The sequence below is a fragment of the Thermohalobaculum xanthum genome, from assembly GCF_016623495.1.
Lineage (GTDB): Bacteria > Pseudomonadota > Alphaproteobacteria > Rhodobacterales > Rhodobacteraceae > Thermohalobaculum > Thermohalobaculum xanthum.
On the sequence record NZ_JAEHHL010000004.1, the window covers coordinates 111,926 to 296,502 of the forward strand.

170 protein-coding genes, 2 tRNA genes and 1 riboswitch (1 of these 173 cut by a window edge) are annotated in these 184,577 nt (G+C 68.7%); of the genes, 105 read left to right on the forward strand and 67 right to left on the reverse strand.

The annotated features are described in order from the left end of the window. Nucleotides 1-357 carry the end of an alpha/beta fold hydrolase gene (locus H0I76_RS08185; protein WP_200609164.1) on the forward strand. The gene continues 561 nt to the left of window position 1, outside the view, so the window shows 357 of its 918 coding nt (coding positions 562-918); the start codon falls outside the window, past its left edge; its stop codon occupies nt 355-357. A 23-nt stretch (nt 358-380) separates the two neighbouring features. Here the strand turns inward: H0I76_RS08185 and H0I76_RS08190 are convergent, their stop codons facing one another. Beyond that, complete coding sequence (locus H0I76_RS08190; protein WP_325166423.1) at nt 381-863, reverse strand: Lrp/AsnC family transcriptional regulator; 483 nt, start codon at nt 861-863, stop codon at nt 381-383. Nucleotides 864-1,000: 137 nt separating this feature from the next. Between H0I76_RS08190 and H0I76_RS08195 the strand changes: the two genes are divergently transcribed. Next, nucleotides 1,001-3,379 (forward strand): transketolase, encoded by a 2,379-nt coding sequence (locus H0I76_RS08195; protein WP_200609168.1) that lies wholly within the window; start codon nt 1,001-1,003, stop codon nt 3,377-3,379. 24 nt (nt 3,380-3,403) lie between these two features. Here the strand turns inward: H0I76_RS08195 and ilvA are convergent, their stop codons facing one another. Continuing rightward, the gene (ilvA, locus tag H0I76_RS08200; protein ID WP_200609170.1) at nt 3,404-4,951 is read right to left on the reverse strand and encodes a threonine ammonia-lyase, biosynthetic; all 1,548 of its coding nucleotides are present in this window, start codon (nt 4,949-4,951) and stop codon (nt 3,404-3,406) included. Between the two features lie 191 nt (nt 4,952-5,142). Here ilvA and H0I76_RS08205 point away from each other — a divergent pair, with 191 nt between their 5' ends. The 4 genes from H0I76_RS08205 (at nt 5,143) to H0I76_RS08220 (ending at nt 9,443) form a co-directional block, all read left to right on the forward strand. Then, entirely contained in the window at nt 5,143-5,967 is an 825-nt protein-coding gene (locus H0I76_RS08205; protein WP_200609172.1) for a peptidoglycan-binding domain-containing protein, read from the forward strand. Between the two features lie 77 nt (nt 5,968-6,044). Next, complete coding sequence (locus H0I76_RS08210) at nt 6,045-7,409, forward strand: formimidoylglutamate deiminase (RefSeq protein ID WP_200609174.1); 1,365 nt, start codon at nt 6,045-6,047, stop codon at nt 7,407-7,409. 11 nt (nt 7,410-7,420) lie between these two features. Then, nucleotides 7,421-8,137 carry a UTRA domain-containing protein gene (locus H0I76_RS08215; protein ID WP_200609176.1) on the forward strand — a complete coding sequence of 239 codons (717 nt, stop codon included), beginning with the start codon at nt 7,421-7,423 and terminating at the stop codon, nt 8,135-8,137. 61 nt (nt 8,138-8,198) lie between these two features. Beyond that, entirely contained in the window at nt 8,199-9,443 is a 1,245-nt protein-coding gene (locus tag H0I76_RS08220; protein WP_200609179.1) for an META domain-containing protein, read from the forward strand. 47 nt (nt 9,444-9,490) lie between these two features. Here H0I76_RS08220 and H0I76_RS08225 read toward each other — a convergent pair whose 3' ends face one another. Beyond that, nucleotides 9,491-10,423: an ATP-grasp domain-containing protein gene (locus tag H0I76_RS08225; protein WP_200609181.1), complete on the reverse strand. Its 933-nt coding sequence runs from the start codon at nt 10,421-10,423 to the stop codon at nt 9,491-9,493. 272 nt (nt 10,424-10,695) lie between these two features. Between H0I76_RS08225 and H0I76_RS08230 the strand changes: the two genes are divergently transcribed. Genes H0I76_RS08230 through H0I76_RS08245 form a run of 4 tightly spaced genes read left to right on the forward strand, consistent with a single transcriptional unit; the run spans nt 10,696 to nt 14,762 of the window. Next, the gene (locus H0I76_RS08230; RefSeq protein ID WP_200609183.1) at nt 10,696-11,901 is read left to right on the forward strand and encodes an aromatic ring-hydroxylating oxygenase subunit alpha; all 1,206 of its coding nucleotides are present in this window, start codon (nt 10,696-10,698) and stop codon (nt 11,899-11,901) included. A 34-nt stretch (nt 11,902-11,935) separates the two neighbouring features. After that, nucleotides 11,936-12,847 (forward strand): ABC transporter permease, encoded by a 912-nt coding sequence (locus tag H0I76_RS08235; RefSeq protein WP_407704257.1) that lies wholly within the window; start codon nt 11,936-11,938, stop codon nt 12,845-12,847. Further along, complete coding sequence (locus tag H0I76_RS08240; protein ID WP_200609185.1) at nt 12,847-13,659, forward strand: ABC transporter permease; 813 nt, start codon at nt 12,847-12,849, stop codon at nt 13,657-13,659. The genes H0I76_RS08235 and H0I76_RS08240 overlap by 1 nt, the downstream gene beginning before the upstream one ends. Continuing rightward, complete coding sequence (locus H0I76_RS08245) at nt 13,656-14,762, forward strand: ABC transporter ATP-binding protein (protein ID WP_407704258.1); 1,107 nt, start codon at nt 13,656-13,658, stop codon at nt 14,760-14,762. The genes H0I76_RS08240 and H0I76_RS08245 overlap by 4 nt, the downstream gene beginning before the upstream one ends. A gap of 262 nt (nt 14,763-15,024) precedes the next feature. Here H0I76_RS08245 and H0I76_RS08250 read toward each other — a convergent pair whose 3' ends face one another. The 3 genes from H0I76_RS08250 to H0I76_RS08260 form a co-directional block, all read right to left on the reverse strand. Further along, a complete protein-coding gene (locus tag H0I76_RS08250; protein WP_200609187.1) occupies nt 15,025-15,768 on the reverse strand; it encodes a hypothetical protein in 744 nt (247 codons plus the stop codon). Between the two features lie 247 nt (nt 15,769-16,015). Beyond that, entirely contained in the window at nt 16,016-16,738 is a 723-nt protein-coding gene (locus tag H0I76_RS08255; protein WP_200609189.1) for a haloacid dehalogenase type II, read from the reverse strand. A 49-nt stretch (nt 16,739-16,787) separates the two neighbouring features. Then, on the reverse strand, nt 16,788-17,054 hold the full coding sequence (locus tag H0I76_RS08260; RefSeq protein ID WP_234455205.1) for a hypothetical protein: 267 nt from the start codon (nt 17,052-17,054) through the stop codon (nt 16,788-16,790). Nucleotides 17,055-17,173: 119 nt separating this feature from the next. Here H0I76_RS08260 and H0I76_RS08265 point away from each other — a divergent pair, with 119 nt between their 5' ends. Next, on the forward strand, nt 17,174-18,049 hold the full coding sequence (locus tag H0I76_RS08265; RefSeq protein WP_200609191.1) for a LysR family transcriptional regulator: 876 nt from the start codon (nt 17,174-17,176) through the stop codon (nt 18,047-18,049). A 327-nt stretch (nt 18,050-18,376) separates the two neighbouring features. Here the strand turns inward: H0I76_RS08265 and gcvA are convergent, their stop codons facing one another. Then, nucleotides 18,377-19,291 carry a transcriptional regulator GcvA gene (gcvA, locus tag H0I76_RS08270; RefSeq protein ID WP_200609193.1) on the reverse strand — a complete coding sequence of 305 codons (915 nt, stop codon included), beginning with the start codon at nt 19,289-19,291 and terminating at the stop codon, nt 18,377-18,379. A 125-nt stretch (nt 19,292-19,416) separates the two neighbouring features. Between gcvA and H0I76_RS08275 the strand changes: the two genes are divergently transcribed. Beyond that, nucleotides 19,417-19,653 carry a DUF1127 domain-containing protein gene (locus H0I76_RS08275; RefSeq protein WP_200609195.1) on the forward strand — a complete coding sequence of 79 codons (237 nt, stop codon included), beginning with the start codon at nt 19,417-19,419 and terminating at the stop codon, nt 19,651-19,653. A gap of 338 nt (nt 19,654-19,991) precedes the next feature. Here H0I76_RS08275 and H0I76_RS08280 read toward each other — a convergent pair whose 3' ends face one another. The 4 genes from H0I76_RS08280 to H0I76_RS08295 all read right to left on the reverse strand — a co-directional run bounded on the left by H0I76_RS08280 (nt 19,992) and on the right by H0I76_RS08295 (nt 22,879). Next, nucleotides 19,992-20,147: a hypothetical protein gene (locus H0I76_RS08280; protein ID WP_200609197.1), complete on the reverse strand. Its 156-nt coding sequence runs from the start codon at nt 20,145-20,147 to the stop codon at nt 19,992-19,994. A gap of 63 nt (nt 20,148-20,210) precedes the next feature. After that, nucleotides 20,211-20,447, reverse strand: coding sequence for a hypothetical protein (locus H0I76_RS08285; RefSeq protein ID WP_200609199.1), 237 nt, complete (start codon nt 20,445-20,447; stop codon nt 20,211-20,213). Nucleotides 20,448-20,588: 141 nt separating this feature from the next. After that, nucleotides 20,589-21,761, reverse strand: a complete 1,173-nt coding sequence (locus H0I76_RS08290) for an aromatic ring-hydroxylating oxygenase subunit alpha (protein WP_200609201.1) — start codon at nt 21,759-21,761, stop codon at nt 20,589-20,591. Between the two features lie 56 nt (nt 21,762-21,817). Continuing rightward, complete coding sequence (locus tag H0I76_RS08295) at nt 21,818-22,879, reverse strand: extracellular solute-binding protein (RefSeq protein ID WP_200609203.1); 1,062 nt, start codon at nt 22,877-22,879, stop codon at nt 21,818-21,820. A gap of 221 nt (nt 22,880-23,100) precedes the next feature. On the opposite strand from H0I76_RS08295, the gene H0I76_RS08300 reads away from it, so the two are divergent. Continuing rightward, on the forward strand, nt 23,101-24,462 hold the full coding sequence (locus tag H0I76_RS08300; protein WP_200609205.1) for a glutamine synthetase family protein: 1,362 nt from the start codon (nt 23,101-23,103) through the stop codon (nt 24,460-24,462). A 6-nt stretch (nt 24,463-24,468) separates the two neighbouring features. Then, nucleotides 24,469-24,855 carry a GFA family protein gene (locus H0I76_RS08305; RefSeq protein WP_200609207.1) on the forward strand — a complete coding sequence of 129 codons (387 nt, stop codon included), beginning with the start codon at nt 24,469-24,471 and terminating at the stop codon, nt 24,853-24,855. 127 nt (nt 24,856-24,982) lie between these two features. Here the strand turns inward: H0I76_RS08305 and H0I76_RS08310 are convergent, their stop codons facing one another. The 4 genes from H0I76_RS08310 to H0I76_RS08325 are packed head-to-tail and all read right to left on the reverse strand — an operon-like array spanning nt 24,983 to nt 30,830. Continuing rightward, nucleotides 24,983-26,377, reverse strand: coding sequence for an aminotransferase (locus tag H0I76_RS08310; RefSeq protein WP_200609209.1), 1,395 nt, complete (start codon nt 26,375-26,377; stop codon nt 24,983-24,985). 35 nt (nt 26,378-26,412) lie between these two features. After that, complete coding sequence (locus H0I76_RS08315) at nt 26,413-27,618, reverse strand: aminomethyltransferase family protein (RefSeq protein WP_200609211.1); 1,206 nt, start codon at nt 27,616-27,618, stop codon at nt 26,413-26,415. Continuing rightward, entirely contained in the window at nt 27,615-29,174 is a 1,560-nt protein-coding gene (locus H0I76_RS08320; RefSeq protein ID WP_200609213.1) for a phytoene desaturase family protein, read from the reverse strand. The genes H0I76_RS08315 and H0I76_RS08320 overlap by 4 nt, the downstream gene beginning before the upstream one ends. 12 nt (nt 29,175-29,186) lie before the next feature. Continuing rightward, nucleotides 29,187-30,830 (reverse strand): phytoene desaturase family protein, encoded by a 1,644-nt coding sequence (locus H0I76_RS08325; protein WP_200609215.1) that lies wholly within the window; start codon nt 30,828-30,830, stop codon nt 29,187-29,189. A gap of 246 nt (nt 30,831-31,076) precedes the next feature. Between H0I76_RS08325 and H0I76_RS08330 the strand changes: the two genes are divergently transcribed. The 6 genes from H0I76_RS08330 to H0I76_RS08355 all read left to right on the forward strand — a co-directional run bounded on the left by H0I76_RS08330 (nt 31,077) and on the right by H0I76_RS08355 (nt 37,250). After that, nucleotides 31,077-31,685, forward strand: coding sequence for a TetR family transcriptional regulator C-terminal domain-containing protein (locus tag H0I76_RS08330; protein WP_200609217.1), 609 nt, complete (start codon nt 31,077-31,079; stop codon nt 31,683-31,685). After that, on the forward strand, nt 31,682-32,464 hold the full coding sequence (locus tag H0I76_RS08335) for a methyltransferase domain-containing protein (RefSeq protein WP_200609220.1): 783 nt from the start codon (nt 31,682-31,684) through the stop codon (nt 32,462-32,464). The genes H0I76_RS08330 and H0I76_RS08335 overlap by 4 nt, the downstream gene beginning before the upstream one ends. A 151-nt stretch (nt 32,465-32,615) precedes the next feature. Then, the gene (locus tag H0I76_RS08340) at nt 32,616-34,091 is read left to right on the forward strand and encodes a DegQ family serine endoprotease (protein ID WP_234455206.1); all 1,476 of its coding nucleotides are present in this window, start codon (nt 32,616-32,618) and stop codon (nt 34,089-34,091) included. A gap of 112 nt (nt 34,092-34,203) precedes the next feature. Beyond that, entirely contained in the window at nt 34,204-34,893 is a 690-nt protein-coding gene (locus H0I76_RS08345) for a response regulator transcription factor (protein WP_200609224.1), read from the forward strand. Between the two features lie 4 nt (nt 34,894-34,897). Then, nucleotides 34,898-36,343, forward strand: a complete 1,446-nt coding sequence (locus H0I76_RS08350) for a sensor histidine kinase (protein ID WP_200609226.1) — start codon at nt 34,898-34,900, stop codon at nt 36,341-36,343. Nucleotides 36,344-36,353: 10 nt separating this feature from the next. Then, nucleotides 36,354-37,250, forward strand: a complete 897-nt coding sequence (locus tag H0I76_RS08355) for a helix-turn-helix transcriptional regulator (protein ID WP_200609228.1) — start codon at nt 36,354-36,356, stop codon at nt 37,248-37,250. Between the two features lie 149 nt (nt 37,251-37,399). Here the strand turns inward: H0I76_RS08355 and H0I76_RS08360 are convergent, their stop codons facing one another. The 8 genes from H0I76_RS08360 to gghA all read right to left on the reverse strand — a co-directional run bounded on the left by H0I76_RS08360 (nt 37,400) and on the right by gghA (nt 46,556). After that, complete coding sequence (locus tag H0I76_RS08360) at nt 37,400-38,248, reverse strand: extracellular solute-binding protein (RefSeq protein ID WP_200609230.1); 849 nt, start codon at nt 38,246-38,248, stop codon at nt 37,400-37,402. Between the two features lie 31 nt (nt 38,249-38,279). After that, complete coding sequence (locus tag H0I76_RS08365) at nt 38,280-39,038, reverse strand: ATP-binding cassette domain-containing protein (protein WP_200609232.1); 759 nt, start codon at nt 39,036-39,038, stop codon at nt 38,280-38,282. Then, nucleotides 39,031-39,738 carry an ABC transporter permease gene (locus H0I76_RS08370; RefSeq protein WP_200609234.1) on the reverse strand — a complete coding sequence of 236 codons (708 nt, stop codon included), beginning with the start codon at nt 39,736-39,738 and terminating at the stop codon, nt 39,031-39,033. Before H0I76_RS08370 ends, H0I76_RS08365 begins: the two co-directional genes overlap by 8 nt. Nucleotides 39,739-39,893: 155 nt before the next feature. Beyond that, nucleotides 39,894-41,555 carry an ABC transporter ATP-binding protein gene (locus H0I76_RS08375; protein WP_200609236.1) on the reverse strand — a complete coding sequence of 554 codons (1,662 nt, stop codon included), beginning with the start codon at nt 41,553-41,555 and terminating at the stop codon, nt 39,894-39,896. A gap of 4 nt (nt 41,556-41,559) precedes the next feature. Next, the gene (locus H0I76_RS08380; RefSeq protein ID WP_200609238.1) at nt 41,560-42,492 is read right to left on the reverse strand and encodes an ABC transporter permease; all 933 of its coding nucleotides are present in this window, start codon (nt 42,490-42,492) and stop codon (nt 41,560-41,562) included. A gap of 10 nt (nt 42,493-42,502) precedes the next feature. Continuing rightward, nucleotides 42,503-43,456: an ABC transporter permease gene (locus H0I76_RS08385; RefSeq protein WP_200609240.1), complete on the reverse strand. Its 954-nt coding sequence runs from the start codon at nt 43,454-43,456 to the stop codon at nt 42,503-42,505. Nucleotides 43,457-43,621: 165 nt separating this feature from the next. Continuing rightward, nucleotides 43,622-44,002 (reverse strand): 4-carboxymuconolactone decarboxylase, encoded by a 381-nt coding sequence (gene pcaC / locus H0I76_RS08390; RefSeq protein WP_200609242.1) that lies wholly within the window; start codon nt 44,000-44,002, stop codon nt 43,622-43,624. A gap of 157 nt (nt 44,003-44,159) precedes the next feature. After that, nucleotides 44,160-46,556 (reverse strand): glucosylglycerol hydrolase, encoded by a 2,397-nt coding sequence (gene gghA, locus H0I76_RS08395; RefSeq protein ID WP_200609244.1) that lies wholly within the window; start codon nt 46,554-46,556, stop codon nt 44,160-44,162. Between the two features lie 1,007 nt (nt 46,557-47,563). Here gghA and H0I76_RS08400 point away from each other — a divergent pair. From H0I76_RS08400 to H0I76_RS08425, 6 genes are all read left to right on the forward strand, one after another. Next, nucleotides 47,564-48,703 (forward strand): NAD(P)H-dependent glycerol-3-phosphate dehydrogenase, encoded by a 1,140-nt coding sequence (locus tag H0I76_RS08400; RefSeq protein WP_200609246.1) that lies wholly within the window; start codon nt 47,564-47,566, stop codon nt 48,701-48,703. A gap of 2 nt (nt 48,704-48,705) precedes the next feature. Continuing rightward, nucleotides 48,706-49,533, forward strand: a complete 828-nt coding sequence (locus H0I76_RS08405; protein WP_200609248.1) for an HAD family hydrolase — start codon at nt 48,706-48,708, stop codon at nt 49,531-49,533. Continuing rightward, on the forward strand, nt 49,523-51,067 hold the full coding sequence (gene ggpS / locus H0I76_RS08410) for a glucosylglycerol-phosphate synthase (protein WP_200609250.1): 1,545 nt from the start codon (nt 49,523-49,525) through the stop codon (nt 51,065-51,067). The genes H0I76_RS08405 and ggpS overlap by 11 nt, the downstream gene beginning before the upstream one ends. A 200-nt stretch (nt 51,068-51,267) precedes the next feature. Continuing rightward, complete coding sequence (gene hutI, locus H0I76_RS08415; RefSeq protein WP_234455222.1) at nt 51,268-52,434, forward strand: imidazolonepropionase; 1,167 nt, start codon at nt 51,268-51,270, stop codon at nt 52,432-52,434. Continuing rightward, nucleotides 52,431-53,963 carry a histidine ammonia-lyase gene (gene hutH, locus H0I76_RS08420; RefSeq protein WP_200609253.1) on the forward strand — a complete coding sequence of 511 codons (1,533 nt, stop codon included), beginning with the start codon at nt 52,431-52,433 and terminating at the stop codon, nt 53,961-53,963. The genes hutI and hutH overlap by 4 nt, the downstream gene beginning before the upstream one ends. Nucleotides 53,964-54,052: 89 nt before the next feature. Further along, on the forward strand, nt 54,053-54,817 hold the full coding sequence (locus H0I76_RS08425) for a cephalosporin hydroxylase family protein (protein ID WP_200609255.1): 765 nt from the start codon (nt 54,053-54,055) through the stop codon (nt 54,815-54,817). 33 nt (nt 54,818-54,850) lie between these two features. On the opposite strand, the gene H0I76_RS08430 is transcribed toward H0I76_RS08425, so the two are convergent. Beyond that, nucleotides 54,851-55,675 carry a glycosyltransferase family 2 protein gene (locus H0I76_RS08430; protein WP_200609257.1) on the reverse strand — a complete coding sequence of 275 codons (825 nt, stop codon included), beginning with the start codon at nt 55,673-55,675 and terminating at the stop codon, nt 54,851-54,853. Between the two features lie 12 nt (nt 55,676-55,687). Then, the gene (locus H0I76_RS08435) at nt 55,688-56,590 is read right to left on the reverse strand and encodes an NAD-dependent epimerase/dehydratase family protein (protein WP_200609259.1); all 903 of its coding nucleotides are present in this window, start codon (nt 56,588-56,590) and stop codon (nt 55,688-55,690) included. Between the two features lie 186 nt (nt 56,591-56,776). Between H0I76_RS08435 and H0I76_RS08440 the strand changes: the two genes are divergently transcribed. Then, complete coding sequence (locus H0I76_RS08440) at nt 56,777-58,009, forward strand: acetate/propionate family kinase (RefSeq protein WP_200609261.1); 1,233 nt, start codon at nt 56,777-56,779, stop codon at nt 58,007-58,009. A gap of 74 nt (nt 58,010-58,083) precedes the next feature. On the opposite strand, the gene H0I76_RS08445 is transcribed toward H0I76_RS08440, so the two are convergent. Further along, a complete protein-coding gene (locus H0I76_RS08445; protein WP_234455208.1) occupies nt 58,084-58,887 on the reverse strand; it encodes an ABC transporter permease in 804 nt (267 codons plus the stop codon). A gap of 146 nt (nt 58,888-59,033) precedes the next feature. Between H0I76_RS08445 and H0I76_RS08450 the strand changes: the two genes are divergently transcribed. Next, on the forward strand, nt 59,034-59,678 hold the full coding sequence (locus H0I76_RS08450; protein WP_200609263.1) for a GcrA family cell cycle regulator: 645 nt from the start codon (nt 59,034-59,036) through the stop codon (nt 59,676-59,678). Between the two features lie 103 nt (nt 59,679-59,781). Here the strand turns inward: H0I76_RS08450 and phoB are convergent, their stop codons facing one another. The 7 genes from phoB to H0I76_RS08485 form a co-directional block, all read right to left on the reverse strand. Continuing rightward, nucleotides 59,782-60,477, reverse strand: coding sequence for a phosphate regulon transcriptional regulator PhoB (phoB, locus tag H0I76_RS08455; RefSeq protein ID WP_200609265.1), 696 nt, complete (start codon nt 60,475-60,477; stop codon nt 59,782-59,784). A gap of 37 nt (nt 60,478-60,514) precedes the next feature. Further along, nucleotides 60,515-61,216 carry a phosphate signaling complex protein PhoU gene (phoU, locus tag H0I76_RS08460; protein ID WP_200609267.1) on the reverse strand — a complete coding sequence of 234 codons (702 nt, stop codon included), beginning with the start codon at nt 61,214-61,216 and terminating at the stop codon, nt 60,515-60,517. Nucleotides 61,217-61,253: 37 nt separating this feature from the next. Further along, nucleotides 61,254-62,057: a phosphate ABC transporter ATP-binding protein PstB gene (gene pstB, locus H0I76_RS08465; RefSeq protein ID WP_200609269.1), complete on the reverse strand. Its 804-nt coding sequence runs from the start codon at nt 62,055-62,057 to the stop codon at nt 61,254-61,256. Nucleotides 62,058-62,096: 39 nt separating this feature from the next. Continuing rightward, on the reverse strand, nt 62,097-63,389 hold the full coding sequence (gene pstA / locus H0I76_RS08470; RefSeq protein WP_200609271.1) for a phosphate ABC transporter permease PstA: 1,293 nt from the start codon (nt 63,387-63,389) through the stop codon (nt 62,097-62,099). 10 nt (nt 63,390-63,399) lie between these two features. Beyond that, nucleotides 63,400-64,779, reverse strand: a complete 1,380-nt coding sequence (pstC, locus tag H0I76_RS08475; protein ID WP_200609273.1) for a phosphate ABC transporter permease subunit PstC — start codon at nt 64,777-64,779, stop codon at nt 63,400-63,402. A 98-nt stretch (nt 64,780-64,877) separates the two neighbouring features. Continuing rightward, nucleotides 64,878-65,912, reverse strand: coding sequence for a PstS family phosphate ABC transporter substrate-binding protein (locus H0I76_RS08480; RefSeq protein WP_325166424.1), 1,035 nt, complete (start codon nt 65,910-65,912; stop codon nt 64,878-64,880). 231 nt (nt 65,913-66,143) lie between these two features. Beyond that, on the reverse strand, nt 66,144-67,310 hold the full coding sequence (locus H0I76_RS08485; protein ID WP_200609275.1) for a sensor histidine kinase: 1,167 nt from the start codon (nt 67,308-67,310) through the stop codon (nt 66,144-66,146). Between the two features lie 381 nt (nt 67,311-67,691). On the opposite strand from H0I76_RS08485, the gene H0I76_RS08490 reads away from it, so the two are divergent. From H0I76_RS08490 to H0I76_RS08585, 20 genes are all read left to right on the forward strand, one after another. Further along, the gene (locus H0I76_RS08490; RefSeq protein WP_200609277.1) at nt 67,692-68,129 is read left to right on the forward strand and encodes a DUF1178 family protein; all 438 of its coding nucleotides are present in this window, start codon (nt 67,692-67,694) and stop codon (nt 68,127-68,129) included. 162 nt (nt 68,130-68,291) lie between these two features. Beyond that, the gene (locus H0I76_RS08495; protein WP_234455209.1) at nt 68,292-69,545 is read left to right on the forward strand and encodes an aspartate kinase; all 1,254 of its coding nucleotides are present in this window, start codon (nt 68,292-68,294) and stop codon (nt 69,543-69,545) included. Nucleotides 69,546-69,622: 77 nt separating this feature from the next. Continuing rightward, a complete protein-coding gene (gene ptsP, locus H0I76_RS08500) occupies nt 69,623-71,884 on the forward strand; it encodes a phosphoenolpyruvate--protein phosphotransferase (protein WP_200609279.1) in 2,262 nt (753 codons plus the stop codon). 128 nt (nt 71,885-72,012) lie between these two features. Beyond that, nucleotides 72,013-73,455, forward strand: coding sequence for an FAD-linked oxidase C-terminal domain-containing protein (locus tag H0I76_RS08505; protein WP_200609281.1), 1,443 nt, complete (start codon nt 72,013-72,015; stop codon nt 73,453-73,455). Between the two features lie 78 nt (nt 73,456-73,533). Further along, the gene (gene glcE / locus H0I76_RS08510; protein WP_200609491.1) at nt 73,534-74,700 is read left to right on the forward strand and encodes a glycolate oxidase subunit GlcE; all 1,167 of its coding nucleotides are present in this window, start codon (nt 73,534-73,536) and stop codon (nt 74,698-74,700) included. Between the two features lie 5 nt (nt 74,701-74,705). Then, entirely contained in the window at nt 74,706-76,019 is a 1,314-nt protein-coding gene (gene glcF / locus H0I76_RS08515; RefSeq protein WP_200609283.1) for a glycolate oxidase subunit GlcF, read from the forward strand. 161 nt (nt 76,020-76,180) lie between these two features. After that, entirely contained in the window at nt 76,181-76,900 is a 720-nt protein-coding gene (locus tag H0I76_RS08520; protein ID WP_200609285.1) for a trypsin-like serine peptidase, read from the forward strand. A 160-nt stretch (nt 76,901-77,060) separates the two neighbouring features. After that, nucleotides 77,061-77,519: an Hsp20 family protein gene (locus H0I76_RS08525; protein ID WP_200609287.1), complete on the forward strand. Its 459-nt coding sequence runs from the start codon at nt 77,061-77,063 to the stop codon at nt 77,517-77,519. Nucleotides 77,520-77,806: 287 nt separating this feature from the next. After that, nucleotides 77,807-79,783, forward strand: a complete 1,977-nt coding sequence (locus tag H0I76_RS08530) for an AMP-binding protein (RefSeq protein WP_407704259.1) — start codon at nt 77,807-77,809, stop codon at nt 79,781-79,783. 114 nt (nt 79,784-79,897) lie between these two features. Continuing rightward, nucleotides 79,898-80,656: an ABC transporter ATP-binding protein gene (locus H0I76_RS08535; RefSeq protein WP_234455224.1), complete on the forward strand. Its 759-nt coding sequence runs from the start codon at nt 79,898-79,900 to the stop codon at nt 80,654-80,656. Nucleotides 80,657-80,666: 10 nt separating this feature from the next. Next, the gene (locus tag H0I76_RS08540; protein ID WP_200609291.1) at nt 80,667-81,635 is read left to right on the forward strand and encodes a branched-chain amino acid ABC transporter permease; all 969 of its coding nucleotides are present in this window, start codon (nt 80,667-80,669) and stop codon (nt 81,633-81,635) included. Next, nucleotides 81,635-82,012, forward strand: a complete 378-nt coding sequence (locus H0I76_RS08545; protein ID WP_200609294.1) for a VOC family protein — start codon at nt 81,635-81,637, stop codon at nt 82,010-82,012. Before H0I76_RS08540 ends, H0I76_RS08545 begins: the two co-directional genes overlap by 1 nt. Continuing rightward, entirely contained in the window at nt 82,009-82,494 is a 486-nt protein-coding gene (locus tag H0I76_RS08550; protein WP_200609296.1) for a hypothetical protein, read from the forward strand. Before H0I76_RS08545 ends, H0I76_RS08550 begins: the two co-directional genes overlap by 4 nt. Then, a complete protein-coding gene (locus H0I76_RS08555; RefSeq protein ID WP_200609298.1) occupies nt 82,494-83,570 on the forward strand; it encodes a branched-chain amino acid ABC transporter permease in 1,077 nt (358 codons plus the stop codon). Before H0I76_RS08550 ends, H0I76_RS08555 begins: the two co-directional genes overlap by 1 nt. A 74-nt stretch (nt 83,571-83,644) precedes the next feature. Then, nucleotides 83,645-84,940, forward strand: a complete 1,296-nt coding sequence (locus tag H0I76_RS08560; protein WP_200609300.1) for an ABC transporter substrate-binding protein — start codon at nt 83,645-83,647, stop codon at nt 84,938-84,940. A gap of 214 nt (nt 84,941-85,154) precedes the next feature. After that, nucleotides 85,155-85,976 (forward strand): ABC transporter ATP-binding protein, encoded by an 822-nt coding sequence (locus H0I76_RS08565; RefSeq protein ID WP_200609302.1) that lies wholly within the window; start codon nt 85,155-85,157, stop codon nt 85,974-85,976. A gap of 55 nt (nt 85,977-86,031) precedes the next feature. Further along, on the forward strand, nt 86,032-87,267 hold the full coding sequence (locus H0I76_RS08570) for a phenylacetate--CoA ligase family protein (RefSeq protein ID WP_200609304.1): 1,236 nt from the start codon (nt 86,032-86,034) through the stop codon (nt 87,265-87,267). A 235-nt stretch (nt 87,268-87,502) separates the two neighbouring features. Continuing rightward, a complete protein-coding gene (locus H0I76_RS08575) occupies nt 87,503-88,081 on the forward strand; it encodes a TetR/AcrR family transcriptional regulator (RefSeq protein WP_200609306.1) in 579 nt (192 codons plus the stop codon). A 35-nt stretch (nt 88,082-88,116) separates the two neighbouring features. Further along, nucleotides 88,117-88,404 (forward strand): YciI family protein, encoded by a 288-nt coding sequence (locus tag H0I76_RS08580; RefSeq protein WP_200609308.1) that lies wholly within the window; start codon nt 88,117-88,119, stop codon nt 88,402-88,404. A gap of 10 nt (nt 88,405-88,414) precedes the next feature. After that, a complete protein-coding gene (locus H0I76_RS08585) occupies nt 88,415-89,023 on the forward strand; it encodes a DNA-3-methyladenine glycosylase I (RefSeq protein WP_200609310.1) in 609 nt (202 codons plus the stop codon). 47 nt (nt 89,024-89,070) lie between these two features. Here H0I76_RS08585 and H0I76_RS08590 read toward each other — a convergent pair whose 3' ends face one another. The 6 genes from H0I76_RS08590 to pyk form a co-directional block, all read right to left on the reverse strand. Beyond that, nucleotides 89,071-89,457, reverse strand: a complete 387-nt coding sequence (locus H0I76_RS08590; RefSeq protein ID WP_200609312.1) for a DUF2147 domain-containing protein — start codon at nt 89,455-89,457, stop codon at nt 89,071-89,073. 61 nt (nt 89,458-89,518) lie between these two features. Further along, entirely contained in the window at nt 89,519-90,433 is a 915-nt protein-coding gene (locus H0I76_RS08595; RefSeq protein WP_200609314.1) for a transporter, read from the reverse strand. A gap of 145 nt (nt 90,434-90,578) precedes the next feature. Next, nucleotides 90,579-90,704, reverse strand: coding sequence for a type B 50S ribosomal protein L36 (gene ykgO, locus H0I76_RS08600; protein ID WP_200609317.1), 126 nt, complete (start codon nt 90,702-90,704; stop codon nt 90,579-90,581). A gap of 26 nt (nt 90,705-90,730) precedes the next feature. Then, the gene (gene rplT / locus H0I76_RS08605; protein WP_200609319.1) at nt 90,731-91,093 is read right to left on the reverse strand and encodes a 50S ribosomal protein L20; all 363 of its coding nucleotides are present in this window, start codon (nt 91,091-91,093) and stop codon (nt 90,731-90,733) included. A gap of 14 nt (nt 91,094-91,107) precedes the next feature. Beyond that, a complete protein-coding gene (rpmI, locus tag H0I76_RS08610) occupies nt 91,108-91,308 on the reverse strand; it encodes a 50S ribosomal protein L35 (RefSeq protein WP_200609321.1) in 201 nt (66 codons plus the stop codon). A 161-nt stretch (nt 91,309-91,469) separates the two neighbouring features. Then, the gene (pyk, locus tag H0I76_RS08615; protein WP_200609323.1) at nt 91,470-92,921 is read right to left on the reverse strand and encodes a pyruvate kinase; all 1,452 of its coding nucleotides are present in this window, start codon (nt 92,919-92,921) and stop codon (nt 91,470-91,472) included. Between the two features lie 226 nt (nt 92,922-93,147). Between pyk and H0I76_RS08620 the strand changes: the two genes are divergently transcribed. The 3 genes from H0I76_RS08620 to H0I76_RS08630 all read left to right on the forward strand — a co-directional run bounded on the left by H0I76_RS08620 (nt 93,148) and on the right by H0I76_RS08630 (nt 94,674). Then, nucleotides 93,148-93,918, forward strand: coding sequence for an N-formylglutamate amidohydrolase (locus H0I76_RS08620; protein WP_407704260.1), 771 nt, complete (start codon nt 93,148-93,150; stop codon nt 93,916-93,918). Between the two features lie 54 nt (nt 93,919-93,972). Then, nucleotides 93,973-94,269 (forward strand): DUF1244 domain-containing protein, encoded by a 297-nt coding sequence (locus H0I76_RS08625; protein WP_200609325.1) that lies wholly within the window; start codon nt 93,973-93,975, stop codon nt 94,267-94,269. 141 nt (nt 94,270-94,410) lie between these two features. Then, complete coding sequence (locus H0I76_RS08630; RefSeq protein WP_200609327.1) at nt 94,411-94,674, forward strand: DUF2312 domain-containing protein; 264 nt, start codon at nt 94,411-94,413, stop codon at nt 94,672-94,674. Nucleotides 94,675-94,735: 61 nt separating this feature from the next. Here H0I76_RS08630 and H0I76_RS08635 read toward each other — a convergent pair whose 3' ends face one another. After that, entirely contained in the window at nt 94,736-96,226 is a 1,491-nt protein-coding gene (locus H0I76_RS08635) for a sigma-54-dependent transcriptional regulator (protein WP_234455210.1), read from the reverse strand. Nucleotides 96,227-96,497: 271 nt separating this feature from the next. Here H0I76_RS08635 and H0I76_RS19690 point away from each other — a divergent pair, with 271 nt between their 5' ends. The 8 genes from H0I76_RS19690 (at nt 96,498) to mscL (ending at nt 105,956) form a co-directional block, all read left to right on the forward strand. Beyond that, the gene (locus H0I76_RS19690; RefSeq protein ID WP_200609331.1) at nt 96,498-97,334 is read left to right on the forward strand and encodes an OmpA family protein; all 837 of its coding nucleotides are present in this window, start codon (nt 96,498-96,500) and stop codon (nt 97,332-97,334) included. A gap of 231 nt (nt 97,335-97,565) precedes the next feature. Then, the gene (locus tag H0I76_RS08645; protein WP_234455211.1) at nt 97,566-97,961 is read left to right on the forward strand and encodes an AAA+ family ATPase; all 396 of its coding nucleotides are present in this window, start codon (nt 97,566-97,568) and stop codon (nt 97,959-97,961) included. A gap of 61 nt (nt 97,962-98,022) precedes the next feature. Continuing rightward, entirely contained in the window at nt 98,023-99,888 is a 1,866-nt protein-coding gene (locus tag H0I76_RS08650; RefSeq protein WP_200609333.1) for a M3 family oligoendopeptidase, read from the forward strand. A gap of 13 nt (nt 99,889-99,901) precedes the next feature. Then, on the forward strand, nt 99,902-100,747 hold the full coding sequence (locus tag H0I76_RS08655) for an SGNH/GDSL hydrolase family protein (RefSeq protein ID WP_200609335.1): 846 nt from the start codon (nt 99,902-99,904) through the stop codon (nt 100,745-100,747). Nucleotides 100,748-100,779: 32 nt separating this feature from the next. Then, the gene (pheS, locus tag H0I76_RS08660; RefSeq protein ID WP_200609336.1) at nt 100,780-101,862 is read left to right on the forward strand and encodes a phenylalanine--tRNA ligase subunit alpha; all 1,083 of its coding nucleotides are present in this window, start codon (nt 100,780-100,782) and stop codon (nt 101,860-101,862) included. A gap of 134 nt (nt 101,863-101,996) precedes the next feature. After that, nucleotides 101,997-102,902, forward strand: coding sequence for a type 1 glutamine amidotransferase (locus H0I76_RS08665; RefSeq protein WP_200609338.1), 906 nt, complete (start codon nt 101,997-101,999; stop codon nt 102,900-102,902). 106 nt (nt 102,903-103,008) lie between these two features. Further along, on the forward strand, nt 103,009-105,444 hold the full coding sequence (gene pheT / locus H0I76_RS08670; RefSeq protein WP_200609340.1) for a phenylalanine--tRNA ligase subunit beta: 2,436 nt from the start codon (nt 103,009-103,011) through the stop codon (nt 105,442-105,444). 89 nt (nt 105,445-105,533) lie between these two features. Beyond that, entirely contained in the window at nt 105,534-105,956 is a 423-nt protein-coding gene (mscL, locus tag H0I76_RS08675; RefSeq protein WP_200609342.1) for a large conductance mechanosensitive channel protein MscL, read from the forward strand. Here the strand turns inward: mscL and H0I76_RS08680 are convergent, their stop codons facing one another. Together H0I76_RS08680 and H0I76_RS08685 are read right to left on the reverse strand one after the other, a co-directional pair. Further along, nucleotides 105,957-106,280, reverse strand: coding sequence for an AzlD domain-containing protein (locus H0I76_RS08680; protein WP_200609344.1), 324 nt, complete (start codon nt 106,278-106,280; stop codon nt 105,957-105,959). Beyond that, entirely contained in the window at nt 106,277-107,026 is a 750-nt protein-coding gene (locus H0I76_RS08685) for an AzlC family ABC transporter permease (RefSeq protein WP_200609346.1), read from the reverse strand. Before H0I76_RS08685 ends, H0I76_RS08680 begins: the two co-directional genes overlap by 4 nt. 747 nt (nt 107,027-107,773) lie before the next feature. On the opposite strand from H0I76_RS08685, the gene fdhD reads away from it, so the two are divergent. Genes fdhD through H0I76_RS08715 form a run of 6 tightly spaced genes read left to right on the forward strand, consistent with a single transcriptional unit; the run spans nt 107,774 to nt 112,647 of the window. Then, the gene (fdhD, locus tag H0I76_RS08690; protein ID WP_200609348.1) at nt 107,774-108,655 is read left to right on the forward strand and encodes a formate dehydrogenase accessory sulfurtransferase FdhD; all 882 of its coding nucleotides are present in this window, start codon (nt 107,774-107,776) and stop codon (nt 108,653-108,655) included. Continuing rightward, complete coding sequence (locus tag H0I76_RS08695) at nt 108,645-109,049, forward strand: cytidine/deoxycytidylate deaminase family protein (RefSeq protein ID WP_200609350.1); 405 nt, start codon at nt 108,645-108,647, stop codon at nt 109,047-109,049. Before fdhD ends, H0I76_RS08695 begins: the two co-directional genes overlap by 11 nt. Before the next feature lie 19 nt (nt 109,050-109,068). Further along, nucleotides 109,069-109,692, forward strand: coding sequence for a molybdenum cofactor guanylyltransferase MobA (gene mobA, locus H0I76_RS08700; RefSeq protein WP_200609352.1), 624 nt, complete (start codon nt 109,069-109,071; stop codon nt 109,690-109,692). After that, entirely contained in the window at nt 109,689-110,204 is a 516-nt protein-coding gene (gene mobB, locus H0I76_RS08705) for a molybdopterin-guanine dinucleotide biosynthesis protein B (protein ID WP_200609354.1), read from the forward strand. Before mobA ends, mobB begins: the two co-directional genes overlap by 4 nt. Nucleotides 110,205-110,209: 5 nt before the next feature. Then, entirely contained in the window at nt 110,210-111,463 is a 1,254-nt protein-coding gene (locus H0I76_RS08710; RefSeq protein WP_200609356.1) for a molybdopterin-binding protein, read from the forward strand. Beyond that, entirely contained in the window at nt 111,460-112,647 is a 1,188-nt protein-coding gene (locus tag H0I76_RS08715; RefSeq protein WP_200609357.1) for an MFS transporter, read from the forward strand. Before H0I76_RS08710 ends, H0I76_RS08715 begins: the two co-directional genes overlap by 4 nt. 74 nt (nt 112,648-112,721) lie before the next feature. Here H0I76_RS08715 and greA read toward each other — a convergent pair whose 3' ends face one another. Next, a complete protein-coding gene (greA, locus tag H0I76_RS08720) occupies nt 112,722-113,195 on the reverse strand; it encodes a transcription elongation factor GreA (protein WP_200609359.1) in 474 nt (157 codons plus the stop codon). A 234-nt stretch (nt 113,196-113,429) separates the two neighbouring features. On the opposite strand from greA, the gene H0I76_RS08725 reads away from it, so the two are divergent. Together H0I76_RS08725 and H0I76_RS08730 are read left to right on the forward strand one after the other, a co-directional pair. Further along, nucleotides 113,430-114,572, forward strand: a complete 1,143-nt coding sequence (locus H0I76_RS08725) for an alpha-hydroxy acid oxidase (protein ID WP_200609361.1) — start codon at nt 113,430-113,432, stop codon at nt 114,570-114,572. Between the two features lie 76 nt (nt 114,573-114,648). After that, nucleotides 114,649-115,479, forward strand: a complete 831-nt coding sequence (locus tag H0I76_RS08730; RefSeq protein WP_200609363.1) for a class I SAM-dependent methyltransferase — start codon at nt 114,649-114,651, stop codon at nt 115,477-115,479. A gap of 15 nt (nt 115,480-115,494) precedes the next feature. On the opposite strand, the gene H0I76_RS08735 is transcribed toward H0I76_RS08730, so the two are convergent. Next, entirely contained in the window at nt 115,495-115,929 is a 435-nt protein-coding gene (locus H0I76_RS08735; RefSeq protein ID WP_234455212.1) for a cupin domain-containing protein, read from the reverse strand. 105 nt (nt 115,930-116,034) lie between these two features. Between H0I76_RS08735 and H0I76_RS08740 the strand changes: the two genes are divergently transcribed. Further along, nucleotides 116,035-116,961 carry a LysR substrate-binding domain-containing protein gene (locus tag H0I76_RS08740; protein ID WP_200609365.1) on the forward strand — a complete coding sequence of 309 codons (927 nt, stop codon included), beginning with the start codon at nt 116,035-116,037 and terminating at the stop codon, nt 116,959-116,961. On the opposite strand, the gene carB is transcribed toward H0I76_RS08740, so the two are convergent. The 3 genes from carB to H0I76_RS08755 all read right to left on the reverse strand — a co-directional run bounded on the left by carB (nt 116,934) and on the right by H0I76_RS08755 (nt 123,486). After that, entirely contained in the window at nt 116,934-120,242 is a 3,309-nt protein-coding gene (carB, locus tag H0I76_RS08745) for a carbamoyl-phosphate synthase large subunit (RefSeq protein WP_200609367.1), read from the reverse strand. The genes H0I76_RS08740 and carB overlap by 28 nt on opposite strands. A gap of 274 nt (nt 120,243-120,516) precedes the next feature. Next, nucleotides 120,517-121,839 (reverse strand): DEAD/DEAH box helicase, encoded by a 1,323-nt coding sequence (locus H0I76_RS08750; protein WP_200609368.1) that lies wholly within the window; start codon nt 121,837-121,839, stop codon nt 120,517-120,519. Between the two features lie 420 nt (nt 121,840-122,259). Further along, on the reverse strand, nt 122,260-123,486 hold the full coding sequence (locus tag H0I76_RS08755; RefSeq protein ID WP_200609369.1) for an aminopeptidase P family protein: 1,227 nt from the start codon (nt 123,484-123,486) through the stop codon (nt 122,260-122,262). Between the two features lie 477 nt (nt 123,487-123,963). On the opposite strand from H0I76_RS08755, the gene H0I76_RS08760 reads away from it, so the two are divergent. Beyond that, entirely contained in the window at nt 123,964-124,182 is a 219-nt protein-coding gene (locus tag H0I76_RS08760; protein ID WP_200609370.1) for a hypothetical protein, read from the forward strand. A 6-nt stretch (nt 124,183-124,188) separates the two neighbouring features. Here the strand turns inward: H0I76_RS08760 and H0I76_RS08765 are convergent, their stop codons facing one another. Continuing rightward, entirely contained in the window at nt 124,189-125,031 is an 843-nt protein-coding gene (locus tag H0I76_RS08765) for an FAS1-like dehydratase domain-containing protein (RefSeq protein WP_200609371.1), read from the reverse strand. A 138-nt stretch (nt 125,032-125,169) separates the two neighbouring features. On the opposite strand from H0I76_RS08765, the gene H0I76_RS08770 reads away from it, so the two are divergent. Continuing rightward, nucleotides 125,170-126,387, forward strand: a complete 1,218-nt coding sequence (locus H0I76_RS08770) for a trans-sulfuration enzyme family protein (protein WP_200609372.1) — start codon at nt 125,170-125,172, stop codon at nt 126,385-126,387. 10 nt (nt 126,388-126,397) lie between these two features. Here the strand turns inward: H0I76_RS08770 and H0I76_RS08775 are convergent, their stop codons facing one another. Both H0I76_RS08775 and H0I76_RS08780 read right to left on the reverse strand, forming a co-directional pair. Then, nucleotides 126,398-126,706 carry a hypothetical protein gene (locus H0I76_RS08775; RefSeq protein ID WP_200609373.1) on the reverse strand — a complete coding sequence of 103 codons (309 nt, stop codon included), beginning with the start codon at nt 126,704-126,706 and terminating at the stop codon, nt 126,398-126,400. A 7-nt stretch (nt 126,707-126,713) separates the two neighbouring features. Next, the gene (locus tag H0I76_RS08780; protein ID WP_200609375.1) at nt 126,714-127,406 is read right to left on the reverse strand and encodes an SIMPL domain-containing protein; all 693 of its coding nucleotides are present in this window, start codon (nt 127,404-127,406) and stop codon (nt 126,714-126,716) included. Nucleotides 127,407-127,641: 235 nt separating this feature from the next. On the opposite strand from H0I76_RS08780, the gene H0I76_RS08785 reads away from it, so the two are divergent. Genes H0I76_RS08785 through H0I76_RS08815 form a run of 7 tightly spaced genes read left to right on the forward strand, consistent with a single transcriptional unit; the run spans nt 127,642 to nt 136,203 of the window. Further along, nucleotides 127,642-128,223, forward strand: a complete 582-nt coding sequence (locus H0I76_RS08785) for a helix-turn-helix domain-containing protein (protein WP_200609377.1) — start codon at nt 127,642-127,644, stop codon at nt 128,221-128,223. A gap of 10 nt (nt 128,224-128,233) precedes the next feature. Beyond that, entirely contained in the window at nt 128,234-128,857 is a 624-nt protein-coding gene (locus H0I76_RS08790) for a LysE family translocator (protein WP_200609378.1), read from the forward strand. A gap of 23 nt (nt 128,858-128,880) precedes the next feature. Beyond that, nucleotides 128,881-131,313, forward strand: coding sequence for a GcvT family protein (locus H0I76_RS08795; protein WP_200609380.1), 2,433 nt, complete (start codon nt 128,881-128,883; stop codon nt 131,311-131,313). Between the two features lie 3 nt (nt 131,314-131,316). After that, complete coding sequence (locus H0I76_RS08800; RefSeq protein WP_200609382.1) at nt 131,317-131,745, forward strand: ASCH domain-containing protein; 429 nt, start codon at nt 131,317-131,319, stop codon at nt 131,743-131,745. Next, nucleotides 131,742-132,665: a homocysteine S-methyltransferase family protein gene (locus H0I76_RS08805; protein WP_200609384.1), complete on the forward strand. Its 924-nt coding sequence runs from the start codon at nt 131,742-131,744 to the stop codon at nt 132,663-132,665. Before H0I76_RS08800 ends, H0I76_RS08805 begins: the two co-directional genes overlap by 4 nt. Before the next feature lie 20 nt (nt 132,666-132,685). Beyond that, nucleotides 132,686-133,744, forward strand: a complete 1,059-nt coding sequence (locus H0I76_RS08810; protein ID WP_200609505.1) for a zinc-binding dehydrogenase — start codon at nt 132,686-132,688, stop codon at nt 133,742-133,744. Then, nucleotides 133,741-136,203 carry a GcvT family protein gene (locus tag H0I76_RS08815; RefSeq protein ID WP_200609385.1) on the forward strand — a complete coding sequence of 821 codons (2,463 nt, stop codon included), beginning with the start codon at nt 133,741-133,743 and terminating at the stop codon, nt 136,201-136,203. Before H0I76_RS08810 ends, H0I76_RS08815 begins: the two co-directional genes overlap by 4 nt. A gap of 30 nt (nt 136,204-136,233) precedes the next feature. Here H0I76_RS08815 and H0I76_RS08820 read toward each other — a convergent pair whose 3' ends face one another. Then, the gene (locus H0I76_RS08820) at nt 136,234-137,094 is read right to left on the reverse strand and encodes a helix-turn-helix domain-containing protein (RefSeq protein ID WP_200609386.1); all 861 of its coding nucleotides are present in this window, start codon (nt 137,092-137,094) and stop codon (nt 136,234-136,236) included. Between the two features lie 115 nt (nt 137,095-137,209). Between H0I76_RS08820 and H0I76_RS08825 the strand changes: the two genes are divergently transcribed. Then, on the forward strand, nt 137,210-137,443 hold the full coding sequence (locus H0I76_RS08825) for a DUF2061 domain-containing protein (protein WP_200609387.1): 234 nt from the start codon (nt 137,210-137,212) through the stop codon (nt 137,441-137,443). Between the two features lie 26 nt (nt 137,444-137,469). Here H0I76_RS08825 and H0I76_RS08830 read toward each other — a convergent pair whose 3' ends face one another. Then, complete coding sequence (locus H0I76_RS08830) at nt 137,470-138,618, reverse strand: amidohydrolase (RefSeq protein ID WP_200609388.1); 1,149 nt, start codon at nt 138,616-138,618, stop codon at nt 137,470-137,472. A gap of 174 nt (nt 138,619-138,792) precedes the next feature. Between H0I76_RS08830 and H0I76_RS08835 the strand changes: the two genes are divergently transcribed. Continuing rightward, nucleotides 138,793-140,412, forward strand: a complete 1,620-nt coding sequence (locus H0I76_RS08835; protein ID WP_200609389.1) for a trimethylamine methyltransferase family protein — start codon at nt 138,793-138,795, stop codon at nt 140,410-140,412. Nucleotides 140,413-140,418: 6 nt separating this feature from the next. Here H0I76_RS08835 and H0I76_RS08840 read toward each other — a convergent pair whose 3' ends face one another. Continuing rightward, a complete protein-coding gene (locus tag H0I76_RS08840) occupies nt 140,419-141,147 on the reverse strand; it encodes a DUF1045 domain-containing protein (protein WP_200609390.1) in 729 nt (242 codons plus the stop codon). A gap of 184 nt (nt 141,148-141,331) precedes the next feature. On the opposite strand from H0I76_RS08840, the gene H0I76_RS08845 reads away from it, so the two are divergent. Genes H0I76_RS08845 through H0I76_RS19695 form a run of 5 tightly spaced genes read left to right on the forward strand, consistent with a single transcriptional unit; the run spans nt 141,332 to nt 147,109 of the window. Continuing rightward, the gene (locus H0I76_RS08845; RefSeq protein WP_325166425.1) at nt 141,332-144,208 is read left to right on the forward strand and encodes a molybdopterin oxidoreductase family protein; all 2,877 of its coding nucleotides are present in this window, start codon (nt 141,332-141,334) and stop codon (nt 144,206-144,208) included. After that, complete coding sequence (locus H0I76_RS08850; RefSeq protein WP_200609391.1) at nt 144,205-145,047, forward strand: alpha/beta fold hydrolase; 843 nt, start codon at nt 144,205-144,207, stop codon at nt 145,045-145,047. Before H0I76_RS08845 ends, H0I76_RS08850 begins: the two co-directional genes overlap by 4 nt. Next, a complete protein-coding gene (locus H0I76_RS08855) occupies nt 145,044-145,793 on the forward strand; it encodes a 4Fe-4S dicluster domain-containing protein (RefSeq protein ID WP_200609393.1) in 750 nt (249 codons plus the stop codon). Before H0I76_RS08850 ends, H0I76_RS08855 begins: the two co-directional genes overlap by 4 nt. Then, nucleotides 145,793-146,704 (forward strand): dimethyl sulfoxide reductase anchor subunit family protein, encoded by a 912-nt coding sequence (locus tag H0I76_RS08860; protein ID WP_200609395.1) that lies wholly within the window; start codon nt 145,793-145,795, stop codon nt 146,702-146,704. The genes H0I76_RS08855 and H0I76_RS08860 overlap by 1 nt, the downstream gene beginning before the upstream one ends. A gap of 6 nt (nt 146,705-146,710) precedes the next feature. Further along, entirely contained in the window at nt 146,711-147,109 is a 399-nt protein-coding gene (locus tag H0I76_RS19695) for an ACT domain-containing protein (RefSeq protein ID WP_200609397.1), read from the forward strand. A gap of 18 nt (nt 147,110-147,127) precedes the next feature. Here the strand turns inward: H0I76_RS19695 and H0I76_RS08870 are convergent, their stop codons facing one another. Then, nucleotides 147,128-147,937: a FadR/GntR family transcriptional regulator gene (locus H0I76_RS08870; protein ID WP_200609399.1), complete on the reverse strand. Its 810-nt coding sequence runs from the start codon at nt 147,935-147,937 to the stop codon at nt 147,128-147,130. A gap of 199 nt (nt 147,938-148,136) precedes the next feature. On the opposite strand from H0I76_RS08870, the gene H0I76_RS08875 reads away from it, so the two are divergent. The 4 genes from H0I76_RS08875 to H0I76_RS08890 all read left to right on the forward strand — a co-directional run bounded on the left by H0I76_RS08875 (nt 148,137) and on the right by H0I76_RS08890 (nt 154,099). Further along, nucleotides 148,137-149,918, forward strand: a complete 1,782-nt coding sequence (locus H0I76_RS08875) for an ABC transporter ATP-binding protein (protein ID WP_200609401.1) — start codon at nt 148,137-148,139, stop codon at nt 149,916-149,918. Nucleotides 149,919-150,025: 107 nt separating this feature from the next. Next, nucleotides 150,026-151,933: an ABC transporter substrate-binding protein gene (locus H0I76_RS08880; RefSeq protein WP_234455213.1), complete on the forward strand. Its 1,908-nt coding sequence runs from the start codon at nt 150,026-150,028 to the stop codon at nt 151,931-151,933. Continuing rightward, nucleotides 151,930-152,955: an ABC transporter permease gene (locus tag H0I76_RS08885; protein ID WP_200609403.1), complete on the forward strand. Its 1,026-nt coding sequence runs from the start codon at nt 151,930-151,932 to the stop codon at nt 152,953-152,955. Before H0I76_RS08880 ends, H0I76_RS08885 begins: the two co-directional genes overlap by 4 nt. Nucleotide 152,956: 1 nt before the next feature. Continuing rightward, on the forward strand, nt 152,957-154,099 hold the full coding sequence (locus tag H0I76_RS08890) for an ABC transporter permease (protein WP_200609405.1): 1,143 nt from the start codon (nt 152,957-152,959) through the stop codon (nt 154,097-154,099). 5 nt (nt 154,100-154,104) lie between these two features. Here H0I76_RS08890 and H0I76_RS08895 read toward each other — a convergent pair whose 3' ends face one another. Together H0I76_RS08895 and H0I76_RS08900 are read right to left on the reverse strand one after the other, a co-directional pair. Continuing rightward, nucleotides 154,105-154,752: a TIGR02466 family protein gene (locus H0I76_RS08895; protein WP_200609407.1), complete on the reverse strand. Its 648-nt coding sequence runs from the start codon at nt 154,750-154,752 to the stop codon at nt 154,105-154,107. 68 nt (nt 154,753-154,820) lie between these two features. Next, nucleotides 154,821-155,699 carry a LysR family transcriptional regulator gene (locus H0I76_RS08900; RefSeq protein WP_200609409.1) on the reverse strand — a complete coding sequence of 293 codons (879 nt, stop codon included), beginning with the start codon at nt 155,697-155,699 and terminating at the stop codon, nt 154,821-154,823. A 102-nt stretch (nt 155,700-155,801) separates the two neighbouring features. Here H0I76_RS08900 and H0I76_RS08905 point away from each other — a divergent pair, with 102 nt between their 5' ends. From H0I76_RS08905 to H0I76_RS08915, 3 genes are all read left to right on the forward strand, one after another. Then, the gene (locus tag H0I76_RS08905) at nt 155,802-156,662 is read left to right on the forward strand and encodes a phytanoyl-CoA dioxygenase family protein (RefSeq protein WP_200609411.1); all 861 of its coding nucleotides are present in this window, start codon (nt 155,802-155,804) and stop codon (nt 156,660-156,662) included. Between the two features lie 10 nt (nt 156,663-156,672). Then, a complete protein-coding gene (locus H0I76_RS08910; protein WP_234455214.1) occupies nt 156,673-157,284 on the forward strand; it encodes an HD domain-containing protein in 612 nt (203 codons plus the stop codon). Between the two features lie 117 nt (nt 157,285-157,401). Next, a complete protein-coding gene (locus tag H0I76_RS08915) occupies nt 157,402-157,716 on the forward strand; it encodes a hypothetical protein (RefSeq protein ID WP_200609412.1) in 315 nt (104 codons plus the stop codon). A gap of 57 nt (nt 157,717-157,773) precedes the next feature. Here the strand turns inward: H0I76_RS08915 and H0I76_RS08920 are convergent, their stop codons facing one another. From H0I76_RS08920 to H0I76_RS08945, 6 genes are all read right to left on the reverse strand, one after another. After that, nucleotides 157,774-158,481: a class I SAM-dependent methyltransferase gene (locus H0I76_RS08920; RefSeq protein WP_200609413.1), complete on the reverse strand. Its 708-nt coding sequence runs from the start codon at nt 158,479-158,481 to the stop codon at nt 157,774-157,776. Beyond that, the gene (locus tag H0I76_RS08925) at nt 158,478-159,626 is read right to left on the reverse strand and encodes a glycosyltransferase family protein (protein WP_200609414.1); all 1,149 of its coding nucleotides are present in this window, start codon (nt 159,624-159,626) and stop codon (nt 158,478-158,480) included. The genes H0I76_RS08920 and H0I76_RS08925 overlap by 4 nt, the downstream gene beginning before the upstream one ends. Continuing rightward, nucleotides 159,623-160,261, reverse strand: coding sequence for a histidine phosphatase family protein (locus tag H0I76_RS08930; RefSeq protein WP_200609415.1), 639 nt, complete (start codon nt 160,259-160,261; stop codon nt 159,623-159,625). The genes H0I76_RS08925 and H0I76_RS08930 overlap by 4 nt, the downstream gene beginning before the upstream one ends. Before the next feature lie 10 nt (nt 160,262-160,271). Continuing rightward, on the reverse strand, nt 160,272-161,393 hold the full coding sequence (locus tag H0I76_RS08935; protein WP_200609416.1) for a glycosyltransferase family 4 protein: 1,122 nt from the start codon (nt 161,391-161,393) through the stop codon (nt 160,272-160,274). Between the two features lie 84 nt (nt 161,394-161,477). Then, nucleotides 161,478-162,731, reverse strand: a complete 1,254-nt coding sequence (locus H0I76_RS08940; RefSeq protein WP_200609417.1) for a glycosyltransferase family 4 protein — start codon at nt 162,729-162,731, stop codon at nt 161,478-161,480. Nucleotides 162,732-162,737: 6 nt separating this feature from the next. Further along, complete coding sequence (locus H0I76_RS08945) at nt 162,738-163,886, reverse strand: glycosyltransferase family protein (protein WP_325166426.1); 1,149 nt, start codon at nt 163,884-163,886, stop codon at nt 162,738-162,740. Nucleotides 163,887-164,243: 357 nt separating this feature from the next. Here H0I76_RS08945 and H0I76_RS08950 point away from each other — a divergent pair, with 357 nt between their 5' ends. Continuing rightward, complete coding sequence (locus H0I76_RS08950; protein ID WP_234455215.1) at nt 164,244-166,814, forward strand: mechanosensitive ion channel family protein; 2,571 nt, start codon at nt 164,244-164,246, stop codon at nt 166,812-166,814. A 35-nt stretch (nt 166,815-166,849) separates the two neighbouring features. On the opposite strand, the gene H0I76_RS08955 is transcribed toward H0I76_RS08950, so the two are convergent. After that, nucleotides 166,850-167,101, reverse strand: a complete 252-nt coding sequence (locus H0I76_RS08955) for a YdcH family protein (protein WP_200609421.1) — start codon at nt 167,099-167,101, stop codon at nt 166,850-166,852. A 235-nt stretch (nt 167,102-167,336) separates the two neighbouring features. On the opposite strand from H0I76_RS08955, the gene H0I76_RS08960 reads away from it, so the two are divergent. From H0I76_RS08960 to H0I76_RS08970, 3 genes are all read left to right on the forward strand, one after another. Next, nucleotides 167,337-168,245, forward strand: a complete 909-nt coding sequence (locus H0I76_RS08960) for a sulfite exporter TauE/SafE family protein (protein ID WP_200609423.1) — start codon at nt 167,337-167,339, stop codon at nt 168,243-168,245. Then, nucleotides 168,245-169,027, forward strand: a complete 783-nt coding sequence (locus H0I76_RS08965) for a TIGR02186 family protein (RefSeq protein ID WP_200609425.1) — start codon at nt 168,245-168,247, stop codon at nt 169,025-169,027. Before H0I76_RS08960 ends, H0I76_RS08965 begins: the two co-directional genes overlap by 1 nt. A 159-nt stretch (nt 169,028-169,186) precedes the next feature. Further along, nucleotides 169,187-169,645, forward strand: coding sequence for a hypothetical protein (locus H0I76_RS08970; RefSeq protein ID WP_200609427.1), 459 nt, complete (start codon nt 169,187-169,189; stop codon nt 169,643-169,645). A gap of 373 nt (nt 169,646-170,018) precedes the next feature. On the opposite strand, the gene H0I76_RS08975 is transcribed toward H0I76_RS08970, so the two are convergent. Both H0I76_RS08975 and H0I76_RS08980 read right to left on the reverse strand, forming a co-directional pair. Beyond that, nucleotides 170,019-170,711, reverse strand: coding sequence for a glutathione S-transferase N-terminal domain-containing protein (locus H0I76_RS08975; protein WP_200609429.1), 693 nt, complete (start codon nt 170,709-170,711; stop codon nt 170,019-170,021). An 80-nt stretch (nt 170,712-170,791) separates the two neighbouring features. Next, nucleotides 170,792-171,835: a hypothetical protein gene (locus H0I76_RS08980; protein ID WP_200609431.1), complete on the reverse strand. Its 1,044-nt coding sequence runs from the start codon at nt 171,833-171,835 to the stop codon at nt 170,792-170,794. Between the two features lie 155 nt (nt 171,836-171,990). Then, nucleotides 171,991-172,070: riboswitch (SAM riboswitch) on the forward strand. Between the two features lie 52 nt (nt 172,071-172,122). Between H0I76_RS08980 and metZ the strand changes: the two genes are divergently transcribed. The 3 genes from metZ (at nt 172,123) to H0I76_RS08995 (ending at nt 175,384) form a co-directional block, all read left to right on the forward strand. Further along, nucleotides 172,123-173,367, forward strand: a complete 1,245-nt coding sequence (gene metZ, locus H0I76_RS08985) for an O-succinylhomoserine sulfhydrylase (RefSeq protein ID WP_200609433.1) — start codon at nt 172,123-172,125, stop codon at nt 173,365-173,367. Between the two features lie 173 nt (nt 173,368-173,540). Then, a complete protein-coding gene (gene folE / locus H0I76_RS08990) occupies nt 173,541-174,176 on the forward strand; it encodes a GTP cyclohydrolase I FolE (RefSeq protein WP_200609435.1) in 636 nt (211 codons plus the stop codon). A 290-nt stretch (nt 174,177-174,466) separates the two neighbouring features. Beyond that, on the forward strand, nt 174,467-175,384 hold the full coding sequence (locus H0I76_RS08995; RefSeq protein ID WP_200609437.1) for a LysR family transcriptional regulator: 918 nt from the start codon (nt 174,467-174,469) through the stop codon (nt 175,382-175,384). Between the two features lie 28 nt (nt 175,385-175,412). Here the strand turns inward: H0I76_RS08995 and H0I76_RS09000 are convergent, their stop codons facing one another. Next, nucleotides 175,413-176,381: an alpha/beta hydrolase family esterase gene (locus tag H0I76_RS09000; protein ID WP_200609439.1), complete on the reverse strand. Its 969-nt coding sequence runs from the start codon at nt 176,379-176,381 to the stop codon at nt 175,413-175,415. 67 nt (nt 176,382-176,448) lie between these two features. Continuing rightward, the gene (locus tag H0I76_RS09005; RefSeq protein WP_200609441.1) at nt 176,449-178,260 is read right to left on the reverse strand and encodes a PHA/PHB synthase family protein; all 1,812 of its coding nucleotides are present in this window, start codon (nt 178,258-178,260) and stop codon (nt 176,449-176,451) included. A 175-nt stretch (nt 178,261-178,435) separates the two neighbouring features. On the opposite strand from H0I76_RS09005, the gene H0I76_RS09010 reads away from it, so the two are divergent. The 7 genes from H0I76_RS09010 to H0I76_RS09040 all read left to right on the forward strand — a co-directional run bounded on the left by H0I76_RS09010 (nt 178,436) and on the right by H0I76_RS09040 (nt 184,545). Continuing rightward, entirely contained in the window at nt 178,436-178,747 is a 312-nt protein-coding gene (locus H0I76_RS09010; RefSeq protein WP_200609443.1) for a hypothetical protein, read from the forward strand. Nucleotides 178,748-178,830: 83 nt separating this feature from the next. Continuing rightward, entirely contained in the window at nt 178,831-180,069 is a 1,239-nt protein-coding gene (locus H0I76_RS09015) for an LL-diaminopimelate aminotransferase (protein ID WP_200609445.1), read from the forward strand. Continuing rightward, nucleotides 180,066-181,352 carry a homoserine dehydrogenase gene (locus H0I76_RS09020; RefSeq protein WP_200609447.1) on the forward strand — a complete coding sequence of 429 codons (1,287 nt, stop codon included), beginning with the start codon at nt 180,066-180,068 and terminating at the stop codon, nt 181,350-181,352. Before H0I76_RS09015 ends, H0I76_RS09020 begins: the two co-directional genes overlap by 4 nt. A 140-nt stretch (nt 181,353-181,492) precedes the next feature. After that, nucleotides 181,493-182,464: a class II fructose-bisphosphatase gene (gene glpX / locus H0I76_RS09025; RefSeq protein ID WP_200609449.1), complete on the forward strand. Its 972-nt coding sequence runs from the start codon at nt 181,493-181,495 to the stop codon at nt 182,462-182,464. Nucleotides 182,465-182,504: 40 nt separating this feature from the next. Next, nucleotides 182,505-184,274 (forward strand): single-stranded-DNA-specific exonuclease RecJ, encoded by a 1,770-nt coding sequence (gene recJ, locus H0I76_RS09030; RefSeq protein ID WP_200609451.1) that lies wholly within the window; start codon nt 182,505-182,507, stop codon nt 184,272-184,274. A 67-nt stretch (nt 184,275-184,341) separates the two neighbouring features. Then, a tRNA-Glu gene (locus tag H0I76_RS09035) sits at nt 184,342-184,417 on the forward strand. Between the two features lie 52 nt (nt 184,418-184,469). Beyond that, nucleotides 184,470-184,545 (forward strand) — tRNA-Glu (locus H0I76_RS09040). Nucleotides 184,546-184,577 lie beyond the last annotated feature (32 nt).

Sequence of the window (184,577 nt, forward strand, 5' to 3'; positions counted from 1 at the left end):
ACCTTCGCGCAAAGCGCCGCCGCCTTTGACAACCCGGATTTCGTCGATGTCGTCATCCACTCGTACCGCCACCGTTTCGGGCTGGTGCCGGGTGATCCGGCCTATGCCAATATCGAGACGCGGCTGGTGGCCCAGCCGCCGATCACCGTGCCGGCGGTCACGATCGACGGCGACAGCGACGGTGTCGATCCGGGAACCGCGCACCATGCCCATCACTTCACCGGGCCGCACGAGCATCGCGTCTGGCAGGGTGCGGGCCACAACCTGCCGCAGGAACGGCCCGAGGACTGGGCCGCCGCCGTGCTGGACGCGCGGGCCATGGCCGAGCGCGCGGGCTGGACCTTCCATTCGGACTGACGCGGCGCCGACCCCGAGCCGGGTCAGGTGTCGATATGCCCAAGCGGCAGGGCGGTGCGGTACTGCACCTGCTTGAGCGCGAAGCTCGACTTGATACTGGCGACGCCGGGAATGCGCGTGAGATGGTTCTTGAGGAAGCGCTCATAGGCGTCGAGATCGGGAACGGCGACCCGCAACAGGTAGTCGGATTGCCCGGTCATCAGGTAGCACTCCATCACCTCGGGGCGGCGGCGCACGGCGGTCTCGAATTCCTGCAGCCGCTCCTCGACCTGCTTCTCGAGGGTGACGCTGACGAAGACGTTGACCGAGAGGTCGACGGCGCGCGGCTCGAGCAGCGTGACCCGGCGGCGGATGATGCCGGCCTCCTCGAGCAGGCGCACCCTGCGCAGGCAGGGCGAGGGCGACAGGCCGACGGCATCGGCGAGCTCGACATTGGGTATGTCGGCCCGCTCCTGCAGCAGGGCGAGGATCTTCACGTCGATCGCGTCAAGCCGGAGTTCTGGCACAACATGCTCCAATCGTCGTATTCCGTGGCATGAATTGCCAATCATTACCGGTTTTGCCGCTATCTTCACAACCTACTGCCATCGCGTCCATGCGAAAAGGAAGGCTGCGGAACTCTGGCGGCGAAGGATCAGGCGGCATGGCTCGGGACGGCAAGCTGGCGACACTGGCGGCACTGGAGAAGAAGATCCTCTGGCTCGCCTGCTGGATGGTGCACAACGCGAACCACGTCCGCCCCAAGGCCGACGGGCTGAAGGTCGGCGGGCACCAGGCGTCCTCGGCGTCCTGCGCGACCTTGATGACCGCGCTCTATCTCGACGTTCTGCGCCCGCAGGACCGCGTCGCGGTCAAGCCGCATGCGAGCCCCGTGTTCCATGCGATCCAGTATCTCCTGGGCAACCAGTCGCTTGACGCGCTGAAGCGGTTCCGGGCCCTGGGCGGCGCGCAGTCCTACCCCTCACGCACCAAGGACCACGACGATGTCGACTTCTCGACCGGTTCGGTCGGGCTCGGGGTCGCGATGACCGCCTTCGCCAGCCTCACGCAGGACTACCTGACCGGCCATGGCTGGGGTCCGCGGCCCGAGGGGCGGATGGTGGCGCTGGCGGGCGATGCCGAGTTCGACGAGGGCAACATCTTCGAGGCGCTGCAGGAGGGCTTCCGCCACGGTCTGCGCAATACCTGGTGGGTGATCGACTACAACCGCCAGAGCCTCGACGCCGTTGTCCACGAGCAGATGCACACGCGCTATGCCGAGATCTTCCGCTCGTTCGGCTGGGACGTGGTGACCATCAAGTACGGCCACATGCTCGAGGACGCCTTCGCCCGACCGGGCGGCGCGCGCCTGCGCGAATGGATCGACGCCTGCCCCAACCCGCTCTACTCGGCGCTGACCTTCCGGGGCGGCGCGGCCTGGCGCGAGCGGCTTGAGGCCGACCTTGGCCACAACGTGGCGGGCGATCTGGTGGGTCACCTCGACGACCGGGCCCTGCACGCGCTGATGACCAATCTTGGCGGGCACGACCTGCCGTCGCTGCAGCGCGTCTTCCGCGAGGCCGCGGCCAGCGACCTGCCGACCGCCTTCATCGCCTACACGATCAAGGGGCACGGCACGCCGCTGGCCGGTCACAAGGACAACCATTCGGGCCTGATGACGCCCGAGCAGATCGCCGCCTTCCGTGGCGAGCTCGGCATTCGCGAGGGGCACGAGTGGGAGCCCTTCGAAGGCATCGACGACGCGGCGGCGCGCGAACTGCTCGCCACGGTGCCCTTCAACGCGCAGGGGCCGCGGCGGCGGAGCGCGGCGATCGTGCCGGTGCCCGATCGGCTGCCGCTCAGGGCCGAGGAGGAGACCTCGACCCAGACCGCCTTCAGCCGGATCCTCGACGAAATTGCCCGCGACAGCACCAGCCCGCTTGCCCAGCGCATCGTCACCACTGCGCCCGACGTGACGGTCTCGACCGGGCTCGGCCCCTGGGTCAACCGGCGCGGCCTCTTCGCGCGCGACGGCTTCGCCGACACCTTCCGGGACGAGAAGGTTCCCAGCATGCAGAAATGGGCGGCCTCGCGCGACGGCCAGCATCTCGAACTGGGGATTGCCGAGAACAACCTTTTCACCCTGCTGGCCGCGCTGGGGTTGAGCCACGAGCTCTTCGGCGAGCGGCTGCTGCCGGTGGGCACGCTCTATGACCCATTCGTCTCGCGCGGGCTCGATGCGTTGAACTACGCCTGCTACCAGGACGCGCGCTTCATCGTCGCCGGAACGCCGTCGGGCCTGACCCTCGCGCCCGAGGGCGGGGCGCACCAGTCGATCAACACGCCGATGATCGGCATGGCGCAGGATGGCCTCGCCGCCTTTGAGCCGGCTTTCGCCGACGAACTCGAGGTGATGATGCGATGGGCCTTCGACTACATGCAGCGCGACCCCGCCGGCGCGGCCGAGGGAGATTGGCTGCGCGATGCCCGCGGCGGCGCCGTCTACCTGCGCCTCTCGACGCGGACGGTCGAGCAGCCACGGCGACGGCTGGGGGCCGCGGAGGAGGCCGCGATCATCGACGGCGCCTACTGGATGCGCCCACCGGGGCCGGGCTGCGAGCTGGTCATCGCCTTCACCGGGGCCGTGGCACCCGAAGCGATCGCCGCCACGGGCTTCCTGGCCGAGAGCATGCGCGACATCGGGCTCCTGGCGGTGACCTCGCCCGACCGGCTCAGCGCCGGCTGGTTCGCGGCCCAGCGCGCCCGCGAGGAGGGGCGGCCGCAGGCCCGCGCGCATGTCGAGCGGCTGCTCGTGGATCTGCCGCGCAGCGCCGCGATCGTCACCGTCTGCGATGCCTATCCCGCGACGCTGTGCTGGCTCGGCTCGGTCGCTGGCCACCGTGTCCGAGCGCTCGGCGTCGAGAGCTTCGGCCAGTCGGGCTCGATCCCCGAGCTCTATGCCGACTACGGCATCGACACCGACGCGATCATGCGCGCGGCCTGGCTTGCGGCCGGCAGGCGGCCACGGCTCGCGCGGGGCTGAGCGGGCGGCGCCTGTCCGGTTAAGTCACAGCAGGAACTGGCGCAGTGCCGGGTTGCCGGTCTCCTCGCTGAACCAGAAGCCGAGGCGGGCGAGATCCGCCTCGAAGGCCGCATCCTCCGCCTCCTTCACCGCGAAGCCCGCGAGCACCCTGCCATAGGCGGCGGCGCGGTTGCGGTAGTGGAACATCGTGATGTTCCAGCGCGTGCCCAGGGTCTCCAGGAACTGGAAGAGCGCGCCCGGCCGCTCGGGGAACTCGAAGCGGAACAGGCGCTCGCGCTCCAGCGCCGGGGCGGGGCCGCCGACCATGTGGCGCACATGCAGCCGCGCGACCTCGTTCTGGGTGTAATCGGCGACCGCGTAGCCCGCGCCCACCAGCGTCTCGCGGATCGCCACGCGCTCGGCCGCCGAGCCCAACTGGACACCGACATAGACCTGGGCTTCGTGGGCGGCGCGGAAGCGGTAGTTGAACTCGGTGATCGACCGGCGCCCGATGGTGCGGCAGAAGCGCAGGAAGCTGCCCGTTTCCTCGGGGATGGTCACGCCGAACAGTGCCTCGTGCTCGCCCCCCACCTCGGCGCGCTCCGAGATATGGCCGAGGCGGTCGAAGTTCATGTTGGCGCCGGACAGCACGGCCACGAGGTCACCGTTCTCGGCACCGCTGCGCGCGATCCAGCGTTTCATGCCCGCCAGCGCCAGGGCGCCCGCCGGCTCGACGATGCTGCGGGTGTCCTCGAAGATGTCGCGGATCGCGGCGCAGACCTGGTCGACGCTGACGGTCACGACCTCGTCCACCCGATCGCGCAGCAAGGCGAAGGTGATGTCACCCACCTGGCGCACGGCGCATCCATCCACGAAAAGCCCGACCTGGTCGAGCGGCACGGGCCGCCCGGCCTCCAGCGCCGCCGCGAGGCAGGCCGCGTCCTCGGGCTCGACCGCGACGATGCGGATCGAGGGGTCGAGCGCCTTGAGATAGACCGCCATCCCGGCGCAGAGCCCGCCGCCGCCGACCGGGACGAAGACCGCATCGATGCGGCCGCGGTGATCGGCGATCAGCTCCATCGCGACGGTTCCCTGGCCCGCGATCACGGCGGCGTCGTCGAAGGGCGGGATCAGCCGGCGCCCCTCGGTCGCCGCGATCGCATCGCCCCGGGCGGCCGCGTCGGAATAGCTGTCGCCGCACAGCTCGATCCGCGCGCCCAGCGCCTCGACCGCCTGGATCTTGATGCGCGGTGTCGTCTGCGGCATCACGATCACCGCGCTCACGCCAAGCTCGCGTGCCGCCAGTGCCACGCCCTGGGCGTGATTGCCGGCCGAGACGGCGACGACACCGGCCGCGCGCTCAGCCGGTTCAAGCTGGCGCATGCGGTTGTAGGCGCCGCGCAGCTTGAAGCTGAAGACCGGCTGCAGATCCTCGCGCTTGAGCCAGATCTGGTTGCCCAGCCGCGCCGAGAGGCGGGACGCGGGCTCCAGCGGTGTGCGCCGCGCCACGTCGTAGACCGGCGCGGTCAGGATCTCGCGCAGCCAGTGATTGGCGTCCTGCGGGACCGCGGCGCCCTGCGTCTCTGGAAGCATTCTTCGATCCTCGCGGAGAATTTCGGCCCGATCGCCATCGGCTAGCGCACCGGCGCGGTCTTGGCAAACGGAGAGGCGGCCACCGCCCGCTGCCGCGTGCCCCGGCGCAACCCCCGCATCGTCTGCCCGATCCTGTTCCGGTCCCCGCGCCCGCCGAGGCGCCCGGCATCCCCAAGAACAGGAGAACGGCCATGAACGCCGCAGCCATCCGCACCCTTCAGACCATCCTTGCCCGCGCCGGCGCCTATGCCGGCGAGATCGACGGCCTGCGCGGCCCGCGCACCGATGCCGCCGTGCAAGCCACGTTGGCGGGTGACACCACCGCGCCGGTGGGGTGGCGGGACTGGCCGGCCGGGCGCCAGGCGGTCGCGCTCCTGCAGATCATGAGCCGAGACGCAGGGATCGATCCGGGACCGGTCGATGGGCTCTGGGGGCCGAGGACCGAGGCCGCGGCGGCACGTCTCGCCCGGGACGAGCCGCCCTTGCCGCCGCGTCCCGGTGGCGGCGCGGCCCGCCCGGCGGCGGCCGTGGATTGGCCGAGCCAGGACCCGGTCGCGATGACTGCCTTCTATGGCCCCAACGGGGTGCCCGGCGGCCGCACCCCGCCACTGGCCAGGGTGCCGTGCCCCTGGCCGTTGCGGCTCGCCTGGGACCAGTCCGTGACGATCGGCGCCATTTCCATCCATGAAAGCTGCGCGGACAGCCTCGCACGGGTGCTGGCGCGCGTGCATGCCGCTTACGGCACCGAGGGCGCGCTGCGTCTTGGGCTCGACCTCTTCGGCGGCAGCTACAACCCGCGCCGGATGCGAGGCGGCTCGCGTTGGTCGGTCCATGCATGGGGGGCGGCGATCGATTGGGACCCTGCCCGCAACCGGCTGAGCTGGGGGCGCGATCGCGCCCGGCTCGCCGGGCCGGAATTTGCCGAATGGTGGTGTATCTGGGAGGACGAGGGCTGGACCAGCCTGGGCCGCGCGCGCAATTTCGACTGGATGCATGTGCAGGCGGCGCGTCTCTGAGCCCCGGCCGATTCCGGCTTGCATCCATCGATAATAAGTCTATACATAATCCCGCGAACCATCTTGCGGGGATGATGATGACTGCTGTCTTTGCGCGCCACGCTCTGCTGCCCGGCGGCTGGGCCGAGAACGTCGAGATCGAGATCGCCGATGACGGCACCATCGCCGCGATCCGCACCGGCGCGCAGGCGCGCACGGACCCAGCGCGGATCGTCATGGCCGCTCCGGCGAACCTGCACAGCCACACTTTCCAGCGCGCCATGGCCGGCATGACCGAGCACCGCGCCGAGGGGCGCGACAATTTCTGGAGCTGGCGCTCGCTGATGTACCGCTTCCTCGATCACCTCACCCCCGAGGAGATCGAGGCGATCGCCGCCTTTGCCTTCGTCGAGATGCTCGAGGCCGGCTTCGCCGCCTGCGCCGAGTTCCACTACGTCCACCACCGCCCGGGCGGCGAGCCCTATGCCAATCTGGCCGAGACCTCCGAGCGGATCATGGCCGCGGCCGGCGCGGCCGGGGTCGGGCTGACCCATCTGCCGGTTCTCTATACCTATGGCGGCGCGGACGGGCAGCCGCTTGCCGGCGGGCAGCTGCGCTTCGGCTGCGACCTCGACCGTTTTGCCCGCCTCGTCGAAGACGCGGGCGCAGCACTCGGTCGCATGCTTCCCCGCGACGCCCGCCTTGGCATCGCGCCGCATTCGCTCCGGGCCACCACGCCCGAGCAGCTTGGCCGGCTCGGCGCGATGTTCGCGCAGGGCCCGATCCACATCCACGCCGCCGAACAGCCCAAAGAGGTCGAGGATGTCGAGGCCTGGCTCGGCGCCCGACCGGTCGAGTGGCTGCTGGGTCAGCTCGACATCGGGCCGCGCTGGTGTTTCATCCACTCCACCCACATGACGAGCGCCGAGACCGAGGGGCTCGCGCGGTCGGGCGCGGTGGCGGGGCTCTGCCCGATCACCGAGGCCAACCTGGGCGACGGCCCGTTCAACGGCCCGGCCTACCTTGCCGCGGGCGGCGCCATCGGCATCGGGTCGGACTCGAACGTGCAGATCTCGGTCGCGGCCGAACTGCGCCAGATGGAATACAGCCAGCGCCTTCGCGATCTCGCGCGCAACGTCATGCTGACCGGGCCGGGATCGGTCGGCGAAGGGCTCTACGCCCGGATCCTTGCCGGGGGCGCGCAGGCGCTCGCACGCCCTTCCGGAGCGCTCGAGCCGGGCAAGCTGGCCGATCTCGTGGCGCTCGATGCCGAGGACATCGCCTTTGCCGGGCTCAGGCCGGCGCAGTTCCTCGACGGCTGGATCTTCGGCGGCGCGGCGGGCGTGGTGCGCGATGTCTGGTCGGCCGGGCGCCATATGGTGCGCGACGGGCGCCACGTCGCGCGCGACGGGGTCGAGCTCGCCTACCGCCGCGCCATGGCGGGGCTTCTCGAGCGGATCTGAGGAACAGGGACGTGGTCAGCTACAAGAGCATCAAGGCCGAGATCCTCAACGGCATCGTCGGGCGCCAATGGGCGCCGGGCGAGCTGATCCCGAACGAGGAGGATCTGGCCCGCGATTATGGCTGCTCGCGCTCGACCGTGAACCGCGCGCTGCAGGAACTGGCCGATCTTGGCATCCTCGAGCGGCGGCGCAAGGCAGGCACGCGGGTGGCCCAGCGCACCTCGCGCGGCGCGCTGATCCAGATCCAGATCGTGCGCTCCGAGATCGAGCAGAGCGGCCGGCGCTACGGCTACGTGCTGCTCCACCGCGAAGTGCAGGCAGCCGACAGCGCCACCGCCGGGCTGATCGATGCGCCCCGGGGCAAGCCGCTCCTGCATCTGCGCTGTCTGCACCTCGCCGACGGCGTGCCCTACCAGCTCGAGAGCCGCTGGATCAGCCTCGTCGCATTGCCGTCGGCCCGCGACGTCGATTTCGAGAGCGTCGGGCCGAACGAGTGGCTGGTCACGCAGGTCCCCTATTCCCGGTCCGAGCATATCTTCAGCGCCGCGCCCCCGAATGCCGAGGAGCGTGAGCGACTGCGCCTGCGGCCCGACGAGCCGGTCTTCGTGATCGAGCGGCGCACCTGGCTCGCGGCGCAGGCGCTGACCTATGTGCGCCTGGCGCATCCCGGCCTGAGCTATCGCATGATCTCGCGCGAGGACGATCTGCTCGACGAGACGGAGTCATGATCCAGTCTCGTATTTCCACAAGGCTTCATTTCGACCCCGAACCCATTGTTCAGAGGCAGCCATGATTGTCAGGAGTTTCGCCGCCATGGCGGTGATCGCGGCCGTGATGGCCGCAGGCGGCGCATCGGCCCAGCAGCGCGCGGTGGACGGTGCGCTCGCCTATCGCGCGCGCATCGCCTTGCCCGAGGGCGCGCTCGCCGTGGTCGAGGCGCGTGATGCGACCGGCGCGCTGGTGGCCGAGTTGCGCGAGGCGACGGCGGGCCGGCAGGTGCCGATCCCGTTCTCGATCGACCTGCCCACGGAGGGCGACATCGTCCTGCGCGCGGTCTTGCTCGACGGCGGCCTGCCGCTGTGGCTGAGCGAGCCCCTCACCGTCGCGGCCAGTGAAGGCCCCGAAACGGTGGGCGAGATCGTCCTCGGCCCGGTGCCCGAAAGCGGGACCGCGCAGCTTTTCCGCTGCGGCGAGGAGGAACTGCTGCTGAGCCTGCATGGCGAGCACGCGGTGCTCCGCGCCCGGGGGCGGCTGATCGCGCTGGCCGGGGTGCCCGCGGGCTCGGGCGCGCGCTTCGAGGCGCCCGGCGATCCCGCGACCTTCGTCTGGTCGAAGGGGGGCGAGGCGATGGCCGCCATCGGAGGCGACGAGCGCAAGGGATGCCTCGCCGGGGTGCCGCAGGCCGAGCCGACGCTCAGGGCGCGCGGCAACGAGCCCGGTTGGAACTTCGAGATCGCAGCCGGCCGCGTGCTCCTGATCAGCGACTATGGCGCCAGCCGGCAGGAGGCCGGGCTTCCCGACCCGCAGTTCGAGGGGGACGCGATCGTCTACAGGTTGGCCGAGCCCGAAACCGTGATCCGCATCGGTCCCGGCATCTGCCATGACGACGCGACCGGCATGCCCTTTGGCAACACCGCGACGGTCGAGACCGGCGGGGGCGTGCTGCATGGCTGCGCTGGCGAGGCCATCGACCTTCTGACCGGCGCCGAATGGGTGGTCGAGGACATCGGCGGCGCGGGCCTGATCGACAGCTCGCGCGTCACGCTTGGCTTCGCGGGACCCGCCGGCGAAGGCCGCGTGTCGGGGCAGGGCGGCTGCAACCGCTACAACGGCGGCTTCACCCTCACCGGCGAGGGGCTTGGCTTCGGGCCCGCTGCCGCGACGATGATGGCCTGCGCCGAGGCACTGATGAACCAGGAGCAGGCCTTCTTCGCCGCGCTCGCCGATGTCGTGGGCTTCGACATCGACGAGACCGGCGCCCTGCGCCTCAAGGCGGTGGACGGACGAACGCTGATCCTCGCGCGGCGGGGCTGAGCGGCGGGGCTGGGCGCTGGCGCCACCCACGCCGGCAGGCTGGCGCGTCAGGCTGCTTCGAGCGCCAGCCTGTCGAGTTCCGAGCCTAGGAACTGCGCGATCGCGCGCATGCCGGTCAGCTTGACCTCGGTCGCCGCCTCGGCGGCGGCGTTGTAGTTGGTGTTGGTGTTCACGTCATAGACCAGCGGCACGCCGTCGCGGCCGGTGGCGAACTCGATGCCCGCGATCTCGATCCCCGTGATCCGCAGGAAGCGCTCGAGGCGCGCGCGCAGGGTGTCGTCGATGCGCTCGATCACCTTGAAGGCGGGGCGCGTCTTGCCGGGCACCTCGCAGACATCGGCGGGGCAGAGCTCGAAGCCGTCCGACGTGTCGACCTCGACGGCATAGAGGAAGCGGCCGCCCACGAACTCGGCGCGGGTGATGATCGGCTCGGGTGTCTCGACCGCTGCCTGCAGCAGATGCGTGCCGTCGAGCGGCTCGTCGAAGTTGTCCGAGGCGACATGCTCGGCCAGCGCGTCGGCATTCTCGAGCAGCCGGACCCCAAGGCCCTTGCCGCCGCGATTGGGCTTGAGGATGAAGCGCCCGGTTCCGAACGCCGCGCGGGCCGCCTCGACCAGCCGGTCGCGCCCCACGACCGCGACCGTGCGCGGGGTCTGGATGCCGGCGCGCGCCAGCGCTGCGTACTGGCGGACCTTGCTGATCTCGAGGTCGAGCGCCGCGGGGCCGTTGACCACCCGCCGGCCGTGCTGCGTCAGCCAGGCCAGCGTCGCGGCCGTCAGTTCCGCCGAGAAGCGGTGCCCCCGCGTGTGCGACGAGGCGCTCATGCGGTTGTAGAAGACGCCCTCGGGCGGGGGTGCGCCCAGGTCGATCGCGCGCTCGACCAGGAACCAGTCCTCCCAGGGCGCGCCGGTTTCGTCGAGCGCGGCCGCCAGCGGCGGCAGCCAGTCGGGGTTCTCGTGCAGCACATGAATCTTCGGCATCGCGCATCTCCTCGGCCCGCGCCGGGGACATCGCGCGCCGCCCGCCGCATCGTATTCCCGCCGAGATGGGCGAGTCACGCATTATTTACAACACAATGCGAACTAAAAAATTATTTCACATAATAATATCATAAAATAACCAGCGTCACGTTGGCTCCGCCGGTATCTTCGCGCGCCGGCCGCGGCGCCTGCCGGAAGGGTGCCAAGCAATGCGATTGCCAAACGCCGAAGAGTATTTTATTTTGAGCGCTCAAATAAATTTGAGGTCCGAAATGCCGCTCGAGAACGACCTGCTTAGCGTCCCCAACGACTGGGACCGGCGCGGATTGCCCGCCTGGACCTACACCAGCGAGGAGCTGCTCGAGCTCGAGGCCGAGCACCTGTTCCGTCGCCACTGGCAGATCGTGTGCCACGTGGCGGACGTGCCCGAGGCGGGCGACTTCATCACCCTCGACGTCGTGGGCGAGCGTGCGCTCGTGGTGCGCGGCCGCGACGGCGAGGTGCGCGCCTTCCACAATCTCTGCCGCCATCGCGGCTCGCGCGTCGTGGCGGGCGAGCGCGGCAACATCCGCGGCGCCATCATCTGCCCCTTCCACGGCTGGACCTACGATCTGGACGGCTGCCTGCGCGGCGTCGCGCATCCCAAGAGCCTGCCACCCCTCGATCCGGTCGACTGGGGCCTCAAGCCGCTCGAGATGGAGACCTGGAACGGCTTCGTCTTCGTGCGCTTCAAGCCGGGCCCGCAACCCGCCGTGGCCGAGCTGATGGCCCGTCACGAGGCCGAATTGGCCCCCTATGGCCTGGCCGAGCACAAGGCCGCCGAGCCCGTCGACTGGGGCGAGGAAAGCCCGGTGAACTGGAAGGCCGTGCGCGACGTGGACAACGAGGGCTACCACGTCCCCATGGCGCATCCGGGGCTGCACGACCTCTATGGCCGCTACTACTTCGATGAATCCTTCCACGCGGGCACCTCGCGCAGCTTCGCCACCTTCAATCCCGGCCCCGGCAGGCTGTGGAGCGTGCGCGCCTACAAGTCGATCCTGCCCGAGGCGACGTGGCTGCCCGAAAGCCACCGCCGGGCCTGGCTCTATATCGGCATCTTCCCCAACTCGGTGATCGCCTGCTACCCGGACAGCTGCATGTTCTACCAGGAGTTTCCGCTGGCGGTGGACCGCACGCGGCTGCGCGGCGCGGTATATCGCCAGCCCGACGAGACGCGCGCCATGCGCGCCGCGCGCTACCTCAGCAGCCGGATCGACCGCATCACCGCCGAGGAGGACAAGCAGCTCACGATCTGGTCGTGCGAGGCGACCCGCTCCTCGGCCTATGACGGGATCATGCTCTCGGACCTCGAATACGGCGTGAAGAGCTATCATGACCACTTGCGCGCGGCGCTTCCGGTGGTGAATCTGCTCGAGCCCCCCGAGCGGGGCGAGATGGCGGAGGCCAACGACCGCATGAGCCCGGAGCGCGGATGAACGACCGACGACGAAGCGGCCCGGAGGCGCGGGCATGAGCCGCGCCGACGCGGGCGCCATGCCCGCGCGTCCATCCGGGATCAGGCGCCTTCTGCGGGGCGAAGCCGCGCAGGGCCTCGTGCTGGTCAGCCCGACCTTCCTCTATGCGCTCCTGCTGCTGGCTGCGCCGCTGACCCTGGTGCTGCTGATCAGCTTCTGGACGCAGGACTACCTCGAACTCGATCGCACCTTCACCACGGCGAACTACGCCGAGGCCTGGTCCGATCCGCTCTATCGCCTGCTGATGGGACGCTCGCTCGTGATTTCGGGCGTGGTCACCCTCACGACCGTGCTGCTGGCCTACCCGATCGCCTATTTCGTCGCCTTCCATGTCGAGCGGAACAAGGCGCTCTGGATCTTCCTGATCACCATCCCGTTCTGGACCAGCTACCTGCTGCGGGTGTTCCTGTGGAAGGTGATCCTCGGATACAACGGGGTTCTGAACAGCGCGCTTCTGGGCCTCGGCCTCGTCGACCAGCCGCTGACCTTCCTGCTCTACAACGCCAATGCCGTGGTGATCACGCTGGCCCATGCCTGGGCGCCCTTCGCGATCCTGCCGATCTATGTCGCGCTGGCCAAGATCGACCGCAGCCTGCTCGAGGCGGCCGAGGATCTTGGCGACGGGCCGCTTAGGCGCTTCTGGCGCGTGACCCTGCCGCTGTCGATGCCGGGCGTGATCGCGGCGGCGCTGATCGTCTTCATCCCGACGGTTGGCGACTACGTCACGCCGCGGCTGGTGGGCGGCACCGACGGGCTGATGATCGCCAACATGATCCAGGTGCAGTTCGGCAAGGCCAACAACGCGCCCCTGGGCGCGGCGCTGGCTGTCTCGGCGATGGCGATCGTTGCCGCCATTTCGCTGGTCTTCCTCTGGCTCAACCGACGATTCACGCGGGGAGGCGGCTGATGGCGCGCGCTCGGGGGCAGGGCTGGCTCAAGGGATACGCCATCGGCTATCTCGTCTTCCTCTATGCCCCGGTCTTCCTGCTGCCGATCTTCGCCTTCAACGACAGCGCCATCATCGCCTTCCCGCTCTCGGGCTTCACCACCGCCAACTTCCAGCAGCTCTGGGCGACCGACGCGATGCATGGCGCGCTGGTCAACAGCCTGCAGGTCGCGGTCGCGGCGGCGGTGATCTCGACGCTTCTGGGCATCTGCGCCGCGCGCGCCTCCGCCCGCTACGAGTTTCCGGGCCGGCGCGCGATCATCGGCTTCATCATGCTGCCGCTGGTCCTGCCCGAGATCATCGTGGCGGTGGCGCTCCTGGTCGTGCTGGTCCAGCTCGGCTTCGCGCTCTCGCTCTGGACCGTCGTGCTCGGCCATGTGCTGGTCTGCACGCCGTTCTCGATCGCGATCCTGTCCTCGGCCTTCCAGAACATGGACCGCAGCCTCGAGGAAGCGAGCCAGGATCTCGGCGAGGGGCGGATGATGACCTTCCTGCGGGTGACGCTGCCGCTGGTCACGCCGGGTATCGTCGCGAGCCTGCTGATCGGCTTCACCATCTCGCTCGACGAGTTCATCATCGCCTTCTTCCTGACCGGCACTGAGCCGACATTGCCGGTCTATATCTGGAGCCAGCTGCGCTTCACGGCCAAGCTTCCGGGGGTCATGGCGCTTGGCTGCCTGCTGCTGGTGCTTTCGCTCGCGCTCTTGTGCGCGGCCGAGTATTTCCGGCGCCGCTCGGCGCGGCAGACCGGATCAAGCGGGGGATATCTGTGACCGACGACCGACCACGAGGCCGCGCGCTGATCGAGCTCGACCGGGTTGAGAAGCGCTTCGACGAGGTTGCCGCGCTCAAGGGCGTGAGCGGCTCGATCATGGAGGGCGAGTTCTTCTCGCTGCTGGGTCCCTCGGGCTGCGGCAAGACCACGCTGCTGCGGCTGATCGCGGGCTTCGACGAACCGACGCGCGGCGCCATCGCGATCGACGGCAAGCCGATGGCGGGAGTGCCCGCCAACCTGCGCCCGACCAACATGGTGTTCCAGAGCTACGCGATCTTCCCGCATCTCGACGTCGCGCAGAATGTGGCCTACGGGCTGCGGCGGCTGCGGCTGGGGCGTGAGGAGACCGCGCGCCGGGTCGAGGAAGCGCTCGGCATGGTCGATCTCGCGGGCTATGGCAAGCGGGCGGCACATGCGCTCTCGGGCGGCCAGCGCCAGCGCGTGGCGCTGGCCCGCGCGCTGGTGATGCGCCCGCGCGTGCTGCTGCTCGACGAGCCGCTCTCGGCGCTCGACAAGAAGCTGCGCGAGCAGATGCAGGTCGAGCTCAGGCGGCTGCAGCGCGCGGTCGGGATCACCTTCATCCTGGTCACCCACGACCAGGAGGAGGCGCTGATCATGTCCGACCGCATCGCCGTCATGTTCGACGGCGAGATCGCCCAGCTGGCCAGCCCCGAGACCCTCTACCGCCGCCCGGTCGACCGGCGCGTCGCCTCGTTCATCGGCGTCATGAACTTCTTCGACGCGCGCGTGACGGGCGAGAGCGCGGGGCTGATCGAGCTCGACGTCGCCGGGCTGGGCCCCGTCGCCATCCCGCCCGAGCAGGCGCCCGGCGGCAGAAACGCCGCCGGCACGACGGTCGGGATCCGGCCCGAGATGCTGACTCTCCTGTTCTCGGACACCGAGCGCGCCGAGCACGAGGTCAGCGGCGAGGTGGTCGATGCCGTCTATTACGGCGACATGACCTACTACGACCTGAAGCTGCCCGGCACCGAGCGCCCGGCAACCGTCTCGATGCGCAACACCGCCGGCCGCCCCGTCCTGCGCCCCGGCGACCCCGCGCGCGTCGGCTGGGGGCGCGAGTCGGTCATCCTGCTCGCGTAGGCGCCGGACTGCCGGGGAATGCGGGAGGCTTGGCGTTCGCGCTCTGCCGATTCTTGCGATGGACGGTGCACCGGGCGGTTATATGCCGGTCATTGTGACCCTTCGCGGTATCTTCGAGGGGGTACGCGGTTCACCGAGGCACCGGGGATCGCTGCATCCTACGCACGGCGGGCGATCTGTTGACGTGAGCGGCTGCGGTAAGTGAGTAGAGGTTCGGACGGACAGACTGCTGCCCCGCACCGATATCGTTCTTTGGCGGCGATCAACGCCTTTCCCAGCGGAGCCGTTCGATCGCCCACTGCACCGCAGCGGCCTTGCCGGGTGCGCCTCGTGCGATTTCCAGTTGCACAAGCCTTTCGGCTTTTCGTTGGTCGCCGCCAACCATTCCGACGAGGTCATCAAACCCCGGCGTTCCCGCATCGAGGATTTCGCGCGGCACTCTCAGGTCATTTTCCGGGTATTGGCGGGGAACCTTTATGCGGGCGCGCCTTGTTCCGACCATCGCAACCAAGATGATCAGGAATCCCGTGCAGAGCAGCGGGACAGAAAAGTGGAGATCGGCTACCCAGCCAGCCGCCCGATAAACAACCGACACGTCGAATCCGGCAGGCCCAGCTTCTCGCGCAGGCGGAAGCGGCGAAGTACATGGTGCCTGTCCGTGAAAAAGGCAACTCTGGTCTTTCGGCAGCAGCTCGCTGCGGGCCAGAATGGTTGCGAGGCCCCACAACACAAGCGGGATCGGCGGTAGCCACCAGGAACCGAAAAGGCGGCAGAGCGCACCGTCCTTTGGGGTCTTGCCGTTCGTCTGCGCGGGGGCTGTCTTGAACCTCGGCTCCGCGGGGGTCGCCGTTTTTGCTTGCTTCCAGGGTGATCGGTAGACGCTCGAACCCGCTCGTCGGCTGCGCTTCGCCGATGAAATGATGAAAAGAACCAATGAAATGCTGCATACCAGTGCAACAATGACCTTTTCCGCCAAATTGCCTGAGTCATAGAAGATCGGGATCATTGGAGAAATTTACAGTTGTCCTCGAGCGCGGACCACCCCACGCCGCCAATGGCGCCGCTTTCCTGTCAGGCTCGTGGGACTGCGAGAAGCCGCATTCGGCCAGTCGGAATGGCATTGCCGACCGCCGCGCCGCAGTATTGGCCCAATGTAATTCCGCCGCTGACACTATCGAACGCGCATCGAAGCCAAGGCCTCGGCGCAGGACCGCCGGGGCGTGGCCCTTCCCCCGCGATCACGGCATGCGGGTCTAGCCCGCCAATTCGGCCTGGTGCGCCCGCACCAGGTCCGCCATGCTGTTGAAGCGGAAGTTGAATGCCGGCAACTCGCCCGGGTTCATGGTCGCCCCGAATCCGTCCTGATCATGGCGGCGGTAGATCCAGCAGTTCGCCAGCCCGTGCCTGTTGGCCGGAGCGTGGTCGTGGAACATGCTTTCGGCCGTGTGCAGGATCTCGGCCTTCCGGATCCCCGATCGGGCCAGGGTTTCCAACATGTAGTCGAAGTTCCGGTCCGCGGGCTTGTAGCTGCCGATGTCCTCGGCCGTGTAGACGCCGTCGAAATGCACGCCCAGCCGCGCGTTCGAGCCCTGGAAGCTGAGATTGTCGGTATTGGTCAGGACCACGAGCTTGTAGTGCTGCTTCAGATAAGCCAGCGCTGCGCGGCTGTCGTCGAAGGCGGGCCACTGGCGGACGGACAGGCCGTAGGCCTGGCATTCCTCCCAGGTCACCTCGACATTCCATTCCTCGGCCAGGCGGCGATAGACGACGGCCAGCAGGTCCGAGTACTTCTTCGCTGGCGTCCAGCGCTGGGTGGTGGACTCGTGATAGGCATGGGCCTCGAGGATCTCGTCGCGCGAAAGCTGCCGCCCGACCTTGTCGGTCAGCGGCTTCAGCGCGGTCACCATGCCGCTTTCCCAGTCGATCAGCGTGCCATAGACGTCGAACGTCAATACCCTGAAATCGCTCAGCTTCATCGGTCTCCCCATTCTTCGAATTGGCCGCAGCCGTCCGACGTTTGCGCCGTCAGCCCCAACGGATCAGCCCGATGACCGCCGACGCCGCGTAGAAGAGCTGAAGCAGAAGGAACGTCCAGCGCCGGTCGATCACCGCCCACGCCGCGAACAGGCCGGACGAGACCAGCAGCAGGGTGAATCCCGCCAGCTCCGCGCCGATGTTCGACGCGATCAGAAGCGCGTAGGCCATTGCCAGCACCGAACCCGCAACCTCGAACTGCGTGGTGAGCTGCCGCCGCCCGCCATCACCAGCCTGCATCTTCACAAGATCCGCCATCGGCCGTCCCTCCCAGCCGAACAGGATCGGCGCCTCGTGTCGATACGCCGATGGCATGCCGTGGCACAAGTGAATGAATCTCATGTACCAATCACTTTCTGTCATGGTATGGGTTGCGTATGGCGGCGCGACTCGAGATAGATGCCCTGCGGGCCTTGCTGGAAATTGCCAGGCTTGGCGGCGTGACCCGGGCGGCCGAGCATCTCGGGCTCTCGCAGTCAGCCGTCAGCCACAAGATCCGGCGTCTCGAACACTCGCTCGATTGCGACCTGCTTGCCCGGCGCGCGGGCGGCCCGCTGCTGACCGAGGCGGGCGAGCGGCTGCTGGTCTATGCCCGGCGCATGACCGAACTTCACGACGAGGCCCTGGCGGAGCTGGGCAAGCGGCCGCTTTCCGGCGTCATCCGCCTGGGCATGACCGAGGACACCGCGACAAGCGATATCGCCCGCATCCTGGGGCGGTTCACGCGGCTTTATCCCGGGGTGACGGTCCGCACCCGCACCGGCCAGAGCCTGAATGTTCAGGAATGGCTGAAGGCGGGCGAGCTGGACGTCGCCACGATGCAGGTGTTCCGGCAGGATGTCGCGAAGGGCGATATCGTGCTTTTCGGCGACAGCCTGCACTGGGTGAAGTCGCCTGACCTCGTGCTGGACCCGTCGCGCCCGGTTCCGTTCCTTTCCTTCGACCACAAGTGCTTTTACCGCCAGTGGGGCTTTTCGGACGGCCAGCTGCGCGGGCACCGCTTTGAGACGGTCCTGGAATGCGCCAGCGCGGCCGGCATCCAGTCCGCCGTCAGGGCCGGCCTCGGGGTCGCGCTGCTCAACGGGATGCACATCACACCGGATATCGAAGTGATTGAGGGCGAGTACCCCTCGCCCCCCGACATCGTCTTCATCGCCCGCATCGCACCGAAGGGCGGAGGCGGCCCTGTCAGGGCGCTGCTCGATGAAATCGTCCGCGAGCTGCGAAAACCGCTGCCGTCACGCGCGGCGTGACGACGCGACCACGAGGCTTCCGCGTGCCCAGAGAGATCCCGCCGGTTGAAACCATGCGCGCCCCCGCGCAGGTCATTTGGCAGCAGGATGCGGAAACCAGTGCCTTCAGCCGTTGGGCAGCCCGATCCGGTGAGGAAACCCTGCCCAAAGCCCGCGGCGGTCGATTGGCCAGAGATCCGCATCGGGCGAACTGGGCGATGAGACGTCGTTCGCTGCGCTCTTTGCCAAGGCCCGTTCCGCGGGACAATCCTGCCGCTCGCGCACAAGAACCGGTATGCACGCATCACTTCCAGGCGTGACCCGCCGAATGTCTTCTCGGGGGCCCGATCAGGACATGACGCCGGGCGCATCCAGAGCCGCCTGATCGTGAAGCCAATTGAGAAAGACCCGTACTCGCGGTTTCTCGGCTCCGGCGTCCGTCGTTACCGAGTAGTAGGAATAGTCGCTTTGCTTGAATTCCTTCAGGGGGCGGACAAGCCTGCCTGAATTCAGGTGGTCCTGAACCAGGGATTGCCGCCCCAGCGCGACGCCCTGGCCGCGCACGGCAGCTTCCGTGAGCAGAACCGAGTCGCCGAACTCGACATTGTTCTTGTTCACTGTGCCACCCAGTCCGACATCGCGCAGCCAGCGTGCCCAGGTCATCGTCGGCTCGCCTTCGTCCACATCGATGTCGTGCAACAACGTGTGGTGCCGCAGGTCCGACACGTGACGCAAAGGCTGATGGTTCAAGAGCGAAGGGGCGCAGACTGGGAAGATCATGTCATGCATGATCAGCGTCGATCGTAACCCCGGATAGCGGCCGATCCCGTAGGCGATCCTGAGATCGACCAGGCCTTCATTGAGGTCGGGTGCAACGCCCGATGCCAGCACTCGCAGCCTGATGTCGGGAAATGCCTGAATGAAACCCGAAAGGCGGGGCACGAGCCAGAGGGTCGCAAGGGAGGGGGCGACATTGATCGTGAGCTGCCCGGCGAGCTGCCCGCCGCGAAGCCCGCCGACGCCACGTGCGAAATTGGCGAGGCCCTTCGCGATATCCGGCAGAAGCTCCTGGCCGGCACTTGTCAGCCGAATCCCTCGCGGCAGGCGATGGAACAGTTCCAGCCCGAGATCCTGTTCGAGTGTCTTGATCTGATAGCTCACTGCCGCAGGCGTGACATGCAACTCCTGCGCGGCGGCCGCAAATCCCCCATGCCTGGCGGCGACCTCGAAAGCACGAAGGGCGTTCAGTGGCGGCAGTCGCATCGGCTCTCACCCTGGAAGGCTAAGTTATCTTATCTCAATGGAGGAGAAATACTCGTTTGTAAACAAGCCATATTTAACCCACGTTCCATCGCATCGGACATCGTGGACCCAAGGAGACATTCAAAATGACCAGCACCGACAATCGCTTCGTGCAACAGAAGTCCCGCTTCGCGCAGGCAAATGACTTGATGGCCAGTGGCCGCGCAGCCCTGTCCCGTCTTGCCCGCGCTCTGCGCCTGTGGAGCGCCCGCGCGCATCAGCGCCAGCACCTCGCCGAACTCTCGCCCGAGCGCTTGAAGGACATCGGCGTCAGCGCGGACGCGGCGAACGCCGAGGCCGCCAAGCCGTTCTGGCAGGCTTGACGACCGATGGGCTTTGTGGGGGATGAAGGCCGGCGATTGATGCGCCGATATCGGCGGAGATAACTTCGGCCTTCAACGCCGCGTCTGTTGCTCGGGCCCTCGCCATCGGACCCGGCAAAATGCTCGCCCTCGCGCAGACAGCGCTGAGCAGTCGTTTCGCGGGCGTCTCGGTGAGCATCGAGTCGCCGGCTGGCTCGCCGGTCTACTCTGCCCCTGCCGCGATCGGCCTCGCTCGACTCGCAGCTGTCCTTCGCCGCGGCGAGGACCGATGACCGTTACGAGCAGTTATTCTATCCAACCCGCCCCCGGCGTCGCGCGATCCAGCGCAAGCCTCCCTATCAGCCGAGGATGCTGTCGAGGTTGTTCACGATGGCGACCAGCAGGTAGATGCCGCAGATCACCAGCGCGCGCCAGAAGACATACTGCATCACGAAGGCGCTGCACCCCAGTTCGATGGCCAGCGCCGGCAGGGTCGGGGCTTCCCGGCGGAACAACCCGATCGCGCCCAGGAATGCCGCCAACCCGGCCAGGACTGGGGCCGCGAATGTCAGGATGCGTTAGGCGTCCCAGTCCCGCGAGGTCGGCGCCGGCGCGGGAGAGGGATCGTCCGACAGCGCGCGCCTCGCGCTTTCCCGGATCTCGGCGGCGACCTCGCCGATCGTCGCGGCAGCGCTCTTCTCGGGCTCGGCGAAGGTCCCCGAGATATGAAGCGTCACTGCGACCAGCACGATAACGCCGACGAAGAATGCAGTCGTCCCCCAAGCGGGGCGCAACCCGGCAGCTCTCGTCGACATGAGACCCCCCGAAATCCATCTCGGCAGTTCAGATGATCGCGCCCGCATTCGGCCAGAACAGGGCGACTGCGCCTGATTGCCCGGCGCGGCGATCGCGGCCCCCGCGATGCCGGGTGTCCGTCCGCCGGCCAGGCCGGCGCGCTAGGCCTGCGCCGCGGCCAGCCGTGCGCGCACCCAGCGGTGGAAGGCGTGGACCTCGTATTCCTCCTGCATCAGCGTGCCCTGCGCGAAGGGGGCTGTCGACAGGCCGCGCTGGTTCATCTCGCAGGCGGCGGCGTCCTCGGCCATCACCTGCCGCGCGAAGGCGACGATGCGGTCCAGGTCGAAGCCCGGCTCGGCCGCTCGCCCCGGCGGCAGCAGCCACTCGGCGGTGAGACGGGTCCGGGTCGGGCCGACCGGCGCGACGCGCACCACGCGGGCATGGTCGACATGGGCCACGACATAGAACGAGGGCAGGGCAACGCCGAAGCTGTGGCCGCGGGCGATTTCGTCCGGCGTGAGCCCCGGCAGGGCGGCGCCCTGCGCCTTGCCGCCCACCGCCCAGGTCTCGGCGCCTTCGGCCAGCGTCCCGGCGAAGCGCGGCTCGGCCGCCTCGGCGCGGGCGCGCCAGTCGGGGTCGTCCGCGCGCTCCATGATGCCGCGGCCATAGATCGGGACGAGCTCGCACAGCGCCGGGTGGATCCCCGGGCAATGCAGGCATTCGTTGAAGTTCTCCCAGAAGACCTTCCAGTTGCAGGCGATCTCGATCTCCTCGCGATGCGCGGGTTCGAGCGCGCCGAGCGGCCAGTTGGCGACCGGCGAGAGATCGCGGGCCGTCGCCGCGTCGAACTCGGCCTGGCCGCCGCCGGCCGGGTTGACGAAGACCAGCCCGCCCCACTCGGCGACGCCCGCGGGGACCAGCCCGTGCGCGCCGCGATCGAAGCCCTCGACCCGCCGCGCGGGACCCGTCGCGATCAGCCGGCCGGAAAGGTCATAGGCCCACCGGTGGTAGGGGCAGACCAGCAGCGGCCGCTCCAGCCGCCCGGTGCCATGCGGGCAGATCTCGGCGCCGCGGTGGCGGCAGACATTGTGAAAGGCGGCGAGCGAGCCGTCCTCGCGGCGGATGGCCACGATGTTCGCCTCCCCCGCGGCGCCCGCGCGCCATCCGCCGGGCGCAAGCTCGGAGGCGCGGCAGAATACCAGCCATTCGCGGCCCCAGATCGTGGCCATCTCGTGCTCGTGATGGGCGGGGTCGGAATACCAGGCGACCGGCAGCGAGGGCTCGGCCCGGACGAGGCCGTTGAATTCGCGGTGAAATGGGGTCTCGCCCGACATCGCAGGCCTCGTGTGGCATGCGCCGCCCGGACCGGCCCGGGCGGCGCGGGGCCGGATCAGAACCCGGCCTTGATCTTCTCGAAGTCGGCGATCATCGCCTCGCGCATCGCCGAGGGCAGCGGCGCCTGCCACAGCGTCTTGTCGGTATAGGCCTCGAAATTGTCGAAGCCCATCTCGGCCAGCGTCTCGGCGGGGATCTCCTTCATGCCCGCCTCGTTGGAATGGCCGTAGCCCCAGGCGGTGACGATGTATTCGGCCGTGCGGTGCTCGAGCCAGGCGTTGATGAAGTCATAGGCCTTGGCCTCCGAGCCCTGGCCGTCCTTGAGGTCGACATACCCGCAGACCCAGGTGGACGACCCCTCGGCGGTGTCGCGGTTCATGGCCACGGGCTGCCCCTCGGCCTGCATCGTCGTCGGCGTCTCGTTCCACGCCCAGGACAGCACGACCTCGCCCGATCCCATCAGCTGCGCCAGCTCGGCGCCGTCCTGCCAGTAGGCGCGGACGTTCTGGTGGACCTTGCGCAGGAAATCCGAGGCCGCGGCAAGATCGGCCTCGGTCGCCTTGGTCCAGTCCGTGACCCCCGTGGCCAGGAAGCCCAGCGCATAGGCGTCGTCGACATTGTCGGGGATCGAGACGCGGCCCTGGTACTTGGGATCGGCGAAGGACTGGAGGGTCGCCGCGTCCTCGTCGGGCACGAGGTCGGTGCGGTAGGTGAGCCCGGTCGCGCCCCAGTCCATCGGGACGACGTAATAGGTGCCGTCGACCGAGAAGCCCGCCATGTCCTTGAAGCCCGCCATCAGGTTGCCCCACTCGGGGATCAACTCGGTCTTGATCGGCTCGATCAGGCCCGCCTCGCGCCATTTGACCACCGACTGCGAGCAGGGGTGGGCGAGATCGGCACGGAACCCCGCGCGCAGCTTCTGGAAGGCCTCCTCCTCGTCACCGAAGAAGCTGAAGGTCGGCGTGTCGCCATACTTCTCGGTATATGCCTTGAAGAACTCGGGATCCTCGTAGCCTGCCCAGTCGAATATGACGAGTTCCGGGTCGGCCGCGAGGGCCGGCGCCGTGACCAGCGCCGCAGTGGCGCCCACGGCAAGCAGACGGCTGATCGGTTTCATCATTGTGACTCCCTGTTGTTATCGGACGATAGGTATCCCGGCCCGTACCGATGGCCCGGTTTCCGCTCGTTTCCCATTGTAGGAAAAGAGGTTAGCAATACGCTGGAAAGGAACAAGCGGATTCGGTGGCGGCCGTCCGGCAGATGCGCCGGGGCCCGCTTTGGACTGGCGGCGGCGCGGTGGCGCTGCCATGATCGCGGCGAGGTTCCGAGGGAGGCCACGTGCGTATTGAAGACGACCCGAAGGCCGAGGCCGAGGCCTATCTCGCCCGCCATCCCGACACGCGCCATGTCGACGCCTTCCTGATCGATCTCAACGGGAACGCCTTCGGCAAGCGCCTGCCGGTCGCCGAACTGGCGCGCCTGCAGGCGCAGGGCACCACGATGTGCGCGGCGATGCAGCTGACCGACATCCGCGGCACCTGCTGGGACGTCGCGGGCCTGGGCTTCTCGGACGGCGACCCGGACGCGCCGTGCCGCCCCGTGCCCGGCACACTCGCGCCGGTTCCCTGGGCGGCCGAGCCGCGTGCGCAGGTGCTGATGCGCTTTTGGGACGAGAAGGGCCCGCTCTGGTACGAGCCGCGCACGATCCTCGAGGGCGTGGTGGCGCGCTTCGCCGCCATGGGGCTCAGCCCCGTGGTCGCGGTCGAGCTGGAGTTTCACCTGATCGACCGCGCCCGCGCCACCGACGGTGCGCCGCAGCCGCCGGTCTCGCCGGTCTCGGGCCAGCGCCGCGCCGCGGGGCAGGTGCTGGGCATGGCGCCGCTCGACGAATATGCCGAGGTGCTGGGCGCGATAGAGGCGGCGTGCCGCGCCCAGGGACTGCCGGTCACCACGGTGTCGAAGGAATACGGGCCCGGCCAGTTCGAGATCAATCTCGCCCATCTCGCCGACCCGGTGCGCGCGGCCGATCATGCCGCGCTGATGCGCCGTTCGGTGGTGGGCGTGGCGCGGGCGCACGGGATGGATGCGACCTTCATGTCGAAGCCCTACGCCGCCGAGTCGGGCAGCGGGCTGCAGATCAACCTCAGCATCACCGACGCGCAGGGCGTCAATCTCCTCGATCCCGCGCAGCCGGGGGCCGCGGCGCGGATGGGTCATGTCGTCGCCGGCATGCAGGCGATGCTGGCCGAGACGATGGCCGTGTTCGCGCCGAACCTCCATGCCTATCGCCGCTTCGCGCCGGACCAGTTCACGCCCGTCACCCTCGACTGGGGCGAGAACAACCGCTCGGTCGCGTTCCGGGTGCCTTTGTCCGACGGCCCCGGGCGGCGGATCGAGCACCGCGCGGCGGGGGCCGAGGCCAATCCCTACCTCGTGATGGCGGCCGTGCTGGCTGCGGCGCATCACGGGCTCGAGCGCGAACTCGCGCCCACGCCGGTCGCAAGCGGCAATGTCGGCGCCGCGGTCGACCCGGCCCTGCCGCTCACGCTGTGGTCGGCGCTCGACGCGATGGAGCGCGCGGCCGTGCTGCCCGACTATTTCGGCGCGGCCTATGTCGACGCCTATGTCGGCGCCAAGCGAGCCGAGTTCGACGCCTTCATGGCCGATATCCTGCCGCGCGAGCACGAATGGTATCTCTGAGGCCGCATGACATCTGAGGACGCGATCCACCGGGGCGGCTGCCTGTGCGGCGCCTGCCGGTTCGAGGCGCGGGGCGCGCCGACCGACACCGGCTACTGCCATTGCCGGATGTGCCAGCGCTCGTCCGGCGCGCCGGCGCAGACCTTCGCGCTCTACCCCGAGGACCGCTTCCGATACGTCGCGGGAACGCCTTCCGTCTACCGCTCGTCCGACTGGGGCGTCAGGGAGTTCTGCCCGGTCTGCGGCTCGCAGCTCGCCTTCCGCGACGCCGACGGCGTGTCGCTCAACACCGGCTGCCTCGACGCGCCCGAGACGATGCCGCCGCGCCGGCACATCTATTGCGACAGCCGCATCGCCTGGTTCGACACCGCCGACGACCTGCCGCGCGAGTGAGCGCGCACACCGCGCGCCACGCCCTGCAAGGGGCGCAAGGCGCGATCGGCTCGCTCGGTTTTGCGGTGCTGCCATCCTGTCCCGTGTCAGACCGGCCGGCGCGGACCCGCCGCGCCGGCCGGGTTCCTCACATCATCTCGGCCTCGACCTGCCCGATCGCCTTGTCGAGGATGTCGAACATCCGGTCGATCTGCGGCCGCGTGATGATCAGCGGCGGCGAGAACACGCACATGTTGATCAGCGGCCGCACGATCAGCCCCATCGCCTCGCATTTCGCGTCGACCCGGTTGCCGAACTCCTGGTCGATGGCAAGCCGCTCGCGCTCGGACATGCCCGGGGCAGGGTGCCCCTCGACGCAGCCCACCAGCCCCATGCCGCGGGTGTCGCCGACGATGGGGTGACGCCTCAGCTCGTTGAGCCGCGCCTGGAAATGCGGCGTGAGCTCGCGCACATGCTCGAGCAGGCCCTCGCGCTCGATGATCTCGATGTTCTTGAGCGCCGCGGCGCAGCACACCGGGTGGCCGGAATAGGTGTAGCCGTTCTTGAACACCGCATCCTCGCCCCCGGCGTCGCAGATCTCGGCCATCAGCCGGTCCGAGATCAGCGTGGCGCCAAGCGGCAGGTAGCCCGAGGTCAGGCCCTTGGCGCAGGTGATGATGTCGGGGACGATGCCGAACACCTCCTCCGAGGCGAACCAGTGGCCCAGGCGCCCGAAGGCCGTCACCACCTCGTCCGAGATGTAGAGGATGTCGTTCTCGCGGCAGATCTCGCGCGTGCGGCGGTGGTAGTCGGGCGGCGGCACGATCACGCCGCCCGAAGCCATGATCGGCTCCGAGATGTAGGCGGCGATGGTGTCGGCGCCATAGACGCTGATCGCGGCCTCGAGGTCGGCGACCTTGGCGTCGCACCAGTCCTCGACACTCATGCCCTCGGGCCTGAGATAGGGATTGATGTTCGGCAGGAAGTGGACCAGCCGCTTCTCGGTGTCGAGCAGGTTGCCGTCGCGCTCCTTGGCGGTGACGCTGGCGGCCAGGTAGGTCGAGCCGTGATACCCCTTCTCGCGGGCCAGGAAGCGCTTCTTCTCGGGCAGGCCGCGCAGGTTGTTGTAGAACTGGGCGAAGCGCAGCGCGGTGTCGACGGCCGAGCTTCCGCCGGTCGCGAAGAAGACCGTCTTCAGATCGCCCGGCGCCATCGCCGCGAGCCTGCGCGCCAGCAGGGCCGAGGGCTCCGAGGCGAAGGCCCAGGGGCTGTGATAGGCAAGCTTCATCGCCTGGGAGCCGATCGCCTCGGCCATCTCGGTGCGCCCGTAGCCGATCTGGACGTTCCACATGCCGCCGGGCCCGTCGATGAACCGCCGGCCGTCGGGGTCGATCAGGTAGATGCCTTCGCCCTCGACGGCGATCATGCGGTCGGCATCCTCGCCGCCCACGGTGTCCCAGGGGTGGAAGAAATGCCGGTTGTCCCACTTCTGCACCGTCTCGGGCGAGATCGCGGTCGGGGTCTCGGGGTTCACGGAATTCATGGCGTCACGCTCACTTTCGACTCGCGAAAGCTCCTTCAGAAGCGGCCGGGCGGGGTTGCCCGGGCGCGGGGTGGGCGGAAGACGCCGCGGTCGATGACGGTGGCGCTGGCCATCGTCCGCTCCCAGCGGCCTTCCTTGAGGGTGTAGATCTCGGCGCGGAGCCCGGCGCTGCGCGCGGCGCGCGCATCAAGCTCGGCGAATGCAATGTTGCGCTTGGCGGTCGGCGCCCAGACGGCCGAGGTCGCATGCCCGGCCTCGCGCCGCCCGCGGTGATAGACCAGCGCGCCCGATGCGTCCTTGGTGCCCTCGATGTCGAGCATCACCAGTTGGCGCCGCGGCGTCCTGGCCGCCTCGCGCAACAGGGCGCGCCGGCCGTTGAAATGCGGCTTTCCGGGATCGACCAGGTGGCCGAGGCCCAGCTCGAACGGCGTGCGGCCGCGGCTCGGCCTCAACGCGCGGTGAATCGGCTGGAACTCGGCCCCGGCCATGATGAAGCCCGCCTCGATGCGGGCGATGTCGAGCGCGGCGAAGCCGATGGCGCGCAGTCCCAGATCCGCGCCCGCGACCCACAGCCGGTCCCACAACGCCAGCGCGCCCTCGGGCCGCAGCCACAGCTCGTAGCCGAGATCGCCGCTGAACCCGGTGCGCGAGATCACGAGCCCCGGTTCGGGCTCGGCGATGCCGAAGGGGCGCAGGTCGGGCAGGGCCAGCCCCGCGGCCTCGAGCACCGCGTGGCTCGTCGGGCCCTGGAGGGCGAGGCCCGCCACGTCCCCGGTCTCGTCCGCGATGGCGACATCGAAGCCCCAGGCGATGTCGTGCAGCCACGCGAACTGGCGCTCCTGGCAGCACAGCCGGAAGTCCTGCGGACCGAGGCGGAACAGGGTTCCGTCGTCGATCACCATGCCGTCCTCGTCGCACCACAGGACATAGGCGACCCGTCCGGGCGCCAGCCGCGCGACGTCGCGCGTCACCAGGCGGTTCACGACGCGCTCGGCATCGGGGCCGGTGACGCGGTACTTGTGCATCGGCGAGACGTCGAACAGCGTCGCCTGGTTGCGGATGGCGAAGTACTCGGTCTCGACCGCGCCCAGTGCGCGTGGGCTCAGGCAGCCCGACCAGTCCATCCAGTCCTCGGCCGTCGAGAGCGCGCGCAGCCGCGGCTCGAACGGCGTGTCGGCCAGCCCCTCGCGGCTTGGCACGCGCGGGCGGGGGGATACGGTCTCGCGCGCGATGCGGTTCATCGCGTCACCCCCTGTCCCAGGTCGGCGGCCGCCGCCAGCGCCGCGTTGCGCCCCGGCAGGCCGGTGATGTCGCCGCCCGGATGCGCGCCCGCGCCGCAGAACCACAGGCCCGGAAGGCTCGACGCATAGCGCGCCATGCCGTTGACCGGCCGCAGTGTCAGCATCTGGTCGGCGGCAAGCTCGGCGTGGTGCCAGTGGCCGCCCGGCGCGCCCGTCATGGTCTCGATGTCGCGCGGGGTCGCCAGCCGGCTCTCGGTTACCAGCCCGGGCAGGCCGGGCATGTGGGTGCCGAGGGCGCCGATCACCGCGGCCGCGAGCGCCTCCCGCGCCGCCTCGGTCCAGCCGCACTCGGGCGCATAGGGGACGTGCTGCACCAGGGCCGAGAGATGTGCGGGCCCCTCGGCGCCGCCATCGCCGGGCTCGATCAGCACCTCGGCGACCGGCGAGGCCGGGATCGCGCCGTATTTCACCGGCCGGCAGGCCGCCTCGATCGCCGCGACCGAGGGCGCGAGCAGGAGCCGCGCGCCGGCAAGCCGCCCGTCCAGCCCCTCGATCCGTGGCATTTCGGCGAGCCGCAGGTCGAGCCGCGCCGTCGTCCCCTCGCAGCGCAGGCCGCGGATCCGCCGGCAGGCCTCGGCGTCGAAATGCGCGGGCCCCGCCAGCCGCAGCGTCGGCATCGCGCCGAGCGAGGACAGCACCATCTCGGCCGCGATCACCTCGCCCGAGCCGAGCCGCAGGCCGCGGACCCGGTCGCCCTCGACCTCGATGCCGGCCGCCGTCGCGTCGTATCTGATGGTCACGCCCCGGGCCTCGGCCGCGCCGGCGATCCGCCGAGCAAGGGCCGCCATCCCGCCCGCGGGCCGCCGCCTGCCGCCACCGGCATGGCGCCACAGCAGCGCGAGCACCGTGCCCGGCGCGCCGGGCGCGGCCCTGCCGCCGAGGATCGCGTCGAAGACGAGGCTCGCGGCCAGCGGCCCGTCCGGCAGCTCGTCGCGCACGAGGTCGGCCGCGTTCGACAGCAGCACGCGCAGGAACTCGCGCCGCGCGTCGCGCGGCAGGCGCCGCAGCCCCAGCCCGGTGCGGGCAAGCTGCGCAAGATCGGAAAGCCCGGCGCGGTTCAGCATGCCGCTGCCCAGCCGCGGCGGCGCGGCGGTCGCCAGGGGGGCCAGAACCGCGGCGAAGCGCGCGAGCCGCGCGCGCAAGGCGCGGTAGGCGGCGGCATCGGGATGCGGCGTGCCATCGGCGAAGGATATCGCCTCGCCCTCGATGACCACGTGGCGCCCGTCGGCCGCGAGCAGCACGGTCGCGACCTCGGCGCCGAGGCCCAGATCCGCCGCGCCGAGCCCCAGCTCGGCAAGGGCGGCGGGGTGCAGGTTCCAGACAAAATGCCCCAGCTCGCCCTGTCCCGCGCCGGTCATCATTCCGCCCGGGCCGCGGCCCCGCTCGACCACCGTGACATCGACGCCGCGCGCCGCCAGCGTCGCGGCCGCGGCCAGCCCGTTCACGCCTGCGCCGATGACGACGGCGCGCGGGCGGCGGTTATGGTCGAATGCCATGCTCCCCCTCCCTCACGCCGCCCGGAAGGCACGCTCGGTGCGGTCGAGGCGCCGCGCGTCGCGCAGGATCTCGCGCGCCGCGTTAGCGCCGGGGGCCGCCATCACGCCGCCGCCCGGATGGGCGGACGAGCCGACGAGGTAGAGCCCTTTCACCGGCGTGCGGTAATCGGCATAGCCCGGGACGGGGCGGTTGAAGAGCAACTGGTCGAAGGTCAGCTCGCCCTGGAAGATGTTGCCCTCGGTCAGCCCGACCTCGCGCTCGAGGTCGACCGGCGTGCGCACCTCGGCATGCAGGACCAGGTCCCGGAAGCCGGGGCTCACCCGCTCGATCCGGTCGAGCACGGCGTCGGCGAAGGCGGTCCTGGCGGCCTCGTCCCAATGTGCCGGGTCGCGCCGGCCGTCGCGCTCGGGATCGTAGGGCGCGTACTGGACGAACACCGTCATCATGTGCTTGCCGGGCGGCGCCATGGTCGGGTCGATCCGGCTCGGGATCAGCATGTCGACATAGGGCTCGGCCGACCAGCGCCCGACGCTCCAGTCGTCATAGGCACGCTCGAGCTCGGCCAGGCTCTCCGAGACGTGCAGGTCGCCCGACAGGAAGGACGCGTCCTCGGGCGCGGCGGGGAAGCGGGGCATGGCGTCGAGCGCGATGTTGATCTTGCCGCTCGATCCCCGGATCTTGAAGCGGCGCACCGCCTTGAGGAAATCGTCCGGCAGGTGCTGCGCCTCGACATGGCCGAGGAAGGTGCGCTTCACGTCCATCCCCGAGGCGACGACCGGGGCGCGGTAGGTGTCGCCGTTCGCCAGCGCCACCCCGGTGACGCGGCCGTTCTCGACGAGGATGCGCTCGACGCCCGAGCAGGTGACGACCTCGCCCCCCGCCGCCCGGAACGCCCGCGCCAGCGCCCCCGAGACCGCGCCCATGCCGCCGCGGGCGAAGCCCCAGGCGCCGACCGCGCCGTCGACGTCGCCCATGTAGTGGTGGAGCAGGACATAGGCGGTGCCGGGCGAATAGACGCCAAGCCCCGTGCCGATGATGCCGCTGCCCGCCAGGTGCGCCTTGATCAGCGGGTTCTCGATGAAGCCGTCGAGATAGTCGCCGACCGAGGCGGTCCAGAAGCGCATCGCCTCGCCCGTCTCGCGCGGGCCGAGGTCGTGGAAACGGCGCAGCAGGTAGACGAGTTCGGCGACATCGCGCGGGCGCGGCGCGACCGGATCGGGCGGCGTGCGCAGCAGCAGGGGCCGGATGAACCTGCACTGGCGCATGACGGCGATCGAGAAGCGCTCGTAGCCCTCGACGTCGCGCGGCGACAGGCGGGCGATCTCGCGCTCCAGAGCGCGGTGGTCCGAGTGATAGGCGAAATAGTCGCCATCGCGGGTGAATGTGGCGCCCCCGGTATAGGGAATGACCTGAAGACCGTGCTGCGGCAGGTCGAGGTCGCGCACCACCTCGGGCCGCAGCAGCGAGCAGACATAGGAGCAGTTCGAGTAGGTCCAGCCCGCGTGCAGCTCGCGGCTGACCGCCGCGCCGCCCAGCCAGTCGTTCTTCTCGACCACCAGAACCCGCATGCCCGCGCGCGCCATGTAGCAGGCCGCGGTCAGGCCGTTATGGCCCCCGCCCGCCACGATCGCATCGAAGTGGTCCGATCTGCTCATCACGCATCCTGCTGTCCCGGGCCGAGTGTATCCCGGGGCTCATCGCCTCGCCAATAATTATTTTGAGCGCTCAAATAAATTTCTGCTTGCCTCGCGCAGCAGATTCCCCTTGCATGGCCAGAAGGCTGTGATTGAGTGAGGCGCATTGTGCCCGGAGGGTCGAAGAGAATGCCGTCAGAAGGCGACGCAGGCACCGGACGACCTAGGAAGCCGCGGGCCGAGAACGCCGCGCGGCGCAGATTGCAGATGATCGAGGCGACCCTTCGCTCGGTCGCGCGCAACGGTCTTGCCGCGACGACGCTGGCGACCGTCTCGAAGGAAGCCGGCCTCAGCCAGGGGGTCGCCGTCTTCTACTTCGAGACCAAGGAGCGCCTGCTGGCCGCGGCCTTCCGCCACCACTACGAGATCTATCGCCGCAACTGGCACACGGCCCACGAGGCCGCCGGGCCCGATCCGGTCGACCGCCTCTGCGCCATCGTGCTGGCCGATTTCGACCCGGTCGTCTTCAATCCCGAGGCCACGGCCGTTTGGCACGCGTTCTGGGGGCAGGCCACCGCCCGGCCGCTCTATGCCGAGATCTCCGACGAGTATGACGGCGAGCGCGCGCGCGCGCTCGAGACGATCGCGGCCGAGCTGATCGCCGGACGGCCCGCGCCGATCGACGCCGCCGGACTTGCCGTGATCATCGACGCGGTCACCGACGGATTGTGGCTGCGCAACTATCTCGCGCCCGGCTGGCCCGACCCGGCCGAGGCGATCCGCCACGCGGCCGACGCGATCGGCGCGCTCTTCCCGGACAAGGCCGACAGGATCTTCGCCGGGATCAACCAGCCCAGCATGGAGCAACGGGCATGAGCCACGAAGGCGACCTCTACGACGACAGGCATATCGCGTTCCTCGAGCGCCTCTGGGGCGAGGGGTATCTCTCGCCCGGCGGGCGCGACGAGATCGCGCGCACGCTGGCGGGCCTCGACCTTTCGGGCAAGACGGTCGTCGACATCGGCTGCGGCGCCGGCGGCGTGACGGTCGAACTCGCGCGCAGCTTCGGCGCGGGCCGGGTGATCGGCCTCGACGTCGAGGAGCCGGTCTGCGCCGCGGCGCGGCGCCGGGTCGCGAAGGCCGGCCTCGCCGACCGCGTCGAGATCCGCAAGGTCGAGCCCGGGCCGCTGCCGCTGCCCGATGCCTCGGTCGATATGGTCTTCTCCAAGGACTCGATCGTCCACATCCACGACAAGGACTTCCTGGCGCGCGAGGCGTTCCGCGTGCTCAGGCCCGGCGGGTGGTTCGCCGCCTCGGACTGGCTGATCAGCCATGACGGCGAGCCCACGCCCGCGATGAAGACCTACCTTGCCGCCGAGGATCTCGACTTCGGCATGGCCTCGCCCGACCGCTACCGGAAGGCGCTTGCCGGCGCGGGCTTCGTCGATGTCGAGATGGAGAACCGCAACCCCTTCTTCCGCGTCGCGATGCGCGAGGACCTCGCGCGGCTCGAAGGCCCCGAGCGGGCCGAGTTCGACAAGCTGCTCTCGCCGCCCGAGATCGACCGCCAGATCCGGACCTGGAAGACCATGATCCCCGTTCTCGACAGCGGCGAACACTGCCCGCACCTGTTCCGGGCGCGCAAGCCGGGCTGACCCCGGCGCCCCGGCGGCGGTGCAGCGCCGCCGCCGGACCGCGCGGATGAAAGATTTTTCATCTTCGGGAAAGGCCTGCTCCATCGGCATCCCTCATCTCTGTCCGGCAAGCCCGTATGTCGCGGGCTGTCTGCAAAGACGGAGAATGCCAATGTCCCTGATACCATCTCGCCTGGAGGTCCGGCGCGCGGCGCCCGCGGCGCTCGGCATGCTCGCTGCGGCCGCGATCGTCTGGAGCCCCGTCGCCCAGGCCGGGACCGCGCCGGGCGCCATCGCCGACCTGGTCGAACAGGTCAATCCGGCTGTGGTCACCGTGCTCGCCACGCCCGAGAAGACCGCCGAGGCAGCCGATCGCATGAGCAGCCCGCGTGGCCCGGCCTCGCCCTTCGAGGAATTCTTCCGCCAGTTCGGCGCCCCTCGCGGCATGCCGTTCCCCGGCGCCCCGGATGAAGCTCCCGACAACGCCCCGCGTGGCCATGGCGGCGTGTCGCTCGGCTCGGGCTTCGTGATCGGGGCCGACGGCTACATCGTGACCAACAACCACGTCGTCGAGGAGTCGGGCAAGGTCACCGTCCGCTTCGCCGACGATCGCGAATTCGAGGCCGAGGTCGTGGGCACCGACCCGCAGACCGACCTCGCGCTGCTCAGGATCGATGGCGAGGACCTGCCGTCTCTGGCGCTGGGCGACAGCGACGAGATCCGCGTGGGCGAGGACGTCATCGCCGTCGGCAACCCCTTCGGGCTCGGTGGCACCGTGACCCGCGGCATCGTCTCGGCGGTCTCGCGCGACATTCAGGCGGGCCCCTATCTCGACTTCATCCAGACCGATGCCGCAATCAACCGGGGCAACTCGGGCGGGCCGCTGCTCAACCTCGAGGGCGAGGTGATCGGCGTCAACTCGGCGATCTATTCCCCAAATGGCGGCTCGGTCGGGGTCGGGTTCGCGATCCCCTCGAACCTGGTGAAGACGGTCGTTGCGCAGCTGCGCGAGGAGGGCTCGGTCCAGCGCGGCTGGCTTGGCGTCTCGATCCAGCCGGTGACGCCCGCGATCGCCCAGGCCGTCGGGCTCGAGGGCGACGACGGCGCGATCGTGGCCAGCGTCGTCGAGGGCAGCCCCGCCGAGGGCAAGCTCGAGAGCGGCGACGTGATCCTCAGCTTCGACGGCAAGCCGATCTCGACCATGCGCGATCTTCCCAAGCTGGTCGCGGCGGCACGCCCAGGCGCGAATGCCGAGCTGAAGGTGATGCGCGACGGGCAGGAGCGCGAAGTGACGCTCGAGCTCGGCCGGCTCGATGCCGACCGCCTCGCGATGGCGCAGGGCGGCGACCAGGACGCGGAATCGGCCGAGCGCCTCGGCGCGACGCTGTCCCCGCTCACGCCCGAGCTGCGCGACGAGCTGGGCGTCTCGCCCGATGTCGACGGTGTCGTCGTGACCTCGCTCGACGCCGATGGCCGGGCGGCCGAGGCCGGCCTCCGCGTCGGTGACGTCATCGTCTCGATCGGCGGCAAGGCCGTGACCGCCCCCGCACAGGTCGCGCGCGCCATCGAGGACGCGACCGCCGACGCGGTCCTGCTCAAGGTCACGCGCGGCTCGGCGCAGCTCTTCGTTGGTGTCCCCCTAGCCTGATCGGGGTCGACGCCGACGGTTGCGGGTCGGGCATTTCGCCCGGCCCGCTTCCTTCATAGACTAGAGAGCCGGGCGGGCCGCGGCGATCCGTCCCACGCATCGGAGGAATGCAATGGCGCGCCGGATCCTTCTGGTCGAGGACGATACCGAGACCCGCGACTACATCGCCCGCGGCCTGACCCAGGCCGGCTACACGGTCGAGGCGACGGGGTCGGGCCGCGAGGGGCTCTACCTCGCGACAGGCGGCGAGTTCGACGCGCTGGTGCTCGACCGGATGCTGCCCGATCTCGACGGCCTCGCATTGCTCAAGTCCGCCCGCGCCGCCGGCGTCGGCCAGCCCGCCATCCTGCTCACGGCGATGAGCGCGATCGACGAGCGGGTGCGCGGCCTGCGCGCCGGGGCCGACGACTACCTGGTGAAGCCGTTCTCCTTCGCCGAGCTCGAGGCCCGGCTCGAGGCCGTGATGCGCCGGCCGCCCGAGCCCCGCGACGCGCCCGAGACCGTGCTGACTTGCGGCGATCTCACGCTCGACCTGATCGCCCGCCGGGCGGAACGCGACGGCCGGCAGATCGACCTGCAGCCGCGCGAGTTCCAGATGCTCGAGTTCCTGATGCGCCGCCAGGGCCGCGTCGTCACCCGAACCATGCTGCTCGAGGGTATCTGGGACTATCACTTCGACCCAAAGACCAATGTCATCGATGTGCATGTCAGCCGGCTGCGCCGGAAGGTCGACGCCGAGGGCGAGACGCCGCTGATCCACACCGTGCGCGGCGCGGGCTACATGATGTCGGCCGGGAACTGAGGCGGTGCTGCGCAACGCCACGACGCGGCTGGTCGGCGCACATCTGCTGCTGGTCGCGGTGGCGACCGGTCTCGTGCTCGGCTTCGTCTACTGGCGCGCGGGCGGCGTGATCGATGCCGAGCAGCGCGCCGTCGTCGAGGCCGAACTGCGCGGCATGGCGGACGACTACCAGCGCGGCGGCCTGATCGGGCTCGCGGCGGCGGTCGAGCGCAGGCTCGACCGGACCGGCGCCCGCGACGAGGTCTACCTGCTGGCCGACGTGCGCGGCACGCGCATCGCGGGCAATCTTGGTGCCTGGCCGCCGGGTGTCGTGCCCGGCAGCGGCTGGGTGACGCTCGAGCTCTACCGGCTCGACGCCAAGCAGCCGACCACGATCTCGGCCGTGTCGGTCCGGCTCAGGGGCGGCGAGCGCCTGCTCGTCGGCCGCGACGTCGCCGCGCGCGCGGCGTTCGATGCGACCTTGCTGCGGGCGCTCGGCTGGGGCCTCGCCGCGATGGCGCTGATGGCGCTGGGCACGGGCTGGCTGCTGTCGCGCCTGATCCTGCGGCGGATCGACGGCATCGCGGCAACGGCGCAGGCGATCGTCGGCGGCGCGCTCGACCGGCGCATCGAGACCACGGGAACGGGCAACGAGTTCGACCGGCTCGCGGATACCCTCAACGCCATGCTCGACCGCAACTCGGCCCTGGTCGGCGACCTGCGGATGGTCACCGACAGCCTCGCCCATGACCTGCGCAGCCCGCTCGGGCGGCTCTCGCGCCATCTCGAGGCCGCACTCGACCAGGATCTCCCGGCCGAGGCCCGCAAGGACCTGATCGAGCGCGCGCGGTCCGAGGCCGACGGCGTCCTCAAGATGGCGAGCGCGCTGCTCGACATCTCGCGCATCGAGGCGGGGCTGGCGGCCGAGCAGTTCGAGACGCTCGACCTCGGCGACCTCGCCAATGACGTGGCCGACCTCTACAGCGCCGCCGCCGCCGACCGCGGGGTCGTGCTTCAGGTGTTTTCGGACGACGGCTTCGAGGTCTCGGCCCATCCTCAGCTGCTGGCCCAGGCACTGGCCAATCTTCTGGACAACGCCGTCCGCTATGCCCCCGCGGGTACCGCCGTGCGCGTCGCGCTGACCACGGGCTCCGACAGCGTCAGCCTTTGCGTCGCCGATCGCGGACCCGGCATCCCCGAGGCCGAGCGCGAGCGCGTGCGCCAGCGCTTTGCCCGGCTCGATCCCAGCCGCGGCACCGATGGGGCCGGGCTTGGCCTCGCGCTGGTCGACGCGGTCGCGCGGCTGCATGGCGCGCAGCTGACGCTCGAGGACAACGCGCCGGGACTGAAGGCGTCGCTGGTTTTCCCGCGTGGCCCCGCGCGGCGCCGGCCTGGTCCCGGGCCGGAGGCCGACCGTCATGGTGCCGCAGCACCGCGCGAGCCACTGGCGCGACCCGGCATGGAGGGATAAAATTCCATGCATGACAGTTGCGACGCTCAACCCCGCCTACCTGACGACGCGCGAGCTCGCCGACCTGCTCCGGATCAAGGAGCGCAAGGTCTACGACCTCGCGGCGAATGGCGACGTCCCTTGCGTCCGCGTGGTCGGTAAGCTCCTGTTCCCGCGATCCGAGGTCGAGGCCTGGATCGCCGCCTCGCGCTCGGGGCCGGGTGCCGCGGCAGCCGCGCCGCCGCCGATCATCGTCGGCAGCCACGACCCGCTTCTCGACTGGGCGCTGCGCGAGTCGGGCAGCGGGCTCGCCGCCTTCCTCGATGGCAGTCTCGACGGGCTCGAGCGCTTCGCCAGGCGCGAGGCGATGGCCTGTGGCCTGCACCTGCACGAGGCCGACGGGGCGTGGAACGTCAATACTCTGGCCGCCCGGATGCCGGGCGAGCCGGTCGTCCTTGTCGAGTTCGCCCGGCGGCGGCGCGGGCTGATCGTGGCGCCGGGGAACCCGCTCGGGATCGGCGGGATCGAGGATCTCGCCGGCCGCCGGGTCGCCCGCCGGCAGGCCGAGGCCGCGAGCCAGCGCCTCTTCGAGGAACGCGCAAGCGCGGCCGGGCTTGACCTCGAGGCCCTTGCCGGGCCGCTCACGCCGGCGCGAACCGAGGCCGATCTCGCGCAGGTCGTGCGCGAAGGCAAGGCCGACGCGGCATTCGGCATCGCGGCGGCGGCGCGGCAGCTCGGCCTCGATTTCGTGCCGATGATCGACGAGCGCTTCGATCTCGCGGTCTGGCGGCGCAGCTGGTTCGAGCCCTCCTTCCAGCGCTTCCTGCGCTTCCTGTCGACCGACGAGTTCCGCAACCGTGCGGCCGAAAGCGGTGGCTATGCGATCGCGGCGCTCGGTGCCGTGCACTACAACGCCGCTGTGGGCTGAGCGCTAGCGCGGCGCCCGGTCGCGCCCGTCACGTCGCGCGCCCAGAATCCACCGATTATCTGGATAATCATTTATTATCAAAAAGATGGCCGCGCTTTCACGCGTGAAAGCGCGGCCCATTTCACGTCCGGCGCCGACCCGGCCCCGGCTCAGCTCTGCCCGGCGGGCTTCGGCGCGGCGTTCGGGAAGAAGAGCTGCTGGCCCTCGATCTTGAATTCGGCGATGGCCTTCTGACCCTCGGGTCCGGTCAGCCAGTCGATGAAGGCCTGCCCGTCCGCCGCCTTCACCGCCGCGTGCTTCTCGGGGTTCACCAGGATGACGCCGTACTGGTTGAACAACCTGGGGTCGCCCTCGACGACGACGCCGAAATCGCCCTTGTTGCCGAAGCTGATCCAGGTGGCGCGATCGGTCAGCACATAGGCCCCCATGCCGACGCCGGCATTGAGGGTGGCGCCCATGCCCGACCCGGTCTCGCGGTACCACCCGCCCGAGGCCGCCGCGACATCGACGCCCGCATCCTTCCAAAGGCGCAGCTCGGCCTTGTGGGTGCCCGAGTCGTCGCCGCGCGAGGCGAAGGGCGCACCTGCCTCCGCGATCCGGGCCATGGCGCCGACGACGTCGCTGCTGCCGGCGACGCCCGCGGGGTCGGCGGCGGGGCCGACCACGACGAAGTCGTTATACATCACGTCGAAGCGCTCGACGCCCCAGCCCTCGGCCACGAATTTCTCCTCGGCCGGCTTGGCATGGACCAGCAGCACGTCGCCATCGCCATTGGTGGCGTTCTTGATGGCCTGGCCGGTGCCGACGGCGACCACGCGCACCTCGATTCCCGTCTTCTCGGTAAAGGCCGGCAGGATCGCGTCGAGCAGGCCGGAATTCGCGGTCGAGGTCGTCGACTGCACGATGATGAACCGGTCGTCGGCCTCGGCCTGCGGGGCGGCAAGCCAGAGCCCGGCCGCGAGGGCAAGGGCGGCCCCGATGAAGCTGCGTCTGCGCATGTTCTCTCCGATCGCTGCGATTGAATCCGGGTCAGAGCACCAGCTCGCCGGCAATGAAGGCCCGCGCCTCGCGCGAGCCAGGGTCCTGGAAGAAGGCGGTGGCGTCCGAATGCTCGACCACGCGGCCGCGATGGAGGAACACCACCTCGTCGCCAAGCCGCCGGGCCTGGCCGATGTCATGCGTGACCATGATGATCTTGGTCCCGTTGCGCGCGGCCTCGGACACCAGCCGCTCGATCGCGGCGGTCGCGGCGGGGTCGAGGCTGGCCGTCGGCTCGTCGAGGAACAGCACCGCCGGCTCGACCGCGAGCGCGCGCACCAGCGCGAGGCGCTGCTGCTCGCCGCCCGAGAGGGTGCGCGCAGGCTGGCGCGCCATCCCGGCAAGCCCGCCGTGTTCGAGCGCCTGGGCGACGCGCGCGGCGCGCTCGGCACGCGGCTCCCCATGGGCTTTAAGCGCGTAGTCGATATTCGCCGCGACCGACCGGCGCAGCAGCACCGGCCGCTGGAACACCATCGCCTGCAGCTTGCGGGTCGCCGCGTCGGCCGGCCGGCCGGCCCAGGCGAGCCGCCCGGCATCGGGCGCGATCAGCCCGTGCAGGAGGCGCAGCAGCAGGCTTTTCCCGGCCCCGTTGGGGCCAAGCACGATCGTCGTGCCGCCCGCCGCGATCCTCAGCCGCTCGATGTCGATCAGCCGGCGCCCGCCGGCCTGGAACACCAGCCCCTCGGCCAGCAGCGGCAGGATGCCGGGCAATGCCGGTGCGCCGCCCGCATATATCTGCCCGTCACGCATGGACCACCTGTCGCGCACCGCCGCGCAGCATTCCGACGGCCGCGTTCACGCAGATCGCGATCGTCACGAGGATGATGCCGAGCGCCAGGGCAAGGGCGAGATTGCCCTTCGATGTCTCGAGCGCGATCGTCGTGGTCATCACCCGGGTGACATGGTTGATGTTGCCGCCGACGATGATCACCGCTCCCACCTCGGCGATCGCGCGCCCGAAGCCGGCGAGCAGGGCGGTCATCAGGCTGAAGCGCCCGTCCCACAGCAGGGTCGGCACCGATGCCGCGCGGGACACCCCGAGCGAGCGCAGTTGCTCGGCATACTCGCCATTGAGGTCCTCGACGACCTGGCGGCTCAGCGCCGCGATGATCGGCGTGACCAGCACGACCTGCGCGATGATCATCGCGGTGGGCGTGTAGAGCAGCTGAAGCACGCCCAGTGGCCCGGCATTCGACAGCAGGAGGTAGACGCAAAGGCCGACGACGACGGGAGGCAGGCCCATCAGCGCGTTCACCAGAACGATCGCCGCCTCGCGCCCCGCGAACCGTCCGACCGCAAGCGCCGCGCCAAGCGGCATCCCGATCAGGGCCGCGATGAAGACGGCGGTCAGGCTCACCCTGAGCGAGAGCAGGACAATCGTCAGGAGCTCGGCATCCCCGGAGAGGATCAGCCGAAAGGCAAGGCTGAATGGATCTGCGAAATTCTGCATTTTATCCCAATTTCTGGCCGCAGCCGGAAACAGAGACAAAAATGGACCAGTTGAACCGCCGTGTCCAGTGCGGATCTCGGCACGGCCCCGTCATCCCGGCGCGGGGGCGCCGGGTTACGGGGCAGGACCCGGATCGTTCGGGGTCTGGCGAGGCCCTAGTGTCCTGCGGGTGTCATCCGGCCACCGGCACGGCCGGCCGCGCGCTCGGCCAGCAGGTCGGTGAGCCAGTCGGGATCCATCTCGGGCACCGATGAGAGGAGCAGCTCGGTATAGGGGTGATGGGGCGGAGTGAACATCTCGCCCTTCGCGCCCTTCTCGACCACCTTGCCGTCCTTCATCACCACGACCTCGTCGGCGATCGCCCGCACCGTGGCCAGGTCGTGGGTGATGAACATATAGGCGAGGTCGAACTCGGCCTGCAGCCGGTCGAGCAGCTTGAGGATGCCCTCGGCCACCAGCTGGTCGAGCGCCGAGGTGACCTCGTCGCAGATGATGAAGCGCGGCTCGGCCGCCAGCGCCCGGGCGATGCCGATGCGCTGCTTCTGGCCACCCGAGAGCTCGGACGGGAGCCGGTCGATGAAATTGTCGGGCTCGAGCTCGATCAGCCGCAACAACTCGCGGATGCGCTCGGTCAGCGCCTTTCCGCGCAGCCCCAGATAGAACTCGACCGGCCGGCCGATGATCTCGCGGATGCGGTGCTTGGGATTCAGCGCGGTGTCGGCCATCTGGTAGATCATCTGGGCCTGGCGCAGCTGATCCTTGTTGCGCTGGCGGTAGTCGGCGGGCAGGGCCTGGCCTTCGAACAGCACCTCGCCGGCAAGCGGCGGCAGGAGACCGGTGATCACCCGCGCGGTCGTCGACTTGCCCGAGCCGGATTCGCCCACGACGGCCACCGTCCGCCGTCGATGGATGTCGAAGGTCACCTCGTGCAGAACCGGGACCTTGCCATAGGCCGCCGTGACGCCGCGCACCGAGACGACCGGTGTCTCCGTCACGGGCGGAAGCGGCTGCTCGGGCCGCGCGTGACTGCGCACGGCCCAGAGAGACTTCGTGTATGCCTCCTGCGGTGCGCTGAGCATCCTGCCGGTCTCGGCTTCCTCGACCTCCTCGCCCTTCAGCAGCACCTTGATGCGGTCCGCCATCTGGGCGACGACCGCGAGATCGTGGGTGATGTAAATCGCCGCCGTGTCGAACTGGTCGACGATGTCGCGGATCGCCGCGAGCACCTCGATCTGCGTGGTCACGTCGAGCGCGGTGGTGGGCTCGTCGAAGATGATCAGGTCCGGTCGGCATGCCATCGCCATCGCCGTCATGGCTCGCTGCAGCTGTCCGCCCGAGACCTGGTGCGGATAGCGGAACCCGATCCCGTCGGGGTCGGGCAGGCGCATCTTGCGATAGAGTTCGACGGCGTCGTGCTCGGCCTCGCTGCGGCCCATGACGCCGTGCTGCACCGGGCCCTCGCAGTACTGGTCGATCAGCCGGTGGGCGGGGTTGAACGATGCTGCCGCGGACTGGGCGACATAGGCGATCCGCTTGCCGCGCAGGTCGCGCCGCGTCGCTTCCGAGGCGTCCAGCAGATCGATGCCGTCGAAGGCGATCGACCCGCCGCTGATGCGGCAGCCGTCGCGCGTGAAGCCCATCGCCGCGAGACCGAGCGTCGACTTGCCGGCGCCCGACTCGCCGATCAGCCCCAGCACCTCGCCGCGGTGGAGGGTGAGATCGACGCCCTTGACGATCTCGGACCAGGTCTCGTCCGAGCGGCCCTCGATGCGGACCCCGCGCATTTCGAGCAGGACGGATTTCTCGTTCTGGGTCATCGGGTCACTCCTTCAGGCCGCTGGCGCGATGAAGCATCCAGTCGACCACGAAATTCACGGCGACGGTCAGAAGCGCGATCGCGCCTGCCGGCAGCAGCGGCGTGATGTCGCCAAAGGTGATGAGGGTCGCGTTGTCGCGCACCATCGAGCCCCAGTCCGCGGTCGGCGGCTGGATGCCGAGGCCCAGGAACGACAGAGCCGAGATCGACAGGAACACGAAGCAGAAGCGCAGGCCGAACTCGGCCACCAGGGGCGCCATCGCGTTCGGCAGGATCTCGCGCGTGATCAGGCGCCAGAGCCCTTCGCCCCTGAGCTTGGCCGCCTCGATGTAGTCCATGACGACGATGCCCTGCGCCACGGCGCGCGCGAGCCGGAACACGCGGGTCGAGTCGATCACGGCGATGACCAGGATCAGGGTCGTGATCGAGGTTCCGAAGATCGTCAGCAACAGCAGCGAGAAGATCAGCGCCGGAATCGCCATCAGGACGTCCACCGCGCGGCTGAGAACCTGGTCGAGCCAGCCGCCGACCGTCGCTGCCAGCAGGCCGAGGACCGACCCGATCAGGAAGGCCAGAGCGGTCGTGGCGATCGCGATGCCCACGGTGTTGCGGGCGCCGTAGATCAGGCGCGAGAACATGTCGCGTCCAAGGTTGTCGGTGCCGAGGATGAACTGGCCATCCAGCCCTTCGCGCGGCAGATACTCGGCCCCGACCACGGCGCGTTCAGGGAAGGGCGCGATCACGTCCGCAAACACCGCGGCAAAGATGTAGAGCAGGATGATCAGCAGCCCGAAGCTGGCGGTCAGCGGCGCGGTGCGCATGGCCTTGGCCATGGTCTGCGGCAGGGCCGCGACCGCCACCGCCCGGAAGCACCAGGCGAGGCCCGCCGAGACGGCGATAACCGCCGCAATCCATGCGATCGCTGTCAGAAAACCCATGGCGATCTCCTCAGCGGCGGTGGACGAGACGCGGGTTCGACAGGGTCGAGAGCACGTCTGCAATCAGGTTGAGGGTGACGAAGGCCGCCGCGAAGATCAGCGCCGAGGCCTGGACCACAGTGATGTCGCGCTTGGCAACGCTGTCGACCATCAGCTGGCCCAGCCCGGGATAGACGAACACGACCTCGACCACCACGACGCCGGTGATCAGATAGGCGAGGTTCAGCGCGATGACATTGATGATCGGTGCGAGAGCGTTGGGCAGCGCGTGGCGCAGGATGATGCGGCCGGGACTGAGCCCCTTGAGCCGGGCCATCTCGATATAGGGACTTGCCAGAAGGTTGATGATCGCCGCGCGCGTCATGCGCATCATGTGGGCGGTGACAACCAGGGTCAGCGTGATCGCCGGCAGGAAGGTGCGGTAGAGGCGTTCGCCCAGCGAGGTGTCGGGCGAGACATTGGCGATCGAGGGAAAGATCCCGGCCTGGGCGATGTAGAAGATCAGGATGTAGGCGACGAAGAACTCGGGAAACGAGATCGAGCTGAGCGTCGCCACGTTCACGGCCCGGTCGTAGATCGAGTTGCGCCAGAGCGCGGCGAGAATGCCCAGGACGAGCGAGAGGGGCACCGAGATCGCCGCCGCGTATAGCGCGAGGAACAGCGTGTTCGAGAAGCGCACCGCGATCAGGTCGGCGATCGGGCGGCGGTTCGCGAGGCTGTTGCCGAAGTCGCCCTGCAGCACCCCGCCAAGCCAGGAGAGGTATCGTTCATGCGCGGGAAGGTCGAGGCCCAGCTCGCGGCGGAACGCGGCCAGCGTCTCGGGTGTCGCCGCCTGGCCAAGAACCGACTGGGCGAGGTCGCCGGGAAGAAGTTCGACCGCACCGAAGATGATCAGCGAGATCACGAACAGCGTCAGAAGCCCGAGTGCCAGCCTCTGTGCCACCATCTTCCAAACATGCGACATGATGATCCTTCCCTGGGTCGTTTCCGGCACGACTCTCCTCACCGCGCCGTCGGTGGTGACGCCGGTTCGTTGCCAACGTTCACTCAAGCACGCGGCGATGGGCGAGCATTGTCAATGATCTTTGCAATGATCTGCCGGTCGCAACAACGTGCGTTGCCATAAGTTTCAGAGTTCGATGCCCATATCGGCATAGGTCGACCTGACGATCTTGAGCGCGTGATTGGCTGCGGGCACGCCGGCGTAGATGGCGACGTGGAGCATCGCCTCACGAACTTCGTCGGGCGTGGCCCCCGTGTTGACCGTGGCGCGGACATGCATGGCGACCTCGTCCCAATGACCCAAGCCCGCGAGCAGCGCGAGCGTGATGAGCGAGCGATCGCGCCGGCTGAGATCCGGGCGCGACCAGACCGTGCCCCATGCGCCTTCGGTGATCAGGTCCTGGAAGGGGGCGTCGAAGGCCGTTTTCGCAGCCTCGGCGCGGTCGACATGTGCATCGCCGAGCACCGCGCGGCGGGTCTTCATTCCTGCTTCGTGACGATCAGGCATGGGCGTCGCGCGGTTCGGTGGTCTTGCGCATGGTTGTCTCCCCCGTCGTTACCGACTCGGCAGCATAGCGCGTGCCGGGGGCGTTAGGGGCGAGAATGCGCGCGGGTGTCCCGGTGCGTGAATACGCCGCGAGCGTGCAGCTGATCATCGCCCCGCATCAGTTCGCCCGTGTGAAGGTGAGCCCCATGCTGTCATGGAGCGTGATCGGGCCCCCGGCGTAATCGGCCCCGATCGGCGGCGTCGCCAGCGCAAGGCGCCAACCCTCGGTCCCGGTTCCCTCGGGCAGCAGCTCGAGCGGGTCGATCTCGGGGAGAGAGCCACCCTCCATGTGTGCGACCATGAAGACGGATTCGGCCTTTTCCTCGATCTCGGGCGCATGCCTGAGGCAGCAGAAGAGGACCCGGCCCTCGATCGGCCGCACATAGTCGAAGCTGTCCCGGTCGCCGAGATTGAACCGCAGCCAGGGACGTGCGAGCCGGAACGCGCGCAGTCGCATGTTGAAGCGCGTCTGCGCCTCGCCCAGCGTCTCGTGATAGCGCGAGACGTTGCAGTGGTCGTGCATGTCGTCCATCCACGCGCGGGCGATCCGCTTGAGCCCGTCGACGGTTAAGGGCGTCGGGCCTTCGAGCGGCGGGTCCACCGCGTTGAGCAGCTTGACGATGACGGCGAGGTCGTACTGCGTGACCTCGACCAGCGCGGGCAGGAACTCGAGGAACCGCGCAAGCGAGGCGCGTGTCTCGAAGCCCATCTCCTTGAGGCGGCGGAAGGCGCTGGGGATAGAGTAGGCGTAGTCGTCGATCTGCCATTTGAGCGAGATCGCTTCCTCGGCGACGACCTTGACGCCCCAGCGATCGTCCTGATTGCGGATGAACCCCCACGAGGCGCGCGCGCCGGCATTGAGAAAATCCATCGGCACGCCCGGAAGCGCCACGTAGGTCAGCATGTTGACCGCCGGATTGTCATAGGCCTTGTCGAGAATCTCCATCTGCGTCGCACCAAGGCGCGTGTTGACGTTGAGCTTGGGGTTGATCTGGGTCCCGCGGCGCAGCGTGTCGTGATTGGCGCAGCCCGAGATCCAGTTCTCGCCGCGCGTCAGGATCTCGCGGATGCGCCAGAACTTCGACAGCCAGAAGGTGTAGAGGAAGGGCGTGTTGTGGGCGAAGGTCAGTGGCCCCCACTGGAATACGTCCGTATCGCGCTGTCCCTCGATCACGGCCCTGTAGGTCGAGGAGAGCTCCCAGTCTTCCTCCGGCCACGGCCGCCCGTCCTCGAAGATGAACCAGGGGCGGTAGCGGCGCCCCGCGACCTCCTGCACCATGTCGGCCATCTGCTGCAGGTACTCGTCGTCGTGCCGCATGACCTGCGCGTCCGCGTCCCACCACTGGAAGTCCTGCGCGCCGTCGACGCGAACCCCGTCGGCCCCGAAATCGACCTTGCGGCGCTGCATCTCGAGAAGGATCGCGCGCACCACCGGGTTCCGGTAGGCGATGTTCTGCCCGTACATGTTCGGGCCGGCGAAGAAATGCGCGTTCAGCGCCTCGAGCCCCTGGTTGTCGGAATGGCCGTAGACGACGTCGAGGATCAGCTTCTTGGGGCCGTCGGGGAAGTTGTGCAGCACTGTGGCCAGGTCGGCCAATTCATCCGGACGCCCGGTTTCCAGGAGGACGGGATTGACCGCGGCCATGCCGGCGATGACGACATCATAGCCCCAGTTGGTCGTGTCGGGGCGGCGCAGGTCGACCTCGACGCAGTCGCCGTCCTTGCGCCTCTCGACCCAGAAATCGGGCCCCGCCTCGTAGACCGTGGTCGGCTCGACCGGCATGAGCTGGACGGCATCGTAGCCAAGGAAGATCCGCTCCGCTGGCTCGGGCTGCGCGCCGCGGCGAACCCTGTCGGCAAGCGTCGCGAAGTGACGCGCAAGGCTTGCGAGCGTTCCGCCCGCCGTTGCGGTCGGGACGTGGATCTGGAGGATGTTCGAAGCGGGTCCGATCTTGGCGACCTCGTCTCCGGGCAGGGTGCGAAAATACTCGGCGTCGGTGCGCGACGCATGGATGCTGGCCACATCGTAGAACTCCGCCGGGGCGAAGGCGCCGAACGGCAGCGAGGCCGCGAGCGGGTCGAGTATGCGGTGCCAGCACCCTTCGGCATTGCGCCATGTCAGCGCGTAGAAGGTCCCGACGCGGTCGCGCCTTCCAGCCTCCATCCCAGTCACCGCGATCCAAGCATAGGCGTCGATCCGGGCCATCGGCAGCCGGGTGCGAATGAAGCGATGTTTCTGCCGGGCGACGCCGAGATCGAGGGGCTCGACCGGTTCGAGAACCTCGAGAAAGACATCCCCGTCGGGGACGCGCAGGTCGACAAGTTCTGGAACCCAGAAGCCGATCTCGGCCCGCTCGCCGGCGCAATGCGCTCCGAGCCGGCGCGCGATCTGCCGGGCCGCCTCGAACGTCGAGGGCGCCGCGATGAGCACGTCCCGACACGCGGCGACGAGGGCGGCGGTTGCTGCCTCGTCCGTCCGGACACTGGTCTGCGGTGCATCGGTGGCTTGATCCACGGCCGGGTTCTCCTCGAAGCGGGGGGCGTGGCAGTGTAGATGGCGCGGGGGTATCGCGGCGCGAGCCCTCCGTGCGATCTACGCCGCCGCGATCCTCGATGGTTCAACTGCGTCGTGCTTCGTGCGCCTCGCGCAGTCCGCGGGCAGTCCGGCGATCTCGAACCGGATCACGGCCATGCCGATCCGCGGGCGCGACACGCTCGGTCCTCCATTTTCTGCCGGCAGAAATCGCATCCCAAGCCCTTCGCCCGGGAAGGCGGTAGATCTGATGTTTGCCGAACGCATCGCTCGACCCCTGTCATTCTCACGGTAAAGGCAATCGCTCCGAACAGATGAGTCTGCATGAGCAGGGGATCATACGAAACGCATCGCGGTGTCTTCAAGTTCTGTTCTGACAATTTGTACGGGGAGGCATGTATGAATCTGATCTACAATTTTCTATTTTTATTTATACTTTGATTCATTCCGGTCTTGCGTCCCCGGCTGGAATGCTGCGATGCGGTGCCATGCTGCGCTGACCTCGGGCGCCGTATTTATTAATTTCTCCCGAACATATCGCGATACGCCAAATAAAAATGTGCTCAGTTTGGGAATTCAATGTAAACATCCGTTTGTGAAAAAATCATAACCTCAGATCAACGCATGCGTGGCTTGCACAATAATCGGGCACTTGGTCGATAACATGCCAATCTCGGATGCATTATCACGATTCAATCGCGGGGGATGGGGGCTTTCGGCCTTCAGGACTTGATCGTTGGTCCGCTTTGGTTATATTGTGCATCTGCGAAATGAGACGGCGGTCCCGGCGGCGCCACGTCTTTCAAATCCCCCGGCGCGGTCAGCGCCCGCTTCTCGCCTCTGGTGGAGGCCATCATTGGGGGAGTAAACAGTTCCCGTAGCCGAGCATGATCGGGAGTGCCATGACGAGCCGCCCGGAAAAGCACCGCCCTGATGCGGAACACCGCGCTGCCAGCCCGAGTGCCGGCAGCGGCGAGGGAGGTCTGGGCATGAACGCATTCGACACCGGTCTGGGATCCGCGAGCAGCGCTCGCAGCGGCCCATACGCGCGTGTCGGCGTGGTCGGCGCAGGCGCATGGGGAACGGCGCTCGCGGTCATCGCGGCACGCGCCGGGCGCGCGGTCACGCTGTGGGGGCGTGACGAGGCCGCAATCGCCGAGATGATCGAGACGCGCGAGAACGCGCGATACCTGCCCGGCATCACGCTGCCCGCCGAGATCAATCCGACTGCCGATCTGAAGGAACTCGCTCGTGACAGCGATGCCGTGCTCATCGTCACGCCGTCCGAGACGATCCGCGAGATCACGCGTGCGCTCGCTCCGCTCCTGCCCGACGGCGTTCCGGTCGTGCTGTGCGCGAAGGGGATCGAGGCGGGATCCGGCCTGCTCATGTCGGGGGTCGCGGCCGAGGAGTTGCCGGGACGGCCGATCGGGGCGCTCTCGGGGCCGACCTTCGCGGACGAGGCGGCTGCGGGACATCTCACGGCGGTGACCATCGCGTCCGACTTTCCGGCCGGGATGCCTGCGGCGGAAACGCCGGCCGCGCGGATGGCGCTGAGCCTCGGCACGGCGAATTTCCGGCCCTACATCTCGGACGACCTGGTCGGCGTCGAGGTGGGCGGTGCGGTCAAGAACGTCGTGGCCATCGCTTGCGGGATCGCCGCGGGCGCGGGCTTCGCCGCCAACACCCGGGCCGCGCTCATCACCCGGGGCCTCGACGAGATGAAGCGTCTGGCCGAGGCGATCGGCGGTCGCCGCGAGACGGTGACCGGCCTTGCCGGCGTCGGGGACCTGACGCTGACCTGCTCGTCGACCCATTCGCGCAACCTCAGCCTTGGCATGCAGCTGGGGCAGGGGCGGCCGCGTGCGGAATGTTTCGATGGCCGCCCGGTTGTCGTCGAGGGCGAGGCGAATGCCATCTCGGTGACCGACCTGGCGCGCATGAAGAGCGTCCACATGCCGATCGCCGAGGCGGTGCGCGCCATCCTGCACGAGGGGGCGCCCATCGGGCAGACCTTCGCGCGCCTCTGGACACGGCCCATCGAGGCCGAGCCGCGCGCGCTGCAACTTGCGCTCGACCACCCCGCGCCTGAGTCCCAGGTGCGCGACCTTGCGGGGCGGATGCCCTGATGATGACCGCACCGACAACAGCCCGCCCGGCGAGCCGTCTTGCCGGGGCCAGCTTCGTATTGGCGACCGACCTCGATGGAACCTTCCTCGGCGGGTCGCTTGCCGAGCGGCGCGCTCTCTACGACTGGATCGAGGGGCATCGCGACGAGATCGGCCTCGTCTTCGTGACGGGTCGGGATCCCCGCTTCATCGAAGGGCTCTGCGCCGGCGACGAGGGGCTTGCCGCGCCCTGGCCGGACTACGTGATCGGCGATGTCGGCACGACGATCGCCGAGGTTCTTCCGCCCAACGAAGGGTCCCGCATCCGGCCGATCCCGGCGCTCGAGACCGAGATCTCGGATGCTTGGGCGGACAAGGGACAGATCGTGCGCGCGGCACTGGACGGGCATCCGGGCCTCGAAATTCAGCAGACCGAATTCCGCTACCGGGTCAGTTATCACTTCGACCCGAAAACCTATTGCTCCACGGCCGAGCAGAAAGTCTCGCGCCTCGGCCTCGACCATCTCATCTCGGATGACCGGTATTTCGACGTCCTGCCGAGAGGGATATCGAAGGGCCCGTCGTTGCGTCGCCTGGTCGATCATCTGGGCGTCGCACCCGGCCGGGTGCTGGCCGCGGGCGACACGCTCAACGATCTTTCGATGCTCGAGTCCGGCCTCAAGGCCGTCGCCGTCGGCGGGTCCGAGCCTGCGCTGATCGAGCGGCTCGGCGACCGCCCGCAGGTCCACAAGGCGCTGCGGCATGGCGCCGGCGGGATCGCCGAGGCGGTGGCCGTCTTCGATCTGTTCACCCCTCCGCCCATTCACCCGGGAGCTTCCGATGCCCTCTGATCTTGTGATCGTCTATCACCGCCAGCCTTACGAGGAGGTCGAGATCGATGGCCGGATCGTGCGGCGCGAGAACAGCTCTCCGAACGGCATCGTGCCGACGCTCAAGAGCTTCTTCGGGCGGGTCGGGCACGGCGCCTGGGTCGCATGGAAGCTTGCCGACGATCCGGCCGACCCGGACTGGGAGCGCGTGATCGAGATCGAGGACAGCTTCGGGCAATATACCGTGTCGAGGCTGCCGCTGACCGAGGCGCAGGTGCGCAGCTTCTATCACATCACGTCGAAAGAGGCCTTCTGGCCGATCCTGCACTCGTTCAAGGAGCGCTACAATTACGATCCGGTCGACTGGCCCGTGTTCCGCGAGGTGAACTGGGCTTTCGCCGAGGCCGCGGCCGCCGAGGTCGCGCCCGGCGGCGTGGTCTGGATCCACGACTACAACCTGTGGCTCGTGCCCGGCTATGTGCGCCGCCTGCGTCCCGACGTGAAGATCGCGTTCTTCCATCACACGCCGTTTCCGTCGGCCGACATGTTCAACGTGCTGCCCTGGCGGCGCGAGATCGTCGAAAGCCTGCTGGCCTGCGACGAGGTGGGCTTCCACATCCCGCGCTACGCCGCGAACTTCGTGTCGGTGGCGCGCAGCGTGTTCGATGTTGCCGTCACCGGCGAGGAGAAGACGCGCGCGGATTTCGCGCCCGAGGGCATGGCGCTGGCCGAGCACCGCGTCCCCACGCGGATCGCACATGGCAGCCACGAGGTGCTTCTGAGCGCATTCCCGGTCGGCGTCGACGCCGCCTATATCCGCGACCTGGCCGAGCGCGAGGATACCGTGGCGCGCGCCGCCGAGATCCGCGAGGGGCTCGGCGAATGCAAGATGATGATCTCGGTCGCGCGCACCGATTACACCAAGGGGAATGTCGAGCAGCTCCTCGCGTTCGAGCGCCTGCTCGAACGACGCCCGGATCTGCGCGGCAAGGTGCGGCTGATGCATGTTTCGGTCACCGCGAACCGCAACATGACGGCCTATGAAGAGGTGCAGTCCGAGATCGAGCAGATCGCCGGCCGCATCAACGGGCGCTTCGGGAGCTTCGAGTGGCAGCCGCTGTCGCTGATCGGGACCGCGATCCCGTTTCGCGAGCTGGTCGCCTATTATCGCGCCGCCGATGTCGCCTGGATCACGCCGCTCTGCGACGGTCTCAACCTCGTGGCCGCGGAGTTCTGTGCGGCGCGCACCGACGGGGATGGCGTCCTCGTCCTGTCGGAATTCGCCGGCATCGCGGTCGAGCTGTCCGAGGCGATCATCACCAATCCCTTCTCGCATCGCTCGATGGACTCGGCGGTCGACCAGGCCCTCGCGATGGGCGAGGCCGAGCGTCGCTCGAGGATGCAGGCACTGCGCACCAAGGTCGCTCGCTACGACATCCGGGCCTGGGCGGCCGAGCAGCAGCGGCTCTTCGATGCGATCCATCTGCCCGATGCGGAGCCCCTGGCCGGAGACCGGCCCGGTACTGCGACTTCCGCCCCGAAGGACGCTGCCTGACCCCTTCGCGCACGTAGCGCAGATGATATTTCGAGTGAAAATGGCGCCCCGGACAAGCTCCGGGGCGCCATTTTCGCTGGTCGATCAAACTTTGACATAAGCATATTATGAGTATACATAACGCGAAACCCACATCGAATCGCGAGGATGCTGCGTTGGATCCTTCTGATATCGTCATCTCGAACATCACGATCGCCACGATGCAGCCCGGTCAGGGCGCCTATGGCCTGGTTCCCGATGGCGCGGTCGCCCTCAGCGACGGCCGGATCGAATGGGTGGGGCCGGCGTCGGAGCTCCCCGTTGAATACCGCGCCACGGCGCGCGAGGACGGCGGCGGCCGGCTCATGACCCCGGCGCTGATTGACTGCCACACGCATCTTGTCTTCGGTGGCGATCGCGCCCGTGAGTTCGAGATGCGGCTCGAGGGCGCGAGCTACGAGGAAGTCGCGCGCGCAGGCGGCGGCATCGTCTCGACCGTCCGGGCCACCCGTGCGGCGGACGAGCAGGAACTGACCGCTGGCGCGCTGTCGCGCCTCGATGCGCTGATCGCCGAAGGTGTCACGACTGTCGAGGTCAAGTCGGGCTATGGGCTCGACCGCGAGACCGAGCTGCGAATGCTGCGCGTCGCGCGCAAGCTGGCGGCGGCGCGCCCGGTCAGGATTCGCACGACCTTCCTCGGGGCGCATGCCGTGCCGCCCGAATATGCGGGCCATGCCGATGCGTATATCGACGAGGTCTGCATTCCGACGCTCGACGCGGCGGCGGCCGAAGGGCTGGCCGATGCCGTAGATGGCTTCTGCGAAGGCATCGCGTTCTCGCCTGCCCAGATTGCCCGCGTCTTCGATCGGGCGAAGGCGCTTGGTCTGCCACTCAAGCTCCATGCCGAACAGCTGTCGAATCTGGGTGGGACCGCGCTGGCGGCGTCCCGCGGCGCCCTGTCGGCCGACCACCTGGAGTATCTCGATGCCGACGGCGTCGGCGCGATGGCGAAATCGGGAACCGTCGCGGTTCTGTTGCCGGGGGCGTTCTACACGCTGCGCGAGACGCAGTTGCCGCCGGTCGGCTTGCTGCGCGAGGCAGGCGTTCCCATCGCGGTGGCGACGGACTGTAATCCGGGGTCGTCGCCACTCACCTCGCTGCTCCTGACGCTGAACATGGCCTGCACGCTCTTCCGGCTGACCCCTGAGGAAGCCCTTGCCGGTGCGACGCGCATCGCGGCGCAGGCGCTGGGCCTGACGGATTGCGGGGTGATCGCGGCCGGCAAGCGGGCCGACCTCGCGGTCTGGGATGTCGCGCATCCGGCCGAGCTTTCCTATCGCATCGGGTTCAACCCGCTCCATCGCCGCATTTTCGGGGATCAGGCATGACACTCACCCTCACGCCGGGCGCCGTGACGCTCGCCACGCTGGAGAAGCTTTACCGCACTGGCGCGCCCGCGGTGCTCGATCGCGGATGCCGCGCGGCGGTCGAACTGGCCGCGAGCCGCATCCGCGAGGCCGCGGAGGGCGGCGACGCCGTCTATGGCGTGAATACCGGCTTCGGCAAGCTCGCGGCGGTTCGCATCCGGCCTGCGGATACGGCGACGCTGCAGCGCAACCTGATCCTGTCCCATTGCGCGGGTGTTGGCGAGCCGATGCCCCGTGCAGTGGCGCGGCTGATGATGGCGCTCAAGCTTCTCTCGCTCGGCCGTGGCGCGTCGGGCGTGCGCTGGGAGGTGGTCGCCCTGATCGAGGAGATGCTCGCGCGCGGCGTCACTCCGGTCATCCCCACGCAGGGATCGGTCGGCGCCTCGGGCGATCTTGCCCCGCTCGCCCACATGGCGGCGGTGATGATCGGCGCGGGCGAGGCAGAGCTTGGCGGCGCCGTCATGCCTGGCGCTCAGGCCCTGGCCGAAGCCGGGCTGAGCCCGGTGACCCTGGGCCCGAAGGAAGGCCTTGCGCTCATCAACGGCACCCAGTTCTCGACCGCATATGCCCTGGTTGGTCTCTTCGAGGCCTGGCGGTGCATGGAGGGGGCGCTCGTCGCCTCGGCGTTGTCGACCGATGCGATCATGGGCTCGACCGCGCCGCTCGAGCCCGAGATCCACGACCTGCGCGGCCAGCCAGGGCAGATCGAGGCAGCCGCCTGCCTGCGCGCCCTCATGGCCGGGTCCGAGATCCGCGAAAGCCATCGCGAGGGCGACACGCGGGTGCAGGATCCCTATTGCATCCGCTGCCAGCCGCAGGTGACCGGCGCGGCCATGGACCTGCTGCGCTTCGCGGGCCGGACGCTCGAGATCGAGGCGAACGCGGCGACCGACAACCCGCTCGTCCTCACGCAGAAGGGGCTGATCGTATCGGGCGGGAACTTCCATGCGGAACCCGTCGCCTTTGCCGCCGACCAGGTGGCGCTGGCAGTCGCCGAGATCGGCTCGATCAGCCAGCGACGCGTCGCCCTCATGGTGGATCCGACGCTCAGCCATGACCTGCCGCCATTCCTGACGCCGGACCCGGGCCTGAACTCGGGCTTCATGATCGCCGAAGTCACGACGGCCGCGCTGATGTCCGAGAACAAGCAGCGGGCCAATCCGTGCTCGACCGACTCGACGCCGACAAGCGCGAACCAGGAGGACCATGTCTCGATGGCGGCCCATGGCGCGCGGCGGCTCCTGCGAATGACCGACAACCTCGCGCGGATCGTTGGCATCGAGCTGCTGTGCGCCGCGCAGGGCGTCGAGTTCAGGGCCCCCCTGACGACCAGCCCCGCCCTTGCCCGGGTGGTCGCCCGGCTGCGCGAGGATATCGCCTCGCTGGGCGAGGATCGCTTCATTTCGCCCGATCTCGAGGCGGCGGCCGATCTGGTTCGCATGCGCGCGGTGGTCGAGGCGGCCGATGGCGTCGTGTTCCCAGTCCTCTGAGGGCGGAAAGCGCGACCGTGCAGAAATCGCGCATTGAATGTCGGGCCTTCCGCCTGCATTGTGCCGGCCGCTGAACTGGGGGAAGGCGCATGCGGATCATCATCGACGAGGAAGCGGGAACGCTGACCTGCGAAGGGCCGGAGGGGCGCGAAACCCTCGGGCTCTGGTCTGACCGGGCGTTCGAGATCATCGCGCGCCAGTATGTGCGCGTTGGGTGGAACCAGAAATACACCTACAGCTTCTCGTGGATGGGACGACCCGTCATCCAGTTGCCCGATGACATGATCCGCATGCAGGAAGTCATCTTCGCGACCAAGCCCGACCTGATCGTCGAGACTGGCATCGCGCATGGCGGCAGCCTGATCTTCTACGCCTCGCTGTTCGCGGCGATGGGCAAGGGGCATGTCCTTGGCGTCGATATCGAGATCCGCCCGCATAACCGCGCCGCCATCGAGGCCCACCCCATGTTCGGCCGCATCGACATGTTCGAGGGCTCGTCCACCGCCGACGACATGGTCCGCCGCGTCCACGATTTCGCCAAGGGCTACGAGCGTGTGATGGTGATCCTCGACTCGAACCATACCTACGCGCATGTCACCGACGAGCTCGAGGCCTATGCCGACCTGGTCACGCCGGGCTGCTACCTGGTGTCGACCGACGGGGTGATGCGCGACGTTGCCGACGTGCCCCGGGCCGGCGAGAACTGGGCGAACGACAACCCGGCCAACGCGGCCGAGGACTTTGCCGCGCGCCATCCCGAATTCGTGCTCGAGCAGCCCGCGTGGCCGTTCAACGAATCGACGCTGTCGCGCAACGTGACCCACTTCCCCAGCGCCTGGCTGCGAAGGGTGTAGGCCGGGCCCGGCAGGGTGTCTCTGCCATGCGCCTCAGACGAGGCGCGAGAACCGGGCGACGCGCCGGTTGATCTGACGCAGCACCGCGAGTTCCATCCGCAGGCGCTCCCATCCCGCGAGGCCACTGCGGTCCATCTCGGCCCTGCATTCCCTGCGGTACGCACTGGCAAGCCGCCTCAGGCGGTCGCGGTCACCCGGCGACCAGTCGCTCTTGTAAGGGCGGTCCGAGAGGCGAAGCGTCAGGCGTGCCGCGTCGTCGAAAACCACGGCGCCCCGGCAGATTGCCGGGAACATCGCGAGATGGTCCCATGCCCAGAGATCGGGATCGAGTGCCGTGACCGCACGCTCGAAGGAGGGGATCACCGCTTCGCGCCGCCAAAGGCCGTAGATCCATCCCGCCTGCGACTTGCGCAGTACCGTCGCCGGATGAGGACTGCCGCGCTCGAGCGACGCCACCGGCCGGGGGCGCCGTTTCCCCGAGCCGAGCCGGAGGGTCTCGACATGGGGGGCGGCGAGCATCGCGCCGGGGGCCTCGTCGAGGCGCCGAATGAGCCTTTCGACATAGTCGTCCGAGCACAGGTCGTCATACGAGCGCCACATGAAATAGGGCGCGTTCGTTTCGCGAAGGACGAAGCGAAAGTTCTCGGTCGGGCCGATGTTCTCGGTCTGCCGGACGCTGCGCAGGCGCGGCTCGCGCGCGCAGACCTTCTCGATGATCCGCGGCGTGTCGTCCTCCGAGGCGTTGTCGGAGATCAGGGCCTCCCAGTCGCCGAAGGTCTGCGCGCGAAGGCCCTCGAGGGATTCCTCGAGCATCGCGGCGGCGTTGTAGACGGGAATACCGATACTGACCCTGGCCATGCGTGCGACGACCTATCCTGTTCCGGAGCGCTGGTGAAGCGACGTGCCGAAGGCGCGCGCGTAAGCCGAGAGCCGTGAGCGCAGCAATCCCGCCGTCTCGATCCCGGTCGAGGCGAGACGGCGCGTGTCGGCAACGAGCCGGAGGGGTTCGTTCGGCGCAAGGGCGCGTCCGCCGAACCGCGCCGAGACGGGACGATCGAGCGCCGCGGCGATTACGTCTGCGATCTCGTCAAGCCGTGACGGATCACCGCTGGCGACGTTCATCGGTCCCTCAACGTCTCCAAGCGCCAGGCGGGCAATTGCCGTCCCGAGCACATCGGCATCGAGGAAATCGCGCGTCAGTTCCGCGGGTCCCGTGTCGATTGGCGTGCCGCTCTGAAATGCATTGATGAGCGCCGGAATGAGGCGCGAACGCGGCTCGCCTTGGCCAAATGTGAAGAAGATCCGTGCCCACAAATGGCTCAATCCCTCGGCGGACGCCAGGTTTCCGAGCGCGCCCCCAGTGCGGGCCTTGGCCGAGCCGTAGATCGTTGCCGGGGCCAGCGGCGCATCCTCGCCGAAGCGCTCGGCGCCCGTTGTCCAATCATATTCGGCAACCGACCCCAATCCGACGATCCGCCGGCCGCCGGCCGCGGCGAACCGGGCGAAGAGGTCTTGTGACGCCTCCTCCCATTCGAGGTTCAGGGGCGAATTCCAGAACGCGCCATGCGCGGTGACCCAGGCGGCGTGGACGAGGACCTCTGCCCGCGCCTCGCTGATCGCCCGTGCGCGAACCTCGGGGACGAGAAGGTCGCCGCCTTGCGTGGCCGTGCGTGCATCGACCACCTCGGCCCCGAGCGACCGGAGCTCGTCCGCGATCCGGCGGCCTATGAAACCGCCAGCGCCGGTGAGCAGAACCCTGTTTGGACCGGTCATCTGTCGTTCCCGCCGCGTGCTCATCCTCGATCGCGCCGCACTATAGTGGGCTTTGCCGGGTTCGTCGTGCGACGTGGAGGCCCACCCCGCATCTTGCATTTGCCTTGGGGTGGGAGCGGCCTCTAACCTCGTTCGGGATCGGGCCCGGCATCGCCATGGGCCCCGGGTGGTGGGATGTCGAGGCGCATGTCGGAAAAATCGACCGGACCTTGCGTCGACCGGCCTGCGCGGTCGAGCATCCTGACCCTCAATGCGGGCTCGTCCAGCATCAAGTTCGCGATCTTCGACGCGCGGGCCGGCGATGACCCCTATCTGAGCGGCCTGGCTGACCGGATCGGGTCGGACGCCGCCACGGTGACGGCCAAGGACGCCGATGGGCAGCCGATCGCGCTACCCGAGATGCCACAGGCGGCGGGGGAAACGCACGAGACGACGATTGCCTGGCTGCTTCCCGTCCTCATGGAGCATGCGAGCGGCACCATCGTCGCGTCCGGCCACCGGGTCGTTCATGGCGGGACGGATTTTGTCGTGCCCGCGGTGCTAGACGAGGACGCGCTGACGGTGCTCGAGCGCCTCGTCCCGCTCGCCCGGACCCACCAGCCGCATGCGCTGGCGGCCCTGCGCGCGGTCGGGCGCGTCTGGCCGGGTGTGCCCAGGATCGGCTGTTTCGACACCGCGTTCCACAGCACGCTGTCGCCCGTTGCACGAGCCTTCGCCCTGCCACAGTGGGTGTCCGACGCGGGCGTGCGCCGCTACGGCTTTCATGGCCTTTCCTATGAATGGATCGCCTCGCGGCTGCCCAAGCACCTCGGGCCCGTGGCGGATGGCCGCGTGATCGCCGCGCATCTCGGCAACGGTGCCAGCCTTTGCGGGATGATTGCGCGCCGCAGCCAGGCGACGACAATGGGGTTCACCCCGCTCGACGGGCTGATGATGGGCGAGCGGCCCGGGGTTCTCGACCCGGGCGCCGTTCTCTTCATGCTCGACGAGATGGGGCTCGATCTTGCCGAGGTTCGGCGCATCCTGTTTCGCGAGAGCGGGCTGCGCGGCGTGTCGGGTCTTTCCAACGACATGCGCGCCTTGCTTGCAAGCGACCGGCCCGAAGCGCGGTTCGCGGTCGATCTCTATGTCCATCGTGCGGTCAGCCAGATCGGGGCGATTGCGGCGGAACTCGGCGGCTGCGACGCGCTCGTCTTCACCGCGGGGGTCGGCGAGCACGCCGCGCCCGTGCGCGCCCGCATCGTCGAGGGCTGCGGCTGGCTTGGCGCGCGGCTCGATCACTCGGCGAACGACGCGGCGGCTGGCGGCGGCGCGCGGGTCATCTCGGCGGCGGACAGCCGCGTGCCGGTCTGGGTCGTCCCGACCAACGAGGAAGCCGTGATCGCAAACGCGACACGCGCGCTCGCGGGCGCAGCGTAATCCGGCGCGCGCTGCGGCACTGCATGTCGCGTTTATAAGATCAGCAAACGCTCCGGATACGGGTTTCGGGGATTTCAGCCCTTCAGCCGATAGCCGCTCGAGAGCCAGCGCCAGGCGAGCCACCACAGCGCCGCGTTGAGCGCCGTGGTGATGCCGAAGCCAAGCCAGGGGTCGGCATCCGAATGGCCCAGAACGCCGTGCCGGAAGCCGTCGATCAGGTAGAAGAACGGGTTGAGATGGCTGAGTGTCAGGAAAGGCTCCGGCAGAACCGTGACCGAATAGAACGTGCCGGACAGGAACGACAGCGGCGTGATGACGAAATTGGTGATCGCCGCCATCTGGTCGAACTTTTCCGAATGGATGCCGGCAAGCAGGCCGAGCAGGGCAAGCATGAGCGACCCCTGCGCCGCGAAGACCAGCGCCCATGCCGGCGCGACCAGCCCCACGCCAACGGCCGGGAAGATCAGGATGCCGATGGCAAGCGCGCAGGCCAGCCCACGGGTGGCCCCCCCAAGCGCATAGCCGGTGAGCATCTCGCCCGCCGAAAGCGGGGGCATCAGCGTGTCGATGATGTTGCCCTGCACCTTCGAGATCAGCACCGATGACGAGGTATTGGCGAAGGCGTTCTGGATTACCGCCATCATCAGCACGCCGGGGGCGAGAAACATCTCGAATGGCACGTCCTCGACCGGTCCGCGCCGCCCCGCGAAGGCCAGGGTGAAGACCACCATGAACAGGATCGAGGTCGCGATCGGGGCGAGGATGGTCTGCGTGTAGACTGACGCGAAGCGCCGCACCTCGCGCAGGTAGAGCGTCCACAGGCCAAGCCAGTTGACGGCGCCAAAACGCCGCACGCCCATGCTCTGCTCGCCACGCATCACCGACTCTCCTTGCCCGCTGCTGTTTCGGCGACTTGTAACCCGCCCGCCAGTGCCTACAATAGGGAGCAGTCCGAGCGAGCGGGCGTGCCGGTTGCCGAGGGGCGCGCCCGGCGCCCGGTCTTTCCGTTACGAGGGAGTTCTTCATGTCCTGGACCGACGAGCGGGTCGAGAAGCTCAAGGAGCTTTGGGCCGAAGGCATGAGCGCGAGCCAGATCGCCAAGCAGCTGGGCGGCGTGACCCGCAATGCGGTCATCGGCAAGGTGCACCGGCTTGGCCTTTCGAACCGCACTCCGGGTGGCGGGCAGGGGGGCACCGATGATGCGCCCGCACGTCCGTCGCCGGCCCCAAAGCCGGTGGCCGATCCCGCGCCCAGCCGTGCCGAGGCGGAAGCCGCAAAGGCGGAGGCGCCTGCATCCGCCGCGTCGGCGACCCAGTCTGCCTCGGGCAAGCCGGCGACCGATGTGCCGGCCGAGCCGGCCTCCGCCGATCAGTCGCGACGCGACGCGGTGATCCGCGACGCGACGCTGCCGCGCCCGCCCGGGCCGCCCACGCCCGAGGAGGAGGAGGCACGCGAGACGCTGGCCGAGATCGAGAAGATGGCGCGCAAGCTCGATCTGCTCGACCTGACCGAGCGCACCTGCAAATGGCCGATCGGCGATCCCACGGAGGACGACTTCCACTTCTGCGGGCTGCCGTCGGTCAGCGGCAAGCCCTATTGCGAGCACCACGTGCTGGTGGCGTTCCAGCCGATGTCCACGCGCCGGGACCGCGGGCGCGCCGCGCGCTGACGCGGACCACCGCCAAGCCGACATGATCAAAGCCCCGGCGCTGCGCCGGGGCTTTGATCTTCGCGGTAATGGGCGCGCGCCGTGCCATGCGCGTCGGCTCGGTTCAGATGCTGTAGGTCTCATCAAGGGCGTAGCCCGCCGCGCGAACCGTGCGGATCGGGTCGCGCTCGCCGCGCGCGTTCAGGGCCTTGCGAAGGCGTCCGACATGGACGTCGACCGTGCGCGCCTCGACATAGACATCGTGGCCCCAGACGAGATCGAGCAACTGCTCGCGCGAGAACACGCGCCCCGGCCGCTGCATCAGGCAATCCAGCAGGCGGAACTCGGTCGGACCGAGGTGCACCTCGCGCTCGCCCCGGCGGACGCGGCGGGTCTCGCGGTCGAGCAGGAGGTCGCCGAAGGTCGCGACATCGGCCGCGAGCGTCGGGCGCACGCGCCGCAGCAGGGCCCGGACGCGCGCAACCAGCTCGGGCAGCGAGAAGGGTTTGGTGAGATAGTCATCCGCCCCGGTGTCGAGCCCCCGGATCCGGTCTTCCTCCTCCCCGCGCGCGGTCAGCATGATGACCGGAATGTCGCGCGTCTGGCTACGCGCCCGGATCCGGCGGCAGATCTCGATCCCCGAGAGCTGCGGCAGCATCCAGTCAAGCAGGACGAGATCGGGCTTGTCCTCGTCGATGGCAAGCAGGGCCTCGTCTCCGTCGCCCGCGACGCGCACCGCGAAGCCTTCCTTGCCGAGATTGTATTCGAGGAGGGCCGAGAGCGCTTCTTCATCCTCCACGATCAGTATTCGTGCCGCCATCTGCTCTCACTCCTCGCTGCGCCGCCCAGTGGCGGCGTCAATCCTCGATGAACGCCGCCAGGGGGTCGCCCTTCGGCCGGTCATCGCCAAGCTGCTCGCCCTCGACCACGTAGTAGGTCATCTCCGAGATGAAGGTCGCGTGATCCCCGATGCGCTCGAGGTTCTTGGCAACGAAGAGGAGTTGCGAGCACAGCGAGATGACGCGCGGGTCCTCCATCATGTAGGTGGTGAGTTCGCGGAAGATCGAGTTGTACATCTCGTCCACCTCGACATCGCGCTTCCAGACCGACACCGCCATCGATGTGTTGCGCGACGTGTAGGCGTCGAGCACCTCGGCGAACAGGGTCTGGGTGAGCTTGCCCATGCGCAGGATCGAGCCGGTGACCCGCAGCGGCTGGCCCTCGTTGAGCACCTGGGTGCGCTTCGCGATGTTCTTCGCGAGATCGCCGATGCGCTCGAGGGTCGACGACACCTTGAGCGCCGCCACGATCTCGCGCAGGTCGCTGGCGACCGGCTGGCGCAGGGCCAGCATCTGGATCGCGTCGTGCTCGAGCCGCGCGTCCATCATGTCGAGCCGGTCGTCGGACTCGATGACCTTGCGCGCCAGCGCGCCATCGCGCAGGCGGACCGCCTCGAGCGCCATGCTCAGCTCTTCTTCGGCCAGCCCTCCCATCTCGGAGATTCGCGCCGTGATCTTCTGAAGTTCCTCGTCGAACGAGGAGACGATGTGCTCTTTCATGATCGCATGCCTTCCTGAATGCGCGCCGCCGCCCTGTTCAGCCGAAGCGTCCCGTGATGTACGCTTGGGTCTTCTCGTGGTCGGGATTGGTGAAGATCTTCGACGTATCGTCGTACTCGAGCATCAGGCCCAGGTGGAAGAAAGCGGTCTTCTGGCTCACCCGGGCGGCTTGCTGCATCGAGTGGGTGACGATCACCACCGAGTAGCTCTTGCGAAGCTCGTCGATCAGTTCCTCGACCTGTGCGGTGGCGATGGGGTCAAGCGCCGAGCAGGGCTCGTCCATCAGCAGAACTTCGGGGGCCGTGGCGATCGCGCGGGCGATGCAGAGGCGCTGCTGCTGGCCGCCCGACAGGCCGGTTCCCGGCGCGGCCAGGCGATCCTTGACCTCCTCCCAGAGGGCCGCGCGGCGCAGGGCGCTCTCCACGATCCCGTCGAGGTCGGCCTTCGACTGCGCAAGACCGTGGATCTTGGGCCCGTACGCAATGTTGTCGTAGATCGATTTCGGGAAAGGGTTGGGCTTCTGGAAAACCATGCCGACCCGGGCGCGAAGCTGAACGGGGTCGACGCTCGCGTCGTAGATGTCATGGCCGTCGAGTTCGATCGTGCCTTCGACACGGCAGATGTCGATCGTGTCGTTCATCCGGTTGAGGCAGCGCAGGAAGGTCGACTTCCCGCAGCCCGAGGGTCCGATGAAAGCGGTCACCGATCGGTCGAGGATCTCGATCGAGACGTCCTTGATCGCATGGGTGTCGCCGTAGAAGACGTTCACCTTCCTCGCCGAGATCTTCGCGCTCACGATGTTCGAGGCGATCTGTGCCTCGGCGGTGATGGTCTTGTTCATGGGTGGGCTCCCTTGGGCTTTGTCCGGGATGCGGCGGCGTTACCAGCGGCGCTCGAAGCGCTTGCGGAGAACCACGGCGAGGGCATTCATCAGGATCAGGAAGACCAGCAGCACGCAGATCGCCGCGGAGGTCCGGCTGACGAAACCGCGTTCGGGGCTGTCGGCCCAGATGAAGATCTGCGTCGGCAGGGCTGTCGACGAGTCGAGGATACCGCCCGGCGCCTGGGTGATGAAGGCGTTCATGCCGATCAGCAGGAGCGGCGCGGTCTCGCCGAGTGCCTGCGCCAGCCCGATGATCGTGCCGGTCAGGATGCCGGGCATGGCGAGCGGCAGGACGTGGCCGAACACCACCTGGTGCTTGGATGCGCCGATCCCGAGCGCGGCCTCGCGGATCGAGGGCGGCACTGCCTTCACCGCGGCGCGGGTGGCGATGATGATCGTTGGCAGGGTCATCAGGGCGAGCGTCATGCCGCCGACGAGCGGCGCCGAGCGCGGCAGCCCGAACCAGCCGATGAAGACGGCCAGCGCGAGCAGGCCAAACACGACCGAGGGCACCGCCGCGAGATTGTTGATGTTGATCTCGACGGTATCGGTGAGCTTGTTCTTCGGCGCGAATTCCTCGAGGTAGATCGCGGCCGCGATGCCGACAGGGAATGAGATCAGGAAGCAGACGAGGAGCGCGTAGAACGAGCCGAGGATGGCGCCCCTGAGGCCCGCAAGTTCGGGGAAGCGGCTGTCGGCGTTCGTGATGAGGCCCGTGTTCAGGGGCTTCGACACGAGGCCTTTCTCCTCGAGGCGGTCGAACCACGCGATCTCCTGGTCATTGACCCGTCGATTGGCCTCGGGCGTCTTGCGGTCGACGAGCCCCTTGGCGAGCTGGTCATACGGGTCCGACACCGGCACCGACAGGGTGACGCGGGTTCCGATCAACGCGGGATCGGCGACGACGCGGTCGCGCAGGATGTACTGTGCGCCATTGCTGGGGATGTTGGCGATTTCGCGCTGATCGGCGCGCGACGTCACCTCCGGGAAGAGCCCGAGCATCGCGTCGCGCACGATGGCGCGGTAGTTGCCCGCCGCCGGATCCTCGGCCGAAACGCGGTCGGCGCTGATCTCGAATTCGAGCTTCAGGTGGGTTTGCGTGAAGGCCGCGAAGCCGTTCGAGACGAGCGAGAGGACGAGGATCCCCAGCATCGAGAACGAGATGGCGAGTGCCGCGATGCCCGCGAACTTCAGCCACTTGTCGCCGGAATGGCGGCGCGCGAGGCGCTTGCGCAGTTCGGCGTCGGACCAGTCGATGCGCTGCGGCGCGGAGGAGGCGAGATCGGTCATGCGGGCATCCTCAGTCGTAGAGTTCGCGATATTTGCGGACAAAGCGCAGCGCGATCAGGTTGAGCGCGAGGGTGACGATGAACAGCATCAGGCCGAGCGCAAAGGCGGCCAGCGTCTTCGGGTTGTCGAACTCGCTGTCGCCGATCAGCAGGGTGACGATCTGCACGGTCACCGTCGTCACCGAGTCGAGCGGATTGACGGTCAGCGTGGCGATAAGGCCAGCGGCCATGACGACGATCATGGTCTCGCCGATCGCGCGGCTGACCGCCAGCAGGACGCCGCCGACGATGCCGGGGATCGCAGCGGGGAAAAGGATCTTGCGCACGGTCTCGCCCCGCGTCGCACCGAGGGCGAGCGAGCCGTCGCGCAGCGCCCGGGGCACTGCCGAGAGGGCGTCGTCGGTGAAGGACGAGATGAACGGGATCAGCATGATGCCCATCACGCCGCCCGCCGCGAGCGCCGTGTTCGGCGCGACGTCAATGCCGAGCGCCGCGCCGGCGCTGCGGATCGCTGGCGCGACCACGAGGATCGCGAAGAACCCGTAGACGACGGTGGGCACGCCCGCGAGGACCTCGAGGATGGGCTTCGAGATGCTGCGGATCCGGCTGCTCGCGAACTCGTTGAGGTAGATCGCCGAAAGCAAGCCGATCGGCACGGCCACGACCAGTGCGACCGTGGTGATGACGATCGTGCCGAGAAACACGGGGACCCAGCCGAAGGCGCCGGCGCCGGCGACCTGGTCCTCGCGCAGCGCGATCTGCGGCTCCCAGTTGAGGCCGAACAGGAACTCGGTGATCGGCACCTTGTCGAAGAAGCGGATCGACTCGTAGATCAGCGAGGCGACGATGCCGAAGGTCACGAAGATGGCGAGCACCGAGCAGGCGATCATCAGCCAGGTCGTGATCGCCTCGACGCGGTGGCGCGCGCGGAACTCGGGCGAGATGCGGCTGCGTGCGACATAGAGGCCGACCGCCGCGATCGCGAGCGTCGCGACCCAGAGCGCCACGGAGGCGATCGACCGGAGACTGTTGTAGCGCTCGGCCGCCTCGAGCTTCCAGGGCTCGGGCGTGCCGAAGATGTTGCCGCGGGCGATCGACTTGATCTCGGCCTCGATAAGCGAAAGCCGGCCGGCATCGAGCCCGGCCATCTCCGTCTCGGGGAGCGACCCGATCACGATCGAGTCGATCACGCTGCCCTGGAGGAGCAGCCACAGAAGGACGAAGAGCACCGCCGGAAGCCCCGTCAGCAGCAGCGCATAGGCGCCATGGAAACCGGCGAGCGAGTGGAACCTCGCGCTGCCGCCAGCGATCGCGGCGCGCGCCGTCGCACGGTTCATCACGTACCCGACGGCTGCTGCGAGAAGGAGGACGAGGAACAGGTAGCCGATCATCTTTGGCCTCGCGTGCCGTCGAGCGCAGGTTGGCGCCCGGGAAGGAAGTGAATGGGGCCGGCGTTACGCCGCCGGCCCCGAGGCTTGGATAGCAGGCGTCAGGAGCCCGGCGCATCCATGGGCTTGCCCTTCGAGGCCGCGGCCTGCACTTCCTTGCGGCGCTCGTCGCCGAGCGGGATCAGGCCGCGCTCCGAGAGATAGCCGCCCGGACCCATCGAGGACTCCGAGATGTACTCGACGATGAACTCGTCGAGACCCGGGATCACGCCGCGATGCGCGTTCTTCACGTAGAAGAACAGCGGGCGCGACACGCCGTACTCGCCCGAGGCGATCGTGTCCTCGTTCGGCAGAACGCCCTCGATGGCCACGGCCTCGAGCGTGTCCTGGTTCTCGAACAGGAACGAGTAGCCGAAGATGCCCAGCGCGGTCGGATCGGCCTGCAGGCGCTGCACGATCAGGTTGTCGTTCTCGCCGGCCTCGATGAAGGGGCCGTCCTGGCGCATGCGCTGGCAGACCTGCTTCTTCGCGTCCTTGTCGAGCGCCTCGACCGCCTCGAAGGTCTCGCAGCCCTCTTCCATAACGAGTTCGACGAAGGCGTCGCGGGTGCCCGAGGTCGGCGGCGGGCCGAACACCGAGATCTTGAGATCGGGCAGCGAGGGGTCGATCTCGCTCCACTTGGTGTAGGGGTTCGGGACGATCTTGCCGTCCTGCGGCACCTCGGCGGCGAGCGCGAGGAACAGCTGCGCCTTCGTCAGGTCGAGGTGGTTCTCGCTCTGCGCGTGGGCAATCGAGAGGCCGTCATAGCCGAGCAGGACCTCGGTGACGCTGTCGACGCCGTTCTCGGCGCAGAGCTTGAACTCCGACGCCTTCATGGCGCGCGACGCACCGGTCACATCCGGGTGGGCCTCGCCGACGCCCTGGCAGAACAGCTTCATGCCGCCGCCCGTGCCGGTCGACTCGACGACGGGCGCCTTGTTGCCCGTCTTGTTGGCGAACTCTTCCGCCACGGCCTGCGTATAGGGGAATACCGTCGAGGAGCCGACGATCTGAATCTGGTCGCGCGCGGCGGCCGAGCCCGCCATAGCAACAGTCGCGATGGCGGTGGCGGCCACGCCGATGGTGAGTTTGGTCACGGGGTTTCTCCGTTCCTGCGTTTCCGACACGGGCGTGCACCGACGGTTCCGTGTCCGGTGAGTCGCTTGCGGGGGCGCGAGCGCCGCCCGTGGGGGCCTCGGTAGACCTCGTGTATTACACTTTGATGACAGTTCGGTGACGCTACGGCGTCACGCTTCGTGCCGTGCCCGGGGGGAGGTTCTCGCCGGCGATGGATGACGTAGGGGAAGGCCCGCTCAGGCCGGCCGATGTCAGCCGCCCGAGACCAGGCGCAGATGCGGCCCGTCAGCCTCGGTGGCCTTGCCGGCGGCCTCGGCAACCGGCAGCCAGACCGTGAACCGCGTGCCCTTCCCGGGCGTGCTCTCGATCGACAGGCTCCCGCGATGGCGGTTCAGGATATGCTTGACGATCGCCAGTCCCAGCCCGGTGCCGCCACGCTCGCGCGAGCGCGAGGGCGAGACGCGGTAGAACCGCTCGGTCAGGCGCGGAAGGTGCTCGCGGGCGATGCCGGGACCGTCATCCTCGACCGCGACGCCCAGCATGTCGGGGCGGTCCGGGTCGCTCTCGATCAGCCGCACGCGCACTTCGGGGCTCGGCTGGGCATAGCGAAGCGCGTTCTCGATGAGGTTCACGAACACCTGGTTGAGCTCCTCGCGGCTGCCCGGAACCGTGGGCAGGTCCGCGGCCGGCACTGCGACGATGCGCATGCCAGCCGTCTCGGCGACCGGGAGCAGGCTCTCCACCGCGTCCTGGATGATGCGGGTCACGGGCTGTGGCGTCTCGGGATGGATGCGCTCGTTGATCTCGATCCGGTTCAGCGAGATCAGATCCTCGATCAGGTGCCGCATGCGCTCGGTTTGCGCGGCCATCATCCCCAGAAACCGCGCCTGCGCCTCCACGTCGCCCTTTGCGTGGCCGGTCAGCGTCTCGATCAGCCCGGAGACGGCGGCAAGGGGCGTCTTCAGTTCGTGGCTGGCATTGGCAACGAAGTCGCGGTGGAGTTGCTCGGCGCGCCGGGCGCGCGTCTGATCCTCGATCGTGACGACCAGCCGGACATCCGCGGCCGTCGATCCGGGCACAGGGTCCAGCACAGGGTTCGGCGCAGGGTCCGGCGCCGTGTCCAGCGCCGTGACATGAGCCGCAAGATCGTACTCCGCGGTCCGCGACAGCGTGAAGGTGATCGGGCCCTCAGGCGCTGCCGCCCGGCCCCCTTCCAGCGTCGCCTCGATTGCCGCGAGCAGCTTTGGCGCGCGCAAGGTCGCCACGGCGAAGGGTGTCGGCGGCAGGGTCGCGAAGAAGCGTCGCGCCTGGGCGCTCACGAGGACCACGCGACCTGCCGCGTCAATGAGCAGGACGCCATGCGGCAGGTTCTCGAGCAATGCCTGCGTCGAGGGCGGCAGCGCGGGGTCCGAAGACATGCGCGCGCCGGCAGACATGGGGTTCGGTGCCGATGCACTGGCAGGAAGGCGAGGACCGAACGCCGGCATGCCGCCCCGTATCCATACCAGTGCCAAGCCTCCGGCAATTGCTCCGGCACCCGCCACCAGCGCCACGATCCCGGGCGATACACCCATTCTGGCGGCTGCGAACCCTGCCACTCCGGCGCCCAGCGCCGGCGCCAGCGGCTTGAGCAACCGCTCCCGCGTAACGAACTGCGCCACTGCCTTGCCTCGTCTGATATGTTGTTTTGCAACCATAGCACATTGCAAATGCCCGGATTAACTGGAATTGCCGTCATTCAAAGGTCATATATAAGTGTGCGGTGCAGCATCAGGGCGCCGCGACCGGGAGACGAATGCATGATCCGCTACGCGCTCAGATGCAGACACGGCCACGGTTTCGATGCGTGGTTCGCGAACTCGTCGGCGTTCGAGGAGCAGCGCGACGCGGGTCGCGTGAGTTGCGCGATCTGTGGCGACATCTCGGTCGAGAAAGCGGTGATGGCGCCCTCGGTCAGCTCGGGAGACGCGCCGGCGCGCCAGCCGGGCGATGCGGCCCTCGGGTCGATCCAGCCTGCCTCGCCGCTCGAGCTTGCGATCTCCGCGCTCCGCCGCAAGATCGAGGCGACGTCGGACTACGTCGGCACCGAGTTCGCGACCGAGGCGCGCCGCATCCACGACGGCGAGGCCGATGCGCGTTCGATCTGGGGCGAGGCGACGGTCAAGGACGTGCGGGCCCTCGCGGATGACGGGATCCCGGTGACGCCGCTTCCGTTCGTGCGCCGGCGCGACGACTGACGCCCGAAAGCCGCGCGCATCGCCGCAACACCCTGCCGCAGGGTCATTCGACCGCTTTCCGGGGCCTTGTCGCCGCTTCCCCCTGCCGCTATAGACGCGCGCCATGTGAATCCCGTCCGCGAAGGCCGCGGCCCCGTCCGGTCGCACCCGCAGGAAACCGCCATGACCCGCGCCGCACCCCGTCTCGTCATGAAATTCGGTGGCACTTCGGTCGCCGATCTCGAGCGCATCCGCAATGCGGCCGCAAAGGTCAAACGCGAGGTCGACCGCGGTTACGACGTCACCGTGGTCGTCTCGGCGATGGCGGGCGAGACGAACAAGTTCGTCGAGTTCGTGCACGATGCCGCCTGTCCGCCGGGCTCGAACGGGTCGGGGCTCTACGATGCGCGGGAATACGATGCAGTGGTCGCCGCCGGCGAGCAGGTGACCTCGGGCTTGATGGCGCTGGTCCTTCAGCAGATGGACGTGCCCGCGCGCTCGTGGATGGGCTGGCAGGTGCCGATCATGACCACCGGCGCGCATGGCTCGGCCCGCATCGTCGACATCCCGACCGACAATCTCGCGAAGAAGTTCGGCGAGGGCTTGCACGCGGTCGTCGCCGGCTTCCAGGGCATCGGGCCCGACGGCCGGATCTCGACGCTGGGGCGCGGCGGGTCCGACACTTCGGCCGTGGCCCTCGCGGCGGCGCTGGGGGCCGAGCGTTGCGACATCTACACCGATGTCGATGGCGTCTACACCACCGATCCGCGGATCGAGCGGCGCGCGCGGAAGCTCGACAAGATCGCCTACGAGGAAATGCTCGAGCTTGCCTCGCTGGGTGCCAAGGTGCTCCAGACGCGTTCGGTCGAGCTTGCGATGCGCTACAAGGTTCGCCTCCAGGTGCTGTCGTCCTTCGACGACAAGCCCGGCACGCTGGTGTGCGACGAGGAGGAAATCGTGGAACAGAACGTCGTAAGCGGGATCGCGCACTCGCGCGACGAGGCGAAACTCACCCTCGTCAAGGTGCCGGACCGTCCGGGCGTGGCGGCCGCGATCTTCGGGCCGCTGGCCGATGCCGGCGTGAACGTCGACATGATCGTCCAGAACATCGGCGCCGACGGTATGACCGACATGACCTTTTCGACGGTGACGGACCAGGTGGCGAAGGCGCGCGCCGCCCTCGAGGCCGCGCGCGGCGAGATCCGCTACCATGACCTCGTCATCGACGACGAGGTGTGCAAGATCTCGATCGTCGGCATCGGCATGCGCAGCCATGCGGGCGTGGCGCAGAGGATGTTCTCGGCGCTGGCGCAGGAGGGGATCAACATCAAGGTGATCACCACCTCCGAGATCAAGGTTTCGGTCCTGATCGATCGCAAGTACATGGAGTTGGCGGTACAGACGCTGCACAAGACGTTCGGGCTCGAGGGCGACTGAGCGCCACGGGCCGCATTTCCCGGCGGGGTTGGGGTCGGGCGCGAGCAGAATTTCTTTAAGGACGGAAGGGGCAATCGATGCCCACCGGTGACAAGGGCGGATCGCGGGTCTTGCTGCGCACGCTCAGGGCGGCCATGGCCAGCCCTGGCGACGGTCAGCAGCGTCTCGACAAGGTGGTGCATCTTGTCGCGTCGAACATGGTGGCCGAGGTCTGCTCGATCTATCTCAAGCGTGACGAGCGCACCCTCGAACTCTGCGCCACCGAAGGGTTGCGCAAGGACGCGGTGCACCGCGTGCGGCTGCGGGTCGGCCAGGGTCTGGTCGGTCGCATCGCCGACAGCGCCCAGCCGCTCGCCACCGAGGACGCTCAGAACACCCGCGGCTTCCGCTACCTCCCCGAAACGGGCGAGGAGATCTACCAGTCCTTCGTCGGCGTTCCGATCCAGCGACTGGGCGAGGTGATGGGCGTTCTCGTCGTGCAGAACCGCACGGCCCGCCAATACACCGATGACGAGATCGAGGCGCTCGAGGTCGTCGCCATGGTGATCGCCGAGATGGCGGAAGCCGGCGCCTTCCTCGGCTCGGACGGCATGGTCACGGGGCCCGGCCGGCGCGTCGGGCCCATCCTCGTGCCGGGGACGTCCGCGTCGGAAGGCATCGCCGAGGGGATCGTTCACCTGCACGAGCCCAGGCTCGTGGTCTTCGACCCGATCGCCGAGAACATCGAGACCGAGCGCCGCCGCCTCGCCGATGCGGTGGCGGCAATGCGCGGCGATATCGACCGGCTGATCGAGGGTGGAGGCCTCGGTGCTGCGGCGCCGCACCGCGACATCTTCGAGGCCTACCGCATGTTCGCCTATGACAAGGGGTGGATGAAACGGCTCGAGGAAGCGGTCGAATCGGGTCTTTCGGCCGAGGTTGCCGTCGAGAAGGTGCAGTCCGCCGTTCGCGCCCGGATGGAGCGGGCGACCGACCCCTACCTGCGCGAGCGTCTCCACGATCTCGACGATCTTGCGAACCGGCTGCTTCGGTATCTCGTCAGCAACGGCGCCGATGCGACCGAAGGCTTGCCGGAGAACGCGGTGCTGGTCGCCCGCTCGATCGGTCCGGCCGAGCTGATGGACCACGCGGGGCGCGTGCGCGCCGTGGTGCTCGAGGAAGGGTCGCTCTCTTCCCATGCGGCGATCGTGGCGCGCGCGCTCAACATCCCCATGGTCGTGCAGGCCGAGCGCGTCATCCGCGACGCCAACCCCGGCGACCCGATCGTGGTCGACGGCGACGGCGGCCGGGTGCACCTGCGCCCCGAGCCCAGCGTCATCACCGCGTTCCGCGAGAAGATCGATCTCGAGCGCGAGGCGCGCGCGCATTACCGGGCCGAGGCCGGACAGCCCGCGACCAGCCGCGACGGTGTCACCGTCCGGTTGCGGATGAATGCGGGGATCCTCGCCGACCTGCCCTCGCTCAAGCAGTCGGGGGCCGAGGGCGTCGGGCTCTTCCGCACCGAGCTGCAGTTCATGATCCGTGGCCGGATGCCGGGCCGCGAGGTGCAGGCGGCGCTCTACTCGCGCGTGCTGAGCGCCGCGGGCGAGCGCGAGGTGGTGTTCCGCACGCTCGATATAGGCTCGGACAAGGTGCTGCCCTTCATGCGGCGCGAGGAAGAGCCCAACCCGGCGCTCGGCTGGCGGGCAATCCGCGTGGCGCTCGACCGGCCGCTGCTCTTCCGCATGCAGATCCAGTCTCTGATCCGCGGCAGCGAGGGGCGGCCGCTCAGCGTCATGTTCCCCATGATCACCGAGGCGGACGAGTATTTTGCCGCGCGCGAGCTCTTCCTGGCCGAGGTCGAGCGGCTCGTGCGCCTGGGGCATCCGCGCCCGAGGCGCCTCAGGCTGGGCCTGATGCTCGAGACGCCCTCGCTGGTCTTCGCTCCGGACCGGCTGTTCGAGACGGCCGACTTCGTCTCGGTCGGCGGTAACGACCTCATGCAGTTCTTTTATGCCGCCGATCGCGAGAACGAGCGCGTGCGCGGCCGCTACGACGTGCTCAATTTCTCCTTCCTCGACCTTCTCGGGCAGGTCGTGGCACGCTGCGCCAGGGCCGGCACACCGCTCTCGTTCTGTGGCGAGGCGGCCGGGCGTCCGCTCGAGGCGCTCGCGCTCGTCGCGACCGGCTTCCGCGAGCTTTCGATGCGTCCCGCCTCGATCGGACCGGTGCGCCGCATCCTGCGCGCGGCCTCGATCGACGAGACCGCCGCCCGCATGTCTGAAGCGCGGCAGGGCGGGGCGGCATCGGCGCGAGCCGCGCTGGCCGACTGGGCTCGCGGCGTCGACCTGCCGGTGTGAAGGCCCGGGCATCGGGCGGCGGATCCGGCGCAGGGCGATCGGTCGCAGGCGCGTGAAATCGCTGGCATCGACTCGCCCTCTGGGGTATGCGGTAAGAAAAGCAGACCAATTACCGAAGGCGCCGAGCCATGGAGATGCCCCAGCCAGACGCCCGCGCACTTGCCGCGAAAGACGATCTGGTCCGCCGACTGACCGAGGCGCTGGGGCCGGACGGCGTCATCTCCGCGCCCGAGGAGCTGATTGCCTACGAGTGCGACGCACTGACGGCGTACCGCTGCCCGCCGATGGCCGTCGCGCTGCCCCGGACGACCGAGGAAGTGGCCGAGACGGTCCGCATCTGCGCGAGCTTCGGTGTCCCCATCGTTCCTCGCGGGGCCGGAACCTCGCTCGCCGGCGGATCGCTGCCGACGGCCGACAGCGTGATCCTGGGCGTCGCGCGCATGAACCAGGCGCTCGACGTCGACTATCCCAACCGTGTCATCCGCGTCCAGGCGGGCATGACCAACCTCGCCGTGACCGGGGCGGTGCAGGGCGAGGGATTCTTCTACGCGCCCGATCCCTCCAGCCAGCTTGCCTGCGCGATCGCGGGCAACATCGCGATGAATTCGGGCGGCGCGCATTGTCTCAAATACGGCGTCACCACGAACAACCTGATGGGCGTGAAGATGGTCACTGCCGAGGGCGAGATCGTCGAGGTCGGCGGAGCGCATCTCGACCCGGCCGGCTACGATCTCCTCGGGCTGATTTGCGGCTCCGAGGGCCAGCTCGGCATCGTGACCGAGGCGACGCTGCGCATCCTCGCCAGCCCCGAGGGCGCGCGCCCGGTCCTGATGGGCTTCTCGAGCTCCGAGATCGCGGGCGCGTGTGTTGCCGACATCATCAAGTCGGGCGTGATCCCGGTCGCGATCGAGTTCATGGATCGCCCCTGCATCCACGCGACCGAGGCCCACGCGAAGGCCGGCTACCCGCTCGATGTCGAGGCACTGCTGATCGTCGAGGTCGAGGGGTCCGATGCCGAGATCGAGACCCAGCTTGCCACCATCAAGGCAGTGGCCGAGCGGCATTCGCCGATGGTCATGCGCGAGTCGACCTCCGAGGCCGAGTCGAAGGCGATCTGGCTGGGCCGCAAGGCGGCATTCGGGGCGATGGGGCAGCTTGGGGACTACATCTGCCTCGACGGCACGGTTCCCGTCGCCACGCTGCCCGAGGTCCTGCGCCGCACGGCCGAACTGGCCGAGCAGTACGGGCTCGAGGTCGCGAACGTCTTCCATGCGGGTGACGGCAACCTGCATCCGCTGATCATCTTTAACGCCAACGCGCCGGGCGAGCTCGAGAAGGCCGAGGCCCTTGGCGCCGATTTGCTGCGGCTCTGCGTGGATGTCGGCGGCTGCCTGACCGGCGAGCACGGCGTCGGCGTCGAGAAGCGCGACCTGATGCTGCATCAATACCGAGCGCCCGATCTCGAGCAGCAGATGGCCGTCAAGGATGTCTTCGACCCGGGCTGGATGCTCAATCCGGCCAAGGTCTTCCCGCTGTCGATGTCGGAAGGCCGGCGCCACGCCGAACACTGAACGCCGCGGACGGACGCGACAATCCGCATCCGGCGGACGCGTCGCGGCCTGCGCCCAGGGGAGTTCCAAATGACCACGCTGACGCCCGCCTCGGAGGCCGAACTGAGCGAGGCCGTCGCCGCCGCCGCCGCCGTGGGCCAGCCGCTCGAGATCGCGGGCGGCGGGACGCGGCGCGGCCTCGGCCGCCCGGTGCAGGCCGAGGGCACGCTCTCGACCTCGGGGATCCGCGGCATCCGGCTCTACGAGCCCGGCGCGCTGACGCTGGTCGTGGCCGCGGGCACGCCGCTTGCCGAGATCGAGGCCGCGCTCGACGCCGAGGGTCAGCGACTGCCCTTCGAGCCGATGGACCATCGCGCGCTGCTGGGCGGCACGGGCGAGCCGACGATCGGTGGCGCCGTCGCCTGCGGCGCGTCGGGTCCGCGGCGGATCCAGGCCGGTGCCTGCCGCGACGCCATGATCGGCGTGCGGTTCGTCAATGGCCGCGGCGAGGCTCTCTCGAACGGCGGGCGGGTGATGAAGAACGTCACCGGCTACGATCTCGTGAAACTGATGGCGGGCAGCTACGGCACGCTGGGCGTGCTGACCGAGGTGGGGTTCAAGGTGCTGCCGCGGCCCGAGCGCGCTCTGACGCTGGTGCTCGAGGGACTGGCCGAGGATCGCGCGGTCGCGGCCCTCTCGGCCGCGGTAACGGCGCCCTTCGATGTCAATGGCGCGGCGCATCTTCCGGCCCGCGCCGATGCGCCGGCCCGGACCCTGGTGCGGGTCGAGGGGCTGGAGGCACAGGCCGAGTACCGTGCCGCCTCGCTGGCCCGGCTTCTCGCGCCCTTCGGCGAAGCGTCCCGCGTCGACGGCGACGCGCACGAGGCGCTGTGGCGCCATGTCCGTGACGCCGAGCGTTTCGCCGGGCGAGAGGGCGCGGTGTGGCGCCTGTCGATGCGCCCCTCGGACACGCCCGGCGCCGTCGGCCGCATCCGCGAGGCGACCGGCGCGGACGCGTTCTACGACTGGGCCGGCGGGCTGGTCTGGCTGTGCCTGCCCGAAACCGGGGATGCCGGGGCCGCGGTGATCCGCGCCGAGACCGCGCGCCTCGGTGGCCATGCCACGCTGGTCCGGGCGGCCGCGGCGACGCGCGCGGCGGTCGAAGTGTTCGAGCCCGAGCCTGCCCCGCTGGCCCGCATCTCGGCGGGGCTGCGCGCGAGCTTCGATCCTTCGGGCATCCTCAATCCCGGCCGCATGAGGGCCTGACGACCATGCAGACCAACTTCTCCGACGCTCAGCTCGACGTGCCCGAGATCGCCCGGGCCAACGCGATCATCCGCAAGTGCGTCCATTGCGGCTTCTGCACCGCGACCTGCCCCAGCTACCAGGTGCTCGGCGACGAGCTCGACAGCCCGCGCGGGCGCATCTACCAGATCAAGGAGATGCTGGAGAACGGGCGGCCCGCCGATGCCAAGATCGTCAAGCATATCGACCGCTGCCTGAGCTGCCTTGCCTGCACCACGACATGCCCCTCGGGCGTCGACTACATGCATCTCGTCGATCATGCGCGCGAGCATATCGAGCGGACCTACACCCGGCCCTGGCACGATCGCGCGCTGAGATGGGTGCTGCAGCTGATCCTGCCCTATCCGGGCCGCTTCCGGCTGGCGCTGGCGGCGGCCAAGCTGGGCTTGCCGTTCCGGCGGCTGATCCCGGGCAAGCTGGGCGCGATGCTGGACATCGTGCCGCCGCGGATCGAGCCGCCGGCGGCGCATGACGACCCGCAGGTGCACCCGGCCGACGGGCCGCGCGCGGGTCGGGTCGCGCTGATGACCGGCTGCGCCCAGAAGGCACTCAACGCCGATATCAACGCGGCGACGATCCGCCTGCTGACCCGGCACGGCTATGACGTCGTGATCGCCGACGGCGCGGGCTGCTGCGGGGCGCTCACCCATCACATGGGCAAGACCGATGCGAGCCACCGTTTCGCCGGCGCCAATATCCGGGCCTGGATGCGCGAGGTCGATGGCGAGGGGTTGGATGCCGTGATCATCAACGCCTCGGGCTGCGGCACGACGGTCAAGGATTACGGCTGGATGTTCCAGGACGACCCGGCGATGGCGGGGGCCGCGAAGACCATCTCGGGACTCACGCGGGACATCACCGAGTTCATGGCGGACAAGGGCCTGGCCGAACCGGTGCACGCCGCGCAGCTGCGGGTCGCCTATCACGCCGCCTGCTCGCTGCAGCACGGTCAGAAGGTGACCGAGGCGCCGAAGAAGCTTTTGCGCGCGGCCGGCTTCAAGGTCGTCGAGCCGCGCGACGCCCATCTGTGCTGCGGCTCGGCCGGGACCTACAACCTGCTCCAGCCCGCGATCGCGGGCGAGCTGAAGCGGCGCAAGGTGGCGACGCTGGAGGCGACGGGGCCGCAGGTGATTGCGGCGGGGAACATCGGCTGCATGATGCAGATCGGGTCGGGGACCGGCATCCCGGTCGTCCATACCGCCGAGCTTCTGGACTGGGCCACGGGGGGGCCGGTGCCGCGCGCGCTGGAGGGGCTGCCCGAGCCCCTGGCCGCCGAATGAGCCGGCGCGGCGGCGCGGCATGGCTTTCACACGTGAAAGCCATGTCATGTGTCTGGAATAAAACATAAAACCAAAAAGCGCCGCCGCTCGTTCACGCGGGACTCGCGCGCCCGGGCGGCGCGCGCTAGCCTGAATGCATGTTGCGGGGTTTGCTTGTCCTGGTGGCGGCGATTCTGGCGGTGGGGCAGGTCCCGCCGGCGGAGGCGCTCGACCTCGAGCGGCGGCGCATGCTGACAGCGACCGAGCACGTGCCCTGGCGCGGCGTCGGGCGGGTGAATGTCGCGGGCCTGCGCGATCGCTCGATGTGCACCGGCACGCTGGTCGCCGAGGATCTGGTGATCACCGCCGCGCACTGCGTGATCTCGCCCCGGACGGGCAAGGTGCAGCCCGTGAACGACGTCTATTTCGTTGCCGGTTGGCGCCGCGGCCAGAAGGTGGCAAGCCGACGCGCGATCGAGATCACCACCCACCCGGGCTATGCCTATGCCCAGAATCCCGGCTTCGACGAGATCGGTGCCGACCTTGCGCTGATCCGGCTCGACGCGCCGATCCCGGTGGCCCAGGCGCCGTTCTTCGCGGTCGGCGAGCCGAGTGAGGGCAAGGACGCGCTGACCCTGATCAGCTATCGCCGTGACCGCCCGCATGCGCTGACGCGCCAGGACGGCTGCGATCTGCGCGGGTCGCAGGGGCCGGTGCTGGCGCTGAACTGCGACGTGACCTTCGGGGCCTCGGGGTCGCCGATCTTCGCCGATGCCGACGGCGCGCCGCGCATCGTCGCGGTGATGTCGGCGATGGGGCAGGACCGCGCGACGCGCAAGCCGCTGGCCTTCGCGGTGCGGGTCGACCACGCGATGCCCGAAGTGCTGGCCGCGATGCGCTGAGCCCCGCGCTGCCGTGTCGGGCGCGGCGGACCTCTTGACCGGGCGTGGGTGTTTTCCCATCTCTGTGACGCCGGGCGCCGCGAGGCGGGTCCGGTTAGGACGAAGGGCCAGCCCCTCGGGGTGGCCCGCAGCCATATCGCTTCAACGGAGGATATGAACCATGCGCACTCTCGATCTTTCTCCCCTCTACCGCTCGACCGTCGGCTTCGACCGGCTCGCGCAGATGCTCGACCAGGTGATGAGCGGCGACGCGCCCGCCCCGGGCTACCCGCCCTACAACATCGAGAAGACCGGCGAGGATGCCTATCGCATCACGCTGGCGGTTGCCGGCTTCGGCGAGGACGAGCTAAATCTCGAGGTCAAGGACCAGACGCTGACCGTCACCGCCCGCAAGCAGGAGACCGAGGCGTCGCAGTCGCGCGTCTACCTGCATCGCGGCATCGCCGAGCGCGGCTTCGAGCGCCGTTTCCAACTTGCCGATCACGTCAAGGTCAACGGCGCCGAGCTGGTGAACGGGCTTCTGCATGTCGACCTCGTGCGCGAGGTGCCCGAGGCGCTCAAGCCCCGGAACATCGCGATCACGACCCGCGCTCCGCAGGGCAACGTGATCGAGGGCTGAGGCCCCTGGACGGGGCTGCGGCGACATACCGCGTCCCGGAGATCCCTGTACAAGAAAGATTGTTGCGCGCGCCCGGGATTCCCGGGCGCGTTTTCGCTTGCATGGCGTGCGGAAGCCGCTTAATTGAACACTTGTTCAAATCTGCGGTCTTGACCGTGATTCCGTGTGCGACATCTTGGTTTGCACGGACTGGTTTGAATGGGCGCCGGCACAAGGCGCCAGGACGACAGGGAAGGCGCCGGATCCCTCGGCAAGAAGGGGCGACGCGTCGTAGGGGAGGTTGAACCGTGACGGCTGCGTCGGCGGCGGCCAATGGCCGCGATACATTTCCCAAGCTGCTTGTAGCCAATGCCCGCGAACGCGGCACGCGCCCCGCGAGCCGCGAGAAGGAATACGGCATCTGGCAGAGCTGGACCTGGGCCGAGGTGGCGGCCGAGACGCGCGCGATCGCGATCGGCCTGGTCGCGATGGGCCTCGAGCCCGGGCAGCGCGTCGCCATCATCGGCACGAACCGTCCCCATCTCTACTGGTCGATCGTCGCGAGCCAGATGGCGGGCGCCGTGCCGGTGCCGGTCTACCAGGACAGCGTGGCCGAGGAGATGGCCTATGTTCTGGACCATGCCGAGGCGAGCTTCGTCATCGCCGAGGACCAGGAGCAGGTCGACAAGGTCCTGAGCATCGCCGACCGCCTGCCGAAGCTGGCGCAGATGATCTATCTCGACCCGCGCGGGCTGAGGAACTACGACCACACGACGCTGAACGCGCTTTCGGATGTGTGCGCCGAGGGGCGCGCGGCCGAGGGCCGGCTGGGGCGCGAGCTGGACCAGCGGATCGAGGCGGGCAAGGGCGCGGATGTCTGCGTCATGCTCTACACCTCGGGCACCACCGGCAAGCCCAAGGGCGTGGTGCTGAGCCATGACAACATCCTCGTCACCGCGCGCGCGGCCGCCGATTTCGACGGGCTGGACGAGACCGACTCGATGCTGGCCTACCTGCCGATGGCCTGGGTCGGCGACTTCATCTTCTCGATGGGGCAGGCATACGCCAAGGGCTTCTGCGTCGCCTGTCCCGAAAGCGCCGAGACGATGCTGGCCGACCTCAAGGAACTGGGCCCGACCTATTTCTTCGCGCCGCCGCGGATCTTCGAGACGCTGCTGACCACGCTGATGATCCGGATGGAGGATGCGGGCGCGCTCAAGCGCCGGATGTTCCATTATTTCCTGGGGGTCGCGCGGCGCGTGGCGGCGGCGCGGAAGGCCGGCGGCGAGCCGGGCGCGGCCGACCGGCTGCTCTATGCCCTGGGCGAACTGCTGGTCTACGGCCCGCTGAAGAACAACCTGGGCCTGAGCCGCGTGCGCGTGGGCTATACCGCCGGCGAGGCGATCGGGCCCGACCTGTTCGAGTTCTACCGCTCGATCGGCGTGAACCTCAAGCAGCTCTACGGCCAGACCGAGGCCTCGGTCTTCATCACCCAGCACCCCGATGGCGCGGTCGAGCTCGAATCGGTTGGCGTGCCGACGCCGGGCGTCGAGATCCGCATCGACGACACCACGGGCGAGGTGTTCTACCGCTCGCCCGGCGTGTTCCTCGAATACTACAAGAACCCCGCGGCGACGGCCGAGACCAAGGATGCCGAGGGCTGGGTCGCAACCGGTGATGCGGGCTTCTTCGACCAGCGCTCGGGGCAGCTGCGCATCCTCGACCGGGCCAAGGACGTCGGGCGGCTGGCCGACGGCGCGCTGTTCGCGCCCAAGTACATCGAGAACAAGCTGAAGTTCTATCCCAACATTCTCGAGGCCGTGGTCTTCGGCCACGAGCGCCCGTCCTGCATGGCCTTCATCAACATCGACCTGATGGCGGTGGGCAACTGGGCCGAGCGCAACAACATCGCCTATTCGAGCTACCAGGAGCTGGCCGCCCATCCGCGCGTCTACGAGATGATCGAGCAGAACGTCGAGGAGACGAACCGCAGCCTGGCCGACGACCCGATGCTGTCGGGCTGCCAGATCACGCGTTTCCTGGTGCTGCACAAGGAGCTCGACGCCGATGACGGCGAGCTGACCCGCACCCGCAAGGTGCGCCGCCGGATCATCGCCGAGAAATTCGGCGACCTGATCGAGGCGCTCTATGGCGGCAAGGACAGCATCTACACCGAGACCGAGGTGACCTACGAGGACGGCCGCAAGGGCAAGATCAAGGCCACGCTCGAGATCCGCGACGTCAAGACCTTCCCGCGCGCCGATGCGGCGCCGAAGGCCGCCTGAGGAGAGCCGCCGATGAGCCTGCCACCGACCGCCGAGGCCGCCGAGAACGACGACGCCTATGCGGCGGCCGAGGAGGAGCACGGCCTGAACCCGCGCCAGGTCGGCCCGGTGATCATGGATATCCGCAACATCACGCTGCGCTTTGGCGGCGTGGTGGCCATCAAGGACATCTCGTTCGATGTCCGCGAGGGCGAGATCCGCGCGATCATCGGCCCGAACGGGGCGGGTAAGTCGTCGATGCTCAACGTCATCAATGGCTTCTACCACCCGCAGGAGGGCGAGATCTGGTTCCGCGGCAAGAAGCGCGGCGCGATGAAGCCCCACGAGATCGCCAAGCAAGGGATCGCGCGCACCTTCCAGAACATCGCGCTGTTCAAGGGCATGACCACGCTCGACAACATCATGACCGGGCGGCTGACCAAGATGCACAAGAACATGTTCTGGCAGGCGCTCTGGTCCGGGCCGGCCGAGGCCGAGGAGATCGAGCACCGCGAGCGGGTCGAGAAGATCATCGACTTCCTCGAGATCCAGCACATCCGCAAGACGCCGGTCGGCCGGCTGCCCTACGGCTTGCAGAAGCGGGTCGAACTGGGCCGCGCGCTTGCCGCCGAGCCGCAGCTCCTGCTGCTGGACGAGCCGATGGCCGGCATGAACGTCGAGGAGAAGGAGGACATGTGCCGCTTCATCCTGGACGTGAACGAGGAGTTCGGCACCACGATCGCGCTGATCGAGCACGACATGGGCGTGGTGATGGACATTGCCGACCGGGTCGTGGTGCTCGATTACGGCCGCAAGATCGGCGACGGCACACCCGACGAGGTGCGCAAGAACCAGGATGTCATCGACGCCTATCTGGGCGTGGCGCACGATTGAGGGGGTGGCGATGTTCCTGACCGATCCGTTCTTCTGGGAGATCGTCGTCTCGGGCCTGCTGGCCGGGGTGATGTATTCGCTGGTGGCGCTGGGCTTCGTGCTGATCTTCAAGGCGTCGGGCATCTTCAACTTCGCGCAGGGCGTCTTCGCGCTGTTCGCGGCGCTGACGCTGGTCGGCTTCCAGACCGGGCAGGTGCCCTTCGCGCATGTGCTGAGCTGGCTGACCGGGACCGAGATCCACAACTGGGGCGCGGGCCTGCCGACGCTGGTGGCGATCCTGTTCTCGCTGGGCGTGATGATCCTGCTTGCCTGGGTGGTGGTGCGCGTCGTGCTGCGCCCACTGGTGAACCAGGAGGGGATCATCCTCTTCATGGCCACGATCGGCCTTGCCTTCGTCCTTGAAGGGCTGGGCGACCTGATGTGGGGCGCCAACGTCAAGACGCTGGACGTGGGGCTGCCGCAGGGGCCGTCGGACACGATCATCGACGCGACCGGGATGTTCGTCGAGAAGATCGAGATCTCGGCCGCCGTGGTCGCGGTCATCCTGGTGGTCGCGCTGATGATGTTCTCGCAATACACCAAGATGGGCCGGGCGCTGCGCGCCGTGGCCGACGACCACCAGGCGGCGCTTTCGGTCGGCATCTCGCTCGAGACGATCTGGTGGATCGTTTGGTCGATCGCGGGGCTGGTCGCGCTGGTCGCCGGCATCATGTGGGGCGCGAAGTCGGGGGTGCAGTTCTCGCTGTCGCTGATCGCGCTGAAAGCGCTGCCGGTGCTGATGCTGGGCGGCTTCACCTCGATCCCCGGCGCCATCGTCGGCGGGCTGATCATCGGCGTGGGCGAGAAGATCTTCGAGCTCTATGTCGGCCCCTTCATCGGCGGCGCCACCGAGAACTGGTTCGCCTACATGCTGGCGCTGATGTTCCTGCTGTTCCGGCCGCAGGGCCTGTTCGGCGAGAAGATCATCGAGAGGGTGTGATGGCTCACCGCTCGCGCCTCGGCTGTCTCGTGATCGACTGCCAGACCGACGACCTCGGCCCGGCCACGCGGTTCTGGGCGGCCGCGCTGGGCGTCACGGGTAAGGTGGACGAGGACGGCAAATATGCCGTGCTGGCCGACCGCAAGGGATACCCCAAGCTGCTGGTGCAGGCGGTCGACCATGCGTCGCGCGTCCATCTCGACATCGAGACCGACGACCGCGAGGCCGAGGCGGTGCGGCTGGAGGGCCTGGGCGCGAAGGTCATCGACCGGGTCAGGGGCTGGATCGTGATGGAGGCCCCCACCGGCCACCGCTTCTGCATCGTCAAGCCGCAAGGCGACGATTTCCCCGGCAACGCACGGGAGTGGGACGAATGACCATCAGCCATCCCACTGGAATGTCTAGGACCGCGTGGGTCATAATTCAGGTCGGGGAGTGGGCATCATTTATCTTGACTGTCATTGCTGGCGCCGCATTCGTTATTTTCTTTGGATGGATGCTACGGATTCGCCCTGATCCATTGAGCGAAGGTTACATTTTTATCTCAATTTATACATTACTTCCATCCATATATTTTTTTATATTTTATTTCGTACGCCGATACTATTTAAGAAATGTGATCGTCGGCAAGGCATTTAAACGGATTTCGGCCGTCCTGACGTTTGTCGGTGCGGGTTGTCTTGCGAGTTATATGAATTTCATACTTACAGGGTGCCACGGGCCGTGCCTTGATGGTTGGCGTGGGGCCATTCTTTTGCTTGTAGCTATTCTTGCCTTCGCCGCCTTGCTGTGCCTCATCATTTTGTTCTTTATGCCTTCGCCATTTCGACCCGCTGCGATAAATGGGAGAGCTTCCTGATGTTCTACCGCGAGGCAGGCGAGTTCAAGACCAGCTACGAGGACGATCAGGCGACCTTCCCGATCGCTTTCGACCGCTGGCGCTATTACGTCATCGTGGCTCTGGCCTTCCTGGTCGTGCCCTTCCTGATCAACCCCTACTGGGAGCAGGCGATCTTCCTGCCCTTCTTCGTCTTTGCCATGGCGGCGCTGGGGCTCAACATCCTGACCGGCTATTGCGGCCAGGTCTCGCTGGGCACGGGCGGCTTCATGGCCGTGGGTGCCTATGCCTGCTACAAGCTGATGACCGGCTTCGAGTGGATGCCCATGCCGGTGATCGTGCTGCTGTCGGGCGTCTGCGCGGCGGGGGTGGGGATCCTGTTCGGCCTGCCCTCGCTCAGGATCAAGGGCTTCTACCTTGCGGTGGCGACGCTGGCCGCGCAGTTCTTCCTGATCTGGATGTTCAACAAGTTCCCGTGGTTCTACAACTACTCGGCCACCGGCCAGATCAACGCGCCCGAGCGCTCGTTCATGGGCGTGCTGGTGACCGGGCCCAACACCTCGCCCTGGGCCACGTATCTCTTCTGCCTCAGCTTCGTCTTCATCTTCGCCTGGGTGGCGCGCAACCTGACGCGCGGGCGGATCGGGCGCAGCTGGATGGCGATCCGCGACATGGACATCGCCGCCGAGATCATCGGCGTGAACCCGCTGATGGCGAAGCTCTCGGCCTTCGCGATCTCGTCGTTCTACATCGGCATGGCGGGGGCGATGTATTTCGCAATTTGGAAAGGCGCGGCCGAGGGGACCGAGGCGTTCTCGATCGAAATCTCGTTCCTGGTGCTGTTCATGGTCATCCTGGGCGGGCTGGGCTCGATCTTCGGCAGCCTTGTCGGGGCGGCCTTCCTCACGTTGCTGCCGGTGCTGTTCAAGAACATCCTGGTCGGCCAGTTCGACTGGCCCACCGACATCGCGGCGCATCTTGAGATCATCCTGATCGGCGGCCTGATCATCTTCTTCCTGATCAAGGAGCCGCACGGCATCGCCGCGCTGACGCGCATCATCAAGGAGAAATTGCGCCTCTGGCCATTCCCGCACTAGGCTTGGCCCGAGACGGAAAGGGGGCGGGCCAGAACCGCACGCCCCGAAGAACACGTCCAACAGGGAGGACAACGATGAGACTGACGAAACTGGCATTTGTCGCCGCGACGGCGATCGGCCTGACCGCCCCGGCGGCGATGGCCGATCTCGTGTTTCCGGCGCTGAGCTACCGCACCGGCCCCTATGCGCCGAACGGTATTCCCTTTGCCGACGGCTATGCCGACTACCTCACGCTTGTGAACGAGCGCGACGGCGGCATCGGCGGCGAGAAGACCCGGCTCTTGGAATGCGAGACCGAGTACAACACCACCAAGGGCGTCGAGTGCTACGAGGCGACCAAGGGCGAGGGGGCGCTGGTCTACCAGCCGCTGTCGACCGGCATCACCTACCAGCTGATCCCCAAGGCGACTGCCGACGGCATCCCGATCCACTCGATGGGCTATGGCCGCACCTCGGCCGCCAACGGCAAGGTCTTCGAGTGGGTGTTCAACTACCCGGGCACCTACTGGGACGCCGCCTCGATCATCGTGAAGTACATCATGAACCAGGAGGGCGGTAAGGACCTGAACGGCGAGAAGATCGCGCTGGTCTACCACAACTCGGCCTATGGCAAGGAGCCGATCCGCACGCTGGAGGAGCTGTCGAAGAAGCATGGCTTCGAACTGCTGCTGCTGCCCGTCGACCACCCCGGCCAGGAGCAGAAGGCGACCTGGCTGCAGATCCGCAAGGAGCGTCCCGACTACGTCGTGATGTGGGGCTGGGGCGTCATGAACCAGGTGGCCATCCGCGAGGCGGCCTCGATCCGCTTCCCGATGGACAAGTTCATCGGCGTGTGGTGGTCGGCCTCGGAGAACGACGTGCTGCCCGCGGGCGAGGCGGCCGACGGCTACAAGGCCATCGCCATGCACGGCGTGGGCATGGACTTCCCCGTCTATTCCGACCTCAAGACCCATGTCTATGACAAGGGCCTGTCGGCCGGCGCGGGCGACCAGCACGGCACGGTGCTCTACAACCGCGGCATGCTGGCGGCGATGCTGGCCGTCGAGGCCGCCAGGACCGCGCAGGGCATCCACGGCACCGCCAAGATCACGCCGGCAATGATGCGCGACGGCATGGAGAACCTCGAGATCACCGACGAGAAGCTCGAGGCGCTCGGTCTCAAGGACTTCGTGCCGACCTTCACGGTGAGCTGCGCCAACCATGGCGTCCCGGGCCTGGGCGCGATCCAGCAGTGGAACGCCAAGGACAAGACCTGGAAGATCATCTCGCCCTTCATCGCGGCCGACCGCGATGTCGTCGATCCCCTGATCGAGGAGGATTCGGCGGCCTACGCGGCCGAGGCGGGCATCACCCCGCGCGCCTGCGAGTAAGCCTGGACGGGGGCGGGCCGCCTTGGGCGGCCCGCCCATTCCCGGCAGCGCGGGCGCGCCGCGCCTGCGGCCGGCACCGCCCGCCCCTGCGCGGGGTGCTGCGCGAACCGCAGGCGGGGTGACCGGCCTGCCCGGGATTTCGAACCTGCCCCTTGCGGGGCGACGACGATCTGGCGCGCCGCCTGGCGGCCCACGCCGAGGAAGGACCGCGGAGATGCCTGAAGCGAGCCATGACGACGCCCTGCTCGAGGTGTCGAACATCGAGGTGATCTACAACCACGTCATCCTGGTCCTGAAGGGCGTCTCGCTGACCGTGCCCAAGGGCGGCATCACCGCGCTGCTGGGCGGCAACGGGGCGGGCAAGACGACGACGCTCAAGGCGATCTCGAACCTGCTGCATTCCGAGCGCGGCGAGGTCACCAAGGGCCAGATCCGCTATCGCGGCGAGCGCGTGGCCGAGCTGAACCCCTCCGAGCTGGTCAAGCGAGGCGTCATCCAGGTGATGGAAGGGCGCCACTGCTTCGAGCACCTGACGGTCGAGGAGAACCTGCTCACCGGCGCCTACACCCGCACCGACGGGCGCGCCGCGGTGCAGAAGGACCTCGAGATGGTCTATGACTACTTCCCGCGCCTGCGCGAGCGGCGCAGGTCGCAGGCCGGCTACACCTCGGGCGGCGAGCAGCAGATGACGGCGATCGGCCGCGCGCTGATGAGCCGGCCCGAGACGATCCTGCTCGACGAGCCCTCGATGGGCCTGGCGCCGCAGCTGGTCGAGGAGATCTTCGGCATCGTCAAGTCGCTCAACGAGAACGAGGGCGTGAGCTTCCTGATCGCCGAGCAGAACACCAACGTGGCGCTGCGCTACGCCCATCACGGCTACATCCTCGAATCGGGCCGCGTGGTGATGGACGGCCCGGCGGCCGAGCTGCGCGAGAACCCCGACGTGAAGGAGTTCTACCTCGGCATGGCCGAGGAAGGCCGCAAGAGCTTCCGCGACGTGCGCAGCTACCGCCGGCGCAAGCGCTGGCTGAACTGAGCGGGCGCCCGGACGGGGCCGGCACCGGGGATCGCGACAGGGCCGTGGGGGCAGGATGAGCACGCATTACGACAATCTCGAAACCCGCAGCCGTGACGCGCGCGAGGCGTCGCTGTTCGAATGCCTGCGCAGCCAGCTCGGCGCCGCCTGCGCCGCGGCACCGGGTCTTGCGCGCCACCTCGAGGGCGTCGAGCCGGGCGCGGTGACCGACCGCGCGGCGCTGGCGAAGCTGCCGGTGCTGCGCAAGTCGGCGCTGGTCGAGATGCAGAAGGCCGAGCCGCCCTTCGGCGGGCTGACCACGCGCCCCGCGGCGGCCTTCGAGCATGTCTTCCAGTCGCCCGGGCCGATCTACGAGCCGGGCGTGTCGAGCGTGGCGGACTGGTGGCGCTTTGCGCGCGCGCTCTACGCCGCGGGCTTCCGCAAGGGCGAGATCGTGCACAACAGCTTCGCCTACCACCTGACGCCGGCTGGCGTGATGCTGGAATCGGGCGCGAGGGCGCTTGGCTGCGCCGTGCTCGCCGGTGGCGTGGGCAACACCGAGGCGCAGGCAACGGCGGCCGCGGATATCGGCGCGAGCGGCTATATCGGCACGCCTGACTTCCTCAAGATCATGATCGAGAAGGCCGAGGAACTGGGCCGCGAACTGAAGATCGCGCGCGCCTGGGTCTCGGGCGGGCCGCTCTTTCCCTCGCTCCGGCAGTTCTACACCGATCGCGGTATCCCCTGCCTGCAGGGCTACGCGACCGCCGATCTGGGCTCGATCGCCTACGAGACCCCTGCAATGGAGGGGATGGTGGTCGACGAGGGCGTGATCGTCGAGATCGTCCGGCCCGGCACCGGCGATCCCGTGCCCGAGGGCGAGGTCGGCGAGGTGCTGGTGACCGCGCTCAACCCCGACTATCCGCTGATCCGCTTCGCCACGGGCGATCTGTCGGCCGTGTTGCCGGGGATCAGCCCCTGCGGGCGCACCAACATGCGCATCAAGGGCTGGATGGGCCGGGCCGACCAGACGACCAAGGTCAAGGGCATGTTCGTCCGCCCCGAGCAGGTGGCCGAGATCCTCGCGCGCCATCCCGAGATCGCGAAGGCGCGCCTGAGCGTGACGCGCGAGGCGGACCAGGATCGCATGACCCTGGCGATCGAGGCGGCCGAGCCCTCGGCGGACCTGGCCGCCAGGGTGCGCGAGACAATGCAGGCGGTGCTCAAGCTCAAGGGCGAGGTCGAGGCGGATCTGCCGGGGTCCTTGCCGAATGACGGCAAGGTGATCGACGACCTGCGCAAGTTCGACTGAGTCGGATCACCGCGGCGGGCCCCGGCCCGCCCGACCTGTCTGCGTGACGGCCGCGCCGGCACCCCCGATTTCTCGACCGATATTGCGGCCGTGTTTGCGCGGACCGCGACCGATTGCCTTCGCGCGTTGCCCCTTGGGCCGCGACCGCGGCCCGGGGCGCAGTTCGAAAATCGCTGATTGCATTCCTAGGACGATTGTCCTAATTCTTGGTGCGACACGGATCGCCGGGGGCCCGATGAGTAGCCAGACCACGCGAGAGCAGATCGTCGCGCAGGCGGATGCGCTGTTCTATGCGCGCGGCTTCGAGGCGACATCCTTCTCCGACATCGCCACGGCCGTGGGGATCTCTCGCGGGAATTTCTACTACCACTTCAGGACCAAGGACGAGATCCTCGAAGCGGTCATTGCGCGCCGCATCGCGGCGACGGACGCCATGCTGGCGGGGTGGGAGGCCGAGGGCGCGGATCCGGCCGCGCGGATCCGCTGCTTCATCCGCATCCTGATCGCCAATCGCGCGAAGATCATGCTGCATGGCTGCCCGGTGGGCACGCTCGTCACCGAGCTTGCCAAGCTCGACCACCTGGCGCTGGAGGGCGCGGCGCGGATCTTCACGCTGTTCCGCGACTGGCTGGCCCGGCAGTTCGAGGCCATGGGGCGCCCCGAGGATGCCGACGCGCTGGCGATGCATGTGCTGGCGCGCTCGCAGGGCGTGGCGACGCTGGCCAGCGCCTTTCACGACGAGAGCTTCATCCGCGACGAGGTCGACCGGCTGTGCCAGTGGCTCGACCGGATCGCGGGCGGACGCAATGGCTGACCCCGCGTTGCGGGCGATCAAGGGAGGGTCCTGGGATGTTCGTGGTCTTTCTGCGCTTTTCGGCGCGCAAGTCGGAAGCGCCGCGCCTGATGGCGGCGCATAATGACTGGATCCGGCGCGGCTTCGACGACGGCGTCTTCCTCACCGTCGGCGCGCTTCAGCCCAGCGCGGGTGGCGCGGTGCTGGCGCACGGGCTGAGCCGCGAGGCGCTGGAGGCGCGGCTGGCCGAGGATCCCTTCGTTGCCGAGGGGGTCGTGGAGCCCGAGATCTTCGAGATCAGCCCGTCGCGCGCGGATGCGCGGCTCGATTTCCTGGTGGCGTGAGGAACAGGCGATGAGCAGGACCGTCGACGGGCCGGACGGCCGCCCGCGCTGCAGCTGGTGTGCCGCCGCCCCGGAATTCTTCGACTACCACGACCGGGAATGGGGCTATCCCGTCGGCGACGACCGGCGGCTGTTCGAGAAGATCTGCCTCGAGAGCTTCCAGTCCGGGCTCAGCTGGCGCACGATCCTGGCCAAGCGCGAGAATTTCCGGGCGGCGTTCCGCGGCTTCGACTTCCGCGAGATGGCCCGGTTCGACGACGCGGACGTGGCGCGGCTGCTGGCGGATCCCGGCATCGTGCGCCACCGCGGCAAGATCGAGGCGGTGATCCACAACGCCCGACGCGCCTGCGAGCTGGTCGAGGCGGAGGGCTCGCTCGCGGCCTATGTCTGGCGCTTCGAGCCGGCACCCGAGGCGCTGGGCGTGCCGCAGAGCGTCTCGACCTCGCCCGCCTCGGTCGCGATGTCGAAGGATCTCAAGAAGCGCGGCTGGAAATTCGTCGGGCCGACAACGGTCTATGCCTTCATGCAGGCCATGGGGCTGATCAACGATCATGTCGAGGGATGCGCCATGCGCCCCGAGGCCGAGCGCGCGCGCAAGGCCTTCCGCCGGCCGGTCTGACGGTCGGGCGCGCACCGCAACGGGCCGCGGCGCGCGCCTGCTGCGAGTCAGTGCTTGACGCGCTTCCAGTCCTGGCCGCGGCAGAAGATCGAGACGCAGCCCTCGACGTCGAGCACATCGCCCTTGACCTGCATCTTCGAGTCGTAGGTCTTGTTGTCTTCGGGGTCCCAGACGCTCCCCCCGGAATAAGACCCGTCGCCGTCGTGCGTCATGCCCGAGATGATGCTCGCACCCAGGTGCGGGTAGGCGGGGTCCGCGCCCTTCGCCGTGAAGGCACCGCTGATCGTGCCGCAGGTCTTGGCCCCGTCCGAGGCGCAGGGGGCGATGGTGACCTCGAGATAGCCGCCCTTGTCGTTCTTCTCGGTCGCCCAGACGCCATCGGCGCCGTCGGCGAGCGCCATCGCCGGCGCGGCGGCGAGCAAGGCAACAGTCATCCACGTTCTCACGGCATTCTCCCTGTCTGATCCGCGGGCTCGAGCGCCCGCATCGTCGCGTTCATCCGCCCCAACGCACCTGCCAGGCGATGCCGAGGCTGTCGAAGTCTAGGCCCGTCCGGCTGTAGACACCGGTGGTGCCGAACAGCTTGATCGAGTTGTGACGGCTCAGGTCAACCGAAAGCGTGAGCCCCAGGCGTGCATTGGCGAGATGCTCGCCAGGCACGCCGTCGATGGTCGGCTGCGCCCCGGTGTAATAGGTGCCGTCGAGCGAGCCCCACAGCCCCGGCCGGAACTGGTAGATCATGTGCGCCTGAGCGGCGAAGAGCGGGTCCTGCTCTAGCCTCTTGCCGCCGAGGAAGTCGTCATTCGCAGTGAAGACGGTCGCGGCGACGCTGGTTTCCAGCGTGAGCGGCCCCAGCGCCTTCGACGCGCCGACCTCGCCCTTCACCGACCAGCGGTTCGAGCCGACATTGAGCAGCTTGTCTTCGTTGTACTGCCCGAGCGGGGGCGAGACCTCGATGGTCGCGCCGAGGATCAGGTCCTGCCGGTAGCTCGCGAACTCCTCGAGCGTCATCGCCGGCGCGCCGAAGAAGTTGACCGACAGGCGCAGGCGCGGGTCGCCGAAGCCGGTGACCTCGCGTGCCTGCGGCGCGCCTGCGAGCAGGGCGCTGCCCGAGACATGCGCGAAGGGGACGACCACGCCGATCTTGCTCGACATGCCGGCAAGGTCGAAGGCGCGGATATAGGCCAGCACGCCCGAGTGGCTGTGCACCTCGGCGTCCTCCACCGGCAGGGTGGTGTTGAACGCGACGCTACCCTCGGTGTAGCGGAAGCTCGCGAGCATGAAGTTCATGCCGACGGGCGTGTTGGCGAAGGCCCGCGGCTCGAGATCCTGGGCCTGGGCGGCGCGCAGGCACGTCATGGCGACCACCAGCGCCAGAACCGCGGCCGTCGTGAGGCGGATCAGGCGCACCTTGTGCCGCCCCCTCTGGCCGAGTGACCGTCGATCGGGCGGATCGCGGGGGCTGTCTCCCGGGCCGCCCACAACGAAAAACGCCGCCCCGGGTCCGGAGCGGCGTTCTCGATGTCGATGATGCGCATCTGCGCGTCGCGTCGGCTCAGCCCTGGCGGGCCTTGAAGCGGCGCTGGGTCTTGTTGATGACGTAGACGCGGCCCTTGCGGCGCACGACGCGGCAATCGCGATGGCGGCCCTTGAGCGAGCGCAGCGAGTTCTTGACCTTCATTTCCCTGTCCTCTCTCTCAGACCGGCTCAGGCGAGCGCGGCCTTGGCCTTCTCGACGATCGCGCCGAAGGCAGCGGGCTCGTGCACCGCGAGGTCGGCAAGCACCTTGCGGTCGACCTCGACGCCGGACCTGGCAAGCCCGTTGATGAAGGTCGAATAGTTCAGGTTCTCGTCATGCGCGCGGACGGCGGCGTTGATGCGCTGGATCCAGAGCGCGCGGAAGACGCGCTTGCGGCGCTTGCGGTCCCGCGTCTGGTACTGCATCGCCTTCTCGACCGACTGCTTGGCGGTCTTGAAGCTGCGCGAGCGCGCGCCGTAATGGCCCTTGGCCTTGTCGAGAACCTTCTTGTGACGACGATGCGTCACGGGTCCGGATTTCACTCGGGACATCGGTCAGCCTCCCCTCAACCCGCGTACGGCAGGAACTGCTTCACGATCTTCTCGTCCTGTGCGGAGAGAACGGTCGTGCCGCGTGCGTTGCGGATGAACTTCGGCGTGCGCTTGATCATGCCGTGGCGCTTGCCGGCCTGTGCGACCTTGATGCGCCCCGAGGCAGTGACCTTGAAGCGCTTCTTCGCGCCCGACTTGGTCTTCATCTTGGGCATTTACGTCTCCTGTCGTCTTGTGACGTGTCATGAGGCAGCGCGGCAGCCCATACCGGCCGGCAGCCTCGTCGAAAGTCTGAGAGCGGGTTCTATACAGGCGAGCCCGTCCGAAGGCAAGGGCGCCCGCGCGGTGCGGCGCGGGGCGCGCGCGCCGCCGGGCGTCAGTACTCGATGCTGCCCTCGTAGATCTGCTTCTCGTCGCAAGGTGCGACGCGCAGGATGTTGGTCGAGCCCGGCACGTTGAAGGGCACGCCCGCGGTGACCACGATGCGGTCATCGCCGCCGGCGAAGCCGTCGCGGCGCACCGCCCGCACGGCGCTGATGACCGCGAGCTTGAAGCGGTCGACCGGCTCGGCGACGATGCAGTGCAGGCCCCAGACGAGGCAGAGGCGGCGCGCCGTCGCGCGCACCGGCGTGATCGCGAGGATCGGCACGCTGGGCCGCTCGCGCGCGGCGAGGATCGCGGTCGCCCCGGAATGGGTGAAACAGCAGATCGCCTTGACGTGGGTTGCCTCGGCCACCTCGCGCGCGGCGGCGGTGATCGCGTCGGCCACGGTGGTGCGGTCGATGCGGCGCGCGGCGGTGATGATCTCGCGGTGCAACTCCTCGCCTTCGACGCGCATGGCTATGCGGTCCATCATCGACACCGCGTCGACCGGGAACTGCCCGGCCGCCGATTCGGCCGAGAGCATGACCGCGTCGGCCCCCTCGTAGATCGCGGTGGCGACGTCGGAGACCTCGGCCCGGGTCGGCATGGGACTGGTGATCATGCTCTCGAGCATCTGGGTCGCCACGATCACCGGCTTCCCGGCCTTGCGGCACTGGCGGATCATGCGCTTCTGGATCGGCGGCAGCTCGGCGATGTCCATCTCGACGCCGAGATCGCCGCGCGCGACCATGATGCCGTCGACGACATCGAGGATCTCGGCGAAGCGCTGGACGGCGGCGGGCTTCTCGACCTTGACCATCACCGCCACCTTGCGGTCGCCGATCAGCTCGCGCGCCTCGAGCACGTCCTCGGGGCGCTGCACGAAGCTCAGGGCCAGCCAGTCGACGCCCTGCGACAGCGCGAACTCCAGATCGGCGCGGTCCTTGGCGGTGAGCGCGGCCAGCGGCAGCACCACGTCGGGGACGTTCACGCCCTTGTTGTTCGAGATCTCGCCGCCGACGACCACCTCGCAATCGGCGCTGCTGGCGTCGCACGACCGCACCTTGAGACGGATCTTGCCGTCATTCACCAGCAGGGTCGCCCCCGGCTCGAGCGCGGCGAAGATCTCGGGGTGGGGCAGCTGGACGCGCCCGCCGTCGCCCGGCGCGTCGTCGAGGTCGAAGCGGAAGGGCTGGCCGACTTCGAGCGTCACTGGGCCCTTGGCGAACTGGCCGACCCTGAGCTTGGGGCCCTGCAGGTCGGCGAGGATGCCGATCGGGCGCTCGAACTCGTGCTCGATCTCGCGGATCAGGTTGACGCGCTCGGACTGGTCGGCCTGGGTCCCGTGGCTCATGTTGAGGCGGAAGACGTCGACACCGGCCTGGAACAGCTGCCGCAGCACCTCGCGGCTCGAGGAGGAGGGTCCCACGGTCGCGACGATCTTCACGTTTCTCTGGCGGCGCATGGCTCCCCCTCGGTGATGGCGCAAGATGCGGCCGGGATCATCCCGGCGGCGCCGCGTCAATGCAAGTGCTTGCGCGGCAACTTTGTTGCGTTCTGGTATACCAGAACTGCGTGACGGTTTCCTTGCGATTCCACCGGGGGCGGGACAGGTGCTTGTCTCGGTCGGCGCGGTGAGGCTAGGTTCCGGCGCCCCGCGTTCCGCGGATGGCTGAATGCAAGGGAATCGGATGAGCGTCTTCGTCCCCGTCGAGCATGTCTCGCCCGGATCGAGCCCGCAGGCGATGCGGGATGTGATCTTGCTGTGCGACCATGCGCGCAACGCGGTCCCGCCCGAGATCGGCGACTTGGGCCTGCCGCCCGAGGACATGAACCGTCACATCGCCTTCGACGTGGGGGCGCGCGGCGTGACGCTGGGGCTTGCGGCGTGGCTCGGGGCCGGGGCGGTCCTGTCGACCTATTCGCGGCTGGTGATCGACCCCAACCGCGGCGAGGACGACCCCACGCTGGTGATGAAGCTCTATGACGGCACCATCATCCCGGCCAACCGCCACGCCGATGATGCGGAGGTCGAGCGCCGCCTCACCGCCTATCACCGGCCCTATCACGACGCGATCGACCTGGCGATCGACGAGGTGCTGGAGGCCGGGGGCGCGCCGGCGCTGGTGTCGATCCATTCCTTCACGCCCCAGTTCAAGGGACGGCCGCCGCGCCCCTGGCACGTGGGCGTGCTGTGGGACCGCGACGAGCGGCTGGCGCGGCCGCTGATCCGCCGGCTCGAGGCGGAGGGCGATCTCTGCGTCGGCGACAACGAGCCCTATTCGGGCCAGCTGCGCGGCGACTGCATGTGGCGGCACGGCACGGCGCGGGGCCTGCCGCATGTGCTGATCGAGGTGCGCAACGACCTGATCGCGACCCATGACGGTCAGGCGGACTGGGCAAAGCGCCTGGCGCCGGTCATCCGTGGCGCCATCGAGGATCTGCGCGCCGACGGCCATTGAGCCGGCAGGGCCGCGCCACGATATCTGGGGAAACGGGCCAAGGAGGAAAGCCGCATGACCGAGCCGAGCGAGACCGAGATCGAGGCCGCGATCTACCGCCGCCTTCGCGACCACCTGCGCGCGCGCACCGACGTGCAGAACATCGACCTGATGAACCTGGCGGGCTTTTGCCGCAACTGCCTCTCGAACTGGATGAAGGAGGCGATCGAGGAGCGCGGCGGCCAGATCAGCAAGGAGGAGGCGCGCGAGGCGGTCTACGGCATGCCCTATGACGAGTGGCGCGAGAAGCACCAGACCGAGGCCACGCCCGAGCAGAAAACCGCCTTCGCCAAGAGCCATCCCGGCCACTGACCCCTGCCGACGCTGGGATCGCGCGCGCCGCGGCGTTCGCGGCGCGGCCGCGGGGAGTGCGGGCGGCAGATCGGGCTGGCCCGGCGCGTCCGCCTCGGCTAAAGGCTGACGCGCCTCGACCGAGCCAAGGAGACATCCCCAATGGAAGACATCTCGACCACCACCGTCGCCGCCGGGCAGCTGCGCGCCATCATCGAGCGCATCGAGCGCCTGGAGGAGGAGAAGAAGGAGGTCGCCGAGCAGATCAAGGAGGTCTATGCCGAGGCCAAGGCCAACGGCTTCGACGCCAAGATCCTGCGCAAGGTCGTGTCGTTGCGGAAGAAGCCCACCGAGGAGCGGCAGGAAGAGGAGGCCGTGCTCGAGCTCTATCTCTCGGCTCTGGGGATGCTGACGCCCGCCGACTGAGGCGGAGGCTGCGGCCCCACCCGGCCGCGCCGCAGCCCCACCCGGCCGCGCCGCGGCCCGCTCAGGCGCCCGGCTTGCGGATGTCGTAGTCGTCGAGCTTGCGGTAGAGCGTCGAGCGCCCGATGCCGAGGCGGCGGGCGACCTCGGCCATCCGGCCGCGATACTGGCCCAGCGCGCGGCGGATCACCTCGGCCTCGATCTCGGCGAGGGTGCGGGTGTGCCCGTCGGGGCGCTGCAGGATGTCGACGCCGATCTCGGGCGTGTGCATCCGGTGCCCGTTGCCGTTGCCGTTGACGTGAGCCTTCTCGGTGACCTCGGTGGACGTGCTGTCGAGGCCCACGAGATGCTCGGGCCGGATCAGCGGGCCGTCGGCAAGCACCACCGCGCGGTGGATCACGTTCTCGAGCTGGCGGACATTGCCGGGCCAGTCGGCACGGCGCATCGCCTCGATCGCGGCTTGCGAGAAGCCCTGGAGCCGGACCTGCGCCGCGCCGCGGTAGCGGGCGAGGAACATCTCGGCCAGGCCGGAGATGTCGGCCCGCCGCTCGCGCAGCGGCGGCAGCGTGAGCGGGAAGACGCTGAGCCGGTAATAGAGATCCTCGCGGAAGGTTCCCTTCGCGACCATCGCGCGCAGATCGCGGTTGGTGGTCGAGATCAGCCGGATGTCGACCCGGAACGACCCGGTCGCGCCAACGGGATCGATCTCGCCCGTCTGGATCGCGCGCAGCAGCTTGACCTGCGCCGGCATCGGCAGCTCGCCGACCTCGTCGAGGAAGAGCGTGCCGCCCGAGGCTTCCTGGAACTTGCCGGGCCGGCGCTCGGTGGCGCCGGCGAAGGCGCCCTTCTCGTGGCCGAACAGGATCGACTCGACCATGTCCCCGGGCAGGGCGCCGCAGTTCACGGCGACGAAGGGCTGGCCGGACCGCGGCCCGGCCCCGTGCATCGCGCGGGCGAAGACTTCCTTGCCGGTCCCCGATTCGCCCGAGATCAGCACCGGAATGTCGGTCGAGGCGCCCCGGCGCGCCAGTGCGATCGATTCGCGAATCGCGGTGCTCGCGGCGATCAGGTCGTCGAAACCGAGGCGGTCGCTCTCCTGCCGCGTGAGGCGTTGCACCTCGCTCGTCAGGTTGGACATCTCGAGCGCGTTGCGAATCGAGACCTCGAGCCGCTCGGGTCCGACCGGCTTCACGAGGAAGTCGACCGCACCGGCGCGCATCGCGTCGACCGCGCGCTTCACCGAACCGTCGGCCGTCAGCACGATCACCGGCATGTCGATCCCGGCCGCGTGCATGCGCTCGAGCACGCCGAAACCGTCAAGATCCGGCATATTCAGGTCCAAAAGGCAAATATCTATGCGTGAATCGCGCCGTGTGAGGCGGTCGAGCGCAGCAGCGCCGCCCTCGCACGCCTCGATCGTGAACCCGGCCGAAGAAAGAACCGCTGACAGATAATTACGTTGGAGCCGGTCGTCATCGGCCACCAGAACCGTCGCTGCCATTACACACCCTACTCGCAAGCGAAGAACCGTACACGCTGCCTGTTTGAACGCCATTGTGGTTCCGCTGATGGCGCCAATAGGGCGATTTCGTGCCAACACGGGACGGTTGCAGCGATTCCCTGCGACGTGGTGGCGAAAATACTGCGTAGCTGTTGTTAATCTGCGACGACCCGGATAAATTCATTCGTGGGGGCGGTCCAATCCCCCGCGCAGATTGTGCTGGTATCTCGAATGTGCCAAAGCAAGGGTGCGGAGCGGCATTAGTGGCCGAAAAACCAATTCCGGGGCGACCTTTCGGAGCGTCCCTTAAGGAACGGAGAGAGGGATGAAGACTGCAACGAAACTGATGCTTGCGGTGTCGGCGGTCGCGCTGGCCGCGTGCACCAAGCCGGACCTGCCCGGGTCGAACCTTGGCGGCACCTTCACGGCCGAGCGGTTCCTCGAGCAGGATCACGGTGGTTCGGGCTTCAACGGCGCGCTGGCGAAGGAATACACCGAACTGGCCCGCCGCTCGGCGAACAAGGACCAGCGTTGGTACAACGCCACTGCCTACATCGCGAAGGCCGAGGCTGCCGAGGCCGGTGCCGATGTCGGCCCGTGGAGCCCGGAATCGCTGGGCGTCAGCGGCGAAGCTGCCAACGAGTATGACGCTGTCGTTGCGGCCATCCTCGCCAACCGCGGCGAGCGGCCCGAGGCCTGCGCCCGCGCCCAGGCGATGTGGGACCAGTACCTCGAGGCGCTCCGCGGCCAGCCCGGCGGCTGCCCGGATCCCGAGGATGCGCGCGCGCTGTTCGACGAAGCCATGCTGGCCTGCACCGGCGTCTCCTACGGCAACAGCTTCGTTGTCTACTTCGGCTTCAACCGCACCAACCTGACCGACACCGCCCGCGCGACGCTGGACGAGGTCGTCGAGGCGGTGCAGGCGCTCAGCACGCAGGCCCTCTCGGTCGTCGGCCACACCGACACCGTGGGCTCGTACGAGTACAACCAGGGCCTGTCGGAGCGTCGCGCCCGCCGCGTCGCGGATGCCCTGGTCGAGCGTGGCGTGCCGCGCGGTGCGATGACCCTGGCCGGCCGTGGCGAGCGTGAGCTTGCGGTGCCGACCCCGGACAACACCCGCGAGCCGCTGAACCGCCGCGTCGAGATCACGCTGTCGCAGTAATCGCGCCAGCGACGGTCTGAAATCAGCCGCCCCGCGCAGCCAGCGCGGGGCGGCTTCGCTTTTTCCGGGCGCCGCCGTCGTCGGATGGACGGGGAAGGCGCCTTCCGTGCTCCCGGCGCCGCCTTCCGTCGAGGTCCCCACTGAAGCTTCCCGTGGTGCACCACGTGCGTGACGGGGCGCGACGGGCTATGCTCGGGCGCGGATCAACCGCGTCCATGGAGGCAAGGGACCATGCGTCGAGACCTGTCGAAGCGTCGCCCGGGCGGGCTTGTGCCGACCGCCGCGCTTTCCGTCATGCTGGCCGCCGCGGTGGCGATCGGCGGGCCGGGGCTGCCGGCATTCGCGGCGGATCCCGAGCCGCGCCCCGACATGGAGGAGTTCAAGCGTCGGCTCGACGAGGCCTGGGACGACATGATGCGCGAGCTTGGCCCCACGATCGACAGCCTCGGCGCGCTGATCGACACGCTGGACCAGATCGACGGGCTCGAGAACTACGAGCGTCCCGAGGTCCTGCCCAATGGCGACATCGTGATCCGCCGCAAGGCGGATGCCCCGCCACTGCCCGACGAGCCCGAGCGCGCGCCGACCGAGACGCCGGAAGACGACGGGAAGGGGATTAAGACCTGAGCGGCCTTTCGCAGCGCCGCCCGCGCCGCTATGTCTTCGTGCAGGACAACGGAGTGATTTGATGCCGAACCTGCACGACCTCGCCTTTGCCTTTCCCGCCACCTCGCATATCCGCCCGCTGCGCGACACGGCCGCCGAGCGCGGCGGCGCCGTCGACCTGGGCGAATTGCCGGAATGGGACCTGAGCGATCTCTACGCGGCGCCGGCCGCGCCCGAGCTGGCTGCCGATCTCGACCGCGTCGAGGCCGAGTGCCGCGACTTCGCGGCGCGCTTCGAGGGCCGCATCGCATCGCTGGGCGCCGAGGAGGTGGCGGACGCGATCGCGGCCTTCGAGGCGATCGACCTCACGCTGGGGCGGGTCATGTCCTATGCGGGGCTGCGCTACTACCAGAACACGACCGATCCCGCGCGCGCCAAGTTCATGGGCGACACGCAGACGCGTGTGACGGCGATCACCACGCCGCTGGTGTTCTTCACGCTGGAGCTGAACCGGCTGGAGGAGACCCACGTTGAGGCCCTCATGGCGGAAAGCGCGCGCCTCGCGCGTTACCGACCCTGGCTCGACCGCCTGCGCGCCTTCCGGCCGCACCAGCTGTCGGACGAGCTCGAGAAGTTCCTGCACGACCAGTCGGTCGTGGGTGCCTCGGCCTGGAACCGGCTGTTCGACGAGACGATGGCGGGACTCAGCTTCGAGGTCGAGGGCGAGGACGAGCCGCTGGGGCTCGAAGGCACGCTGAACCTCCTGTCGGACAAGGACCGCGCCCGGCGCGAGGCCGGCGGCAAGGCGCTGGCGGGTGTCCTGGCCGACAACATCCGGCTGTTCGCGCTGATCACCAACACGCTGACCAAGGAGAAGGAGATCGAGGACCGCTGGCGCAAGATGCCGGCGCCCGATCACTCGCGCCATCTGGCGAACCACGTCGAGCCGGAAGTCGTCGACGCGCTGCGCGAGGCGGTGTGGAAATCCTTCCCGCGCACCAGCCACCGCTACTACGCGATGAAGGCCAAGTGGCTGGGGCTCGAACAGCTCGAATACTGGGACCGCAACGCGCCTCTGCCGGAATCGGACGACCGCGTGGTGCCCTGGCCCGACGCGCGCGAGATCGTGCTCGACGCCTATGCGGGCTTCAGCCCGAAGATGGCCGAGCTGGCCGAGCCGTTCTTCGAGCGCGGCTGGATCGATGCGGGCGTCAAGCCCGGCAAGGCGCCGGGGGCCTTCGCCCATCCCACCGTCGTCGATGTCCACCCCTATGTGATGCTCAACTACCTGGGCAAGACGCGGGACGTGATGACTCTGGCGCACGAGTTGGGCCACGGCGTCCATCAGCGGCTGGCGGCGGGGCAGGGCGAGCTTCTGAGCCGCACGCCGCTCACGCTGGCCGAGACGGCCTCGGTCTTCGGCGAGATGCTGACCTTCCGCAAGCTGCTGGCCGCCGAGTCCGATCCGGCGCGGCGCAAGATGCTGCTGGCCGGCAAGGTCGAGGACATGCTGAACACGGTGATCCGCCAGATCGCCTTCTACGAGTTCGAGCGCCGCGTGCACGCCGCCCGGCGCGAGGGCGAGCTGACCGCCGAGGATCTTGCCGCGCACTGGCTTGCGGTGCAGTCCGAGAGCCTGGGGCCGTCGATCAACCTCGCCGACGGGTACGAGACCTTCTGGGCCTATATCCCGCATTTCATCCACTCGCCCTTCTATGTGTATGCCTACGCCTTCGGCGACGGGCTGGTGAATGCGCTCTATGCCGTCTACGAGCAGGGCGTGCCGGGGTTCCAGGACAAGTATTTCGAGATGCTGGCGGCCGGCGGCGCCAAGCACCACAAGGAGCTTCTGGCGCCCTTCGGGCTCGACGCATCGGACCCGGCATTCTGGCAGAAGGGGCTGGGGCTGATCGGCCGCTTCATCGACGAGCTGGAGGCGATGGGCTGAACCAGGTGCCGAAATGGCGCGCGCCAGGCTGCTGAGGCGGGCAGGCTGGCTTGCCATCCTCATGGTGGCGGCGGTCCTGCTGGTGCCGGTGGCGCGTGCGCAGACGGCTTCCGGGGTCGCCGAGGTCACGGCGGTATTCTCGGCGCCACGCGCCCAAGGCGAGGTGCGGGTGCTGTTCCTCGGCAACTCCTTCACCCGCGAGCACGACGTGCCCGCGCAGGTGACGGCGCTTGCCGCGCGGCGCGAGGTGCGGCTGCGGGCCGGCATGATCGTCGGCAACGGCACTAAGCTCGGCGAACACGTCGCTGACGCGGGGGTCGCGGCGGTGATCGGCGGGCTCGACTGGGACGTTCTCGTGCTCCAGGACCACAGCGTCGCCGCCCTCACGCCGGAGGGTGCGGCGGCCTCGCGCATGGCGGTGATCCGGCTTGCCGGGTTGAGCGCGGCGCGGATCATTCTGTTCGCGACCTGGCCGCGGGCGCCGGGCCACGCGCTCTATGGCAAGCCGGGAATGCCGGCGGGCCCCGCCGCGATGAACGCTCGGGTGCGCGCCCATTACGCGGCGCTGGGCGAGACGCTGGGCGCCCGCGTCGCGGGGATAGGCGATGCCTTTCTCGTGGTGGCCGCGCGGGATGGTGAGGCGGCGCTCTACGCCGCCGACGGCTACCACGCATCTGCCGAGGGGGCGCGGCTTGCCGCCAGCATCCTCGCCGCCGCCATCCTGGCGCCGCCGCGCCTGCCGGCGGGACCCACCCGGTCCGGCGATGCCGCGCCCCGGCGACCGGTCGCGTCCCTCGCGCACCACGAAGGTGCCGCGTCGTTCCGCCCACGGCTTGAGTTTTCCCGCGCGCCCGGCTAACCCGGCGGCGCATGAGCCAGAGGATGGAGCCGATGCAGGACCTCGACCCGATCCGCGTCAAGTATCTCGCCGAAGTGGCCGAGGCCGCCGATGAGCCCGCCATCGAGGCGGTGCGCGTGGCCGCCCTGGGCAAGAAGGGCGAAGTGAGCCTGATGATGCGCGAACTGGGCCGCATGGAGCCCGAGGCACGCAAGGCCGCGGGGCCGGCGCTCAACGCGCTGCGCGACGAGATCGAATCGGCGGTGAAGGCGCGCCGCGCGGCGCTGGCCGATGGGGCGCTGGCTGAGCGGCTCAAGGCCGAGTGGCTGGACGTGACGCTCGATCCGCGCCCGGCTGCGGCCGGCACGATCCATCCCGTGAGCCAGGTGACCGAGGAGGTGGTGGCGATCTTCGCCGCGCTTGGCTTCACCGTCGCCGAGGGGCCGCAGATCGAGACCGACTGGCACAACTTCGACGCACTCAACATCCCGCCCGAGCATCCGGCCCGGCAGGAGATGGACACCTTCTACATGGCCCGGGCCGAGGGCGACGAGCGCGCGCCGCATGTGCTGCGCACGCATACGAGCCCGGTCCAGATCCGTCACATGACGGCGAACGGCGTGCCCTGCCGCGCGATCGCGCCGGGCCGCGTCTATCGCTGCGACTATGACCAGACCCACACGCCGATGTTCCACCAGGTCGAGGGGCTCTGCATCGACCGGAACATCTCGATGGCCAACCTGAAATGGGTGCTCGAGGAGTTCTGCCGCAGCTTCTTCGAGGTCGAGGGCGTCGAGCTGCGTTTCCGCGCCTCGCATTTCCCCTTCACCGAACCCTCCGCCGAGGTCGATATCCGGTGTTCCTGGGCGGGCGGACAGCTGCGCATCGGCGAGGGGGACGACTGGCTCGAGATCCTCGGCTCGGGCATGGTGCATCCGAAGGTCCTTGCCGCGGCGAATGTCGATCCCGAGGCCTGGCAGGGCTTTGCCTTCGGCATGGGCATCGACCGCATCGCGATGCTGAAATACGGCATCCCCGACTTGCGCGCTTTCTTCGATTCCGACCTGAGGTGGCTGAGGCATTACGGCTTCGCGGCCCTCGATGTGCCCACGCTGCATGCCGGGTTGAGCCGCTGAGGCCGCGGCGCCCTTCCTGACAGCCCGCTTTCCGCGCCGGTGTCGGCTTTTTCGCGTGCGGTGACGTCCGCCCGCTAGCTGCTTGCGCGCGCAGCTCGCAATCCTGTCCCGTCATGCGCATTCGGGAGGACGGGATGGCGGCGATTCTGGTGGTCGAGGGCAACACGCCCGAGGTGGTTGCCCGCACGCTGGAGGCGGGCGGCATTGCGGCGGCCGAGAACTATGCCGACGTGCTAGCGGCGCTGGCGCAGAGGATGGGGGTGCGGATCGAGACGCGGATCCTGCGCCCGTCCTTCCCAGAATTCTCGATGTCCGAATTCGCCAGGGACGCGGTGGCGTTCGAGGGCGTCGCGGGCGTGGTATTCACCGGGTCGGGCGTGCGCTGGTCGGCGGACGCGCCCGAGGCGGCCGCGCACCGCGCGGTGGTCGAGCGCGTCTTCGCCGCCGGGATCCCGGCGATCGGCTCGTGCTATGGCCTTCAGCTTGCCGCGACAGTGCTGGGCGGGCGGGTGCGCTGGAACCCCAAGGGCGCCGAGCTGCCGATCGCGCGCGAGATCCGGCTGACCGAGGCGGGCCGCGCGCATCCGCTGCACGATGGCCGGCCGGCGGTGTTCGACTGCCCCTGCATCCATCGCGACGAGGTGGCCGACCTGCCCGCCGGCGCGGTGCTCACTGCGACCAACGCGCATTCGGTGGTGCAGGCCATGGTCTACGAGCAGGGCGCGGTGCGGTTCTGGGGCATGCAGTACCATCCCGAGATGGCGCTGGCCGACGTGGCCCGTTGCATGCTGCGGGGCAGGGGCGCGGTGATGGAGGGCAGCGCCGCGATCGAGCCCGACCCCGCGGTCGAAGCCTATATCGCCGTCTCGGACGCGCCCACGACGAACGCCGCGTTGATGCAGCGCCACTCCATCGCGCCCGAGGTGGTGGATTTCGCGGCGCGCACGGCCGAGCTGGACAACTGGCTTCGCATGGTGCTGGCCGGTGCCACGGTGGCGGATCGGGCGGCGGATCGGGCGGCGGATCGGGCGGCCGAGTGAGCCGCCCCCTTCCCGCGCCCGGCGAATTTCGCTAAGGACGGCTCCGAACCCGCCGGGCGCCCCGGTCAACCCGGTCGCGCGCCCTCCCGAGCCGAGCGAGAATGCCATGAAGTTCACCCTGTCCTGGCTGAAGGAGCATCTGGAGACGGACGCATCCCTCACCGAGATCACCGACGCGCTGACCGACCTCGGTCTTGAAGTCGAGGGCGTCGAGGACCCCGCCGAGCGGCTGGGCGCGTTCACGATCTGCCGGGTGATCGAGGCGGTTCAGCACCCCGACGCCGACCGGCTGAGGCTGTGCCGCGTCGAGGCCTGGCCGAACGGCCCCGATGCCCCGTCGCAGGAGGTGCAGGTGGTCTGCGGCGCGCCCAATGCGCGGACCGGGCTCGTCGGCGTCTTCGCCGCGCCCGGCACGCATATTCCGGGCACCGGGGTCGACCTCAAGCCCGGCGTGATCCGCGGCGTCGAGTCGAACGGGATGCTGTGCTCGGAGCGCGAGCTGATGATCTCGGACGACCACGAGGGCATCATCGACCTGCCGGCGGATGCGCCGATGGGTGTGCGCTACATCGATTACGCGAAGCTCAACGACCCGGTGATCGAGATCGCCGTGACGCCCAACCGCCCGGATGCGCTGGGCGTCTCGGGGATCGCGCGCGACCTGGCCGCGCGCGGCCTTGGACGGCTGATCACGCCGGAGACCGAGGCAGTGAGGGGCGCCTTCGCCAGCCCGATCGGCGTGCGGCTCAATGACGACGTGAAGGACGGGCTCTGCCCGCTGTTCGTCGGGCGCTATATTCGCGGCGTCAAGAACGGCCCCAGCCCCGACTGGCTGCAGCGCCGCCTGCGCGCGATCGGGCTCAGGCCGATCTCGGCGCTGGTGGACATCACCAACTTCCTGACGTTCGACCGCGCGCGGCCGCTGCATGTCTTCGACGCCGACAAGGTCACCGGCGACATCCATGTGCGCCTGAGCCGTCCGGGCGAGAAGCTGGAGGCGCTGGACGAGAAGACCTACGAGTTCGACGACTCGATGACGCTGGTCTGCGACGACGCGGGGCCCGAGGGTATCGGCGGCGTGATGGGCGGGCTTGCCTCGGGCGTCACGCCCGAGACGGTGAACGTCTTCGTCGAGGCGGCCTATTTCGACCCCGTGCGCACCGCCGCGACCGGGCGCAAGCTGAGGGTCAACTCGGATGCGCGCTATCGCTTCGAGCGCGGTGTGGACCCGGCCTTCACCCCGGAGGGTATGGAGATCGCGACCCGCATGATCCTCGACCTGTGCGGCGGCGAGGCGTCGGAGATGGTCATTGCCGGGCGCGTGCCCGACACCGCGCGCAGCTACCGGCTCGATCCGGCCCGGGTGGTGAGCCTCGTGGGCCTGGAGATCCCGCGCGCCGAGCAGGTGCGCATCCTCACCGAGCTGGGCTTCTCGGCCACCGGCCTCGGCGAGATGCTGGAGGTCTGGGTTCCGTCCTGGCGGCCCGATGTGCAGGGCGAGGCGGACCTCGTCGAGGAGATCGCGCGCATCGCCTCGCTGACCAGGCTGCCGGCGAAGCCGCTGCCGCCGGCGTCGGAAGGCGTGCCCGCGCCACAAATCACGCCGATGCAGCGCCGGGTCAGCCTGGCACGCCGCGCGCTGGCGGCCGAGGGACTCAACGAGTGCGTCACCTACTCCTTCGTCTCGGGCGCGCATGCGGCGCTGTTCGGCGGCGGCGACGCTGCGCGTCGGCTCGAGAACCCGATTTCGGCTGACCTGTCGGACATGCGTCCCGACCTGCTGCCGGGGCTTCTGGCCGCGGCGGCGCGCAACCAGGCGCGCGGGGCGGGCGAGATCGGCATCTTCGAGGTCGGCCCGGTCTTCCGGGGCGGCGAGCCGGGCGAGCAGGAAACCGTCGCGGCGGCGCTGCGCGTGGGCGCCACCACGCCCCGCCACTGGGCCGGCACGCGGCGCGGCGTCGACCTGATGGACGCGAAGGCGGACGCGCTGGCGGCGCTCGCGGCGGCGGGGGTCGACACCTCGAAGCTGATGGTGGCGCGCGAGGCGCCCGACTGGTTCCATCCGGGCCGGTCGGCGGTTCTAAAGCTGGGCCCGAAGAACGTGCTGGCCGCCTTCGGCGAACTGCACCCCAGGGTGATCGAGGCGATGGGCGTGAAGGGCCCCGCCGTCGCCGCGGTGGTGCATCTCGAGGCCGCGCCCTTCCCCAAGAAGAAGGGCACGACGCGCCCGGCGCTGGTGACCTCGGACTTCCAGGCGGTCGAGCGCGACTTTGCCTTTGTCGTCGACGCGCGCGTCGAGGCCGAGGCGATCCTGAAGGCGGCGCGAGCGGCCGAGAAGAAGCTGATCGAGCGTGTCTCGGTCTTCGACATCTTCGAGGGCAAGCGGGCGGCCGAGCAGCTGGGCGAGGGCCGCAAGTCGGTCGCGATCAGCGTGCGGCTTCAGCCGACCGCCGGCACCCTGACCGAGGCCGAGATCGAGGCGGTCTCGGCCCGCGTGGTCGAGGGCGTCGCGAAGGCCACCGGCGCCAGTCTGCGGAGTTGAACCGGGCGCCGGACCGCGGCAAGGGGGGCGCTTCCCGATTTTCCGGTTTCGTGCGAGGGTTGCGCAGGACACACGGCTGGAGGGGAAGGATGCTCAAGGAATTCAAGGAATTTGCCGTCAGGGGCAATGTCGTCGACATGGGTGTCGGCATCGTGATTGGCGCGGCCTTCACGTCGATCGTCAACAGCTTCGTCGCGGACATCATCAACCCGATCATCGGCGTGGTGACGGGCGGCATCGATTTCTCGAACATCTTCATCAACCTGAGCGGAACCGAGTATGCCTCTCTGGCCGCGGCGCAGGAGGCCGGGGCAGCGACGATCAACATCGGCCTCTTCATCAACGCGATCATCAGCTTCCTGATCGTCGCCTGGGTGCTGTTCCTGGTGATCAAGGGCATCAACCAGCTCAAGCGCGAGGAGGCGGCCGCGCCGGCCCCGCCGCCCGAGCCGAGCGCCGAGGAGAAGCTTCTCGGGGAGATCCGCGACCTGCTGGCCCGGCAGTCGAGCTGATCAGAGGCCGGTCTGGCCCAGCAGGATATAGGCCGCCATCCCGGTGATGATGGCGGCCAGCATCCTGCGCGTGGCGATCCCGACCCCGAGCGCGGCGGCCGCTGCCGCGAGGCGCTGGGGATCGGCCACAAGATGGCCGTCGCGCCCCAGCAGCACCATCGGCGCGATGATCGCGGGCAGCACGGTGACGGGGACGAACGAGAGCGCCTCGGTCACCACGGCGGGCAGGCGGCGGCCCGCCAGCAAGCCGATGAACGAGAAGCGGATCAGGTAAGTCGCGACCGCGAGGCCCGCGATCATCGTCCAGATGGCGGTGTCGGTCATTCGGCGGCCTCCAGCACGACGCGGAGCTTGCGGGCGATGTGGCGCGCCGTGGCCATGCCGGCGGCGATGCCGCCCGCGGTCGCCACGATCAGGCCGGTGCCGCCCGGCAGGCCGGCCAGGACAACCGCAAGCACCGCCGAGACAAGCGCCGCCACGACATTGGCGGTGCCCCGGATCATCGGCGCGACGACCGCGATGAAGCAGACCGGCGCCGCGAAGCCGAGGCCCCAGCCCGGGGGAATGCGCGCGCCGATCTCGGCGCCGAGCCAGGAGCAGGCGATCCAGACGGTCACGGTGGTGATGCCGATGCCGAAGAAATACCCCGCCCGGTCCGCGACCCTCTCGTCCGGCCTGGCGCGGTAGCGGGCGATCGAGAGGGCAAAGGCCTGGTCGTGCAGGAAGAAGGCCGCGGGGATGCGCCAGGCCATCCCCAGGCCCTGCCAGTGCACCGCGATCGCGGCCGAATACATCGCCATGCGCAGGTTCACGACAGCTCCGGTCAGGACCGCGAGCAGCGCCGGCGCCCCGTCCGAGAGTAGCTGCAAGGCGGCAAGCTGGCTGGCGCCGGCCACGACCATCGTGGTGAAGGTCATGGTCTGGAGAAGGTCGAAGCCCGCCTCGGTCGCCAGCGTGCCGAAGATCAGCCCGAAGGGAGCGACGGCCAGCAGCACCGGCAGCGAGGCCCACGCCCCGGCGAGAAGGCCGCGGCGCGAGGGGGTCACGCGATCTTGGTCGGGTCTGCGCATGGCCTCTCCGTAACCGGCCTTGACTGAGGGCGCCAGTCAGGTTTTGTGAAGAGTGATGACAGAAATTCTGATCCTTCCCGATCGCGAAGCTCGACCGTCCATCGCGCCGGTGCACGACAATGGCGTTGCACTGATTCATGGGCTTGGCAGGTCCACGGGGTCGATGTTGTTGCTTGGCCGGCGTCTTGCGCGTGCCGGCTTTCTGGTCTGGAGGATCGGTTATCCCTCGCGCCGCATGAACGTGGCGGACGCGGCGGAGCGGATCGCCGCTGCCTTGGCGCCGTTGGCCAGCCGTTTGGGGCGGCTGCATCTTGTCGGCCACTCTTTCGGTGGTGTCATCGCGCGTCGGATTGCTTCGGCGGGCTTGATCCCGGTCGGACGCGTGGTCCAGATCGGTGCTCCGAACCGTGGTTCGCGGACGGCGGCGCGGCTGATTCGTCTCCTTCCGTTGGGCTGGTGTCTCGGACCCGCGGCAAGCGAGCTTTCCGAGCCGCGGCCCCCGATCCCTCGTCGCCGTGGCGTGGCAGCGATCGCAGGGTTCGGCCAGCGGCACCTGCCGGGCGTGCTTCTTGGTGCGAGCGGTTCGGGTGACGGTTTGGTGTCGGTTCGTTCCGCTTGGGCGGGGGCCGAAGCGCGTGGTGCCGTGGATTGCGGTCACACGTTGCTCCCCCTCAGCAGAAGGGTTGCCGAGATGACTGCGGAATTCCTTGCGAGAGGACGGCTCGGGCCAACATCGAGGGGGGGCGCATGTCCACGCCCTTCCTGATCGCTCCCGATCCAGACGACCCGCGGCTGACGCGGCCCGTGACCGGTGTCGACCATACCGGCCGCGACGCGCAGATCCGTGTGGTCGAGGAGCGTGCGCTGACCATCTACCTGAACGGTCAGGAAATCGTGACCGCGATGACCATCGGCGATTACCCGGATTACTTGGCGCTGGGCTACCTGCTGAACCAGGGAATGCTGCGCGCCGACGACCGCGTGACAGGGGTCGACTACGACGAGGAGATCGAGACCGTCGTGGTGCGCACCGAGCGCGAGACCGACTACGAGGAGAAGCTGAAGAAGAAGACGCGCACCTCGGGCTGCGCGGTCGGCACGGTCTTCGGCGACGTGATGGAGGCGCTCGAGGGGCTGACGCTGCCTGTGGCCGAGGTGCGGACCTCGTGGCTCTATGCATTGGCAAAGCAGATCAACACCGCGCCCAGCCTCTATCTCGAGGCGGGGGCGATCCATGGCACGGTGCTCTGCCAGCAGGACCGGCCGCTGGTGTTCATGGAGGATGTCGGCCGGCACAACGCGGTCGACAAGATTGCCGGCTGGATGTTTCGCGAGGGCGTGAGCGGCGCAGACAAGATCCTCTACACCACGGGGCGCCTGACCTCGGAGATGGTGATCAAGACGGCGTTGATGGGCATCCCGGTGCTGGCCTCGCGCTCGGGCTTCACGGCCTGGGGCGTCGACCTGGCGCGGCAGGTGGGGCTCACCTTGATCGGGCGGATGCGGGGCCAGCGCTTCCACTGCCTCTCCGGGGCCGAGCGGCTGATCTTCGACAGCGATCCCGACGCGGTCGGCGAGGAAGATGCGCGTCACCGGCGCAAGGGAGCGGTGGCGGCTGATGCTGACTGACGCCTACAACGCCGCCATCGACGCGGCGCGCCGGCTGATTGCCGCGCGCGCCAAGGAGGGCCGTCACCATGTCGCCGCCACCGTGCTGACCAAGGCTGGCGGCAGCTACACGGCGGTGAATGTCGATTCGACCCTGGGCCGGGCCGCGGTCTGCGCCGAGGCAATCGCGATCGGCATGGCCTGCGCCGCCGAGAACGAGGCCGAGATCGTCTTCGCCGCCGCGGTCAACCGTCGCCTGGTGGTGGTGGCGCCATGCGGGTTGTGCCGCGAACTCTTGCTCGACTACGGGCCCGAGGCGGTCATTGCCGTGCCGCGCGACGGCGAGGGGTTCGCCCTGCGGCGGCTGGCGGAACTGATGCCCGAGGCCTACAAGTCGGGTCGGCGCGGTGTCTGAGAGTGCGGATAGGGCTGGCATGAAGATCGCGGGCGTGATCCTGGCGGGCGGGCTCGCCCGGCGCATGGGCGGCGGTGACAAGGCGCTGCTGGAGATCGATGGCCGCCCATTGCTGGCGCATGTCATCGGGCGCCTGACGCCGCAGGTGGGCGCCGTGGTGCTGAACGCCAATGGCGATCCGGCGCGGTTCGCACGCTTTGGCCTCGACGTGATCCCCGACACGGTCGAGGGTTTCGCGGGGCCGCTGGCCGGGGTTCTCGCGGGGATGCGCTGGGCAGCGGCGCGCGGCTTCAGCCACGTGGCAAGCGCGGCCGGCGACACGCCGTTCTTCCCGCGCGACCTGGTCACGCGGCTTGCATCTGGACTGTCGGACTGCAACCGGATCGCCATCGCCGCGACCAACGACCCCGAGCGCGGCCTGAGCGAGCATCCGACCTTCGGGCTCTGGCCCGTCGACCTGGCCGACGATCTCGAGACCGCGCTGACGACGGGGAACATGCGCAAGGTCATCGTCTGGGCCTCGCGCCACGGCTGCGCGCGGGTGGTGTTCGACGAGGCGGGCAGCTTTCCCTTCTTCAACGTCAACACGCCCGGGGATCTCGAGGAAGCCGCCCGGCTCGCGCCGGAGAGGAGTGGGGCATGAAGATCTACGGCGTCATCGGCTGGAAGAATGCCGGCAAGACCACGCTGGTCGAGCGGCTGGTGGCCGAGATTTCCTCGCGCGGCTACTCGGTCTCGACGCTCAAGCACACCCATCACCTGGTCGACCTCGACCGGCCGGGCAAGGACAGCTACCGCCACCGCGAGGCGGGCGCACAGCAGGTGGTGCTTGCCTCGTCGAGCCGCTGGGCGTTGATGACCGAACTGCGTGGCGGGCCCGAGCCTGCGCTCGAGTCGCTGATCGCGCGGCTCGACCCCGTCGACATCGTGATCGTCGAGGGATGGAAGCGCGACCGCCACCCCAAGGTCGAGGCCTGGCGGGCCGAGACCGGTCAGCCGCTGATCGCGATGGATGACCCGACCGTGCGTGCGGTCGCCACCAACGACCACCCGCCCAAGGGACATGGCCGGCCGGTGATCGGACTCGACGACATCCCTGCGATCGCCGATTTCGTGCTGGAGGATGCCGGCCTCGCCCTGCGCAAGACCGCCTGAGCCGCATGACCCGCAAACGCCTGCGCGACGACTGCTTCGCCCTGCCGCCTGGGGTCGACTGGACGCCGGTCGACGAGGCGCTGGCGCGGCTGCGCGCGGCGCTGAGCCGCGTGACCGCCGACGAGGAGGTGCCGCTCGCCTCGGCCGCGGGCCGCATCCTGGCCCGGCCGGTGATCGCGAAGCGCGACAACCCGCCGGCCGCGAACGCGGCGGTCGATGGCTATGCCTTCGCCTGGGACGCCCTTTGCGGTGCCGACGAGGCCCGCCTGCCGCTGGCCGAGGGGCGCGCGGCCGCGGGGCGGCCTTTCGGTGGGACGGTTCCGGCGGGGTATGCGCTGCGCATTCTGACCGGGGCCGAGGTCCCGGCGGGGACCGACACGGTCGTCCTGCAGGAGGATTGCGAGGTATCGGGCAACGAGGTCCTGATCGCCGCGCCAAGAAAGCGCGGCGCCAACACCCGCGCGGCAGGCGAGGACGCGGTGGCGGGCACTGAGGCGCTGCCCGCGGGGCGGCGCATCGCCCCGCAGGATCTGGCGAGGATCGCCTCGGTCGGCGTCGGCCGTGTCGCGGTCTGCGCCCGACTGCGCGTGGGCGTCCTGTCGACCGGGGATGAGCTGATCGAGCCCGGTGCCGAGGGCGCCGGCATCTTCGATGCGAACCGGCCGATGCTGCTCGCCTTTCTTGCCGCGCAGGGCTTCGAGGCGGTCGATCTGGGCCGCGCGCCCGACCGGGCCGAGGAGGTGCGCGCCGCGCTCGACCGCGGGGCCGACGAGGTCGACGCGATCCTGACAACCGGCGGGGCCTCGGACGGCGACGAGGACCACGTCTCGAAGCTGTTGCGCGCCGAGGGACGGATCGAGACCTGGCGCATCGCGGTCAAGCCTGGCCGCCCGCTCGCGCTGGGGATGTGGCGCGGCGTGCCGATCTTCGGCCTGCCAGGCAATCCGGTCGCGGCCTTCGTCTGTGCCCTGGTCTTCGCGCGGCCCGCGCTGATGCTGATGGCCGGGGCAGGATGGGTCGAGCCCGAGGGCGTCATGCTGCCCGCCGCCTTCGAGAAGCGCAAGAAGCCCGGGCGGCGCGAGTATCTGCGGGCACGCCTCGACCCCGAGGGCCGGGTCGAGGTCTTCCGCTCCGAGGGCTCGGGCCTCATCGGCGGGCTGAGCTGGGCGACGGGACTGTGCGAATTGCCCGACGGTGCGCTGGAGGTGGTGCCAGGCCTGCCGGTGCGCTTCCTGCCCTTCGCTGCCTTCGGAACATGAGCTCCGCGCTCGCGAGCCGGGCGGGGTTGCTGACCTGCGGGTATTACGCGGCCCTGTTCCTGGCCGTCGGGGCACATCTTCCCTACTGGCCGGTCTGGCTCAAGGCCTGGGGCCTTGGCGACGGCGAGATCGGCACCTACCTGGGCGCGGCCCTCGCGGTGCGGCTGGTGGCGAACGCCGCGATGTCGGCCGTCGCGGACGCCCATGCGGTGCGGCGGCTGATGCTGGGGATCTGCGGCTTCGTGGCGGCCACGGTCTTCGCGCTGCACGCGCTGGCCGAGAGCCGGCCCGTCCTGTTCGTCCTCACGCTGATGGTGACCATGTCGCTCTCGCCGATGATCCCGCTGGGCGAGGCGCTGGGCCTGAGGGCCGCGATCCGGCACGGCTTTCCCTATCCACAAGCGCGAGCGGTCGGCTCGGCCGCCTTCCTGGTGATGAACCTGGGGCTTGGCGTCGCGATTGCGCATGTCGGGCCGGATGCCGCGCTGTGGTCGCTGGTCGTGTGTTGCGCACTCGCGGCCGTGTTCGGACTGATGCATCCGGGCGGCGGCGCGCCGCCTGGTGGCGGGCTCGACACGGCGGGGCTGCGCGAGGGCTGGCAGCTGACGGCGAGCCCGGCGTTCCTCGCCTTCGTCGTCGCCGCCAGCGCGGGGCTTGCAAGCCACGCGGTGTTCTACAGTTACGGCTCGCTGGTCTGGGCGGCGCAGGGTATCGGCGCCGAGGTCATCGGGCAGCTCTGGGCCATGGGGGTCGCGGTCGAGGTCGCGCTGATGCTGGGACCCGGCGCTCGGCTGGTGGTGCGACTGGGCCCGGCGAGAGCACTCGCGATCGGCGCGGCGGCCGGCATCCTCCGTTGGGGCATGCTGTCGGCCGAGCCTGCGCTCTGGGCGCTCTGGCCGCTACAGGCTCTGCATGCACTGACCTTCGCGCTGGCGCATCTGGGGGCGATGGCCTTCATCGCCTCGGCGATTCCGCCGCGGCTGGCCGCGACCGCGCAGGGGGTCTATGTCGGCACGATCTCGGGCACGGTGATGGCCGGGGCGACCCTGCTTGCCGGGGTCGTGAGCGGCACGCAGGGCATGGCCGCGAGCTACTGGCTGGCCGCCGGCCTCTCGGCCGTCTCGCTCATCGCCGCGCTGGTTTTGATACGGCGCTGGGATGGCGAGCGGCTGATGCCGACATGAGCGGCGCGCCGGATGCGAAACGGCCCCGGAGGTGGCCCGGGGCCGTGCATGGCAGGGGCGGCCGGTGCCGCGCGTCAGACGTATCGCACGCTCAGGATCTCGTAGCTCTTGGCGCCGCGGGGCGTGTTGACATCGACCGAGTCGCCCTCGTCCTTGCCGATCAGCGCGCGCGCGAGCGGCGAGCGCAGGTTGAGCTTGCCGGCTTCGAGATCGGCCTCGGACTCGCCGACGATCTGGAAGACGCGCTCCTCCTCGGTGTCCTCGTCGAGCAGCGTGACGGTCGCGCCGAAGCGCACGGTCGGGCCCGACATCTTGGCGGGGTCGATCACCTCGGCGCGGCTGATCAGGCCTTCGAGTTCCTTGATCTGGCCCTCGATGAAGCTCTGGCGCTCGCGCGCCGAATGGTACTCGGCGTTCTCGGACAGGTCGCCATGCTCGCGCGCCTCGGCAATGGCCGAGATGATCGCGGGGCGCTCCTCGTCCTTGAGTTGCTTGAGCTTCACGTTCAGGGCCGCATAGCCCTGCTTGGTCATCGGGACCTTTTCCATCTCAACCCCTCGGCGTGAGCGTCGTCGCGACACGACGGGCGGCCCGCCGGGCCGTCCTTCGCGCCGTGTCAAAAACAAGACCGCGCCTTTCCGGCGCGGCCCCGTTTCGATGAAGCTTAGAATCCGTCGGGCGGGAAATGCAAGCACCGTCGCGCAGGCGCAAAGCCCGAGCCTTGCGGGCGGGCGGGCGAGAGGCTACCGCTGGTTCCCGGTCCAACGCGGGAGGGGGCGCGCATGAACCTCGATCGTCGGTTTCCCTGCATCGCCGAGATGGAAAAGGCTGCGCGACGGCGCATCCCGAAGATCGCCTGGGACTACCTCGCGGGCGGCATCGGGCTCGAAGTCTCGCTCGACCGCAACCGCCGGACGCTGGACGAGGTGATCCTGACGCCGCGCTACCTTGGCGAGTGGGAAGGGTCGCCGGACCTGTCGACGCGGTTCCTGGGGCGGGACTGGGCCGCGCCTTTCGGCGTGGCACCCGTGGGGCTCGGCGGCCTGCTCTGGCCACGCTCGGCCGAATATCTGGTGCGCGCAGCGCAAGAGGCGGGGATCCCCTTCACGCTTTCCACGGTTGCCAACGCCACGATCGAGGAGATCGGAGCCCTCGCGCCCGGCCATCCGTGGTTCCAGCTCTACGCGATGAAGGATCGCGAGAAGAACCGCCACATCCTGGGGCGCGCCAAGGCCGCCGGCTTCGACACCCTGGTCGTGACCGTCGACGTGCCCAAGAAGATGCGCCGCGATCGCGACATGAGGAACGGGCTGGGCTGGGCGCCAGGCTGGGACCTGCCGCTTGCCATCGACATCGCGCGGCATCCGGCCTGGGCGATGGCGATGGCGAAACACGGCATGCCGCGCTTCAACAACCTGACCGACTATCTGCCACAGGGGCTGACGGTCGAGCAGATCGGCGCCGAGTTGAGCCGCCTGCGCGACGGGCGCATCACCGCGACCAAGCTTGGTCAGTACCGCGAGGACTGGGACGGCAAGCTGATCATCAAGGGCATCCTCAGCCCCGATGAGGCGGTGATCTGCCGCGACGTGGGTGCCGACGCGGTGGTTGTCTCGAACCATGGCGGCCGGCAGATCGACGCGGCGCGCTCGGCCGTCGAGGTGCTGCCGGCGATCCGCGCCGCGGTCGGGCCCGACTACCCGCTGCTGGCCGATGGCGGCGTGCGCACCGGGCTCGACATCATGCGGATGATCGCCTGTGGCGCGGATTTCGTGCTGCTGGGGCGCGCCTTCTACTATGGAGTCGCGGCGATGGGCGCGGCGGGAGCGGCGCACGCCATCCATGTGTTGATGGAGGAACTGTCGATCACCATGGGCCAGCTGGGCGCGCGGCGTCCGTCGGACCTGCCGGCGTTCCTGGAGTGAAACCCATTTTTTTGCATCAGGATCGGGCTGGCCTGCGCTATCCTCGCCCGGCGGGGCGGGTAATGGAGGCGCGGCAATGTCCGAATTCCGCCCCGGCACGGATACGGCCTTTTCGGGTTCGGTTGCCGAGATCTACGACCGGTATCTGGTTCCCCTGATCTTTCAGGATTTCGCCGAGCGCATGGGTGCACTGGCCGCCGCGTGCGCACCCGACGCCGTCCTCGAGACGGCCGCGGGTAGCGGCGTGCTGACGCGCGTGCTCGCAAGGGTCTTGCCCGAGAGCACGGAGCTTGTCGCGACCGATCTCAATGCGGCGATGATCGACTACGCGCGCAGGCGCATGGATGGCGCGCGCCGGGTCGAGTGGCAGGTGGCCGATGCCCTCGCGCTGCCCTTCGATGCGGCGCGCTTCGACCTCGTGGCTTGCCAGTTCGGTGCCATGTTCTTCCCCGACCGGGTGAAGGGTTACGCCGAGGCGCGGCGGGTGCTGAAGCCGGGCGGACGGTTCCTGTTCACGATGTGGGACGCGATCGAGGCAAACGACTTCGCCCATGCCGTGACCGAGGCGCTGGCCCAGCTTTGGCCCAACGATCCGCCGCGGTTCCTGGCCCGCACGCCGCATGGACACGGCCGCCCCGAGGTGATCGCCCGCGAGGTGGCCGCGGCCGGGCTCGTGCTCAGGCAGATCGACCCGATGACGGCGCGCAGCCGCGCGGCCACGGCATACGAGGCGGCGCTGGCCTACTGTCAGGGCACGCCGCTGCGCGGCGAGATCGAGGCGCGCGACCCCGACGGGCTTGGCAGGGCGACCGAGCATGCCGGCCGGGCCATCGCGCGTGTCTGGGGCGACGGACCGGTCGACGGTGCGGTTCGCGGCTACGTTGTCGAGGCGGCCGTGCCCGGTTGATCCGTCGGCCGGGCGTCAGCCGGCGGGGACGATGTCGCAAACGATCGCGGTCGCGGGCTCGTCGCCGCGGTTGAAGAACCAGTGATCGGTTTCGGCATCCTCGAGAATGCCGCCGGGCGTGTCGGCGCCGTAGACGGCTTCGCCGGACGGGCGGCCCTCGACCCAGGTACCGCTCACCACCTTGACGAGGCCCGGACGCGTGGCGTGGCTGTGGCGCGCGATCTGGCCGCCGGGCTCGATGGTGATGGCGCGAAGCTGGAGGACGTGGCCCTCGAGCCCGATCTGCGTGCGCATCGACGTCTCGGCGACCTTGCCGAGCGACTCGACCTTCAGGCCCTTGTGCTCGGTGGGCGGCTCGCTGGTCGCCAGCGCGGTCCCGGCGAGCGCGCCGGCGGCGAAAAGCGCAACCGCGGCGGCGAGGCGGGTCAACTCTGTTCGTGAACGGGCCATCGCTACCTCCTCGGTTTGGCCGGACTCGGCATTCGATGGTAGAAACAGGGGCTGGCCGCGCCAAACGAGAGGATTTCATCCGGCCATGAACTTGGTTCAACCACCATGACGCGGCGGATCCCGCCTCTCGCCGCCCTGCGCGCCTTCGAAGCCGCGGCGCGTCATCTGAGCTTTCGCGACGCCGCGGACGAGCTATGCGTGACGCAGTCGGCGGTGAGCCATCAGCTCAGGAGCCTCGAGACGCTGCTCGGTCAGGAGCTTTTCGCGCGCGGTCACAACAGGATCAGCCTGACGCGCGCCGGGCGCGCGTATCTGGCCGAGGTGGCGCCCGTGCTGGACCGCCTCGCCCGCGCGACCGAGCGCGTCGGGAGGACGGCCGAGCGCCTGTCGGTGCGCGCGACGCCTGCCTTCGCCGCGCGCTGGCTGATCCCGCGGCTCGACCGTTTCGCGGCGCTCTGTCCGGAGGTCGAGATCTCGATCTCGACGGGGCTACCGCCGACGGATTTCTCGGATGGCACGGACGTGGTGATCCACTGGGGCGCCGACCCGGTCGCCGGCGCGCGCGTGGCCCCGTTCTTCGCCTCGCCGCGCGGCCCCGTCGCGTCGCCCGCACTGCTGGAGCAGCGCGGCCATCCCAGCCACCCCGCCGCGCTGGCGACGTTTCCGCTGTTGCGCGACGAGGTGATGGACGGGTGGTCGGACTGGTTCCTCGCCGTGGGCGCCGCGCCGCCGGACCGGCCGACGGCCCCGTCCTTCGCGCATTGCGAGCTCGCGATGAACGCGGCCGAGAGCGGGCAGGGCGTGGCCCTTGCCTATCTGCGGCTGGTCGAGCGCGAGCTGGCCGACGGCCGGCTTGTGCGCCTCTTTGACGGCGAGAGCGGGCCCTACCTCATCTACTCGGTCGCCTGCCCCGCTGACCGGCAGGACGAGCCGGTCATCGCGGCGTTCCGAGACTGGATCACCGCCGAGGGCCGCGCCGCAGGCGAGCTGCCGGATGACCGCGGTCAGGCGGTCGCGATCTTGGCCGAGTAGCCCTGCAGCGGCGCGACCTCGATCTCGCCCTCGCTCAGCGTCTCGATCGCGCGCGCGGCCGCCACGGCGCCGGCCGCGGTGGTGTAGTAGGGGATCTTCATCGTCAGGGCCGTCGCCCGGATGTCGAAGCTGTCCTTGACCGACTGTGCGCCCTCGGTGGTGTTGAACACCAGCGTGACCCCTCCGTTCTTGAGGTGGTCGACGATATCCGGGCGGCCTTCATAGACCTTGTTCACGCGCTCGGCACGCACGCCATGCCCGGTCAGGAAGGCGCAGGTGCCGGCCGTGGCGAGGATCGTGAAGCCCAGCCGGTCGAGGATGCGCGCGGCCGGAAGGATCGCCTGCTTGTCCTGGTCGCGGACCGAGACGAAGGCGGACCCGCCGGTCGGCAACGGCGTGCCGGCGCCGAGCTGGCTCTTGAGAAAGGCGCGCGCGAAGCTGCGGTCGAGGCCCATGACCTCGCCCGTCGAGCGCATCTCGGGCCCGAGGATCGTGTCGACGCCCGGAAAGCGCGCGAAGGGCAGGACCGCTTCCTTGACGGCGATGTGCGGGGTGTTGGGATCGATCAGGTCGAAGCCGGTCAGCGGCTCGCCCGCCATCACCCGCGCGGCGATCGACGCGACCGGCGAGCCGGTCGCCTTGGCGACGAAGGGCACTGTGCGTGAGGCGCGCGGGTTGACCTCGAGCACATAGATCTCGTTGTCCTTGATCGCGAACTGCACGTTCATCAGGCCCTTCACGCCGAGGCCGAAGGCCATCGCCTCGGTCTGGCGGCCGAGTTCCTCGATCGTCGCGCGGCTGAGCGAATGCGGCGGCAGCGAGCAGGCCGAGTCGCCGGAATGGACGCCGGCCTCCTCGATATGCTCCATGACGCCCGCGACGTGGACGCTCTCGCCGTCGGCAAGCGCATCTACATCGACCTCGACGGCGCCCGAGAGATAGCTGTCGATCAGGACCGGCGAGGTGCCCGACACGACCACCGCTTCGCGGATGTAGCGCTCGAGCTCGGCATCCGAGCGCACGATTTCCATGGCACGCCCGCCCAGCACGTAGGACGGACGAATGACCACGGGATAGCCGACCTCCTGGGCGATGTGGAAGGCTTCCTCGGGAGAATGAGCGATTCCGTTGTGCGGCTGGCGCAGGTCGAGCTTGTGCAGCAGCTTCTGGAAGCGCTCGCGGTCCTCGGCGAGGTCGATCGCATCGGGCGTGGTGCCAAGGATCGGGATGCCGGCCTGCTCGAGCCCGCGCGCAAGCTTGAGCGGCGTCTGGCCGCCGAACTGCACGATCACGCCGTGGAGCATCCCGTTCTCCTGCTCGACGCGCAGGATCTCGAGGACGTGCTCGAGCGTGAGCGGTTCGAAATAGAGCCTGTCCGAGGTGTCGTAGTCGGTCGAGACCGTCTCGGGGTTGCAGTTGACCATCACCGTCTCGTAGCCGGCCTCGGTCAGCGCGAAGCAGGCGTGGCAGCAGCAATAGTCGAACTCGATGCCTTGGCCGATCCGGTTCGGCCCGCCGCCGAGGATCACGACCTTCTTCTGGCCGGTGGGACGCGCCTCGCACTCGACCGCCCCCGCCACGTCGGCCTCGTAGGTCGAGTACATGTAGGGGGTCTGGGCCTCGAACTCGGCGGCGCAGGTGTCGATGCGCTTGAAAACCGCGGTCACACCCATCGCATGGCGGATGCGGCGCACGTCGCCCTCGTCGAGATTGGTGAGCGTGCCCAGGCGGGCGTCGGTGAAGCCCATCATCTTGAGCCGCCGCATCCCCGCCGCGTCCTCCGGCAGGCCGTCGCGGACCAGGCGGGCCTCCTCCGAGACGATCTCGTCGATACGCTCGAGGAACCAGCGGTCGAATTTCGTCGCCGCCTCGATCTCGTCGAGGGTCAGTTCCTCGCGCATCGCCTGCGCGATGATCCGGATGCGATCGGGCGTCTGCCGCCCGAGGGCCGCGAGGACCGCGCGCTTGCGCTCCTCGGCCGTCTGGTTCGGAGAGACCCCGTCGATGGCAATGTCGTCAAAGCCGGTGAGGCCGGTCTCGAGTGACGCCAGTGCCTTCTGCATGGCCTCGTGGAAGCTGCGGCCGATGGCCATCGCCTCGCCCACCGACTTCATCGCAGTGGTCAGTTCGGGCTTCGATCCCGGGAACTTCTCGAAGGCGAAGCGCGGGATCTTGACGACGACATAGTCGATCGTCGGCTCGAACGAGGCGGGCGTGACCCCGGTGATGTCGTTCTGCAGCTCGTCGAGCGTGTAGCCCACGGCAAGCTTGGCCGCGACCTTGGCGATCGGAAAGCCCGTGGCCTTGGAGGCGAGCGCCGAGGACCGCGAGACGCGCGGGTTCATCTCGATGACCACCATGCGCCCGGTTTCCGGGTGGATCGCCCATTGCACGTTCGAGCCGCCGGTCTCGACGCCGATCTCGCGCAGCACGGCGATCGAGGCCGAGCGCATCCGCTGGTATTCCTTGTCGGTCAGCGTCAGCGCCGGCGCCACGGTGATCGAATCGCCGGTATGCACGCCCATCGGGTCGATGTTCTCGATCGAGCAGACGATGATGGCGTTGTCCGCGCGGTCGCGGACCACCTCCATCTCGAATTCCTTCCAGCCGAGCAGGCTCTCGTCGACGAGGATCTGGCCGACCGGCGAGGCCTCGAGCCCCGAGCGGCAGATCTTCTCGTAGTCCTCGCGGTTGTAGGCAACGCCGCCGCCGGTGCCGCCCAGGGTAAAGGCGGGGCGGATGATGGCGGGCAGGCCCACCTCGTCGAGAGCGGCGACGGCGAGGCGCACACCCTCGGCGATGTCGCGCTTGCCGCCGGCGATCTTCGGCGCGGTCACGATGGTGGCGCGCGGGTTCTCGAGCCCGATGCGGTCCATCGCCTCGCGGAACAGCTTGCGGTCCTCGGCCATCTCGATCGCCTCGCGGTTCGCGCCGATGAGTTCGACGCCGAACTTGTCGAGGACACCCATGTCGGCCAATGCCATGGCGGTGTTGAGCCCGGTCTGGCCACCCATCGTGGGCAGGAGCGCGTCGGGGCGCTCCTTCTCGATGATGCGGGCGACGACGTCGGGGGTGATCGGCTCGATATAGGTCGCGTCGGCGAGCCCCGGATCGGTCATGATCGTCGCGGGGTTCGAGTTGACCAGGATGACCCGGAAGCCTTCCTCGCGCAGCGCCTTGCAGGCCTGGGCGCCAGAATAGTCGAACTCGCAGGCCTGCCCGATCACGATCGGTCCTGCGCCTATGATCATGATCGAGCGGATATCGGTGCGTTTCGGCATGTCTCACTCCGGCGCGAGCGAACCGCTCCGGGCGGGCTGCCCGGCCCGGTCGGGCGGTCTGGCGGCAAACTGGCGAGCGTTATACCGATCCCGCGCCCCGGGGCAAGGAAGGGATTCCGCAACCCGCGGCTCTGGCGGTGCGGAACGCGGCGCCTTGTGTCGCATCGGGACCGTCATGGCCTTCGGGCGCGCTGCTTCGCCGCCGGGGTGCTGCCATTCCCGGAATCAAAAAAGCGGGCCCGCCGGGGCCCGCTTTCTGTCCTTGGTCGTCCGCTCAGGCGTCGACGGTCGCGGAGGCGCGCCGGCGTGCCGGGCGCCAGCGGCGCGCGGGTTTCGCCGCGCTGGGGGCCGAGGCGCTCTCGTGCCGGCGCGGCTTCTGCTGCGCGCCATGCCCCGCGGGACGGCCCGCGCCCTGGGGCGACGGACGGCCGCGGCGGGGACCCTTGCGGGCGCCGCCGCGCGGCTCGGGCGGCGCCTCGCCGCTGGCGACGGCGACGGGCACGCCCGTGAGCTTCTCGATGGCGCGCAGGAGGCCGATGTCCTCGGACGTGCAGAAGGCCACGGCCTCGCCATCGGCGCCGGCGCGGGCGGTGCGCCCGATCCGGTGGACATAGGATTCCGCGACCTCGGGCAGGTCGTAGTTGTAGACATGGCTGACGCCGGGGATGTCGATGCCGCGCGCGGCGACGTCGGTGGCGACCAGAACCCGGATCTCGCCCTTGCGGAAGCCCGCGATGGCGCGCTCGCGCTGGCCCTGGCTCTTGTTGCCGTGGATCGACCCGGCCTTGAAGCCCGCCGCGACCAACTGCTTCATCAGCCGCTCGGCGCCATGCTTGGTGCGCGAGAAGACGAGGCTGAGTGAATCGCGATCCTCGGCAATCAGGCGCTTGAGCAGGTCGGTCTTGGCCGACTGCTCGACGAAATGCACCGACTGGCGCACGAGATCGGCGGCGCGGCCCGGGGGCGAGACCTGGACCCGGACGGGGTCCGAGAGATACGCGCGCGAGAGCTCCTCCATCTGCCGGGGCATGGTGGCCGAGAACAGCAGCGTCTGGCGCGGGGTGCCGACCAGGGTCGCGATCTTGCGCAGGGCGTGGATGAAGCCCAGATCGAGCATCTGGTCGGCTTCGTCGAGCACCAGGAAGCGCGCGGTGTCGAGGCGCACGGCGCGGCGCTCGACCAGGTCGAGTAGACGCCCGGGCGTCGCGACCAGGAGGTCGGTGCCGCGCGAGAGCATCCGGATCTGGTTGTTGATCGAGGCGCCACCCACCACCGTGGCGACCCGCAGATCGGTGCGGCGCGTGTACGCACGCAGGTTGTCGGCGATCTGGTTCACCAGCTCGCGGGTCGGCGCGAGCACCAGCGCGCGCACGGTCCGGGCCTCGGGCAGGTGCTTCTCGGCCATGAGGTGCTGGACCAGCGGCAGCCCGAAGGCCGCGGTCTTGCCGGTGCCGGTCTGCGCGAGGCCCATCAGGTCGCGCCCTTCGAGCACATGCGGGATCGCGTCCCGCTGGATCGGGGTCGGCGCCTCGAAGCCGAGAGCGGCGATGGCGCGGAGGATGGATGAATCAAGCCCGAGGGCTTCGAAAGTCGTCAAGGGATATGCCTTTTCGTGTTGTGCGGGCGCACGAAGCGGCCCGCAGCCCCGCTCCTGCGGGGGCGTCGGGACGGACCCGCGCCCGGCATTGCGCCGCGCGAGGCCCGATGGCTGGTTCCGGCCCGGTAACGCACGCCTTGCGCGCGATCGGGCCGTGAGAACCCAGCGTGAATTGGGAACCCGGTCGGAGGCTGTCGGGCGCCCCATGGGCGACCGGCGTGCCTTGCATCGTGTCCTGCACCGGAAAGTCCGCGCCGCCTGGGCGCAACGGAAGGGGTGCGGGCCGTTCACGCGACGGCCGAGCAACGTGCGCCCCTCACATCGGGCGCCGGGCCCGGAAAGTCAAGGACTTGTTGCGCTGCGGCAAAGCGCCCCCGGCAGGGCGTGACGCCGGGGACGCGGGTGGTGTGCGCCGCGCGATTAGGCGGGCACGATGTTGTGCGCGGGTCCGTATGGGAAGCGCGTGATGTTCTCGGCGCCCGTTTCCTGGACCACGAGAATGTCGTGCTCGCGATAGCCGCCGGCGCCCGGGGTTCCTTCCGGCACCGTCAGCATCGGCTCCATCGAGACGACCATGCCGGGTTCGAGCATCGTGTCGATGTCCTCGCGCAGTTCGAGCCCCGCCTCGCGCCCGTAATAGTGGCTCAGGATCCCGAAGGAGTGGCCATAGCCGAACGAGCGGTAGCGTAGGAGATCGCGCGCCTCGAGGAAGGCGTTGATCTCGGCGACGATATCCGAGCAGCGCACGCCCGGGCGGATCAGTGAGAGGCCAAGCTCGTGCGCGCCGACATTGGCTTCCCACAGCTTCAGCGAGGCGGCGTCGGGCTCGCCGAGAAAGAGGGTGCGCTCGAGCGCGGTGTAGTAGCCCGAGATCATCGGGAAGCAGTTGAGGCTGAGAATGTCGCCGGGGGCGAGCGGCCGGGCGGTGACCGGGTTGTGCGCGCCATCGGTATTGATGCCGGACTGGAACCAGACCCAGGTGTCCCGCAGTTCCGAATCGGGAAAGGCGCGGGCGATCTCGACCTCCATGGCGTCGCGCCCGGCAATGGCCACGTCGATCTCGCGCGCGCCCGCGCGGATCGCGTCGCGGATGGCGAAACCGCCGATGTCGGCAACCCGGGCACCCTCGCGGATCAGCGCGATCTCGGCGGCGGACTTCACCATGCGCTGGCGCATCGCATCGGGGGCAATGTCGACAACTTCGGGCGCATCGAGAAAGTCGGCCAGCTTCTCGCGCGCCTGCAGCGTCAGGTGATCACCTTCGACGCCGATGCGTCGCGGGCGTCCCGCGACGTGCCGAACCGCGCGCCAGAAATTGTCGCGCTGCCAGTCGGTGTAGACGATGTTGTCGCCCTCGGTCCGCCGCCAGGGTTGCCCGCCGTCGATATTGGCCGAGACGCTGGTGACCCGGTCATGGGTGACGACGGCGCCGAAGGGGCGCCCGAAGGCGCAATAGAGAAAGCCCGTGTAATAGGCGATGCCGTGCATCGAGGTGAGGATCACCGCGTCGAGCCCATGGGCCGCCATGATTGCGCGCAGTCCGGCGACGCGGGCGGCGTACTCCTCGGGCGCGAAGGGCTTGGGCGCGGGCACGCCGTTGCGAAAGGTGAAGAACTCGGGGCGTGGGGTCGTGGTCGGGGATGCCATGCGAACCTCCCTTGGTCCCGGGGAGATCCGTGATCCGCCGCCGGGACAGAAGATCCCGGCGTGCAGGACGGTGCGGGCCCGGGCGACAGCCCGGCAGAGCCGCAAGCATGGCGGGCACTCCCCGCCCCGGCGACGCCATCGCCGGACGCTCGGGCGAGAGATTGCACGGCGCCAGGGCGCCTGTCACGCGGAAACGAGGCGTCGCATCGGCGCCACGAGGTTGGAAATACGCCAGATTCTATGTCCCATTCCGGGAAAGTCGCGAGTTGGTCACTTTTCTTTCGCGCGAATCGGCGCATGCTGAGGATGCGGGGTGAACGGAGTTGCGTGATGGAAAACGATTTGCCGAGTGAGATGCGCTCTGCCCTCGATAAACGATCTCCCAACCCAGGGCGGCGCGCGCAGGGACTGTTCGCGGTCGCGACCGCCGCAAGTGGCCCCCAGCGGCACGCAGTTGTCGAGCTGGATCGCCGTGGAATGGTGATCCGCGCCGAGGACACGCCGCACCTGAGGGGCTTCGTCGACATCGTGAAGGGCGAGGACCGCATCGGACGCCATCTCGTCGTGCTCTCGTGGGCGCGGGACGGGCTGGCAGGTTACGAGTTCAAGCGCGGTGGTCATGCCGGCTCGGCGCCGGCGGATTACGAACGTCCGGCTCACGGCGCGCTGATCGAGGGGCCCCGGGCCGGCGGCTGAGCCGCGTCAGAGGTCCACGCTCGCCGTCATCGTAAGCCGCCCGTCGTTACCGCGGATCCAGAGGTCCGCACCTTCCGGCGCCTCGCGCCCGCAGGCGGTGAAGGTTTCGCCGGCGAAGACCGGCGCGAGCGCGCGGAAGTCGAAGCGCCGGATTCGATGCGCGCCACCCGCCATGTCACCCGCGAGATCCAGCAGAAGCGTTGCGAGCAGCGGGCCGTGCACCACGAGGCCCGGGTAGCCCTCGGTTTCGGTCGCGTGGCGAAGGTCGTAATGGATGCGGTGGCCGTTGAAGGTGAGGGCCGAGTAGCGGAACAGCTCGACCGGTCCCATCGACCATTCGCGCCGGGCGGTCTCGTCGGTCGGGGCAGCCTTCGGCGCCGGAGGCTTCGCGCCCGGCTCGGGATCGAAGCGGTAGACGATGTCCTGCTCCTCGACGATGGCGGGCCCGCCGCTTCCGCCGATCTCGTGGCGTACGGTCACGAACGTCATCTCGCCCGCCCGACCGGTCTTTTCGGCGACCTGCGCGATCGTCGAGCGTCGCGTGGCCGGCGCGCCGAGCGGCATCGGCGCGTGGAACTCGACCCGCCCTCCGGCCCACATCCGCCGCGGCTGACGCACGGCGGGCATGAAGCCGCCGGTCGCGGGGTGGCCGTCGGGGCCGAGCTCGGTGCGTGGCCGGGCCTCGAGGAAATACATCCAGTGCCAGAACGGCGGCAGCGCGTCGCCGGGGGCGAAAGCGGGTCGGTCGAGTCCCAGCGTCGCGACCAGGGCGTTGGCGGCCCAGGGGCTCATTGGGTCGGTTTCCGTGCGGCTCCGGCCAACCCAGTCCGTGGGGTCGGGCGTGGTCATCGCGGCCTCCTGCGATCGGCTTGGATCGAGGCATAGCGGCAAAGCGGCACGCCGATCCACCCCTTTGGCAGCGGGCGGTTGACGCGAGGTGTGGCGCCGGGCTTCTGTGGCCGCGACAACCTTTGGGAAGGACATCAGATGGCACGCAATCTCGACGCCGGAAGCGCCGGTGCGCGCACGCTCGCAATCCACGCGGGCGAGCGGCCCGATCCCGCAACGGGGGCGTCGAGCCCGAACATCGTCATGTCCTCGACCTTCGTCACCGAAAAGCCCGAGGGCTTCTCGGCCAGCGAGCTTACCGAGGAGAGCCCGTTCGTCTACACCCGCTGGGCAAACCCGACCGTCCGCGGCTTGGAGGAAAAGGTCGCGGCACTCGAGGGAGCGGAGGCGGCATCGGCCTTTGCCAGCGGCATGGCGGCGGCGCATGCGATCCTGGCCTCCGAACTGTCGTCCGGCGACCGGCTGGTGCTCTCGGACGTGAGCTATGCAGGCATCGCCGAACTGGCGCGCGACACGCTGCCCCGGATGGGCGTCGAGGTTGCGACCGTCGACATGTCGGACCTCGCGGCGGTCGAGGCGGCGGTGACGCCCGGGACGAAGCTCGTCTTCATCGACACGCCCTGCAATCCGCTGATGCGCCTGACCGATATCGCCGCGGTGGCGCGGATCGCGCATGCGGCCGGCGCGCGGCTGGCGGTCGATTCGACCTTCGCCACCCCGGTCGCGACGCGGCCGCTGGAGCTTGGCGCCGACTACGTGATGCATTCGGCCACGAAGTATCTCGGCGGGCATGGCGACGCCATCGGGGGCGTGGTCTGCGGCAGGGCGGAGTTGATCCGTCCGCTGGTGAGCGAGGCCATCGTCCACTACGGCGGGATCATGTCGCCCTTCAATGCCTGGCTGATCGCGCGCGGAGCCGCGACCTTGCCGCTGCGGATGCGGGCGCATGAGGAGACCGCTCTGGCGGTGGCGCGCTGGCTCGAGGCCGACCCGCGCGTCGAGCGGGTGATCTATCCGGGCCTTCCCAGCCATCCGCAGCACGACCTCGCGCGGCGGCAGATGAAGAATTTCTCGGGCATGCTCAGCTTTCGCGTGAAGGGCGGCGAGGCCGAGGGTGCCGAGGTCGCGACCCGGATGGCCGCGCGGCTGCGCGTGATCCATCACGCCGTATCGCTGGGCCATCACCGCACGCTGGTCTGCTGGATGCCGACGGCGAGCCTGATCGAGACGTCGTTCCGGCTCGAAGGCGCGCAGGCCGCGGCCTATCGTGACTGGGCCGGGGACGGGATCTTCCGGCTTTCGATCGGGCTCGAGGATGCGGCGGACCTGATCCGCGATCTCGACCAGGCGCTCTGACTTCTGCCGGTCAGGCGCGGAGCAATGCAAAGGCGAGGTTGAGGGGCGAGAAGAAGCCCGTCCCCACCGTGAGCCCGAGGGTCACGAGCGTGACGGCTGCCATGGCCATCACGCCCTGCTTGTGCAATCCGCCCCGCGCGGCCCTGCGGGTCAGCACGACATTGACCGCCAGAATGGCGCCCGCACCGGCCATGCTGAGCAGGACGGCACCAAAGGTCGCCCCTTGTCCGTGCAACGCCCCCATCCCGAGCCAGAGGACGCGCCCGGCAACGGGCGCGCCAACCAGGTTGAACAGGATGAAGGCGGTCACGGGGCTCATCCGCGCGTCACTTCAACTCGAACACGACCGACACGCTGACCGACAGCGTCTCCTCGCCGCCCGCGATCGGAACCGAGGCCGCATCGGCCATGGCCATGCGCATCTCGAGCTTGGGCATCGGCATCATGGCGCCGCCCTCGACGAGCGAGAGCACCGGGCCGAGTGTCGCGCCGATCGCCCCGGCATAGATTTCGGCCTTGCGCCGCGCATCGGCGGCGGCAGCCTCGCGTGCCGCGTCGAGGCGGGTCTCGCGATCCGAGACGTCGAACCAGATGCCGCCGATGTCGGTCGCTCCGGCCTGCGTCGCCCGGTCGAGAAGCCCGCCCAGCGCATCGAAGTCGCGCGCGGTGACCTGCACGGTGTTGCTGGCGCTGTATCCGCGGATCTTGGGGCGCTCGTCGTTGCCCTCCGGTCTCGACCAGAGTGGCGAGAGCGAGACATTCGTGGTCCGGATGTCCCGCTCCTCGATCCCGGCGGCCTTCAGCGCCTCGAAGATCCCGCTCATCGCCTTCGAGTTGCGGTCGAGCGCCTGCGCGGCGGTGTTGCCCTCGGTGGTGACGCCAAGGTTCACGCGGGCAATGTCGGGCGGCGCGGTCACCTCGCCCCGGCCGGTCACCGAAAGGGTTCGGGGCGGTGCGCTTTCGTCTGCGATGGCAGGGGCAGCAGCGAAAATCGCGAGCGCGAGAATGAGGCGCAGCATGGCGTGGTCCTTCAATTGGCGCCCCCGGATGGGGTGCTTGGGTGACGTGCCGCGATCTTACGCACGGGCATGGAATTCTCCAGCGCCCGCTGCCTGAAATTTTTCTCGCGGCAGGGTGCCGAAATGTCCCGAATGCGACGTCCTCCGGCGCAATCGGGCGCGCTGTTGCGTGAAAATACGGCGCAAAATTTCACGCACCCAAGGCCCCTCGGGGCGAATCACGGAGCGGCGGCGGATGAAAGCGGCGCGACTGGAGGAGACGGCCCGGGCCGGCGGCGTCGGCGCGGATCTGCGCGCACTGCGCCGGGCGCGCAACCTCACGCTCGCGGCGCTGGCGCTCAGGATCGGGCGGTCCGTCGGCTGGCTCTCGGAGGTCGAGCGCGGGATCACCGATCCCCCGATCGCCGACCTTCGCCGCATCGCGAATGCGCTGGATCAGCCGCTCTCGCTCTTCTTCGGCGGCGCCGAGGGGCCCGAGGCCGAGCGCGGCCATGTCGTGCGCGCGGGCGCGCGCAGGACGCTGGGCGGCGCCGGCGAGGGGCTCTGCGAGGAGTTGCTCTCGCCCGACCTCTCGGGCTCGTTCGAGATCGTTCGCTCGGTCTTCGCGCCGGGCGCGCGGCTGACCGAGCCCGTGACCCGGCCGACCGAGGAGGCGGGCTACATCGTATCCGGCACGCTCGAGATCGAGATCGAGGGCGCGCGCCACCGCCTCGGTCCCGGCGACAGCTTCCGCATCCGGGGCGAGGCCTTCCGCTGGCGCAATCCGGGCACCGAGCCCGCCGTCGCGATCTGGGTGATCGCGCCGCCGGTCTATTGAGGGCATTGCGATGTTCGAGACGCTGATGTCGATCGATCCGTGGACGGGCGTGGCCTTCGTGATCGCCTCGGTCGTTCTGATGATCACGCCGGGGCCCGGGATGATGTTCTGCATTGCCTGCGGGCTGAGGGGTGGCGCCTGGGCCGGCGTCGCGGCTGGAGTAGGCTCGGCCGTCGGCATGATGGTGCATGCCATTCTGGCTGCAGCCGGCCTCTCGGCGCTGATCCTCGGCGCACCGGGGGCCTATGACGCGGTGCGCTGGATCGGCGCGGCCTATCTCGTCTGGCTGGCCTGGTCGAGCTGGACCGCGGGGGACGATCTGGGCGGGAGGCTGGGGCGCAGCCGGATGGCGCGCGCCTTCGCTCGCGCACTCGCAACCAACCTGATGAACCCGAAGGTCATCGTCTTCATGGTGGCCTTCCTGCCGCAATTCGTGGACCCGGCCGTCGGGCCCGCCTGGGCGCAGTTCCTGATCTTCGGCGCGGGCGTCGCGCTGATCGGGCTGATCTTCGACTGCCTCTATGGCGGGCTCGCCGGCCTCGTTGCCGAGCGGTTGAAGCGCGCATCGCGCCTCATGAACCGGGTGAGCGCCGTGGCCTTCGGCGGCCTTGCCGCGCGCATCGTGCTGGATTGAGAAAGAAAGAGGGAGAGAGCGTCATGGCAGACCTGCCCACTACCGCCCGCGTTGTCATCATCGGGGGCGGAGCCGTCGGCGCCTCGGCGCTCTATCACCTTGCGCTGGCCGGATGGACAGACTGCGTGCTGCTCGAGAAGAACGAGCTCACCTCGGGCTCGACCTGGCACGCGGCCGGGAACGTGCCGACCTTCTCGTCCTCGTGGTCGATCATGAACATGCAGCGGTATTCGGCCGAGCTCTATCGCGGGCTGGCGGACAAGGTCGACTACCCGATGAACTACCACGTCACGGGCTCGATCCGGCTCGCGCATTCGCGCGAGCGGATGCAGGAGTTCGAGCGGGTGAAGGGGATGGGGCGCTACCAGGGCATGGAGCTCGAGATCTGCTCGCCCTCGGAGCTGCGCGAGAAATATCCCTTCCTCGAGACGCACGACCTGAAGGGTGGCCTCTGGGATCCCTACGACGGCGACATCGACCCCGCGCAGCTGACGCAGGCGCTGGCCAAGGGCGCGCGCGATCTGGGCCAGAAGATCATCCGTTTCTGCCCCGCGACAGGCGTGCGCCGCGAGGGCGGTGACTGGGTCGTCGAGACCGCGCAGGGCGAGATCCGGTGCGAGTACGTGGTCAATGCCGCCGGCTACCGCGCGCAGGAGGTCGGGCGCTGGTTCGGCCGCGAAGTGCCGATGGCGACCATGAGCCACCAGTACATCCTGTTCGAGGAAGTGGAGGAGGTGGCGCAGCTGACAGCCGAGCGGGGCCGGAAGCTGCCGCTGCTGCGCGATGTGGATGTGAGCTACTACCTGCGGCAGGAGAAGAACGGCTTCAACCTCGGACCCTACGAGCGCAATTGCCGCGCCCACTGGGTGACGCCCGATGACCCGATGCCCGATGACTTCTCGTTCCAGCTCTGGCCAGACGACCTCGAACGGCTCGAGCATTACCTCGAGGACGCGCTCGCCCGCGTCCCGGTGATGGGCAAGGCCGGGCTTTCCCGCGTGATCAACGGCCCGATCCCCTACACGCCCGACGGCAACCCCCTGATCGGGCCGATGCCGGGGGTGCCCAATGCCTTCGAAGCCTGCGTCTTCACCTTCGGGATCTGCCAGTCGGGCGGTGCCGGCAAGGTCCTTGCCGAATGGGTGACCGAAGGCGGCACCGAGTGGGACATGTGGTCCTGCGACCCGCGCCGGTTCGGGCGCTGGATCGACCACCAGTACTGCGTCGACAAGGCGATGGAGGTCTACGGTCACGAGTACGGGATGCATTTCCCGCATCACGCCTGGCCCGCCGCGCGCGACCGGCGGCTGTCGCCCGTGCACGACAAGGTAAAGGCGCTCGGCGGCCAGATGGGCGCCTACAATGGCTGGGAGCGCGCATTGTGGTTCGCGAAGGAGGGCGACGATACCTCGGAGGCCGCGACGCAAACCTGGGAGCGGGCGGGCCCGTGGGAGCCGCGGGTGCGCGAGGAATGCGAGGCGGTGAGGGACGCGGTCGGCGTGCTCGACCTGCCGGGCTTCTCGCGCTTCAACCTCTCGGGCGCGGGGGCGGCGGACTGGCTGCTGGGGCGGATCGCCGGGGCGCTGCCCAAGGTCGGGCGGATGAACCTTGCCTATTTCGCGGACGCGCGCGGGCGCATCGTGACCGAGATGTCGGTGATGCGGCATGACGTGGATTTCTTCACGCTGATCACGGCCGCGACCGCACAGCTTCACGATTTCGAACTGCTGGAGCGCGACCTGCCCGAGGGCCTGAGCCTGACCGATCACACGGACGAGTATTCGACGCTGATCGTCTGCGGTCCGGGGTCGCGCGCGCTGTTCGACGAGATCGCCGAGGCCGACCTGACCCTGCCCTGGCTCAGCCATCAGCCCGCGCGCGTCGCCGGCCGGAACGCGGCGCTGGCGCGGGTCAGCTTCGCGGGCGAGCTTGGCTGGGAGGTCCATGCGGCGGTTGCCGATATCCCCGCAATCTACGATGCGGTGCTCGCGTGCGGTGCGAAGCCTTTTGGGATGTTCGCGCTCGACAGCCTGCGCATCGAGAAGGGCTATCGCGCCTGGAAGGGCGATCTCTCGACCGACTACACGTTGCTGGAAGGCGGGCTCGATCGGTTCGTCAAGTTCGACAAGCCGCAGGATTTCCCCGGAAAGGCGGCCCTGATGGCCGAGAAGCAGCGGGGCGTGAAGAAGCGCTTCGTGACCATGACGGTCGAGGCGGGCGCGGCAGACGCGCCCTACATGTCGACCGTCTGGCTGGGCGACAGCGTGGTGGGCGAGACGACCTCGGGCGGCTGGGGCTACCGTGTCGGCCGCTCGCTCGCGCTCGGCACGATCCGGGCGGATCTCGCGGTTCCGGGCACGAGGCTAGAAGTCGAGATCTTCGGCGAGCGGTTCCCGGCCGAGGTGCAGCCGGACGGGCCGCTGTGGGACCCTGAGAACGCGCGGCTGAGGGCCTGATCGGTGGCGGCCGGCCTCGACCATCTGCGCGCGCGCTATCCGGGGGCCGAGACCTTCCGGTTCGGCGACAGCGCGGCGCTGTCGGCGGAGCTGCTGGCGCTCGTGCGGTCGGGCGCCAAGCGGGCCACCTGCACGCCGCTTCGCGAGGTCGAGGAGGGGCGCGAGGCCATGCCGGTCGTCGGCCGACGCGACATCGTGCTCGACTGGGCGGGCACGCCCGCGCTGGTGATCGAGACGGTCGAGGTCACGCTTTGCCGCTTCGACGCGGTCGGCGCCGACTTCGCGCTGGCCGAGGGCGAGGATGAGAGCCTCGCCGGATGGCAGGCCGGTCACCGCCGCTACTTCGAACGAAACGGGGGCTTCTCGCCCGACATGATGCTGGTCTGCGAGCGGTTCGCGGTCATCGAGGATCTTGGGGAGGACGGCGCATGAGCCGGATCGTTCTGACGGATGGCGGCATGGGGCAGGAGCTGCTGGCCCGGACCGGGCTTGCGCCGACGCCGCTGTGGTCGGCGCAGGTGATGCGCGAGATGCCCGAGGCGGTGGAGCAGCTGCATCTCGACTATATCCGCGCCGGCGCACGGGTGATCACGGTCAACGCCTATTCGGCCGAGCCTTGCCGACTGCAGCGCTTCGGTGTCGAGGATGCCTTCTCCGAGTTGCAGCAGACGGCGTGCCGGCTGGCCCTTCGCGCCCGGGACCGCGCGGGCGATGCCGGCGCCGGCGTAAGGATCGCGGGCTGTCTGCCGCCACTCGAATGGTCCTATGTTCCCGAGCTTGCGCGCTCGCAGGACGAGGCGCTGCCGATCTATGATCGCGTGGTGGTCGAGCAGGCGCCGCATGTCGACCTCTTCCTTTGCGAGACCATGGCGGCGGCGGGCGAGGCCGCGGGGGCCGCGCGCGCGGCGGCGAAGTCGGGCAAGCCGGTCTGGGTGTCGTGGACCGTGTCCGAGGAGAGACAAGCGACCGTGCGCAGCGGCGAGCCGCTGGCCGACGCGATCGCGGCGCTGGGCGAGACGCCGGTTGCCGCGCTGCTCGTCAACTGCTCCTCGCCCGAGGCGGTCGGGCGATGCATGACGGCGCTGTCGGCCGATGGCCGGCCTTTCGGCGGCTATGCCAACGGGTTCACGCCGTTCGAACGCGGGCACGCGCTGGGCAAGACGGTTGAGGACCTGTCGAGCCGCACGGACATGGGCCCGGCCGCCTATGCCGGGCATGTGATGCGCTGGATCGGCGACGGCGCCACGATCGTCGGCGGCTGTTGCGAGACCAATCCGGCCCATATCGCCGAGATCGCGCGACGCCTGGCCGAGGCTGGCGACGAGATCCTCGCGCCCGAGTGCGCGCCTTGAGCCATGCGCTTCCCGAGAGGATGTCGGGCGTCCTGCTGACGGGTCATGGCGGCCCCGAGAAGCTGGTCTGGTCGGACGCGATCCCGGTGCCGCGCCCTGGTCCGGGCGAGGCGCTGGTGCGCGTGCGGGCGGCGGGCGTCAACAACACCGACATCAACACTCGCATCGGCTGGTACGCGAAAGAGGTCGCGGGTGGCACCGACACCGTCGATGCCGCCGAGGGGATCGAGGCCGGCGGCTGGTCCGGCGCGCTCGATTTTCCTCTGATCCAGGGTGGAGACCTCTGCGGCGAGGTCGTCGCGCTGGGCGAGGGGGCGGTGGGTCCGGGCATCGGGGCGCGGGTGATCTGCCCGATCAACCTGCCCGAGCCGACCGAGGCCGCGCCGACCGCGTTCCGCGCGCTCGGCTCGGAGCTCGACGGCGCCTTCGCGCAGTTCTGCGCTGTTCCCGCGCGGCATCTTCACGATGTGAGTGCAGCGCCACTGAGCGACGTGGAACTGGCGGCGATGCCTTGCGCGTATGGGACCGCATGGAACCTGCTTTCGCGGTCTGGTGTCGGCATGGGCGACCGCGTCCTCGTCACCGGCGCCTCGGGCGGGGTCGGGCTCGCGGCGGTCCAGCTTGCCAGGCATATGGGCGCCCATGTCACCGCGCTGTCGGGCGCGGCGAAATGGGACGCCGTGCGGGCGATGGGGGCGGACGACGTGCTCGAGCGCGATGCCGTCCTGCCCGCAGGCGCCTTCACCGCCGTGATCGACGTGGTCGGGGGACCCGGCTGGGCCCGCGTGATCGACGCGCTGGCTCCAGGCGGGCGCTACGCCGTGTCCGGTGCGATCGCCGGGCCGGTCGTCGAGGCCGACCTGCGCACGATCTACCTCAACGACCTGACCCTCTTCGGCTGCACCTACCAGCCCGCCGAGGTCTTTGCCGGGCTGGTTGCGCTGATCAACGCCGGCGCGATCCGCCCGCTTGTCTCGGCGACCTATGCGCTGCGAGACATCGCCCGGGCGCAGGCCGATTTCGCTGCCAAACGCTTCCCTGGGAAGCTCGTCCTTCTGCCACCCGAGGTCCTGCCATGAGCCAACTTCCCACGCGCGCGCGCGCCGTCATCATCGGAGGCGGCGTTGTCGGCTGCTCGGTCGCCTATCACCTGACGAAGCTCGGCTGGTCCGACGTCGTTCTGCTCGAACGCAAGCAGCTGACCTGCGGCACCACCTGGCACGCCGCCGGGCTGATCGGTCAGCTCCGCGCTTCGGCCAACATGACGCGCCTCGCGAAATACTCGGCCGATCTCTATCTCGGGCTCGAGGCCGAGACTGGTGTCGCCACCGGAATGCGGCAGGTGGGGTCGATCTCGGTCGCGCTGACGGGCGAGCGGCGCGAGGAGCTTTACCGCGGCGCGTCGATGGCGCGGGCCTTCGGCGTGCCGGTCGAGGAAATCTCGCCCGACGAGGTCAAGGCACGCTATCCGCATCTCAACATCGACGGCGTGAAGGGCGGTGTCTGGCTGCCGACCGACGGGCAGGCCGATCCCGCCAACATCGCGCTGGCGCTTGCCAAGGGCGCGCGCATGCGCGGCGCGAAGGTGGTCGAGGGCGTGAAGGTTGCCGGCGTCACGCGTGCGGGCGGCCGGGCGCGCGGCGTCGACTGGGAGATGGGCGGCGAGCGCGGTCACATCGAGGCCGAGGCCGTGATCAACTGCGCAGGAATGTGGGGGCGCGAGGTCGGCCGCATGGCCGGCGTCTCGGTGCCGCTCCAGGCATGCGAGCATTTCTACATCGTCACCGAGGCGATCGAGGGCCTGACCCAGATGCCGGTCCTGCGTGTGCCCGACGAATGCGCCTACTACAAGGAGGACGCCGGCAAGATCCTTCTCGGCGCCTTCGAGCCCGTGTCCAAGCCCTGGGGCGCGGACGGGATCCCCGAGGATTTCTGCTTCGACCAGTTGCCCGAGGACTTCGATCATTTCGAGCCGATCCTCGAGCGCGCCGTCAACCGGGTGCCGATGCTGGCCGAGGCGGGCATTCACACCTTCTTCAACGGGCCCGAAAGCTTCACCCCCGACGACCGCTACCTGCTTGGCGAGGCGCCGGAATGCCGGGGCTTCTGGGTCGCCGCGGGCTTCAACTCGATCGGCATCCAGTCGGCCGGCGGGGCGGGCATGGCACTGGCGCAGTGGATGGAGGATGGCGAGCCGCCCTTCGATCTATGGGACGTCGACATCCGCCGCACGCAGCCCTTCCAGTCGAACAAGCGCTATCTGCTCGAGCGCTCGACCGAAACGCTGGGGCTGCTCTACGCCGATCACTTTCCCTACCGCCAGGTCGCGACGGCGCGGGGCGTGCGGCGGACACCGCTCCACGAACATCTCAAGGCTCGCGGAGCGGTGTTCGGCGAGACCGCGGGATGGGAGCGCGCCAACTGGTTCGCGCGCGAGGGCCAGGAGCGCAAGTACCGCTATTCCTGGGGGCGGCAGAACTGGTTCGCCAACGCCGCGGAGGAACACCGTTCGGTGCGCGAGGCCGTCGGGCTGTTCGATCTTTCGACGTTCGGAAAGATCCGGGTCGAAGGCCGCGACGCCGAGGACGTGCTCCAGCGCATCTGCGGCGCGGACGTTCGGGTGCCGGTGGGGCGCATTGTCTACACCCAGTTCCTGAACGCGAAGGGCGGGATCGAGGCGGACGTGACCGTCACCCGCCTGTCGGAGACCGCGTTCCTCGTGGTCACCCCCGCGGCCACCCTGCGGCGCGACCTTGGCCGGATCCATTCGCTCATCCCTGACAACGCGAACTGCGTGGCGATCGACGTCACCTCGGCCGAGGCGGTGATCGCGGTGATGGGGCCCCGGGCGCGCGACCTGCTGGCGCCGCTGGTCGGGTCGGGCCTCGGGAACGCCGAGTTCCCCTTCGGCACGGCGCAGGAGGTCGATATCGCGATGGGGCGAGGCCGTGCGCATCGCGTGTCCTATGTCGGCGAGCTTGGCTGGGAGCTGTATCTTCCGTCGGACCAGGCGGCGCATGTCTTCGAGGCGATCGAGGAGGAGGGGCGCGCGCATGGCCTCAGGCTTTGCGGCCTCCACGTCCTCGACTCGTGTCGGATCGAGAAGGCCTTCCGGCACTGGGGCCACGACATCACCGACGAGGATCACGTCCTCGAGGCAGGTCTCGGCTTTGCCGTGAAGCTCGACAAGGCGCCGTCCCGTTTCGGCGACTTCATCGGGCGCGAGGCGGTGCAGGCCAAGCGTGCGGCGGGCCTCGAGCGGCGCATGCTCCAGTTCCGCCTCGAGGATCCCGAGCCGCTGCTTTACCACAACGAGCCGATCCTCCGCGATGGAGAGATCGTCGGCCATCTGACCTCGGGCGCCTATGGACATCACCTGGGAGCGGCCATCGGGATGGGCTATGTGCCCTGTACGGACGAGAAGGGGGACGCGCTGCTGAACTCGGACTGGGAGATCGAGGTCGCGGGCCGTCGTGTCGGGGCCGAGGCGAGCCTCAAGCCGCTCTATGATCCCTCGGCGGACCGGGTGCGGGCCTGACAGGCCCGCTTTCCCCGCCAAAGTAGCGGATCAGTCCGCGTCACCGCGCACGGCATCGCGAAGTCGTGCGAGGTGCCGGGCCGCGTCGCGCGCATCGACCTCGGCCTCCCGCACCAGCCAGTCGAAATGCTGGGTAAGGGACTTCAGCCGCGACGACTCGCGGAAGGCGAGGTAGAAGCGCCCGACATAGATCACCCCCACGAGTGGCCCGAACAGGGTGATGGGCGCGCTGAACACGCGGCGTGCATCGAACAGGAAGAGCCGAAGCGAGGGGTAGAGCTCGTCGCACAGCGTCGCGAGCTGCTCGATCTGCACGCGCCGTGCCTCGGCGTCGAGGCCCCGGTAGTAGCCCTCGCCACGCGCGAAGGCATCGATCTCGTGGAGCGGCAGTGCGATCTCGTAGTCGGATTCGGCCGAGCGCAGCCAGTCGATCTTGTCGCGCATCGCGCCGATCGCCTGGTCGGGCGTCTTTCCCAGGAAGGCCGCGTATTCCCAGCGCATCACGGCTTCGGTTTTCAGTATGTCAGGCAGGGTCGCGGGCACATGTCGGATCTTATAGCCGGCGGCCTCGCGGTGCCATTCGAGGAGCTGCTCGTCCGAAATGGTTCGCGCGGCCTCGGTCATCTGCATCGCCGCCGCGACGATGTCGCCCGGACGCTCGGGCCGGTCGGTCAGGCCCAGGAGCCAGTCCGTGCTGACTGCGAGCGCCGAGGCGCAGTCGGCAGCGAGCTGCGCATTCGGCAGCCGCACCGCCTGCGCGTCCAGCAGCTGCGAGATTGTCGAGCGGTTCACGCCCGTTGCACGCGCGAGCGCGCTGCGGTTCGTGCCCGCGTGCTCCATCGCCGACAAGAGGCGTTCCCGAAAGGTCGCCGCGCGTGCTCGCTTGTCCATTTTTTGCATGACGGTTTATTAATATAAACAAACGACGAGTTTTGTCGTTCATTGTCAGAATACCGGACCTGCCGACCCTCTGCTAGCGCTGTGCACGTAAAAGCGGAGGCGGGTGATGGACACGACGGCGCGGACGATTGCGAAAGCGGTGTGTTGGCAGGCACTTGGCGTCGTGGTGATGACGCTGCTCGGATATCTCTTCACGGGCTCGGTCGGCGCGGGCGGCGCGCTTGCGGTGACCTCCGCGGCGATCGGCACCGTGAATTATGTCGCGCATGAACGGGTCTGGGCTCGGATCTCCTGGGGCCGCGTCGCCGAGCAACACGGCGAAGGGCCTCTAGGCGGTTGAGCGTTTGCGATCGACAGCTGTTGCGTTCAGCCGGTCAGATCGCGCCGCACCCGGTCGAACATCGCTACGGCAGGGGCGATCAGCGCATCGGGGAAATCGTAGTCCGGATTGTGCAGCATCGGATGGCGCTCGCCCGCCCCCAGGAAAACCATCGCGGCCCTGGCGTGCTGGCCGAAGCGGCCGAAGTCCTCGGAAGCCCGCATCGGCAGGTCGAACTCGGCCCGAGGGATGCCCACGGCCTCGATCGCGCGGGCCAGGTGAGTCGTTGCCTCGGGATCGTTCTCGCAGGCGTCGAAGGCGTCATGGCGGCTGATCGCGAGGCCCAGGCCCGCCGCTTCCGCCTCCTGCCGAGCCAGCTGCGTGGCTTGGGCCTCGAGATCGGCCATGTCGGCATCGGTGAGGGCACGGAGTGTGACCAGAAGCTCGGCCTCGCCCGGCGCAATGCCGAAAGCACGCTCGCCAAGGCGCGCATGCGTGACCGTTGCCAGCCGGAAGCCCGGAACCAGGTCGCCACCCGGGCCGAGCGCCGTCAGGGCGGGCATCAGGCGTGCCAACGCCATCGACGGTGAAACGCCTGCTTCCGGGACCGAGGCGTGGGAGGTCTTGCCGGTCAGGAATATGCGCAATCCCACCGACGCACAGTTGGCAGGCCCGGGCTGAAGCGCCGCCTTGCCCAGCGGAACGCCCGGAAGATTGTGGAGCGCAAAGGCGTAGTCGGGCGCGATCTGGCTGAAGCGTGGGTCAGCGATCACCGCTGCTGCGCCCGAGCCATCCTCCTCGGCCGGCTGGAACATCACGACCACGCGACCGCGCTCGGGCCGTGAGCGTGCGATCATCCGCGCGAGACCGGCGAGGATCGTCATGTGGCCGTCATGGCCGCAGAGATGTCCCTTGCCAGGCCTCGTCGATCGGTAGGGGAGATCGGAAAGCTCGGCGATCGGCAACGCGTCGAGTTCGGCGCGGAACATCACCGTCGGACCCGGGGCCGCGCTCTCCCAAACCGCCGCGACGCCATGCCCGCCCATGGCGGTCAGCACCGAATCGGGGGCACAGGATCGAAGCATCCTGACCACGTCCTGCGCGGTCTGCTTTTCCTCGCCCGACACCTCGGGACGGGCATGAAGATGCCGGCGCCAGGCCGTCAGCTCGACGATGTCGCTGTTGGTGAGTGCCATGATCCGTCCCACGACTCGATGTGCGGCAGGCTAGACCGGTGCGCGCCTGCGGAAAAGCCGGGGCGCAACGTCTGAATACGGCGCTTCAAGCCGCAAACGAGCAAGCCAGTGGGGGTGCCCGCTTTCTAGCCTGCGGGATCATGGCTGTGCCGGCACGGCCACATGGAGGTTGCGATGGACGAACCCAAGGCCGCCGATACCCGAACGGATCAGCCCGAGGAGGGTTCTGGGGACGTCGGTGCCGCAGCCTGCCGATCGCGTCGCGCCGGGGGGCGCGCGGCGAGGCAAGCCCTGCGTGCCGCGCCATTGGCCGAGGATGTGCGCCCGATCCGGCCCGGCCTTTCGGGTGGACGGTACCAGCCGCTGAGCGAGGCCGGCGTCCAGCGCATTCATGAGGCGGCGCTGACGGCGCTTGAGGAAATCGGCCTTGCCGACGCGCCGCCATCGGGTGTCGCAGCCCTGACGGGGGCGGGCGCCGTGCAGGGTGTGGACGGCCGCATCCGCATCCCCCGCGCACTGGTCGAGGACATGCTGGCGGTCGCCGCGCGCAACATCACGCTCTGCGGCCAGGATCCGCGGCACGACATGCATCTTTCGGGGTCGCGAGTGCATTACGGCACCGCTGGGGCCGCGGTGCACATGGTCGATGTCGAGGGACGTGTCTACCGCGACTCGACGGTGCAGGACCTCTATGACGCGGCGCGGATCACCGAGACGCTGGATAACGTGCACTTCTTCCAGCGCCCGATGGTCTGCCGCGACGTGACCGACAACCTCGAGATGGATCTCAACACCATCTATGCCTGCGCACGGGGCACCACGAAGCATGTCGGCGTGAGCTTCGTCGAGGCGAGCCATATCGCGCCTTCGATGGAACTTATTCACATGCTGGCGGGCGGCGAGGACAAGTGGCGCGCGCGGCCCTTCATCTCGAACTCGAACTGCTTTGTCGTGCCGCCGATGAAGTTCGCGACCGAGAGCTGCCTCGTGATGGAGGAGCTGATCCGCGCGGGCATGCCGGTCCTGCTGCTCTCGGCCGGGCAGGCCGGGGCGACCGCTCCCGCCTCGATCGCCGGCGCCATCGTGCAGGCGGTGGCCGAGTGCCTCGCGGGTGTGGTTTACGTCAACGCGATCGCACCCGGGCATCCCGCGATCTTCGGCACATGGCCGTTCGTCTCGGACCTGCGCACGGGCGCGATGTCCGGGGGGTCGGGCGAGCAGGCGCTGCTGACCGCGGGCTGCGCGCAGATGCACCGCTTCTACGGCTTGCCTGGCGGTGCGGCGGCGGGGATCGCGGACGCGAAGCTTCCGGACATGCAGGCCGGATGGGAGCAGATGTGCTCGAACGTCATGGCGGGGCTCGCCGGCCTCAACATGGTCTACGAGGCGGTGGGCATGCATGCCTCGCTCCTGGGCTTCTGTCTCGAGAGCCTGATCCTGGGCGATGATCTGCTGGGGCAGGCCGAGCGCTGCGTGCGCGGTATCGAGGTGACGGAGGACGCTTTGTCGCTCGACGCGATGCGCGCGGTCTGTCTCGGCGGGCCCGGCCACTACCTTGGCCATGATCAGACGCTCGCGCTGATGCAGCGTGACTATGTCTATCCGCGTCTGGGGGATCGGACGTCGCCGAAGGAATGGGTCGAGAAAGGGCGCCCCGACCTGATCGCGCGCGCGGTCGCGAAAAAGCGCGAGATCCTCGAGGGCTTCTTCCCGATGCATGTCGCGCACGAGACCGACAAGGCGATCCGCGCGCGATTCCGCATCCACTTGCCGCAGGAGGCCGTCGGCCTCTGAGCGGCGTCAGTTGACGGCGCGCAAGCCGCCGATGCCGGTGTAGAGCCGCGGTCCGCTGCAGGAAAGCCCGCGCAGTTCGAACTTCTGCTGTGGCTCGGCGAGTTCGTGGCGCTCGATCACGCGAAGCGCTCGGCCGCCGCCCGGGTCGCCCATCACGGCGAAATCGAGGATCTGCTGACGCTCGGCCAGGATCGGCTCGAGCTCGCGGGCAAGCGGGCGGGCGAGCGCTTCGGCTTCCTCCGGCGCAAGGGTGCGTGTGAGCGGCATCATGAACCGCGAGCCGACGAACCCCATGCGTGCCGTGGCCGTCTCGCGCGCCTCGGCGTCGGTGTCGAACTGCGCGAGGCGGGCACTGATCGTCTCGATGAAGTGCTCGAGCGCTGCCGAGGTCGTCGCGGGCGTCAGCACGATACGGCCTTCGACTACCGCGACCGAGAGGCGTGGCAGCGTGAAGACTTCGAGCACCGAACTCAGTGACGCAAGCTCCCGCTCGAACGCCCAGGCACTGGCCCCGCGCCGGAACCGGAAGGGGGCGTAGATCTCGGCATGAAGCCCCTGATATTCGAGCGGGCCCGTCACCTGTTCGGGCCTGAACGGCAATCCTGCGCGGTCGTAGCGCGCGCGCCGCTCGGCCGCGTCGGCGCACCAGCCGGTCCAGGACGCTCCGAACCGGGCGAGCGGGCTGCCTGGCTGCGGAACCCAGGAGATCGCGAAGCGCTCGAAAATATCGATCATCTGTCTGCCCCATCGTTCGGAGAACGTCATCTTCCCGTAAAAATAGCGAGTCCCTGCATGATTTCTGTGAGGAGTTTCACATTCCGGTAGGCTTTTGCTGGCTCGACGCTCCGCAGGAACTGGCCCCTCGCATCCGGGGGCATAATCTGGAAAATGTGGCAAGCGGAGCAGTTCGGAGGAAGCGGTGAGCGCGGCAGGGACGACGAGAACGGCAACCGAGCCGGCCATCGAGACGAGCCCGCAGGTTTCGGACGAGGTTCGCCGGACCACGTGCTACATGTGCGCCTGCAGGTGCGGCATCAATGTTCACCTGCGCGAAACCGCCGACGGCGTGCCGATCGTCTCCTACATCGAGGGGAACCGCGACCATCCCGTGAACCGGGGCGTTCTATGCGCCAAGGGCTCGGCCGGGATCATGCAGCACTATTCGCCGGCGCGCCTGATGCGGCCGCTGCGGCGAAAGGGGCCGCGTGGCTCGGGCGAATTCGAGGAAATCAGCTGGGAGGAAGCCCTGGCGACAGCCACGTCGTGGCTGGCACCGGTACGGGCGGATGATCCCCGAAAGCTTGCATTCTTCACCGGCCGCGACCAGTCGCAGTCCCTGACGTCATGGTGGGCGCAGCAGTTCGGCACGCCGAACTATGCCGCGCATGGCGGCTTTTGCTCGGTCAACATGGCGGCGGCCGGGATCTACACGCTGGGCGGCGCGTTCTGGGAGTTCGGCACCCCGGACTGGGAGCGCACGCGCCTGTTCATGATCTTCGGGGTCGCCGAGGACCACGACTCGAACCCGATCAAGATCGGCCTGGGCAAGCTCAAGGGACGCGGCGCGAAGGTGATCGGCGTCAATCCCGTGCGCACGGGCTATAACGCCATCGCCGACGAGTGGGTCGGCATCACGCCCGGGACCGACGGTCTCTTCATCCTCTCGCTGGTGCACGAGCTGATCCGCACCGGGCATGTCGACGTCGACTATCTCTCGCGATGGACGAACGCGCCCTGGCTGATCAGCCGCAGCACGGGGGCGGGCTTCGGTCTGGTCGTGCGCGACGAGGCGGGCAAGCCGCTCGTCTGGGACACGGTGACCGAGCGTCTCCAGCCCTTCGACGCGCCGGGCCTGAAGCCGGCGCTCAAGGGCGATTTCCCGACCCCCTCGGGCGGGCGGGCCACCCCGGCCTTCGAGCTGATGGCGCGCAAGTATCTCGAGCCCGAGCATGCGCCCGATGCGGTGTCAGCGCGCTGCGGGGTGCCGGCGGAAACGATCCGACGCATCGCCGCCGAGATCGCGGACGCGGCCTTCAATCACCCGGTCACGATCGACGAGCCGTGGGTCGATTTCCGGGGCGAGCGGCACGAGGGCTTCACCGGCCGTCCGGTGAGCTTCCACGCGATGCGGGGGATCTCGGCGCATTCGAACGGCTTCCAGACCTGCCGCGCGCTTCACGTGCTGCAACTGCTGCTGGGCACGGTCGAGGCGCCCGGCGGGTTCCGGTTCAAGCCGCCTTATCCCAAGCCGCTCGAAGCCCACCCGACGCCGCACTGCCACACGCAGCCGAACTGCCCGCTTCCCGGCCCGCACCTTGGCCTGCCGCGCGGGCCCGAGGATCTCGCGCTCGACGATGATGGCGGGCCCGCCCGGATCGACAAGGCGTTCTCGTGGGAGGCGCCGCTCGCGGCCCATGGGATGATGCACATGGTCATCTCGAACGCCGCGGCGGGCGACCCTTACCCGGTCGATGTCCTGTTCCTCTACATGGCGAACATGGCCTGGAACTCGTCGATGAACACGGCCGGCGTGATCGAGATGCTCACGCGCAAGCGCGAGGATGGCGAGTACCAGATCCCGAAGATCATCTACGCCGACGCCTATTCCTCCGAGATGGTGGCCTATGCGGACCTGATCCTGCCCGACACGACCTATCTGGAGCGCCACGACTGCATCAGCCTGCTCGACCGCCCGATCTCGGAGCCCGACCATGCGGGTGACGCGATCCGCTGGCCGGTCGTTCCGCCGGAGACGCAGGGGGAAGGGCGCACGGTGCGCGGCTTCCAGTCGGTGCTGATCGATCTTGGCGCGCGCCTAGCGCTGCCCGGCTTCGTCGACGAGGACGGCAGCCCAAGATACGCGGACTACGCCGATTACATGGTGCGCCACGAGCGCCGCCCCGGCGTCGGCCCGCTTGCGGGCTGGCGAGGCGACGGCACCGCCGAGGGGCGCGGCGCACCGAATCCCGATCAGCTGGCCCTCTATGTCGCCAATGGCGGCTTCTGGCAGGCCGAGGTGCCGCAGGGCGCGCGGTTCATGAAGCAGGCGAACACGGCCTACCAGGACTGGGCCGTGGGCATGGGCTTCTACGACAAGCCGCAGCCTTATGTCTTTCAGATCTATTCCGAGCCGCTGCGCCGCTTCCAGCTCGCGGCCGAGGGACATGGGCCGCACCAGCCACCCGAACATCTGCGCGACCGGATCAAGATGGCCTTCGACCCGCTGCCGGTGTGGTGGGAGCCGTTCGAGCAGGCGGCGCTGGATGTCGGGGACTATCCACTCCACGCGATCACGCAGCGCCCGGCGGCGATGTATCATGCCTGGGGCAGCCAGAACGCGTGGCTCAGGCAGATCCACGGCGAAAACCCGCTCTATGTACCGGCTGATGCGATGGCCGAGGCGGGGCTCGCGGACGGCGACTGGGTCTGGGTGATCTCGCATCACGGCCGGATCAAGGTGCGCGTGCGCGGCATGCGGGCGGTCAACCCGCAGACCGTCTGGACCTGGAATGCCATCGGCAAGCGCGAGGGCGCCTGGGCGCTCGATCCCGCCGCGCCCGAGGCAAGGCGGGGCTTCCTGCTTAACCACCTGATCAAGGAGCTTCTTCCCGAGAAGGGCGACGGCCTGCGCTGGTCGAACTCGGATCCCGTGACCGGCCAGGCCGCATGGTACGACCTTCGCGTCAGGATCGAGAAGGCCGAGCCGGGCGAGGAAAGCCTGCCGCGTACCGGGCGGCAGGCCTCGCCCGTGGGGCGGGGCCCGGCCGAACTGCGCTGGGGGAAAGGATGGGCATGAGGCATCACCGGGTCAGGGGCGGTGGCGGCGTCGGCCTTCACGTCGTGGATGCGGGTCCGCGGGATGCGCCGGCGCTCGTGCTTGTCCACGGCTGGTCGCAGCATTACCTGAGCTGGGCGAAGCAGCTTGCGGGCCCGCTGGCCCAACGGTTCCGCGTCGTCGCCTTCGACCTGCGCGGTCACGGGGCATCGGACAAGCCAGAAGCGCCCGAGGCCTACCAGACCTCGCGGCTATGGGCCGAGGATGTCGCAGCAGTGATCACGTCGCTGGCGCTTGCGCGGCCCGTGCTGGTCGGATGGTCGATGGGCGGCTGGGTGGTGCAGGACTATCTGCGTCATTTCGGACCCGGAGCGCTCGGCGGCGTCGTGTTCACCGGAACCTCGCCCCGGATCGGCCGCCATGCCGATCCGGCTGTCGTTGCGATGCGCAAGCCGGACGTGCGGGCCGAGGGCATGTATTCCGAGGATCAGGGCCGGCAGGCCGAAGCCGCGATCGCCTTCGTCAAGGCTTGCGTCGCCTCGCCGCTTTCCAAGCGCGATCTCGCCTACATGGTCGGGCTCAACATGCTGACGCCGCCGGGCGTGCGGCGAGCGGCACGCATGCGGGACGAGGATTGGCGGCGGGATCTCGCGAGGCTCGAAGTCCCAGCCCTGGTGATCCAGGGCGCGGCCGAACGCGTCTGCCTCAAGCCGATGTTCGAGGACATGGTGGCCGCGATTCCCGGCGCCCGGTCGGTGATCTATCCGGGTGCAGGACACGCGCCCTTCTGGGAAACGCCGGAGCGGTTCGACGCCGATCTCGCGGATTTTGCAGCCGAGTTGCATGAAGGTGCCGCATGACGAGCCTGCCCGAGCGGACCGAGCGCAAGATGGGGCTCGTGATCGACCTCGACATCTGCGTCGGGTGTCACGCCTGTGCCGTCAGCTGCAAGGAGTGGAACACCCAAGGCTATGGCGCGCCCCTCTCCGACCAGGACCCGTACGGCGCCGATCCCTCGGGAACCTGGCTCAACCGGATCCACAGCTTCGAGATTCAGCCCGAAGGCGCGCCCGCTCAGATCGTGCATTTTCCTAAAAGCTGCCTGCACTGCGAGGACGCCCCCTGTGTCACCGTCTGCCCGACCGGTGCGAGCTACAAGCGCGTCCAGGACGGGATCGTTCTGGTGAACGAGGACGCCTGCATGGGTTGCGGGCTTTGTGCCTGGGCCTGCCCCTATGGTGCGCGCGAGCTCGACCGGGCTGAGGGCGTGATGAAGAAATGCACGCTCTGCGTCGATCGCATCTACAACGACAACATCCCCGAGGAGGACCGCGTGCCGGCCTGCGTGCGATCGTGCCCCGCGGGTGCGCGGCATTTCGGCGATTTCCGGGATCCCGCGAGCGCGGTCAACCGCATGGTGCAGGACCGCGGCGGCATGGACCTGATGCCCGAGCAGGAGACACGGCCGGTGAACAAGTACCTGCCGCCGCGCATCCGCGACCGTCACGCGACGGCGCCTGAGACCGTGCGGCTCGCGTCCCTGGCCGAGCCCGAGGCGACCGGCTTCCTCGGCTGGCTCGACCGCGCGCTGGGGAGGCTGGGCTGATGCATCCCGCGCCGTCGATCATCGTCTTCACCGTTCTCTCGGGGCTCGGGCTCGGGATGGTGTTCTGGGTGGGGCTGGGTGCCGGCCCCGATCAGGGTGCCGCGCGCTGGTGGATCACCCTGCTCGCGCTCGGCTTTGCCGCAGCGGGAGGGGCCGCTTCCACCGGCCATCTCGCGCGGCCCGACCGGGCCTGGCGGGCGTTCAGCCAATGGCGTTCGTCCTGGCTCTCGCGCGAGGCCTGCCTGATGGTCGCGGCGCTCGGGGCCTTCGCGCTCTACGCGGCGATCTGGATGCTTGGCGGCACCCGGTACTGGCTGCTGGGCTGGCTCTCGTCGGTGCTTGCGCTCGCGACCGTCTATGCGACCGCGATGATCTACGCGCAGCTGCGCACCGTGCCGCGCTGGAGCCTCGCACCCACGCCCCAGATGTTCCTCGCCCTCTCGGCCGTCGGAGGCCTTCTGGGCGTCGGTGCGGCAGCGGCGCTCGGCGGCGCGTCTGCGCCGTCGGGCTGGGTCGCGCTGGGAATTGCGCTCGCGGCCGGCGTGGCGGTCTGGTGGCAGACGGTCGCGGCGGGGGCCGGGCGGCGGGCATCAGGCTCGGACATCGGCACGGCAACGGGCCTCGGCCGCCTGGGACGAGTCCGGCTGTTCGAGCCGCCGCATACGGGGCGCAACTACCTGCTCGACGAGATGGCCTTCCGCGTGGCGCGCGGGCGCGCGTTCCAGCTTCGCCGCATCGGCGCGGTGCTCGGTTTTCTCGTGCCTCTCGCGCTCGCGCTGCTTGCCTGGGCGCTGGGCGGGTGGCTGCTCGTGCCAGCGCTGATCTCGCATGTCGCGGGGGTCCTGGCGCTGCGCTGGCTGTTCTTTGCCGAGGCCGAGCATGTCCAAGCCTTCTATTACGGCATGCGGTGATCGGACGTGACGGGAGAGACCGACCTGGCGGTGCTGCTGCGCGGGATGCGGCCTGTGCTCGATCCGGTGGTCTACGGCTTTTCGACCCTTCAACGCGATGCCACGCTGCCGCCCGCGCTCAGGCCGCTGTGCCTGTTCGAGGAGGAGGAGGGCACCACGCTGATCGCGCCGCAGTCCGATCTGGTCGCGGCGGGGCTCGCGCATCGCCCCGGCTGGGCGCGGATCACGCTGACGGTTCACTCGTCGCTTGAGGCGGTCGGGCTCACCGCTGCGATCGCGGCGGCGCTGACCGATGCAGGCATCAGCGCGAACGTCGTCGCGGCCTATTACCACGACCACGTCTTCGTGCCGTGGGACCGTCGCCACGACGCGCTGACCGCGCTGGAGGCGCTGGGGCAGAACTGATCGGCGAGCGGGGCCGGCTCAGGCGGTGTTCCCGTTCTGGCGCGCCTTGCGCGGCTTGGTCGCGCGCAGCTGCTCGTGTCGATGGCGCAGCGCCGCGATTTCCTCGCGCGTGCGCATCCGGTCGGCCTCGTGCAGCGCGGCGGCCACGTAGTCCATGTGCTCCTCGACCGCGCGGCGGGCCGCGCGCGGATTGCGCGCGAGCACGGCATCGCGGATCGCGCGATGCTGCTCGAGCAGCATGTCCCGGCCCTTGCGCACGCCGTAGACGATGTTGCGGTTGTAGAACACGCCCTGCACCAGGAGCGCATAGAGCGAGCGCATCATGTGCAGCATCACCACGTTGTGCGCGGCCTCGACCACCGACATGTGAAACTCGGCATCGAGCGCTGCCGCCTCGTCCGGGTTGCGCTTGCCTGCCGCCTCCTCCATGCGCCGGAAAACGGATGCGATGGTCGCGAGATCCGCCTCGGTCGCATGAACAGCGGCGCGCTCGGCGGCGAGTCCCTCGAGATCCCGCCTGAAGGCGATGTAGTCGAAAAGCGCCGTGTCGTGCGTGGCAAAGAGCTCGATCAGCGGCGGGGCAAAGGCCGAGCCCAGCACGTCGGCGATGAAGGTCCCGCCGCCCGGTCGCGCGACCACGAGCCCCCGCTCGTCCAGTTCGGCCAGCGCCTCGCGCAGGGTGGGGCGCGAGACGTCGAGTTGCTCGGCGAGCTCGCGCTCGGCCGGCAGCCGGTCGCCGGGTCGAAGCACGCCCTGCAGTATGAGTTCCTCGATCTGGCGCACGATCGCCGAAGATATCCGGTCGGCCGAGATCGGACGGAACGGCATTTGAAAAATCCCCCTGCGGTCAATTTAGCTGACCATACCGCGCCGATCCCGCGATTGGAAAGCGTTGTGACACAGGGGCAGGGCGGTTCGCGGGGGGATTGCGGTTGCGGCAGGGCGGCGTGAATCTTCCGTTACGAGAATCGGGCTTGCCTTGCCCGCTATCGCCTGCACAATCGGGCCATCGAGCGTAGGGGCCGCGATGCGTCAAACTCCGCTTCTCAAGGTTGAAGGACTGTCGATCTGCTTCGGACTGCCCGGGGCATCGATCGAAGTGGTTCATGACGTGTCCTTCGAGTTGGCTCCCGGGCGCACGCTGGCTCTGGTCGGAGAATCGGGGTCGGGCAAAACCCTGACCGGCAAGGCCGTGATGGGCTTGCTGCCGCGCGGCGCGCGCGTGAGCGCGGGGCGCGTCCTGCTCCAGAGGCCCGATGGTCCGGTCGACCTTCTGCGCCAGTCTCCGGCCGTGATGCGCCAGATCCGCGGCGCCCAGGTCTCGATGATCTTCCAGGAGCCGATGAGCGCATTCTCGGCCTTGCACACGGTCGGGTCGCAGATCTCGGAGGTGCTGCGCGTGCACGGGATGTGCGACGCGGCGGAAGCCCGCAAACGGGCGCTCGACATGCTCGCCGAGGTGGGTTGTCCGGACGCCGCGCGTGCCTATGCCGCCTATCCGTTCGAGCTCTCGGGCGGGCTGCGTCAGCGCGCGATGATCGCGATGGCGATGATCGGGGCGCCGCGCCTCGTGATCGCCGACGAGCCGACGACGGCGCTCGACGTCACCACCCAGGCGGTGGTGCTGGACCTGCTTCGGCGGGTCTCGCGCGATCACGGCCTGGCCACCGTTCTGATCACTCATGACCTGGGCGTGGTCGCGAACATGGCCGACGAAGTCGTCGTCCTGCGGCGCGGCATGGTCGTGGAGCGTGGTGAAGCTTCCGCCGTGCTCACCCATCCCGGGCATTCATACACCAAGCGCCTCATCGACGCCGCGCCCCGCGTGCCTGAATCGATCGCGGTGCACGCGCCCCCCGAACGGGACGACATCCTGACGGTCGACGGCCTCTCGAAGACCTATCCGGGGCGCCACCGGTCGTTCGGGCGTCCTGCATCCCCGGTCTACGCCCTGAGCGATTTCTCGATGCGGCTCGAGCGCGGCCGGACCGTCGCCGTCGTGGGCGAGTCCGGGTCGGGCAAGTCGACCGTGGCGAAGCTGATCCTGCGCGCCGAGCTTCCCGACCCGGGCGCCACGATCCGGTTCAACCCGCGCGACGGACAGCCGATGGACGTCACGTCGCTCGCGGGCGAGCGGCTGACCGAGTTCCGCCGCAAGGCGCAGATGGTCTTCCAGGACCCCTTTGCCGCGCTGAGCCCGCGCATGTCGGTGCAGGACATCCTGACCGAGCCACTCGTGATTCACGGTCTCGGGACCCGCAGCGAGCGACGCGAGCGCGCCGCCTGGCTGATGGCGCGCGTGGGACTGAGCCCCGATCATCTCGGGCGCTTCCCGCACGCGTTCTCGGGCGGACAGCGCCAGCGGATCGCCATCGCCCGGGCGCTGGCGCTGAAGCCGGAGCTCCTGGTTCTCGACGAGCCGACTTCGGCGCTCGATGTTTCGGTCCAGGCCGAAGTGCTCGAGCTGATGGGCGAGCTGGAGGGTGAACTGGGGCTCTCCTACCTGTTCATCAGCCACAACCTTGCCGTGGTCGCGGCGCTCGCCGACCACGTAATGGTGATGCGGCGTGGTCGCGTGGTCGAGGAGGGAGCTCCCGACTGCATCTTCAACGACCCGCGCCACCCCTATACTCGCGCGCTGATCGCGGCCAGCCCGGAGCCGGACATGCATCGTCGGCTCGACCTGACGGCAGTGGCCTGCGGTGCGGGCGAGCCCAATACCTGGCCCGAACCTTTCGGGTATAATGGCGAGGCGGCGCCCCAGTTGATCGAGGTCGCGCCGGGGCATCGCGTTCGGAGGGCGGCATGACTCGCTGGTTGGGATCTGTCGGTTACGGAGTGGCCATGATTGGCGCCGCCGTCGCCGCGAATTGCCGGGCAACCCCTTGGAGGGTGTCGCTGCTCGGGGGCATGGCGATGATGCTCGCGACCGCGCTCGTCCCCTTCTCCGCCGGCGCGACCATCGAGACGCCGGACCTGGTGGAGACGGTTTCCGAGGGGAAGCTGCCACCGGTCGGGGCGCGGCTTCCCGATGAGCCAAAGGTCGTCGACCTGCGTGCCAAGGGACGCAAGCCGGGGGTGCATGGTGGCCTCGTCCGCATGTTTGTCACCCGGGCCAAGGACGTGCGCTACATGGCGGCGTGGGGATATGCCCGGCTGGTCGGATACAACGAAGATTACGAGCTCGAGCCGGATATCCTGAAGGCGGTCGAGATCAGCCCGGATGGTCGCAGCTACACGCTGGTGCTGCGCCAGGGTCACCGCTGGTCCGACGGTCATCCCTTCACGACCGAGGATCTGCGGTACTGGTGGGAGGACGTGGCGCTCAACGAGGAGCTTAGTCCCTCGGGTCCGCCGGTCGAGATGATCGTGGGCGGCGCCCTGCCAGAGGTCGAGGTGATCGACGAGACGCGGATCACCTATACTTGGCCGGCACCCAACCCGCGGTTCCTGCCGGCACTGGCGCAGGCGCGTCCGCTCTACATCTACCGCCCGGCGCATTACGTGAAACAGTTCCATGCCGATTTTGCCGATCCCGACGCGTTGGCAAAGCATGTCGAGGGCTCGAAGGCGCGCAACTGGGCGCAACTGCACAACGGGATGGATGACCTCTACAAATTCGACAATCCGGAACTCCCGGTGCTGCAGCCCTGGATGAACACGAGCGACCGGAACAACCAGCGCTACGTGCTGCAACGCAACCCCTACTATCACCGTGTCGACACGAGCGGCCGGCAGCTGCCCTACATCGATACCGTCGAGCTCGAGGTCGCCGCCGGCGGGCTGATCCCCGCGAAGGCCACGCTGGGCGAGGCCGATCTGCAGGTCCGCTCGCTCGGTTTCTCGGATGCGCCTGTGCTTAAGAAGAACGAGGCGAGCGGTGGGTACGAGACCCATTTGTGGCGCTCGGGCACGGCGTCCGAGGTGGCGATCTATCCCAACCTGACCTACGCGGATCCGGTCTGGCGCGACGTGTTCCGCGACCTGCGCTTCCGACGAGCGCTGAGCCTCGCGATCAGTCGCAAGGCGATCAACAAGGTGCTCTATTTCGGCCTCGCGAAGGAGCGTGCGCTCGCGGCGCTCGAGGAGAGCCCGTTCTTCGACGCCGAGGCGGCACATGCCTGGGCGGACTTCGACCTCGACGAGGCCAATCGGCTGCTTGACGAGATGGGCCTCACGGAAAGGAATGCCGCGGGTATCCGGCTCCTGCCCGATGGCCGGCCGATGGAAATCGTGATCGAGACCGCCGGCGAGCGGCGCGAAGAGACGGATGCCCTGCAGATCGTGGGCGAGACATGGAAGCAGGTCGGTATCCGGCTGCTCGTCAAGACGCTTGACCGCGATATCCTGCGCAACCGCGCCTATGCCGGGTTGTCGATGATGGTCGCCTGGTATGGCTGGAACAACGGCGTGCCCACGCCGGACGCCCCCCCGTTCGAGCTTGCGCCCGTGGATCAGGCCAACTTCACCTGGCCGCGATGGGGACAGTACTATCAGACGAAGGGCGCTGCCGGAGAGGCACCCGACATGCCGGCCGCGATACGCCTGCTCGAGCTCTTCGAGCTGTGGTCCACCGTGACGACGGATGCCGAGCGTGGCGCCGCGTGGCGCGAGATGCTGGCAATCCATGCCGACCAGGTGCTGGCCATCGGCACGGTCTCCCGGGCTCCGCTTCCGGTCGTCGCCAACAATCATCTTCGCAATGTGCCGGGCGAGGCTCTCTACGCCTGGGACCCCGGTGCGCAGCTTGGCATCCATCGGATCGACGAGTTCTGGTACGACGCGCATGAGGACGGCAGCCTCGCGCAGGGCACTCGCCAATGATTCGTTTCCTGCTGCGCAGAACCGTCACGATGGTGCTGACGCTGGTGGCGGTATCGGCGCTTGTCTTCATCATCATCAACCTGCCGCCCGGCAACTATGTCTCGAACCAGATTGCCGAGATGCGCAGCTCGGGCGAGGCGGCGGGCGTCGAGCGCGCGGCTGCCCTGATCAAGGAGCACTCGCTCGACCGTCCGTTATGGGAACAATACCTGATCTGGATCGGCGCCGCGCCCGGACCGGCCGGGTTCAACGGTCTCCTTCAGGGGAACCTCGGTTGGTCGTTCGAATTGGCGCGCCCGGTCGCCGAGGTCGTCGGAGAGACCGCCGGACTGACGGTCATCGTCAATCTTGCCGCGCTGATGTTCGTCTACCTCGTCGCCTTGCCGCTTGGAACGATCGCTGCGGTGCGGGCGAATTCCTGGATCGACTATATCGCATCGCTGATCGGCTATATCGGACTCGCGACGCCGAACTTCCTGCTCGCCCTGATCATGCTGTTCTACGGAGCGCGCTATTTCGACATCCCGATCGGCGGACTCATGGCGCGCGAGTACGAAGGCGAGCCCATGGGCTGGGACAAGTTCCTCTCGATCCTGACCCATCTGATCGTCCCGACGATCGTCATCGGGACCTCGGCGGCGGCGGCGGTCATGCGCCGCCTTCGGGCCAACCTGATGGACGAACTCAACAAGCCCTATGTCGAGACGGCAAAGGCCAAGGGCGTGCCGCCGGTCACGCGGGTGGTACGTTACCCCCTGCGCATGGCGCTCAATCCCTTCGTCGCGGATATCGGCAACCTGGCGCCACAGCTGGTCTCGGGCTCGGTGATGATCTCGGTCGTGATGAGCTTGCCGACACTCGGTCCCATCCTGCTGCAAAGCCTGCGCAGCCAGGACATCTTCATGTCGGGCTTCGTGCTGCTCTTCGTCTCCGGCCTGACGCTCCTGGGAATGCTGATCTCGGACATCCTCCTGGCGGTGCTGGACCCTCGCATCCGGCTCGCGGGCCGGGAGGGCGCGTGAAATGGAGCACTATGTCGCCCCCGACCGCGGCCACGATGCCGATCTCGACCGGCAGGCGCTGGACCGCGCGGATCTCGACGCGCCGACCCGGGTGCTGGTCTGGCGCAGGTTCCGCCGGCACCGCCTGGGCGTCTTATGCTTGATCATCCTGGCCCTGGGCTACGCGATCCTGCCCTTCGTCGAGATCCTGTCGCCCTACAATCCGAACGACTTCGACGAGAACAATATCTACGCGCCGCCTCAGGGGCTCTATCTGTTCCACGAGGGGGCATATGTCGGGCTCCACACCTATCCGACGGCCACCGTCTACGACATGGAGACGGGTCTGGTGAAGCGGGTCACGGATCGCAGTGACCCGTTGCCGGTCCCGGTGCTGACGACCTGCGGCGAGCCCTATCACCTGTTCGGTTTCATAGAGGGCCGCTTCCGCGTCATCTGTCCGCCCGAGGATGGTGAGCTTTTCCTCATTGGATCGGACCGGCTGGGTAGGGACATGTTCAGCCGCATGGTTCACGGGGCCCGGTTGTCGATGACGGTGGGCCTGATCGGCGTTGTCGTGAGCTTCACGATCGGTCTGATCCTCGGTGGCCTCGCGGGCTATTTCGGCGGGTGGTGCGACGCCGCGGTGAGCCGGGCGATCGAGATCTTTCGCAGTCTGCCCGAACTGCCGATCTGGCTCGCTCTCTCGGCCGCCGTCCCGGTGAACTGGGGCCCGGTTTCGGTCTTCGTGATGATCTCGATCATCCTCGGCCTACTCGACTGGCCAGGGCTCGCGCGCGCGGTGCGCTCGAAGTTCCTCGCCCTGCGCGAGGAGGATTACGTGCGCGCCGCCGAGTTGATGGGGGCGAAGCCCTCGCGCATCATCTGGCGCCACATGATGCCGAACTTCATGAGCCACCTGATCGCCTCGGCCTCGCTCTCGATCCCGGCCATGATCCTTGGCGAGACGGCGCTGTCCTTCCTCGGGCTCGGCCTACGGCCGCCGGCGGTGAGCTGGGGCATGATGCTGAACGACGCGCTGAACCTCAGCGCGGTCGAGATCTACCCCTGGCTCTTGATGCCGATGGTGCCGGTCATCTTCGCCGTGCTGGCTTTCAGTTTCGTCGGCGACGCGCTGCGGGACGCGCTCGACCCCTATTCGTGACCCGATCAGGGCGTGAAGTTCATCGCGATCGAGATTCTCACGGCATTGCCGAGGTAGGGCCGGACCGCGTGGCTCAGCCAGGACGGGAAGAGCATCAGCATTCCCTCGGTCGGCTGGGCAAGCTCGCTCGCGCCGATCGACTGTCCGCCGGGCGTGCGGAAGCATAGCTGAGGCGCCAGCATTGCGGGGGCGACGCCGCGGGGATCCGCCATCTCGAACTCGCCGCCCAAGGCCGGGTTCGAGGCCGCGCCGCCGTCGCGCACGTAGTAGCTCGCCGACCAGAAGGCGCCCGGATGGGTATGAAACTCGTTGGCCTGGCCGGCACGGTTGACGTTGGCCCAGCAATTCATGTGCCAGTCGGGGGAAACCGGCTGGCCCTGGCGGTCGCAGGTCAGTGCCGTGGCCATCTTGCGCGCCAGGTTCAGGACGGTCTCACCCTCGGGGCCGCACCATGTCTCGAAATCGGTGGGCGATTGCCAGCCCCCGAGGTTCGAGTGGTGCACGCTCGCTACCTCGCGCTCGCGCGCGAAGATCCGGCGCTCGAGCGCGTCGTTGATCCGGGCCGCATCCGGAACGCGGAAGCTCGCGATCGGCGTCGCGAAGAGATTGCGGACCTGGATTCCCGCCCCGCCCTGCTGATCCGCCGTGCTCATGTCGCCTGCCTCGCCGCTGATGGGCGGCGATCCTAAGGTTGCCCTCGTTGCGGTGCAATCCGTGGACGTCAGACCCGAGAGAGCAACCAGTCACGAAACGCCAGCGCGGCACGGCTCAGCCGCCCGGTCGCCGGATAGGTGAGGTGGTAGTGCTGGAGGCCGGGCATGGTAAGCCCCGCAACACAGGGCACGAGCCCGAGATCGCGCTCAAGCTGATCCGTTGCGGGGGCGCGGGCGAGGGCAACGCCGCCGCCGGCCGCCGCGAGCGCGAAGGCAAGCTGCGTTGTGTCCGTCCACGTCATCCTCAGGCCGCGCTCCGGCGCGACGCCGGCATGATCGAGCAACCGCATCCAGTTGGCGCGGTGGGTTGCGATCTCGATCAGGGTGTGGCGGGTCAGGTCGGCGGCCGCGCCGATCGTCGCGGCGATTTCGGGCCGCGCGACCGCATACAGCCTTTCGCCGAAGAGCCGGTCGCCATCCTCGCCCGGGCCGGGGGGCAGGCCGAAGGTGATGCGCATGTCGGCCCCGCTGCGGCGGAACTCCTCGTCATGGATGGCGGTCATGACCGAGACCTGTATCCCGGGATGCGCCTCGAGGAATTCCGGGAGCCGGGCGGCGAGCCACGAGCAGCCGAACATCAGGGAGACCTGGAGGTTCAGCGTCTCGCCGCCGGGGTTGCCGAAGAGGCTCGCGGCCGAGACCTCGATCTCGCCGAGCGCCTCGGCCACCGTTGGCAGGAAGGCAAGGCCGGCCTGCGTCAGCCTGACCGAATGCGCGCCGCGCTCGAACAGCTCGCGCCCCAATGCGCCCTCGAGTGCCCGGATCTGCTGGCTCACCGCAGGCGGCGACATGTTCAGCACCTCGGCCGCGCGAGCGAAGCTCTGGTAGCGCGCCGCGGCCTCGAAGACGCGGAGCCAGTTGAGCGACGGGATGCGGGGCGGAGCCATGATTAAGCTTAAGCTCAGCTTTTCCTCAAGCACAACAGATCGAACTGGCATGCGGCCCTGGCTGCACGCAGTCTCGGGGCGTTCCGCAGTTGGAGGTGACGAATGCCAGCTCTTGCCGAAACCCAGGTCGCCGCCTATCGCCGCGACGGTTTTCTCTGTCCGGTCGATGTGTTCACGCCTGCCGAGGCACAGCAGCTGCGCGCCGAGCTCGAGGCGCATGAAGCGCTGCATCCGTCCCGTGGCCTGAAGCGCGACATAGCCCAGTATCAGCGCGTCAACGCCCATGTGGTGATGGAGACAGCGCGCAGGGTCGCGGCCGAGCGCCGGATCCTCGATGCGGTCGAGAGCCTGCTTGGCCCCGATCTCATGGTCTGGTCCTGCGAATACTTCATCAAGGAGCCGCACACGACCAAGGTCGTGAGCTGGCACCAGGACCTGACCTACTGGGGCATGGACGGTTCGGACCACGAGGTGACGGCCTGGATCGCCCTTTCGCCCGCGACCGAGGCGTCGGGCTGCATGCGCTTCGTCCCCGGAAGCCATGGCCAGGCGCTCGTGCCCCATCGTGATACCTTCGCCGAAGACAATCTGCTCAGCCGCGGCCAGGAGATCGCGGTTGAGGTGGACGAGGCGGATGCCGTGGTCGCCGCGCTGAACCCGGGGCAGATGTCACTCCATCATGGGCGGCTGTTCCACGCCTCGGGGCCCAACGTCACCGATGATCGGCGCATCGGACTGGTCGTGCGCTACATCCGCCCGGACACGCCCTCGACCGGGGTGGGGCGCGATTACGCGATGCTTGTGCGAGGCTGCGACCGGACGCTTGGCCGGATCAACATGGTCCCGCCGTCCGGCGATTTCTCGCCCGCTGCGATCGCCCTTTACGAAGAGATCCTGGCCGCGCAGTCTGCCACACTGAGTGACGGCGCCGAGGGTGGCGTCTCGCTTTATGCCGAAGCGTGAGGAGGGACCGATGAGCCATCAGCCCATGGTGAGCTTCACCCAGATGAAGGATGGCACCAAGGAGGAGTACGAACTGCTCCACGAGCTTGAGAAGCCCTATCTCGCGGGCACGGCAGACCGGCTGCTGCGCGAGCTTGCGGGCCAGGCCGACGAGACGCTGTCTGGCTACAGGATCACCCGCCTCGAGCACGGCCTTCAGGCGGCGACCCGCGCGCGGCGCGAGGGGGCAGATATCGACTGGGTCGTCGCAACGCTTCTCCACGACATCGGCGATGGCCTCGCGCCGCAGAACCACGACAAGTTCGCGGCCGAGATCATGCGCCCCTTCATGCGCGAGGAGGTGACCTGGGTCGTCGAGCATCACGGCATCTTCCAGATGTACTATTACGCCCATCACTATGGCTGGGACCGCGAGCTGCGCCAGAAATACGCTGACAGTCCATATTACCAGTCCTGCGTCGATTTCTGCGAGCGCTGGGACCAGTCGAGCTTCGATCCCGAGTACCGCTCCGACCCGTTGGAGAGCTTCGCGGACGAGGTGCGCGCGGTGTTTGCCCGAAAGGCCTGGGACCCCGCGGTCATTGCGGCAGGCGAGGCCCGAGGGCTGCCGCCTGCGGCGTGACGCCGCCCGCGCGCCGCGCCGCGCCGCTGTCGCGAGCGGCGCTGTGATGTTAGCCTCGTCGCATTGGCAACAGGCGCGGCGCCTTGCTGCAGGCCGCGTCCGCGGGAGGTCCATCGAATGAAGTACGCCTGTTCAGGCTCCTTGGCGCTTTTCTTTCTTCTTTCACCGCTGCTTGCGACCGCGCAGGTGGCAACAGGCGGCGCGACCTCGGACGTCGTGAAGGAGGTGGCGCCGACGGGCGAAACCATGGCCGTGCCTGAAGCCCCCCCGGGCTCGGCGACCGAGTCGACTGTCGAGAACGAGGTCGATCAGCAGATCAAGGATGCCGAGAAGTCCGTCGATGAGGCCGAGAAGGACCTTCAGGGAGGCGGTACGCTGATGCAGGGCGAAATCCCCGAGCCCACGCCCACCGTGCCATCGACTGGCGGCTGAGGCCGTCGTTCGGACGGGCACCGCCGGGGGCGTGGCGGCGCCCCGCGCTCTTCGCGGTCAGTCGGCCGGTCTGACGGCTTCGGCGAAAAACCCCGAGGCCTGCATCGTGTTGCGCCAATCCGACGCGCGCGCGTCAACCAGCCGGTTCACGCGCCCGCGGAGACGGCGCTCGACCATCGGCTTCCACCATTTCAGCATGTTGAGGATGGCCGAGTACTTTCCCCTCAGCGGGTAGAGCGTCACCTCGTCGAAGTCGCGCAGCAGGTAGGCCATGCCGTCGCGGCTGAGCCGCTGGTAGTCCTGGAAGACCAGGCTGCGCGGCGCATGGTAGCGCCACATCCAGGGGACATAGAGGAACAGGCGTCCGCCCGGCTTCAGGGCGCCGCGAAAATTGGCGACTGCGGCGGCTGGATCGTAGACATGCTCGAGGATCGCCAGCGCGATCACCGCGTCGTAGCGCCCCGCCATCCAGTCCGGGAAAGGCGAGCAGACATCGCCCAGAAGATCAGGTCGCGTGAGGTTCTGTTCGGTGGCGTCGATGTCGTTGAGATCGAGCGTCTCGACCTTTCCGGTGAAACCCGTCAGCGCGCCGCGCATGCCTGCGCCGACATCGAGCACGCGGGCCATGCCGTCGATTGCCCCGGCGACATGGGCGCGGCTCCGGTCGTCATGCAGGTAGCGCAGATCGACCCTGGCGCGGCGCGTAATGGCCTGGAGGCGCTGGTTGAGCCCTTCGACGTCGTGGATCTGGCGCGGCTCGGTCATGGTCCGGACTTTCGGCGGGTGGCCTTTAGGATCAGGTCGGCGGCGCGCGCGGCGCCATCGCGCGACAGCGGCAGCGGCGGCCTCGGGCGGCCCGCCATCGCTTCCGCCAGGGCACCGAGCCCTTCGGGCGTGAGCTCGGCGAGTGCCCGGGATGCGATCCCCGAATGGCGGGCCAGGGCCGCCGCTCGGATGGCCTGCTCGCGCTCACCCGCCGTCTCGTCCGGCACGAGGATGGCGGGCGTGGCGATCGGCGCAAGGTCCATCACGGTGTTGTAGCCGGCGAGGCTCACTGACACGGCGGCGCGGGAAAGCAGCAAGCGATAGTCGGCCCGGACGGGCTCGACGCAAAGGTTCGGCGCGGGATGGGCGGCGCTCAGTGCCTTTGACACCGCGGCCGCGTCGGCGCCCCCGACGAGCAGCCGCCAGCGCCGCGGCGAGTGGTAGGCCGCGCGTGCCGCGAGTTCGAGAAGGCCGCGCCCCCGGTCTCCGCCGCCGACGGAGACGAGGACCTCGCCGTCCGGAGCTGGCGCGCGGGCGCCTTCCTCGGCGACGCCGCCGCCGATATATCCGGCGTGGACGGTCCTTGCTTCGAGATCGGGCGGCAGCGGCCAGCTGACCGAGAGCGGCAGTATCCCTGCATCGCTGTGCACGACGAGCAGGTCGAAGAGACGCCGCAGCCGCCCGATTGCGGCCTCCAGCCGCGCGGGCGACGAGGGCGGCTCGGGAACATCGCGCACGGACGCGATGATCGCGGTCTGCGGGTCGAGGCTGCGCGCCCCGGTGATCGCCGCCTCGAACTCGGCGGCGAGGCGGCGGCGGCCCAGCGGGAAGGTCTCGGTCACCAGCGCGGCGGGCCTGAACGCGCGGATGGCGGCCTCGATGGCCTTCGCGCGACCTGCCATGTGGGCCTCGTCGGCGAGCTCGCCGTCGGACGTCAGCATCCGCGAGAAATCAAGCCCTTCGACCGACAGCGGAGGGATCTGCACGATATTCGCGCTGTCGATATCCGGATGCGCAAGCGGCCGGCCGCCCGAGATCACCCGCGCCTCGCCTCCTGCCGCCTCGACCGCGCGGGCGAGCGCCATGGTGCGCACGAGATGCCCGCTGCCGGCGAGATGGCAGGCAAGGAACAGGACCCGCGTCACGCGCGCCCCTCGCGCGGCATCGCGTCGGACGCAGGTGGGACCTCGCGAGGGATCAGGCGGACGGGCTCGCCCGGTTCCGCCGGTTGGCCGTCGCCGCGCAGCGTCAGGGGGTAGAGCCGGGCGCGCTTGATCGGGGGCAAGCCGCCTTCGGGATGACGCCAGTTCCAGGCCATGCCCAGCACCACGCGCATGAGCGCCTTGTGGCAGACGAGGACTGCAGGCCTGCCGTCTCGCACGATGCGCGCGAGCGCGGGCTTGGCGCGCGCCCAGGCCTCGGCTGCACTCTCGCCACCCGGGGCCTTGTCGGTCCAGCCGATCTCGTGCGTCGGCCTGAAGCCCGAGGCAGGATCGGCCATGAGGTCGGCGGCGCGCATGCCTTCCCACGCGCCCCACGAGATCTCGACCAGCCGGGGGTCCAGGCGGATGCGGCGGCCTTGGGCGAGGATCGTCGCGGTTTCGGCCGCACGGCTGAGCGGACTCGAGACGATCTCGGCGTCGGCCCAGTCCGGCGGCAATGCGAGCCCGGCGAGCTTGCTGCGCGCCTCGTCCGTCAGGCGTCGGTCGGTGCGGCCCTGAAGGCGCGCCTCGAGATTCCAGTCGGTTGGGAAGTGACGGATGAGGGCGATGCGCGTCATGGTTCCGGCTCTAGCCCCCCTTTGGGTCCGGTGTCGAGGGGGCGATCAGCGGCATCAATGCGGCCCGGAGCCTCGTGGCGGCGGCATCGAGGCTGTGGCGGGCCTCGGCGTGTCGGCGCACGGCCTCGCTTCGTGCCGCACGCCGCGCCGAGGCGCGATGGATGGCCTTCGCGAAAGCCGCAGCGTCGCCAGGTGGCGGCAGCGGCTGCATTTCGGGGGCGATGACCGCTCGGGCGGCGGGGCCATCCTCGGCGATGGGCGGAAGACCCGCGGCCTGGGCTTCGAGCCAGACGAGGCCCACGCCCTCGGCCACGCCGGGCCAGACGAGAAGGTCGGCGCCCTCCATCGCCGCCCGGATCTCGACGGGGTCGTCTCGGATGCCGAGGAGCGTGACGCGCTCCGCGAACGGCGCGAGCAGTGCCGCAACCTCACCCCGTGCCGGGCCGTCGCCAATGACGTCGAGCCGCCAGGCCGGCGTGATCGCATCGAGGGCAGCGAGCGCTGCACCGAGCCGGCAGTAGCTCTCCAGCTTGTCGCCTTCGCGCATCATCGCCACCGCGAGAAGGCGAAGCGGCGTGCCGGCGGCACGTGGAAGGGGCGCTGCGCCGGTGTCGATGAAGGCCGGAAGCTCGATCATGCGCCGCGTGAGCCCGGCTGCTTCGAGCGCCGGTCGGTCGCGCTGCGTGGTCCACAACAGGCAGTCTGCCTGCCTGATCGCAGCCGCCGCCGCCTCGGCGAAGCGCGCCCATGGACCCTCGTGCCGCCGTGGGGAAAGCGAGGGCTCGGAAATCACGTAGGGAATGCCGAGGCCGCGCGCCACGGCGGGACCGACAAGATCGGGCGCTTTCCAATAGCAGTGATAGGTGAACCAAAGCTGTGGTCGCGGCCCAGGCGTTGCGAGAATGCGCTCAACCTCGGCGTCCGCCTCGCGCTGCAGGCTGTTCTGGACCGCGGCATCGCCGGTCATGTCGAGGCTGCGCAGGCGGGAGGAGAGGGTGACCTCGAAACCTGCCTCGGTCAGGGCGCGCATGGTGAGCCGCGCAATCTGACGATCGCCCGAGGGGGTGGGATGGTCGGGCGGCTTCATCGGGGCATGGAAAGCCAGCCGGGGGCGCTGCTGCTGTGCGCTCATCCGTGCGTCGTCGGATCTTGGACGGAACCGCCGCGCGTGGCGCCTCGCTCGTCGGTTTGGCAGGCAGTGGGCATGCGTGCCGCCTCAGACGCCCGAGAGAGCGGCGCGCAGTTCGCGGTCGATGCGGGCGATGCCGGCATCCATCCCGAACTCGGCGCGGAGGCGTTGGTATGCGTGCTCGGCAAATCGGCGCCGCTGCGCCGGGTCAGCCGCGAGCGCGATGATCGCGCCCGAGAGCGCCGCGGGGTCGCCCGGCTGGACGAGCCGGCCATGCACGCCGTCCTCGATGAACTCGGGGATCGCCGCGACCGCGGTCGAGAGGATCGGGAGCTTCTGGCTCGCGGCCTCCATCAGCACGTTCGGCAGGCCGTCACGATCGCCGTCGCCCGCGATCTTCGACGGCAGGACAAAGAGGTCAGCGCGACGCATCGCATCGATCACCTGGGTCTGGTCGCGCTTGCCGCGCCAGTCGATGCGCGCGTCGATCCCGGCGGCGCGGGTGCGTGCACGCAGCTCGCGCTCGAGCTTGCCGCCACCGATGTGCACGAGACGCCAATCGAAGCTGGCGGGCAGGCTCGCGAGCGCTTCCACCAGGTCGTCATATCCCTTCTTCTCGACCAGACGGCCCACCGACAGCAGCATGAAGTGGCTGCCGTGCGGCCGGATGTCCGGCGGCGGCGGGAAGCGGCCAAGATCGAGCCCGTGATAGACGAGCCCGATCTTGCCATGCGTTGCCGTCGCACCGTTCGCCTGCGTGGTTTCCCCGGAGTGCAGTCCGGCCAGGTGATCCGCACCTGCGCGGGTGCAGGTCAGGCCGAACCGGGCAGCGGCAATCTTCTCGCGCTTTTCCCAGTCGGGAATGGTCCAGATGTCCTTGGCATGTGCCGAGAAGCCCCATCCGACGCCGCGCATGATCGAGGCGTAGCGCGCCACTGACGCCGGCGTATGCAGGAAATGGGCATAGATGAACCGGGTAGCGCGCGGAAGCTCGGCGGCAAGGACGCAGGCCTGGCCGAACCGGCGGATCCGATTGGCACTGAGGTCGCGTCGAAGGTCGCGCAACCAGGACTTAAAGGCGTGACGAAAGCCGGGCTGGCGGGATGCGATCGCGACCGAGCGCAGCACGCGGAGCGGTTCGCGCCAGAGGTATTCGGGAAGGTAGCGTCGGCGTGCGCGGATCTGCTCGTGAATCGGATGAATCCGATCGTCATAGGGCTGGCGGAGCGACCAGATCTCGAACTCGTGGCCACGCGCCTCGAGAGCCGCGAGTTCCTGTGCGATGAAGGTCTCGGAGAGACGCGGATATCCCTTGAGCACGACCGCAAGCGGTGCCGCCATGGTGCCCTACCCGCCGACGGATACGAGGTTCGACATGTCCCCCCGGGCACGCTCGACAATGCTTTCGAGCCCAGAGAGGAGCCCGGGAATGCGCGCCTCGGAGGGCGGCGCCTGGCGGTCGATCTCGCGGATCGCGCGGGCCATGGTCAGCGCCGAATGGCCGTCGCGCTCGGGTGTGAGCATGCGTAGAAGCCCCAGCCGTTCGGCCGCACGCGCGCGAATCAGTTGCTCGCGCCGTGGTCTTGTGCGCGGCGCGATGATCGCGGGGCGGCCCATCGAGAGAATCTCGCAGAAGGTGTTGTAGCCGCCCATGGCGACGACGCCTGCGGCATTGGCCAGCAACCGCTCCAGCCGGGCGTGGAACGCCATAGACGTGACCCGATCGTCCAGCCGCGCGATCCGAGCGTCGAAATCCGCCCGGTCGGCCGCCTTCATGAACGGGCCGTAGACGATGAGCGCCGGCAGATCGATGCCGCGGTCCTCCTCGTAAGCCCGGAGCACCCAGTCGACGAGTTCGCGCCCGTCGCCGCCGCCACCTGTGGTCACCAGCAGATAGGGCTGATCGGGCAGTTCACCGTCGGGCTCGGCCGGCCACTCGGGAACCGCGCGCCTCAGATAGCCGGTGTAGAAGATCCGGTCGCGCATCCGGGCTGAAAGTCCCATGCCGTCGAGCGGGCGACAGATCTGCGGCATGCCATAGACCCAGATCTCGTCGTAGAAGCGCTCGATGGCGTCGACGGCGCCCTTGCGCGCCCATTCTGCGGCGAGCAGGTCCTCGTCATCGAGAACGTCGCGCAGGCCCAGAATGATGCGCGTTCCCTGCGCGCGCAGCATGTCCAGTGTCGTTGCAAGCTCGCCGCGGAAACCCCAGGGCTCCTTGTCGACGATCAGCAGGTCAGGGGCGAACTCGCGCGCGGCGGCCTCGATGATCGCGCCGCGCAGATGCGTCATGTGGTCGATGTTGATGGCCAGCGACGACGAGGTGTAGCTTCCGTCTGGAAGCTTGATCACCCCGGGAAGCCGCACGTGGTCGACCCGCTCGGGGAAGTCGAAGCGCCCCGCGATGGGCGAGCCGGTGACGATCAGCGCAGAGGACGTGACATTCGCATCGACCAGCGCACTCGCGATCGTGCGCGAACGGCGGAGGTGGCCCAACCCGAAGGTGTCGTGACTATATAGTAGCGTCCGCGGCGCGGGCGACCCGTGGGAAGGGGAGCCAAAGCCGGTCATTATCATCCCCCGCCAACGGGATCCTTCTGAAGCCTTGCAATATCTTGCGCGCCGCAGCAAGCCCGGATTAACCTTCCAGCGGCCGAACCGCCAGGCAATCGCGCCGCAATCGAAGCGTTCGGTCATCTCATCGCGCCGCGTTACAATCTGGCACGATCGCGCGAGCGGCCGGTGTGGGATCCGCGCGGTTGCTCTACATTATCCGGCCGGGGAGGGCGCTTGGGCGAGGATCTGACGTCGAGCGCGGAGCTCTGGCCCGGTTCAGTGGGACATGCAAGACGAATGATAAGGCGATGGGCAGGACGGGTCGGCATGGTGGCGGCGCTCAAGCGAGCGCTGGCAGCGATCATGCTTGCTCTGATCCTTGCTGTCTCGGCCGTTCCGGGCGCCGCTCAGGCTCAGCTGTTTGACCTGACCAACATCCTGGGCGGCAAGACACCGGCCCAGGAAGCCAAGCCCGAGATGCCCGAGCCCCGGCCTCCTTTGCAGTCCCTCCCGTCGCGGCCTTTCGACCCCGCCTCCGCCCCCAGTGCGATGGATTATGCGCGTGTCGCCGGACGCGGCGTCGCCCCGGAAACGCTCGGCGCGCGCGGGATGATCGATTCCGCCGAGACGTTCGTCGGCATCTTCCGTGCCCGGCTGGTGATGATCCTGTCGCATGCGCCAAGCGCGTTCGGCGAGATCAGCAAGACGCTGGCCGCGGCAAGCCCGACCGGTCACCCGATCTACTTCCTCGGCATTGCGGTCTTTGCGGGGCTTCTGCTGGTGCTGGGGCGCGCGGTGATCGAGCTCTACAACATCTTCGTCGCACGGCCGGTCTTCGTGCGGATGCAGCGTCCGGATCCGGTCGGATACATCGAGAAGCTCCCGGTGCTCGTCAACCGCGTGCTGCTGGGATGGGTGGGCCTTCTCGGCATGCTCATCATCGCGGCACTGGTCGGGTTGATCTTTTATGAAGATCACGTCGCGACGAACCTGACAGTGCTGATGGTATTTGGCACATACGCCGCGCTCAACATCGTCAACGTGCTGTGGCGAATGATCCTCGCACCCTACCTGCCCGAGTATCGGCTGCCGCCGCTCGGCGACGGTGCGGCAAGGCGGCTCTACATGTCGGTCAATACGGCCAGCATCGTCGGCATCGCCGGGGTGGCGTTCAGCTACTGGGCGCACGAACTGGGTCTGCCGCGGGGGCCGCATGTTCTGGTGACGCTGGTGCTGACCCTTGTCACGGTCATCTTGCTGCTGGTGACGATCCGCACCAACGCATCCGCCGTGGGCCGCGTGATCCTGTCCGGCCGTCCCGCGTCCGAAGCGAGCTGGATCACGCGCATGGTGGCCGCCCTCTGGGCGCCGTCGGCCGCGGTCTACCTTGTCGTGACATGGGCGGATCTCGCGTTCCGGATGGTCATGGGCGTCGAGGCCGGGCCGGGGCGGATCCTTGTGCCGTTCCTCGTCTTGATTGCCGGCGTCGTGATTTACGGCGCCATCATGTACGTCATCGAGCGCGTCTTCGCCCGCCAGCGCAGGGTGCGGGCGCTCAATCGCGAGGCCGAGGAGCGCCGACTCGCCGAGGAGCGGTCGGAGACGGTGGCAAGGGTCGCTGCGATTCGCGACGAAGCCTATTTCGGCGACACCGCGGACATCGACGGCGATGGCGACGAGGAAGGCGGCGGCGCGATGCTGCGGCTGGCCAAGCCTTCGCCCGAGCCCGAGCGGGCGGATGGCGACGCCGTCGACGAGGAGCGTGCGCCGCCGCCCCCCCAGCAACTGCCCGGACCAGGCATGCGCACCATGGAGGATCTCGCGCGCCGGGTCGCGAGCCTGGTCGCGGTCGGCATGGCCGCGTATCTCCTGCTGCAATTCTGGGGCGTTGGTGGCTACCTCATCGAAAGCTCGATCTACAAGGCGGTCGAGAGCCTCGTGGACGTGCTGCTGATCGGCTACATCGCGTTCCACGCGACCCGTATCTGGCTCGACCAGAAGATCGCCGAGGAGGGCGGCGACGAAATGCCCGCGACGCCGCTGGATGGCGAGGGCGGGGGAATGGGGGCCTCGCGCCTGGCGACGCTCCTGCCATTGGTGCGCAACTCGATCCTGGCGGTGATCGCGGTCAGCGTGGCGCTGCTGGTGGCGATCGAACTGGGCGTGAATGTCGCGCCGCTGTTCGCCGGTGCGGGCATCGTCGGCCTGGCGATCGGCTTCGGCGCTCAGACGCTGGTGCGCGACATCATCTCGGGCGCCTTCTTCCTGATCGACGACGCGTTCCGGAAGGGCGAATACATCGATGTCGGCGAGGTCAAGGGCACGGTCGAGAAGATCTCGATACGCTCGTTCCAGCTGCGTCACCATCTGGGTGCGCTGCATACCATTCCCTTCGGCGAGATCACCCATCTGACAAACTTCTCGCGCGACTGGGTCATGATGAAGCTGCCGTTGCGGCTCACCTACGACACCGACGTCGAGAAGGTCCGCAAACTCGTGAAAAAGCTCGGGCAGGAACTGCTCGAGGATCCCACGGTCGGCGACAAGTTCCTGCAGCCGCTGAAGAGCCAGGGCGTCATCCAGATGGAGGACTCGGCCATGATCGTCCGGGTCAAGTTCATGACCCGGCCGGGCGATCAGTGGGTCGTGCGCAAGCGCGTCTACCAGGACATTCGCGACCTGTTCGAGCGCGAGGGCATCCACTTCGCCCACCGCGAGGTGACGGTGCGCATCCCGAATCTGCCGCAAGACCGCGAGTTGACGGAGGACGAGCAGCAAGCCGCGGGTGCTGCGGCGCGCGCGGCCGTCGACCTCGCCGAGCCGCAACCTGCAGCGACCGGCACACACGGTCGCGTCGATGATCGCTGAACTTCCGCTGGACAGCTCGCGGATCGGGACCGGCCTCAGCCGTTTGTCGGCGCGCTTTTTAACTGCGCGGCGATCTCGTCGAGCAGCTGCAGCCGCTCCTTCTTCATGTCTTCGAGGGTGAAGTCCGCGACGGGCTCGATATCGGTCTCGGCGCGATGGATCGCGCGGTTGAGGCGGTGATACTCGTCGGCCATCCGGGCGAAATGTTGGTCCCTCGTCTTGAGAAGGTGGATGGTTTCGGCGTCCTCGGGGAAGGCTTCGCTGAGTTCGTGCGGTGTGTGGGTCATCCTGCTGCTCCGTGGTTCGTGATGACTGGCGCTCGGGAGGACGCTATCGCCTGCACGAGGCGGCCCGCCTTGCGCGAGATCAAGATCCCGGACATCGGCAATCGTCCTTTCACGGCCGCTTCGGCGCGTGGCAGAGGTGTCGCGCGGGCGACTGGTCCGGTGGTCGCCGCCGACGTGGTCCTTGGCGCTCTCGCCGCACTGCGGTAAACGGGAACATCGAGCCGACGGAGCGCGGATGAACATCTATCTGCCAATCGCGGAAGTCTCCGTGAACGTCTTTGTCCTGCTCGGCCTGGGAGGTGGCGTTGGCGTGCTCTCGGGGCTCTTTGGCGTGGGCGGAGGGTTCCTGATCACGCCGCTTCTCATCTTCGTCGGCATACCGCCCGCGGTGGCGGTTGCGACCGGAACGAACCAGGTGGCGGCAGCATCGTTCTCGGGCGTCCTCACGCATTGGCGCCGGCGGACGGTCGACCTCAAGATGGGGCTGGTCCTGCTGGGCGGCGGTCTGGTCGGATCGGCGATCGGCGTGCAGCTCTTCGCCTGGCTCAGGCGGTTGGGCCAAGTCGAGATCTTCGTCTCGCTCTGTTACGTGGTCTTTCTCGGTGTCGTCGGCGCGCTGATGCTGGCGGAAAGCGTCCGCGCGCGGCGGCGCACCCGCCGTGGCACCGCGCGGAGGGTGCGGCGCCACCACTGGGTGCACGGGCTGCCGTTCAAGATGCGCTTCCGGCAATCCAACCTCTACATCAGCGCGATTCCACCTGTCGTCGTCGGCATGCTCGTCGGCGTCCTGGCCGCCATCATGGGCGTCGGTGGCGGGTTCATCATGGTGCCCGCGATGATCTACATCCTGGGCATGGCGACCTCGGTGGTCGTCGGCACCTCGCTCTTCCAGATTCTGTTCGTCGCGGCCTTCACGACGATGATGCACGCGATCCTCAACCAGACCGTCGACGCGCTGCTTGCGATCGTGCTGATCGTTGGCGGCGTGCTGGGCGCGCAGGTGGGGGCGCGGCTCAGCCCGCGATTGCGTGCCGAGGAACTGCGGATCGCACTCTCGGTGCTGGTCCTGCTGGTTTGCCTGAAGCTCGCGTTCGACCTGGTGCAGCGTCCGGCCGAACTCTACAACCTCTCGGCGGTTCAGTGATGCGCGCAGCGGCGCTCATACTGGTCATGCTCCTCGCCCTCGTCGCGCCGCCGCGCGCGAGCGCAGAGGAGGTGGTGGCCGGGCTCAGCCAGACTCGCGTGTCGATCACGACCTGGTTCTCGGGTTCCGAGATCTTCATTTACGGTGCCGTCAAGCGCGAGGCGCCCATTCCGAAGGGACCTCCGCTGGACGTGGTGATCGCGGTCACAGGGCCATCTACGCCCGTGATCGTGCGGCGCAAGTCGCGCGAGTTCGGCGTCTGGGTGAACGGGCCGGGTCTGCACGTTGACGCGGCGCCGAGCTTCTACGCTGTCTCGACGACGCGGCCGCTTGTCGAAACGCTGAGCGCGACCGAGGACCTGCGCTACGCGGTCGGCCTCAAGGGCCTGGGCCAGGTCATCAGGTTGGTCGACGCGCCCGCGTGGCTGGGCGATCAGCGCGACGAGTATCTCGAAGCGGTGGTGCGGCTGCGTCGCGCACAGGGTGTCTATTTCGAACAGATCGGCGGCGTGACCGTCGACGAGGAGACGCTCTTTCAGACCCGGATCGAACTGCCGGCCCAACTGGTCGAGGGCGACTACCGCGCGCGCATCTTCCTGACGCGAAACCGGGCGGTCGTCGACTACTACGAAACCTCGATCGCCGTGCGCAAGGTGGGCATCGAGCACTTGATAGACGAGATGGCGCACGAGCGCAGCGCGCTCTACGGGATTCTCTCTATCGTTGTGGCGCTTGTCGCCGGCTGGGCGGCTGCGGCTCTCTTCCGCTTCATCGCGCCCTGACCTGTTGTGCTGGTCCCGAATTGGGACACAACATCTCGTCTTCGGACATTCTCAACTCCCCGCGTGGTATGAATCCGCCGATATCAAGGCGAGACTGTGCATGGATTGGAATTCGCGCTAAGGTAGAGTGGTTCGGTCCCCGCGATCAGAGTATGTGTAATGTGGAACGTCCTTTTCAGACATGTATGCGCTTCGGCAATTTTCCTCGTTGCCGGTGCGGGCTACGCCGCTGCGGACGGGTTCGGACGAGAGACGGGCGTCCTGAGCCATGCCGGGCAGGCGGTCGAAGTCCGGGGTCTGAGCACCCGCGTCATCGCCTTCTATGAAGGCGGGGGCGACCAGATCGCGCTCACCATCCTGCTCAGCGGCGGAAACCTTGGGGGCGAGATCATTCGCAGCCATATGCCGATGCGCGATGGCCAACGCCACGCGTTGATCGCTGGTGGCGCCGCGGAATCCGGCGCTCGCGAGCGCTTCAGTTTCATCCGCCGCGGCAGCGACGTGCGCGTGGTGTTCGAGCCGGTCGGAGCGCAGACAACGACGCGCGTCGGTTCCGCCTCTCCGAGCGACGCCGCGCCAGGCCCGGCCGAGACACGGGTTGCGGGGCTGACCGACTGAAGCCATCCCCGGCAAGCGCATGACGGCGCGAATGGACCCGGCCTTCAGCCCACTTCCAACGCGTAGAATTGGAGGCGACGTGCTCCCGAAGGGGGCACGCGAGACGACAACCGTCCAACGCTAATCGATCGCCGACATGGCCCCTCAAGCGCCACGGCTGTGACGATGGTCACATCGCGCGGGCGCTCGATTCGGGCACAGTCAGGGTGTCCCGGGCGCCCGGTCGTCCCTGTCCCGACGCATTCCTGCAGATCAGGCGCCCAAGACGGCCACGTGTGTTCCTTGTGAGACCTCTCAACCTCGGGCGTCAGCTGGCGAATCCGCTGACGCCCGTTCTTTCTTTCCGGCAGGTGGTGCCAGAACAGCGCAGCGATCAGCGGGCGCGCTGGCCGAAGAGGATCTTCTGGGCTTCCTTGTCGTCGGCGAGGTTCATGCGCCTGTCTTCGCCGATCTTCTTGCCCGTTTTCACGGCGGGGCGGTCCCACATGCGCTCGAGCCAGGCCTGCATGTGCGGGAAATCGGCAATGTCCTGGTTCTGCCGGCTCCAGCCCTGCGCCCAGGGCCAAATCGCCATGTCGGCGATCGAGTAGTCCCCGGCCACGAAGTCACGATCGGCGAGGCGCTTGTCGAGCACGCCGTAGAGGCGGTTGACCTCGTTGCTGTAGCGCTCCTTGGCGTAGGGGATATCGACCGGGGCATAGTTCAGGAAGTGATGTGCCTGGCCCGCCATCGGCCCGACGCCGCCCATCTGCCACATCAGCCACTGCTCGATCTCGACGCGGTCGCGTTCTGTCTTGCCGTAGAACTTGCCGCTCTTGCGCCCGAGATACTGCAGGATCGCGCCGGATTCGAAGATCGAGATCGGCCTCCCATCCGGGCCGTCGGGGTCGATCACGGCGGGCATCCGGTTGTTCGGCGCGATCTTCAGGAAGTCCGGGTCGAACTGCTCTCCTGCGCCGATGTTCACGTACTTTACCTCGTATGGAAGGCCCATCTCCTCAAGCGCGATGGTGATCTTCCAGCCGTTGGGGGTTGGCCAGTAATACAGCTCGATAGGGGACGACATCGTAAGAACCTCTCACACCGGTGTGGAAATGCTGCGAGGCTTGTAGATGCGCTACCATCACTTCAGTCGCAAGGGGCCGATCACGCGTTTGCGAGGAGATCGTCGGTGGCGATTGGTCGGCGTGCGGACGTGACGGGGCGCGGTATCGCGGGAAGGAGGCGGCCAAACACGGGCTCGGTATCCGCGGGCAGCCCAATCGCTGAAAGCGGCGTCTCACGCCAGCCGGGCGCCCCACGCAGCAATGCGCCCCACAGCGCCATGGCCGCGGCGTCGGCGTAGAAGTGCCAGTGAGAAATCCGCCGCGCCGAGGGCTTGTCGACCGAGAGACCCTGCGACGCGAGCCACCGTCTTGTCGCCGGATGGTCGAGTTGCAGATCGCGCCAGCGCGGGTGCATGTCGCCCAGGCTGGCCCAGCCAAGCGGCCGGTCGCCCCGCCTTGCCGGCCGCGGCGCGAAGGCAAGAAACAGCGCGTCATAGATGTCGTTGGCCCGGCTGGTGACGTTCAGCCAGTCGCCCGTCCCGCCCGCCCGGTCCTGCAACGCGAGCGTCTCCTGCGCCGCGCCGGCATACTCGGCGCCAGCCAGCATGATCACGCGCCCGAGCCGCAGGTCGGGGCGAAAGCGCGCGGCCGCGAGCGCAACGCGCGCGCCGAGGCTGTGAGCGAGGATGCCCGGCCTGAGGTCGGGGCGCAGGTTCGCGACAAGGCCCAGGACCTGGGCGAGTGCGCGGCCAGCGGCCTCGGCGCCATGATAGACCAGCGCGAAATCATTGGTGCCGCGCATCGCAAGGCTTCGCAGCCTCGCGCGCCGCGCATCCCAGCCGAAGGCGATGCACAGCCCTTCGGCTTCCTGCGTGGCGCTGAAGCCGAGGCGTGCGGGCCAGTCGGCCAGTGGCGGGCGGCGTCGGTCCGAGGGCGCGACTGGCTGGTCGAGGTAGAGCAGACCCTGCGCGCAGGATTTCGGGCCGCTGCGCCACGAGAAGCGGTATCCATGGATCAGCACCGTCACCGCGGCACCGGCCGGGATTCGCGAGACAAGCTCCGTGCAGTCGCGGACCCAGTCCCTGCCTTCAGTCGCGCTCTGCACCTGGCCGGTGCGGGTCGCATTTATCCGAAGGATTCCCATTCGTCCCTTGGCTCCCCACCGCCTCACGGCTTGTGGAGCGTTTACGCGTGTGGCCCAACATCTTGATGAAACCGCCATGACAGCCTCGTGACGCGCGGGCGCGCTCTACGGCGGCGCAGGCGTGGCGCTTGACCGTGCCGGTCGCATCCACTATCCGCAGCCTACGTGGCGATTTGTCGGACCGGCTTGCGGGCCACGTAAAAGAATCCGCTAAAGAGGTCGGGGCCGTTGATCCGCCCCTTCCGTCCGGTCCACAGCGAGAGGGCCGGGTCTCCCGGCGGAAACCGATGAACGACGACGCCCCCAAAAACGCCCCGAATGCTGCCGGACAGCGCGCGAACTGGCGTGTGCGCACGCGCCTTGTCCACGAAGGCACGCGCCGCAGCCAGTATGGCGAGACCTCCGAGGCGATGTTCCTGACGCAGGGCTTTGTCTACCCCGATGCCGAGGCCGCCGAAGCCCGCTTCAAGGGCGAACTTGCCCCGGGCGAGGAAGGCTTCATCTACGCCCGCTACGGGAACCCGACGGTCGCAATGTTCGAGGACCGGATCGCGGCCCTCGAGGGGGCGGAGGCCGCCTTTGCCACGGCGTCGGGCATGGCCGCCGTGCACGCCGCGCTGATGTGTCAGCTCAAGGCGGGTGATCACGTCGTGGCCGCCCGCGCCCTGTTCGGGTCGTGCCTCTATATTGTCGAAACCCTGTGCCCGCGCTTCGGCATCGACGTGACGCTGGTCGACGGCACCGATCTCGACCAGTGGCGCGCCGCCATGCGGCCGGAAACGCGGCTGCTGTTCCTCGAGAGCCCGTCGAATCCCACGCTCGAGGTGATCGACATCGGCGCGGTCGCCGAGATCGGCCACCAGTGGGGCGCGCGCCTCGTGGTCGACAATGTCTTCGCCACGCCGCTGTTCCAGCGCCCGCTGGCACTTGGTGCCGACGTCGTCGTCTATTCGGCAACAAAGCATATCGATGGCCAGGGCCGCTGCCTTGGCGGTGTGATCTGCGGCTCGGAGCGCTTCATCCGCGACGAGGTCGAACCCTTCGTGAAGCACACCGGCCCGGCGCTGAGCCCGTTCAACGCCTGGGTCATGCTGAAGTCGCTCGAGACCCTGCCGCTTCGGGTGCACGCCCAGACGGACGGCGCCGAGATCCTCGCGCGTCATCTCGACGCCCGGGCGCGCGAGGGCGCGCCGCTGGGGCGGGTGATTTATCCCGGACTGCCGAGCCACCCGCAGCACAACCTGGCCGCGCGTCAGATGGAGCGGCCCGGGCAGATGGTCGCGTTCGAGATCGCGGGCGGGCAGGCGGGGGCGTTCCGGTTCCTCAATGCGCTCGGCATCGTGGCGATCTCGAACAACCTCGGCGACACGAAGAGCCTCATCACGCATCCGAGCACCACGACGCATCAGCGTCTGAGCGAGGCGGCGCGCGAGCATCTGGGAATCGCGCAGGGCCTGGTGCGGCTCTCGGTCGGGCTCGAAGACCCGGAAGATCTGCGTGAGGATATCGACAGGGCGCTGGCGCGGGTGTGAGAAATGCCGGAGTGCCAGGTGGGTGGCGCTCGCGCCGCAATGATGATGGGAGGGCTGGCGTGTTTACCTTTCATCAACCATCATGGTTTGTCCTGCGCAAATGGCGGCCTATATCCGCCAAGGCATCGGGACGGCTCTGGGTCGTCTGAGGAACGCGGCAAGGGAACATCGCAATGAACAAGATCCATCCTCAGGCCGGCATCGCGACGGAGGCGAGGTCGGTGGATCACCCGACCCGCGAGGAGGCGGAGGCCGCGGTGCGCACGCTCTTGCGCTGGGCCGGTGACGATCCCGACCGCGAGGGGCTGCGCGACACGCCCGCCCGCGTCGCCAGGGCGTATCGCGACTGGTTCCGCGGCTACCGCGAAGACCCCGTCGAGATGCTTGCGCGCACCTTCGAGGAGGTCGAGGGCTACGACGAGATGGTCGTGCTGCGCGACATCCGCTACGAGAGCTACTGCGAGCACCATCTTGCCCCGATCATTGGCGTCGCTCATGTCGGCTACATCCCGACAGACCGCGTCGTCGGCATCTCAAAGCTCGCGCGCGTGGTCGACGCTTTCGCCAAGCGCCTTCAGGTGCAGGAGAAGATGACCGCTCAGATCGCCAACACGCTGAGCGAGGTCCTGCGCCCACGCGGCGTTGCCGTGGTGATCGAAGGCGAGCATCACTGCATGTCGACGCGCGGCGTGCACAAGCCGGGCGTGTCCATGGTGACGTCGACCATGCTTGGCGAGTTCCGCGACGATCCGCGGACCCGCAAGGAGTTCATGGACATCATCGGCAATCCGACCAACCGGATGCGCTGAAGCATCGCGAAAGTTTGCGGCGCAGCCCCTCGCTCGCCGCGGCTCTGTTGCGATCCGTCGGGTCTTTGTTGCGGGCCGCGGGCCTGTGGGCAGAGGGCATATGCCCTCGCGCGACGGCTTCGTGGGCGATTTGGCAAGCGCCGCGGAAGCGCCGCCCGGCGTCATGCCTCTTGGCGGCGCGATAACCATTCATTAACTGCTTTGTGCATGATCACGGAAAAGTTGCTTCTTATCCGGACGCAATTTTAACGATTGCGGGTTGGGCAGTTTTTTTTCGAGGACGGTGGTTCATGGACAGATTCGAGGACATGCGGTGTTTCGTGCAGGTCGCCGACCAGGGCAGCGTCACGCGTGCGGCCGAGGCGCTGGGGATCGCGCCTTCGGCGGTCAGCCGTCGTCTCAAGGATCTCGAGCTCAGGCTCGGGGTCCAGCTCATGGCGCGCACGACGCGGCGCATGAGCCTGACCGAGGCCGGGCAGATCTTCTGCGAGCGGGCCCGGCGTATCCTTGCGGATGTCGATGAAGCCGAGTCGGAAGTGTCCGACACGTCGCGCATGCTGGCCGGTCAGCTCAGGATTGCAGCCCCGTTGACCTTCGGCGTCGCGCATCTGACTCCGATAATCACCGAGTTCGTGAGCATGCACCCCGAGCTCGCGGTGGATGTCGACATGTCGGACCGTATCGTCGATCTGGTCGGCGAGGGCTTTGACCTTGCGGTCCGGATCGGATCGCTGCGCGACAGCACGCTGGTCGCCCGCAAGATCTGCGACGTGCGCGTCGCGGTGGCGGCGGCGCCCTCGTTCCTCGACAAGCATGGCCGCCCGACGCGGCCCGAAGACATGCGCGACTGGCCCGCGCTTGCCTATGTCGGAAGCGAGCGGCCCGACATCTGGCGCTTTCGCCGTCCGGATGGCGGGGAAGGGTCGGTCCAGCTTCCCGTGCGGATGCGCGCGAATAACGGAACGGTCCTGCTGAGTGCCGCGGCGGCCGGACTGGGCGTGGTGATTCAGCCCAGCTTCATCCTTTGCGAGGCGGTTCGCAGCGGTCAGCTCGAGACCGTGCTGACCGATCACGCCTGGCCGGAGATCGCGATTTTCGCCGTCTATCCGCAGACGCGGCACCTGTCGGCCAAGGCGCGCACCTTCATCGACTTTCTGCGCGCGCGCATCGGCTCCCGGCCGTCATGGGAGGCGATGATCGACGCCTGAACGGGGGCGGTTGGTCGAAGCGCTGCCGTCACTGAGCCGGGGGGCGCTTGCCGAACGGGGTCGGCCCCTCGCCGGGGCGACGGAAAACGGAGCCCACGCCCGGCGGGGCGACGCGGCTTGGCGGGGCGGGTGGCTCGAACCAGTCGAGCACGGTCGCGAAGATGTCTGCCGTCAGGACCGCCGTGCCTTGCTGCTCGAGGAAAACGAGGTCCGATCCGCTGTGGCAGCCGCGCCAGCCGATCAGCGTGGTGTTCTCGGGCGCCTCGCCGGCGCCTGCCGCGGGGGTCCCACAGCCGTTGATGCGCTGAATGAGCTCGAGATGCGCCCGGGTCGGCACGGGTGTGGCCCTGTTTGCCTGCACGCGCACGTCGTCGGCATCGAGCGGCCAGAATCCATCCCTGCGGCTGTGCAGCACGAACATGCGCACGGGCGCGCGGCAGCGGCCGGGGAGCGCTTCATAGAAGCCGCCGTTCATCGGGGCATAAGCCGACGCGGTAGACGGTGACAGGCACGCGAGTTCCCATACCAGGGTTGCTCCGTTGCCGTAGCCGGTCAGAAGGGTGCGCTTGCGGTCGAGCTGGAAACGCTGCGCCGCCACCTCGATCACCGAGGTGATGAATGCCGCATCGTCGCGGCCGCCGGTCGAGGTCTTGCGCACGTGCCAGCCCGTCGCGGTCCTGCCGTCCGAATAGGGCTGCGGGCGCCCGGTAGGCGCGACGATCGCGAAGCCGCGGCCCAGCACCATCGCCACGTAGAACGGGTCATTGACGATATCCGCCCCCGTCTCGCCGGCGCTGTGCAGGATCACGACGGCGGGAAAGGGGCCTGGACCGTCCGGCGTCCGCACGTGGTAGTCCCCGCTCGGCAGCGAGCAGGCGATCCGCGTGTCGCCGGAGTTGCAGAAACGATCCGCCGGTGCGGAGCCGACTGAAAACACCAGAGCGCAAGAAAGAAACGCCAGGAAAAGCGGCAGCCGGTTCACCATCGTCATCAGCATTCCCAGATCGTCATGCGCAGCTACCCGGCCTGCTCCTCCCAGCCGCTGGTCCGGCCTTGTCACCTGCCTAGCGCTGGTCGGCGCGGATCTTGACGTAGGAGCCAGGGGCGTCCTCGATCACGCCGAGCTTCGCGCCTGGCTGGCGCGGCGGCACATTGGGGCCGCTGTGCTTCTTGAGCCAGGCATCCCAATGGGGCCACCAGGAACCAGGCGTCTCGGTGGTCCCCTCGCGCCATTCCTCGAGGCTGTCGGCCTTCATCCCGGCCTTGGTCCAGAACTGGTACTTCTGCGGCTCGGGCGGGTTCACCACGCCGGCGATGTGCCCCGAGCCGGTGAGCACGTAGGTCTGCGAGCGCCCGCCAAGAAGCCGGGCGCCGCGATAGGCGGACGCGGCCGGGGCAATATGATCCTCGATCGTAGCCACGTGGTAGCTGGGCACCTTCACCTTGGCGAGGTCGAGCTTCACGCCATCGATCTCGATGGCGCCCTTTGCCAGCGCGTTCCGGTTGTAGAACTGGTCCAGATAGAAGACGTGCACGCGGCCCGGCATCGCCGTCGAGTCCGAGTTCCAGTAGAGCAGGTCGAACGGAAAGTTTTCCTTGCCGAGGAAGTAGTTGTTGATCACGAAACTCCAGATCAGGTCGGTCGAGCGCAGGGAATTGAACGCGCCCGCCATGTTCTCTGCAGCGAGATAGCCGCACTCACCGACCGCACCCTCGATCGTGTCGATTACCTCGTCGTCGACGAAGGCCTGCAGCTCGCCCGCATCTGTGAAGTCGAGCTGCGCCGTGAAGAACGTGGCCGACGCCACCCGGTTGTCGTCGTTCTGGGCCATGTAGGCGAGGGTCGTGCCCAGCATGGTGCCGCCGATGCAGTATCCGACGATGTTCACCTTGTCGGCGCCGGTTTCCTCCAGCGCCTTGGTGATGGCGGTAAGCGGCCCCTTGGCCATGTAGCTGCCCCAGGTCTCGTCCTTCTGGCGCTCGTCCGGGTTAATCCAGGAGATCACGAAGACCGTGTAGCCCTGGCCAACCAGCCAGCGGATCATCGACTTCTTCTCGTTGAGGTCGAGGATGTAGAACTTGTTGATCCAGGGCGGGATGAAGAGCAGCGGGCGCTTGCGCACCGTTTCGGTGCTGGGGCTGTACTGTATGAGCTGCATCACGTCGTTCTGGAACACGACCTTGCCCGGCGTCGTGGCCATGTTCTTGCCGACCTCGAATGCGTCCATGTCCGTCTGGCGGATCATCAGGACGCCCTTGCCGCGTTCCATGTCGCGGATCATGTGCTCGAGCCCGCGCAGAAGGTTCTCGCCCTTCTGGTCGACGGTCGCCTTGAGCACTTCGGGGTTCAGCCCGGGGTAATTCGAGGGTGCATGTGCCTCGATGAAGTTCCGAACGACGAGATCGAGCTTCTTGCGCTCCTGCGGGCTCAATCCTTCCGCCTTCTCGAGGCTGTCCTTGAGCCAGTTCGCGGTCAGCAGGTACGACTGCTTGAGATGGTCGAAGAAGGGGTTCTGCTCCCAGATCTCGTCCTTGAAGCGCTTGTCGCTGCGCGACGGCTCGACGACGGGCTGCACCTTCTCCTCGCCGAAGGCGCGCGCCCATGTGCGGCTCCAGAGGTCGGCGTGCCCCGCCCAGAAGGCCATCGACGCTTCGATGAACTTTTGCGGGTGATCGATGTAGTCGTAGGCGAGCTTCGCCATCGCCGGCGCGGTGTTGAGCGGGTCGGGCTTCAGCGTGGTGATGTCGTGCAACGAGCGCTCGAGCGACTGCGCCCAGACTTTCTGGCTGCGACCGACGAGTTTCTGGAGTCTCTCGGCCAGTTCCTTGGCTTCCGCGAGTTCGGCTGCCGTCGGTTTGTGGTCGTCGTTTCTCATCGGCGTCGTCCTCCCATCGCGGCCGGTCGTTGCGCGTGGCGCCGGCCTCCGCACCATCATACACACGTCTGGCGCCGCCGTGCACCGCTCGCTAATGTGGCGCCGGCGCAAGGTGGTTCGCCATTTGGTGCAGGACAATCGGGCAGAAGGTCGCTCAATGGGATCGGGTGGGAAGATGGTGTGCAGACGAGCGGGGCCCGCGCTGCTGACGCTTGCCGCCGTGCTGGCGGGATGCGGCACGACCGAGCTCTTCGGCACCTACGACGTGCCGGAATCCCCTGAGGTTGCCGAGGCGCCCTGGCCGCGCCTCGTCGATACGCCCACGCCTCCGCCGCAGGGCACATACGGCCCCGGTGTTCCGGACCCCGCGCAGGGCGTCGCCGTCGTGAGCGATCTCACCTCGGTTGCCACGGATTCGGCCGCTCGCGCGGAAACGCTGAGGGATCCCGTGCTCGGCGAGAGCGATCTGAAGCAGCTACGCCGCTGAGCAGCGGGCCTTTGCCGCTTTATTTTCGGGGCGAAGCTGCTAGAGAAGGCAGCCCATCACAACGGGGTCCGGGACTGCCGCCCATGGTCGAAGAGTTCTACCGCATCAAGCGCCTGCCGCCTTACGTCTTCGCCGAGGTGAATCGGATGAAGGCCGAGATGCGCGCCGCCGGGCGCGACATCATCGACTTCGGCATGGGCAACCCGGACATGGACACGCCCGCGCATATTGTCGAGAAGCTGATCGAGACGGTGAAGAAGCCGCGCACGCATCGCTACTCGGCCTCCAAGGGCATTCCGGGACTGCGCCGGGCGCAAGCCGGCTATTACCAAAGGCGCTTTGGCGTCACGCTTGACCCCGAGCGGCAGGTGATCGCGACGCTCGGCTCGAAGGAAGGGCTCGCGAACCTCGCCATGGCGATCACGGCGCCGGGCGACGTCATCCTGAGCCCGAACCCCAGCTACCCGATCCACCCTTATGGCTTCATGATCGCGGGCGGCACGCTGCGCCACATTCCCGCGCTCGATGACGGGCGCTTCAACCCCGAGGCGTATCTGCGCACCCTTGACCGCGCGATCCACCATTCGGTGCCGAAACCAGTCGCGATCGTCGTCAGCTTCCCGTCCAACCCGACGGCCCAGGTCTGCGACCTCGATTTTTACCGCGACCTCGTGGCCATGGCGCGCAAGTATGGGGTCTGGATCCTGTCGGATCTGGCCTATGCCGAGATCTACTACGACGAAAATCCGCCGCCCTCGGTTCTGCAGATTCCCGGCGCGATCGAGTGCACGGTCGAGTTCACCTCGCTCTCGAAGACGTACTCGATGCCGGGTTGGCGCATGGGTTTCGCGGTCGGCAACGAGCGGCTGATCGCGGCGCTGACGCGGATCAAGAGCTATCTGGACTATGGAGCCTTCACGCCCGTCCAGGTGGCCGCCGCGGCGGCGCTGAACGGTCCGCAGGATTGCGTGGCCGAGATCCGTGGCGTCTACAAGGCGCGGCGGGACGTGCTGATCGACGCAATGAAGCGGGCGGGCTGGGACATCCCGGCACCGCCGGCCACGATGTTCGCATGGGCGCCGATCCCCGAGCCGTTCCGAGCGCTGGGCTCGATGGAGTTCGCCAAGGTGCTCTTGGCCGAAGCCGAGGTCGCGGTCGCGCCCGGCGTCGGCTTCGGCGAGTATGGCGAGGGCTTCGTGCGGCTCGGCCTGGTCGAGAACGAGCACCGCATCCGCCAGGCCGCGCGCGGTGTGAAGCGGCTGATCCAGAACGCGGACGAGGTTCTCCAGCGTTACAGCCAGTTGAGGGAGACGCCGGCATGACCACCCCTTTCCGTCTGGGCATCGCCGGGCTTGGAACCGTCGGGCGCGGCGTCGTCCGCATCGTTGCCGAGCATGGCGCCGAGATCGCCACGCGTGTCGGCCGACCGGTCGAGATCGTCGCCGTGTCGGCGCGCGACCGGCGTCGTGACCGCGGTGTGGACCTCACGGCCTTCGCTTGGGAGGATGATCCGGTCGCCCTTGCACGCCGCGCCGATGTCGACTGCGTGATCGAGGTGATGGGCGGTGCCAACGGACCGGCCAAGGCGCTGGTCGACGCCGCGCTCGCAGCCGGCAAGCACGTGGTCACCGCGAACAAGGCGTTGCTGGCGCGTCACGGTCAGGAACTCGCCGAGACGGCCGAGGGCGCGGGCGTGGCGCTTGCCGGCGAGGCCGCGGTGGCGGGCGGCATTCCGGCGCTCAAGGGGCTTGGCGAAGGGCTCGCCGCCAACCGCATCACCCGCGTCTTCGGCGTGCTGAACGGTACCTGCAACTACATCCTGAACGAGATGGAGGCTCGCAAGGCGCCCTACGAGGCGGTCCTCGCCGATGCGCAGCGTCTCGGCTATGCCGAGGCTGATCCAAGCTTCGACGTGGGCGGGATCGATGCCGCGCACAAGCTTGCCATCCTCGCCGCGCTGGCCTTCGGCACGCGGGTCGACTTCGAGGGCGTGGTGACCGAAGGGATCGAGCGCATCACGCTTGCCGACATCGAAACGGCGCGAGACATGGGTTTCTCGATCCGCTTGCTGGGACTTGCGCGGATGCACGAGGCGGGGCTCGAGCAGCGGGTGCGGCCGTGCATGGTCGACGAGCGCAGCCTGATCGGGGCGCTGCCCGGCGTCACCAACGCCGTGGTGGTCGAAGGCGACTTCGTCGGCCAGTGCGCCTTCTCGGGTCCCGGAGCAGGCGAGGGGCCTACGGCCTCCGCGATCATGGCCGATGTTCTCGACATCGCGCGGGGCGCGGTGCGGCCGCTGTTCGGCCGGGCGGCGACGGCGCTCGCTTCGGCGCCGCGGCTCAGCCATGGCGACGAGCATTCGCCCTATTACCTGCGGTTCACCCTCGCCGACCGGCCCGGGGCGCTTGCCCAGATCGCCTCGGCGCTGGGCCGGCAGGGCGTCTCGATCCACCGCATGCGCCAGTACGGCAAGGGCGATCCGGTGCCGGTGGTGATCGTCACCCACGATGCGCGGCGCGACGCGATCGATGCGGCACTGGCCGAGATCGGTGCGCTGCCTGTCAGCGCCGAGCCGCCAGTCGCGATCCGGATAGAAGAAGTCTGACGCGGGCGGCACCGTCGCCACGGCCGCGATCCCGCGCGACAGGGCGCACGCTTGCCAGCGTGCCGGCGCCCGCCTAGACACGAGTGAGGACAAGAGGGAGCGCGCCGACGCGCGGGACCCCCCGAGGGAGGGAGAAGCCGATGAGTGCCGATACCGTCGTCACGTTTCAGGACCGCATGCTTTCGCTGGGCCTCGCCCGCGTTTCCGAGGCGGCGGCGATCGCGTCTGCACGCCTGATCGGGCGCGGCGACGAGAAGGCGGCCGACGCTGCCGCGGTCGCGGCGATGCGCTCCGAGCTCAACAAGCTCGATATCCGCGGCGTCGTGGTGATCGGTGAGGGCGAGCGCGACGAGGCGCCGATGCTGTATATCGGCGAGCAGGTCGGAACCGGTGCCGGTCCAGAGGTCGACATCGCACTCGACCCGCTGGAGGGCACCACGCTTACCGCCAAGGCTATGCCCAACGCGCTCACGGTGATCGCCATGGGGCCTCGCGGCTCGATGCTGCATGCACCCGACGTCTACATGGACAAGCTTGCCATCGGCCCCGGTTTTCCGGATGGCGTCGTGAGCCTCGAGATGAGCCCGCGCGCGCGCGTCGAGGCTCTGGCGAAGGCCAAGGGGTGCCCGCCCTCGGACATCACGGTCTGCATCCTCGAGCGCCCGCGCCATGCCGAGCTGATTGCGGGCGTGCGCGAGACCGGAGCATCGATCCGCCTGATCACGGATGGCGACGTTGCGGGGGTGATCCACTGTGCCGAACCCGACGAGACCGGGATTGACATGTATATGGGGTCGGGCGGTGCACCCGAGGGTGTCCTGGCGGCGGCGGCGCTGAAATGCATGGGCGGGCAGATCCTCGGCCGGCTGCTGTTCCGCAACGACGGCGAGATCGCGCGCGCGCGGAAGGCGGGGATCGAGGATCTCGATCGCATCTACACCCGCGACGACATGGTCAGCGCCGACGTGATCTTCGCCGCGACGGGCGTGACGGACGGCTCGATCCTGAAGGGGGCGCATCGCGATGGGCCCTATCTTCAGACCGACACGATCCTGATGCGCTCGCGCACGGGCTCGGTGCGGCGGCTGCGGTACCGCACCCGCAACTTCTGACGCGCGGCGTGCGGCCCGCGTCGTGGCACTGGAAGCCGTCATGAGCGATCGCCCCGCCCTGTTCGGCGTGACCGCCTCGGTGACCGGCCGGCGCTGGCTGGGGCCGGATGCGGCGGTCGAGCGGCTCGGGCTGGCGATCGCGCAGGCGGCGGAGGTGCCAGAGATCGTCGGCCGGGTGCTTGCCGCACGCGGCGTGCTGCCCGAGGATGCGGTCAGCTATCTCGAACCCAGGCTGCGCGACCTGATGCCCGACCCCTCGATGCTGGCGGACATGGATGTCGCCGCCGAGCGGCTGGTGCGCGCGGTCCGTGACGGTCAGGCCGTTGCGATCTTCGGGGATTACGACGTGGACGGCGCGGCCTCGGCCGCGCTCTTGCGGCTGTGGCTGGGCGCCATGGGCACCGCGGCAACGGTCTACATCCCCGACAGGATCGACGAGGGGTACGGCCCCAATGTTCCGGCAATGCAGGCCTTGTCGGCGGCGCATGACCTGATCGTCTGCGTCGACTGCGGCACGCTCAGCCACGAGCCTCTGGCGGCGGCGCGCGATGCCGGGGCCGAGGTGATCGTGGTCGACCACCATCTTGCCGGGGAAACCTTGCCGCCCGCGGTCGCCGTGGTGAACCCGAACCGGCACGACGACGCTTCGGCCCAGGGACATCTCTGCGCCGCGGGCGTCGTGTTCCTGTTGCTTGTGGCAGCGAACCGCCTGATCCGGGTCGCGGGCGGGCGCGAGGTGCCGCTGATCGACCTGCTCGACCTGGTGGCGGTCGCGACCGTGGCCGATGTCGCGCCACTGATCGGTCTGAACCGCGCCTTCGTTCGCCAGGGGCTCGCGGTTCTGGCCCGGCGCGGACGGCCCGGGCTCGCGGCATTGGCCGACGTCGCCCGGTTGCGGGCGCCGCCGGGCTCGCGCGATCTCGGCTTCGTGCTGGGACCACGGATCAATGCTGGTGGCCGGGTGGGACGCGCCGGCCTCGGGGTCGAGCTTCTCACGACGGCCGATCCGGCGGTTGCCGCGCGGCTCGCCGCCGAGCTTGACCTGCTGAACGAGGAGCGCCGGCGCATCGAGGCCGAGGTTCTCGACGCCGCGATCAGGCAGGTCGAGACGCGCGATCCCGCGGCGCCGCTGGCCTGGGCCGCCGGACCGGGCTGGCATCCCGGCGTGGTGGGGATCGTCGCCGCGCGCCTCAAGGAGCGCTTCAACCGACCCGCCGTGGTAATCGGGATCGACGCGGGCGAAGGCAAGGGCTCGGGCCGCTCGATCCCGGGCGTCGATCTTGGCTCGGCGGTCGGGGCACTGGCGCGCGAGGGCGTGCTGATCAAGGGGGGCGGGCACCGCATGGCCGCGGGTCTGACGGTGGCCGAGGACCGGCTCGAAGACGCGATGGCCGAACTGGCCGCGCTTCTTGCGCGGCAGGGCGCCGGCGCCGAGGGGCCGCGCGATCTCAGGATCGACGGAAGCCTGTCGCCCGCCGCCGCGACCGCGGAGCTCGTGGCGCACCTGGAGGCCGCTGGCCCCTTCGGACAGGCCAACCCCGCCCCGCGCCTGGCCTTCGGCGACGTGATCCCTTCGGGTGCGCGCATCGTCGGGCAGGGGCACTGCCAGATCCGGCTGTCCGCTCCGGGGCGGGGCGGCGCGCTGGCGGGCATTGCCTTCGGCGCGCGGGACAGCGGCATCGCCGAGCTCTTCGAGGCGCGGGCCGCGGCGCGCGCGCCGGTCCATGTGGCGGGGCGGCTCGAGATCGACGACTGGGGCGGGACGCGGCGGGCAAAGTTGCGGATCGAGGATGCCGCGCCGGCAAGCTGAAAAGCCGAACGATTCGCCCTTGATCGGCTGGGGCCTTTTCGCTATCCACCCTCCACCTGACCGGTCTGCACCCTTCGTCTAGCGGTCTAGGACGTCGCCCTTTCACGGCGAAAACACGGGTTCGAGTCCCGTAGGGTGTACCACCGGCAGGGCTTGACGGGCAGGGCGAAAAGGTCCATATGCGCGTCTCGCTGAGCGCCCTTCGTCTAGCGGTCTAGGACATCGCCCTCTCACGGCGAAAACACGGGTTCGAGTCCCGTAGGGCGTACCATCCCTCCCAGAAATGAATGTCCCCTGCGACCT

Coding starts and splice junctions, on each gene's coding strand:
- H0I76_RS08195 (WP_200609168.1), top strand. CDS start 1,001: ATGGCTCGGGACGGCAAGCTGGCGACACTGGCGGCACTGGAGAAGAAG.
- ilvA (WP_200609170.1), bottom strand. CDS start 4,951: ATGCTTCCAGAGACGCAGGGCGCCGCGGTCCCGCAGGACGCCAATCAC.
- H0I76_RS08205 (WP_200609172.1), top strand. CDS start 5,143: ATGAACGCCGCAGCCATCCGCACCCTTCAGACCATCCTTGCCCGCGCC.
- H0I76_RS08210 (WP_200609174.1), top strand. CDS start 6,045: ATGACTGCTGTCTTTGCGCGCCACGCTCTGCTGCCCGGCGGCTGGGCC.
- H0I76_RS08220 (WP_200609179.1), top strand. CDS start 8,199: ATGATTGTCAGGAGTTTCGCCGCCATGGCGGTGATCGCGGCCGTGATG.
- H0I76_RS08225 (WP_200609181.1), bottom strand. CDS start 10,423: ATGCCGAAGATTCATGTGCTGCACGAGAACCCCGACTGGCTGCCGCCG.
- H0I76_RS08230 (WP_200609183.1), top strand. CDS start 10,696: ATGCCGCTCGAGAACGACCTGCTTAGCGTCCCCAACGACTGGGACCGG.
- H0I76_RS08235 (WP_407704257.1), top strand. CDS start 11,936: ATGAGCCGCGCCGACGCGGGCGCCATGCCCGCGCGTCCATCCGGGATC.
- H0I76_RS08240 (WP_200609185.1), top strand. CDS start 12,847: ATGGCGCGCGCTCGGGGGCAGGGCTGGCTCAAGGGATACGCCATCGGC.
- H0I76_RS08250 (WP_200609187.1), bottom strand. CDS start 15,768: ATGATCCCGATCTTCTATGACTCAGGCAATTTGGCGGAAAAGGTCATT.
- H0I76_RS08255 (WP_200609189.1), bottom strand. CDS start 16,738: ATGAAGCTGAGCGATTTCAGGGTATTGACGTTCGACGTCTATGGCACG.
- H0I76_RS08260 (WP_234455205.1), bottom strand. CDS start 17,054: ATGGCGGATCTTGTGAAGATGCAGGCTGGTGATGGCGGGCGGCGGCAG.
- H0I76_RS08265 (WP_200609191.1), top strand. CDS start 17,174: ATGGCGGCGCGACTCGAGATAGATGCCCTGCGGGCCTTGCTGGAAATT.
- gcvA (WP_200609193.1), bottom strand. CDS start 19,291: ATGCGACTGCCGCCACTGAACGCCCTTCGTGCTTTCGAGGTCGCCGCC.
- H0I76_RS08275 (WP_200609195.1), top strand. CDS start 19,417: ATGACCAGCACCGACAATCGCTTCGTGCAACAGAAGTCCCGCTTCGCG.
- H0I76_RS08285 (WP_200609199.1), bottom strand. CDS start 20,447: ATGTCGACGAGAGCTGCCGGGTTGCGCCCCGCTTGGGGGACGACTGCA.
- H0I76_RS08290 (WP_200609201.1), bottom strand. CDS start 21,761: ATGTCGGGCGAGACCCCATTTCACCGCGAATTCAACGGCCTCGTCCGG.
- H0I76_RS08295 (WP_200609203.1), bottom strand. CDS start 22,879: ATGAAACCGATCAGCCGTCTGCTTGCCGTGGGCGCCACTGCGGCGCTG.
- H0I76_RS08305 (WP_200609207.1), top strand. CDS start 24,469: ATGACATCTGAGGACGCGATCCACCGGGGCGGCTGCCTGTGCGGCGCC.
- H0I76_RS08310 (WP_200609209.1), bottom strand. CDS start 26,377: ATGAATTCCGTGAACCCCGAGACCCCGACCGCGATCTCGCCCGAGACG.
- H0I76_RS08315 (WP_200609211.1), bottom strand. CDS start 27,618: ATGAACCGCATCGCGCGCGAGACCGTATCCCCCCGCCCGCGCGTGCCA.
- H0I76_RS08320 (WP_200609213.1), bottom strand. CDS start 29,174: ATGGCATTCGACCATAACCGCCGCCCGCGCGCCGTCGTCATCGGCGCA.
- H0I76_RS08325 (WP_200609215.1), bottom strand. CDS start 30,830: ATGAGCAGATCGGACCACTTCGATGCGATCGTGGCGGGCGGGGGCCAT.
- H0I76_RS08330 (WP_200609217.1), top strand. CDS start 31,077: ATGATCGAGGCGACCCTTCGCTCGGTCGCGCGCAACGGTCTTGCCGCG.
- H0I76_RS08335 (WP_200609220.1), top strand. CDS start 31,682: ATGAGCCACGAAGGCGACCTCTACGACGACAGGCATATCGCGTTCCTC.
- H0I76_RS08340 (WP_234455206.1), top strand. CDS start 32,616: ATGTCCCTGATACCATCTCGCCTGGAGGTCCGGCGCGCGGCGCCCGCG.
- H0I76_RS08345 (WP_200609224.1), top strand. CDS start 34,204: ATGGCGCGCCGGATCCTTCTGGTCGAGGACGATACCGAGACCCGCGAC.
- H0I76_RS08355 (WP_200609228.1), top strand. CDS start 36,354: ATGACAGTTGCGACGCTCAACCCCGCCTACCTGACGACGCGCGAGCTC.
- H0I76_RS08360 (WP_200609230.1), bottom strand. CDS start 38,248: ATGCGCAGACGCAGCTTCATCGGGGCCGCCCTTGCCCTCGCGGCCGGG.
- H0I76_RS08365 (WP_200609232.1), bottom strand. CDS start 39,038: ATGCGTGACGGGCAGATATATGCGGGCGGCGCACCGGCATTGCCCGGC.
- H0I76_RS08370 (WP_200609234.1), bottom strand. CDS start 39,738: ATGCAGAATTTCGCAGATCCATTCAGCCTTGCCTTTCGGCTGATCCTC.
- H0I76_RS08375 (WP_200609236.1), bottom strand. CDS start 41,555: ATGACCCAGAACGAGAAATCCGTCCTGCTCGAAATGCGCGGGGTCCGC.
- H0I76_RS08380 (WP_200609238.1), bottom strand. CDS start 42,492: ATGGGTTTTCTGACAGCGATCGCATGGATTGCGGCGGTTATCGCCGTC.
- H0I76_RS08385 (WP_200609240.1), bottom strand. CDS start 43,456: ATGTCGCATGTTTGGAAGATGGTGGCACAGAGGCTGGCACTCGGGCTT.
- pcaC (WP_200609242.1), bottom strand. CDS start 44,002: ATGCCTGATCGTCACGAAGCAGGAATGAAGACCCGCCGCGCGGTGCTC.
- H0I76_RS08400 (WP_200609246.1), top strand. CDS start 47,564: ATGAACGCATTCGACACCGGTCTGGGATCCGCGAGCAGCGCTCGCAGC.
- H0I76_RS08405 (WP_200609248.1), top strand. CDS start 48,706: ATGACCGCACCGACAACAGCCCGCCCGGCGAGCCGTCTTGCCGGGGCC.
- ggpS (WP_200609250.1), top strand. CDS start 49,523: ATGCCCTCTGATCTTGTGATCGTCTATCACCGCCAGCCTTACGAGGAG.
- hutI (WP_234455222.1), top strand. CDS start 51,268: ATGCAGCCCGGTCAGGGCGCCTATGGCCTGGTTCCCGATGGCGCGGTC.
- hutH (WP_200609253.1), top strand. CDS start 52,431: ATGACACTCACCCTCACGCCGGGCGCCGTGACGCTCGCCACGCTGGAG.
- H0I76_RS08425 (WP_200609255.1), top strand. CDS start 54,053: ATGCGGATCATCATCGACGAGGAAGCGGGAACGCTGACCTGCGAAGGG.
- H0I76_RS08430 (WP_200609257.1), bottom strand. CDS start 55,675: ATGGCCAGGGTCAGTATCGGTATTCCCGTCTACAACGCCGCCGCGATG.
- H0I76_RS08435 (WP_200609259.1), bottom strand. CDS start 56,590: ATGACCGGTCCAAACAGGGTTCTGCTCACCGGCGCTGGCGGTTTCATA.
- H0I76_RS08440 (WP_200609261.1), top strand. CDS start 56,777: ATGTCGGAAAAATCGACCGGACCTTGCGTCGACCGGCCTGCGCGGTCG.
- H0I76_RS08445 (WP_234455208.1), bottom strand. CDS start 58,887: ATGCGTGGCGAGCAGAGCATGGGCGTGCGGCGTTTTGGCGCCGTCAAC.
- H0I76_RS08450 (WP_200609263.1), top strand. CDS start 59,034: ATGTCCTGGACCGACGAGCGGGTCGAGAAGCTCAAGGAGCTTTGGGCC.
- phoB (WP_200609265.1), bottom strand. CDS start 60,477: ATGGCGGCACGAATACTGATCGTGGAGGATGAAGAAGCGCTCTCGGCC.
- phoU (WP_200609267.1), bottom strand. CDS start 61,216: ATGAAAGAGCACATCGTCTCCTCGTTCGACGAGGAACTTCAGAAGATC.
- pstB (WP_200609269.1), bottom strand. CDS start 62,057: ATGAACAAGACCATCACCGCCGAGGCACAGATCGCCTCGAACATCGTG.
- pstA (WP_200609271.1), bottom strand. CDS start 63,389: ATGACCGATCTCGCCTCCTCCGCGCCGCAGCGCATCGACTGGTCCGAC.
- pstC (WP_200609273.1), bottom strand. CDS start 64,779: ATGATCGGCTACCTGTTCCTCGTCCTCCTTCTCGCAGCAGCCGTCGGG.
- H0I76_RS08485 (WP_200609275.1), bottom strand. CDS start 67,310: ATGTCTTCGGACCCCGCGCTGCCGCCCTCGACGCAGGCATTGCTCGAG.
- H0I76_RS08490 (WP_200609277.1), top strand. CDS start 67,692: ATGATCCGCTACGCGCTCAGATGCAGACACGGCCACGGTTTCGATGCG.
- H0I76_RS08495 (WP_234455209.1), top strand. CDS start 68,292: ATGACCCGCGCCGCACCCCGTCTCGTCATGAAATTCGGTGGCACTTCG.
- ptsP (WP_200609279.1), top strand. CDS start 69,623: ATGCCCACCGGTGACAAGGGCGGATCGCGGGTCTTGCTGCGCACGCTC.
- H0I76_RS08505 (WP_200609281.1), top strand. CDS start 72,013: ATGGAGATGCCCCAGCCAGACGCCCGCGCACTTGCCGCGAAAGACGAT.
- glcF (WP_200609283.1), top strand. CDS start 74,706: ATGCAGACCAACTTCTCCGACGCTCAGCTCGACGTGCCCGAGATCGCC.
- H0I76_RS08525 (WP_200609287.1), top strand. CDS start 77,061: ATGCGCACTCTCGATCTTTCTCCCCTCTACCGCTCGACCGTCGGCTTC.
- H0I76_RS08535 (WP_234455224.1), top strand. CDS start 79,898: ATGGATATCCGCAACATCACGCTGCGCTTTGGCGGCGTGGTGGCCATC.
- H0I76_RS08540 (WP_200609291.1), top strand. CDS start 80,667: ATGTTCCTGACCGATCCGTTCTTCTGGGAGATCGTCGTCTCGGGCCTG.
- H0I76_RS08545 (WP_200609294.1), top strand. CDS start 81,635: ATGGCTCACCGCTCGCGCCTCGGCTGTCTCGTGATCGACTGCCAGACC.
- H0I76_RS08550 (WP_200609296.1), top strand. CDS start 82,009: ATGACCATCAGCCATCCCACTGGAATGTCTAGGACCGCGTGGGTCATA.
- H0I76_RS08555 (WP_200609298.1), top strand. CDS start 82,494: ATGTTCTACCGCGAGGCAGGCGAGTTCAAGACCAGCTACGAGGACGAT.
- H0I76_RS08560 (WP_200609300.1), top strand. CDS start 83,645: ATGAGACTGACGAAACTGGCATTTGTCGCCGCGACGGCGATCGGCCTG.
- H0I76_RS08565 (WP_200609302.1), top strand. CDS start 85,155: ATGCCTGAAGCGAGCCATGACGACGCCCTGCTCGAGGTGTCGAACATC.
- H0I76_RS08570 (WP_200609304.1), top strand. CDS start 86,032: ATGAGCACGCATTACGACAATCTCGAAACCCGCAGCCGTGACGCGCGC.
- H0I76_RS08575 (WP_200609306.1), top strand. CDS start 87,503: ATGAGTAGCCAGACCACGCGAGAGCAGATCGTCGCGCAGGCGGATGCG.
- H0I76_RS08580 (WP_200609308.1), top strand. CDS start 88,117: ATGTTCGTGGTCTTTCTGCGCTTTTCGGCGCGCAAGTCGGAAGCGCCG.
- H0I76_RS08585 (WP_200609310.1), top strand. CDS start 88,415: ATGAGCAGGACCGTCGACGGGCCGGACGGCCGCCCGCGCTGCAGCTGG.
- H0I76_RS08590 (WP_200609312.1), bottom strand. CDS start 89,457: ATGACTGTTGCCTTGCTCGCCGCCGCGCCGGCGATGGCGCTCGCCGAC.
- ykgO (WP_200609317.1), bottom strand. CDS start 90,704: ATGAAGGTCAAGAACTCGCTGCGCTCGCTCAAGGGCCGCCATCGCGAT.
- rplT (WP_200609319.1), bottom strand. CDS start 91,093: ATGTCCCGAGTGAAATCCGGACCCGTGACGCATCGTCGTCACAAGAAG.
- rpmI (WP_200609321.1), bottom strand. CDS start 91,308: ATGCCCAAGATGAAGACCAAGTCGGGCGCGAAGAAGCGCTTCAAGGTC.
- pyk (WP_200609323.1), bottom strand. CDS start 92,921: ATGCGCCGCCAGAGAAACGTGAAGATCGTCGCGACCGTGGGACCCTCC.
- H0I76_RS08620 (WP_407704260.1), top strand. CDS start 93,148: ATGAGCGTCTTCGTCCCCGTCGAGCATGTCTCGCCCGGATCGAGCCCG.
- H0I76_RS08625 (WP_200609325.1), top strand. CDS start 93,973: ATGACCGAGCCGAGCGAGACCGAGATCGAGGCCGCGATCTACCGCCGC.
- H0I76_RS08630 (WP_200609327.1), top strand. CDS start 94,411: ATGGAAGACATCTCGACCACCACCGTCGCCGCCGGGCAGCTGCGCGCC.
- H0I76_RS08635 (WP_234455210.1), bottom strand. CDS start 96,226: ATGGCGTTCAAACAGGCAGCGTGTACGGTTCTTCGCTTGCGAGTAGGG.
- H0I76_RS19690 (WP_200609331.1), top strand. CDS start 96,498: ATGAAGACTGCAACGAAACTGATGCTTGCGGTGTCGGCGGTCGCGCTG.
- H0I76_RS08645 (WP_234455211.1), top strand. CDS start 97,566: ATGCGTCGAGACCTGTCGAAGCGTCGCCCGGGCGGGCTTGTGCCGACC.
- H0I76_RS08650 (WP_200609333.1), top strand. CDS start 98,023: ATGCCGAACCTGCACGACCTCGCCTTTGCCTTTCCCGCCACCTCGCAT.
- H0I76_RS08655 (WP_200609335.1), top strand. CDS start 99,902: ATGGCGCGCGCCAGGCTGCTGAGGCGGGCAGGCTGGCTTGCCATCCTC.
- pheS (WP_200609336.1), top strand. CDS start 100,780: ATGCAGGACCTCGACCCGATCCGCGTCAAGTATCTCGCCGAAGTGGCC.
- H0I76_RS08665 (WP_200609338.1), top strand. CDS start 101,997: ATGGCGGCGATTCTGGTGGTCGAGGGCAACACGCCCGAGGTGGTTGCC.
- pheT (WP_200609340.1), top strand. CDS start 103,009: ATGAAGTTCACCCTGTCCTGGCTGAAGGAGCATCTGGAGACGGACGCA.
- mscL (WP_200609342.1), top strand. CDS start 105,534: ATGCTCAAGGAATTCAAGGAATTTGCCGTCAGGGGCAATGTCGTCGAC.
- H0I76_RS08680 (WP_200609344.1), bottom strand. CDS start 106,280: ATGACCGACACCGCCATCTGGACGATGATCGCGGGCCTCGCGGTCGCG.
- H0I76_RS08685 (WP_200609346.1), bottom strand. CDS start 107,026: ATGCGCAGACCCGACCAAGATCGCGTGACCCCCTCGCGCCGCGGCCTT.
- fdhD (WP_200609348.1), top strand. CDS start 107,774: ATGTCCACGCCCTTCCTGATCGCTCCCGATCCAGACGACCCGCGGCTG.
- H0I76_RS08695 (WP_200609350.1), top strand. CDS start 108,645: ATGCTGACTGACGCCTACAACGCCGCCATCGACGCGGCGCGCCGGCTG.
- mobA (WP_200609352.1), top strand. CDS start 109,069: ATGAAGATCGCGGGCGTGATCCTGGCGGGCGGGCTCGCCCGGCGCATG.
- mobB (WP_200609354.1), top strand. CDS start 109,689: ATGAAGATCTACGGCGTCATCGGCTGGAAGAATGCCGGCAAGACCACG.
- H0I76_RS08710 (WP_200609356.1), top strand. CDS start 110,210: ATGACCCGCAAACGCCTGCGCGACGACTGCTTCGCCCTGCCGCCTGGG.
- H0I76_RS08715 (WP_200609357.1), top strand. CDS start 111,460: ATGAGCTCCGCGCTCGCGAGCCGGGCGGGGTTGCTGACCTGCGGGTAT.
- greA (WP_200609359.1), bottom strand. CDS start 113,195: ATGGAAAAGGTCCCGATGACCAAGCAGGGCTATGCGGCCCTGAACGTG.
- H0I76_RS08725 (WP_200609361.1), top strand. CDS start 113,430: ATGAACCTCGATCGTCGGTTTCCCTGCATCGCCGAGATGGAAAAGGCT.
- H0I76_RS08730 (WP_200609363.1), top strand. CDS start 114,649: ATGTCCGAATTCCGCCCCGGCACGGATACGGCCTTTTCGGGTTCGGTT.
- H0I76_RS08735 (WP_234455212.1), bottom strand. CDS start 115,929: ATGGCCCGTTCACGAACAGAGTTGACCCGCCTCGCCGCCGCGGTTGCG.
- H0I76_RS08740 (WP_200609365.1), top strand. CDS start 116,035: ATGACGCGGCGGATCCCGCCTCTCGCCGCCCTGCGCGCCTTCGAAGCC.
- carB (WP_200609367.1), bottom strand. CDS start 120,242: ATGCCGAAACGCACCGATATCCGCTCGATCATGATCATAGGCGCAGGA.
- H0I76_RS08755 (WP_200609369.1), bottom strand. CDS start 123,486: ATGGCATCCCCGACCACGACCCCACGCCCCGAGTTCTTCACCTTTCGC.
- H0I76_RS08760 (WP_200609370.1), top strand. CDS start 123,964: ATGGTGATCCGCGCCGAGGACACGCCGCACCTGAGGGGCTTCGTCGAC.
- H0I76_RS08765 (WP_200609371.1), bottom strand. CDS start 125,031: ATGACCACGCCCGACCCCACGGACTGGGTTGGCCGGAGCCGCACGGAA.
- H0I76_RS08770 (WP_200609372.1), top strand. CDS start 125,170: ATGGCACGCAATCTCGACGCCGGAAGCGCCGGTGCGCGCACGCTCGCA.
- H0I76_RS08775 (WP_200609373.1), bottom strand. CDS start 126,706: ATGAGCCCCGTGACCGCCTTCATCCTGTTCAACCTGGTTGGCGCGCCC.
- H0I76_RS08780 (WP_200609375.1), bottom strand. CDS start 127,406: ATGCTGCGCCTCATTCTCGCGCTCGCGATTTTCGCTGCTGCCCCTGCC.
- H0I76_RS08785 (WP_200609377.1), top strand. CDS start 127,642: ATGAAAGCGGCGCGACTGGAGGAGACGGCCCGGGCCGGCGGCGTCGGC.
- H0I76_RS08790 (WP_200609378.1), top strand. CDS start 128,234: ATGTTCGAGACGCTGATGTCGATCGATCCGTGGACGGGCGTGGCCTTC.
- H0I76_RS08795 (WP_200609380.1), top strand. CDS start 128,881: ATGGCAGACCTGCCCACTACCGCCCGCGTTGTCATCATCGGGGGCGGA.
- H0I76_RS08805 (WP_200609384.1), top strand. CDS start 131,742: ATGAGCCGGATCGTTCTGACGGATGGCGGCATGGGGCAGGAGCTGCTG.
- H0I76_RS08810 (WP_200609505.1), top strand. CDS start 132,686: ATGTCGGGCGTCCTGCTGACGGGTCATGGCGGCCCCGAGAAGCTGGTC.
- H0I76_RS08815 (WP_200609385.1), top strand. CDS start 133,741: ATGAGCCAACTTCCCACGCGCGCGCGCGCCGTCATCATCGGAGGCGGC.
- H0I76_RS08820 (WP_200609386.1), bottom strand. CDS start 137,094: ATGGACAAGCGAGCACGCGCGGCGACCTTTCGGGAACGCCTCTTGTCG.
- H0I76_RS08825 (WP_200609387.1), top strand. CDS start 137,210: ATGGACACGACGGCGCGGACGATTGCGAAAGCGGTGTGTTGGCAGGCA.
- H0I76_RS08830 (WP_200609388.1), bottom strand. CDS start 138,618: ATGGCACTCACCAACAGCGACATCGTCGAGCTGACGGCCTGGCGCCGG.
- H0I76_RS08835 (WP_200609389.1), top strand. CDS start 138,793: ATGGACGAACCCAAGGCCGCCGATACCCGAACGGATCAGCCCGAGGAG.
- H0I76_RS08840 (WP_200609390.1), bottom strand. CDS start 141,147: ATGATCGATATTTTCGAGCGCTTCGCGATCTCCTGGGTTCCGCAGCCA.
- H0I76_RS08850 (WP_200609391.1), top strand. CDS start 144,205: ATGAGGCATCACCGGGTCAGGGGCGGTGGCGGCGTCGGCCTTCACGTC.
- H0I76_RS08855 (WP_200609393.1), top strand. CDS start 145,044: ATGACGAGCCTGCCCGAGCGGACCGAGCGCAAGATGGGGCTCGTGATC.
- H0I76_RS08860 (WP_200609395.1), top strand. CDS start 145,793: ATGCATCCCGCGCCGTCGATCATCGTCTTCACCGTTCTCTCGGGGCTC.
- H0I76_RS08870 (WP_200609399.1), bottom strand. CDS start 147,937: ATGCCGTTCCGTCCGATCTCGGCCGACCGGATATCTTCGGCGATCGTG.
- H0I76_RS08875 (WP_200609401.1), top strand. CDS start 148,137: ATGCGTCAAACTCCGCTTCTCAAGGTTGAAGGACTGTCGATCTGCTTC.
- H0I76_RS08880 (WP_234455213.1), top strand. CDS start 150,026: ATGATGCTCGCGACCGCGCTCGTCCCCTTCTCCGCCGGCGCGACCATC.
- H0I76_RS08885 (WP_200609403.1), top strand. CDS start 151,930: ATGATTCGTTTCCTGCTGCGCAGAACCGTCACGATGGTGCTGACGCTG.
- H0I76_RS08890 (WP_200609405.1), top strand. CDS start 152,957: ATGGAGCACTATGTCGCCCCCGACCGCGGCCACGATGCCGATCTCGAC.
- H0I76_RS08895 (WP_200609407.1), bottom strand. CDS start 154,752: ATGAGCACGGCGGATCAGCAGGGCGGGGCGGGAATCCAGGTCCGCAAT.
- H0I76_RS08900 (WP_200609409.1), bottom strand. CDS start 155,699: ATGGCTCCGCCCCGCATCCCGTCGCTCAACTGGCTCCGCGTCTTCGAG.
- H0I76_RS08905 (WP_200609411.1), top strand. CDS start 155,802: ATGCCAGCTCTTGCCGAAACCCAGGTCGCCGCCTATCGCCGCGACGGT.
- H0I76_RS08910 (WP_234455214.1), top strand. CDS start 156,673: ATGAGCCATCAGCCCATGGTGAGCTTCACCCAGATGAAGGATGGCACC.
- H0I76_RS08915 (WP_200609412.1), top strand. CDS start 157,402: ATGAAGTACGCCTGTTCAGGCTCCTTGGCGCTTTTCTTTCTTCTTTCA.
- H0I76_RS08920 (WP_200609413.1), bottom strand. CDS start 158,481: ATGACCGAGCCGCGCCAGATCCACGACGTCGAAGGGCTCAACCAGCGC.
- H0I76_RS08930 (WP_200609415.1), bottom strand. CDS start 160,261: ATGACGCGCATCGCCCTCATCCGTCACTTCCCAACCGACTGGAATCTC.
- H0I76_RS08935 (WP_200609416.1), bottom strand. CDS start 161,393: ATGAGCGCACAGCAGCAGCGCCCCCGGCTGGCTTTCCATGCCCCGATG.
- H0I76_RS08940 (WP_200609417.1), bottom strand. CDS start 162,731: ATGGCGGCACCGCTTGCGGTCGTGCTCAAGGGATATCCGCGTCTCTCC.
- H0I76_RS08950 (WP_234455215.1), top strand. CDS start 164,244: ATGATAAGGCGATGGGCAGGACGGGTCGGCATGGTGGCGGCGCTCAAG.
- H0I76_RS08955 (WP_200609421.1), bottom strand. CDS start 167,101: ATGACCCACACACCGCACGAACTCAGCGAAGCCTTCCCCGAGGACGCC.
- H0I76_RS08960 (WP_200609423.1), top strand. CDS start 167,337: ATGAACATCTATCTGCCAATCGCGGAAGTCTCCGTGAACGTCTTTGTC.
- H0I76_RS08965 (WP_200609425.1), top strand. CDS start 168,245: ATGCGCGCAGCGGCGCTCATACTGGTCATGCTCCTCGCCCTCGTCGCG.
- H0I76_RS08970 (WP_200609427.1), top strand. CDS start 169,187: ATGTGGAACGTCCTTTTCAGACATGTATGCGCTTCGGCAATTTTCCTC.
- H0I76_RS08975 (WP_200609429.1), bottom strand. CDS start 170,711: ATGTCGTCCCCTATCGAGCTGTATTACTGGCCAACCCCCAACGGCTGG.
- H0I76_RS08980 (WP_200609431.1), bottom strand. CDS start 171,835: ATGGGAATCCTTCGGATAAATGCGACCCGCACCGGCCAGGTGCAGAGC.
- metZ (WP_200609433.1), top strand. CDS start 172,123: ATGAACGACGACGCCCCCAAAAACGCCCCGAATGCTGCCGGACAGCGC.
- folE (WP_200609435.1), top strand. CDS start 173,541: ATGAACAAGATCCATCCTCAGGCCGGCATCGCGACGGAGGCGAGGTCG.
- H0I76_RS08995 (WP_200609437.1), top strand. CDS start 174,467: ATGGACAGATTCGAGGACATGCGGTGTTTCGTGCAGGTCGCCGACCAG.
- H0I76_RS09000 (WP_200609439.1), bottom strand. CDS start 176,381: ATGCTGATGACGATGGTGAACCGGCTGCCGCTTTTCCTGGCGTTTCTT.
- H0I76_RS09005 (WP_200609441.1), bottom strand. CDS start 178,260: ATGAGAAACGACGACCACAAACCGACGGCAGCCGAACTCGCGGAAGCC.
- H0I76_RS09010 (WP_200609443.1), top strand. CDS start 178,436: ATGGTGTGCAGACGAGCGGGGCCCGCGCTGCTGACGCTTGCCGCCGTG.
- H0I76_RS09015 (WP_200609445.1), top strand. CDS start 178,831: ATGGTCGAAGAGTTCTACCGCATCAAGCGCCTGCCGCCTTACGTCTTC.
- H0I76_RS09020 (WP_200609447.1), top strand. CDS start 180,066: ATGACCACCCCTTTCCGTCTGGGCATCGCCGGGCTTGGAACCGTCGGG.
- glpX (WP_200609449.1), top strand. CDS start 181,493: ATGAGTGCCGATACCGTCGTCACGTTTCAGGACCGCATGCTTTCGCTG.
- recJ (WP_200609451.1), top strand. CDS start 182,505: ATGAGCGATCGCCCCGCCCTGTTCGGCGTGACCGCCTCGGTGACCGGC.